General features: G+C 45.0%; 209 protein-coding genes and 1 pseudogene (1 of these 210 only partly in view). 154 read left to right on the forward strand and 56 right to left on the reverse strand.

Features of this window, described 5'->3' with window-relative positions; all coding sequences use genetic code 11:
• Window positions 1–240 precede the first annotated feature (240 nt).
• From C170_RS31460 to C170_RS28735, 8 genes are all read left to right on the forward strand, one after another.
• Window positions 241–2598: a DUF5704 domain-containing protein gene (locus C170_RS31460; RefSeq protein WP_235200854.1), complete on the forward strand. Its 2358-nt coding sequence runs from the start codon at window positions 241–243 to the stop codon at window positions 2596–2598.
• Window positions 2528–3508 (forward strand): hypothetical protein, encoded by a 981-nt coding sequence (locus tag C170_RS31465; RefSeq protein WP_235200855.1) that lies wholly within the window; start codon window positions 2528–2530, stop codon window positions 3506–3508. Before C170_RS31460 ends, C170_RS31465 begins: the two co-directional genes overlap by 71 nt.
• A gap of 171 nt (window positions 3509–3679) precedes the next feature.
• Window positions 3680–5734, forward strand: a complete 2055-nt coding sequence (pulA, locus tag C170_RS28710; RefSeq protein WP_036617049.1) for a type I pullulanase — start codon at window positions 3680–3682, stop codon at window positions 5732–5734.
• Between the two features lie 483 nt (window positions 5735–6217).
• Entirely contained in the window at window positions 6218–9094 is a 2877-nt protein-coding gene (gene pulA, locus C170_RS28715) for a type I pullulanase (protein WP_036617052.1), read from the forward strand.
• A gap of 281 nt (window positions 9095–9375) precedes the next feature.
• Window positions 9376–10005 carry a 50S ribosomal protein L25 gene (locus C170_RS28720; RefSeq protein ID WP_036617054.1) on the forward strand — a complete coding sequence of 210 codons (630 nt, stop codon included), beginning with the start codon at window positions 9376–9378 and terminating at the stop codon, window positions 10003–10005.
• 165 nt (window positions 10006–10170) lie between these two features.
• Window positions 10171–10692: a hypothetical protein gene (locus C170_RS28725; protein ID WP_036617056.1), complete on the forward strand. Its 522-nt coding sequence runs from the start codon at window positions 10171–10173 to the stop codon at window positions 10690–10692.
• 272 nt (window positions 10693–10964) lie between these two features.
• A complete protein-coding gene (locus C170_RS28730; RefSeq protein ID WP_036617058.1) occupies window positions 10965–11936 on the forward strand; it encodes a helix-turn-helix transcriptional regulator in 972 nt (323 codons plus the stop codon).
• A gap of 42 nt (window positions 11937–11978) precedes the next feature.
• On the forward strand, window positions 11979–12341 hold the full coding sequence (locus tag C170_RS28735) for an HIRAN domain-containing protein (RefSeq protein ID WP_047844030.1): 363 nt from the start codon (window positions 11979–11981) through the stop codon (window positions 12339–12341).
• 20 nt (window positions 12342–12361) lie between these two features.
• Here the strand turns inward: C170_RS28735 and C170_RS28740 are convergent, their stop codons facing one another.
• On the reverse strand, window positions 12362–13465 hold the full coding sequence (locus C170_RS28740; RefSeq protein ID WP_036617060.1) for a glycosyltransferase family 4 protein: 1104 nt from the start codon (window positions 13463–13465) through the stop codon (window positions 12362–12364).
• Window positions 13466–13680: 215 nt separating this feature from the next.
• Here C170_RS28740 and C170_RS28745 point away from each other — a divergent pair, with 215 nt between their 5' ends.
• The 6 genes from C170_RS28745 (at window position 13681) to msrA (ending at window position 19778) form a co-directional block, all read left to right on the forward strand.
• Window positions 13681–13992 (forward strand): DUF3817 domain-containing protein, encoded by a 312-nt coding sequence (locus tag C170_RS28745; RefSeq protein ID WP_036617062.1) that lies wholly within the window; start codon window positions 13681–13683, stop codon window positions 13990–13992.
• 277 nt (window positions 13993–14269) lie between these two features.
• Window positions 14270–15088 (forward strand): TerC family protein, encoded by an 819-nt coding sequence (locus C170_RS28750; protein ID WP_036617064.1) that lies wholly within the window; start codon window positions 14270–14272, stop codon window positions 15086–15088.
• Window positions 15089–15590: 502 nt separating this feature from the next.
• On the forward strand, window positions 15591–17054 hold the full coding sequence (locus tag C170_RS28755) for an RtcB family protein (RefSeq protein ID WP_036617067.1): 1464 nt from the start codon (window positions 15591–15593) through the stop codon (window positions 17052–17054).
• Window positions 17054–18358: an AAA family ATPase gene (locus C170_RS28760; RefSeq protein WP_036617070.1), complete on the forward strand. Its 1305-nt coding sequence runs from the start codon at window positions 17054–17056 to the stop codon at window positions 18356–18358. Before C170_RS28755 ends, C170_RS28760 begins: the two co-directional genes overlap by 1 nt.
• Window positions 18359–18667: 309 nt before the next feature.
• Entirely contained in the window at window positions 18668–18925 is a 258-nt protein-coding gene (locus C170_RS28765) for a GlsB/YeaQ/YmgE family stress response membrane protein (protein ID WP_017686880.1), read from the forward strand.
• A 337-nt stretch (window positions 18926–19262) separates the two neighbouring features.
• Entirely contained in the window at window positions 19263–19778 is a 516-nt protein-coding gene (gene msrA / locus C170_RS28770) for a peptide-methionine (S)-S-oxide reductase MsrA (RefSeq protein ID WP_036617072.1), read from the forward strand.
• A gap of 80 nt (window positions 19779–19858) precedes the next feature.
• Here the strand turns inward: msrA and C170_RS28775 are convergent, their stop codons facing one another.
• Window positions 19859–21130, reverse strand: coding sequence for a PQQ-binding-like beta-propeller repeat protein (locus C170_RS28775; protein ID WP_036617075.1), 1272 nt, complete (start codon window positions 21128–21130; stop codon window positions 19859–19861).
• A gap of 262 nt (window positions 21131–21392) precedes the next feature.
• On the opposite strand from C170_RS28775, the gene C170_RS28780 reads away from it, so the two are divergent.
• The 3 genes from C170_RS28780 to C170_RS28790 all read left to right on the forward strand — a co-directional run bounded on the left by C170_RS28780 (window position 21393) and on the right by C170_RS28790 (window position 23704).
• On the forward strand, window positions 21393–21989 hold the full coding sequence (locus tag C170_RS28780; RefSeq protein WP_036617077.1) for a restriction endonuclease: 597 nt from the start codon (window positions 21393–21395) through the stop codon (window positions 21987–21989).
• A gap of 119 nt (window positions 21990–22108) precedes the next feature.
• A complete protein-coding gene (locus tag C170_RS28785) occupies window positions 22109–22336 on the forward strand; it encodes a hypothetical protein (RefSeq protein ID WP_036617079.1) in 228 nt (75 codons plus the stop codon).
• Between the two features lie 120 nt (window positions 22337–22456).
• The gene (locus tag C170_RS28790) at window positions 22457–23704 is read left to right on the forward strand and encodes a DNA glycosylase AlkZ-like family protein (RefSeq protein WP_235200856.1); all 1248 of its coding nucleotides are present in this window, start codon (window positions 22457–22459) and stop codon (window positions 23702–23704) included.
• 188 nt (window positions 23705–23892) lie between these two features.
• On the opposite strand, the gene fabV is transcribed toward C170_RS28790, so the two are convergent.
• Window positions 23893–25086: an enoyl-ACP reductase FabV gene (fabV, locus tag C170_RS28795; RefSeq protein ID WP_036617082.1), complete on the reverse strand. Its 1194-nt coding sequence runs from the start codon at window positions 25084–25086 to the stop codon at window positions 23893–23895.
• Between the two features lie 203 nt (window positions 25087–25289).
• On the opposite strand from fabV, the gene C170_RS28800 reads away from it, so the two are divergent.
• The 3 genes from C170_RS28800 to C170_RS28810 all read left to right on the forward strand — a co-directional run bounded on the left by C170_RS28800 (window position 25290) and on the right by C170_RS28810 (window position 28388).
• Complete coding sequence (locus C170_RS28800; RefSeq protein WP_036617085.1) at window positions 25290–26570, forward strand: hypothetical protein; 1281 nt, start codon at window positions 25290–25292, stop codon at window positions 26568–26570.
• 495 nt (window positions 26571–27065) lie between these two features.
• Entirely contained in the window at window positions 27066–27482 is a 417-nt protein-coding gene (locus C170_RS28805; RefSeq protein ID WP_036617087.1) for a hypothetical protein, read from the forward strand.
• Window positions 27483–27593: 111 nt separating this feature from the next.
• Window positions 27594–28388, forward strand: coding sequence for a hypothetical protein (locus C170_RS28810; protein WP_036617520.1), 795 nt, complete (start codon window positions 27594–27596; stop codon window positions 28386–28388).
• A 98-nt stretch (window positions 28389–28486) separates the two neighbouring features.
• Here C170_RS28810 and C170_RS28815 read toward each other — a convergent pair whose 3' ends face one another.
• Both C170_RS28815 and C170_RS28820 read right to left on the reverse strand, forming a co-directional pair.
• Window positions 28487–29302, reverse strand: a complete 816-nt coding sequence (locus tag C170_RS28815) for a class I SAM-dependent methyltransferase (RefSeq protein ID WP_036617089.1) — start codon at window positions 29300–29302, stop codon at window positions 28487–28489.
• Window positions 29303–29375: 73 nt separating this feature from the next.
• Window positions 29376–30317: a helix-turn-helix transcriptional regulator gene (locus C170_RS28820; protein ID WP_036617090.1), complete on the reverse strand. Its 942-nt coding sequence runs from the start codon at window positions 30315–30317 to the stop codon at window positions 29376–29378.
• Window positions 30318–30405: 88 nt separating this feature from the next.
• On the opposite strand from C170_RS28820, the gene C170_RS28825 reads away from it, so the two are divergent.
• Window positions 30406–31839 carry a glycoside hydrolase family 1 protein gene (locus C170_RS28825; protein ID WP_036617092.1) on the forward strand — a complete coding sequence of 478 codons (1434 nt, stop codon included), beginning with the start codon at window positions 30406–30408 and terminating at the stop codon, window positions 31837–31839.
• A gap of 164 nt (window positions 31840–32003) precedes the next feature.
• On the opposite strand, the gene C170_RS28830 is transcribed toward C170_RS28825, so the two are convergent.
• A complete protein-coding gene (locus C170_RS28830; RefSeq protein ID WP_036617094.1) occupies window positions 32004–32672 on the reverse strand; it encodes a phosphatase PAP2 family protein in 669 nt (222 codons plus the stop codon).
• Between the two features lie 169 nt (window positions 32673–32841).
• Between C170_RS28830 and C170_RS28835 the strand changes: the two genes are divergently transcribed.
• Window positions 32842–33414: a hypothetical protein gene (locus C170_RS28835; protein ID WP_036617096.1), complete on the forward strand. Its 573-nt coding sequence runs from the start codon at window positions 32842–32844 to the stop codon at window positions 33412–33414.
• Between the two features lie 173 nt (window positions 33415–33587).
• On the opposite strand, the gene C170_RS28840 is transcribed toward C170_RS28835, so the two are convergent.
• Window positions 33588–34364, reverse strand: coding sequence for an AraC family transcriptional regulator (locus tag C170_RS28840; protein ID WP_036617099.1), 777 nt, complete (start codon window positions 34362–34364; stop codon window positions 33588–33590).
• A gap of 19 nt (window positions 34365–34383) precedes the next feature.
• A complete protein-coding gene (locus C170_RS28845) occupies window positions 34384–34965 on the reverse strand; it encodes a LysE family translocator (protein WP_036617102.1) in 582 nt (193 codons plus the stop codon).
• A gap of 206 nt (window positions 34966–35171) precedes the next feature.
• Here C170_RS28845 and C170_RS28850 point away from each other — a divergent pair, with 206 nt between their 5' ends.
• The 6 genes from C170_RS28850 (at window position 35172) to mmsB (ending at window position 43569) form a co-directional block, all read left to right on the forward strand.
• The gene (locus C170_RS28850; protein ID WP_036617104.1) at window positions 35172–36179 is read left to right on the forward strand and encodes a substrate-binding domain-containing protein; all 1008 of its coding nucleotides are present in this window, start codon (window positions 35172–35174) and stop codon (window positions 36177–36179) included.
• A 91-nt stretch (window positions 36180–36270) separates the two neighbouring features.
• Window positions 36271–38091, forward strand: a complete 1821-nt coding sequence (locus C170_RS28855) for a cache domain-containing sensor histidine kinase (protein WP_036617523.1) — start codon at window positions 36271–36273, stop codon at window positions 38089–38091.
• Between the two features lie 56 nt (window positions 38092–38147).
• On the forward strand, window positions 38148–39446 hold the full coding sequence (locus tag C170_RS28860; RefSeq protein WP_036617526.1) for a response regulator: 1299 nt from the start codon (window positions 38148–38150) through the stop codon (window positions 39444–39446).
• Window positions 39447–39764: 318 nt separating this feature from the next.
• Complete coding sequence (chvE, locus tag C170_RS28865) at window positions 39765–40850, forward strand: multiple monosaccharide ABC transporter substrate-binding protein (RefSeq protein ID WP_036617106.1); 1086 nt, start codon at window positions 39765–39767, stop codon at window positions 40848–40850.
• A 21-nt stretch (window positions 40851–40871) separates the two neighbouring features.
• Window positions 40872–42437, forward strand: a complete 1566-nt coding sequence (gene mmsA / locus C170_RS28870; protein ID WP_036617108.1) for a multiple monosaccharide ABC transporter ATP-binding protein — start codon at window positions 40872–40874, stop codon at window positions 42435–42437.
• Entirely contained in the window at window positions 42406–43569 is a 1164-nt protein-coding gene (gene mmsB, locus C170_RS28875; protein WP_036617110.1) for a multiple monosaccharide ABC transporter permease, read from the forward strand. The genes mmsA and mmsB overlap by 32 nt, the downstream gene beginning before the upstream one ends.
• Before the next feature lie 69 nt (window positions 43570–43638).
• On the opposite strand, the gene mgtE is transcribed toward mmsB, so the two are convergent.
• Window positions 43639–45009, reverse strand: coding sequence for a magnesium transporter (mgtE, locus tag C170_RS28880; protein ID WP_051447459.1), 1371 nt, complete (start codon window positions 45007–45009; stop codon window positions 43639–43641).
• Window positions 45010–45199: 190 nt separating this feature from the next.
• Here mgtE and C170_RS28885 point away from each other — a divergent pair, with 190 nt between their 5' ends.
• The 13 genes from C170_RS28885 (at window position 45200) to C170_RS30290 (ending at window position 55676) form a co-directional block, all read left to right on the forward strand.
• Entirely contained in the window at window positions 45200–45904 is a 705-nt protein-coding gene (locus tag C170_RS28885; RefSeq protein ID WP_036617112.1) for a DNA alkylation repair protein, read from the forward strand.
• A 42-nt stretch (window positions 45905–45946) separates the two neighbouring features.
• The gene (locus C170_RS28890; protein ID WP_036617114.1) at window positions 45947–46501 is read left to right on the forward strand and encodes a methylated-DNA--[protein]-cysteine S-methyltransferase; all 555 of its coding nucleotides are present in this window, start codon (window positions 45947–45949) and stop codon (window positions 46499–46501) included.
• 220 nt (window positions 46502–46721) lie between these two features.
• Window positions 46722–47948, forward strand: coding sequence for an amidohydrolase (locus C170_RS28895; protein ID WP_036617533.1), 1227 nt, complete (start codon window positions 46722–46724; stop codon window positions 47946–47948).
• Window positions 47949–48075: 127 nt separating this feature from the next.
• Entirely contained in the window at window positions 48076–48486 is a 411-nt protein-coding gene (locus tag C170_RS28900; protein WP_036617117.1) for a GNAT family N-acetyltransferase, read from the forward strand.
• Window positions 48487–48518: 32 nt separating this feature from the next.
• Entirely contained in the window at window positions 48519–48968 is a 450-nt protein-coding gene (locus C170_RS28905; RefSeq protein WP_036617536.1) for a GNAT family N-acetyltransferase, read from the forward strand.
• 17 nt (window positions 48969–48985) lie between these two features.
• Complete coding sequence (locus C170_RS28910) at window positions 48986–49414, forward strand: GNAT family N-acetyltransferase (protein ID WP_036617120.1); 429 nt, start codon at window positions 48986–48988, stop codon at window positions 49412–49414.
• A 41-nt stretch (window positions 49415–49455) separates the two neighbouring features.
• Window positions 49456–50157 carry a DUF1361 domain-containing protein gene (locus C170_RS28915; protein ID WP_051447461.1) on the forward strand — a complete coding sequence of 234 codons (702 nt, stop codon included), beginning with the start codon at window positions 49456–49458 and terminating at the stop codon, window positions 50155–50157.
• A gap of 39 nt (window positions 50158–50196) precedes the next feature.
• The gene (locus C170_RS28920; protein ID WP_036617123.1) at window positions 50197–50817 is read left to right on the forward strand and encodes a hypothetical protein; all 621 of its coding nucleotides are present in this window, start codon (window positions 50197–50199) and stop codon (window positions 50815–50817) included.
• A 4-nt stretch (window positions 50818–50821) separates the two neighbouring features.
• Entirely contained in the window at window positions 50822–51169 is a 348-nt protein-coding gene (locus C170_RS28925; protein WP_235200857.1) for a hypothetical protein, read from the forward strand.
• 76 nt (window positions 51170–51245) lie between these two features.
• Entirely contained in the window at window positions 51246–52190 is a 945-nt protein-coding gene (locus C170_RS28930) for a GNAT family N-acetyltransferase (protein ID WP_036617125.1), read from the forward strand.
• Window positions 52187–52918: a metallophosphoesterase family protein gene (locus C170_RS28935; RefSeq protein WP_036617128.1), complete on the forward strand. Its 732-nt coding sequence runs from the start codon at window positions 52187–52189 to the stop codon at window positions 52916–52918. Before C170_RS28930 ends, C170_RS28935 begins: the two co-directional genes overlap by 4 nt.
• Before the next feature lie 351 nt (window positions 52919–53269).
• On the forward strand, window positions 53270–54469 hold the full coding sequence (locus C170_RS28940) for a hypothetical protein (protein WP_036617131.1): 1200 nt from the start codon (window positions 53270–53272) through the stop codon (window positions 54467–54469).
• 136 nt (window positions 54470–54605) lie between these two features.
• Window positions 54606–55676 carry a hypothetical protein gene (locus C170_RS30290; RefSeq protein ID WP_051447462.1) on the forward strand — a complete coding sequence of 357 codons (1071 nt, stop codon included), beginning with the start codon at window positions 54606–54608 and terminating at the stop codon, window positions 55674–55676.
• Between the two features lie 373 nt (window positions 55677–56049).
• On the opposite strand, the gene C170_RS28955 is transcribed toward C170_RS30290, so the two are convergent.
• A complete protein-coding gene (locus C170_RS28955) occupies window positions 56050–56952 on the reverse strand; it encodes an ArsR/SmtB family transcription factor (protein WP_036617134.1) in 903 nt (300 codons plus the stop codon).
• A 177-nt stretch (window positions 56953–57129) separates the two neighbouring features.
• Here C170_RS28955 and C170_RS28960 point away from each other — a divergent pair, with 177 nt between their 5' ends.
• The 13 genes from C170_RS28960 (at window position 57130) to C170_RS29025 (ending at window position 67260) form a co-directional block, all read left to right on the forward strand.
• On the forward strand, window positions 57130–58620 hold the full coding sequence (locus C170_RS28960; protein ID WP_036617137.1) for a glycoside hydrolase family 43 protein: 1491 nt from the start codon (window positions 57130–57132) through the stop codon (window positions 58618–58620).
• Between the two features lie 98 nt (window positions 58621–58718).
• Window positions 58719–59291, forward strand: coding sequence for a hypothetical protein (locus C170_RS28965; RefSeq protein WP_036617140.1), 573 nt, complete (start codon window positions 58719–58721; stop codon window positions 59289–59291).
• Window positions 59292–59390: 99 nt separating this feature from the next.
• Window positions 59391–59936: a GrpB family protein gene (locus tag C170_RS28970; RefSeq protein ID WP_036617141.1), complete on the forward strand. Its 546-nt coding sequence runs from the start codon at window positions 59391–59393 to the stop codon at window positions 59934–59936.
• A gap of 41 nt (window positions 59937–59977) precedes the next feature.
• Window positions 59978–60400 carry a hypothetical protein gene (locus C170_RS28975; RefSeq protein ID WP_036617144.1) on the forward strand — a complete coding sequence of 141 codons (423 nt, stop codon included), beginning with the start codon at window positions 59978–59980 and terminating at the stop codon, window positions 60398–60400.
• A 30-nt stretch (window positions 60401–60430) separates the two neighbouring features.
• Window positions 60431–60952, forward strand: coding sequence for a cysteine hydrolase family protein (locus tag C170_RS28980; RefSeq protein WP_036617145.1), 522 nt, complete (start codon window positions 60431–60433; stop codon window positions 60950–60952).
• Between the two features lie 1019 nt (window positions 60953–61971).
• Window positions 61972–62292, forward strand: a complete 321-nt coding sequence (locus tag C170_RS28995; RefSeq protein ID WP_036617154.1) for a GNAT family N-acetyltransferase — start codon at window positions 61972–61974, stop codon at window positions 62290–62292.
• A gap of 30 nt (window positions 62293–62322) precedes the next feature.
• The gene (locus C170_RS29000) at window positions 62323–62802 is read left to right on the forward strand and encodes a DinB family protein (RefSeq protein ID WP_036617157.1); all 480 of its coding nucleotides are present in this window, start codon (window positions 62323–62325) and stop codon (window positions 62800–62802) included.
• A gap of 42 nt (window positions 62803–62844) precedes the next feature.
• Complete coding sequence (locus C170_RS29005) at window positions 62845–63273, forward strand: GNAT family N-acetyltransferase (RefSeq protein WP_051447463.1); 429 nt, start codon at window positions 62845–62847, stop codon at window positions 63271–63273.
• Window positions 63274–63306: 33 nt separating this feature from the next.
• On the forward strand, window positions 63307–64179 hold the full coding sequence (locus C170_RS29010; protein WP_036617161.1) for an aminoglycoside phosphotransferase family protein: 873 nt from the start codon (window positions 63307–63309) through the stop codon (window positions 64177–64179).
• A gap of 134 nt (window positions 64180–64313) precedes the next feature.
• Window positions 64314–64661, forward strand: a complete 348-nt coding sequence (locus C170_RS29015; protein WP_081746078.1) for a hypothetical protein — start codon at window positions 64314–64316, stop codon at window positions 64659–64661.
• Window positions 64662–64900: 239 nt separating this feature from the next.
• On the forward strand, window positions 64901–65902 hold the full coding sequence (locus tag C170_RS29020) for an endo-1,4-beta-xylanase (protein ID WP_036617163.1): 1002 nt from the start codon (window positions 64901–64903) through the stop codon (window positions 65900–65902).
• Between the two features lie 202 nt (window positions 65903–66104).
• Window positions 66105–66275, forward strand: coding sequence for a hypothetical protein (locus tag C170_RS30980; RefSeq protein WP_155985153.1), 171 nt, complete (start codon window positions 66105–66107; stop codon window positions 66273–66275).
• 166 nt (window positions 66276–66441) lie between these two features.
• The gene (locus C170_RS29025; RefSeq protein WP_036617166.1) at window positions 66442–67260 is read left to right on the forward strand and encodes a purine-nucleoside phosphorylase; all 819 of its coding nucleotides are present in this window, start codon (window positions 66442–66444) and stop codon (window positions 67258–67260) included.
• Window positions 67261–67378: 118 nt separating this feature from the next.
• On the opposite strand, the gene C170_RS29030 is transcribed toward C170_RS29025, so the two are convergent.
• Window positions 67379–68455 (reverse strand): LacI family DNA-binding transcriptional regulator, encoded by a 1077-nt coding sequence (locus tag C170_RS29030; RefSeq protein WP_036617169.1) that lies wholly within the window; start codon window positions 68453–68455, stop codon window positions 67379–67381.
• Between the two features lie 540 nt (window positions 68456–68995).
• Between C170_RS29030 and C170_RS29035 the strand changes: the two genes are divergently transcribed.
• From C170_RS29035 to C170_RS29075, 9 genes are all read left to right on the forward strand, one after another.
• Window positions 68996–69856, forward strand: a complete 861-nt coding sequence (locus C170_RS29035; RefSeq protein WP_223200008.1) for an ABC transporter permease — start codon at window positions 68996–68998, stop codon at window positions 69854–69856.
• Window positions 69857–69872: 16 nt separating this feature from the next.
• Window positions 69873–70754, forward strand: coding sequence for a carbohydrate ABC transporter permease (locus tag C170_RS29040; protein WP_036617174.1), 882 nt, complete (start codon window positions 69873–69875; stop codon window positions 70752–70754).
• 55 nt (window positions 70755–70809) lie between these two features.
• Window positions 70810–72420: an ABC transporter substrate-binding protein gene (locus C170_RS29045; protein ID WP_155985154.1), complete on the forward strand. Its 1611-nt coding sequence runs from the start codon at window positions 70810–70812 to the stop codon at window positions 72418–72420.
• Between the two features lie 25 nt (window positions 72421–72445).
• Window positions 72446–73918: a glycoside hydrolase family 32 protein gene (locus tag C170_RS29050; RefSeq protein ID WP_036617179.1), complete on the forward strand. Its 1473-nt coding sequence runs from the start codon at window positions 72446–72448 to the stop codon at window positions 73916–73918.
• Between the two features lie 28 nt (window positions 73919–73946).
• Entirely contained in the window at window positions 73947–74846 is a 900-nt protein-coding gene (locus C170_RS29055; RefSeq protein WP_036617181.1) for an ROK family protein, read from the forward strand.
• A 250-nt stretch (window positions 74847–75096) separates the two neighbouring features.
• Entirely contained in the window at window positions 75097–75540 is a 444-nt protein-coding gene (locus C170_RS29060; RefSeq protein ID WP_036617185.1) for a GNAT family N-acetyltransferase, read from the forward strand.
• Window positions 75541–75686: 146 nt separating this feature from the next.
• Window positions 75687–76883, forward strand: coding sequence for an MFS transporter (locus C170_RS29065; RefSeq protein ID WP_051447486.1), 1197 nt, complete (start codon window positions 75687–75689; stop codon window positions 76881–76883).
• Entirely contained in the window at window positions 76865–78187 is a 1323-nt protein-coding gene (locus C170_RS29070; protein ID WP_036617193.1) for an LLM class flavin-dependent oxidoreductase, read from the forward strand. Before C170_RS29065 ends, C170_RS29070 begins: the two co-directional genes overlap by 19 nt.
• Before the next feature lie 146 nt (window positions 78188–78333).
• On the forward strand, window positions 78334–79161 hold the full coding sequence (locus tag C170_RS29075; RefSeq protein ID WP_036617197.1) for a sugar phosphate isomerase/epimerase family protein: 828 nt from the start codon (window positions 78334–78336) through the stop codon (window positions 79159–79161).
• Between the two features lie 69 nt (window positions 79162–79230).
• Here C170_RS29075 and C170_RS29080 read toward each other — a convergent pair whose 3' ends face one another.
• A complete protein-coding gene (locus C170_RS29080; RefSeq protein ID WP_036617200.1) occupies window positions 79231–80109 on the reverse strand; it encodes an SDR family NAD(P)-dependent oxidoreductase in 879 nt (292 codons plus the stop codon).
• Between the two features lie 135 nt (window positions 80110–80244).
• Here C170_RS29080 and C170_RS29085 point away from each other — a divergent pair, with 135 nt between their 5' ends.
• Window positions 80245–80706, forward strand: a complete 462-nt coding sequence (locus tag C170_RS29085; protein ID WP_036617203.1) for a MarR family winged helix-turn-helix transcriptional regulator — start codon at window positions 80245–80247, stop codon at window positions 80704–80706.
• 130 nt (window positions 80707–80836) lie between these two features.
• On the opposite strand, the gene C170_RS29090 is transcribed toward C170_RS29085, so the two are convergent.
• A complete protein-coding gene (locus tag C170_RS29090; RefSeq protein WP_036617205.1) occupies window positions 80837–81181 on the reverse strand; it encodes a hypothetical protein in 345 nt (114 codons plus the stop codon).
• A gap of 17 nt (window positions 81182–81198) precedes the next feature.
• Window positions 81199–82155: a hypothetical protein gene (locus C170_RS29095; protein WP_036617206.1), complete on the reverse strand. Its 957-nt coding sequence runs from the start codon at window positions 82153–82155 to the stop codon at window positions 81199–81201.
• 610 nt (window positions 82156–82765) lie between these two features.
• Between C170_RS29095 and C170_RS30610 the strand changes: the two genes are divergently transcribed.
• From C170_RS30610 to C170_RS29115, 4 genes are all read left to right on the forward strand, one after another.
• Window positions 82766–86305: an S-layer homology domain-containing protein gene (locus C170_RS30610; RefSeq protein WP_155985155.1), complete on the forward strand. Its 3540-nt coding sequence runs from the start codon at window positions 82766–82768 to the stop codon at window positions 86303–86305.
• A gap of 212 nt (window positions 86306–86517) precedes the next feature.
• The gene (locus C170_RS29105; RefSeq protein ID WP_036617209.1) at window positions 86518–87465 is read left to right on the forward strand and encodes a helix-turn-helix transcriptional regulator; all 948 of its coding nucleotides are present in this window, start codon (window positions 86518–86520) and stop codon (window positions 87463–87465) included.
• 67 nt (window positions 87466–87532) lie between these two features.
• Window positions 87533–88069 (forward strand): DinB family protein, encoded by a 537-nt coding sequence (locus tag C170_RS29110; RefSeq protein WP_036617212.1) that lies wholly within the window; start codon window positions 87533–87535, stop codon window positions 88067–88069.
• 26 nt (window positions 88070–88095) lie between these two features.
• The gene (locus C170_RS29115) at window positions 88096–88572 is read left to right on the forward strand and encodes an EVE domain-containing protein (protein WP_036617214.1); all 477 of its coding nucleotides are present in this window, start codon (window positions 88096–88098) and stop codon (window positions 88570–88572) included.
• Between the two features lie 42 nt (window positions 88573–88614).
• Here C170_RS29115 and yidD read toward each other — a convergent pair whose 3' ends face one another.
• Window positions 88615–89121: a membrane protein insertion efficiency factor YidD gene (yidD, locus tag C170_RS31625; protein WP_327196680.1), complete on the reverse strand. Its 507-nt coding sequence runs from the start codon at window positions 89119–89121 to the stop codon at window positions 88615–88617.
• Window positions 89122–89137: 16 nt separating this feature from the next.
• Entirely contained in the window at window positions 89138–89359 is a 222-nt protein-coding gene (locus tag C170_RS29125) for a hypothetical protein (RefSeq protein ID WP_036617217.1), read from the reverse strand.
• A gap of 261 nt (window positions 89360–89620) precedes the next feature.
• Between C170_RS29125 and C170_RS29130 the strand changes: the two genes are divergently transcribed.
• The 4 genes and pseudogenes from C170_RS29130 (at window position 89621) to C170_RS29145 (ending at window position 94754) form a co-directional block, all read left to right on the forward strand.
• Window positions 89621–90214: a YdeI/OmpD-associated family protein gene (locus C170_RS29130; protein ID WP_036617218.1), complete on the forward strand. Its 594-nt coding sequence runs from the start codon at window positions 89621–89623 to the stop codon at window positions 90212–90214.
• 217 nt (window positions 90215–90431) lie between these two features.
• Complete coding sequence (gene licT, locus C170_RS29135) at window positions 90432–91271, forward strand: BglG family transcription antiterminator LicT (protein WP_036617220.1); 840 nt, start codon at window positions 90432–90434, stop codon at window positions 91269–91271.
• A 146-nt stretch (window positions 91272–91417) separates the two neighbouring features.
• The gene (locus C170_RS29140) at window positions 91418–93283 is read left to right on the forward strand and encodes a beta-glucoside-specific PTS transporter subunit IIABC (RefSeq protein ID WP_036617221.1); all 1866 of its coding nucleotides are present in this window, start codon (window positions 91418–91420) and stop codon (window positions 93281–93283) included.
• Window positions 93284–93296: 13 nt separating this feature from the next.
• A pseudogene (locus C170_RS29145) lies at window positions 93297–94754 on the forward strand (glycoside hydrolase family 1 protein).
• A gap of 225 nt (window positions 94755–94979) precedes the next feature.
• On the opposite strand, the gene C170_RS29150 reads toward C170_RS29145, so the two are convergent.
• Together C170_RS29150 and C170_RS29155 are read right to left on the reverse strand one after the other, a co-directional pair.
• Window positions 94980–96302: an amidohydrolase family protein gene (locus C170_RS29150; protein ID WP_036617223.1), complete on the reverse strand. Its 1323-nt coding sequence runs from the start codon at window positions 96300–96302 to the stop codon at window positions 94980–94982.
• A 199-nt stretch (window positions 96303–96501) separates the two neighbouring features.
• On the reverse strand, window positions 96502–97113 hold the full coding sequence (locus C170_RS29155; protein ID WP_036617225.1) for a TetR/AcrR family transcriptional regulator: 612 nt from the start codon (window positions 97111–97113) through the stop codon (window positions 96502–96504).
• A gap of 458 nt (window positions 97114–97571) precedes the next feature.
• Between C170_RS29155 and C170_RS30300 the strand changes: the two genes are divergently transcribed.
• The 5 genes from C170_RS30300 (at window position 97572) to C170_RS29180 (ending at window position 104364) form a co-directional block, all read left to right on the forward strand.
• A complete protein-coding gene (locus tag C170_RS30300; RefSeq protein WP_051447464.1) occupies window positions 97572–98516 on the forward strand; it encodes a hypothetical protein in 945 nt (314 codons plus the stop codon).
• Between the two features lies 1 nt (window position 98517).
• On the forward strand, window positions 98518–98991 hold the full coding sequence (locus C170_RS29165; protein ID WP_036617226.1) for a hypothetical protein: 474 nt from the start codon (window positions 98518–98520) through the stop codon (window positions 98989–98991).
• Window position 98992: 1 nt separating this feature from the next.
• Window positions 98993–101005 carry a hypothetical protein gene (locus C170_RS29170; RefSeq protein WP_036617229.1) on the forward strand — a complete coding sequence of 671 codons (2013 nt, stop codon included), beginning with the start codon at window positions 98993–98995 and terminating at the stop codon, window positions 101003–101005.
• 137 nt (window positions 101006–101142) lie between these two features.
• Window positions 101143–103191, forward strand: coding sequence for a RecQ family ATP-dependent DNA helicase (locus C170_RS29175; protein WP_036617231.1), 2049 nt, complete (start codon window positions 101143–101145; stop codon window positions 103189–103191).
• Between the two features lie 6 nt (window positions 103192–103197).
• Entirely contained in the window at window positions 103198–104364 is a 1167-nt protein-coding gene (locus C170_RS29180) for a DNA-processing protein DprA (protein WP_051447465.1), read from the forward strand.
• A gap of 175 nt (window positions 104365–104539) precedes the next feature.
• Here C170_RS29180 and C170_RS29185 read toward each other — a convergent pair whose 3' ends face one another.
• Window positions 104540–104758, reverse strand: a complete 219-nt coding sequence (locus C170_RS29185) for a helix-turn-helix domain-containing protein (RefSeq protein WP_036617234.1) — start codon at window positions 104756–104758, stop codon at window positions 104540–104542.
• Window positions 104759–104866: 108 nt separating this feature from the next.
• On the opposite strand from C170_RS29185, the gene C170_RS29190 reads away from it, so the two are divergent.
• The 4 genes from C170_RS29190 to C170_RS29205 all read left to right on the forward strand — a co-directional run bounded on the left by C170_RS29190 (window position 104867) and on the right by C170_RS29205 (window position 108326).
• Window positions 104867–105136: a hypothetical protein gene (locus C170_RS29190; protein ID WP_036617237.1), complete on the forward strand. Its 270-nt coding sequence runs from the start codon at window positions 104867–104869 to the stop codon at window positions 105134–105136.
• A 199-nt stretch (window positions 105137–105335) separates the two neighbouring features.
• A complete protein-coding gene (locus C170_RS29195; protein ID WP_036617238.1) occupies window positions 105336–106373 on the forward strand; it encodes an ROK family protein in 1038 nt (345 codons plus the stop codon).
• 266 nt (window positions 106374–106639) lie between these two features.
• The gene (locus C170_RS29200; protein ID WP_155985162.1) at window positions 106640–107839 is read left to right on the forward strand and encodes an MFS transporter; all 1200 of its coding nucleotides are present in this window, start codon (window positions 106640–106642) and stop codon (window positions 107837–107839) included.
• Window positions 107840–107942: 103 nt separating this feature from the next.
• Window positions 107943–108326, forward strand: coding sequence for a hypothetical protein (locus C170_RS29205; protein WP_036617243.1), 384 nt, complete (start codon window positions 107943–107945; stop codon window positions 108324–108326).
• A 178-nt stretch (window positions 108327–108504) separates the two neighbouring features.
• Here the strand turns inward: C170_RS29205 and C170_RS29210 are convergent, their stop codons facing one another.
• On the reverse strand, window positions 108505–109110 hold the full coding sequence (locus tag C170_RS29210) for a DedA family protein (RefSeq protein ID WP_036617246.1): 606 nt from the start codon (window positions 109108–109110) through the stop codon (window positions 108505–108507).
• A gap of 393 nt (window positions 109111–109503) precedes the next feature.
• Here C170_RS29210 and C170_RS29215 point away from each other — a divergent pair, with 393 nt between their 5' ends.
• The 5 genes from C170_RS29215 to C170_RS29235 all read left to right on the forward strand — a co-directional run bounded on the left by C170_RS29215 (window position 109504) and on the right by C170_RS29235 (window position 115897).
• Window positions 109504–109806, forward strand: coding sequence for an AbrB/MazE/SpoVT family DNA-binding domain-containing protein (locus C170_RS29215; RefSeq protein ID WP_017687001.1), 303 nt, complete (start codon window positions 109504–109506; stop codon window positions 109804–109806).
• Window positions 109803–110138 carry a type II toxin-antitoxin system PemK/MazF family toxin gene (locus C170_RS29220; RefSeq protein ID WP_017687002.1) on the forward strand — a complete coding sequence of 112 codons (336 nt, stop codon included), beginning with the start codon at window positions 109803–109805 and terminating at the stop codon, window positions 110136–110138. The genes C170_RS29215 and C170_RS29220 overlap by 4 nt, the downstream gene beginning before the upstream one ends.
• A 298-nt stretch (window positions 110139–110436) precedes the next feature.
• Window positions 110437–113604, forward strand: a complete 3168-nt coding sequence (locus C170_RS29225; RefSeq protein WP_036617250.1) for a GNAT family N-acetyltransferase — start codon at window positions 110437–110439, stop codon at window positions 113602–113604.
• Window positions 113591–114469, forward strand: a complete 879-nt coding sequence (locus tag C170_RS29230) for an amidohydrolase family protein (protein WP_036617253.1) — start codon at window positions 113591–113593, stop codon at window positions 114467–114469. The genes C170_RS29225 and C170_RS29230 overlap by 14 nt, the downstream gene beginning before the upstream one ends.
• A 264-nt stretch (window positions 114470–114733) precedes the next feature.
• Window positions 114734–115897, forward strand: a complete 1164-nt coding sequence (locus C170_RS29235) for an iron-containing alcohol dehydrogenase (RefSeq protein WP_036617254.1) — start codon at window positions 114734–114736, stop codon at window positions 115895–115897.
• A gap of 154 nt (window positions 115898–116051) precedes the next feature.
• Here the strand turns inward: C170_RS29235 and C170_RS29240 are convergent, their stop codons facing one another.
• Window positions 116052–116477, reverse strand: a complete 426-nt coding sequence (locus C170_RS29240; protein ID WP_036617257.1) for a hypothetical protein — start codon at window positions 116475–116477, stop codon at window positions 116052–116054.
• 270 nt (window positions 116478–116747) lie between these two features.
• Between C170_RS29240 and C170_RS29245 the strand changes: the two genes are divergently transcribed.
• On the forward strand, window positions 116748–118805 hold the full coding sequence (locus C170_RS29245) for a methyl-accepting chemotaxis protein (RefSeq protein ID WP_162158998.1): 2058 nt from the start codon (window positions 116748–116750) through the stop codon (window positions 118803–118805).
• A 100-nt stretch (window positions 118806–118905) separates the two neighbouring features.
• On the opposite strand, the gene C170_RS29250 is transcribed toward C170_RS29245, so the two are convergent.
• The 6 genes from C170_RS29250 to C170_RS29275 form a co-directional block, all read right to left on the reverse strand.
• Window positions 118906–119292, reverse strand: a complete 387-nt coding sequence (locus tag C170_RS29250) for a RidA family protein (RefSeq protein WP_036617259.1) — start codon at window positions 119290–119292, stop codon at window positions 118906–118908.
• A gap of 19 nt (window positions 119293–119311) precedes the next feature.
• Window positions 119312–120688: an amidase gene (locus C170_RS29255; protein ID WP_036617261.1), complete on the reverse strand. Its 1377-nt coding sequence runs from the start codon at window positions 120686–120688 to the stop codon at window positions 119312–119314.
• 193 nt (window positions 120689–120881) lie between these two features.
• Window positions 120882–121913, reverse strand: coding sequence for an ABC transporter substrate-binding protein (locus C170_RS29260; protein ID WP_036617262.1), 1032 nt, complete (start codon window positions 121911–121913; stop codon window positions 120882–120884).
• A 34-nt stretch (window positions 121914–121947) separates the two neighbouring features.
• Complete coding sequence (locus tag C170_RS29265; protein WP_036617264.1) at window positions 121948–122820, reverse strand: ABC transporter permease; 873 nt, start codon at window positions 122818–122820, stop codon at window positions 121948–121950.
• Window positions 122820–123596 (reverse strand): ABC transporter ATP-binding protein, encoded by a 777-nt coding sequence (locus C170_RS29270; protein WP_036617567.1) that lies wholly within the window; start codon window positions 123594–123596, stop codon window positions 122820–122822. Before C170_RS29270 ends, C170_RS29265 begins: the two co-directional genes overlap by 1 nt.
• 241 nt (window positions 123597–123837) lie before the next feature.
• A complete protein-coding gene (locus C170_RS29275; RefSeq protein ID WP_051447468.1) occupies window positions 123838–125517 on the reverse strand; it encodes a PucR family transcriptional regulator in 1680 nt (559 codons plus the stop codon).
• Between the two features lie 218 nt (window positions 125518–125735).
• Between C170_RS29275 and C170_RS29280 the strand changes: the two genes are divergently transcribed.
• From C170_RS29280 to C170_RS29305, 6 genes are all read left to right on the forward strand, one after another.
• Entirely contained in the window at window positions 125736–126212 is a 477-nt protein-coding gene (locus C170_RS29280; RefSeq protein ID WP_036617266.1) for a hypothetical protein, read from the forward strand.
• A 67-nt stretch (window positions 126213–126279) separates the two neighbouring features.
• Entirely contained in the window at window positions 126280–126618 is a 339-nt protein-coding gene (locus tag C170_RS29285; protein WP_036617268.1) for a hypothetical protein, read from the forward strand.
• A gap of 124 nt (window positions 126619–126742) precedes the next feature.
• Window positions 126743–127387: a hypothetical protein gene (locus C170_RS29290; protein WP_036617270.1), complete on the forward strand. Its 645-nt coding sequence runs from the start codon at window positions 126743–126745 to the stop codon at window positions 127385–127387.
• Window positions 127388–127621: 234 nt separating this feature from the next.
• Window positions 127622–128134, forward strand: coding sequence for a hypothetical protein (locus C170_RS30305; RefSeq protein WP_051447469.1), 513 nt, complete (start codon window positions 127622–127624; stop codon window positions 128132–128134).
• 85 nt (window positions 128135–128219) lie between these two features.
• A complete protein-coding gene (locus C170_RS29300) occupies window positions 128220–128753 on the forward strand; it encodes a hypothetical protein (RefSeq protein WP_036617272.1) in 534 nt (177 codons plus the stop codon).
• Between the two features lie 73 nt (window positions 128754–128826).
• Window positions 128827–129030 (forward strand): hypothetical protein, encoded by a 204-nt coding sequence (locus C170_RS29305; protein WP_036617274.1) that lies wholly within the window; start codon window positions 128827–128829, stop codon window positions 129028–129030.
• Window positions 129031–129190: 160 nt separating this feature from the next.
• Here C170_RS29305 and C170_RS29310 read toward each other — a convergent pair whose 3' ends face one another.
• A complete protein-coding gene (locus tag C170_RS29310; protein WP_036617278.1) occupies window positions 129191–129769 on the reverse strand; it encodes a hypothetical protein in 579 nt (192 codons plus the stop codon).
• Window positions 129770–130181: 412 nt separating this feature from the next.
• Between C170_RS29310 and C170_RS31555 the strand changes: the two genes are divergently transcribed.
• Window positions 130182–130310: a hypothetical protein gene (locus C170_RS31555; protein ID WP_268748598.1), complete on the forward strand. Its 129-nt coding sequence runs from the start codon at window positions 130182–130184 to the stop codon at window positions 130308–130310.
• Between the two features lie 132 nt (window positions 130311–130442).
• Window positions 130443–130850, forward strand: a complete 408-nt coding sequence (locus tag C170_RS29315; RefSeq protein WP_036617280.1) for a hypothetical protein — start codon at window positions 130443–130445, stop codon at window positions 130848–130850.
• Between the two features lie 85 nt (window positions 130851–130935).
• Here the strand turns inward: C170_RS29315 and C170_RS29320 are convergent, their stop codons facing one another.
• Both C170_RS29320 and C170_RS29325 read right to left on the reverse strand, forming a co-directional pair.
• Window positions 130936–131361, reverse strand: a complete 426-nt coding sequence (locus tag C170_RS29320; RefSeq protein WP_036617283.1) for a hypothetical protein — start codon at window positions 131359–131361, stop codon at window positions 130936–130938.
• A gap of 373 nt (window positions 131362–131734) precedes the next feature.
• Window positions 131735–132097 carry an iron-sulfur cluster biosynthesis family protein gene (locus C170_RS29325; protein ID WP_017687018.1) on the reverse strand — a complete coding sequence of 121 codons (363 nt, stop codon included), beginning with the start codon at window positions 132095–132097 and terminating at the stop codon, window positions 131735–131737.
• Window positions 132098–132386: 289 nt separating this feature from the next.
• Between C170_RS29325 and C170_RS29330 the strand changes: the two genes are divergently transcribed.
• The 8 genes from C170_RS29330 (at window position 132387) to C170_RS29365 (ending at window position 145505) form a co-directional block, all read left to right on the forward strand.
• The gene (locus C170_RS29330; RefSeq protein WP_036617286.1) at window positions 132387–133415 is read left to right on the forward strand and encodes a LacI family DNA-binding transcriptional regulator; all 1029 of its coding nucleotides are present in this window, start codon (window positions 132387–132389) and stop codon (window positions 133413–133415) included.
• Window positions 133416–133596: 181 nt separating this feature from the next.
• The gene (locus tag C170_RS29335) at window positions 133597–134868 is read left to right on the forward strand and encodes an ABC transporter substrate-binding protein (RefSeq protein WP_036617289.1); all 1272 of its coding nucleotides are present in this window, start codon (window positions 133597–133599) and stop codon (window positions 134866–134868) included.
• Between the two features lie 101 nt (window positions 134869–134969).
• Window positions 134970–135857: a carbohydrate ABC transporter permease gene (locus C170_RS29340; RefSeq protein WP_036617292.1), complete on the forward strand. Its 888-nt coding sequence runs from the start codon at window positions 134970–134972 to the stop codon at window positions 135855–135857.
• Entirely contained in the window at window positions 135850–136695 is an 846-nt protein-coding gene (locus C170_RS29345; RefSeq protein WP_036617294.1) for a carbohydrate ABC transporter permease, read from the forward strand. The genes C170_RS29340 and C170_RS29345 overlap by 8 nt, the downstream gene beginning before the upstream one ends.
• Before the next feature lie 90 nt (window positions 136696–136785).
• Window positions 136786–138282, forward strand: coding sequence for a glycoside hydrolase family 30 protein (locus C170_RS29350; RefSeq protein WP_081746080.1), 1497 nt, complete (start codon window positions 136786–136788; stop codon window positions 138280–138282).
• A 300-nt stretch (window positions 138283–138582) separates the two neighbouring features.
• Complete coding sequence (locus C170_RS29355) at window positions 138583–141621, forward strand: beta-galactosidase (RefSeq protein ID WP_036617296.1); 3039 nt, start codon at window positions 138583–138585, stop codon at window positions 141619–141621.
• A gap of 441 nt (window positions 141622–142062) precedes the next feature.
• On the forward strand, window positions 142063–143406 hold the full coding sequence (locus tag C170_RS29360) for a glycoside hydrolase family 43 protein (protein ID WP_051447470.1): 1344 nt from the start codon (window positions 142063–142065) through the stop codon (window positions 143404–143406).
• A 248-nt stretch (window positions 143407–143654) separates the two neighbouring features.
• The gene (locus tag C170_RS29365; protein WP_051447471.1) at window positions 143655–145505 is read left to right on the forward strand and encodes an RICIN domain-containing protein; all 1851 of its coding nucleotides are present in this window, start codon (window positions 143655–143657) and stop codon (window positions 145503–145505) included.
• A gap of 130 nt (window positions 145506–145635) precedes the next feature.
• On the opposite strand, the gene solA is transcribed toward C170_RS29365, so the two are convergent.
• Entirely contained in the window at window positions 145636–146769 is a 1134-nt protein-coding gene (solA, locus tag C170_RS29370) for an N-methyl-L-tryptophan oxidase (protein WP_442789470.1), read from the reverse strand.
• 131 nt (window positions 146770–146900) lie between these two features.
• On the opposite strand from solA, the gene C170_RS29375 reads away from it, so the two are divergent.
• From C170_RS29375 to C170_RS29400, 6 genes are all read left to right on the forward strand, one after another.
• Complete coding sequence (locus tag C170_RS29375) at window positions 146901–147458, forward strand: GNAT family N-acetyltransferase (RefSeq protein ID WP_036617301.1); 558 nt, start codon at window positions 146901–146903, stop codon at window positions 147456–147458.
• 109 nt (window positions 147459–147567) lie between these two features.
• A complete protein-coding gene (locus C170_RS29380; protein ID WP_036617303.1) occupies window positions 147568–148323 on the forward strand; it encodes an exodeoxyribonuclease III in 756 nt (251 codons plus the stop codon).
• Between the two features lie 235 nt (window positions 148324–148558).
• Window positions 148559–149545 carry an alpha/beta fold hydrolase gene (locus C170_RS29385; RefSeq protein WP_036617305.1) on the forward strand — a complete coding sequence of 329 codons (987 nt, stop codon included), beginning with the start codon at window positions 148559–148561 and terminating at the stop codon, window positions 149543–149545.
• Between the two features lie 43 nt (window positions 149546–149588).
• On the forward strand, window positions 149589–149735 hold the full coding sequence (locus C170_RS29390; RefSeq protein WP_017687030.1) for a hypothetical protein: 147 nt from the start codon (window positions 149589–149591) through the stop codon (window positions 149733–149735).
• A 32-nt stretch (window positions 149736–149767) separates the two neighbouring features.
• A complete protein-coding gene (locus C170_RS29395; protein WP_036617311.1) occupies window positions 149768–150346 on the forward strand; it encodes a hypothetical protein in 579 nt (192 codons plus the stop codon).
• 211 nt (window positions 150347–150557) lie between these two features.
• The gene (locus C170_RS29400) at window positions 150558–151535 is read left to right on the forward strand and encodes a diaminopimelate dehydrogenase (RefSeq protein WP_017687032.1); all 978 of its coding nucleotides are present in this window, start codon (window positions 150558–150560) and stop codon (window positions 151533–151535) included.
• Between the two features lie 158 nt (window positions 151536–151693).
• Here C170_RS29400 and C170_RS29405 read toward each other — a convergent pair whose 3' ends face one another.
• A complete protein-coding gene (locus C170_RS29405) occupies window positions 151694–152548 on the reverse strand; it encodes a pentapeptide repeat-containing protein (protein ID WP_036617314.1) in 855 nt (284 codons plus the stop codon).
• A gap of 155 nt (window positions 152549–152703) precedes the next feature.
• Complete coding sequence (gene gdhA, locus C170_RS29410; protein ID WP_174806476.1) at window positions 152704–154089, reverse strand: NADP-specific glutamate dehydrogenase; 1386 nt, start codon at window positions 154087–154089, stop codon at window positions 152704–152706.
• 388 nt (window positions 154090–154477) lie between these two features.
• On the opposite strand from gdhA, the gene C170_RS30310 reads away from it, so the two are divergent.
• The 5 genes from C170_RS30310 (at window position 154478) to C170_RS29435 (ending at window position 158952) form a co-directional block, all read left to right on the forward strand.
• Window positions 154478–154951, forward strand: a complete 474-nt coding sequence (locus tag C170_RS30310; protein ID WP_051447473.1) for a GreA/GreB family elongation factor — start codon at window positions 154478–154480, stop codon at window positions 154949–154951.
• Window positions 154941–155447: a cation:proton antiporter regulatory subunit gene (locus tag C170_RS29420; RefSeq protein ID WP_036617317.1), complete on the forward strand. Its 507-nt coding sequence runs from the start codon at window positions 154941–154943 to the stop codon at window positions 155445–155447. Before C170_RS30310 ends, C170_RS29420 begins: the two co-directional genes overlap by 11 nt.
• A 3-nt stretch (window positions 155448–155450) precedes the next feature.
• Window positions 155451–156656, forward strand: a complete 1206-nt coding sequence (locus C170_RS29425) for a cation:proton antiporter (RefSeq protein WP_017687037.1) — start codon at window positions 155451–155453, stop codon at window positions 156654–156656.
• Window positions 156657–157176: 520 nt separating this feature from the next.
• Entirely contained in the window at window positions 157177–157893 is a 717-nt protein-coding gene (locus C170_RS29430; RefSeq protein WP_036617320.1) for an expansin EXLX1 family cellulose-binding protein, read from the forward strand.
• 111 nt (window positions 157894–158004) lie between these two features.
• On the forward strand, window positions 158005–158952 hold the full coding sequence (locus C170_RS29435; protein ID WP_051447474.1) for an alpha/beta hydrolase: 948 nt from the start codon (window positions 158005–158007) through the stop codon (window positions 158950–158952).
• Between the two features lie 69 nt (window positions 158953–159021).
• Here the strand turns inward: C170_RS29435 and C170_RS29440 are convergent, their stop codons facing one another.
• Window positions 159022–159900 (reverse strand): PhzF family phenazine biosynthesis protein, encoded by an 879-nt coding sequence (locus C170_RS29440; protein ID WP_036617323.1) that lies wholly within the window; start codon window positions 159898–159900, stop codon window positions 159022–159024.
• Between the two features lie 196 nt (window positions 159901–160096).
• Here C170_RS29440 and C170_RS29445 point away from each other — a divergent pair, with 196 nt between their 5' ends.
• The gene (locus tag C170_RS29445) at window positions 160097–161023 is read left to right on the forward strand and encodes an NADP-dependent oxidoreductase (protein ID WP_036617594.1); all 927 of its coding nucleotides are present in this window, start codon (window positions 160097–160099) and stop codon (window positions 161021–161023) included.
• Here the strand turns inward: C170_RS29445 and C170_RS29450 are convergent.
• On the reverse strand, window positions 161007–161642 hold the full coding sequence (locus tag C170_RS29450; protein ID WP_036617326.1) for a type 1 glutamine amidotransferase family protein: 636 nt from the start codon (window positions 161640–161642) through the stop codon (window positions 161007–161009). The two genes, C170_RS29445 and C170_RS29450, sit on opposite strands and share 17 nt — an antisense overlap.
• A gap of 200 nt (window positions 161643–161842) precedes the next feature.
• On the opposite strand from C170_RS29450, the gene C170_RS29455 reads away from it, so the two are divergent.
• The 4 genes from C170_RS29455 (at window position 161843) to C170_RS29470 (ending at window position 164849) form a co-directional block, all read left to right on the forward strand.
• A complete protein-coding gene (locus C170_RS29455; protein WP_036617329.1) occupies window positions 161843–162580 on the forward strand; it encodes a cyclase family protein in 738 nt (245 codons plus the stop codon).
• A 375-nt stretch (window positions 162581–162955) separates the two neighbouring features.
• Entirely contained in the window at window positions 162956–163693 is a 738-nt protein-coding gene (pyrH, locus tag C170_RS29460) for a UMP kinase (protein WP_036617332.1), read from the forward strand.
• A gap of 417 nt (window positions 163694–164110) precedes the next feature.
• Complete coding sequence (locus C170_RS29465) at window positions 164111–164326, forward strand: hypothetical protein (protein WP_051447475.1); 216 nt, start codon at window positions 164111–164113, stop codon at window positions 164324–164326.
• A gap of 64 nt (window positions 164327–164390) precedes the next feature.
• The gene (locus C170_RS29470; RefSeq protein ID WP_036617334.1) at window positions 164391–164849 is read left to right on the forward strand and encodes a GNAT family N-acetyltransferase; all 459 of its coding nucleotides are present in this window, start codon (window positions 164391–164393) and stop codon (window positions 164847–164849) included.
• Window positions 164850–165114: 265 nt separating this feature from the next.
• On the opposite strand, the gene C170_RS29475 is transcribed toward C170_RS29470, so the two are convergent.
• Window positions 165115–165315, reverse strand: a complete 201-nt coding sequence (locus tag C170_RS29475; RefSeq protein ID WP_026080945.1) for a hypothetical protein — start codon at window positions 165313–165315, stop codon at window positions 165115–165117.
• Window positions 165316–165410: 95 nt separating this feature from the next.
• Between C170_RS29475 and C170_RS29480 the strand changes: the two genes are divergently transcribed.
• The 3 genes from C170_RS29480 (at window position 165411) to C170_RS29490 (ending at window position 168044) form a co-directional block, all read left to right on the forward strand.
• On the forward strand, window positions 165411–165785 hold the full coding sequence (locus C170_RS29480) for a hypothetical protein (RefSeq protein ID WP_155985159.1): 375 nt from the start codon (window positions 165411–165413) through the stop codon (window positions 165783–165785).
• A gap of 548 nt (window positions 165786–166333) precedes the next feature.
• Window positions 166334–167341: an ROK family protein gene (locus C170_RS29485; protein ID WP_036617340.1), complete on the forward strand. Its 1008-nt coding sequence runs from the start codon at window positions 166334–166336 to the stop codon at window positions 167339–167341.
• A gap of 58 nt (window positions 167342–167399) precedes the next feature.
• The gene (locus C170_RS29490) at window positions 167400–168044 is read left to right on the forward strand and encodes a sugar O-acetyltransferase (protein ID WP_235200858.1); all 645 of its coding nucleotides are present in this window, start codon (window positions 167400–167402) and stop codon (window positions 168042–168044) included.
• A gap of 62 nt (window positions 168045–168106) precedes the next feature.
• On the opposite strand, the gene C170_RS29495 is transcribed toward C170_RS29490, so the two are convergent.
• From C170_RS29495 to C170_RS29505, 3 genes are all read right to left on the reverse strand, one after another.
• On the reverse strand, window positions 168107–169927 hold the full coding sequence (locus tag C170_RS29495) for an ABC transporter substrate-binding protein (RefSeq protein WP_036617345.1): 1821 nt from the start codon (window positions 169925–169927) through the stop codon (window positions 168107–168109).
• A 75-nt stretch (window positions 169928–170002) separates the two neighbouring features.
• Complete coding sequence (locus tag C170_RS29500) at window positions 170003–171514, reverse strand: ABC transporter permease (RefSeq protein WP_051447476.1); 1512 nt, start codon at window positions 171512–171514, stop codon at window positions 170003–170005.
• Window positions 171515–171550: 36 nt separating this feature from the next.
• Window positions 171551–172993 carry an ABC transporter permease subunit gene (locus tag C170_RS29505; protein ID WP_235200859.1) on the reverse strand — a complete coding sequence of 481 codons (1443 nt, stop codon included), beginning with the start codon at window positions 172991–172993 and terminating at the stop codon, window positions 171551–171553.
• A gap of 150 nt (window positions 172994–173143) precedes the next feature.
• Between C170_RS29505 and C170_RS29510 the strand changes: the two genes are divergently transcribed.
• Entirely contained in the window at window positions 173144–174895 is a 1752-nt protein-coding gene (locus tag C170_RS29510) for an ABC transporter ATP-binding protein (RefSeq protein WP_036617602.1), read from the forward strand.
• Window positions 174896–175009: 114 nt separating this feature from the next.
• Here the strand turns inward: C170_RS29510 and C170_RS29515 are convergent, their stop codons facing one another.
• From C170_RS29515 to C170_RS29525, 3 genes are all read right to left on the reverse strand, one after another.
• Complete coding sequence (locus tag C170_RS29515) at window positions 175010–175789, reverse strand: hypothetical protein (protein WP_036617351.1); 780 nt, start codon at window positions 175787–175789, stop codon at window positions 175010–175012.
• Window positions 175790–175903: 114 nt separating this feature from the next.
• Window positions 175904–176665: a LuxR C-terminal-related transcriptional regulator gene (locus tag C170_RS29520; protein ID WP_036617354.1), complete on the reverse strand. Its 762-nt coding sequence runs from the start codon at window positions 176663–176665 to the stop codon at window positions 175904–175906.
• A 26-nt stretch (window positions 176666–176691) separates the two neighbouring features.
• Window positions 176692–177756: a suppressor of fused domain protein gene (locus C170_RS29525; RefSeq protein ID WP_036617356.1), complete on the reverse strand. Its 1065-nt coding sequence runs from the start codon at window positions 177754–177756 to the stop codon at window positions 176692–176694.
• Between the two features lie 147 nt (window positions 177757–177903).
• Here C170_RS29525 and C170_RS29530 point away from each other — a divergent pair, with 147 nt between their 5' ends.
• The 6 genes from C170_RS29530 (at window position 177904) to C170_RS29555 (ending at window position 186357) form a co-directional block, all read left to right on the forward strand.
• Window positions 177904–178197 (forward strand): antitoxin Xre/MbcA/ParS toxin-binding domain-containing protein, encoded by a 294-nt coding sequence (locus tag C170_RS29530; protein ID WP_051447477.1) that lies wholly within the window; start codon window positions 177904–177906, stop codon window positions 178195–178197.
• Window positions 178198–178484: 287 nt separating this feature from the next.
• Window positions 178485–179942: a glycoside hydrolase family 1 protein gene (locus C170_RS29535; RefSeq protein WP_036617358.1), complete on the forward strand. Its 1458-nt coding sequence runs from the start codon at window positions 178485–178487 to the stop codon at window positions 179940–179942.
• A gap of 135 nt (window positions 179943–180077) precedes the next feature.
• Complete coding sequence (locus C170_RS29540) at window positions 180078–181760, forward strand: S-layer homology domain-containing protein (protein ID WP_036617359.1); 1683 nt, start codon at window positions 180078–180080, stop codon at window positions 181758–181760.
• A 48-nt stretch (window positions 181761–181808) separates the two neighbouring features.
• Window positions 181809–183233, forward strand: coding sequence for a glycoside hydrolase family 1 protein (locus tag C170_RS29545; protein WP_036617361.1), 1425 nt, complete (start codon window positions 181809–181811; stop codon window positions 183231–183233).
• A gap of 233 nt (window positions 183234–183466) precedes the next feature.
• Entirely contained in the window at window positions 183467–184318 is an 852-nt protein-coding gene (gene licT / locus C170_RS29550) for a BglG family transcription antiterminator LicT (protein ID WP_036617363.1), read from the forward strand.
• A 128-nt stretch (window positions 184319–184446) separates the two neighbouring features.
• The gene (locus C170_RS29555) at window positions 184447–186357 is read left to right on the forward strand and encodes a beta-glucoside-specific PTS transporter subunit IIABC (RefSeq protein ID WP_036617365.1); all 1911 of its coding nucleotides are present in this window, start codon (window positions 184447–184449) and stop codon (window positions 186355–186357) included.
• A 72-nt stretch (window positions 186358–186429) separates the two neighbouring features.
• On the opposite strand, the gene C170_RS29560 is transcribed toward C170_RS29555, so the two are convergent.
• Window positions 186430–187332: a LysR family transcriptional regulator gene (locus C170_RS29560; RefSeq protein ID WP_036617367.1), complete on the reverse strand. Its 903-nt coding sequence runs from the start codon at window positions 187330–187332 to the stop codon at window positions 186430–186432.
• Window positions 187333–187516: 184 nt separating this feature from the next.
• Here C170_RS29560 and C170_RS29565 point away from each other — a divergent pair, with 184 nt between their 5' ends.
• Window positions 187517–188104 carry an ankyrin repeat domain-containing protein gene (locus tag C170_RS29565; protein WP_036617369.1) on the forward strand — a complete coding sequence of 196 codons (588 nt, stop codon included), beginning with the start codon at window positions 187517–187519 and terminating at the stop codon, window positions 188102–188104.
• A 49-nt stretch (window positions 188105–188153) separates the two neighbouring features.
• Entirely contained in the window at window positions 188154–189497 is a 1344-nt protein-coding gene (locus tag C170_RS29570) for a uracil/xanthine transporter (RefSeq protein WP_235200860.1), read from the forward strand.
• A 75-nt stretch (window positions 189498–189572) separates the two neighbouring features.
• Here C170_RS29570 and C170_RS29575 read toward each other — a convergent pair whose 3' ends face one another.
• Window positions 189573–189950 (reverse strand): PilZ domain-containing protein, encoded by a 378-nt coding sequence (locus C170_RS29575; protein WP_036617371.1) that lies wholly within the window; start codon window positions 189948–189950, stop codon window positions 189573–189575.
• A gap of 188 nt (window positions 189951–190138) precedes the next feature.
• On the opposite strand from C170_RS29575, the gene C170_RS29580 reads away from it, so the two are divergent.
• The 7 genes from C170_RS29580 (at window position 190139) to C170_RS29610 (ending at window position 194628) form a co-directional block, all read left to right on the forward strand.
• Complete coding sequence (locus tag C170_RS29580; RefSeq protein ID WP_036617374.1) at window positions 190139–190606, forward strand: DUF6386 family protein; 468 nt, start codon at window positions 190139–190141, stop codon at window positions 190604–190606.
• A gap of 28 nt (window positions 190607–190634) precedes the next feature.
• The gene (locus C170_RS29585) at window positions 190635–191315 is read left to right on the forward strand and encodes a hypothetical protein (protein ID WP_036617377.1); all 681 of its coding nucleotides are present in this window, start codon (window positions 190635–190637) and stop codon (window positions 191313–191315) included.
• 28 nt (window positions 191316–191343) lie between these two features.
• The gene (locus C170_RS29590; protein ID WP_036617379.1) at window positions 191344–191991 is read left to right on the forward strand and encodes an SMI1/KNR4 family protein; all 648 of its coding nucleotides are present in this window, start codon (window positions 191344–191346) and stop codon (window positions 191989–191991) included.
• A 14-nt stretch (window positions 191992–192005) separates the two neighbouring features.
• Window positions 192006–192332 carry a hypothetical protein gene (locus tag C170_RS29595; protein WP_051447478.1) on the forward strand — a complete coding sequence of 109 codons (327 nt, stop codon included), beginning with the start codon at window positions 192006–192008 and terminating at the stop codon, window positions 192330–192332.
• 36 nt (window positions 192333–192368) lie between these two features.
• A complete protein-coding gene (locus C170_RS29600; RefSeq protein ID WP_036617381.1) occupies window positions 192369–192770 on the forward strand; it encodes a hypothetical protein in 402 nt (133 codons plus the stop codon).
• Between the two features lie 180 nt (window positions 192771–192950).
• Window positions 192951–193499: a sigma-70 family RNA polymerase sigma factor gene (locus C170_RS29605; RefSeq protein WP_307720268.1), complete on the forward strand. Its 549-nt coding sequence runs from the start codon at window positions 192951–192953 to the stop codon at window positions 193497–193499.
• Window positions 193489–194628: a DUF4179 domain-containing protein gene (locus C170_RS29610; protein WP_036617383.1), complete on the forward strand. Its 1140-nt coding sequence runs from the start codon at window positions 193489–193491 to the stop codon at window positions 194626–194628. The genes C170_RS29605 and C170_RS29610 overlap by 11 nt, the downstream gene beginning before the upstream one ends.
• 119 nt (window positions 194629–194747) lie before the next feature.
• Here the strand turns inward: C170_RS29610 and C170_RS29615 are convergent, their stop codons facing one another.
• Window positions 194748–196733 carry a beta-galactosidase gene (locus C170_RS29615; RefSeq protein WP_081746084.1) on the reverse strand — a complete coding sequence of 662 codons (1986 nt, stop codon included), beginning with the start codon at window positions 196731–196733 and terminating at the stop codon, window positions 194748–194750.
• A 114-nt stretch (window positions 196734–196847) separates the two neighbouring features.
• On the opposite strand from C170_RS29615, the gene C170_RS29620 reads away from it, so the two are divergent.
• The 4 genes from C170_RS29620 (at window position 196848) to C170_RS29635 (ending at window position 202214) form a co-directional block, all read left to right on the forward strand.
• On the forward strand, window positions 196848–197690 hold the full coding sequence (locus C170_RS29620) for an AraC family transcriptional regulator (protein WP_036617384.1): 843 nt from the start codon (window positions 196848–196850) through the stop codon (window positions 197688–197690).
• A gap of 290 nt (window positions 197691–197980) precedes the next feature.
• Entirely contained in the window at window positions 197981–199024 is a 1044-nt protein-coding gene (locus tag C170_RS29625) for a pectate lyase family protein (protein ID WP_036617386.1), read from the forward strand.
• Between the two features lie 301 nt (window positions 199025–199325).
• A complete protein-coding gene (locus C170_RS29630; RefSeq protein ID WP_036617389.1) occupies window positions 199326–200804 on the forward strand; it encodes a methyl-accepting chemotaxis protein in 1479 nt (492 codons plus the stop codon).
• 186 nt (window positions 200805–200990) lie between these two features.
• Complete coding sequence (locus C170_RS29635) at window positions 200991–202214, forward strand: GNAT family N-acetyltransferase (protein WP_081746085.1); 1224 nt, start codon at window positions 200991–200993, stop codon at window positions 202212–202214.
• A gap of 125 nt (window positions 202215–202339) precedes the next feature.
• On the opposite strand, the gene C170_RS29640 is transcribed toward C170_RS29635, so the two are convergent.
• Window positions 202340–202705 (reverse strand): VOC family protein, encoded by a 366-nt coding sequence (locus C170_RS29640; RefSeq protein WP_036617391.1) that lies wholly within the window; start codon window positions 202703–202705, stop codon window positions 202340–202342.
• Between the two features lie 165 nt (window positions 202706–202870).
• Complete coding sequence (locus tag C170_RS29645) at window positions 202871–204523, reverse strand: alkaline phosphatase (protein ID WP_036617394.1); 1653 nt, start codon at window positions 204521–204523, stop codon at window positions 202871–202873.
• Between the two features lie 228 nt (window positions 204524–204751).
• Here C170_RS29645 and C170_RS29650 point away from each other — a divergent pair, with 228 nt between their 5' ends.
• The 3 genes from C170_RS29650 to C170_RS29660 all read left to right on the forward strand — a co-directional run bounded on the left by C170_RS29650 (window position 204752) and on the right by C170_RS29660 (window position 209994).
• Complete coding sequence (locus tag C170_RS29650; RefSeq protein ID WP_036617397.1) at window positions 204752–206665, forward strand: AraC family transcriptional regulator; 1914 nt, start codon at window positions 204752–204754, stop codon at window positions 206663–206665.
• A gap of 726 nt (window positions 206666–207391) precedes the next feature.
• A complete protein-coding gene (locus C170_RS29655; protein WP_036617400.1) occupies window positions 207392–209635 on the forward strand; it encodes a carboxylesterase/lipase family protein in 2244 nt (747 codons plus the stop codon).
• Window positions 209636–209781: 146 nt separating this feature from the next.
• Window positions 209782–209994: a hypothetical protein gene (locus C170_RS29660; RefSeq protein ID WP_036617403.1), complete on the forward strand. Its 213-nt coding sequence runs from the start codon at window positions 209782–209784 to the stop codon at window positions 209992–209994.
• A gap of 134 nt (window positions 209995–210128) precedes the next feature.
• On the opposite strand, the gene C170_RS29665 is transcribed toward C170_RS29660, so the two are convergent.
• Window positions 210129–211715: a choice-of-anchor I domain-containing protein gene (locus C170_RS29665; protein WP_036617405.1), complete on the reverse strand. Its 1587-nt coding sequence runs from the start codon at window positions 211713–211715 to the stop codon at window positions 210129–210131.
• 320 nt (window positions 211716–212035) lie between these two features.
• On the opposite strand from C170_RS29665, the gene C170_RS29670 reads away from it, so the two are divergent.
• The 3 genes from C170_RS29670 to C170_RS29680 all read left to right on the forward strand — a co-directional run bounded on the left by C170_RS29670 (window position 212036) and on the right by C170_RS29680 (window position 215149).
• The gene (locus C170_RS29670; protein WP_036617408.1) at window positions 212036–212995 is read left to right on the forward strand and encodes a helix-turn-helix transcriptional regulator; all 960 of its coding nucleotides are present in this window, start codon (window positions 212036–212038) and stop codon (window positions 212993–212995) included.
• A gap of 316 nt (window positions 212996–213311) precedes the next feature.
• Window positions 213312–214514, forward strand: a complete 1203-nt coding sequence (locus tag C170_RS29675) for an MFS transporter (RefSeq protein ID WP_036617411.1) — start codon at window positions 213312–213314, stop codon at window positions 214512–214514.
• 191 nt (window positions 214515–214705) lie between these two features.
• Entirely contained in the window at window positions 214706–215149 is a 444-nt protein-coding gene (locus tag C170_RS29680) for an Hsp20/alpha crystallin family protein (protein WP_036617413.1), read from the forward strand.
• A 122-nt stretch (window positions 215150–215271) separates the two neighbouring features.
• Here C170_RS29680 and C170_RS29685 read toward each other — a convergent pair whose 3' ends face one another.
• From C170_RS29685 to C170_RS29695, 3 genes are read right to left on the reverse strand one after another with little or no spacing between them, the layout of a single operon-like run.
• Window positions 215272–215919, reverse strand: coding sequence for an Imm50 family immunity protein (locus C170_RS29685; protein ID WP_036617416.1), 648 nt, complete (start codon window positions 215917–215919; stop codon window positions 215272–215274).
• A gap of 53 nt (window positions 215920–215972) precedes the next feature.
• Window positions 215973–216530, reverse strand: a complete 558-nt coding sequence (locus C170_RS29690) for a DUF1697 domain-containing protein (RefSeq protein ID WP_036617419.1) — start codon at window positions 216528–216530, stop codon at window positions 215973–215975.
• 34 nt (window positions 216531–216564) lie between these two features.
• Window positions 216565–217215: a hypothetical protein gene (locus C170_RS29695; protein WP_036617421.1), complete on the reverse strand. Its 651-nt coding sequence runs from the start codon at window positions 217213–217215 to the stop codon at window positions 216565–216567.
• A 335-nt stretch (window positions 217216–217550) separates the two neighbouring features.
• Here C170_RS29695 and C170_RS29700 point away from each other — a divergent pair, with 335 nt between their 5' ends.
• On the forward strand, window positions 217551–219185 hold the full coding sequence (locus tag C170_RS29700) for a DUF1593 domain-containing protein (RefSeq protein WP_036617424.1): 1635 nt from the start codon (window positions 217551–217553) through the stop codon (window positions 219183–219185).
• Window positions 219186–219270: 85 nt separating this feature from the next.
• Here C170_RS29700 and C170_RS29705 read toward each other — a convergent pair whose 3' ends face one another.
• The gene (locus tag C170_RS29705; protein ID WP_036617427.1) at window positions 219271–219834 is read right to left on the reverse strand and encodes a TetR/AcrR family transcriptional regulator; all 564 of its coding nucleotides are present in this window, start codon (window positions 219832–219834) and stop codon (window positions 219271–219273) included.
• Window positions 219827–221041, reverse strand: a complete 1215-nt coding sequence (locus C170_RS29710; protein ID WP_036617430.1) for an MFS transporter — start codon at window positions 221039–221041, stop codon at window positions 219827–219829. The genes C170_RS29705 and C170_RS29710 overlap by 8 nt, the downstream gene beginning before the upstream one ends.
• A 219-nt stretch (window positions 221042–221260) precedes the next feature.
• On the opposite strand from C170_RS29710, the gene C170_RS29715 reads away from it, so the two are divergent.
• The gene (locus tag C170_RS29715) at window positions 221261–222067 is read left to right on the forward strand and encodes an alpha/beta fold hydrolase (RefSeq protein ID WP_036617433.1); all 807 of its coding nucleotides are present in this window, start codon (window positions 221261–221263) and stop codon (window positions 222065–222067) included.
• A 25-nt stretch (window positions 222068–222092) separates the two neighbouring features.
• Window positions 222093–223076 carry a sensor domain-containing diguanylate cyclase gene (locus tag C170_RS29720; protein ID WP_036617437.1) on the forward strand — a complete coding sequence of 328 codons (984 nt, stop codon included), beginning with the start codon at window positions 222093–222095 and terminating at the stop codon, window positions 223074–223076.
• 138 nt (window positions 223077–223214) lie between these two features.
• Here C170_RS29720 and C170_RS29725 read toward each other — a convergent pair whose 3' ends face one another.
• Window positions 223215–224708, reverse strand: coding sequence for a DUF1565 domain-containing protein (locus C170_RS29725; protein ID WP_036617439.1), 1494 nt, complete (start codon window positions 224706–224708; stop codon window positions 223215–223217).
• A 102-nt stretch (window positions 224709–224810) separates the two neighbouring features.
• Between C170_RS29725 and C170_RS29730 the strand changes: the two genes are divergently transcribed.
• A complete protein-coding gene (locus tag C170_RS29730; protein WP_036617442.1) occupies window positions 224811–225467 on the forward strand; it encodes a DUF2625 domain-containing protein in 657 nt (218 codons plus the stop codon).
• Window positions 225468–225620: 153 nt separating this feature from the next.
• Here C170_RS29730 and C170_RS29735 read toward each other — a convergent pair whose 3' ends face one another.
• Window positions 225621–226961, reverse strand: coding sequence for an MFS transporter (locus tag C170_RS29735; RefSeq protein WP_051447479.1), 1341 nt, complete (start codon window positions 226959–226961; stop codon window positions 225621–225623).
• 284 nt (window positions 226962–227245) lie between these two features.
• Between C170_RS29735 and C170_RS29740 the strand changes: the two genes are divergently transcribed.
• Window positions 227246–227629, forward strand: a complete 384-nt coding sequence (locus C170_RS29740) for a VOC family protein (protein ID WP_036617444.1) — start codon at window positions 227246–227248, stop codon at window positions 227627–227629.
• A 63-nt stretch (window positions 227630–227692) separates the two neighbouring features.
• Here C170_RS29740 and C170_RS29745 read toward each other — a convergent pair whose 3' ends face one another.
• The gene (locus C170_RS29745) at window positions 227693–230344 is read right to left on the reverse strand and encodes a cation-translocating P-type ATPase (protein ID WP_036617447.1); all 2652 of its coding nucleotides are present in this window, start codon (window positions 230342–230344) and stop codon (window positions 227693–227695) included.
• A gap of 309 nt (window positions 230345–230653) precedes the next feature.
• On the opposite strand from C170_RS29745, the gene hcp reads away from it, so the two are divergent.
• Window positions 230654–230686, forward strand: the 5' end (the start) of a protein-coding gene (hcp, locus tag C170_RS29750) for a hydroxylamine reductase (RefSeq protein ID WP_036617450.1). Its footprint extends 1260 nt past the window's final position; only the first 33 of its 1293 coding nucleotides appear in the window; the start codon lies at window positions 230654–230656; its stop codon lies beyond the right edge, outside the window.

A 230686-nucleotide genomic window follows, 5' to 3' on the forward strand; every position in this document is an offset into this window, starting at 1 on the left:
GAAAAGACAGTTGGTACACCTGGAGTTTACTGGTATCAAACTGATGATGGGAGATTTAGAGCAGATCACAGTGGTGGTCCAACGTATTCAAACAATGCAGGAAGTTGTACAACCCCTTATCCTGCTTTGAAAGAGGTACCGGATAGTGTTGACTTTTCACGATGGCCTGCGGTTTCTTGGCCTCAATATAACGGAAATACGCTAACATCCTCTAGTTTTAAGGAAGTAAACATCAAAAGTGTGGAATATAAAACTCAATTTGAACAGGCAACATATACAGGTGTGGGAAGGACAGTGATCACACCTCCAAGTACAGTTGTTGCTATTAAGACCTTAACTGGTGGAAATCACGAATGGACTCAGAATGATCCATTTGAAAATGGGGGAAGAACAACGGCAGGATGTCCTAAGCATAATGTTTCTTATTTTACGCCCATGGACATCATTTGGGAAGGTGATTTGGAGGAAGAAAAAGAAATCGATGTAACTCCAAATAAAACCCTTACCCTAAGTCAAACCCAGCAGATGGAAGCCAAGGTTAAGACGAAAGGTTATGGTGCGACAGCTTTTGGTGAGGGCATTGACGTATCCCGCAGGGAAGCAGAGATCAAATGGTTTTCTTCTGACGAGACAATTGCGAGTATAGAGTTGAAAACAGGGATGTTAACGGCCGAAAGTCCGGGCACGGTCACTGTGCGTGCAATCTGGAACAATGGTACATATCTGATCTCGGATACAGCCACCATAACCGTTACGTCTGAGCCAGGACTCGTGGTAAATCTGCCGAACGCTTGTAAAGCCAATACAACACCACTACAGGCGGAAGCAGTTCTAACCAAACCGGATCGCTCTGTTCATAAACTGACAGCTCATCCTAAATTGACGTGGCAAAGCTCGAATCCGGCTGTGGCAACGATTGGCGCTGATGGAAAAATCACGACAAAAGGGATCGTGGGTAGCACTACCATCAAAGCTCATTTTCTTGATTCTGCTCAGCAACTGGATGAACAAGGGACTCAGGTGCTTGAGGTGAAGGACTGCACGGATAATGGAGAGGGTGGTAATGATGGCGATCCGGGGGGTGACCCTGCGAACACTTGCCCTGTGACCATCAGCCCACCGAGGAGAGGCACGGTTATTGAAGCATCGGTTATAGACCCGTCTGTTCGAGGTGTGTTGAAGGCAGACGAGCGTGGATCTGAGAAGTTCGATGTTACCCGTGGTATTCCAACTTCGGAAGATCTCTATGCCAATGTTTTAGCCAAGGAATATCTGTTTCAGCACCGTTGGGTTAACATGACAGGAACGGTGACTTACACCGTTAAGGTGAAAAGGGTTTATCATAAAACCTGGACGATCCCGGGCAGAGCGTCTAGTGGTGAGGGGGATCCAGGAACACCTCCTGAGCCCAAAGAACTTGATGTGCCTGGGGATAAAAATATGCAAGTAACACGGACATATAGCTATTGGCAGATCGATAACCTGGAGGTATACAAGTTAAATGAGGCAAAGGTATCTAACTATGCGCTAGGCGGTTATGGTGACACCGTGACCCTTATGCCCAATGCATATACACCACCGACTTTGCAATCGGCTATGGATACTGCGGTTACCAATCATGTGAAACCTGCGCCATGTCGAGAAATTGATCTTGGCATCAAAGGGGTTCCTGGTGGTTCGGATGAACCGCCTACGCCAGATGAGACATCATTGTTTCAATCCAAAGCTGAAGCGGAGGTTAGAGAGAACACCGTTAATAACGACAAGGTAACCTTTAATGGAGCGACAATTATGGATTCTGCCCCGGTGGAAAAAACAGCTCCAAGACCTGGGACGATCCCCCAGCCTGGCATGATCGGAGACGATGTTCTGTATCAGAACCGTCTGACGATCAAAAACACATTGATGAACAAAGCTAACCAGCCGACCACGGGTGAGATAACGTATGGACTGCTCCCTGGCAATGTTAACGGAGGGCAGGATCAGAAGTTCCCCATTCTGGGCATCAACTCGGTGACGGTACACACTCCAGTTGTGAACTATGCCTGGGTGTCAGATGATCAGCCGCATAACCAGAAGACCACGCCTGATCCGACCAGAGCTGCACTTATTTTAGAACGTCCATTCATTGTGCGGATACCAACCTCAGGTCAACATTTGGATGTAGCGAGTTACCCAGGTTATGGAAACCATGATTATGCGAAATATTTCCGGATCAAACAGGTTCGTTTCCCATTTGATGTCTATAACGGTGCCAGAAGTCAGTTTATTCCGGCCCTGACATGGGTGGATATTCCGGTAAATCAGTTGGACACCCCTTTTTATCTTCCTGTATGGGTAGATGAAGGAAATTACCAGATCGAGTTTCGTAATATCGCCGAAAATGCACCGGCAAACTTCACAGAACAACAGGATGCCAATACGAATCTGAGCCATCATGTCGCAGCAGATACCGTTGCTGTAGAGGTTATCGGAAGGTTGTATGATTTTTCACATTACCGATATTTCAGACTACAACTGGGAGGATGTGTTCCGCAAGCGGATGGGCAGCCCGGAACCAACGGGTGTGAGCTATTGGACCGGAGGAAACGGTATTGACGGAGATCCCCGAGGTAACTTGGCTCCCTATGTACTGCCTATTCGTCCCGGCAGTCATCCGGTACAGGGTTTCCGAAATGCTGCAGTGAAGACAGGTTACCATTTCAAGTTTGATCTGAAAACCAAGGGCAATATGTTTGGGAAACAGGATGGTATACGAATCACGCCGACGTTCTCTTTTGTGAGTAAAGATGGCACCACCCGGCAAGAAGTGGATTTATACTACCATCGAGGACAGGATCGACTCATTCGTATCGGATCGGCACAAGATTTAGAAAAACGTTTTGTTGTCCTGAACTCACGGTTGCGGAATGTCCCCGGTACGGAGTTGGGTGATACAGCGCGTTATCAGTATACCTATGAACTGTCGGCGGAGGAACGTAATCAGGGTACAATGGCGGAACATATGGTTCGTTTCGTGGATCAGACCTCTCATCATAAAACGTGGGTAGGTCGTTATGACTGGATGATTCTTCCTTCACAGATCCGCACACTCATTGGCCCAAAAACAGATATTCCCTCCAGTGTTAATGTAGATCGGGCGAATGCAGCGATTCAGCGCTGGTATGGGGAATATAGCTTGCCAGCAGATGTATATGCAGTGCCCAAAGGAACCGATCTCGAGTCACTTGCCAGACAAAATCAATTGGATGAGAAGGCAACGGTATTTCTGAGGGACGGTTACATTGTGGTTAACTTCAATATCGAAACTTTGCGCAGCGGCAATACGAATGCACCACATCTGCAATATATTCATGCACCGTTGATGAATCAATGGCAAATGGAAGGTTTCGATAACAGCCCGGTAGATGGTCAGGGGAGAAGCTGGTCGATGCAAGATGGGGACGTGGTTTTGTACCATGCCGATCAATCCAGCCGTAATGATTTCCAATCCCAGGTACCACATTAGAGAGATATCGTTTTACTTATAAAGAAGGCAGGCGTAATGTGAATCTACATGACGTTTGTCTTCTTTTGTGTAATTCGGATTATGGCTGGGCAGCAGAACGGGTATAAAGGGTAAGGAGCATTCTTTCCATCCATATTCATTAATTTTCTCAACGAGAGGGGAACCACACATATGATTGAAGAGAATAAGCAGGAACTATTGATTTCAGAAGATACATACGAAGGAAGAGATCTGGGTGTCACATTAGAAGCACAAGCCTGTCGCTTCAAAGTCTGGTCACCGTTAGCAGTTCAGATGGAACTACTTCTGTATCCACCTTTGACAGGGGGGACCCCGGAGGAAGAGCCCAATCAACGGAAACAGCAGGCGTTACCTATGCAAAAGAAAGAACAAGGCGTCTGGGTTCTGGAACTGGAGGGCGATTTAAGTAGCTACCGTTACATGTACAAGCCTACTTTCGAAGATGGACATTCAACCCATGCTGTAGATCCTTACGCACGAGCAGTGACCATGAATGGAGAAATGGGTGTAATTGTAAGACTGGAGCAGACACATCCGAAGGGATGGAGTGAGGATATTCGTCCGGAATTGACCAGTCCTGTAGATGCAGTCCTGTACGAACTGCATGTACGTGATTTTTCCATTCACCCATCATCGGGTATAACGAATAAAGGCAAATACATGGCTTTCACCGAGACGGGTCTGCGTGATTCGGAGGGCAACACACTGGGGATCGATCATTTGGTCGAACTCGGGATTACCCATGTGCATCTGCTGCCTGTATTTGATTTTGCGACGGTGGATGAATCCAGGGTGGATGGTGATACGTCTGATGCCTCCAACTATAACTGGGGATATGATCCACTTCATTACAATGTCCCGGAAGGTTCCTATGCATCACGTGCAGATGATCCGGAGACACGAATTCGTGAGTTCAAATCAATGGTGCTTGCCCTTCATAATAAGGGAATAGGTGTCATTATGGATGTGGTATATAATCATACGTTTGATACGGCAGGCAGCTCTTTTGAAAAATTGGTACCCGGGTACTACTATCGACAAAACGCCGATGGGACTTATAGCAATGGTTCAGGTACGGGTAATGAAGTGGCTACTGAACGCACCATGGTTCGTAAGTTTATCATCGACTCTGTCCGTTACTGGGCAGAGGAGTACCATGTGGACGGTTTTCGATTTGATCTGATGGGCCTGATCGACACAACTACGATGAAACAGCTTGCAGCGGAATTGCACACCGAAGTGTCACCTTCCATATTGTTATATGGTGAACCATGGGGCGCACTGGATTCGCCGCTTGGTGATAATATGACTCTAAAAGGAACGCAGCGCGGAACGGGGTTTGCTGTGTTTAACGATAATTTCCGCGGAGTGATCAAGGGAGACAGCGATGGTGTGGGTTCGGGATTTGCGACGGGCGCGGACGGGAAAGAAGATGAATTGTGGACTGGGGTCCGGGGAGCCATTCAGGATTTTACGGATGGTCCATCCGAGACGATTAACTATGTAACAGTGCATGATAATCTCAACCTGTGGGACAAAGTTGCACGTACACAAGGAATCCACGATACCTTGAATTTCCTCACCTATGACGAGGATGGAAGTATTCGTGGATGCCAGAGTGTGGAAGAGGCCGTAGAGAAGGCTAAGCCTTACCTGCAGATCGATCCAGAACACATTCTGGAGAATGAGACCGTTAGGCGTTGTCTGCTTGCCCTTGCCAATGGTATCGTTTTAACCTCCCAGGGTATTCCCCTGATCGCGGCCGGAGATGAGTTGCTTCGCAGCAAATATGGGGACGCCAACAGCCACCAGAGTGGAGACGTAGTCAATGCCATACATTGGGAGCAAAAGCAGCTGTTCAAGCCGGTATTTGATTATTATCGTGGGCTGATCCGTCTTCGGCGAGAACATCCAGCCTTTCGGCTTCGTACACGGGAAGAGATCGAGAAGCATGTTCGTTTAATAGAAAAAGGTAATGGGCTGTTAGCGTATGAACTGAACGGTACAGCAGCCAGGGATTCATGGGAACGTATTGTTGTCATCTATAACGCGGCAAAAGAAAACCGTGACATATCTGTCCCCACAGGGACATGGAATGTGATTGTAGAAAAAGGACAAGCAGGCGTTGATACGATACGCACCATACAGGACGGAAAGGTAAATGTGAATGCGATATCCCTAACGGTGATGTATTCGAATTCCTAATGAACGCAATGCTTGCCAAGAATTGAAGGGTACCAACAAAGCATTAGTAAAATCGCTAACAAGGCCACGTTCTAGATATCCAATCAAATCTAATCAAATAAATTGAGATAAAACAAATCCCCCTTTCCCGTAAGAAAGGGGGATTTGTTGATGCGTCAGAAACCAATGCCTTGGTAGCGGGGCTATACATCGTCATGTCTGGAGCTTTTTTATACTGAGCACCTGTTGGTGCATTTTAATCTCAACCAAATGACATCCTGCAATTTATTCTCGTATATTCCAAACTTTTTTTGTCGGGACAGGTACAAATGCTGTCAATCTATGGCGCTTGTTTTCATATCCTATATTTTGAAAGCGATTGCTAATTGAATACGCAAATTGGACCGATATGATGAGTACAGACAACCCCGGGTTGACAAACAACGTCCCACTCCGTAACATCGGGACAACACGAAATCAATGGATATAAAGGCGGTGGGAACGATGCCGGAATGGACTTCTTTTTGTTACGAAGGCAACGATCTTGGCTTAACATATACTCGTGCTGCAAGTACTTTTAAATTGTGGGCACCTACGGCACAACAGGTTTATATATTGATTTTTAACGATGAAGGGCATTACAACGATAGTGGTAAAGTACAAGATCATGAAAATGGGCAGGAACATTTCTTGACACGTGATGCGGACGGAATATGGAGTCTGAAGCTCAGCGGCGATTGGGCAGGATATTATTATATGTACCGAATTATTCATGATAATCAGCAGATTGAAGTGGCTGTTGATCCTTATGCCAGAGCGGTAACGGCTAATGGGCAACGAACGGCTATTATAGATCCGGAGACCACCAATCCGGTCGATTGGGACCTGGATGTCAAACCTGCTTTTCTGCGTCCTGTTGATGCCGTGTTATATGAGTTGCATGTCCGTGATTTCTCCTCAGACCCACATGCAGATATTCCGTATAAGGGAAAATATCTGGCATTCACGGCATCCGGTCTGACGGATAGAGCAGGCAATAGTATTGGCGTAGACCATCTTGCCGAACTGGGAGTTACCCATGTACATCTTCTGCCTGTGGCGGATTATCAGACGGTGAATGAACTTGCTACTGCAGAAGTGGGTTCAAATGTCAGAGCACCATACAACTGGGGGTATGATCCCCAGCATTATAACGTTCCCGAAGGTTCGTATGCTACCGACCCTCGTGATCCTGCAGTTCGAATTCGGGAGCTCAAATCACTCGTTCAATCGCTGCACAGACAAGGCATTCGCGTTGTACTTGATGTTGTCTATAATCACACGTATAGCGTGGAAGAGGGTCCTTTTGAACGGATTGTACCAGGCTATTATTACCGTTATCGGGAGGATGGCACCCTCAGTAATGGTTCTGGTGTAGGCAATGAATTGGCGACAGAACGTCCAATGGTGCGAAAATATATTCTGGATTCTCTCCGATATTGGGCAGAAGAATATCATGTGGACGGATTTCGATTTGACCTCATGGCCCTGATTGATACGGAAACGATGAATGAATTGACACGCGAATTGAAGGAACAGATCGATCCGGCGTTTCTGATCTATGGGGAACCCTGGATGGGTGGAGATTCACCTTTGGACCGTAAAACATTAAAAGGAACCCAGCGAGGTCAGGGGTTTGCTGTATTTAATGATCATTTTCGCAGTGCAATCAAGGGTGATAGTGATGGCAGTGGCAGAGGGTTTGTCACGGGTGCCGGAGGACAGGAATATGAGCTTATTAGGGGATTAGCGGGAGCATTGGATGATTTCACATCTTCACCTGTTGAAGTTGTCAATTATGTAACTGCTCATGACAATCTCAATCTGTGGGATAAAATTGCGACAACAATGAACCTTAGACATGAATTAGGATTTCCCGTATGGAAGGACGGACAGCCCGTGGGTGGAGGGAGTGCTGAGTCCGCGGTAAAAGCAGCAGATCCTTATCGGTATGTGGATGCAGATGATGTTTTGAATCATGAGATGGTTCGTCGCTCGTTACTGTCCTCTGGCATTCTGCTTACTTCTCAGGGAATTCCGTTTCTGCATTCAGGGGATGAGATGCTCAGATCCAAAGCCGGTGATCATAACAGTTATCGGAGCGGGGATGCGGTGAACGCCATCACATGGGCCAACAAATCACGGTTCAGACCAGTGTTTGATTACTATCGTGGTCTTATTCATTTGCGGAGAACACATCCCGCTTTTCGTATGATCGATGCTGAACAGGTACGAAATCACCTTCGTGTTATTCGTGCGGATGGCAATGTAGTTGCCTTTATACTTCAGAATGGTGCGAATCAGGACACCTGGAATCAGATTATGGTCATCTATAACGGAACGGAACATGAGCAGCATGTCGACCTGGGGGAAGGGGACTGGCATGTTGTGGTCAATGATCATCAGGCAGGCACAGACGTGATCGAGACTGTTCGTGGTACTGTTCAGGTAGAACGATGGTCTTTAATGGTACTGTATGACACAGAGCATGCTGGAGGCGCTGAACCATCAACAGTGGAGATTAGTTTTCCTCGCCAGGTATATAGTCCGAAGGAGACCACTCAACTACGAGCGATCGTACGGGACAGTATTGGCAATGTGGTGGAAAAAGCTCCAGTTACCTGGACTTCTTCTGATCCGGATATTATTCAGATCCAGCCTGATGGAACAATCCATGCACTGGAACGAGGGGAAGCTTCGATTACAGTCCACTGTGGGGACATAACGGCAAGCTGTATGTTACAAGTGGATTATCGTCATGCTGAACGAATTGAAATTGTGGGTGAACCTGTCATGTACATGACTCGAATCAGTCGCTTCCGTGCCTTGGTTCTGGATCAATTTGGTCAGCCGCTTCAGGATTCCAATATACGCTGGAGCTCTTCTCATCCAGAACTTGCAGCGGTGAGTGCAGCAGGGATCGTACGTGCGATGACACCTGGAGTAACCCATATTATTGCTGAGGCTGGAGGAATTCGGGCAACGCTTGGCGTAACGATTCATAAACAGATTTCGCGAACCGTCACGCTTCGATACGAACGGGAAGACCAGCATTATGAAGGTTGGGATGTCTGGGTATGGGGCACAGGTATGGAGGACGGAGCCGTACGGCTGGAACAAGTCGGTAATGCCGCCGAAGCCCGCTTCCGCGTTGCTCCGGGTCTGCATCACCTGGGATTGATCATTCGATTGAACGAATGGGAAGCTAAAGATACGTGCGGAGACCGTTACGTGGACATTGTACCTGAAGACGGGGATGTACACATTATTGTCCGTAGCGGATCAGACGAGATGCAGATCATTCGTGAAAGTGAAAAAACAGAGGATCGTAATAGCGCATAGTTTCTTTATGTATAACTTTGAATGTAGTTCGTCAAAACCTTGATAAATCAGCAGTTGGAAGAGATTCCGACTGCTTTTTTTGGTCTGATTATAAGCCGCATAACTTGCCAAAAAAAAATTAATTGTCCTGTTTCGTGTTTGAGATCCTCTATCATTGGGGTAAATATAGATATGGCCCACGATTCGGCCAAAGGAAAAAAGACCATTATGGTCTATGAGATAAGCCTCAGTGCTTTCCAACAAATATAATGTAGTGATCCCTTGAAGGAGGATGTTCAATCATGAAATCCAACGGAAAAATGGCTCAACTTACAGCAACGCCAAGAACGGAAAAGAAAGGTGCAGCACTGCGCCTGTTAAGACAAGGCGGACGAGTTCCCGCAGTCGTTTACGGCCCGGGACTTGAAGGTGCTTCAATACATGTAGATGAAAAAGAAATGCTGAAAGTGGCACGCACAGGCCGCTCCGAAATGTTCAACCTGAATGTGGAGGGCGGTAAAACGCTTCCTGTGCTGATCAAGGATCAGCAAGAGCGTAACGGACGTTTGCTGCACGTAGACTTTTTGCAAATTTCCAAGAACAAGCCGATCAGCGTAAGTGTATCGATTGACTTCCAGGGTACAGCGGCCGGCTCGAAAGCTGGTGGTGTATTCCAGACACAGGAGACACAGCTGGAAGTAGAAGGATTGCCTGCGGATCTGCCAACGTCCATTGAAGTGGATGTGAGCGGATTGGACATCGGTGATCGCTTGACTGCTGCGGATATCAAACTCGATAAAGGTTTGACACTCGTAACATCACCTGAATCCATCATCGCTTCCGTCATGCCGCCACAAGCGGCTGAGGAAGAGCCAACGGCCTCTGCTGAGGAAGCTGAGCCGGCAACTGAAGAAAAAGCTACAGAAGAATAAGCCAAGCTACGGGATCTTGCCAGATCTCATGCTTAACCAAAGCCCAGTCCTAGGACTGGGCTTTTTTATTTTCCGAGCAAGAGAGTTCAATAGGCACATCGTTCGCATGAAAAATGAGAATGTACTACAATACATGTTAAAGGGTTAGAAAGTAGGTTTAATTCAATGTTTGATCCAACGGTGTATGACAATCTGAAAGTCGGGTTTGAGAATTATCTCTATGATATGGATAACCTGGACGAACGTATTCAGATTACGGGGCGTAAAGATCGGCTGGAGATGGCAGTGATGTCCAGAGAGTTTACATTACAATTCTGTCTCAGAGATCGCCCGGAAGTAACAGGGGAAGTTGTATTAAGCAGTCCCCTTGAGGAGCTTGCAGCGGAGATCCTGGAGACGCCTGGTGCGAGTCCGGGTTGCCGCTTGGAGCTACGGTTCAGTATGGTTGTGAAGGATCCTGAGAAGCAGTGCCCGGTTATTCGTCCGATATTACAGAAGAGCTGGCCTGAGCAGAGGATGTGCCAGAACATCAAGTATATCTTTGATGAACAGCCAAAAATGTATAACGTCACGGCTCACGTTTATTTTGACCGCAGTGTGAATGAAGACCAGATGGGGGACATTCCTGAACTCTGTGAGCATATGGCAAATGTGATGAATCAATTATTACAGTTGCATAACCAGTAATTCCGAGAAAAGCCTTGTCTCTTTGTGGAGATCAGGGCTTTTTTTGTATTATTTTTAGAAAATTGTATAGGCTTTCAGGCTTAGGTTTAAGGTCTTTTGGGTTAATGTTTTACGCAAGCGAGTAAGAGAATGTATATTAAAAGGGGGTAAGAGTGCAATTGGACTATACAAAAATGGTGAAATTGCGAAAATAATATTGGGACTAAAGATTTAGTTCTGTACTAAAGGAACTAGTTTTCCTTGCCGATAAAATATCGAAGGGGAGAAACTACATGACAGAGAAATTAATTCGTCTGCTGCGTATACTTCAGGCTATACAAGCAAATCCTGGAATTTCGGCCAAGGAATTGGCGCTGAAATGCGGTACGACTGTACGCACGATTTATCGTGATCTCCGGATTTTGGATAGGGTCGCCCCGATTATGAATGAAGGATACGGCAAAGGTTACCGATTTATTGGTGAGTTTGCGATGTATCCATTAGATTTTACTGAACAGGAAGCAATGGTTTTCTCCTTGCTCCCGTCCGTAGTTGATACCTCCAAGTTACCTGCTGAGTTTGATTCAGCGTTTGACAAGGTCATGTCGGCTCATACCAAATTAAAATCAAGAAACAGTGACATTGTAGAGAATATTGCGGGAATTATTCGGATGGGCACGCCAGCTTATCGTGAGGAAGGAAAAGACCCTAATTTGCTGATTCCCATCATCGAAGCGATTCTAAGCCAGCAAACCATTCGTACTCAATATCATACGCTGACAAGAAATGAGATCACAGTCCGGGATATCGATCCCTATTATCTCATTCCACGTGATCAACGTTTTTATTTGATTGGATACTGCCATTTGCTGCAAAAAGTTCGATTGTTTCGGATCAGCCGTTTTTTGGATGTGACACGAACAAATGCCGGTTTCGACAAGGGTGATTTCAACATAACACAGTACATGAAGAACACATGGTCTATTGACCGTGGCGACGAAAATATCCATTTCAAGGTAAGATTCTCTGAGAAAGTGGCCCCCTACATAAAAGAAGAAGAAATGTTTGTTCGCCCGCGAATGACGAATATGTCGGATGGGGGATTGTTATTTGAAGTGACACTGAATAGCAGCAGAGAATTTTTGAAATGGTTGTATCAATTTGGGCCCGAGGCAGAGGTACTTGAACCTCGTGAGTTTCGTAGAGAGATACGCAGGCAACTTGTCGAGTGGTTGGAACATTATGAAACCGATGTATCATTGTAAAAATTTTAATCATGGAGAAATACAGGAAAAGGAGCAGGTAATATGAGCACCAAATTATTCGCAGCTATGTATGGAATGGATCACTACCATGGAGTACAGGCTTTACATGTGGGGGATACCGTGTATCTCGTCAAAGATCCAGATAATCGTTTGGATCATCAAGCAATTAAGGTTGTTATTCCCCCGATTGGAGCCGTAGGTTATATCGTTAATGATCCCCTGATCGTACCTCATGGATGTTGGGCCGGGACGGCATTCTACGATGTATTTCATCAACTCACGTGTGCCAAAGTACGATTCATGATGAGAGATATGGTGATTATGGAGTTAATTGAGATGAGTCACATTCCTGTTCCGCAGATGGATTCTTTGATTAAGGGATGGCAATTTCGTGAAAAAGCTTGATCATCGTAACAAAAGAAGGCTCATTTACGGATGAGCCTGGTATAGGTCGCTTCCAGATGCATGGCTGTTCTTGCCCAACTGAAATATGCCCTTGCGCTGTCTCGGCCAGCCTTTCCTAACTTCTCGGCAAAAGTGGGATTGCTTGCAAGTTTGTACAGGTAAGAGGTGAAACGTTGAGGACGCTTATAAGCGGTGACAAGGTATCCATTGATTCCTGATTCAATAATCTCACGGATACCTCCGTTATCCGAAGCAATAACGGGTAATCCTGAAGCCATCGCCTCAACATTAACCAGGCCAAAAGCTTCATGTTCTTGAGACGGACAGACCAGACAATCCACTGCCCGATACAACTGATCGATATGCTCATGGTTTATCTGACCACGGAAGGAAACATGGACCTTTTGTTTATGGGCAAGCTCGCGAAGTTTACGCATGTAATACGGAGGTCCTTTGCCTGCAATAATCAGTTGAACAGGCATCTGTTGCTGAAGGAGGGCAGTCGCACGAATTAATACGTCTACACCTTTTCCAGGGATCAGCCTGCCGACATACAGAATAGAGAATGGTTTAGTTACTCCAAATTGTGTACGCAGATGAATCTGTTCTTCGCTGGATTCAACAGGCCTGAAGCGGCTTAGATCTGCACCCAATGGAACAACACTCATCCGGTGTTTTACCAACGGAAATCTGCGGCCTAACCTTTGTCGCAGGGAATGACTGTTGACGGCAATCCAATCAGCTTTTCTCATTAATGTGAGTTTGGAAGGCCCGGGCTGAGCAAACGTTAATGAGTGAAGATAGAGTACAACGGGAGTGCGTGGAAAAGCTCGTTTGATGGTAGCCATACTTCGTGGCCTGTTATCCACTTGAATTACATCGTAGGGTTGTTGGGATAACAAACGTATGACTGCTTTGGTGTACATGACAGGACTCGACGCAGGGACGCGTTGAATGGTGATCCCATCGATCTGTTCTGTGGCGGCGAGACCTTGCATTTGACGACTTATAATGGTCACCTGATGGCGTTGGGCTAGTTCACGAGCGATGCCCAGGATACAGATTTCCACGGAACCATTACCGGGCAAAGGCAATTTCTCGGGTGCAACCATAGCTATTTTCATGATCTGGCTCCTCCTTGTCCGACATCTGTAACAATCTTCGTCATATATCTTATGAGAAGTTGAAGCATTTGGCTCCTGCGAAATGGTAGGTGAGCCAACCATATAAGCGTGCAGGAATAATCTGCTACATGGCATTAAGCGAGATATTCAGCTTTTGTGATATACTGTACGGGAACAATTGAATTCGTTACATGTATAAAAGCAGGAGGAAAATAATGTTACATTCTACGCTGGGGCGCTTCCGGCTGATGTTGTGGTTGCAGGGCATTTCGTACGTGTTGTTACTGTTTGTTGCTTTTCCGTTGAGAGATGCCGGGGTTATGCCGCAGGCTGTCACATGGTTTGGGAATCTGTACGGTTTTTTGTTTTTAATGTATTTGTTATTTATGGTGACTATGTACACCTCACAGAAATGGCGTCTGCGTCGTCCAATTGCTCTGTTCTTTGTTTCTTTCATTCCACTGGGGAATATGATCTACGATGTTGTCGTATTCCGTAAGTTGTATCGGCAACTAAATAAAGCTTGACTTTATTTAACGTTATGAAATATGATGAGTACAGGTTAAACAACCCGTTCCAACTAAAACTACATATTCCTGTTAAAGGGGAGTAGCTTTTACAGTAAAGTCGTCAGTTCGGGATTATATCCCCGGCTTTATTGGCAGCAATTTTGTTGTTAGCGAGACCTTTACCAAGTTTTCATGCTCGGTAAAGGTCTCTTTTTGTGGATATAAAAGGACCTTACCAGTGATGGTAAAGGTCCTTTTTTTTGTACATCATAAGAATATTAAGGAGGAGTCAATTTTGGATGTTTCATTATTATTAGAATATGGGTGGGTGCTTGCTGTCTTAGTGGTCCTTGAAGGATTACTCGCAGCAGATAATGCATTGGTACTTGCAATCATGGTTAAACACTTGCCTGAAGATAAGCGCAAAAAAGCGTTGTTCTATGGTCTGATGGGTGCATTTGTTTTCCGTTTAGGTTCGTTGTTCCTGATCTCTTTCCTCGTCGATGTATGGCAGGTGCAGGCGATCGGTGCCCTGTATCTCCTGTATATTTCGATTAACCACATCGTTAAAAAGATACTGGGTAGTCGTAATAAAACAGATGAAGCAGCTGATTCAACGCCGAAGAAACCGAAAAAACAATCCGGTTTCTGGATGACCGTTTTCAAGGTCGAAGTAGCGGATATCGCATTTGCAGTTGATTCCATTCTGGCTGCTGTTGCTTTGGCCGTGGCGTTGCCACCAAGTGGATTGCCTCCAATTGGCGGACTCGACGGTGGACAGTTTATCGTTATCTTCCTCGGTGGATTCATCGGGCTTGTGATCATGCGTTTTGCAGCCTCATACTTTGTGAAATTGCTTCATTCCCGTCCAGGACTTGAAGTTGCGGCCTTTGTAATTGTAGGTTGGGTAGGGGTTAAGCTGGCGGTTATTACACTCGCACACCCTTCATTGGGTGTTCTGGATGAGCATTTCCCGGAAAATAAAATTTGGAAATTCGGATTCTATATTGTACTGATCACCATTGCGGTATGTGGTTGGTTCCTGTCTTCCAAAGTTCCTGAAAAAGAAGACGAAAATCCGGTTGAAGAGTTGGAAAAACAAGCAGGACTGTAATAATCATGTTACGCTAACAACATCATTATTATTTGGAAAACAGGAGATTGTCCTAGGACAATCTCCTGTTTTTGTTTACATATGCAATCTACACCATTATCCAATTTCCAAGAAAAGGGTTGACACATGAATTCTAGTCCCCTTAATATAAGACTAACATTAACGAAGGGAGGCCGAGAGACATGATGCTTGGTTATGATTTGATTCAAACAGGGCGCAACGTAGACATAATAGCATATCCGGCTCATCGTTTCATTGGCCTCATACGGTCGACATAGGGGATAGGCATATCGTTTAGCGAGTTTTATAATCGATATGCGTTCTTCGCTTATATTATAGCGATGGATGACAGACACACAGCATGTTTATGCTGTTCTGTCCTCCGTTATTGTCATTCAGTAGAAGTCATGGGCGATCAGCCTATGGCTTTTTTTAGTTTTATTTTACAGATGAATCAGCAAACCGAATTTGCTGAACGTACAGGAAGGAATAATACACTTTTATGAATACAGAATTTAATTTATTTACCAATCCAAACGAATTAACAGGTGCCTACCGGCATGAAGTAAAATTGCCTGCAGGTGATCTAACCGTATATGCGGCGCAACGGCTCTTCTCCTCGCTTGATTACAAGGTATTCGAGATGGCAAACAATAATCTGCAGATTCCGGGAATCTCTTATATGAGTTATACGCCAGACGTACACGTCGGTGTAGGTACGTGCATTGGAACGACAGCCGTGTGGGATGCGCAGAGCGGATATGTTTCTCCCTCCATCGTGGGCAGTGACATCGGCTGTGGCATGCGAGTGCATATGACAAACTTACACAAGGACGAATTGAAAGACATCAAGCTTCGCCGCAAACTCGTCAAGGCCATTGAGAAAGTATTGCCGATGGAGGCGAACCAGCGAGGTCATTACTCGGATATCAGACTGGAGCATATTGTTCGTAAAGGACTGCATGGTTTACCCAAAAAGTATATTCCGGACAGCTATACACCGAAAAAATCAACCGCGATGACACATGTGGAAAGCAGCAAGTTCAGTTACGATGAGGACGTGTTAAACCACGTTCCTGATATGACATGGCATCGTTCGCATCGTCAGCTCGGAACACTGGGTGGGGGGAATCATTTTGCCGAGATCCAGGCGATTGAGATCGCTGAAGAGAATCGTGAAATCGCCGAAGCTTGGGGATTGTATGATGGACAGGTCGTGGTCATGATTCACTCCGGCTCTCGTGCATGGGGTGGGTATGTAAGCCAGACAAGTTCGTCAGCGATTGCCAAAGTTATGCAGCGGCTTAACCTGGGTACATCCGATCCCAGACTGGTATTTGCTCCACTTGAGCATGCGGAAGGTCGTCATTATGTGAACATGATGTATTCTGCATTGAATTACGCTGTTGTCAATCGTCACCTGATTGCGTATGCTATTCGCGAAGCATTCCGGGATGTGTTTGGCTCCAAATGTGAATTTCGTACGTTATACGATCTGATGCACAACTATGCCTGGGAGGAATCTCACGCAGACCAAGGTTCCGTTTTTGTACATCGCAAAGGGGCGACACGTGCGTTGCCGGCAGGTCATCCGGACAATCCCAAGCCCTATCTGGCAACAGGGCATCCGGCGCTTATTCCCGGTTCCATGGGAACTGCTTCATATATCATGGTAGGTCAACCGCAGGGTGCTGATAATTATTATTCAATATGTCACGGTGCGGGTAGGATCCGTTCACGGACGGCAACAAAACGATTGATTAACGTGGAAGATTTTGCTACGGCACTGGGTGTGGGTACAGAAGATGAGATCGTGGTAAATCAACGCTCACTTGAATCCATTATTGATGAATCACCTCAGGCTTATAAAAATGTAGATGAAATTATAGACAGTGTTACCGGCGCAGGCCTGGCTCAAGTTGTAGCCAAATGCAAACCGCTTGTAGCGGTAAAGGGAGCGAAATAATGACAATAAACGAAAAACAAACAGATCCAACCCAGGCGATCTATACCTATGACGAACAACATGATACCCGAATTCGAGTGGAAGGGTACGCCATCTATTCAAGGCTGATTCGTGGAATCAGTGAGGCGCTCCATCAGCGCTATGGGGTTGAGTACAAGCTTTATGCCAGTTCTGACCCGAACAATGAATACTGGGAGTTACTCCGGGAAGATCTGCAAAATGGCAGTGACGAAGTGGAACTGGTAGCCCGCATATTCGAGGATCTGGAACTTCAGACCTTGCATTACGACGATGATGGAGATGTGCCTACTTATGGTGTGCATTACTCCATTCGCAACAACGTATTTGCTTATCCGAAATGGGGCGTAGCACTTGTGCGGGTTCCATTTTTCCGAGAGAACGGGATCTACAGTGAAGACTTTGTCTTTGCCATCGGTGATGAGGAGATGAAGCAATTTCTGGGAAGTGTCCGGGAACGGGAACGTCAGCAAAATATGAAAAAAGTAACGGTCTACACCGATGCCCGTAATGGCAGCGATCGTCATGTGGAATCCATCACTCGCTCCGTGGGAAGAGAGGATGTTGTTCTTTCGGCACAGATCAAGCAGGATATTTTCCGCTCGCTGGATCAGTTTTTCGAAGCGGATCGTTCTTTTTACAGAGATTATGATATCCCGTACAAACGGGGAATTTTATTGTATGGGCATCCGGGGAATGGTAAGACCACGTTGGTGAAATCCATTGCGGGAAGTATCCCGGGACCGGCTGCGTATTGGCAGATTACGGAGTATACCAACAGTGAATCTGTGCGTGAAGTGTTCGAGGCTGCCAAGCGGTTGGCACCGATGGTACTGATCATTGAGGACATCGATTCGATGCCGGATGAAGTCCGTTCCTTTTTCCTGAATACATTGGATGGAGCTACGTCAAAAGAAGGAATTTTCCTGATTGGGACAACGAATTATCCGGAGAAAATAGATCCTGGCCTCATGAACCGTGCTGGGCGGTTTGACCGAGCTTACGAAATTCCGCTGCCAGATGAAGCGCTGCGCCTGCAATACTTGCGCCAACGAGGCTTCACCGTATTTGCGGGTGAAGAAGGTACAGTAGAAGCAGCTCGTCTGACCGACACGTTTTCTCTTGCACAGCTAGGTGAGTTGTATGTGAGCGCTGCGCTGGAATGGCATCAGAATGGACAGACAGACATTGTGAAAGTCATTCAGTCGATGCGTGGCGAGCTGGACAAGAGCCATAAACATACTTGGCTGGCGCAGCCAGGTAAGGGCCGTGCAGGCTTTTATTGATCAGACCTAACCCATCCATCCTATAATATGACGCAATTTTATAAATAATCCTACCTCATTTGGTGATACTAACCTTGTCTGCTCTAACATACAATGACTTTCGGGAGGTACATAACGCAGCTCTGAGCTGGTGAGATGCCGGAAAGTAACGCGATCTGTTTCAATACCTGACTAAGGCTTGTTTTGGAGAGAGAGATGCATGGGGACAATAGGTAATATGCAAAAATTTTTATGCCAATTGTTTAAATGCTTCTGTAGCGGTTAATAGTAGACAGACAACAACAAAAACTTTAATTAGAGGTGAATGATATGGGTTGGTTATGGTCATTAATTATCGGTGGTATCATTGGATGGTTGGCAGGTTTGATCGTTGGTCGTGACATTCCAGGTGGTGTTATTGGTAACATCATTGCTGGTTTTATCGGTGGATGGTTAGGTGGAGTAATCTTGGGCGATATGGGTCCTGAGATGGGCGGATTCTACATTGTGCCTGCATTGATCGGTGCGATCGTTCTTGTAGCCATCGTAAGCTTGATCTTCCGTTCGATGGGACGTAGTCGCGGGTAACTAAATCAAGATAATTTCTTGAATTAGTTGTCAGCTAAATGTTTTACCAATGAAGAGGTTGATTGAGAGCCATAACCATGGCTTTCAATCAACCTCTTGTTGTTTTAAAATATATAAAGATATGCGTAATAGCTATCTATATAAATTGGACTAAGCATTTACACGAGAACGTAGAGGACAGAAATAACCTGAAGAAGCGGAGCGTTCGCCTTTATCACCAGATTTTCTCCTTGTAAAGCCAAATGTAAAAAATCTGGGGATAACAGCGATCAGAAGGTTGTTCTGTCATCGGAGTGGTAAGTGTAAAAGGTAGTTTAGATAAGAGGGGATGAACGGAATGGAAAAAGCTACATTCGCCGGCGGATGTTTCTGGTGTATGGTTACACCGTTTGAAGAACAACCGGGCATTCATGGCATTATATCGGGTTATGCTGGCGGTCACATCGAGAATCCAACATATGAGCAGGTCAAAACCGGAGAGACCGGTCATGTCGAAGTGGTTGAAATTACATTTGATCCAGATGTATTCCCTTATGAACGACTGCTGGAGCTATACTGGCCGCAGATTGATCCGACAGATGACGGAGGTCAGTTCCAGGATCGGGGGACACAGTATCGTACGGCAATCTTTGTGCATAATGAACGTCAACGTGAGCTTGCTGAACAGTCCAAACAGGAACTGGCAGCCAGCGGACGATTCACTCAACCGATTGTTACGGAAATTCGGGATGCAGCTATATTCTATCCGGCTGAAGACTATCATCAGGATTACCACAAGAAAAACGAAAAACATTATAAGGAAGACCGTGCGTTATCCGGACGGGACGAATTTATAGACGAGAATTGGAAATAGGATGATATTCTAATTTGCCAATGTAATAAGCCGGGAGAGCTCCTTATGGAACTCTCCCGGCTTATTATTAAATCGAGTATTTATTTTGCAGAATTGGACTTCAGTACATATTTGGACAATGTCTCATCGTTCAAGGAATAGATGACATCATCGACATAGGTTGAAACACCTTCTAATGAAGGAACCGAGGCACTGGTCGTGTAGATATGCACGTCTTCCAGCGTCTGTGGATCAAGAATGTATCCTGTTTTGGCAAAATCAAGCTGATACTGACCATCCTGTGTCTGGTCAACACGCATAAGTGCAGGCTGTGCATCCTTGAATGTACGCTCAGTCACTTTGCCTTTCATCGTGTACAGTTCCAGCTTCTGCCCTGTAAAGACTGTATAACCGTTGCCAGCCGTCTGAATGTAGGCATCACCAGCAATGGCACGTCCCCAAGCAAGCTTACCATCGGTGCCAAAGCCCATCAGTCGGTTACCGGTGTTCTCAAAATTGGCGCGCATAATGATGGAACCATCGTCGAGAATGGCCAGCGATTCACCGCCTCCATCTCCTAATGTATTTGCATTGGCAGGGAATTGGTAGAAGGACAGACGATTCAACGTACGATCATAGATCTCTACTTTGGGATTCGCAGCTTGCTGCCAGAAGTTTCCTACCTTGGTTTGTTTACTGGCATCCACTACAATTCGACCATGGTCAGCCTTAAGCACGTTACCGTTGATGGTCTTTTCGGTAATCAGCTTGCCTTTTTTGTCATATAACGAGATGGCGGAGCGAATCGAACTATTTGATTGCACGCCCTGACTTGAAGCAACCATCAGCGTATCGTTATCCAATAGGGATATGCTTGCAGGTGAATTCACCGTTTTGACCCAGTTGGTTTTACCGGATGTATTAAATGAGTACAATTTTTTGGTTTTGTCTGAATATTCCATATACACATAAGCCGTACCGTTGCTGGCATATACCGAATCAGAGTAGGTGGTATAAGGACCACTTTTCTCATGGAATATCGTATTCCACTTCAATTGTCCAGTTGTCGCATCGAATGCTTGGAGAGAGTCCAGTTGCCAGTCGAGTGTTGTTTTGCTGCTTGTTTTGGTCACGGGCTGGGAGGCATGTACATATACAAGATTTTTGGATGGCACGGCATGAATTCCCTTGATCAGGACATCTTTCTCTGTATTAGCCTCAGATAACATCAGGGAAGATGACGTCCACGCCGGTTTGGGCATGGATTCGGTTGAAGCAGCGGCGTAACCTGTTGTATTCATGGTGAAGAGGAGCATGCCGCTGAGAATGAGGGCAGCCCATGTTTTGGACTTGTGTTTGGTCAATGTATGCAAGTGATAAACCACCTTTCTTCTTCGGTTCAAAATAGAACCGATTGTTGAATTTTACCATTAAAGTCAAGCTGAATTCAACCGAACGCACTGTAACCTTTTATCATTGGTTTGTCGAAATGACTATGTTTGGTGAAGTATAACGGTTACAAGGAATTCATCTTCTTTCGATGAAGGTGGAAGTCTGATATATTTAGTGCGGTGACAAGCCGTATCTGCGTAAGACGTTGGATAGAACATAGGAAATGAAACAAGGAGAATAGCTATGAACTGGAGTGAAAATGTGACCCTATGGGTCATTGGATGTATCATTATATTGTTGCTGCTGGCCTGGATTATTCGGAGGGTTATCGGGCGCGGGCAGCGGATCAGAAGTGAAGCAAATCCTCGTAAGATCACAATAAAGGACATCGACAAGATGGAGGATGGTTCGGAATTTGAATTATATCTCTATCATTTATTCGAAGAGCTCGGGTACGATGAGGTGCATAAGACAACAAGCAGCCGGGATTTTGGGGCAGATCTGGTGTTTGTTGATAGACTCGGCAGACGAAGTGTGATACAAGCGAAGCGATATGGTGCGAACCATCCCGTAGGGTTGAGTGCTGTGCAGGAGATATATACATCGATGCGTTATTATGAAGCCGACCGGTCGATTGTATTAACGTCCGCCCGTTACACCGAAGCCTGTCGGACGCTTGCAGCGGTTAATGGAGTGAAGCTGCTGGACAGGGAAGACCTGATGGAATTAATTCTGTTATTCAAAGCCAGAAGAGTGGAAGAAGCATTGGAACTGATCGAAGAAGATGATCATGAACCAATCGAGACGTGGCAGTCCCGGCGAAAGCGGCAATCCCGCTAAGTACTTGGGTGGAAGCCTTTTTAATGATGTACATCTCATTCCAGTAGGAAGCACCTTCACTTGCGTAGCTGCACATGATATATTGAGTGTATATCAACCAAAGGAGTGTGTGATCCATTATGGCACGTACACAAACACAAAAAGCATTACGCAAAGCAGAGCGGTCAGGTCAATGGTGCTCGGAACAGAGCCGAAGAGTTAACGGAGATTATGGTGCGTTATCCCAGCATGTACGGCTCATGCCTACGAAGCAGGAAAAATTGCAAAAGGTCAAACACAAGAAGCAGATCATCCAAGATGGTGGTGCTTCTTTTTATTTTGTCCATAAGGAACGGATTGCTGGATAAGTAAGACATTGAATTCTTTCTTTGGTTGGAAAGTAATCATGTGGACTGTTAAAATCAAGGTATCTTGATAAATTGGACTATAAATCCGTGTATATTTAATGAAGGGAAGAACCAATACATATGACAACAGCGCTGCACATGAATAAAAAAATCGTTCGGCGTTTTTTGCTGCAAACGCAAGCTTTACTGGGACGTTGGCCCGCAGTTTCCTTACCTTCGGGACCCGACCAAGTTTTGAGTTTGATTCGCTCCCTTGGTTGCGTGCAGATCGATCCTGTGGCTGCTGTAACTGGAAACCAGCATTTGGTGCTGGGGGCTCGTGACCCTGGTTATACTGCTGACAGCTTAAATACACTGCTGAGTGATCACAAGGTGTTTGAATATTTTGCTAATGCTGCCTGTGTCATTCCAATGGAAGACTATGCTCTCTTTGAACCTGTGCGTGCTCGATTAAGGGAGCGTCTGGCTCCGTCCTTGCAAGGTCTGGAGAAAACAGTGCAGCATGTGTTACAGCGTTTGAAGGAAGAGGGACCTTTGCCTTCAAGAGCTTTTCGTGCTGTTGAAAGGGTAAGTGGTTATTGGGACAGTGCGGATGTGCCAAAGACAAAGGATACCACACTTGCTCTGAATCTACTGTTGGACTCCGCTGTCATTCGTGTGGTGGCGAGGCAGGGGAATGAACGTTATTTTCATATTACTGAATCCGAATTGCAACAACAGGGACTTCCGATGATAGATGACATCGATGTGTTGGCCCAGAGACAGGCTCTGCTGGATAAATACATTCATGCGTATCGTGTCGTAGATGCCCGTGATCCCCGTCTGGGTTGGCTGAAATCTACAGCGGCTGAACGACGCGCCGATATTGCTGCCCGTGTGTCAGATGGGCGAATGATCCCGCTTAAGGTGGAGGACGTGGCCACGCCTTATTATATCCGTGCTGAAGATGAGGATTTGCTGCTGCACATGGAAAGGGAAGAGCCACACTATGATCCGTCTGGCCCGGTACGTTTCCTGCCGCCGCTGGACAACCTGTTATGGAGAAGAGAACGTATTGTTGATTTATTTGATTTTCATTATAAATGGGAGATTTATACGCCAGAGGTGAAAAGAACCTACGGTTATTATGCCATGCCTATTCTTCACGGTGATCGGTTGATTGGACGTATGGACCCACGACTTGATCGCAAAACTGGAGTACTTACCGTTCGTTTGTTATCGATGGAGGAGACTGCTCCACCTGCGGAAGAATGGATTACGGATTTTCGGGAGGGGCTTCAATTCTTTGCGTCCATGCATGGAGCACGTTCCATTACTATCGAGAAGACGGTACCAAAAGAGTTGAAAAAGCTGCTTAAATCGATTTGATTAGGGGATATACGAAAGAATGTATGGATACGGAAATTGGAATTGTTGAGCGGATTTAAAAAGGACTAAAAAAGGAGGAGCCAGAGGGCCCCTCCTGCTTCATTTGATTTTAATATCATATCTCTAGCATTACATCAGAAGTGCTAACGAAAACAAAAACCTAGGTTCACGTCCACGCCAAAACTTCTTTAGTTCACCAGATGAGGCATTTCAACGTTGGGATCAACATCTGCTTCATAATCCACACCATCGGTTTCAAAACCAAACAGCTGGAAGAATTCGCGACGGTAACCTTCCAGATCGGACAGATCGTAGATGTTCTCTGTGGTCAACTCATTCCAGAGCTTCGCCACTTCTTCCTGAACGTCAGCTCTCATCTCCCAATCGTCAATGCGAATACGGCCTTCGGCATCGGTTGGAACTTCTCCTCCCGCATACAAGCGATCAGCGAACAGACGTTGCAATTGCTCGATGCATCCTTCATGCAAGCCTTTTTCTTTCATGACTTTGTACAATGCTGAGATGTACAGCGGCACGACTGGAATTGCAGAACTGGATTGAGTCACCAGCGCCTTGGCTACAGTTAAGTACGCACGTCCACCTTTTGCACTCAGACGATCATTCAGCTTGTGTGCAGTCGCTTCCAGATGATTCTTGGCTTGACCGATGGAACCATCACGATAAATGGCATGCGTAAGTTCAGGACCGATATAAGAGAAAGCGATGGTTGTTGCATCATCAGCAAGCACGCCGCCTTGTTGCAGGGCATCCATCCATAGTTCCCAATCATCTCCACCCATAACGGTTACCGTCTGACGAATTTCCTCTTCGTTTGCCGGTTCAAGGGTAACGGAGCTAATTTCGCCTGTGTGGAAGTTCACCGTTTTGTTCGTGTAGGATTGTCCGATAGGCTTCAGCACAGAGTTAAATACTTCACCCGTGTTCGGATCAGTACGGCGTGCCGAGGCTACGCTGTATACGACCAGATCGACTTGACCGAGTTCACTGCGGATCAGTTCAACGGCTTTGTCTCGTGTTTCGTTTGCAAATGCATCACCTGTAACGCTGTACGATTTCAGGCCTGCTTCCTCAGCGGCTTTTTCGAATGCAGCGGAGTTGTACCATCCTGCAGAAGCTGTACGTTTCTCTGTGGAACTGCTTGGACGATAAATGCCGACTGTATTCGCTCCAGCTCCAAAAGCAGAAACAACGCGTGACGCCAGACCGTATCCAGTGGAAGCACCGATCACGAGCACATTACGCGGTCCTTTCAGCTCAGGCTGGGATTTCACATAATCAATCTGTTCCTGCACTTGCGCAGCGCAACCTACAGGATGGGAAGTGGTACAAATAAAACCACGTGTTCTTGGTTTAATAATCATTTATTTGCATCCTTTCATATTCAGCTCATGTTTCAGCATTTCGATAAAATGCTCTTACACATACTTTCTTATTGTAAAACAATTACCTCGGAAACGGAAACCGTTTCGTTTGATTTCGCCGGAAGGGTGGCGTTATATCTCTAATTTTGCGATGATGTGAATAGAATGTACTCGCTTGTTAGGATAGAAAGGACAGGGATACCATGCTGAAGGAACGCATTGAACTGCTAAGCAAAAGAAAACAAATCTCCCGTAAAGACCTTGTGGAAGGTCTGGTCACGCAGGCCCACTTTGCCAATATCCTGGCGGATCGTTATCCGCTACCTGAGGACTTGGCAGAAGCCATCGCCGGGCGTCTTGGGGTATCCCCTACCTATATTCTAAAAGCTGCGGCTCAGGACGAGGATACAATTGAACGGGCAGAGGTCGTTTTTGAACAAATGTCTGTTCCAGCGTCGGCGATATCCGAAGATACGGTGCATGCACTGGCAGATCGGGATGACACGCTGACCGTTGAGCTGACAACGGCCTTGATGAAGGCGGTCTATTATCAGCAATTAAACGATGCAACGGCTCATGAGTATATACATACGTCCTACCTCAATTTTTACCTGGAGAAATACGGTCGTCCAGACGATATCGATTTGCCGCGCCCGTTAGTCAAAGCACTTTTATTCTATAAAATACAATATTATCGCTCCAAAATGGCTTTTGTGGATGTACTAACTCATGCAACCAGGCTCAGTGAGCTGGCGCTTCCTGGCAGTGAATTCTGGCTGTCTGTGCAAAATATCAAGATGGAAGCCTATATCCAGGTCAAACAGTATGAAGAGGCAAAACAGGTATTCGAGCTTACGATGCGTCATGTCTATGATCAGCGGATGTTCCATCGGTTGTCTGGATTATATGTGGCATATAGTGGTTATTGCTTCGCAATGGGGCTGGTTCAGGAAGCACTTTCGGCATTAACCATGGCGGAGGCAAACCTCGTGTATGCGGGCAATCAGGGAGATCTGGTGACGGCGATTGCCAACAATCGGATTGTCATGCTGACGATGACAGGTGAACTGGATCAGGCACAGACAGAGATTGAACGATTTGAATCGCTATTGCAGCAGGAAACGGAAGAAACTCAGCTCGCGATGCAGCCACTCGTCAGTGTGTATCGATGCGAAGTGGCTCTGGCACGGAAGAACTGGGGCGTGCTCGCGCAGAGTGTAGATCAACTCTTGAAATGTGCAACAACACAGGACCAGCAGATGAGCGCAACCTTCTACCAGAGCCATCTGGCTCTTGCACATGGAGATCGCGAAGTTTTCATGGAGCGGGCGCTTGCGTGTCTGCCTTATTTTGAATCCGCGCAGCATGTCATGCGGCTTGAACCGTTATATGAAGGGATGGCAGTAGTGTCTGAGGATCAACGTAAATACAAAGAAGCGGCGATGTATTATCGGAAGCTGGTCTATCTGTTACGCAAAAAATAGAGTGGAAATCGGCTTGAAAGAGCCTGATTATGGCATGATTTTGTGCATTGCCAAAGCACTTGGCACAAAATATGGCCGCCAATCGTGAAATGAAGATTGGATTAGCAGATCTTTTTTTGCGAAATTAGCATCATTCCTTACCCAAGAAACGATTATCCCGTAATTCAATTGCTGGATTTTTCGTTTTTTTTGTATGCCACCAGAAGGGTATTCAAGGACAAGCCGCGGTGTTTATAATTTAACTATAAATACGTGTTCAAAAAGTCTGGTTTTCAGTACCGAGAAGATGGAATGAAGGTAGAAATGGAGTAGCGGAGCGTAGGAAAACTACGTGAGCAACTAAAATGTTTCCGAAGGAAACATACTTCATAAGCATATGCTTATTCGGCTGAATTTCATATTCGATGCTGATGATGCCGCTAGGCATGATTCGTAATCAAAAGTGGACTTTTTGAACAACTTCTAAAAACAAATAAAACAAATGAGGTGCTGGATATGGGATGGTTCGGTAAAAAGAACAAACAGGAAGATACGATTGCTAAAGCGGATAAAATGATGAATAAAGGACTCACTGGCATGATGATGAAAGGTTTTGTATCAAAGGAACATCGTGAGGCCATCAACCAAAGTCTGGATTCGGCAAAGCAGGCACAGTTGGCGGCGAGTGGTTCTCTGCCTTTAACAGCTACGGCTACGGTGGTGACAATCACCGATACAGGCAAACTGATCAACTTTGATCCGATTGTTGTGCTTGTGTTGGATGTGACAGAAACGAATGGCAACCAGTATCAGCGAACATTAGAGACACTGGTGTCCAAAATGCAGATTCCACGAGTAGGTGATCGGGTGGGATTAGGTCAAAATCCAGCAAATCCCTCCGAACTGATCTACATGGGGCTTATGTCCATCTAGAAGGTATTTGGTTATAAGACAGTCATAATCTATTTATATAATGCTTATAACAACGCTAAATAGATATATTGATAGAGATATTAAGAGAAGGATTAAGAAAGGGTGGATCATATGGTAGGTTTCCTGAGATTCATTGGCGTATTAACTGTGTTCGGAGTGGGGTTCTCCCCATTTCTGGCACAGAAGATGTGGAATGATCCATTTATGATTATGCAGGCATGGTGGTACACTCCTGCGATTTTTGCCGGGTTTGCACTGATCTTTGTTCCTGTGATTTTGAGCAATATTTTTGGCGTAGGTCGAGTGAAGACAGGTTTACCAGCAGTTGGGGTCATTAAGACTATACAACAGACGGGGACGTATATTAATGAACAGCCTGAGGTTCGATTGGGTCTGACGGTGTCGCGTAAGGGGCGCGAGAAATACGATACCGAGATGAAAGCCGTCATTCCGCTGACCTCCATGGCACAGTTTCAGCCGGGCAGTTTCATTCCGTTAGTGGTCTCCGTGAAGGATGAGCGCAAGGTAGGGCTTGATCTGAAGGGGCAATTATCACAGGAGGATATGCAGCAATTGTTGGATGAAAAGATGGTACAGCAAGGGGTATCACCTGAAATGATGGATATTGCAAGAACAGGGGAAAAAGCGATGGCTAAGATCCTTGATGTCACTCCACTTGGAAGTGGAGGCAGCAACAAGATCAAGCTTCAGCTCAAACTCAGCATAACAAAGACGAACGGTGAAACCTTCAATGTGACAACGCAAAAAGAAATTTTGTCATCTGCGCTGACCCAGGTGCAGCAAGGTCATATCATTAATATCATCTATTCAAGACAAGACCCAACAAAATTGGTGTTGGCATTGAATGTACAGGAGCGACAATTAAGTGACTTATTCTCTTCCTGAGGATGTAGACAAAAGGAGGTCCTACAGATCATGTTTATGACGTGTAGGACCTCCTTTTTCATTTGGTATGTACGAGAGATGCAAGCAACGGGCGGTTTTCAAACAATACCAAGGCGCATGCGATAAGAAAAGAGTACTTTTCTGGATTCTCCGTCAAATACACGATTAGCCAGCGCTCTGAACTCGTCAGCAGCTGTTAATAGATCATCCGCTCCGAGTTTCAACGCCGTTTGCAGGCCGCCTTTGCTCAGGGCGAGATTGACATATCGATCGGCTGTGAATGTCTCGTGGTGATGAAATACGATTTCCCGGACATATCGGAACAACCCGGACTGCTGAATCTGCTGCAAATGCCCATCCTTGCTCCATTTGTGTGCCTGACTACCCTGGGGAGCCAGACTGGCTGCTCGTTGATCTGCTTCCTTATTCAGCTGCAGATAGGCTTGTTCTAACTGCCAGTCTAACATTGGCGGCCAGTCGCAATCGTAGGCTGCAAATATGCCCCCTGTACGAAGTACACGTGCAAACTCGCGTAGTGTGGGTTGCGGCTCCATCCAGTGAAACGATTGCGAGCAGGTCAGCACATCCACACTGCCATCTGGTAGTCCGAGGTCGTGAGACAAGCCGGATACAAACCGCAGGTTATCCGGCTTCCCGGCAGATTCCCACTTGGATTCAGCTACAGACCTCATGTCATCGCTGGGTTCAAAGCCGATGATACGTTCAGCTTGATTAAGCCAGATCCACGAGGATAAGCCGGTGCCACAACCAATATCTGCGACCATACGTGGAGTGCTGCCAAGATATGTCGTTAGAATATCCACCACTTCAGTGGGAGCAGCTGGTCGGTTCTGATCGTATAACGTACCAAAACCTTTGAAACGTTCCACATTGTTGCGTCTAATGTCTTGCATGGATAAACCTCCTTCGGTCAGATGGATGACGGAGAGACAGCTGTGATCAAAAGTTGTATAGGCCTATATTATATCATTCATTGTTGGGAAGTTTGTTCATGACGTTCTGCAAATGTTCAACGGCTTTGATATGACGTCTGAGCAATTCCTGTCCAACATGAACAGGCTCGATTACGGTCAGCTCGGAACCAAACGACAGCAGGAAGGAGTAGAGCCATTCCCCTACATTCAGTTCGAGAGAAACACGGAGCCTGCCATCAGGCTCTTTTTTAATGAGGGAGGGTTCGAAAAAATCATACACTCGGTATGCAATATTGCTGGAGAACGAGAGTGTAAGAGGAGTCAGGATAGGAGCTGTTTCTGATTTAGGGTCGTTTGATCCGGCAGTAACAGAGTGATCGTGTTTTCTCGCCAGAAAAGTCAACTGGGTGATCCGTTTCATCTTAAATGTCTCGAATTCTTTACGATCAGGATCATCATGAATGTAGCCTTTGAAGTACCATGTACTGTTTTTGAAAATAAGCTTCTGTGGCTCCACGGTCGGAATGCTCTTCTCACCATCCGAATTAACATAATGAAACGTAATCAGTTGATTCGTTAATATAGCCTGCTTCACCTGATTGAACAGTTCTCTCTCCTGCAGAGGGATGCTGCCCCATGGTGAGAAATTGAATTCGATCCAATCCAGCTTGTGATCAAAAAGGGCGGTTAACCGTTGCAGCATATGGGCACTGTTAAGATGGGGGATCGCACTGATGCTGTATAGTCCCATCAAAATTTCGTTCTGGTCTTCTTCCGACAACAGGGACTTGTCCATGACATAGTTGTCCATAAGATGAATACCGCCATGCTTGCCGGTCGTTGTATAGACGGGAATACCCGCAGCGCTCAGCCGGTCGATATCGCGATACACTGTGCGTACAGAAATCTCGAACATACGGGCGAGCTCTGGTGCAGTGGCTTTCTTTTTCTCCAATAACAAAAGCAACATTCGAAATAGTCGGTTATTTTCCATGCTCTGATTATACCATGACAACAGGTGTCAGGGTATGGGTGGTACACTGGTTACATAGTCTTGTTGAGATATGAAGGAGGAACTGGTCATGACAATGAAAGAAGGATTTTACTGGGGTGGCGCTACGGCTGCCAATCAATTCGAGGGTGGATGGAACCAGGGTGGTAAGGGGCCAAGCACGTCTGACATGATGACAGGGGGAACCCACACGATTCCACGCCGGATTACGCCTGTATTGGAAGAGGGCACGTATTATCCGAGCCATGAAGCGGTTGATTTTTACGGACATTACAAAGAAGATATTGCCATGATGGCAGAGATGGGCTTCAAAATGTTCCGCATGTCCATCAACTGGTCCCGGATCTATCCAAACGGTTATGATCTGGAGCCAAACGAAGAGGGATTGCAGTTCTACGACAATGTTTTTGCCGAGTTGAAAAAGTACAATATTGAGCCGCTCGTAACAATCTCCCATTATGAAACGCCATTCGGTCTGACACAGAAGTATAACGGCTGGGCTTCACGTGAAGTCATCGATTGTTATATCCGTTATTGTACAACCCTGTTCAACCGTTACAAGGATCAGGTCAAATACTGGCTGACGTTCAACGAAATCAACTGTCTGACGATGCCGATGGGTGCTTATATGGCTGCAGGTATTCTGTTTGAAGGTAAAGAAACACTGGTGGACGGAGTGGATGATCCTCAGACTCGTTTCCAGGCATTACATCACCAATTCGTTGCGAGTGCCAAAGCAGTGAAGCTGGGGCATGAGATTAACCCTGATTTCCAGATCGGCTGTATGGTCGCTTTCATGACAACCTATCCAAACACATGTAACCCGGACGACATGTTGCTTGCACAGAAGAAAGACCAAATCTCTAATATGATCTGCGGTGATGTACAGGTTCGTGGAGCGTATCCTGGATTCGCCAAACGTTTCTTCGCCGAAGAAGGTATCCAGATCGAGATGCAACCGGGAGACGAGCAGACTTTGCGTGAAGGCTGCGTAGACTTCTATTCCTTCAGTTATTATATGTCTTTGGTTGAAAGTGCGGACGAGTCCCTCGAGAGAGCAGAAGGTAATCTGCTGGGCGGTATCAAAAATCCATATCTCGAAGCTTCCGACTGGGGTTGGCAGATCGATCCAAAAGGACTGCGTTACACGTTGAATCATCTGTATGATCGTTATCAGATTCCACTGATGGTGGTTGAGAACGGTCTGGGTGCTGTTGATGTGGTAGAGGAAGACGGCTCCATTCAAGATGACTATCGCATTGATTATTTGAAAGGTCACATTGAACAGATGAAAGAAGCGGTAGCTGACGGGGTAGATCTGATTGCCTACACCATGTGGGGATGTATCGACCTGGTTAGCGCATCCACTGGAGAGATGAAGAAGCGTTATGGCTTCATTCATGTCAACAAGGACAACGACGGTAACGGAGACTTGAGCAGAACACCGAAGAAGAGTTTCCACTGGTACAAAAAAGTCATCGAATCCAATGGTGAAGAGTTATAATTTGGTGTAAAAAAAACAGATCCGTCTGTTCCCTTAAATGGGACAAGCGGTCCATGTGGTCCTGAACGAATTCAGGACTACTATATATGAATATAAAAAATACCCGGCTATCCTTCAGTTAAGGAAGGCCGGGTATTTCTTTGTGTAGTTCCATAGCGGGCCGCCTAGGCCAACCTTCTGCTTTGCAGATGGGACATGCGCTCCAAATGCCGCCGATAAAACCATATGCATGTGGAGAGCCAGCAACCACTCAAGAAGTATCCGCCTACGATATCACTTGGATAATGCACCCCCAAGTAGATACGACTTATACCAATGGTCAGTATAAATACGGCGCTGGCAACAATCATCAGCACACGTCCTGTGACGGTGGGTACATGTTTCCAGATTAGAAAGGCCAGTCCACCATACAGGCTAAATGCTGCCATAGAATGCCCACTGGGGAAGCTATAGCCGCTCACTTCAATGATCCGGTTAATGGTAGGTCTGGCACGCTGGAATACCAGCTTGAGCAATGCATTTAACAGGGTTGAACCTGCGAGCACACAAGCCAGGAAGAGCAGTTCGCGTTTGTGTCGCAGGCAAACGTACAACACAATCATGGCGATGATGGTAATGAAGACCACTGGCATTTCGCTGCCGATCCAGGTGAAAAGGTGCATGAATTGTGTCATACCAGGGGATTCCAACCCCTGAATCCAGCCGATTAAGGTATCATCAAATCGATGAATCTGGTTGTCGCTGATGGACAGGGCGATGCTTATAAAAGCGATCATGCATAACGCTGCAACGAGCAGCGAGAATGAGATATTCTTTCTCCAGTTGTGTATCAAATGTTGAGTTCCTCCGTGATGGTTGATTTCGTATGTTGTGTCCTTGCGTATGTCGGACATAACGATATTTGTATTGTGCTATAATTTTACAATAAATATAGTAGCAATAAAAATATGTAACCTTAACAACGCTTATTCAAGCAGAGAATGTAGGAGGGGAGCGGTCGGAATGAAACGACGTTTGGTGATGTGCATGTTGATCTTACTGTTGGTTACGTCTGGGTTAGCTCTATTTCCCGGAGAGAAAGTGTATGCTTGCAGTTGTCTCGAGAGTGATGCTCAAAAGAGATTGAAGACCTACGCAGCAGTATTTACGGGAGAAGTGGTGAATAAAGGCAATTCTCAACAGTCGAAGCATGATGGTTTATTAAGAGAGTATACCTTTGATGTAGGTACTGCATGGAAGGGGGTTAATGCCAAAAAGATGAAAATCCTCGCGAGTGACGGAGGGTCTGACTCCTGTGGCATTCAATTTGAAAAGAATCAATCCTACCTGATCTATGCTTATCAATATGAAGTGGATCATAAGCTTCATACGAATCTGTGCAGTCGCAATGTTCCAATTGAACAAGCCGGAGACGATCTGAAATTGCTGGGTGCGGGCAAGCTTGTAAGTAAAGAAGATTTTGGAGAAACCACCGATGGGAGAAGTGAATATATCCAACTCATATTATATGGTGGAGTCATTTTATTGGCAGCGTTGGCAATCGTGTGGATATGGAAACGAAAGAAAAGAATCTGATTGCAGGTCTGATGAAAATTGAAAGTTGGATTGTATAACAAAAGGTTTGTATGATTGAAAAACAAGTCAATCCCCGTAAGAACGTCGAGGTACATCCGCGTTCCATACGGGGATTTTCAGGAGTGGCGTCAAAATTTCACCCATTTGGAGTCGAGATTATCGATCCGATGCAGCTAGTTCAGCTGCAACATGTATTCATAAGCTGTGACACCAAATACCCGTTTGAAATGTCGATTCAGATGGGTCAGATCGACGAATCCGCAATCGGCAACAGCAGCATAGACGTCCTTCTGCATTTCGATGGATTGACGGGCACGCTCTACTTTGCAGTTTAAGAAAAACTGGTAGGGGGATATGCCTGCTTGTGCTTTGAATTCACGGATAAATTGAAACTTGGACATGCCAAATTCGGAGCTCAGGTTGTCCAGCTTGAGCACATCTTCAGTGCTGCAAAACATGATTTCCTTGGCTTTGCGGACCAGGTTGTCCTGAGGCAACCAGAGCTTGGTGTCCATTTCCTTCTGAGCCAGCAGGTGAACCAGATCGAAGACCCGTTCGCTGCACTCGGCTTCGTTCTGTCTGAGTTGAACGGCATCGTTCAGCATCAGGATCTTACGTGCAAGCTCGGGATCATAGACGATGGGACTTCCAAAACGCAATTCCTTTTTGCCGATAATCTCCTCTACCAATTCCGGCTTCAAATACAGCATCACATAGTCAATGCCAGCCTTATCATAGGAGCTTCCATCATGGGACTGTTCACGGTTAAACAACATGACACCATTTTGGTGAGACGCCTGATATTGTCCGTCCAGGTTATATTGTTGAATGCCACGCAGGGTTACGCCAACCGCATACTCTTCATGGCAATGTTTTTTGTATGCAAAATCAGTAAAGCTGGCGGATAGTGCCAGCACGTCTTGCGACTTTTTATAGTTAAACCGTTCCATGCAGCACACCTCCCAAGCTTTAGATCAATCCGGATACTATAATGGCTGAGTATAACAAAAAAAGTGCCATGAGAATACTCAGTAATTTTTGGTGGCGATTCAGCAACGTTCTGAAAACCGTGCCAAAAACAACCCAACTGGAATAGGCCAGAAATCCAATGAATGTAATGAGCACCACGAACAGAAACGATGAGAATGAACTTTGATAAAAGGGCAATACATAACTTGGAATGACAGTGAAAGTAAACAAGACCACCTTTGGGTTCACAAATTGCATGATGAAACCGTTCCAGAATCCGGTAACTTGTTTCGGTGCATCCTCGGTGGTACCCATCTTGTAGATCTGGTACGCCAGATACACCATGTACAGGCCGCCGACAATCTGCATCACCTTCAGAATTCCGGGTAACACTCCCGCAAGAAGCTGATTAAGAAAAGCTGAAGCGGTAAGCAGCAGACCAAATGCCAACGTAGCTCCCCAGACATAACGCATTGTTTTTCGTGCGCCAACGATCTGTGTAGAAGAAAGAATTACGATATTGCTGGGGCCGGGGGTAAATGTTACGACGATGCAGTAGATTAAAAAAGATGCAAGATTCATAAGGATGATGCTCTCCTCTGGTTGTAGTTTAGTTTCATGATCATACGTCCAAAGGGAGAAACCATATAGTACATTATTGCAGCAGGTACACGGTTAGCAACAGGAGCTTGCTTTTAAAAGATAAGGGGTGGTTTTCTTTTTGAATGATTGCGTTTACAATTTAGACGATGTACAAGGTGATCAGACGACTTGAGGAAGTGAACGGAATGAAAAAAATGCTACTTGTTTACATTTTGCTAATCTCAGCATTTGCGTTGTATGTATTGAGATTCGAATACACCAGTCAGGTAAACAGTTCTTGGGAGGACCGGGGGCTGCGCGGTGATATCGGAGAGACGTATATCATGATTACATTCCAGTCCGGGCTGGAGTATTGGAAGAGCCCGCTCAAAGGTTTCGAGGATGCCGCGGATGCACTTGGCGTGACCGTAGAATATCGTGGGGCTACCCGGTATGATGCGAAGGAGCAGACCATGGTGATCGAGCAGGCTATCGCTCGTAAACCTGCGGGCATTGCCATATCTGCAATCGATCCTCAATCGTTAGTTCCAGCGATTAACAAGGCAATCGACGCAGATATCCCTGTTGTATTATTTGACGCGGATGCACCTGGTAGCCAGGCCTATTCTTTTCTTGGGACAGATAATTACAAGTCGGGTGTAATGGCTGCCGATAAAATGGCTGAACTGCTGGGTCGTGAGGGAGAGGTCGCGGTATTAACCTTGCCCGGACAACAAAATCATGAAGAGCGGACGAAGGGCTTCCGCGATACGATCAAGGAGAGATACCCTTCCATGCAGATTGTTGAAGTTGCAGACGGACACGGTGATGCGATGGTATCCAGAGACGAAACACTGAGAATGATGAAGGAACATCCGGAGCTAGCGGGTATTTTTGTGACTGAAGCTACCGGAGGAGCAGGAGCGGGTGAAGCCGTTCAAACTGCGGGGGACAGACATCCATTGCAGATTATTTCGTTTGATACAAATAAGGCTACATTGGATATGATCAAGAATGGTACGATCTCAGCTACAATTGCACAGGGAACCTGGAATATGGGATATTGGTCACTCCAATATCTGTTCCATCTGCATCACCAGTTAACGGTCCCTGCCCCATCCTCATCCGGTGAAAATGCACCGCTTCCCGTGATGGTGGACACAGGGATATCTGTGGTGACACGCTTGGATGTGGATGATTACTATGCCAAATAACAAAGGAGATTTCAAGAGTCCAAGGCCTTGGAGCAGGAGAGCGATTCTCTCCACTTTCAGGAACGGGATTCGGCGTTTACGCTTGCGTAATATGCCCCTTCGGTACCAGCTGATGCTGCTTTTTCTGTTATTCGCCATTGTGCCTTCCGTAGGGCTTGGGTTGCTTGTGAACTGGACGGTGGAGCGGGTTGTTGAACGACAGGTTGAAGGGCATACCATGCAACTGATTGGCAAAGTGAATGAAGCTCTGAACAGCAAAATGGAGAATTTGCAAAACATGACCTATCTGATTGCATTTGACCCGGATATTGATGCTTTTATGAACGACAAAATGCCACTGAATGATGAAGCAGGTATCGAACCGATGAACATGGACACCAATGCCGAAACGGAGCAAAATCGGTTATATGGCATCAAACAAACCTTGCAGGGGTTCACAACATTGTATCCTGAAATCGCCGGGATTGTTCTCGTCAATGCAAATGGTGACTATATTAGCAACGAGATGTATCCCCGAGCGGAACAGAGCCTGATCCAGGAAAATTGGTACCAAAAAGCTTCGGCCAATCCGGGCATCTTCATGGTGTTGGGTCAGCCGAAAGAGCGTAATCTCACGACACATGTACGCTACAAGGATGATGAGATTGTATCGGTTGCACGTTCCATAACAGATGAAGCGTCAGGACGTGTGCGGGGTGTTATTATGATTGATCTTAAACTAAGGTCCGTCTCTCAGGCTGCCCGTAATGTAACCTTGGGGAAATCCGGTTATGTGATGGTGACGGATGCAGAAGGTCAAAGTGTATACAAGCCGGAGCACCCGCTAATAGAACACATTCCCACAGACTGGTTCCCCTCCGGTGAGAGTGGAACATTTACCGCCGATACAGAAGGTGGAACGTTATTATTCATGTATCAGTCGTCTACCTTTACGGGTTGGAGAACGGTAGGGGTATTTCCCACAAGAGACTCGATATCCGAAGTACGCCAAATCCAGTTTTACGTGGTTAGCTTTGTATTTGTGGTGTGTTTGTTTGGCCTGAGTGCCTCTTTATGGTTCTCCCGTTCCATTGCTCAGCCTATTTTCCGGCTCATGTCCTATATGCGCAGGGCGGAGACTGGCAATCTCAGACCAGGTCGCTGGAGCGATCGCGCTGACGAGATTGGCATGCTTGGCAACAGTTATAACCGAATGCTGGCACAGATTAGACAACTGATATCACTAAATGAATTGAGGGAGCGGCAGAAGCGCGACGCTGAAATGCGAAGTTTGCAGGAGCATATCAAACCACACTTTTTATACAATACCTTGGATACGATTCATTGGATGGCACGCAAAGAAGGTGCAGAAGATGTGTCCGGCATGGTTGGCGCGTTATCTCGATTATTTCGCATAGGGCTCAGTAAAGGACAGGATTACATTCCACTGCACTCCGAGCTTGAGCATATGACCAGCTATCTGCAAATTCAGCAGACACGATACCGCGATCGTCTTCAGTATACATTGAATATTCCAGAGGAACTGCGGGACCTTTTTGTGTTAAAGCTGCTGCTTCAGCCCCTGATAGAGAATGCAATCTATCATGGAATCAAGGGCAGGCGTGGGCCGGGACACATTCGGGTGGAGGCCAGATTGGAACATAACAGACTGCTGCTGACCGTTCAGGATAATGGAGCAGGCATGTCCAACGAACGACTGGCCGAGATGCAGCAGCTGCTCGAAGCTCCTCTAGCAAGTTTGGAAGCGTCTTCGCCTGGGATGACAGGCAAAAGTTATGGAATGTTGAATGTGCAGGCCCGTCTCCGGCTGTCCTTTGGCGATGAGTACGGTATTGAACTGGAGAGCCAGGAAGGTGAAGGAACGAGTGTGACCATCATTCATCCGTTGATGCGAGAGCTCCCACCAATCTAGCAAATCAATAATGAAGAGAGGCAGGAGAATGAATGGGAAAATTCATAAAATCGACCGTGACAAATTCCACTGAAACAGATGAGACATCCGCATCGACCACAGTAATGGAGATTACGCCGGATAGCCATGTGGCGAAGAAATACCGCGTGCTCATCGCTGATGATGAACCGATCATTCGTGAGGGAATTCGGGATGCCATTGACTGGACAACTCTCGGGATGGAGGTTGTTGGTGAAGCGGAAGATGGCGAGGAAGCGCTGGAACGGGCGGCTGATTTGGGTGTGGATATTGTTCTCGTTGATATGAATATGCCATTTCTGAACGGAATCGAACTAATCCGTGCCCTTCAGCAGAAGTGTCCAGGCTGTCGTTACCTGATCATCTCGGGACATGATGAATTTGCATATGCGCAGGAGGCGGTTCGTCTTGGCGTAGAGGATTACATTCTAAAACCTGTGCAAGCAGAACAATTATATGCTGCACTTGAGCGATTGCATCAGCGACTTACTGAAGAGCACCAGAGGACGGCATATGTACAACAGGCAGCTCATCAGATTGAACGTAATATCCCGTTGCTTCGCCAGCGATTTATGCTGGAGTGGCTGGAGGGGCAGGCTGAAGGGAGGAATCTGACGGAGCAGCTTGTGTTTTTGCGGCTGCCCCCCGTCCCACCTGTGCAGATCGGGGTCGTACGCTGGCCTGCCGCTGAAGCTCGTCAGACGATACTGAGAGAGAATGATCGTCAGTTGTTTCTGTTTGCAGTGGAAAATATAATTAGTGAACTGCTGGGGGACGTGCCACATGTCCTGTTTCGGGACGTAAGCGGGTTGATCGGCATGTGTCTGTGGCAGGAAGCCCCTGAAGAAATAGAGTCCCTTCTGGAACAACAGATCAGTTCTTGCCTGAATATTGCCATTCATGCTCATGTGGAGACACATGCAGGGACACTGGAAGAAACGCCGGATACGTACCGTCATTGCCGTGAACGGGTATTCGGGGAAGTACAGTTGTCGCCTCTGGTTCGCCGGGCAAGACAACTTATTCACGAAGAATATGCCGAGCGGGAACTGACCCTGGAATCGCTTGCTTCCCGTCTACAAGTATCTGCCGTATATCTTAGTCGTGTGCTGAAGAAAGAGCTGAATGATTCCTTTGTCACGCTTGTCACGCATGCTCGCATTCGCAAGGCTATACAGTTATTAGATTCAACAACACTGCCGATCCACACCATAGCTGATCGTGTAGGTTATGATACCCAACATTATTTCAGCACTGCATTTAAGAAAACAATGGGCATTTCACCAGTGCAATATCGAAAGAACGGGGGGACAGCCTATCATCCTTCTGCGAATTAAATATCGTATTACAGTTATTCACTTAGACATGTGATAAATGAGATGGATGTGTTCTACTTCGTGTGAAGCGAAGTGGAGCATGTCCTTTTTTTTGACTCTGGAATGGTATCTCGTGGATCAAACTTATACTTTAAGCGTTTCCATCAAAAGTTAAATTTTTATAAAAAAGGTTCAAAACGTGCAAAGACCTTGCAGTATCTCCAATGCTACTATTGGTCTCAGATAGGAACACCAAGCAACAGAATGTACCACATGCATTGTAAGCGTTATCTTATAACTCAATCAGAACCGTATGATGTGAGGAAAGGGGAACTTCATATGAAAAAAGGAGCAATGCTCATCTGGCTTCTGGTGATGACCTTGATGCTCTCGGCCTGCAATCTGGCAGAGAGTGGGCCAGGCAGCAAAGAAAAGGGATATGTCGGTATATCGATGCCAACCAAATCATCAGAACGATGGGTGGGAGACGGGGAGAACATGGTCCGTCTGTTTCAGGAGCAGGGGTACAAAACCGATCTTCAGTATGCTGAGGACGTGGTTGAAAATCAGATTTCACAGATTGAAAACATGATCACCAAAGGTGTGGATGTGATGGTCATCGCGTCCGTGGATGGCAACACATTAACGGATGTGATCAAGAAGGCACATGACGAAGGGATACAAGTGATCTCGTATGATCGGCTCATTCGTAATACGCCATATTTAACCTATTATGCCACGTTCGACAATTTTAAGGTGGGTGTGCTTCAAGCCTCCTACATCGAACAAAAGCTTGGGCTCAAGGATGGAAAAGGACCGTATAACATTGAGCTGTTTGGTGGCTCTCCTGATGATAATAACGCCTATTTCTTCTTCGACGGTGCGATGTCTGTCCTGAAGCCGTACATCGATTCCGGCAAGCTGGTCGTGCGCAGCAAGCAGATGACGATGGCCCAGATTGCAACCTTGCGCTGGGACGGTGCACTGGCCCAGTCACGGATGGATAACCTGCTGAGTGCGTATTACTCGGGTGATAATCTGGATGCAGTATTATCTCCTTATGATGGAATCAGTATTGGTATCATTTCATCCTTGAAAGGGATTGGTTACGGTACTTCGAACAAGCCGCTACCCGTTATTACAGGACAGGATGCCGAACTTGCCTCAATTAAGTCAATTGTGGCCGGGGAACAGACGCAGACGGTGTTCAAGGATACACGGAAGCTAGCGGAGAAGACGGTAGAGATGGCCAATAGTATTTTGCAAGGAAAACAGGCAGAAGTTAATGACGAAACATCATATAACAACGGAATTGAGGTTGTTCCGGCGTATCTCTTGGATCCAATCTCAGTGGACCGTACAAATGTGGAGCAGGATATCGTTGGTACACAGTATTACACGAAGGAAGAAATCGGACTGAAATAATAAATGAAAGGAGCACATCCCATGGCCGGAATCATTCTGGAAATGAAAAACATCACCAAAACCTTTCCTGGCGTCAAAGCACTGGAAAATGTCAATCTGAAAGTCCGTGAAGGCGAGATTCATTCCATATGTGGTGAAAATGGCGCAGGTAAATCTACGTTGATGAAGGTACTGAGTGGTGTATATCCACATGGCACGTATGAAGGCGACATTTTATTTCAGGGCAAAAATTGTGAGTTCAAGGATATTAAGCAGAGCGAGGATCTGGGAATTGTCATTATCCATCAGGAGTTGGCCCTGATTCCCTACCTTTCAATCGCGGAAAATATATATTTGGGCAATGAGCGTGCCAGCAGAGGAATTGTCAACTGGAAGGAAACTTATGTAGGTACACGAGAACTGCTCTCGAAGGTGGGACTGAGCGAAAATCCAAACACGCTGGTATCCAGCATCGGTGTAGGCAAGCAGCAACTGGTCGAAATTACGAAAGCGCTCTCCAAAAAGGTGCGGCTGCTTATTCTGGATGAGCCAACCGCTGCGCTGAACGAGGACGACAGTGAAAATCTGCTGCAATTGATGCTGGAATTCAAGAAACAGGGCATCGCCTGTATCCTGATCTCACACAAGCTGAATGAGGTATCCAAGGTATCCGATTCCGTAACTATTTTACGGGATGGCAAGACAATTGAGACGTTGGATATGAAGAAGGAAAAAGTGACGGAGGACCGGATTATTAGCGGAATGGTAGGACGTGATCTCACCAGCCGTTATCCGGAGCGTCATGCCACCATTGGTGAAGTTATCCTTGAGGTAAAGGACTGGACGGTATATCACGAACATCATGCCGAGCGAAAAGTACTGGATCAGATCGATATGAATATCAGACGTGGTGAGATTGTAGGTATTGCCGGGCTGATGGGCGCTGGGCGTACCGAGCTTGCCATGAGTATCTTTGGCAAATCCTATGGCCGGAATATTTCGGGGCAACTCATTAAGAATGGTAAACCGATCCACAACAATACCGTCACGGAGGCCATTCAGAACGGCTTTGCTTATGTGACAGAAGACCGCAAGGAATACGGACTCATTCTAATGGATGACATCAAGCGCAATATTTCTTTAACGGGTCTGAGCAAGCTGACGCGAAACGCAGTAGTGAATGAGCGTGAAGAAGTACTGGTGGCGGAAAAGATGAAGAAAAGCATGAACATCAAAGCACCGAGCATTTTGCAGAAGACTGGTAATCTGAGTGGAGGCAACCAGCAAAAAGTGGTGCTCAGCAAATGGATTTTTGCCGGACCAGATATTCTTATCCTGGATGAACCTACCCGCGGTATTGATGTGGGAGCAAAATTCGAAATCTATACGATCATTCATCGGCTTGCTGCTGAAGGCAAGGGCGTACTGGTAATCTCATCCGAGCTTCCGGAGGTTCTTGGCCTGTGTGACCGGATTTATGTGATGAATGCCGGACGAATCACCGGTGAAGTCAGCCGGGAGCAAGCATCGCAGGAAACGTTGATGAGATATATGACCAAGTCTGGAGGCGGCAAGCATGGAAATGATAACAAAGCTGTTCAAAAATAATATCCGTCAATACGGCATGATTATTGCCTTGGTAGTGATTATGCTCTTGTTCGAGGTACTGACAGGCGGGCTGTTGCTCAAGCCGATTAATATTACCAATTTGATTTTGCAGAACAGTTACATTTTGGTGCTGGCGATCGGAATGGTGCTGGTCATCATTACCGGGCATATTGACCTGTCTGTTGGTTCCATTGCAGCCTTTGTTGGTGCCGTTGCCGCGATTATGATGGTTGATTGGCAGCTTCCGGCTTGGCTTGCAGTCATCGCTTCCTTGCTGGTTGGGGCTTTGATCGGTGCATGGCAAGGCTTCTGGATCGCCTATGTGCGAATTCCGGCATTTATCGTGACGCTTGCAGGGATGCTGCTTTTCCGCGGCTTAACGATGATCGTGCTGGAGGGGCAATCGATCTCTCCTTTCCCGGGTGGATTCCAGAAAATAAGTTCGGGCTTTCTGGCGGACATTCAATTCTCAGGTTTTGGTCTGGTATCTATCATTGTGGGTCTTGTGCTCACCGTTTGGTACATTGTCAATGAACTGCGGGAACGCCGTTCCCAGCGAAAATATGGATTCGAGGTCGTGTCAAAGGGACTATTTTTGCTCAAGTTGATTGTGGTGGCTGTTGTGACAAATCTGTTTACGTTTGTACTCGCAAGTTATGCAGGTATTCCAAATATCCTGGTCCTGCTGTTTGTCCTGATCGTTGTGTACTCCTTCGTTATGAATCGTACTGTCATGGGACGGCATGTGTATGCGCTTGGAGGTAATGAGAAGGCCGCAGGTCTGTCTGGGGTCAAAACAAAAAAGGTAACCTTCTGGGTTTTCGTGAACATGGGTACACTTGCCGCGGTATCCGGGTTGATCTTCGCCGCACGTCTGAATGCGGCTACGCCAAGAGCGGGTACCAACTTCGAGCTGGATGCCATTGCGGCCTGTTTCATCGGTGGTGCTTCCGCTTCAGGGGGCATAGGTACGGTATTTGGTGCCATCATCGGTGGTTTGGTTATGGGTGTGCTGAATAACGGGATGTCCCTGATTGGTCTCGGTATTGACTGGCAACAGGGGATTAAGGGATTGGTACTGCTGCTCGCTGTAGCGTTTGATATCTATAATAAAAATAAAAGATCGGCGTAACACTTGGTAAAATGAAAAAACAGACCTTGATCTCAGGATCAGGTCTGTTTTGCTGTATGCACAACTTATTTACATCAAGGCATCGAGGAAACGTGTGGCGATGCCAAAATAGATAAACAGGGACAAGATATCATTCAATGTGGTGATTAACGGGCCTGAGGCAACAGCCGGGTCGACTTTGAAACGACTAAGTAGAAGCGGGATGCATGTACCGGTCAGTGTACCAATGACCAGAGTGAGGAACAGAGATACCCCAATAATGGCGCCCAGCAACCAGTCTCCTTGCCAGAAATAAGCGATGACAGTGATCAGTAATCCACATACCAAGCCGATCATTATGCCTACCTTGATCTCCCGACCAATCAGTGCGAGTACGGTGGCTTTGTCGAGCTTGCGTCCGATCAGTCCGCGTACCACAACAGCCAGAGACTGCGTTCCTGTGTTACCGGTCATACCTGCAATCATCGGCATGAAAAATGCCAGTGCCACAACCTGATTGAGTGTATCCTCGAAGAAATCCACAATACTTCCCGAGATTAGACCAATCAATAGAAGCAAGATGAGCCAGGGAAGCCTGCGTCTGACGGCCACGAGTGGTTTGGTATCAAAGTCGATATCCTTGCTACCGCCCCCCATCTTGGCCAAATCTTCACTGGCTTCATCCATAATAATATCGATGACATCATCCATCTGAATGATACCGCATAACCTGTGATTTTCATCCACGACCGGAAGTGCAATAAACTCATAACGCTGTAGAAGCTGTGCTGCTTCTTCCTGGTCCATATCTACCGTTGCATGGATCACCCGCCGGGTCATCAGTTCTTCAACCTGGGTCTTATCGTCAGCCAGGGCAAGGGATCGATAACTCACGACACCGACCAGTTTGCCTTCATTATCGGTTACATAGAGATAACTGGAGGCTGAGATATGCATGGTACCTTGCGATTGTCGTAAGGCTTCCTTGGCTGTCTCATGAGCGAGCAGGGTCCGATATTGATCTGTCATGATGCGTCCTGCCGTTTCCGGCGGATAATTAAGCACGGATCGGATAATGGCAGAGTGATCCAGGTTCATGTTGGAAAGCAATTCTTCTCTGCGTTTGGCAGGCAAATCGTGCATGAATCGGATCAGATCACTTTTGTCCATCTGCTGCATGACTTCAAGCGTTCGTTCCGGCCCAAGTCGTTCAAACAGTTGAATCTGTTCGTGCAGCTTCAAGGTCTCGGCGAGATCCGCCAGAGCATCGGGTTTGAACAGGAGCAAAAACCGATTGGTTTCTTCTTCAGGGAACTTTTTATATACAAGTGAGAGGTCGTAGGGATGCAGTTCTTTCACCAATTTATAGAAATCGGGAAGGTTCCGGGATTGTACATGTTGCACGAGTTGTTCGGTGATCTCCTCCACGGAGAAATCTTTCTTGGTATGAGGTCCGTTCATATCGACACTCCTTTCTATTCGGTCAGCTTCATATTTTTAAACGAAATGGGTTGGGAATTAAACAAATGGAGAAAAAATGAGAGTCCCAAAATGATATTGTAATCTTGCTCAAACATTCGATATGGGCTTACAAACAGCCACTTCAAGGATATACTTGTTGTACAGCAACAGACAAGGAGGACATGCGCTAGTGGAAGTAGATATCAGAACACAATTGCTCAGCATGGTTGAGCCGGAGTATCAAAAATTCTCGGCCGCACTTATTCCCAACATCACGAATGTACTTGGTGTAAGGTTGCCAGCCTTACGAAAAATTGCCAAGCAACTTGCCGCCGGGGACTGGCGCACGTATCTGGAAACGGCAGAGGATGAATATTTTGAAGAAGTGATGTTGCAAGCGATGGTCATTGGGCATGTACAGGCTGATCTGGACGAACTGTTAAAGGCTATTGAAACATTTGTACCGAAGATTGACAACTGGTCGGTGTGTGACAGCTTCTGTGCGGGACTGAAATATACGAAGGTCCATTCGGAGCCCATGTGGGAGTTCTTGCAGCCCTATCTGAGATCTGATCAGGAATATGAAATCCGGTTTGGTGTGGTAATGCTGTTGAATTTTTATCTGAATGAGAGATATATCGATCAGGTTCTATCCGCATTGGATCAGATTAGGCACGAGGCGTATTATGTGAAAATGGCAGTGGCTTGGGCCATCTCAATGGCTTATGTGAAACAACCTGAGGTGACTATGCGTTATCTGCACCATAATAGCCTGGACGATTTTACGTATAATAAGGCACTTCAGAAAATCACGGAATCTTATCGCGTTGATCCAGAGAGCAAGCAAATGATCCGCAGTATGAAACGTAAGGTGAAGAAGCAGATTACCTCCTAGTTCTAGCATTAAGCATTCCACCAGGGAGAGGGCGGTAAACGAATGAGAAAAAAGTTGATGTACACCACGATGCAGTTGGACGGTCGTCCATGGGTACTGCTCGCTACGGAACAGGGATTGTGCCGAGTGGTCATGCCCAACGAAACACTGGAGGACTGGAACGGCTGGATACAGAAAGTTGCACCTGGCGTGGAACTGGAAGAGAACGAGGATGCTCTGAAACAAACAGGTATGATGGACTGGTTGCAGTCCTATTTTGCAGGGGAACCCATGGCTTATACAGATGCGATCCCCCTGGACTTGATCGGAACGAACTTCCAGCAGGAGGTATGGAGAGAGCTAGGGCGTGTGCCTTATGGTGAAATTCGGACCTATGGTGACATTGCCGCTGCGATTGGAAGACCTTCAGCTGTGCGAGCGGTTGGTGCTGCCAATGGGGCCAATCCAATTCCGGTTCTGCTACCATGCCACCGCATTATTGGGGCTAATCGCAAGCTGACCGGGTTCCGTGGTGGTTTGGAAATGAAACGCAGATTGCTGGATATCGAACAGATTGAAGGCGTGACCGATGGAGGGCATGCGCGGTTTCATTTTTAATAGACTCGACGTAACCAAGAAGATTAAGGTGATTGGACGGGGCAGGCACGTATTGTGCCTGTTTTTTTGCATGTATTAAGGTAGAGTAATACAAACGTTCCGCATATGGAACACCAACGTTTTACGTATTTTTGCCCTGTGAAACCGTATGGTACCATGGATCATAGATCAATCGGTATCCGGGGGACGTAATGCCGGGTAAGAAAAGAGGGATGACATGATGAAGCAGGCTTATTGGTTAACAAACGTGACTGTGGAGCGGAGTTATATTCGGGAGGGGGAACAGGTGACGGGGACACGGACAAGCCCCGCTCATCTGCGGATTAAAGATGGAGTGATCGCGGAGATTGTGGAAGGAAACAACCCGTTGTCTAGCGATCTACCACAAGTAGATGGCAAGGGACTTCTGCTGTTGCCTTCGTTCGAGGAGGCACATATTCATCTGGATAAAACCTACTACGATGGGCCGTGGACAGCCGTTAAGCGTATCTCCAGTATTTTCGAACGTATTGAAGAAGAGAAGGTTCTGTTGCCCAAGTTGCTACCAGATGCCAAGCGTCAAGCGGAGAGTATTCTGACCTTGATCCAGGGGTACGGCTCCACTCATGTACGTAGTCATTGCAATATTGAACCCGTCAGTGGCTTGAAAAGACTGGAAGCGACGCGACAGGCTCTGGAATCATTTTCGGGTAAAATCTCTTCGGAGATCGTGGCTTTCCCGCAGCATGGACTGCTTCGCTCCCATTCAGTGGAGCTTATGGGCCAAGCGATGAAGGAAGGTGCAACGCATGTGGGTGGACTTGATCCTCATACGGTGGACGAACAGATCGAGAAATCACTGAACGCCATGGTTGAACTGGCTGTTCAGCACCAGGCGGGCATCGATATTCATTTGCATGATGGCGGGCAGGCTGGCAAACAAACGCTGTTGGAACTCGCAAATCTGACCGAAGCAGCAGGGCTTCAGGGTAAAGTTACGGTAAGTCATGCGTTCTGGTTCGCCCGCGCAGAACACCAGGAAGCAGAAGATATGGCGCAGCGAATGGCCTCGCTTGGGATGAGCATTGCTTCCACGGTGCCCATTGGCAGAACGATGATGCCTCTTCCCATGCTCCACCGTATGGGCGTGAACGTGAAGCTGGCCACAGACAGCCTGACGGATCATTGGTCTCCCTTTGGCAATGGGGATATGCTTGAGAAAGCGGGACGATTCGCAGAACTGTACGGATATAGCGACGAACTGTCCTTGTCTCAATCTTTGGCATGGGTAACAGGCGGGATTACACCGCTGGATTCACAAGGGGGACAAGTCTGGCCGAAGGTAGGCGACACCGCGAGTTTTGTATTGGTACATGCGAGTTGTTCGGCGGAAGCTGTTGCACGGCGATCTGCGCGGCAGGCCGTATGGTACAAGGGGCAATTGGTCAGCGGATCAACAGCGGATTGAGAAAATAGAGCGGGTGCAGCCACGGGAAACCGTGGTTTCTTGGCATGGGAGAAAAGGAGGAAAGAACTGTTCGCATATACCACATTTTGGGTTATGATGGACGTAGTTAATGAAGGGAGTAATACAAATGAAGATTGAGTATGCAACGGAAGCTGACTACGACTATATCATTGAAAGAGATCGGCATATCCATCAGCCACTTGTGAAAACGAAGATTAGTGAGAAAGAAATATTCATCCTGTGGGACGAGGACGAGGGATCAAGAGTTGGATGGATGAGGTACGGTTACTTTTGGGACAACCTTCCCTTCATGAATATGATCTGGATTGATGAACCCTATCGAAACGGCGGATATGGCAAAAAAGTGGTGCATCACTGGGAAAAATTAATGAAGCAACAAGGCTTTGATACGGTGATGACTTCAACACAATCAGACGAACATGCCCAACATTTCTATCGAAAGCTGGGGTATGTTGATGCAGGAGCTCTGTTGCTGGATACACAACCTCTGGAGATTATATTGATCAAGAAAATTTAGTAAATAAGCTGCAAGGAGAGAGGATTGTGGGTATGGAGCAAGTGACGTTACAACCTATAACCAAAGAAAATGAACTTGAGTGCATCCATCTTAAACCACGGGAAGATCAGCTAGATTTGGTAGCTAGCAATGCGGATTCATTGATTCATGCGACGAAGGAAATTACGTCCAAACCATACGGCATTTTGGCAGAGGATCAGATGGTCGGTTTTATTTTATTTGATAACGAGATCTACAATGACGGGTATTACTGGATTCTGCGCTTCATGATTGATGAGAAGTACCAGGGGAAGGGTTACGGCAAACTTGCTATTCAAGAAGTGGTTCGTATGTTGCAAGAGAGAAAAGACTGCCAGCAAATCAGGGTATCCCATGTTCCACATAACATTGCGGCAAATGCGCTGTATAAAAGTTGCGGATTTCAGGACACAGGTGAATTCGAGGACAACGGTGATATCATTTTAAGTTATCAAGTGAGGTAACAGGGAGGGGAAGCTTGATGATAAGAGAGGCAGAAGCTAGGGATGCAGCGGTTATTGAAAGGCTGTATAAAGAATTATTGCCGAACAACTTAAACACGAAGGTACTGGCAGAACGGATTGAAGAGGTTCGGAATAACCCAAACAGTTTCTTGTTTGTGTATGAAATGGATGATCAGGTGATCGGTACGGCTCATTTACATATTTGTCTGGATGCTTTGGTGGAAAATAGACCATTTGGCGTAGTTGAACGGGTTATCATTACGGAACATGTGCAGAGCAAGGGATATGGATCTGAATTGATGAAACATATAGAGCATGTATGTGAGCAGAAAAATTGTGTGAAGGTGTTTCTTACGAGCGGATCATCCAGAAACGAAGCACATCACTTTTATACGAAATTGGGGTACAACGGAGAATCCAGCAAGGCATTTAAAAAGTATTTATAACTTATAACATTCATCAAGGAAAAGGAAGTAGAAGCAAAGAAATGAAAGATAACAAACATCCGGTTCAAGATCTCCGACTCATCGTTACCTTGCTCGTGGCTACTTTATGTTGTCTAGGTGTTGTGATGTATTTACGTGCCCAAACAGATACGAATATGTATCGATTTTTAAGTTGGGATATGTTACTGGCATGGGTACCATTTATCATCTCATCCTGCATTAGATACATATTCAATAAGAAATTAACCACAACGAGCATGATATGTATGGGGCTGATGTGTGGAGTATGGCTCTTTTTTCTGCCCAATGCGGCCTACCTTTTTACGGAGATTCTGCATTCATTCAGATATTTTGATGCTCAAGGGGAGGTTAGATTTTGGGTTAATATTGATTTTTGGTATGGACTCACCCTGACGTTTGCCGTAGCGATCATCGGATTGCTGCTCTCGACTTGTTCGATCATTCAGCTCCACGGCATGTTAAACAAATTAGTAAATAAGTACATTAGTATGATGGTTGTCGGTGTTATTTTGCTATTGAGCAGTATAGGGGTTTACATTGGTAGATTTAATCGGTGGAATTCGTGGGATGTATTATCCCGACCTGGGAAGATCTTTGTGGATCTTGTGAATGATTTTAATGCAGCGAACAGCATAATGGTTGAGTTTGTTGTCATTGTATTTGCGGTTCAACTTTTTGGATACGTTATTATATCCTTGCTAACCGCAAGGTCGGGCAACTAATTATTCCATTTGAAAGGGTAAAGGAGGCAGTATCACACGATGGGTAATCTTAATTTTATCGATAAACTTCCTCACATTAGTGAATGCAAACAGATTCTAAAGGCAGCAGCTATGTTGGATGCCATTTTGATGCCGGAATGGGAGTACAGGTATTACTCGTATAATTCCCAGTGGGACACGAATGAGCAAATGGCATCCATGAGAGATGGGCAAGGAGATCATTATTTTGCAATATTCAGTCCGAATGGGCTGATTATTAAAGGCTTTGATAAAGAGTATACACTTCAGCATAAGGTTGATAGGAGTGAGGTGGTAAAAAGCGTTCCAGAAGCATTTAATACTTTTGTGGTAGAGCCGGCATTTGTAATGGATCAGACAACGTTCTGTATCTGGAGTGTGGCGGATCAGGAAGGGTGGTCTGCGGGTACGGAGCTTGGGGATCATGAATACGAACTGTTAGAGATTTTGGTAGGCGGCGCGAAATATTATCATGCTTGGGCACAGGATTACTACGAGATAGCGTTGGATATCAAACTGGTTGAACAGGTATTTGATATGAAGCCGATCGATGAGGTCTTACTACAGCAATTAAATGATGAACTGAAATTAAGTGATATCGAAGGTGAAATTGAAGAAATTGGATACCGGATAAGGATATGAAGGTATGAAGGCTATAACCCAGGAAATTACGGAGGAATTGTTGGCTGTGATGGATATGTACCAAAGAATCGCGCGGCAATTGATCGACCAACTGATATTGGAAACCGATCAGCCTGATCGTATGGAAATTCTCGCAGGTGCGTACCATCTGCTGACCAATGCGGATGTAATCCACGGAGAAGAAGAATTAACTGGAAATTGGTATTTTGATGTTCACGGCGAGCACTGTATGTTCAAGAATACAAAAACAGGGCAGACATTAGAGGTTTTCCTTGATAGTCTTCGTATTTCGAGAATCCGTTTAAGGACATGTTGGATTTCTTTGAACGTATGGAAACACAGCATGTGTTAATTCATGTTCACGGGGTGGCGTATAGAAAAATGATTTGATTGCTTGCCATTTAATTAAAACTGAGGAGGAATGACGTATGGGTTTAACTGAGTGGTCTACAGATATTCTTCAATATGATCTGTCGGATGAATATTCGATTCGCAAAGCTGATTTTGCCGAATGGGGATTATATTGCACGGTTTATTATGATATGCGTTATGTCGGATTTTTCAGGGAAGAAGAGTTCAGTTCTTCCAAGATCAGTGCGTACTGGATTTACAAGGGGGAAAGCAAAATAGGTGGCGTGAGAATGGAGCCTAACCGGATGTATCATTTGTTTTTTATCCCTCCATTCCAGCAGTGCTTTGAGGTATTGAAACTTCTGAAGCATAAATTATTACAGTGGTCGGATCGCACCAAACGCATTCTGACCTTTGAGATTCTTCCAGACCAAGTTGATCTATACGCACGAGCTGGATTCTGGCCAGTGGAGTTCAGATGTCGCTGGATGCAGCGGCCGACAGATCATTTTGAAATCGAATGGGACAGCAGGGTAACCGTGAAGAGTCCAGAGATTATTGAAAGTGAAACCGGCACCAAAAAATATGTGAATGAAGATGAAATTGCTCAATGTGACATGGAGAGTTTTGCAGGAAGTCTTGAAGCTACACGAAGAAAACATACCACGCTTGCAGATTTTATACCAAGCGATGACCCTAATTATACCAATGAGATTCTAACTCAAGCTTCCACCCTAGTATACGACAAGGAAACGGGACAGCTTATTGCAAATTGTCGCTTGTGCTTGCAAGATAATCAGGCTGCTGTATATAGCATAGGTGTTCGTCCGACATATAGAGGAAGAGGGCTTGCTACACTGATGTTACAGAGAGCATTAAATGAACTTAAGGGTAAGTATCCCGTTCTACGATTGTATGTGATGCAAGGAAATGATGCGGAGTCCGTGTATCTGAATCTGGGCTTTATTCCGGGTGTGCAGGAGATTCAGACGATGTATATTCCTGAGGAGGAATCACAATGAAGGTTGCCATCTTAACCGATATTCATGGGAATTTTCCTGCACTTCAGGCGGTACTGGCTGATATCGATTCCAGAGGGGATGTTGAGCATACATTTTGTTTGGGGGATATGATCGGTATTGGCCCGTACTCCAATGAAGTGATAGAGATGTTGTACAGACGTAAAAATATGACAGCAATTTCAGGGAATCACGAAGAGGCCGTATTGAGTTTGCTCCAAAATAAGGGGCCGTTAGAAGGGCATAAAGGCATAGCCGAACATCACGAATGGATTGGTCAACATTTGAGTGCAGAATCGATCAAGAGAATACAAGCTCTGCCGAAATTTGTTGAAAAAGAGGTCGAAGGACATCGGTTCCTTTTGACTCACTATCATATGAACAAGGACAAGTTGGATGTCATCGATAAAGAACCATCCGGGACCAAATTGGACGCGAAGTATCAGGGGACGGCCCATGATTTGGTTTGTTTTGGTCATTATCATATTCTTCATTATTATAAGACAGATCAAAGAGTATATATGAATCCGGGCGCTCTAGGCTGTAACGATCTTGCCATAGCTAGATATGGCATTGTGGATCTCCAAGAGGGCAAAGTGGACGTGAAATTCATTGGAGTACCATATGACAATAGGGAATATCTGCAATCGTATGAACGGTTGAATGTTCCTGATCGGGCTTTTCTTTTGAAGGCATTCCATGGGAATCAGTTGGAGAGAGAGGGGGGATAATCTCCCAATAGAGATTCTGAGAAGATGCTTTAGGCATCGGTTGCTGCAAAAACCTAACCTACATGCTGCGGGTGGCGGACAATTTATGACAAATGGAGAGTAGACTTTCAGTTAATATTAAGTACCTGAAGGAGTCCAAACCGTCGTGATTAAGCCATCCGATATGCAGTCCTTGTGATGTATTGATTCTAGAAAGATTGATTCAATAGGAAGACGTATTTACTCTAAAAGTTATATCTGAGATAATGTGAAAGCTGTTAGATTTATCCTGCTGGAGAGGTTGGTGGTAGTATAAGAATGTTATAGAATTTCAATGATCTAAAGAGACATACATACTAGGAGGAATACCAAGTGCATCATCAACAGCATAATCTTTTTAAAAGGACTTTTGTTATTTTTAACGTGTTTATTCTATTGTTTGTGGTAGCGGTACAAGTAAAAGCGGAGGCTGCAAGTAGAGACTTTGCTTCTGGTGAACTGGAAGCGGGTGCTATCATGCAGTGGGGTGGAACAGCACTCCTTGCAGCAGCGGGGAACGCAACCGGTATTGAACCCGCTATTATGGAGCAAGTGCATGACTTTGGAAAACAGGCTTGGCAAGATGCGGATACGGCTACAAAAGCCGCTATTACATCTTCAATCAAGGGTTTAGATGATCTTTGGGGGACAAATAGAAAATATAGTCTTCAATGGGACTCAGATGCACAAATTTATCTTGTGAAAAAATTCGATGAATATTTCGGTGCGGGAGCCCTGATCAATGCTTCGACCAATAAAATAGATAAAGTGGCTACGATTAATTCGGTTATTACGAATTCATATGTGGATGCATCTAAAGAAACAGTAGGATTTGGTGAACTTGGATTTATGAAGAATTCGTACGGCAAAGATATTTACCTTAGGGAGGTACAGGTAGATGAAATTGGAGCTATATATAGGGTAGGCTTTAATGAAACATACTCGTTACCTAGTTCTAGCCCCTTAAAAAATAATAAATACCCTAATGCATTAGCCGCTTATTATGCAGTAGTAAAGGAGTTAGGTATAAAGCCTACTTTAAAAAGTGTTAAGCCAACGTTTTTTGTGCAGTATCCTTTTGCTCATTATAAACCTTTGTCTTTCTCTGAAAATTTCCCAACACGCTTGACGATCCCCGCTTTAAAGGGAATTGTGAATAGCCGCGGAGAAATAACGACTCTTGAAAAACCCAACATCGGTCGAGTAGGGAATAGCCTAACAGGAGAAATTGCGATTAGTTATCCTACCTATATTGGAGATACGGGTACGTTTACTTCAGCAGACGCTGTGACTGTTGCCCCTCCTGAAGTACCGGTCGGTGGAGGAAATGGTAATGGAGATGGCGGAGCAACGGATTCCCCAACGTACTCTCCACTAGATCTAATTGTTTATAAAGCAATGTTGCAATTTATACAGGATTATCGAGTTAACCATTCAAACAACCTGGACCAATTACTTGAATACATGAAATTAAATGATTCTGGTAAGCCGTCAAATAAAGAAGCTTGGAACACCTGGTTGGGAAGCTTTTGAAATTGAGCGTATGCCTTGCTAGTCAGTTTGACTAGTGAGGCTTTTTCTTGCTTGAACCCAATCACAATCATGTCTGGATGTCTGGTACACCAAACATTAGCATAAATTACCGAAGCAATATCAAAGGAGAATACATATGAAGTATTTAAGAATGTTTATGTTATCAAGTGCACTACTAATGATCCTTGCAGGATGTTCATCAGATAAGTCTGAACAAGTGGAGCTTGAAGAGATAAAAACGGAGCAACAGCAGCCCATCCAGGTGGAGATATCTGTGAATGCAGAATTCGATAGAGATGATCGACTCGCGATTAGTGGTAATACGAATCTGCCGGCAGATATGGAACTGATGTTATCCGTGAAGAGTGAAGGGGGATACAGCGCTCAGTCGAAGGCCTATGTTTATAACAGTATGTTTCAAAGTGAGCCGTTTACTTCAGGTGGGAAGGGGCTTCCAGATGGCAAGTATATTGTCTCAATCACTACACCTACAGCCAATGTACAACCTCAAAATGTGAAAGAGATTATAGGTGAACAAGGCATCAATCTGTCCGGAGAGTATGTGAAGGATGACGAGATATGGGGAAGAATGGTTGAGTACTCTTATGAGTTTAGTAAAGGAGAATCTTCAGCTCAACTCATGCCTGAAGATGATCAAGTTTGGTCCACCATTAATGGATATCTAGCAACTGGCCAATACCTAGAGGTAGCAAAATTGGTGGATCAACTTTCGAATCCAAGCAAGGATATTCAGATGATGTACAAATATGCCATGTACCATGTATATGGGCAGGGCGGAGAAGATGAGAAAGCACTTGAATCACTATATGCTATACCTAGAGGGTATACCGGTCATAACGCTGACTTGGTTTCATATTACAAATATACCCACGAATCATATGAAGAAGGACGCAGTGATCCAATGATAAGCTTCGATGATTACATAAAACTGTACAAAAATGGAGAGATGGTAAAGGACTCATATGCATCTTATCGCTCTGAACAAAAACAATCATCAACTCGAGAAAGCGACTCCTATAGTGGAAACACGCAAAGTACAGATACTTACATGGAGAATACGCCAGTGTATGATGATAGCGGAGACTACAATAGGTATGGCGAGTACAAGCCGGTTGAAACAATGACACCCGATGAAATACGAGCTGAGCTAGAAGGGATTCTAAGTGATGCGATTTCTGGTTATTAGTCTGCGTACAGCAAATTTTAGAATGTTATGGAGTAATGATAGTATAAGCTAACCAATTATTATGCAGGGGATCACTTAATGATAATAGTTCATTTGTAAGTGCAGTTCGTCATTTTTAATAAGTTAAAGGACTCTAAAGACTAAAAGCGCTTTTTGGGCGCTTTTTTTGTTGATGGGAGCAGGTCGAAAAAAGTGAGGATCGGTATTTCCCTACCTGGAGAACAATTATCATTCGACATAACCAAAATTTTATATTAACACCCTGACAATCTACGATATGCCTTCTTTAGGTATATGGTAGATTGTCAAGCTCATCATATTCAATTGAAAAGGTGGTTATAGACACCAAATGATTAGGCTAAGACCACAAAAGTTAACCCAATACACGAATAACAATATCCTGGTCATGGTTACCGAAACCGGCACCATAGATCGTTAAACCACCTACGTTGGGGCTTTCCTCGTCAACCGTAAAACGAAGCGTCCAGAACGGTTCGCTAAGCTTAACATCCGCAAGAGTAATATCCGACATCCGCTCACCATCCATATACGTACCGGAGGCATCAATTCGGATGGTCTTCAATAATCCATATTGATTCACATTGCGATGCCACCATTCTGGTGTATATTTGCCGCGCGCTGCTCTGCCAAAGTCGGCAGGGCTTGTCCACGTTCCAAGAGAAACGCCATTGAAGGTGAAGCGAATATCGGAAGGCCAATGATCCCGTAATCCCGGAGCTTCAGACGCCAGTTCCATGGAAATCTCAATAGCATCGGTTGTCTGGTCGGGAAGTACAAAGTTAGGTGTTTTATATTCTACATAACCTTTCCCAAACCACAGGATAGCGGCGTGTACCCGCTCAGGATCAAGGAAGTAACGTGGATCGTCCCATACGCCGATTTCTTTCTCGAGTGTTCCTAGCCCACAGGTGGGGTGGATATCAAAAGCAGTATAGTGTCCTACGGATATTGTCTGCTCTCTGGTTCGTGAAGTTTGGCTTGGGGATGGCAGCTCGATCTCAATCTGATTTTGCTTGAGGTAACATAATTTGTGCGTTCCTCCGTTAATCCGCACTCGTCTGCTCCCAATTAGACCCGCATCCTCCAGTTTGCGAATATGCATCGTGACAATGGAGGGGCTAAGCTCTAAAGCTGCCGCAATATCCTTCACATTCTTCTCGCGATCTGCAATCATATCCATGATTCTCCATCTGACTTCGCTTGCCAGCGCCTCATATAAAGGAAGGAACTGGGGCTCCCCATTTGCTTTGATCATCTGCACAACTCCCTACCCTCAATCTTCTAAAATCACATATATATTAATTTAATAAAATTAGTTCCAAGATACAATCCAGATTCATTGCAAGTTTATAACCAATGGTGTTTAATTTTTTTAGTTGCTACAAAGTTGGATTCTTATATTTATGAATTTTAGCATAAGAGGTGGAGTATAGTGAAATACAATAATCCTGTTGTTAGAGGTTTCTATCCAGATCCTAGTGTAATCAAAGTCAACGATACGTACTATATGGTGTGTAGTTCTTTTCAGTACTTTCCGGGCGTACCGCTCTTTGAGAGCAAGGATTTGCTGAATTGGAAGCAGATTGGTCACTGCCTCACTCGTAAAAGTCAGATTGAGCTGGAGACCGTGAGCAGTTCCGGGGGCGTATTTGCCCCAACCATTAGGCACAATAACGGACGTTTTTACATGGTGACAACGAATGATACGACACATCAGAATTTCTATGTATGGACGGACGATATCTACGGAGAATGGTCAGAGCCTATTAACGTGGATCAAGGCGGTATTGATCCAGATTTGTATTTTGAAGATGGAAAGACCTTGTTCATGAGTAATGGGGTGGATGATGAAGGCGTTGGCGGAATTGTCCAGTGTGAGATTGAGATTGAAACTGGGCGCAAACTGACCCCGAGTCGTTCGATATGGAATGGTACTGGCGGAAGATATCTGGAAAGCCCGCATCTGTATAAAATAAACGGACATTACTACCTGCTTGCAGCTGAGGGCGGTACGGAGTATGGTCATATGGTTACGTATGCTCGGGGAACTTCGTCTTCGGGTCCGTTCGAAGCTTATGCACACAATCCAGTTCTGACCAATCGTAATTTGGGCGGTTATGAGTTGCAGGGGGTTGGACATGGTGACCTGGTTCAGGATGATTTGGGAAACTGGTGGCTCTTTCACCTAGGGTTCCGTCAGATTGGCAGATGGGCTACGTACCATCATCTGGGCCGGGAAGTGTTCCTGACTCCTATCACTTTTGGTGAAGACGGATGGTTTACAGCCGGGCATGAAGGCACAACGCTGACGAGTTTTGAGACCAATCGCATTCCCGACAAGGTGATCCAGCAGGATAAGAAGCATTATACGTTTGAAAATACAGATTGGAACCTCGACTGGTGTTACCTTCGTCATCCGAATGCAGAGCATTATCAGCTTGAATCAGACAAGCTTACGCTAATAGGAACCGATGTAACGCTGGACGTTCCAGCATCCCCGACGTTCATCGGGTTACGTCAAAAAGACTTTAATGCTACGATTTCTGTCGATGTCAGTCTGACGAATGGCGAGGCCGGTATTACGATCTACATGGATGAGAATCATCATTATGAAATGGCTATTCGTCAGGAACAGGACGGCTATAAGGTGATCGAGCGTCTAAATATCGGTGATATCAAATCGAGAGAACATGAAGTGGATCTGGGAAATAAACAGCATGCAACGCTGGTGATCCGCTCAAGCCAGGAACGCTACAGTTTCCTGTTTAAAGCAGATGGTGAAGAGATTCTGCTGGGCACGGCACAGACGAGATACCTATCCTCGGAGGTGGCAGGAGGTTTTACAGGCGTACTTATTGGGTTATACGCGAGCGGGCAAGATACTTCAGCTGAGTTTACAAATTTCAAGTGTGATTATCATTAAGAAGTTAAGGGAAGGGCCTAAGGGTCCTTCTCTTTTTTTTAATTTGTGTCAAAATATAGATATATTAATAAATGCCAATAGAAGAGAGTAATTTAAACTTGCAAGTACATTATAAAATGCCAGAATCCTTAGTAGACATCGTTCGAATAGATAAGAAATTACGTGAACAACATGTTGGAACCATCGACGATTATATGGGTTTTTATATTAGTTTTAACAATGATGATGATAGATACTATTGTACGCCAGATGATGCCATCATATTTGGAAGAACAGGGGCAGACGGTGACCATTTTGCTTTTTTTACGTTCAACAGATCCATTAGTGATTTGGAAGAAGCTCCGGTTATCTTTATCCAACCTACTGCGTTTGGTAATCAAGTAACTTTAGTGGCCAGAAACTTTAAGGATTTTGTAGCATTATTTATTAATCTTAAGGAAGTATATGTTTTGGAGAGATTTCGATTTTATAAGAACAAATTAGATTTTATGAATGACTATAACGATAACTATATGGAAGATATAAAGATGCGAGAGAGTGATTATAATTTAATTATTGAACTGTTAAAAGAGAATATTAAAGGTATAACAGAAATTGATGATGTGTACGAATATATGATCGAATCCCAAAAACAAATAGAACTAGGGATAAATAATGATGATTTTGCATGATATCTATATGGCATCACTAAATAATCTACATGTAACAAAAGGTTAAAAGAACGTGTTATTTAATTATATAGCTTGATTGGATAACCAAGGAGGAGTTGTATGGAGGATCAATGGAGAATTGCAAAGTATGACCCGGCATGGCGTGATTTGTTTCTCGAAACGGGTTCGAAACTAAGAGACGCGTTAGGAGAAAGGGCCGTGCGGATTGACCATGTTGGGTCCACTTCAATTGTTGGAATAGATGCCAAACCCATCATAGATATACAAATATCTGTTTCCCAGTATGAAAATTTGTTGGACTACAAACATGAGATCGAAACAGTCGGATTTGTATTTAGAGCAGAAAATCCAGATAAGACTAAACGTTACTTTCGTGAAGAACCCGGAAACAGAAGGATACATATACACGTTAGACAGGCAGGCAGTTTCTCCGAGCAGATGACCTTGCTGTTCAGAGACTATTTAAGGGAGCATCCAGAAGATTGTTTGAAATATGCAGAAGAAAAGCACAGACTCATGTCATTGTATAAAGATCAGCGTCCCAAATATGTTGAAGGAAAAGGACCAATGGTGTGGAGTATATTACAGAGAGCACATCGTTGGTCTCAAGAAATCGGATGGCAGCCGGCAAAATCTGACGCATGAGCACATCCAATGAATAGAGATAACTGTATTGGAGTGATGAGATGAACATGGGAAGAAAGCTGATAACAACCGTTCTAACCATCATTTGTTTTACTTTGGCTGCAAGTCTCATATCGATGAATGAATCCTACAGTTTTGATTTTTACATTCTTATTTATCTGGTATACGCGACTCCCTTGATCCTGTTGATCGGTCTACCTTTATCGATATTGCTAGACTATCTGCTCAGCCGAATACAATTCCCTAATCATGTGTTGTATCTAAGTACGAGGATATTAGGCTATGCATGTGCTGGAGTTTTAGGCATGTACATCTATTATCTGGTCATGGGCGCAGGAGAAGCAATCTTGGATTTCAAAGAGACGTTAGTTCTGACCTTATTTGGCGTTCTTGCCGCTATTCTATTTGTACTGATCGATATGGGATTGGAAGTTTTGTTAAAGGTACGAAGAAGAAAGAGTTGAATTAAATTGATTTGTCAGGAGGAAAGCAAAATGGCAACGCATTGTGCACTTCTAATCATTGACGTACAGGTAGCGATGTTTGATGAAGCAGATCCCGTCTATCAAGGGGAACAATTGCTTCAGAAGATCCAGATGTTAATTGCCAAGGCCCGTGAAGCAGGGCATTCCATCATATATATACAGCACTGCGAAGGGGCAGGCAGTCCGCTGGAACGAGGAACTCCGGGGTGGGTCATTCATCCGTCCATTGCACCGATTGCTGGTGACCTCGTCATCGAAAAAGAGACACCGGATTCGTTTCACAAAACCGATCTGCATCTGAAATTGCAAGAAGATGGCGTGACGGAGTTGATTCTCGCGGGTATGCAGACTGAGGTATGTGTAGACACGACTTGCCGCAGAGCGTACAGTCTGGGTTACACGGTCAATCTGCTTCAAGATGCGCACAGCACATGGAATTCAAAGACGCTTCAAGCAGAGCAGATTATTGCACATCACAATACGGTACTGAGACTGTTTGCCAACGTGGTGGATATGGAGAATGCGCTGTAATGCTAGGAAAACGTAGGCGATTCTGGTTTTTCATAGGTGCGGCAATCATGTTTTTGTATTTTCTAATCACGAGTAACCCTGATCCAAATAAGCCGATTTCAAGAAATCAAGTGATAAGCACAGAGATGAGCATAGTCATGTACACCAGGACAGGTGACGGTGGAGCACACGTTAGCATTGACAATGTTACGTTAAGTAAAGAAGACATTAGCCGTATAGTCGGCTGGCTGAATGCAGCCCCGTAATCAGCCAAAATACCAGTAGATGATGTCACAGGAAGCATTAGTGCGGGAATTGCCCTGAGATTAAAGCATAACGCTGAAATTAAAATTCAATACAATCGGAAACAGATTATTGTATCCACAAAAAGCAGATTTAATAGAGATTCGAAATATATACTTGATCAAAAGGACTTAAGAGACTTTTTGGATCAAAAGTTGGAAGGGACATATTTTGGTGAAGATACCGTTAGTGTTGCATAAGGGGGAGATGTATTGACGATAAACAAAAGAATAATGAATCTATCAGCCTGGCTTGCTGTATTAGCCATCCTATGTATTCCTGGAACTTTACATACTGAAGATGGACCGCTCCGAACAGAGTATGGTTTCCCGCTCCGATTCTTTACGGATTATCATTATGCTAATTCTGAGGGAACTATCTGGTTTATATCTGGCATCTATTTAAATGTACTTCTATATTTGTTCAATGTCCTGTTTATTTATGCAGGAATTCATGTGATCTTATATATAAAAAAGAAATTAACTAAATAAATTGAACTGAATATTTACACGAAATGGAGAGGACAGAAAAAACCTGAAGAAGCGAAGTGTTCGCCTAATAGCTTTCTGAAAGAAAGCTGCATCGGAAGCATAGGCTTATCCCCTGAGTTTCCCATTATAAAATGAATCAAAAAAATTTGGGGATAACAACGATCGTAAGGTTGTTCTGTCATCGGAATGGTAAGTGTAAATATTCAATAGTTTAATTTATATAGATATAAAGATGGAGTGATTACGATGAAGCAACTTCCAGTAGAATGGAAGTCAGACCGACTTATTGTCTCGAATGTGGAAGAATCCGATATTCCTGAACTCGAGTCCATATATGAGACCAGTCGGTACTTGCATCAATGGGATGGACAAGAATTAATTCAGGCATTGACGCGTCACTTTTCCGAACTTGGTTACAAGGAAATTCGAATTAACGTGGCGCTCAAAAATTGGCCTGCATTACGCTTCTGGATCAAATCCGGATTCAATCAGATTAGTAGAATTTATGGTGATCTTCAACATTCGGAGGATACCTTTGCCAATACAGAATTGATCAAATCTCTCTGAAAAATATAGCCGATAAAGGGGAATATACCAATGGAAACATTCTTCCGTTATAACTGGATGGTGCGTGAGCAATGGTATGTGTGGTGTGAAGATGTACCGCTTGAAGAATTGCTTCGGCCTCGCACGGGCGGAGTAGGCAACATATTACAAACGTTATTTCATATCATTGATGTAGAGTGGAGCTGGCTTCAGTTGCTTCAGGGCAAACCGGATGATGCAGAAGATTTTGCAAACTACCAGAATCTTGAGGCGGTAAGGCGACTCGATCGCAAGTTACGTCCTGATGTGGAGGCATTGGTTACAGCATGGGATTCGAGTATGGAAAAAAGAGCTTTTATTGATTATCGCTCAGCTGGCAAGACGAGTACATATTCATGGGGAGAAGTTATGCGACATGTGATCGCCCATGAGATCCACCATATGGGACAGCTGTCGGTATGGGCCAGAGAATTGGGCAAACAGCCAGTATCCGCCAATGTCATTGGCAAAGGCCTGATTATACCTGACTAACAGGGAGAGAGCGGCATGACATGAATGAACGGAGGAGAAGTGATGATTCATTGCAGGAGAGCTACGATTCAGGATGGTGAAGTGATGAGCCAATTATCCCATCAACTGGGTTATGTCAGTACAACTGAAGAAATCAAGGAGAGATTAACTCGTCTCTCTTCCTTACCAGACCATTATGTATGTGTGGCTGAGATTGATTCGAGGGTCGTAGGCTGGGGCCATGTACAGGGAAGACATTCCATTGAGAGTCCATCTTTTGCCGAGATTGGTGGACTAGTTGTGGATGGGATTCATCAAGGGATGGGGATTGGTAAGATAATCATGAGCGAATGCGAGGAATGGGCTCGGGTTAACGGCTTTGATAACATTCGGGTACGTTGTAACGGAAAAAGGGAATCTGCACATCGGTTTTATATAGCTATCGGATATGAAGAGAAGAAATGGCAGAAGGTATTTGATAAACGATTATAATCTAATCTTGTGTATCATGGAAGGAGGAGAACGATGACGATTCAACTTAGCCAGATGAATTGGATTGAACTGGATGAACGTATCCAGCAGGTGATGGAACAGGAGTATCAGATCATTCCCTTGCCACCTGGACTGGAAGCGAGTGTGATGAGAATCGAAATGGAAGATCAGTCGTACGTATTGAAAGTCTGGGACAAGGATTCCAAACCGGATATCGCCAAACAATATCGATTATTGTCCAAGCTTTATCAAAGTGGAATTCGTGTTTCCAAACCCTACGGTTGGGGATTAGACGAGCAAGAGAATCAAGTGCTGTTAACGAGCTATGATGGAAAGCCGATTACCCAATTAACACCAACCAAAATGACACATTTGGCTGAGCGATTAATGGAGGTCCATCGTTATCCGGTGAATAAAGTGGGTACTGGAGAAGATGAAGAATACATATTCAGGTACGATTTTGTTCAATACTTTTTTCCTCAAATTGAGTTACATGACGATATAAATGATCTTCTGGCAAACTTGATCCAGCAGGTCCAGATCAGACAGGATCGCTTGATTCATGGCGATTATAATCTGGGAAACATTCTTGAGATGGACGACCAGTACACCATCATCGATTGGACTAATGGGCAGGATGGTGATCCAAGGTACGATATGGCATGGTCTGTGTTTCTGATCACCGTCTATAATGGGGAAAGTTATGGCGAGATGTATCGCGCTCAATTTGCACGTTCTGCAAGTTATACGTACACGCTGGAAGAGGAGCAGGTTTTTGAAGCTGTAGCTTGTCTTCGCTGGATTCTGTTAAAGCGCGTTGGGAATGTACCCATGGGGCCAAATGTAATGGAACGGGTTCACAGCATGACTGTCCATAATCCATATTTGAATGAAAATCTGCTGTAATCGTAATACGAGGATATACAATGACGACAGTATACGACTAAGTAATAGAAAGACCACTATTTTAAATAAAATAAACAGTCAGTCCTAAACTAGCGATCCTCGCATACCTATGATAGTAGAGGAGCGTGATCGATATGGAGCAGAAAGTGCAAACCTACTTTGAACTGAAACAGCAGCAAAAAGATATTGAGCAGCAGTTGTCTGTACTACGAGATGAGATTGTCGCGTATTGTGCAGAACAAGGGGTCTATGAGACGCAGGTTGGTGGTTACACCGTGAAAACAGTGCTTCAGAACCGGAAGGAATACGATGATCAGAAGCTGTATGCTTCTCTTCCAGACCCGGACATCTGGCGATTGTTGTCCAAGGTAGACAGCCATAAGCTGAAAAGCCTCATCAAGCTGAACATTCTGTCCGAGGAGCAAATTAACCCGGCATGCACCGTGAAACAGGTGACTTTGTTACAGGTGGACAAGCTGTAAGGCTTCATATCTTCTTTGTATATGAGTTGAATTTAATTGAACAGCCCGATCACAAAACACCTTCCGAGAAATATTCTGTTTAGATGAGCAGTCGGACATACGTGGAGGTGTTTTTGTTGTGCAAATAGGGCCGAGGATCATAAATAGTTAAATATGAGGGGGAAGAAGTATAATTTGTTCATTGTAAGCGCATTCAACAAACGATATGATGGATAAAAACTGGCAGGGAGGAATTGTAAATGCCAACTGAAATTCCATCATTACATGCTGCGTACGCTAATACGTTCAAAATAGGTGCTGCTGTACATACCAGAATGTTGCAGTCCGAAGGGGATTTCATCGCCAAACACTTCAATAGTATCACGGCTGAAAATCAGATGAAATTCGAAGAAATTCACCCGGAAGAGGATCGTTATTCATTTGAGGCGGCGGATAAAATTGTTGATTTTGCTGTTGCCCAAGGGATTGGGGTTCGCGGACATACTTTGGTCTGGCATAATCAAACATCGAAATGGGTCTTTGAGGATACCTCAGGTGCTCCCGCTTCCAGAGAGCTGTTATTATCTCGCTTGAAGCAACATATTGATACGGTAGTAGGTCGGTATAAGGGGCAAATATATGCGTGGGATGTCGTCAATGAAGCTGTTGAAGATAAGACCGACCTGTTCATGCGGGACACGAAGTGGTTAGAGCTGGTGGGGGAAGATTATTTGCTGCAAGCGTTCAGTATGGCTCATGAAGCTGATCCAAATGCGCTTCTTTTCTATAATGACTACAATGAGACGGATCCGGTCAAACGGGAGAAGATCTACAATCTGGTTCGGTCTTTGCTTGACAAGGGAGCGCCTGTACACGGGATTGGGTTGCAGGGGCATTGGAATATTCATGGTCCTTCGATTGAGGAGATCCGAATGGCTATTGAGCGTTATGCTTCACTGGATGTGCAGTTGCATGTTACGGAGCTGGATATGTCCGTGTTTCGTCATGAGGATCGTCGAACGGACCTCACCGCGCCAACTTCAGAGATGGCTGAGCTACAGGAGCGTCGATATGAAGAAATCTTTAATTTGTTCCGTGAGTATAAATCATCCATTACCTCTGTGACGTTCTGGGGAGTAGCGGACAATTATACCTGGCTCGACCATTTCCCGGTTCGTGGGCGAAAAAATTGGCCCTTTGTTTTTGATCAGCAGTTGCAGCCTAAGGAATCATTTTGGCGTATCATTAACCCTATGTCCTGAACATCAGGGAAGTGGAGAGAATCGGTCACGATGTGGCCGATTTTTTGCTGTAGTCAATATAGATTATACAGTACGGTTATCTCGTTCGTGATTGAACACCACGCTTGTATGTGTGTAAGTATATGGATTTTTATGGAATTTTATGATAGGGTAAAAGAAAGGCAATCTCGAACAATATTCTTTTCAGAAATGAGTTGAGAAGATGGATCGCACCCGCAATTACCTGTTAATATTTGCAGGAAACTTGGTCGCTGCGTATTATATCTTTGAAGAAGGTGCTTTTGCCAAACCACTGATGTTTGCAACATTGATGCTGTTACTGATTATGACAATCGATTACATGAAAAGTAGAAACAAATATACATTGGATTAGGGTATGTCCATGTTTTTAAACGATTCTGGAGCATAGGGTCGTTTTTTTTATTGTATATAGAATAGCTTCCATTTACATCATGACCATTGTTCATTACACTTGATGAGTAACACCTCATTAACTCAGTTTTCGTTAACTCAATTCAGATCATCAGGAGGATATCATTATGCATCAATCCGCACATATTCAGGAAGCAAGAGATTACATATTAAACCGAATCCATACCAAACCTGCCGTAGGCATGATTCTGGGTTCTGGACTGGGAGCGCTCGCGGACGAGATTGAAAATGCGACCGTTATCCCGTATACAGATATTCCGTATTTCGCTCAATCTGAGGCTATCGGCCATGCCAATGAATTGGTTATTGGTGAACTGATGGGCAAAACGGTTGTAGCGATGAAAGGCCGCCTTCATTATTATGAAGGTTTTACATTGGACGAAGTGACTTTCCCCGTTCGGATCATGAAGGCGCTGGGTGTCGAGCAATTGCTTATCACCAATGCATGCGGAGCCATCAACACAAGCTTTGAGCCGGGTCAACTGATGCTCATTACAGATCATATTAACCTAGTAGGTAATAACCCTTTGATGGGGCCTAATAATGCTGAACTGGGTGTGCGCTTCCCAGACGTATCACAGGTATACAATCGCGAACTGCGCAGTATTGCTCTTAAGGTTGCAGAAGAGCAGAATGTTGGCCTGCAGCAAGGTGTCTATGCATGGTGGAGTGGCCCGGCATATGAGACACCAGCGGAGATTCGCATGATTCGTACGATGGGTGCGGATGCAGTGGGTATGTCCACGGTACCTGAAGCCATTGTTGCCATTCATGGCGGTATGAAGGTACTAGGCATTTCCTGTCTGACCAACATGGCCTGTGGTATTCTGGATCAGCCGTTAAGTCATGATGAAGTTATTGAAGTGGCTGCGCAAGTGAAAACAACCTTTATCGGACTTGTAAAAGGCATCTTGAAAGAGATTTAATCGCGAGATGATTTTTTATCTAGGCCACGATGGATAGGATAGAGTTTTCATCCAACCCAATCGAAACCACAAAAAAACGTATGTTTCACGAGTTATTACTCGTGAGACATACGTTTTTTTATTTTGCAGAACTATGAACCATCTGAGAATGATCGGCCATGATTGCTGGTGTGGACTCCCTGATGATGGGTTTGGTCACAATGTGAGAGACCTGATACGGCTGTGCCGGGCTATTTATCCGGGATAACAGCATCTCCGCAGTCTTAATGCCCATCTCATTGCTATAAATATGAACCGTTGTTAATGCTGGCTCAATAATTCGAGATTGGGGTGCATTATCGAATCCGCATATCGCAATATCCTGTGGCACAGCGACATTTCTGTCTTTTAACGCCCTGATCAGATCAACTGCTATAAAGTCATTAGCGCATACGTAAGCGGAAGGTAGGGATGCCAGCTCTGCCACTCGCTGGTTCAACCATCCTGGCTTGGAGAAACACAGGCGATCATTATCTACGATGCAATGGGACAGGTCGACCTGCAACCCCGCCTCCAGCATAGCACGCTGATATCCAACCCATCGTTCATTAAAGCTCTTGCAGTGATTGTAATCTCCGACGAATCCAATACTTGTGTAGCCGCTCTCAATTAATTTTGTGGTTAACTGATAGATGCTATGTTCATTCTCCATGAGTAGCAGATCTGCTTTGAATTCGGGATAACATATGTTGGAAGCGCAATCGATAAAGATGGTGGGAATGCCCAGATCGGTAATCAGCTGTGTATATTCCAGATCAAATAATTCAATGCAAATGATGCCGTCCACTTTGGCTATATCAAAATTGTTGGGAAGTGTAAGTGTATCTTGATCGTCTTCACGCACGATATGAATCGAGAGATTGTATCCCTCTGCACTGATTCTTTTCTCCAGACCACTGATTAACAACGAACCAAAGTGAGATGTATTAGGCAGGTTTTCAGTTAACAGGGCGATATTGCCCGGAGCCTTGGTTAGAACATGCTCATTGTCCATATAGGCAAACTGTTTATATTTAAGTTCAATTGCTTTTTTAATTACACGATTTCGGGTTTCATCCGGGATGTTTCCGCTATCATTTAATGCTTTGGAAGCCGTATTCCTGGAGATCCCCAAAGCATCAGCGATGTCTTGTATCGTGACTTTTTCCTTTGCCATCTAATGCTTCACCTCTAATCATCAATAGTCATCCATATTCTTCTCTAAGTCAAATGTATAATAGAACGGGACAAATAGCAATCTCTGTTTTACAAATGCACAATTACATTTACATTTAGATAGTCGAATTCTATTTTCATAATTGTTCCAGAAGTTTTGTTAATTAGTGTAACAATAATAATCTATTCCAGTCATGATATAGAAAAATCTATGCGGGTATTAACGATTCAGTGCTGTATATATGCAAATTTAGTCCTCTTTAGTTACATTAATGCAAAGATGAAATGATCAAATGCACAAATATTTTTTTACAAAACGTATTGACTAAATCCGTTGAAACCTGATAAATTGTAAATTATCAAATAGGCAATTGTAAATATTGAAAGCCCTTACTGAAAACAATTGTCAACTTCTAGAATGAACGGGGGTATCGTGTTGGATAACATAGCCGACAGCAAAAAGGGCGAAGGAAGGGTACTGAAAGTGAGGACGACAAGCGGTCATAGGTTACAGCAGCTCAAAAAAAATTACTTTTTATATATGTTGCTTGCACCAGCCTTAATTTTGACTCTTATCTTCAAGTACATTCCGATGTACGGAGCCATCATTGCGTTTAAGGATTTCAGTCCGATCAAAGGCATCATGGGTAGTGATTGGGTAGGACTGAAGCATTTTGAGAAATTTATAGCTTCACCCAATTTCGATATCATTTTAATGAATACGCTTAAACTCAGCTTTTTGGGATTGATATTCAGTTTCCCGGTGCCCATTTTACTGGCACTCATGCTGAATCAGGTACGCAAAGCTGGCATCAAGAAAAATATTCAATTGTTTCTGTACGCACCCAATTTCATCTCGGTTGTTGTGGTTGTGGGTATGCTGTTCATCTTCCTCTCACCGACAGGGCCAATTAATCAATTAGCCACATGGATTACAGGTCAGCCGATCATGTTCATGTCTGAACCGGAATATTTCCGCTGGATCTACATTTTGTCCGATATCTGGACCGGAGCGGGCTGGGCTTCCATCATATACGTCGCGGCTTTGGCCAATGTTGATCCGGAGCTTCACAATGCGGCTAATCTGGATGGAGCCAATCTCCTTCAGCGTATTCGCCACATTGACCTTCCAACGATTCGTCCAATTATGGCCATCGTCTTTATTCTTGCAGCTGGCGGGATTATGTCCATTGGATTTGAGAAGGCCTATCTGATGCAGACGTCCATGAACCTGCCGTCCTCCGAGATTATTGCCACGTATGTCTACAAGGTGGGGTTACAGTCTGGAGATTACGCTTATTCTGCGGCAGTTGGATTGTTCAACTCGGTTATCAATGTGATTTTGCTGGTGACGGTGAATCTGATTGTGAAGAAATTGAATGAAGGCGAAGGCCTCTATTAGGAAAGGAGTATTATCCATGGTTGTTAAACACACGGGAATGGATCGGTTGATCCTCACACTCAATGCTATCTTTCTCACCTGTGCTGTACTGGTTGTGGTTGTTCCCCTGATTTATATTGTTATCGCCTCATTCATGGACCCCACGGTGTTACTGAATCGTGGACTGTCCTTTAATGTATCGGACTGGAGTCTGGACGGATATCAGATGATTTTGTCCAATCCAGCCATGATCCGGGGGTTTGCAAATGCTGTATTGTATTCGGTTTCCTTTGCACTGATCACCGTGACTGTATCCATATTTGCAGGTTATGCATTGTCGGATGATAGGCTCGCGGGACGTGGGTTTTTCATGATTATCTTTATCATTACCATGTTCTTCGGCGGGGGATTAATCCCTACTTATCTACTCATACGTAATCTCGGCATGCTGGATACGGTGTGGGCGATCATCATCCCTGGAGCCGTTAACGTCTGGAACATCATTCTCTCCAGAACCTTTTTCAAAGGAGTCCCTCGAGAACTGAAAGAAGCTGCAAACGTGGATGGCGCCTCTGAGATGAAGATTTTCTTCCAGATCGTCATTCCGTTGTCGAAACCGATCATTTTTGTACTCGCACTTTATGCGTTCGTTGGGCAATGGAATTCCTATTTTGATGCAATGATCTATCTCGATAATCCGAACCTGCATCCGTTACAGCTCGTTCTGCGTTCCATTCTGATTCAGAATCAGGCTGCACCGGGCATGATCAGTGATCAGCTCGCGATGGCAGAACTGAAACGGCTCTCCGAGATGATTAAATACTCAGCGATTGTCATTTCGAGTCTGCCACTCATCATCATGTATCCGTTCTTCCAGAAGTATTTCGAAAAAGGTGTCATGGTCGGTTCCCTCAAATAGTGAACAGCCTGCGATACAGTAAGTTGATCCAATCCAACTCATGGAGGTCATTATTATGAAAAAAGTGAACAAATCCAGAAAAGCCGTTACAACGGCATCCATTTCCATGTTATCTGCAATGCTCTTTTTAACCGCCTGTGGCGGAGGTGGAGGCGGCGGCGCGGCAAGTGAGGCGCAATCCCCTGATGGCAAGGTGACATTGAATTTTATAACACAGAGCTCTCCGCTGGCTCCCGCTGATCCAAACGACAAGCTGATTAACAAGCGACTCGAAGAGAAAACCAATGTGCATATCAACTGGAAGAACTATACGAGTGATGTGTTTGCAGAAAAAAGAAATCTGGCGGTCGCCAGCGGTGATTTGCCGGATGCCATTTTTGATGCAGGTTACGGGGACTATGATCTCCTGAAACTGGCGAAGGACGGGGCGATCATTCCACTAGAGGACATGATTGAACAACACATGCCCAATCTGAAAAAGGTGCTGGAGGAAGCTCCCGAATACAAGAGCATGATCACGGCTCCAGACGGACATATTTACTCATTCCCATGGATTGAAGAACTCGGAAGTGGCAAACAACGAATTCAGGCAGTGGATAACTTGCCTTGGATTAATGTGGAATGGTTGAACAAGCTTGGACTGAAGATGCCAACGACAACCGAAGAACTGAAAGAAGTATTGATCGCGTTCAAAACTCAAGATCCAAACGGCAACGGTAAGGCCGACGAAATTCCGTTATCTTTCATTAACAAACCGGGCGGAGAAGATCTGACATTTCTCTTTGCGGCATTTGGACTCGGAGAGAACTGGGATCATACCGTGGTAACCAATGATGGGAAAGTGGTCTTCACGGCAGCTGATGAAGGCTACAAGGAAGCGGTTAAATACATTCATGAGTTGGTTAAGGAAGGCCTCGTGGATGTCGAATCGTACCAACAGGATTGGAACACGTACCTGGCGAAAGGCAAGGATAATAAGTACGGCATGTACTTCACATGGGATAAGGCTAACATTACAGGCATGAATGATACGTATGATGTTCTGCCTCCGGTTGCCGGGCCTAACGGAGAGGTCAATGTCACAAGAACAAACGGAATAGGACTTGATCGTGGTCGCATGGTCATTACCAGCAGCAATAAAAACCTGGAATCTACAGCGAAGTGGGTAGACCAACTGTACGATCCGCTCCAATCTGTGCAGAACAACTGGGGTACTTATGGAGACGAGAGTCAGCAAAATATTTTTGAATTCGATGAAGCCAAAGGGATGCTGAAACATCTTCCGCTGGAGGGCTCTGCACCAGTTGAACTCAGACAAAAAACCAGTATCGCCGGACCATTGGCCATACTCGACAGTTATTATGACAAATACACAACCAAACCGGAAGATGCGGCTTGGCGGATGGAACTTCTCGACAAGGTTATGGTTCCGCATATGAAAGCGGAGAACGTATATCCAAGTGTGTTCTTCTCCATTGATGAACTGGATCGCTTGTCCACGATTGAGACCGATCTCTTCGCCTACGTGTTACGTCTGCGTACAGAATGGTATCAGAACGGGAAAATAGATCAGGAATGGGATGCTTACTTGAAAGAGTTGGATCGCCTTGGATTGCAAGAATGGCTACAGATTAAACAAGCGGGATATGACCGTAATAACAAATAAAGAAAAGTACGGAGGAGAAACCATAATGTCGACAATTCTTAAACAAGATTACAGAAATGAATACCATTTTTCACCAAAAGAGAAGTGGATGAACGACCCGAACGGCATGGTGTTTTTCAATGGGGAGTATCACTTGTTCTATCAGCATCACCCACATGGAACCACATGGGGCCCCATGCATTGGGGCCATGCAGTGAGCAGGGACCTGATCTCCTGGGAGGAACTTCCGATAGCTTTACTCCCCGATGAGAATGGCACTATATTCTCGGGAAGCGCCGTAGTGGATTGGAATAATACGAGCGGATTCTTTGAGGGTGAGCCAGGATTGGTTGCTATTTTCACCCATCATCTTGAAGTTAAAAACCAAGATGCCATACAAACCCAGAGTCTGGCGTATAGCAAAGACAACGGCAGAACCTGGACCAAGTACGAGGGTAATCCGGTATTAAAGCATGAGTCCTTTGTTGATTTCCGTGATCCCAAAGTGTTCTGGCATGAGCAGACCAAGGAGTGGGTTATGATTATCGCTTGTGGTCAAACGGTATGTCTGTATCGTTCTCCCAATCTGAAGGATTGGACGTTAGGAAGTGAATTTGGCGAAGGGATCGGTTCACACGATGGCGTGTGGGAATGCCCGGACCTGTTCCCGCTTGCAGTGGATGGAGATTCAGGGCAGGTGAAATGGGTGATGCTTGTTAGCATCGGTGCAGATCCTGCATTCATAGAAGGGTCCAGAACGCAATATTTTACCGGAGATTTTGATGGAAGTACATTTGTTCCAGATGAGGCCTCCCATACGGTTCGCTGGATTGATTATGGTCGGGATAACTACGCAGGAGTTAGTTGGTCTGACGTTCCTGAGGAAGATGGAAGACGCCTCATTATCGGCTGGATGAGCAACTGGATGTATGCCAACCAGACGCCAACCAATGATTACCGTGGAGCAATGACCATTGCCCGTGAGTTGACACTGGAGACAAGAGCGGGAGAAGTTATATTGATTCAACGTCCTGCACGTGAACTTGAGCAAGCCCGTACGCCAGTATTGTCCCTACAGGATGCTTCGATTCGGGAAGTGAGTGAGCAGTTGGACGCTTTGCAACTAGTGAACTATGAGATCCATGCAGAGTGGACTCAGGATCAGACGTTCCATTTTGCACTAAGAAGCGGCGCAGATCACGAGACGGTCGTTGGTGTAGACTTGATCCGAAGTGAAGTGTACGTTGATCGTAGTCGATCGGGCATAGGCAATTTTCATGAACTTTTCCTGAGCCGTCATACAGCTGAGTTAAAAGAAGTGAACGGAAATCAAAGTTTGCGTATCTTTGTAGATCATTCATCTGTGGAGGTATTTGCAAATGATGGTCAGGCGGTTATTACGGATCTGATCTATCCGGATGCGGATTGCCAAGGCATCTCTGCTCATGCCGAAAATACAGATCTGGTCTTCTCTTCACTTCATATCTATGAGATATCATCAACCAAGGCTAAAGGTTAATTGTAATGAAGGAAAGGAGCCCAGAATGATGCGCATTGGAGCCATAGAAGCGGGCGGAACAAAGTTTGTATGTGGTGTAGGTAATGAACATGGACAGATTGAAGATCGGATCAGCTTTCCAACAGAACATCCGGAGACCACTCTTGCCAAGGTGATCGACTATTTCAGGGATAAAGATGTGGAAGCCATAGGGGGCGGCTCCTTTGGTCCGATTGATCTGCAACCGGATAGTCCCACCTATGGTTATATTACGACCACACCTAAGCCTGGGTGGGAAAACTGTAATGTGATTGGAACCTTGAAGCATGAATTTTCGGTTCCTTTTGGATGGGATACGGATGTGAATGCTGCCGCGCTCGGTGAAGTGACGTGGGGTGCGGCGCAAGGACTGGACAACTGTGTATATTACACGATTGGTACAGGAGTTGGTGTCGGACTTGTGGCAGGGGGCCAACGAGTACACGGATTGTTACATCCCGAGGGTGGACATATTCGGACAAGACGCCATCCAGACGATCACTTTGCCGGATTATGCCCATATCATGGCGATTGTCTGGAGGGTATGGCAGCAGGTCCAGCCATTGAAGCCCGTTGGCAGATCCCTGGCAGTGAACTGCCGGCGGATCATCCGGCGTGGGAGATTGAGTCCTTTTACATTGCGGAGTCGATTACAACGGCCATCTTGCTTCATTCGCCGCAGAAGATCATCCTGGGCGGTGGTGTGATGCAGCAAGATCATCTGTTTCCTATGATCCGGGAGCAGGTAGTGCGGAATCTCAATGGTTATGTAAATGCAGCCCCAATCACGCAACATATCGACCAATATATTGTGCAGCCCGGATTGGGCCAGCATGCAGGCTTGTGTGGTGCGCTAGCATTGGGTCTGGAAGCATTGCAACATGCAGCACAAGCTTCACATGTTTCATAGTTCTCTAAAATAATCTACATCCCAGAAGGGATGGCTGCGGGTTCGCTTATTGGTATAAGCAAGACTGCACCGTCCTTTTTGGGCTTTTTTATTTTTTTGAGGAGTTCAATAGGTTTGAAAAATATAGTGCGTTCTAAAATCTGATGTTGCTCAAGTGAGTTGTGAAAGGTATGATTTTTAGTGTCCTATCCCTATCGTGGGATAAGACATTCAAAAACTAACGTTTCTCCACTGGAAAGGAATTCAACAAATGAACCCAATAACAATGCGTCAAGCTGTACAGGCAGACCAAGAGCAACTCGCTGATTTGCGAGCCTTGGTATTATACGATGATCTAACCAGACTGGGAAGGTACGATGATGTGAAGGTGCGTGAACGTTTCCGGAATACATTCAATCCTGCCCAGACACAGATTATTGAAGTGGAGGGTTCAATGGTAGGTTGTGTAGCGTTGAAGCCCAAGTCTGAGGCATATCTATTGGAACATTTCTACATACATCCCGATTATCAAGGCCAGAGAATAGGAACTCATGTACTGAACATGCTGCTGGAACAGGATGAAGTTCAGGGGAAACGTGTTATTTTAAATGTTTTGCAGGGAAGCCCTGCTCGGCGATTGTATGAACGATTTGGATTTATATTGGACAGTGAAGATGAGGTCGATGTATTTATGTCGGTCCAATTGAAGGAATAGTACGATTACCATACGTAGTAGACCCATTCATTTAATTCTTGAATGGGTCTATTGAACTTTTCTATTATACTTTCCGATGACGTTACCCTAATATGGATAATAACCTACTTTTTATATAGGAATTATATAGTATGGAGAATGCCAAGATGCCACAATGGAAGAGAAATCTGTATATTCTGTGGTTCGGCCTGTTTTTCAATCATATGGCCTACTCGCTGTCCGTCCCGTTCTTTCCTATATTCCTGCAAAATGATCTAGGTATCCAGAGTGGCCTGGAAGCTTGGTCCGGGATTTCGATCTCCATCAGCTTTCTGATCAGTGGATTATGCGCACCTTTCTGGGGATCGCTGGCTGATAAATATGGCAGCAAACTGATGCTCGTCCGTTCAGGAGTGGGGCTAGGTATTGCACATCTGGCTAACTTCTTTGTTTACGATCCATATACGTTTATCGCGGTGAGGATCTTTCAGGGACTCATGGCTGGTTTTCATCCCGCCTCGATTACACTGATCGGTACCAATACCCCAGAGAAACAGGTGGGTTATGCACTTGGTGTGATCTCCACGGCCAGCGCTGCGGGCGGGATTCTTGGTCCTCTGGCCGGTGGTGTGTTGAGTCACTGGATCGGACTGCGGGGATGTTTCATTGCATCGGCTATTATTACATTACTCGCGGCTATGATGGTCCTCGGTGTTAAGGAGTCACGACAAGCTCGTACGATCGTTCCAACGAAGATCATAGGGGATTTGAAAAGAGCGGCTTCCACGCCGGGTTTGATGCGAATCTACGGTTTGATTCTCTTAGTCTCGACCTCTGTGCTCATCATCGAACCGGTGCTGACGCTCTATGTGGTCCAGATTGGCGGAGATGTTGGCAGTGCAACACTTAGTGCAGGGATTGTCTTCTCGGCGATTGGTGTGGCAACCGTCATTATGGGGCCGCGCTGGGGGAAGATTGGTGGAAGAATCGGATACGAGAAAACACTGTTTATTGGTCTGATTGGCGGCGGAATTGGCAGTCTGCTGCAAATGACAGCAAATAATCTGATTTATTTTGGCAGCCTGCGATTTGTTTATGGTTTGTTCTTTGCCGCAGTCTATCCGGCGTTTAATGCGCTGATCATCAAGTATGCTGATCACGATTTTCGTGGGAGGGCTGTCAGTCTGAGTCAAACGGCGAGTCAGTTCGGTATTGTGCTCGGTCCGTTAATCGGTGGTTTGCTCGGTGGATGGATCGGCATTTCGTTTATTTTTCTCTTCACAGGAGTTGTATTGCTTGGAGCGGCTTGGGCAGTGTCATCACCACAACATAGGGAGGAATATATATGTCGCAACGACAATTGAAGTTGGGAGCTAATCTGAACGGAGTGGGTAACAGCATTTCCTTTTGGCGTCACCCGGATATTCCCATTAACGCGAGCGTTAGTCTGGAGTTCTACAAGAAGCAGGTGCGTATCGCGGAAAAAGGGAAGTTTGATCTGCTCTTTATTGCAGATGGCCTCTTCATCAACGAGAAGTCCAATCCTCATTTTCTCAATCGCTTCGAACCTCTCACGCTTCTGTCCGCACTCGCCGGGGCAACTTCCCACATCGGGCTGGTTGCTACATTGTCTACTTCCTATAGTGAACCCTTCACGGTTGCGCGGCAATTTGCCTCGTTGGATCAATTAAGCGGTGGGAGAGCCGGATGGAATGTGGTTACTTCGCCTCTGGAAGGTTCGGCACTGAACTTTGGCAAAGGCGAACATCCGAACCATGCGCTACGCTACGAAATTGCGGAAGAACATCTGAATGTGGTCAAAGGCCTTTGGGATTCCTGGGAAGACGATGCCTTTGTTGGAGACAAGGAACAGGGCGTATTTTTCGATCCTGCCAAGTTACATACGTTGAATCACAAGGGAACACACTTCTCGGTGCAGGGTCCGCTTAATGTGGGGCGTTCGAAGCAGGGTCATCCGGTCATTTTCCAAGCGGGCTCATCTGAATCTGGTAAAGATCTGGCCGCCCGATCGGCAGATGCCGTCTACACGGGACATGAGACACTGGAGGAAGCTAAGGAGTTCTACCGCGATGTGAAAGCAAGTGCGGTGGCTTATGGACGCAAGGCAGAGGATATCCTGATCTTCCCGGGCATCGGCCCCATTGTGGGTAGAACAGCGGAAGAGGCGGAGCAGAAATATCAGGAAATTGCCGAACTGGTGAATATTGATCAGGCGTTGAATTACCTGGGACGTTACTTCGATCATTATGACTTCTCCCAGCACGCGCTGGACGAACCTTTTCCCGAGATTGGGGAGATTGGCAGCAACAGCTTCCGCAGTACAACGGACAAGATCAAGCAGCAGGCAAGAGAACAGGGGCTGACCTTGCGCCAAGTGGCATTGCTGGCATCTACCCCGCGTACATCGTTCATTGGTACACCGGATCAGATCGCAGATCAGATTCAGGAATGGTTTGAAGGCGAAGCGGCAGACGGATTCAATGTTCGTACCGTGGTACCCAATGGCTTGGAAGATTTCGTGGAGCTAGTTGTTCCGGTTCTGCAAGAACGAGGGCTGTTCCGTACGGAGTATGAACATGAGATGCTAAGGGAGAATCTGGGTCTTGAGATTCCGCGTAACCGGTATACGTTAGAGAGTGTAAGATAAAAAAGATAGAGCGGTAAGGACGTCAATATAACGTTGTTGCGGCTCTTTTTTGATGGTTTCTTTTTCGGAGAGTACTGCTATTATAAAATGATAAAGAAAATGATACACAAGCAGCAATTCCAGACGAGTCACAGGAGGAAATTGGGATGATTAGAGGGTTAACGAATGCGGGACTGGGCAATCTCGAGTCTGATGAACAATATATCATAGATGCGGCCAAGCACGGATTCGGATCTGTAGATTTGAATCCGCTCTCATTGATTGAAACGTATGGCAAGGAACAGGCACAACATCTGCTAGAGAGTAATCAGGTGATCATCGGTTCATCGGGTCTGACGGTAGAGTGGCGGACGACAGATGAGCAATTCCGTGAGGGATTGCAATCGTTGGTCGCTATGGCAGAAGCTTCTGCTTCGTTGGACTGTTACAGCTGTTGCACGTATATTTTACCCTCAACGGATCAACCGGCAGCGCAATTTATGGCAGCGGCTACGAAACGCTTGAGACTTTGCGCAGATATCTTGGACGCTTACGGCATTCGATTAGGGCTGGAGTTTGTTGGCTGCCACCATTTGCGGACGCAATGGAAGAATCCGTTTATCTGGCGTGTGGAAGATACGCTGGACTGGATCGAGACGATCCATGCGCCTAACGTAGGTTTACTGGTAGATTCCTATCACTGGCAAACAAATGGTTTACCGATGGAAGATCTGTTGAAGTTGAAGAAAGAGCAGATTGTTCATGTGCATATCAACGATGCTTATGATCTGCCTGTGGAAGAATTATTGGATTATGAGCGTTTGTATCCCGGCGAAGGGGTCATTGATCTGAGTGGGTTTCTGAGAAACCTGCAGGCGATTGGCTACAATGGTGTGGTGGCTCAGGAAGTACTGGCACCGGCATCGAATCTAAGTTCAAGTGAACTGTTCGCTAAGACGAAAGCAGGTTTTGACAAGGTATTTGCAGCAATCTAATTACTGAAAAAAGGAGGGGGTGTTCCTAGCTGTGTTTATGGCTTATGGAACACCCCTGTTCTTGTTCAATTAATCCAGCACGCCGTGATCTTTCATCAGTTGTTTCGTAACGATCCACAGTCTGTTTTGCATGCCCTCATCTCCGCCAGGATGTATAGGAACAATAGATGCTCCAGTTCCCACATTAAAATATCCTCCTGATACCTCGCCATACTTCGAATCCACAGCCAACCTAGTAATGATATCCGCACCCCGGCGCGGGTCGCCGATGTGCAAAAAGGTTAACATGCGTTCAAGCACACTTGCAAACCATAGCTCTCGTCCAAGACCCGTAACATTAAAGCCAGGATTCAAGGCATTTACGCGAATTCTGGTTCCACGCCATTGTCTGGCTAGTTCCCCAGTAAACATAATATTGAGCAGTTTGGTTTTGCCATAGATTGGAGAGGAACCGCGTGCAGTAAAAGGAGTGATATCCGTTAAGTCATCTGGCAACACCAGTGTGCCATGATTCCGCGAAGCTTCAGATGCAACATTGACGACTCGGGCATGGCCGGATTGAATCAGGGAAGATTGCAAGGTGTGCGTTAATAGCCAAGGCGCCAAATAGTTGACGGCTATCATCTCGGCATATCCTTCGGACGTGACTCGCTGTTCAAAAGCATGAAGTCCGGCATTATTCAAAAGTACGTCTATACGCGGATAAGCGGCTGCAATCTCAAGCCCAATACGTTTTACTTCACTCAGTAAGGACAAGTCTCCATAGAAAAATTCGATTTTGGCAGAAGGCATGATTTCCTTAATTTTGTACCTGGTAGCCTCGGCACGTTCCTTGCTTCGGGCTGTAAGTATAAGATGTGTCCCGCGTTTGGCGAGTTCCATGGCAGCAAGCTGCCCTAAACCGCTTGTTGCTCCGGTAATTACAATAATGGGATGTTTAGTTTTCATAAGAAGATCTCCTTTTGACACGAATAGATTCGGAATTATATAATGGATATAAATCAACTATAAATATTAATTGATATTTGTCAACTATATTTCAAGAGTCTACTTTCATGTTTCAGGGAGAGGGAGTTAACAATAATGAGTGAAAATCCAGTCAAAACCAAAGATAGAGCAACCCTGGAGCTAGCGCTGGGTGAGCAGATTCATGCACTGATCAGTGCATCGCATGCGCTTAACGTTCGGTCTGCCGAGCGTTTTGATGCGAACCTGCAACCTGCCGCTTTTCAACTGGTACGGTGGCTCTACTCCTATGGCCCAACAAGCGCCGCGGCTTTGGCAGAAGCAAATGCAATGGACCGCAGCTCGGTCAGCCGATTAATCAAACAACTTGAAAAGTCGGGATATGTTAGCAAAGAGCAAGACCCCAAGGATCGGCGCGGGGTGTTACTATCTCTTACGGAACTTGGTCAACAATCGACGGTTGGTGCGCTCAAGGAGAAGGAGTCAGCTTTTTATAACCGTATATCCAGATGGGATGATAAGGAACTGGAGCGTTTCACCGCCATGCTCAGGCAGTTTAATGGATTGGAAGAAAAGTGAGAGGAACAATAGTGTGGATTGTATTTGATACCTGAACCATAGGAGATGTCACCATTGAGCGAGGTAGACTACAAATTCATAGCACAAGCGGACATCTGATGATGCCCGCTCGTGAAGTTCTCAGATCATTTTATAGTTTCCAGGGAAGCTGCGGGATTTTATATCGGAAACCCTGATGGTTTCCTTTTCTCACATATATCCAAGGTGGTGGGACAGGGGTGCCTAGTGCTTTATACAAGACCGTTCCTTCATCGCTTACGGAATATTCTTCGATACTACTTTGGATATCCTCCCAATGAACCTTACCTTGGTAAGACAGTGTCTGCCCTTCAACGATAACATGAGGTGCACCTGAAATGACTCTCTGCGTTATGTTGAGAACGCCAACCTTTCCTGAGGACAAAATCATCAATTCGCTCATGAAAAGTATGATAATTAAAATGACTATACTAACAATCCATCGCTTTTTTCTCATTTTGTGACCTCCACTACCTAGGGAATCATTTGCTCATAGTTAATGTCTTTTAATGACATAATCTCGTCAGAGATGGTATTGATTTTGACTGAATAGGGCTTAATAGCTTGCAGGAATTCATTAATGGTCTTCTTGCGATCTTTATGAAAGGCTGTAGATGTTATGTGATTCTCTTTTAATACGTTATCGTTCATTATGACTTGCTTAGAATAACTAACTGAATCACTATAATCGATTAGATGCGTAACCCCCGTGAATTTGCCACTAGTTAATGTGCCTTTGGAGAATTCGGATGGTTTAATCCCGATATATTTTTCTGAAGAACCGTGTTTCTTGTTATAATTGATAATCGTGTCAAAAAAGTCCTTATCCCCGGTTAACTTTTCGTTGAAATAATCATTTTTGAGAGTAATCGTAGTTGTATGATCAGTATATCCTAGTGAGACAGTATCTGAAGAGTGGATTGCGTAATATCCCTGAGACATCTTGCCCTGATTGAATGTTCCATCGTTAATGGTGTTGTTGTAACGGTCATGTACAGGGTAAACCTTGCCATCAGAAGTAAGATACTGTACTTCTAACCATTGCGTAATTTCTTTTCCTTTACCATGATATGTATCATTAATCCATGATCCGGTGTAGGTTTTTGTAGTGAATTCACCTGTTCCATGGCCCATATTAGATTCATTGTAATCCTCAAAGGGGACACCTCCACCTTCAACTAATGTATATGTATACTTGCCTTTTCCTTGCCGTGTACCACTCACCCAATCTCCAGAGTAAACTTCGGTTTTTCCCCATCTCGCGGTTCCTTTACCATGAGGTTTCCCGTTTAAAACTTCACCATAGTACGTCGCTCCATCTGACAATTTTAAGGTTACTTTCTTCGATGCTGCTTCTGTTGGAGTAGAGCTTGATAATAGTACAATGATAATGGTGATCGTTAATCCAAAACCTAGATAGAATCTTTTCAAAAATGTGCAACTCCTTCAATGAATAATGATCTTTGCGTTGTTAGCTATCTTCAACATTATCGGTTTATATATCGTATTTTTCCAGTTTAATTATAAAGTGGAGATAGGTCGGATTTCACAAACAACTCGTCCCCAGTTCACAAAAGTAAAGATGTAAAGGCTGATACAAAATCCTGCTCAATCCAAAGTACCTGCGGCTTCAGGGCATATTATGCCTGTAGTTCGTGGGTGCTTTTTTTCTATGCTCAGCGTATACGTAACCCTGATTTTTTTTACAAAACCCACTATCTTCTCCACTTCATCATTTCGCCTACACCAATTCTCCTCCTAATGATCCACAGCAGTGGTGGAACTTTCCTGAATCGTGAACAATCTCTGAATTTTGTATCACCTCCTATTTGCAGCGTTATCCCTAGATTCACTCCCCCAATATGGAGCAGTATAGAGTATAACTTCGTTAGGATAAGTTAGAAAAACCTTTAAGGGAATATGAAAGAATGCAGGTATATGTAAAATTTTAAATACATGCTTCCAGGCCGTTGACCCTGCCCCCAAAAGTCTCTTATATTTACTCCCGACACAACAACTCAGAACGGGTGGTGGGATGATTTTGTTCATTAATAAAGGCAAGAAAATGCTCGCTATGCTTACACTTATACCCTTGGCTACAGGGATGGTCATGGGGGCTTTCCCTACTGCGATAACGTATGCAGATGCGGGGGATAACACATCAATCAACAGCTCGGCAACAGGTTCTTGGCAAACGGGAGATTTGCATGTACATACGTTTGAGTCTGATGATGCACAGGTTTCACTGGAGGACGTACTCGATGCGGGTCTAACAAAATATGGACTGGACTGGATCGCGCTTACGGATCATTTGCGGTTATCCAAGCGAGATCACAACGGGAACGACATTTCGGGTGGACCAATACCCATGTCCCAAGGGATGAATGAATATCAGGTACCACAGATCAAGGCCCTTCAGGATGCGGGCAAATACGCAGGGAAAACGATCTTCTCCGGTTTCGAATGGGACATGCCAACACATGAACACGTTGGGGTGGGGATTCTTACGGATGAGCCGAACTCAACCGAAGCGCTGAACGCTGCCAAGGAATTCGAGTACCGCTTCACGAATCGCGCAGCGAATCTGTTTAATGCAGCTGACGTAGCGAAATGGGATCAGAACGGAGGGCGTGCTTACACGTCTCATCAGGATGCCTTAACCGCTATCAATTGGCTCGCAACGAACTATCCAATGACAAGTTATGCGATGATCAACCATCCTTCACGCGGCAAAAACAAATATACCATCGCGGACTTCCGTGAGTTCAACGATCTGGCTCCACAAGTGGTATTTGGTATCGAAGGCATGTTGGGTAACCAGATGGAACCGGATCGTGGAGGGTACAACACAAGCTACAATGTAGCTAATCCGACCGCAGATGATGGATACAAATACCGTACATACGGCGGTGTAGACTATATGGTTGCCAAGGTTGGCGGGCTATGGGATGCATTGCTGGGAGAAGGACGTCACTTCTGGAACTATGGCAATTCGGATTACCACTTCAAGACGATTGGCACGAATTCCAGTGGTTATTTTCCTGGCGAATATGCTAAGACCTATTCGTGGGTTGAGGGTACAGGTATGCAGGCTGTTCTGAATGGACTGCGTTCGGGAAAATCATTTTCCGTATTCGGCGACCTGATCAACGCACTGGACTTTACAGCTTCCGGAGCGGGTGCTCAGGTTGAGATGGGCGGAGACCTTAATGTGACTCAAGGCGATGAAGTAGAGCTGAAGATTCGCTTCAAGAGTCCAACGACGAGCAACAACTATGAAAATCCAATCAACAGTGGTACGTCCGCTGGACAAGTACCCGTGGTGGATCACGTTGATCTCATCGCTGGGGATGTGACAGCCAAGGCCCAGAAGGGTACAGCCGCATATAATAAAGACACCAACGACTCTACCAAAGTACTGGCTACCTTCACATCCAACGATTGGACGACAGATGCCGAAGGCTATAATGTCATCACAACCAAGATCAAAGCCACAGACCAGGACAAGTATTTCCGCCTGCGCGGTACGAATCTGGGGATGAACGTGACAGGTGAGACTGTAAATGGTGAACCACAACTTGATCCGAAAAATACGACAGCTGATGCAACGACCCGTTTTAATCAAATTAACGATAGCAACTATCGCGATCTGTGGTTCTACTCCAACCCAATCTTCATGAGTGCCACACCTTACAGTGATGCACAGGCGGTAACCGATACACTTCAAGCAATCGATCTGGGCGATCTGAACGCGGTCCATTCCGATCTTACCCTTCCTGTTGAAGGGAAGCATGGTGCAACGATTAGCTGGTCCAGCTCCAACCCGGAACTAATGAATAACGAGGGCAAGCTGCTAACGCAACCGGACAATAATGAGCGATTGGAACTGACGGCAACCGTGCAACGTGGCACGGAGTCACAACCCAAAACGTTCACTGTCATTGTGGAAGGCAAGAATAATCAGGCGCTGGTATTAAAAAGCAACATGACTACCGCTGACGGCCAGCCGTATCACACGGATACATGGACGAACCAGTCCGTAACGGTTAGTGTAACCAGCGCAGTATACGCGCCTGCTACTTCCGCAATTATCGAGTTGTCCCGTGATGGAGGGCAGACGTATGAACTTTATACAGAGAATACACCTTTGGAGGTAACGGAGCCGGGAGAGCACAACCTTTTATTCCGAGCAACAGACGATCTGGAACAAACGTATACTTTACCTCTGGTCATTAAAATAGACCGTGAGATTCCCGTCATCACCCTGCAAGGTAGCAGCCAGATGACGCTGAACGTAGGAGATACGTACAACGAGCCTGGAGCACAGGCTTCTGATAATGTCGGCATCCGTGGTTCCGTGCAGGTGGATGGCACGGTGAACACACAAGCAGCAGGGATCTACACCCTTCGGTATAACGTGAAGGATATCGCTGGTAATGCGGCACAGGAAGTTATCCGTACCGTGACTGTACAAGCCCGCTCAGGCAATGGCGGCGGGGGTTCAGGTGGAGGTAATGGAGGCAACTCTGGTGGGAATTCTGGAGGAAGTACACCAAGTGTACCAACAACGCCTACCGTTCCAACCACACCAACGAACCCGGAAACGGGGTCAGATTCATCCACTGAAGTGAAGGTAGAGGTGGAAGTGAATCAGCCGGTCCAAACGGGTTTGAAAGACATCGTGCAATTCAATGTTCCATCGGGAGCCATTGGTTCCAAGGATACGCTGCAAGTGTCTGTGGTTACCAAGGACAAGTTGCAGAATACAGCTTCCCTGAATGTACTTGGACAAGCTGTACAGATTAGCCGCAGTGGCGGAAGAACGTTGAATGATCAGGCGGCATTGAGCCTGAATGTGGATTCGGCAGTGCTGCCTAATGGCACCCAACCTGCAATCTATTACTATAATGAAGCTCGTCAGAGCTGGGTATTTATCGGTGGCAAGATGAATGCAGCAGGAAGCATAACGGCCAATGTTAATCATCTGGGTACATTCGTTGTGTCCAGTTACACACCGGTGAATCTGTCTGACCTGAATGGACACTGGGCTTCCGACTACGCAGATCGTTTGTTGGGCATGAACGTGATTCAAGGCTACACAGATGGTACGTTCCAACCATCGAAGAAGATCACACGGGCAGAGTTTGTTACGTTGCTCAGTAAGGCGCTGGCATTGAAGTCCGTGGAGTCGGATCTGACATTTGCAGATCAAGGTAGTCTGCCAGACTGGGCAAAAGGTGATATTGCCGCAGCCGTGCAAGCCGGAATTGTGAACGGCTACGGTGATAACACATTTAAGCCTGATCGGACCATTACCCGTGCCGAGATGGCTGTTATGATGGCGAATGCGCTGAAAGTAAGTTCAGATGCACAAGCCGGAATGTCCGGTAATACCTCCGTTAAACCAAGTTTCACCGATGCATCGCAGACGCCATCTTGGGCACAAGAAGCACTGGATGCAGCGGTGCAGGCCAAGATTGTGAGTGGATATACGGACCATACGGTTCGTGCAGGAAGTGAAACGACCCGAGCGGAAGCTGCGACGATGATCTATAACTTGTTGCTGGCCATGTACGTGTAAGAAATAACAAAGAGAATTAACCGTATATAGAGCAGATATAAAGTAAACAAAAAACTGATATCCTTTTGGGGTATCAGTTTTTTTGGGGATTAAGAATATCTCATCTTGGATGATATTTGAGACGTGCCATTGCTTTAATTCACGAAACGAAAAGACAAGTTACTGTGTTAGAATAAGTTAGGTTTGGATGATGAAACGGTGGGGGCTAGAAAATGAACAAAACGGAGCGGCAACTTGCGATTACGCTTGAATTGCAGCGAAGAAAGATGCTACGAGCAGAAGATTTAGCTGCTCAATTTGAGACAAGTGTACGTACGATATATCGAGATATACAGGCGTTAAGCGAAGCTGGTGTTCCGATTATGGGTGCTCCGGGTCATGGGTATTCCCTCATGGAAGGATATTTTCTGCCCCCGGTAAGCTTCACCGCAGAGGAAGCCGTATCCCTGCTCATGGGAGCTGATTTTATCGAACAGAGATTGGATACAGAATACGCGATGGAGGCTAAGTCGGCTCAACGAAAAATTGAAGCGATTTTACCAGAAGCCGTTCGAAACGAATCAATACGTGTTCGGGAAACGATGCGACTGCTTCATACGGTTGAACCTTTAACCCGAGCACGGGTGAAAACATACCTTAACCAGATTCGTAATGCCATTTTGGAGCAACGTAAAATCAGTTTTATGTACCTGAAAAAAATGCCAGGAACGGATGGCAATCGGTATAATATGCGTGAGGTTTCACCCTACGGACTCTCACTGGTTCAGGAGAATTGGATGTTAATTGCACGTTGTGATATGCGACAAGACATCCGTCATTTTCGTTTGTCACGGATGACTGAACTTTCCGTGCTGGAGGATCAATTCCTTTTGCCACCGGATTTTGATCTAAACAGTTATCGACCTCCTGACGACCGTAACGAACAAGTATTAATCAGAGCAAAACCTGAAATTGCTGACAAAGTTATGGAGGCCCTACATTTTTATATGGATGCATTTGAGGAGCAAGAGGAAGGTGTCATTTTTCATTTTCGTGTCCGCTACCCGGAAGAAATCTTGCATTATTTACTTGGCTGGGGTGGAGATATCGAGGTCTTGGAGCCGGAGTCTTTGCGCTTCCGAATGCAGGAAGTAGCCAAAAACATCTTAAAACACTACTGACATACACCTGTCAGTAGTGTTTTTTTATACTTTGATATATCACAGATCAAGAGGAGTGGGTTGAAGGATGAGAAGTACAACGGAAGTATTGAAATCATTTGAAACGGCAGTAGAACGATATTTGGCAGAACTGAACAAATTGGATATGGGTAGCTTACTTAAAAAACAAAGTGAAGAGGAATGGTCTATTGGACAGATGTATGTACATTTGATTCAATCAGCGCTTTTCTTGCATCTGCATAATATTGAGCAGTGTTTGAGCAGCGAGGATTCGACGTTAAATTCAGGTGAGGAAAAAACAGAACTGGGTAGGAGAGTGTTCGAATTAGGACAATTCCCTCCCGTTCCAATTAAGGTTCCTGCTTCCCCGCAGTATACCCCGCAACCATCCGAGAGCATGGAGTCCTTGATTGATGGGCTTCACATGGTCGTGAAACGAATGAGGAGTACAGAATCCCTTTTATACCAAGCGTCCGTAAACAACAAAATACGTCATCCAAGGCTTGGCGCTCTAAATGCTCAGGAGTGGTTTTTGTTGATAGAGATGCACTACAGACATCATTTTTTACAATTGGATCGATTGAAATCGAATCTGGAAATGTAAACGAGAGAGGGGAATGGGATGTATCCATGAAACCAAATCAGGACAGCAAATATTGGATTGGCGTTGTATCTGCTTCTCATGTGAATGTAGCGGTAGAGGGAGGGTTTGCGCAGTTGTGCCATGGCAAGTCAGCGCTGTTGCGACAAATGTCTGCGGGTGATTGGCTGATATACTATTCTCCACGCACAGACATATCAACTGGCAAGCCACTTCAGGCTTTTACTGCTATTGGTCAAATTACCGACGACAGGATCTACCAATATCAGATGTCGGAATCATTTGTACCCTTTCGCCGAGATCTTCGTTATCTTCCGTGTCGAGAAGTAAAGATCGCAACGTTGTTAGACCAACTCAGTTTTACACGCGGGAATCGCAATTGGGGGTTTCCATTTCGTAAAGGTCATTTTGAAATTGGGGCTGAAGACTTCATGATGATAGCTTCCTCCATGTTGGAAAATGAGACATTATCACTACTGGATATTAGCTTAAGCCAGAAATGTTAACCAAAGCAAAAGGCCCATAGATTGTCTATGGACCTTTTGCTGTTACGGATAATCATATCCTCCACCGTTGATATTACATTTGCGAAGACGATGAATGCCCAAGGAAAGACCTTTAATCGCCCCGTATTTCTCAATAGCTTGAATCATATACACAGAACAGCTTGGTTCAAAACGACATTTGTTCCTCACTTCAATGGGGGCAAAACGTTGATAAATTCTAATACTCCATATCAGGATTGCTCTAACACGTCGTAGAACTATGAATAACATACTTGCTATGAAAACAATCTGGGCACTCAGCAAAGCATATACTGGAATGAATGGATTCAAGAGATAGAAACATATCATAGAGATGATTAGACCTGCGAATAATGCAAGTGTAACGTTAAGCAAAGACTTCAACCAATCGATTTCTGGAATAACATGAGTTCTTATATAGAAACTGCTTCGAGGGTCGTTTTTTTCATGATGTGTATGTAAGAGTCTAATAAGTTCTTCTTCGGATGGCATGTTATTATATATCAGTTCCTCAGATTCTGAGTTTCTCATGATTGTTGTACTATTATTAAATCTCTCTGTAGAAAATCAGCATATAATGATGCGTTGTAACAGGTTGCTGGAGACAACCGGGTTTCTCAGTGACGGATAGCGACTCCATGGATTGATAGGTCCATCCAGATTGTGCTTTGTGATTGATGATATCCGCAAATAAATTAACAGCAGCCTGAGTATCACCTCGGTTTACTTGAACATTTTTCGGACCTGGAACAACTGTGTACTCTCTCATTTAAATCATCCTTTCGTATGTTGGAATTATGGCAATAGACATTCCATTATTTTACTATGGGTATGGTAAACTGTCGATTGAAACTTATTAGATGGGATTGGATTAAATGATAGGCCATCTAACAAGATGGTCTTTGTTGCTATTAAGGTTTAAATTCAAGTAGAAAAGTCAATAAAAGCTCTGTAAGCAACGCTGTACAATCCACTGAAAACCAGTACAATTGATCCTATAAGAACATGAGATAAAGAGAGGTATTTCTCCATGACGGATACAAGTGGGAATCGCAAAGTTGACGGCTATCTAAAGAAACTCAAAACGTGGCAGGAAGAGTCCACAAAGCTGAGAGAGTTTATTCGGGATTTTGAACTGACAGAAGATATGAAATGGATGCACCCTTGTTACATGCTGGATGGGAAAAACATCGTTTTAATCCATGGATTCAAAGAATACGTGGCTATTTTGTTCTTCAAAGGTGCTCTGCTGAAGGACTCGCACGGCATTTTGGTCCAGCAAACGGAGAATGTACAGGCAGAACGCCAGCTTCGCTTCACCAGTCTGGAGCAGATTGTGGAGCAGGAGGCTATGATCAAAGCCTATATCCAGCAAGCGATTGAAGTGGAACAGGCCGGATTGCAAGTGGAAATGAAAAAAACTGCCGAATATAGCGTTCCTGAGGAACTTCAACAGCAATTCGATGAGAATCCTGCTTTCCGAGATGCATTTGAAGCACTGACACCCGGACGTCAGCGGGCATATCTCTATTATTTCTCACAACCAAAGCAATCCAAGACAAAAGTGTCACGAATCGAGAAGTACATGCAGCCGATCCTGGAGGGCAAAGGATTGAATGATTAATTTGAGTTATAAAGGTTTTCTCCAATTGACAAATATAACGTCTTCCACTAAGATAATCGTACAAGTAAATAATGAATATAATCAGGATTGTTACTGATCAGCAGGCAAGACCGATTGATATGCAAACATGTATAGGCTATATACGATGTGGGCATTATTAATGGTCTTTTTTTTGTTGCTAAATCTTGTTAACGTTTCATTATAAAAGGAGATTCGTATGAAAATCACGCGAATTATTAATAATAATGTCGTCTCTGCGGTCAATGAACGACAACAGGAGATGATGCTTCTGGGAAGTGGCATTGGCTTTCAGAAGAAAAAGGGAGATCTCGTGGAGACAGGTAAGATTGAGAAGGAATTTTTCCTGAAATCCAAAAATGTAACAGGTAAATTATATGCCTTGCTCGCCCAGATTCCCATGGAGTATATTCGGGTGTCCGACAGCATTATTCAACATGCCAAGCAGTCCTTAAACAAGGAACTCAATGAAAATATATATCTAACGTTAACGGACCATATTAATTTTGCTGTGGCACGTTACAAGCAGGGTATGAATTTCAATAATGCTTTGTTGTCTGAAATTAAAGCGTTTTATTCCAATGAATTTCGCGTGGCTATGAAAGCCCGGGATATGATTAATGAGGAATTTAACATTACACTGCCTGAAGATGAGGCAGGCTTTATTGCCCTTCATATCGTCAATGCAGAACTTGGATCTGAAATGGAAGAGACCATGAAGATTACACAGTTGATTCATAAAGTCTTGAATATTATTCGATATCAGTTTAATATACATTTTAATGAAAGCTCACTCCATTATTCCAGACTAGTCACACATTTGAAGTTTTTCGCCTATCGCTTGTTTAATCATACGGTTGTGAAAAGCAGTGACAGCGACTTTCTCCATATCATTAAAGAAAAGTATGCGAATGAATATCAATGCAGTCTCCGGATTGCACAGCTGATTCGAGTCGATTATGGAAAAGAATTAACGGAAGATGAATTGGTGTATTTAACGGTTCATATCAAAAGGGTCATTGATGAAGAGAAGGACTGATTCATCAGCCACTATAATGAGTAAACTAGGATTGTTACTGGTGAGGCAGGCAAGACCTAGAGTTCCATCGTGTATAGAGCTTATCTATATTCGATAGAATTCTAGGTCTTTTTTTATACCTAAAAACGGTTGAGGGGGAGCAGCACATGAAACATGAAAGCACAGCCGCCGATATTTTGAAACTAGTGGGTGGCGAAAAAAATGTAGATAGTGTAACACACTGTGCTACAAGATTGAGATTTAATCTGAAAGATGAGAAAGTTGCGAACAATGAAGCATTGAAAAATGTACAAGGTGTTGTGGGTGTTGCCAGCAGTGGTGGGCAATATCAGGTTATTATTGGTAATGAGGTAAACAATGTGTATAAAGCTTTGACGAAGCTGGGGAACTTTGCAACCAATGACGATGCTCCTACTGTGAAAAAGGGAAAACTGACTACGCTTCTGGACACGATCTCCGGAATATTCACACCGATTCTGCCAGCCATGATTGGTTGTGCGATGATCAAAGCCGTTCTTCTTATTTTGAAAACATTTGATCTCGTTGATCTGGATGGGCAATTCAATACAATTATGACCTTTATCGGTGATGCAGCGTATTACTTCTTGCCGATGCTGCTTGCCTGGAGTGCGGCTGTTAAGCTTAAAGCTAATGTGGGCTTTGCATTAACTATTGCTGGTGTTCTGTTGCATCCTTCATTAGGGGCGTTGATGTCTGCAGGTGAGCCTGTTGCGTTTTTAGGACTGCCTGTCACTCCGGCGACGTACACTTCGTCAGTTATTCCAATTATTTTAGCGGTATGGGTCTTGTCGTATGTTGAACGCTTTGCCGAGAAGTATTCTCCATCGGTTATCAAATCCATTCTTAAACCATTGATCGTGATTCTTATTATGGCTCCACTAACGCTGATTGTACTGGGTCCAATCGGTGCCATCGCGGGTAACTACCTGGCGTCAGGCGTTTCTTTTGTTAATACACATGCAGGTTGGTTAGTATCTGGTATTATCGGCGGGGCATTCCCGTTCTTGATTATGACAGGTATGCATTATAGTTTGGGACCTGTTGTGCTCACTGCTTATGCTCAGACGAAAACCGATAGTATTGTTGGTCCAGGTATGCTTGTACACAATATTTCTCAAGGTGCAGCTGCGCTTGCGGTCGCTCTCCGAACTAAAAATAAAGCATTTAAACAAGTTGCATATTCTACAAGTGTAACTGCCCTGCTCGGAATTACCGAACCCGCTTTGTTTGGTGTAAATCTACGCTTGAAAAGACCGCTGATCGCTGTAATCGTTGGTGGCGCTGTAGCGGGTATATATGTTGGATTGTTCGGTGTAGCTCGATCGGCTCTAGGTATTGCAGGTATAGCTACGCTGCCCGCATTTATCACGGATCATCCATGGAACCTGGTTCATGCCGCAATTGGTTGTGTGATTGCATTTGTAGTGACATTCATTATGACTCTGATCTTAGGATTTGAAGATGTACCTGAGGATGGAAAGAATCAAGCAACACAAGAAAAATCTGCTACGAACGATCGTACGCCAGTTGCCGGTGTTTCTGAACATGTCCTCACTGCTCCGTTGACTGGTAAAGTTCTGGAGTTATCCACGATTAAGGACGAAGCTTTTGCAACGGGTGCTATGGGAAAAGGGATCGCTATTGAACCTACGGTTGGAAAACTTGTAGCACCGGCAGATGGTGTGGTATCTGCGGTTTTCCCTACGTCCCATGCCATCGGTATTAGTTCAAATGATGGTGCGGAGCTTCTCATTCACATCGGGATGAATACCGTGAAACTGAAAGGTGAGCATTTCAAGGTTCACGTCAAAGAAGGCGATAGTGTAAAAGCTGGAGATTTGCTCATTGAGTTTGATACAGATGCCATAGCGGCTAAAGGTTATGATCTGACTACACCGATCATTGTTACGAATTCGGATGATTTTGTAGATGTCATCACAACGGACAAAGCATCCATTACAATCGGTGAAAATCTCATCAAGATTATTTAAGGAGGACTTGTTTATGTCTAACAAAAATGGTTTCCCTGAATCTTTCATGTGGGGCGGTGCAACAGCGGCGAATCAATACGAAGGTGCCTGGAACCTTGATGGTAAAAAAGCGAGTACAGCCGATATGATGACGGGCGGAACCCATACGGTTCCCCGTCGGATAACGATAACGACTGAAGAGGGGGTTCATTACCCTTCTCATGAAGCAGTAGATTTTTATCGTCATTACAAGGAAGACATTCGTTTGTTTGCAGAGATGGGTTTCCGTTGTTACAGAATGTCCATTGCATGGTCCAGAATTTTCCCTAACGGAGACGATGCAGCGCCGAATGAAGCAGGACTTCAATTTTACGACAATGTGTTCAATGAATTGAAAAAGTATAATATCGAACCCATCGTTACAATTTCCCATTATGAAGCACCGTTTGCTTTAACTAAGAAATTCAATGCTTGGGCTTCCAGAGAAATGATCGATTGTTATGTGAAATATTGCGACACAATCTTTAATCGTTACAAAGACGTGGTGAAGTACTGGATCACCTTTAACGAGATTAATAGCCTGATTGTTCCGGCAGGTGCTTACCTGGCAGGAGGACTTCTGGTTGATAAAAAAGGCGGCGTATTTAACAATACAGCAGTGGATAGCACGCAGATGAGATTTCAAGCGTTGCACCATCAATTCGTCGCGAGTGCCAAAGCTGTCAAGCTTGCACATGAGATTAATCCAGACTTCAAACTTGGTTGTATGATTAATTATAGTCATGGTTATGGAAGCACATGTAAACCGGAAGATATGTTAAAGGCTCTGAGAATGGATCAGATCAACAATATGATGAGCAGTGACGTACAAGTTAGAGGGGAATACCCTGACTTTGCGAAGAGATATTTTGAAGAGAACAATATTCAGATTGAGATGGCAGCAGAAGACGAAGCGGTGTTAAAACAAGGCTGTGTTGATTTCTATAGCTTTAGCTACTATAAATCTCACGTGGTGGGTACCCGTCCAGAGGGTGATGAGACCCAAGGTAACGTCTTTGGTGGATACAAAAATCCATATCTGAAAGCTACGGACTGGGGATGGCAGATTGATCCGGTTGGACTTCGATACGTGCTGAACCACGTCTATGATCGATATCGCATCCCGATGATGATTGTAGAGAATGGTCTGGGTGCAGTGGATGTCGTTGAAGAGGACGGCACCATTAACGATACGTAGCGAATTGAGTTTTTGCGCGCTCACATTGAACAAATGAGAGAGGCTGTCCGTGATGGCGTTAATCTTATCGGCTACACAGCTTGGGGGTGCATCGACATCGTTAGTGCATCCACTGGTGAGATGGGAAAACGCTACGGATTCATCTATGTAGATAAGGATAACGAGGGCAAAGGCACCCTGAAAAGAAGCAAAAAGAACAGTTTCCACTGGTATAAAAAGGTGATCGCATCCAACGGGGCAAGCTTGGAGTTGTAAGTTAAGAAAAAGTAGAACATATCAGAAGCTTACCATTGAATCGATAAGCTAACGGTAAAGATTACAAGATAAAAAGATAATTTCATAAACTTAGGAGGCAGTCGAAGTGTCATCGACTGCCTTTATTTATTGGATAGGGCGAAGTAGTTCAAAGTAGTTCAACCAACAAGGTTGAGTATTATGCCTAGCATGAATTCACAACTAATTTGGATCTCGATCTCGGACTCACCAAACTGAGTTTAGAACATCGTCGACTTCTTTGATTCTTGTGACAGATGGTGTTTGAATTAGATTTCCTTTGACCATGACCATAGAGATGTCTGACAAGGCCTCGATATGTTCCAGCGGATTTTGCTCCATCATAATCAGATCAGCATGTTTCCCAATCTCCACCGTCCCTGTGACATCATCAACACCTAGAATCTTCGCATTAGTTCGAGTCACCATGTCGATGACCTGTTTGTTATTCAGGTTGGCCTGTCTCATGTAGTGATCCATTTCTCTCCACATATCATAGTGAGTCACGTAAGGCATGGCGGCATCGGTACCGATCCCGATGGTGATGTCGTTTTCGATCGCTTGTTTCACACCTTTGAGCATGGAATCGTAGACGAGTCTTGAATTCTCTTTTACCGTTGCACTGACCTTCGTTACGCTGGTATCTAGTGAAGCGGATGGATAGGCGGCTTGCAAGGTGGGGATGAGTGCGGTGTAGCCATTCAGGGCATTGGGATTATTTTTGTACAAACGAATGATTTCGTCGTCCATCTCCGAACCGTGCTCGATGGTATCGACGCCCCCCTGTAACGCAATGCGTACACCTTCCGTGCTTTCCACATGCGCTGCCACCCGCAGGCCAATCTTATGCGCTTCATCACAGATCGCCGCAACTTCGTCCACCGTCATCTGTAAACGACCAGCTTCGCCCACCATTTTCGCATCCGTCACGCCACCCGTCACACAGATTTTGATCAGATCCACACCGTGTTTCACATTGATGCGCACATTTTTTCTGGCTTCCCATGGGGAGTCACCAACCAGAGCCAGAAATGGAGCGCCATGTCCGCCCGTGACACTTAGGAAAAACCCGGAGACAAGCAGATTAGGACCGACAAAGTCACCATGATTAATCTCATCCCGCAACTGTACGTCCGTGTAAAAGAATTCCCCCACACTGCGCATCGTGGTTACACCCGCATGGAGTGCGGTCAGCGCGTTGCGTTTCATTCGTTTTTTCAAAACGCTTCTGCCGAATTTCGTGTTCAATATCCGATCATATGCGAACTGCAACAATTCTTCACTGACCGAGAGACTGAACGGTTTACCATCTGCAAAGAGGTGTACGTGGGCATTAATTAATCCAGGCATCACGTATTTCCCTGAGAGGTCGATCGTTGTGTAGTGACCTGGGATAAGTAGTTCGTTATCTTGACCGATATCCGTAATAAGTCCTTGCTCATTGACGAGAATGGTCATGTTATTTTGCAGATTGCGGCTTGAGTCGCCGTGGATCAGATTGACGTTTTTTAATGCGTGAGCGGTTTTCATGTTGTGTTCCTCCTTAGAATGTGGGTGAAGTGAGTGGTTAGAGGGTAACGATGATGCCTTTTTCAATAATGAATAATTAATTCATTTTTAGGTCAAAAAAATAGGCTGATCTATGATGAGTTTTTTGTGCGTGCAAACCATGTGAAGTTGATCTGATTTGCACGCTTTGTCTATCCGGCATAAATGATGAGATGGAGCGTTATTCGTTGAGACTCTTCATACCGTATAGTCTGTATACATACAACGCTTCGAATATTTGTTTCCGACTGTCCTCACTCATATCCCGCTTCAATAGATCCAGGTTCATGTCGATCACATTGTGTGCGAGGATGTTCAGTAAGATCAAATTCTCTTCGGTTCCAATCTCATACCGTTTATATTGATTTTTGAGATAGGCCTTCTTGGTTTCGATCATCAGCTCAACAAGCTCATTTTTGGCGTTGGTGTAGATGGTTCCTTTATTCTTTTCGAAGATGATGACAATCTGATTCCGGTATTTCCGTAATACGTCCACCTGTTCCTGCAACAGCGCCGACTTTCGTTCGCTATCCGTTTCCTCGAACAAGGTCTGGTTATCGAAGTGAATCGTCTCCACCAGTACATTTTTCAGATAATCCACCAAATCCGGCGGCACGACGGCGTAAAAAAGTTCTTTCTTGTTCTTAAAATAAGTATAGATATTGCCCACGGAAATATTGATCTCATCCGCGATATCGCTCATCTTGGCATCCATATAACCCTTTTCAAAAAAGACCTTGAGCGCCGCATATTCAATCTCTTTCCTGACTTCGTCTTTCTTGGCTTGCACCATCGGGAACGACTCCTTAATAGTGAATGAATGATTCGTTATTAGGGTAGATCTTTTTGAGGGGGTTGTCAAATAGGGGGTTATAGTTGCTTTTAACAACATGAAATCAATCTTTTTCATCACTTTCACATTAGTAGTAGGCTTGGCTGAGCTTAACAAAACTCCATGCTGAATTTAATAGTTTTATTTGCAATGACAATTTCTTTAAAGAACAAATCTATATACACTGACATAATAAATGATTTGTTAAACAAGTTGAGCCTGGATGATAATTTTTTGAACAGATGATAGGTTAAAAGCTTCAATAAGTAATCCATTAATCGAACTTGATAAGGAAACGTATGTTTGGAAGGTACTAGGTACATTGGAGTAGAATAATAATTATGTAGGAATTTAGTAGTGAATTAGTCTGTATTGGAAGGGAATATAGAGAATATTGTCGTTTTAGCAGGAGGTTTGACATGATAAAGACTCGTTTTGGTCAATATAATGGAGATAGTTGGGAAGAAGCATGTCAGCTTTTTCTAAAGAAAAAGTATGAGTCTGAAGGCTATCAAGAGATGATTGCTCATACTCAAGGAGATTTGGGAATTGAAGGATTTACAAGAACGGGGGTTGTATTTCAATGCTATTGTCCAGACGAAGAGTACGAAAGCAAAAAATTATACGAGGCACAGCGAAATAAAGTAACAGCTGATTTAGGGAAATTAATCAAAAATAAAAAAGAATTAATCAAATATATGGGGAGAGTAAAAATCAAAAAATGGATTTTCTTGACTCCTATTATTAGAAATAAGGAGCTAATATCTCACTGTCAAGAAAAGGCATCTGAGTACAAGGGTAAAGCTGATTTAAAAGAGCTCCTAGATGATGAATTTGATGTCTTAGTTCAAGATGAAGGTTTTTTTGTCGAAGAGATGTTGTATGTCAAAGCTGTTTTGAACGAGAAAATAGATGTGAATGTATCGGTTCCTAGTGCAGAAGAGATAATCAACTGGAAGCAATGTGAAGCTGAATCTGTACAAGTCTTATTTACAAAGATATCCAAACTTTTTAAGGGCAGTAACAATGCAGAAGTTAATACTAATAAATACGTTGATATCATTATCAGAAACTTGATAAAGGGTCAGAATGTTATGGATGAGTTAAGAGATAGTCATCCAATCTTATTAGAAAAACTGGTTCGTATAAAGAATGGAATTGAAACACACATAGAGCAGGAATTACTTTTAAGTGATCTTCAACCTAAAGAATTTAATAGAGTGATTCAAACTAAGTACAAATCCGCTTTAGAAAGCGAAGCTTTTGGCAACATGATTTCATTTGTTCTACAAGAAGATGTTATCAGAGAAGCTGAAGCAGACTGGTTAGTACGTTGCCCACTTGACTTTGAGGAGGGGGGCTAATATGGACTTACCATATGAACACGCTAAAAGGATTACATTTACCCGCAGAAAGGTACCTGTCTCTCCGGAATATAGGCCATTAACAAAAATTGCGCAAATTGTTTTGGTGCTATCGATGGCTTCTAGGGGAAACAGTGCTAATCTGTTGAAATTTCAACTGTTAAACTGGGCATTTAAATCAAAAGAAAGAGATACAGTCTTGTTAATGCTTATTCAAGATCCATTAGTAACTCCTCCGCTAATTAATATGGACCCCAGCGTTAACAGAGCTTTACAATTTGCCGTTGCAGATAAACTAATCTCATTTAGTGAATCTACAGGAAAGTTCACTCTGTCTACTAAGGGGACAGAGTTTGCAAAAGCTATAATTAAAGAATCCAGTATACTTATTTCAGAGAAAGCACTTCTATCGAAGATTGGATTGAAAGTAACAGATAAGGTTATTTCTACTCTATTTAAAGAGAGGCTAGTTTAAAATGGTAAAACTTAAAATAGAAGCATTGAAATTAAATGTTGTCACTGATCATGGGCAATTTGAAACGTTCACTGCATTTTCCGATGGCCTAAATATAGTGAGGGCAAAAAACTCTACGGGTAAAAGTTCATACGTTAACTCTATTCTATATGCTTTGGGTGTTGAAGAATTATTAGGTGGCACAAACGGGAAAACAATGAAACCAGTATTACGAGAAGAGTTGACATATCAAGGGAATATCTGCAAAGTACTAGAATCAAATGTTGAATTGCAGATATCAAACATGCACAAAAAAAGGATTACAATTCGGAGATGGATCACAAGTACATCAAGAGACGAAAGATTAGTAGAAGTAGAATTCGGCCCTTTTTTAACAGAGATAAAAAAGTTTGAAAAACAAGATTTTTATGTTCATCTTCCAGGCTCAGCACAAAACGATGCCGGTTTTCATTCATTTTTAGCAGACTTTGTAGGGTGGGAGCTGCCGCTAGTGCCTTCATTCGAGGGCAAAGAGAGATTGCTATATATTCAAACCTTATTTCCTTTATTCTTTATTGAACAGATCAAAGGATGGAGCTCGTTTTATGCTCAACCAACAACCAATTACGGAATCAGAGAGCTATCAATTAGAGCCATTGAATTCATTCTTGGACTTGATGTTTTAAACAATAGTAAGCAGAAAGAAGAACTACGTATAGAAAGAGCGTTAATTTCACAAGAGTGGATTAATCTTGTAAATACTATTAGAGACAAAGCCTATACGATTGGAGCAACCGTTGAAGGATTGTCTGAAAAGCCAGAGCTGTTATCCAATTTTGAAATTTTTGTATATGATGACACTCAAAAACTAGTCCGTCTAACAGAAAGTATCTCTGAAAAGATTTATGAATTAAATGAGAAATCTACATTAGTAAGAAGTATCAAGGATGTCGAGAAAGAACACGAAGCAAGAATTAATAATACTGAGGATAGGGTTTTAGCTTTTCAAAATGAAGCAAATTCAGTCCGGCAAGATATTAACTCCGATGTTATTACTCGAAAAACATTGGAAGAAAACCTCACTCAGTTACAACAAGATTTAAAAAGTAATCAAGATGCAAAGAGGTTACTTGACCTTGGTTCAAACAAAGATTTATATGTTGCTCAAGGTATTTGTCCTACTTGCAATCAAAAAATACATGAAACCTTACTTCCTCAAGATATAGAATTTCAACCCATGACTCTTGATGAAAACATAAAATATATAAAAGATCAGCTTGCTACTTTGAAATTCGCTTTAAATCAGTCAGACAATTTTGTGAACGACAAGAACAAAAGATTAAAGGCAATTACTGAAGCATTAGAAGAGGAGAGAAGAAGACTTAGAAGTCTGAAATTAGAACTGAGAGAAGATCCTAGAATGTTATCAAATTTAGACATTGAAGAGACACTCAATCTAAAATGGAAGATAAAAGAACTTCAAGAAGCTGATAGTAGCTTCGAAAAGTACGAGCTTTTGCTAAACTCTCTAAAAAAACAGTGGGAGGAATATTTAAAGAAAGTCAAGAAAATACCAGAGGAATTTTTCTCGAAGCTAGATAAAAAAAAGCTCGAGTCGTTTGAGAAAAAATTCCGACAGTATTTGGATCAATTTGGTTATAGTAGTACTCCGCTAAATGAAATATCAATCTCGCTTGATAAATACACTCCTATGGTACGTGGATTTGATATCAAATTTGATTCTTCTGCTAGTGATTTCATAAGGTTACGTTGGGCTTTCACTCTAGCTTTGAATTATGTTTCAAACCATCATGGTGGGAATCATCCATACATAATAATTATGGATGAACCAGGGCAACAACAAATGAATATAAATAGTACTGGAAAATTATTTAATTCACTATCTGAATTAAGCACTCAGAGTATTATTGCTTCTTCTTTGACTTTGGCAGAAATCAATAGTATTACACAGGAAATGAAGGTCAACATTGTTGATTTAGGTGACGAATATATTATTAAGCCACAGTCAATTTAGCTTAGGATGCCCGAAGTTTTTTATAAATTCCTTGTAGTAATTTATGCTTACTGTCACACCTAGTTAGTTTTTTGTAGCAATAAGAAAAGCAGGAACTTAATTTAATCATGACGTTATAATAGAGAGGTTGAGAGAAAATGACATTAAAATCTACTGCGGATAAATATCTGGAGAAAATGTTCAATAAAGGTGCTTCTTTTAAAGTGGGGCAATGGGAAGCGATCAATTCAGTATTACAAGGAGGACGAACTTTAGTTGTACAAAAAACAGGTTGGGGCAAAAGTTTAGTATATTTTTTGTCTACAAGGATGATGCGGGATGCTGGAGCAGGACCAACAATTGTGATCAGTCCACTTTTATCTCTAATGCGTAATCAAATGCAGTCAGCTGCAAGGTTGGGATTACGTGCAGCTACGATTAGTTCGCTTAATAGACAGGATTTAACAGGAATAGAAAAAGACCTGTCTCAAAATAATATTGATATTTTATTTGTTTCACCTGAACGTCTAGCAAATGAACACTTTATGGAAAGAACAATACCCTTGATTCGTGGGGGCATTGGTATGTTGGTTATTGACGAAGCCCATTGCGTATCCGATTGGGGACATGATTTTCGTCCAGATTATCGACGTATTTCTAGGATTGTCCGCGCTTTGCCTTCTAAAGTGCCGGTTTTAGCAACTACAGCAACAGCTAATAATCGAGTTATTGAAGATATTCAGGAACAGTTAGGCTCAATGGAAGTTATTCGTGGACCGTTAGCTAGAGAATCACTTCATATTCAGACAATAGTAATGCCCAAAAAAGCAAATAGGCTAGCATGGTTAGCAAGTAATATTAACAACTTGCCAGGTAGTGGAATAGTTTATTGTGCTACAATCGGCGATTGTGAACTTGTAGCTCGCTGGTTGAGAAGTCGAGGAATATCATCAGAGCACTACACAGGGCGATTGTCGAAAGAAGAAAGAATCAGTCGTGAAGAGAGTCTACTTCAAAATGAAGTAAAAGTTCTTGTGGCAAATATAGCCTTAGGTATGGGGTTCGATAAAGAGGATGTTGGTTTTGTTATTCACTTCCAAATACCTAATTCCCTTTTAACGTATTATCAGCAAATTGGTCGTGCAGGACGCAACTTGGATGATGCTTACATAGTTTTATTGCATGGAGAGGAAGATGAGTCTATTCAACAATACTTCATTCGTCATGCCTTCCCTGCATCAGAAGATATATTAGAGATTGTAGGCTTGTTAGAATCGGAAGATAGCCTTACTGTTAATGAAATATGCTCTAGGTTAAATCTTGCTGAGACAACAATAAAAGATTGTTTAAAGTTATTAGAAATTGATAATTTGGTACTAAAAAGTGGAAGTGAATATTCAAGAACAATTAATACTTTTCAGTTAGAGCATGCACGTATCTCTAATGTGATAGCTAATAAAGAGCGTGAACTTGAGCGTATGAAGGATTTTGTATACACTAAAGATTGTTTGATGAAATTTGTTATACATGAGTTAGATGATCCAGATACTAATAACTGTGGGACATGTTCAAACTGTAATGGTGAATTTATAAGTGCAGACAGCGAAGAAGATGTAGTGGTAGATGCTGAGATTTTTCTCCAGCGCAACTTTTTTAATATTGAACCACGTAAGCGATGGGCTGTTAAAACGAAAATTCCAGAAAATCGCCAGTGTGATCCTGGATTTGCTTTAAGCCGTTATAGTGATAGTGGCTGGGGACGCTTAGTACGCAGAGGAAAATATAAAGATAATTACTTTGATGAACAATTGGCAATTGCTGCAGCAGATGCTCTAAGAAATTGGATAACTGATAATTATGAAGAAGAGTTTATTGTTACTTCAATTCCATCGTTAAGACGGCCGAATTTAGTAAGCGAGTTTGCGAATAGAGTTGCAAGTCATTTGAAATTACCCTATGTTGATTTATTAACTAAAACATCAACATGTCCAGAGCAGAAACTAATGAATAATAGTCAAATGCAAGAACAAAACGTACGAGACTCTATTGAAGTGAATAAAAGCAATTATGTTGGATATAGTGTAATATTAATAGATGATATGGTTGATTCAAGATGGACTTTTACCGTAGCAGGCTATTTACTTCGAGAATCAGGTTATAGAAATATTTTACCTTTTGCATTGACCTCAACGTCAGAAAGCGGGTGACTTTAATTGGAGAGGATTTCGGATGAGAGTTTAGCTATTCTATTGTTGACCTCTGATCTATTGTATAGAAAAACCAAAGATAAAGACCAAAAGCCGTTCACACATGGCGAATGGAATAAGTTTGCGACATTACTCAGAAAATCTGAGTACTCCACACCAGCAGCATTGTATGATAAAAATGAAAATCATCTGATGCAAGATTTATTGCTTTCAAGAACGATGGCAAACAAGGTTTGCAACCTGATGAAATATGCTGGTAGCATGGCTATTGAAATAGAAAAATTAGCAGGAATGGGAATATGGATTGCAACTCGTGGTGATAAAAATTTCCCTCAAAGAGTGAAGAAGTTATTAAAAGAACAATCGCCGCCCTTTTTTTATGGAACAGGAAATGGAGGTTTGTTGCATTCAAGTGCCATAGGGTTTGTTGGTTCTAGGGATGCTGATGAAAGTAGTGTGGAGTTTACAAAACGAATTGTTCGTAGAGTTGTAGAAGATAGAGCTTTAATAGTATCTGGTGGTGCCAAAGGAATTGATCTTACTTCACAGAATGAGGCTTTAGAGTATGGAGGTCAAGTAGTATCGTTTGTCCATTCAGAGCTAGGAATGTTACTTAGGAAAAGAGATTTCCGAAATGCAATTTCAGACGGTAATCTAGTCGTTTTATCTGCTGTACATCCTTCTGCTCGATTTACTGGATTTAATGCTATGGGACGTAATAAATATATTTACACCCAATCTAAAGGCACTGTTGTAGTTTCCTCAAATACTAAAGGTGGAACTTGGGAGGGAGCTAATGAGAATTTAAAAAATTCTTGGGTGCCCCTCATAGTAAGGGCTAGTCAAGATGCACCTGAAGGAAACATAAAATTGCTTCAAATGAGAGAGAAGAATTCAATGATTATTCAATATACAAATGATAGCACTCAATCAATTGTTGAACTTCTAAAAAATATCAAAAGTGACAGTAAGGTGAAGAAAAATAATACAGATTTATTTTATTTAGTATGGCCTGTAATCAAAGATTATATAAAGCAAGATTATAAATTTTCGGAGATGTGTGAAATCCTAAATATACTTCCGGAGCAGTTAGATAACTGGATTAAGAGAGGTACAGAAATAGAATCAAACACTATTAGAAATTCTTTTGTAGAACAAACTACCTTATTTTAGTTGGTACAATAATAAAACTTGATCTGGCCGGTTTTATGAAAAATTTGTGAGCGGGCTCCTCAAGTGCAACTGAAAAAGTCAAATAGAGGAGGAGTTAATCTAATTGGATATTGTTGAATTATCAATCTTATTTCAAAGTTTCGATAGAATCTTGTAATAGTTCTTTGAAATTATTCTAGAAGTTATCTCGGATCTCAATAATTTCTCTTATATCATCAATATCTAAAGCTTCTGCAATCCGCTCAATATGAGCAAAATTGATATTCTCTCGCTTCCCAGACTGCAACTCACTTAACGCAGCGTGACGGATATCAGATAATCGTGCTAGTTCGCGCAGCGAGATATTATGTTTTTCCGTGAGTTTATGAATATTGACGACGACTTTCTTAGCCATGAGTATCACTCCTAAATTTTCCATATGGTCTTGACGTTACGCATGAGCGTACCATATACTTTTTGTATATCTGGTACTCTTATGCGTACCAATTTTAGGAGTGGTGACATGACAAGTACCAACAGCGAAGACCTGTCTTCGAAGTACGCACAACTCATCCAACAAGAAGACGATTACGTCGATCAACTGGTCACATGCAACAAACTCATATTGGACGCCATGGACATCATCGCGAAGCGGGCAGGGGCGCTACACATGGACACGGTGAAACAGGCTGCGTATCACCTACATGCCATGGAACAGGATCTAAACCGAAAATTATTTGAAGTGCGACTGGAGAAGAGCATCTTGGCAAATCAAATGAGTCAGTCTACATAAAACTACCTTAACTAAAGGACAGTGCAGGATCATGAAAGATGATCTTGAACTGTCTTTTTGCCTTCCCGTCCAAACGTTTTTCGCTTCCAATTAAGCATTGACTTTCCTGCCAAATCCACCTAAACTTCAATTATTAAAACACTTTTAAAAACATTCATTGAATGGTTCGAAATGAACGAAAGGAGGCATATAACTAACCATGTTACCTACATCACACAACACCCAACAGGTGAAGCGGATTAACGTTGAACTGGTGAAGAACACGCTCAGATCCATGGGCATAGGCACGAAGGCTTCCATTGCAAACCTGACGAAACTCAGCGTAGCGACATGCGGCACGATTCTGAACGAGTTGCTTCAGACTGGTGAGATTATCGATCTGGGTCCAGACGAATCAAGCGGGGGGAGACCGGCGAGTCGGTATCAATTTAATGCAGACTACGCGAGTGTACTGTGTCTGATTATTCGAACAGAGGGCGGCATTCACTCGATCACACATACATACGCCAATCTGAACGGAGAGATGGCGGACGAACTGACACTCTTTTTGGATGAGATCAATGTAACGGTGGTAGAGGGGCTGATTGCAAATCTGATCGAAAAACACCACAATGTTCAGGCGATTGGGATCGGCATACCTGGGGTGGCGCACAACGGCGTTATTGGGATTTGCGACGTACCGAAGCTGATGTATCAGCCACTCGGGCCAAGGCTTAAGGAGCAGTATGAAGACGTGGAAGTGGTCATTGGCAACGACATGAACCTGACGGTCTATGGACTGTATAACCAGCAGCAATTTGAGGAAGAGAAGAACTTTGCGGTGGTGACTTTCCCAGAGAACCATTTTCCGGGTGCAGGCTTTATCATTGATGGTCGTCCGCTGACCGGGAATACGCAATTTGGGGGCGAGGTGTCCTTCTTACCTTTTGGCGTGTCACGAGAAGAGCAGTTGCGAATGTTGAAAACGGTGGAAGGGTTGCAGGAACTGGTCGTACAGACGCTGGTATCCATCATCGCGATCATTAACCCGGCTACGATTGTGGTTACAGGGGATACGATGGACCCGGCTATGAGGGATGGACTGACGAACGGTTGTCTGGATCGAATGATTCCATTGGAGCATATGCCGGAGTTGATCATCCAAAGAGACACGCGCCGCGAATATGTCACGGGGCTGGTCGCGGTGACTCTGGAGAGCCTGACCTACCGCATTCAGGTGGTTGAGAAGCAGTGGTAAAGCTTAGCCATGTTTCCTATTTCAAATGTACAAATCATTGACACGATAACGTAGAGGGCAGAACCAATCTGAAGAACGCCTTTATCACTGTATTTTCACCTTTAGGAACAAATCAAAAAAATACAGGGATAACAGCGGTCGGAAGATGGTACTGCAATCGTAGTTATAGAGTGTAACAATCCTTTCTGAACACAATGGAGGAACTTATTTTGAATCAGCAAGCAGGTACGCAAGGGAACAAACGAAAGTTCAACAAGCTGTACGCCATGCAACTGGCAACGATCTTTCTAGGATTTATCGTATTTGGTATATCGGAAAATATTAAGGGGCCGGCCATTCCGCGCATTCAATTCGACTTCAATCTGGATGAGAAACAGCTCGGGACGTTATTGTCCCTAAATGCACTGGGTTACCTAATCGCGTGCTCCTTCACGGCTATTCTGGTTCGCAAATGGGGCATCAAGGCGGTTAGCATCATATCGTTTGCATCAATGATCCTCTCGGGTGTGTTCATTTATGTGTCTCATACCTATCCACTCTTTGCTTCATCGTACTTCTTCATGTACATCGGTAACGGCATGCTGGAGATTGCCTTGGCGATTCTGGGTGCGCGGATTTTTGTGAAAAACACAGGTACGATGATGAACCTGTCCCATTTCTTCTATGGGCTGAGTTCAACGGTAGCACCTTTGCTGGCGACTGGGGTGATGTCGTTGAGTGTGTTCGGACACGTACTGGACTGGCGCGGCATGTATCTCGTGATGTTGTCACTCTGTCTGCTGCCGATCATTGCGGCGCTGCGCAGCAAATTCCCGGGGGACGATCTTCCCCATGAAGATCGGACTTCACTGAAGACGTTAACACGTGATCCTGCCCTTTGGCTGATGGTGCTCATTCTTTCTTTTGGCGTGGTATCGGAGCTGGCGGTTGGGGGTTGGCTGGTTAATTTCCTGGAAAAAGCCTACACGTGGGACACGGTCAAAGCCTCCGGGTTATTATCTGCGTTCTTCCTCACGTTCTCGCTGGGACGACTGCTGCTTGGACCATTGACGGACCGGATCGGATTTGTATTGTCACTTATTCTGTTCTCGGCTTTCTCGGGAGTATGTACGTTCGTGGCACTTGCAGGGGGAGAGCGTCTTGCAATTTTCTTTGCGATATCTGGCGCAGGAATAGCGATGATCTATCCAACAGTAATGGCGTTTATTGCACGCAGATATCCGAATGGCAGTGACACCGCGATTACATTCACGGTTACCTTGATGGGGGTTGGTAGTGTCATCGGTAACTATGTGATTGGCTGGGTGATTGAGGGCGTGAAGAATTTGTACGGTTCAACGACTCAGTTGGGACTGCTACGCGGACTTCAGGCGGGATATGGATTCATTGGTTTATGTGCTGTGATCTGTGCGGCATCTGGCGTAGTGTTGTATGTGTATTTGAAAAGAAGGCAGGAACTGATTTAAATACTTATAAACCAAAGCAATAAATAATTTTTAATGGCTCTTTTCTCACTTAAACATTAGAGTGGGAAAAGAGTTTTTTTATGAACAAGGAAGGAAATGCAAAATGAAAAGGATAGTATTATTGTTTTTAATTTGTTTATGTCTCCTTATCATTGTAGCTTGTAATCAAAAAAACAATGACGATGTTGTGGCAGAGATAGAATATCATAAGGAAGGAAATGTAATCAAAATCACTCAAAGAGACACTGTTAATCAAATTCTAAATATTTTAGAATCTGCTCAAAAGAACAAGAAGGTTATTGATGTAGGGAAAACAGACGAAAAAATAGTTGTTAATCACAGTAGCAATGATATCAAAATTTTTGATCTGTACATCAATTTTGATAAGAGTGTCGGTATGGTCGTAATGGAATCTGACAGTAATTATGCTTATGAGCTATCTAGTCAGTCTATAAAAGACTTAAAAACAATTCTAAAAGGGACTTAAAATAGAAATAATTAATTTTTCTATCAGTATTTTATTAGTTAGATACTCATTAAACCGATAAGACCCCACTGATCCTTAGGATCGAGTGGGGTCTTACATATAATCAGATGAATTTTAGCATACGACTTATTTCAAAAAAAACATCAATCTGCGCATCTCTTTTCCTTACTTAACAAACCTATGACTTGTTCAAAGCCGTTCTTCTTTTCCAACGTTTCAAAAGCACGTAAAATCCAAAAGCACCTAAGAAAATAACCGCTGCCGGAACGATATAAGGCTTAACAATCTCGTCCACGTGCTCCCATTGAGAGCCTAATTTGAAGCCTAAGTAAATGTACAATGAGGTGATCGGGAGCATGGCCAAGAATGTAAAGATACTGAACTTAAACACATTCATCTTCGCCATACCGCAAGGGATGGAGATCACAGTCCGAATGCCGGGCACAAAACGTCCATAGAAAGCTACCCCGCTGCCATACTTCTCGAAGAACTTATCGGAAGCGTCTAGATGGTGGGGGCGAATCAAGAAATACTTGCCGAATTTTTCGACCATCGGTCTGCCGCCGTATCGTCCCAAGGCATATAACGTCAGAGGTCCAAACGTACCTCCTACGGTACCAGCGAGTATAGCCAGCCAAAGTTTCATATCCCCAAGATACACCCAATATCCCGCCATGGGCAGTACAAGTTCAGCAGGTACGAATTCAAACGACAAGGCAATAACCAGACCTGCGTATGACAAATCTTTAAAAAAGAGTATAAATTGCGTGATCCATTCTGTCATGCTTTCCCTCCATGAATCTATCTTTTTTATATATAAAAGAAACACTCCTGTACAAAGAGTAACAATAGCGAATAGAGCTTGTCAAAGTTCACATGGATGTCCTTTTCAGGACACACTGCGGCAATATGTTTACCCGTACATAAGGCCTGGATTCATTGACACTTCATACAGAAGTGGATACCAGCTGTTTTTCATTGTTGGGGATGATCTGACTGGGAAACCTCGTTTCGACCAAATAAGGTTTTTTTATATGCTTATTTTGCTTTGTACCAATGGTATATCTATTCATAACCATAGGCTGTACAATCATTATTTTATGGTTGAATACAATGTATCCTTTTACTGTTTCATGTATATCATATAGATATACAACTGTAGGGAGGTGAGGTATAATTGGAGCATCAATCAAACGAAAGGCGTGGGATTGCCATGACTACAGCCACACTTAGCAAATGGGGAAATAGCAGTGCAATTCGCATTCCTAACCAATTGCTTAAGCGTCTTAATCTGGAAGAAGGCTCGGAAATCGAGATTTTGGTGACAGAAGATAATGAATTGTTGTTGCGTCCAAAAACCAAGCCTGTAGAGTCCAATGAGGAACTACGTAACCATCTAAAGACTTTGCTCTCTAAAGTGAAACAGGATACAAGACATGAAGAAATAGACTTTGGTACTGAAGGGAACGAGTTACTTTGATTATTCCCAAACGAGGCGATCTGATATGGCTTGACTTTGATCCTCAAGCGGGTCACGAGCAAGCCGGGAGACGACCGGCTATTGTTCTATCGGAACTTGAATTCAATGAAATAACGGGTTTTGCCGTTGTATGTCCCATAACGAGCCAAGCCAAGGATTATCCTTTTGAAGTTACACTACCAGAAGAGCTGCCATTTTCAGGTGTTGTTTTGACGGATCAGTTGAAGAGTCTTGATGTGCGGCAACGACGTATCCAAATTGCGGGGCATGCCGAACCAACCTCTGAATTTATGAAATCAGTTCTACGCAATGTCCGTTCTATATTGGCATAATTGAAAATTAGTAGCTGATCATATTCCTAAATCCACGTCTAACTAAAGACGTGGATTTTTTCTTTCATGCCTAAATAGATTCGTCCATCTTTGACGCTTCTAACAAGAGCTTCCGAAAGGCACATATAAGTTGGAAAGAAAGATTTTTAATTCTCTGAAAATGCTTCCATTTATAGTATGATAAGACTATCGCTAGCTTCTTCAAACATGGCCTGTATTATCTCTGCGGCTATCGGGCAAAGGCCATATTGAAAGTTCACAAAGACCATCTTATAGATAAAGATAAGGAGATCCAAATATGACCGTAACTTCGATTATCGACCAGATCCATATTATTGAATACGATCCCTCTTACGCTGCCGCACTCGCGGATATGTGGAACCGCAGTAATGAAAGCTGGGGAGGTGGCACCAACCTTAGAACTGAGGAAACAGTTCGCCGTGAGATGGAGAGTTCGTCCAATCTTTATGTGTTTCTAGCCGTTCATGAGAAAGAGGTTGTTGGCTTCTGCAGTTTTGCTCATTACCGCTATGACGAGAGAGCGCTATATGTACCGCTGCTTAACGTACGCCCCGACTATCACGGTTATAAAGTTGGACGTAATCTGATCCTGAATGCTGTGCGCAAGACCGTGGAGGCCGGATGGCCTCGCCTGGATCTGTTCACATGGGCAGGTAACACAAAGGCTGTACCGATGTACAAGAAATGCGGATTCTTCTGGGAGAAAAAAGATGACAATGTGCATCTGATGAATTTCATCCCTACCATTTTGCAGACCGAAGCAATCGCACCTTATTTTGAGGAGTTGGATTGGTATGCAGACAGCACGCGTGAACTCGTAATCGAGCCGGATGGCCGACGGGAGCGCGGTTTTGATTTCTTTGACTACACGTGGAAAAAGGGAGATGTCTCCCTGCGGGCTGTATTTGAAAAGTCGGGTCGCGGGCTGACTGCCCTCGAAACACCGGATTACGAGATCTCAACAGAGGTCGACGATCATGATCTGGTATTCGGTTCCAGCTATAAGGTTCGCTATCGCATTAAAAACACTTCTGCGTCCGAACTGGCGGTTGAGATCAAGGGTGAGGATAACAAAAACATTCGATTTACGCTGGACGTTGCACGAGCAGTGGCTCCGGGAGAAACCATCATGGTGGAAGGTGAGTTCCACCTTGATCCAATTACAGAGGAACAGAATAACAATAAGACTCATCCAGTGGTTGCCAGCACATGGTTAATCGGCGGTAAGAAAGCGGAGTTCAGGTTAGGTATTGCCCCGAAATTCCCGGCCAAGATCAAGACCATCTTGCCTGTGAAGGAACTCTATCCAGGTATCCCGGCGGAGTTGGTTCTGAACGTGGAAAATAATGTGGGTGCCGAAACGGAGTTCAGCTTGGACCTGCCAGAGGATGAATTCCTTGAATGGGCGGAGCGTTCGGTGCGCTTTACGGTGCCAGCCAAAGGTAAAATGTCTGTGCCTGTGCCTTTCACCTTGCGTTCATATGGTCTCTATTCCCAAGAAGTAGAAGTGACGGCTGTCCCAGTGGGGAACCATGCGATCTCTTTTACAAGCAAAATTTCTGTCCTGATGAAGGGAATCGAAGGGAAATATGGCGGACAGATTGAGGATCAATGGGTGGCTGTGAATGGTGCATTCTCTATTCATATGAGCAAGCAAGATAATAACATTTGGATTGAATACCCGGGTTCCCGTCATTCGTTCTGGTGGACTTATCCGAAGCTGGGTAAGCCGTTTGCCGAAGAGTTATCCAAGAAACAAGCAAAAGAAGTGAATATTTATCCCGAAGGGGAACGTCAGGTTCTTGAAGCACTGTATGACTCGGAGGATTTCCCTGGCTTGCAGATCAAGTCGGTGGTCAAGCTGTCTGCGAATGGAATCGCCGAATTCCACCATGAAGTTGAAAATACACGAGATACCGCCTGGGAAGAGGACCTGTATCTAATGAACAACTTTGGGTTCTATGGTAGCAGGTTAATCCTTCCTTATCAGGGGCGCTTCGTGGATATGGGGGATTCTTACGCTGGCGATCCGAACCATTGGAACAGTTCACAGATTACGGAAAACTGGCTGTTCTGTAAGGAGGAGTATGGTGCCAGCGGTATCTATTGGGACCCTTCTCTGAAGTTGCTTCGTCCGGAATACACGATGGGGTTTCAGCATGAGCTTGGCCGTATTCCAGCAGGAGCCGTTGTGCGGACAAAAGCAACTGTATATGCTTTGAACACGTTTGCCAAATGGTCGGATTTCCGTGCGTTTGCACGGAAGCAGCGTAACCCGGTCATTCCGTTGCTGGACAGTCATCTGGATCTGACACTGAGTGAGGGGAATCCATTTGCCCCGGACGTGCTGCAAGCAACGTTGACTGAACACAAACTGGTTCCGCTTGCGGGCAAGCTGGAGCTATATGTGCAGCGGGGTGGCAAACCGGAGGTTATGGCCAATGCTAAGGAATTCAATCCGGAGCAGAATCTAAACTCAGCCAAGCTGACATTCTCACCAGACGAAGCGGACCGAGACCAGCACGTGAGTGGTTGGAAAGTTCGTGGGCTATACCGGGGCGAAGATCGGATTCAGGAGCGAACTGCCCTTTGGTTCCCGCAGAGCGGAACAGAGGTGAAGCAGAAGATTGAAGAAGGTTCATCTGGAGCTTTGTACATCGTAGACAATGGGGTGTTGTCAATCGCTGTTGCTCCTGAATTCGGGAGTGTAGTACACTCCCTGAAATATGCAGGAGAAGAATGGCTGGATAGCTCGTACCCTGAACCGGCTCCACGCTCGTGGTGGAATCCGTGGTATGGCGGGCTGGGTGTCGGGGTTCCAGGCATGAATGGTTTCAGCCGCCAGTTGGAACAAAGAGCCGCTTCCTGGACAGAGCAGAAGGATCAATACGGCAACGTCTGGAAGGGTATAAAGCTGACCACCCGGATTGAGAAGCATGAAGCGAATCGTGGAATCACGATCCACCAGCATTATCTGATGCTGCCCGGTGTTCCTGTGCTATGCACGCTGCTTGCCGTGACAAACGAAAGTGGCCTGACGCTGACGGATTACTCGCTTGCGGAGGAACGTTTCCTCCAGCCTTCATCTGTATTTGCGGAAGGTTGGATAGAGCAACCGGGTAAAGATCGATTCCCGCTGGGCAAGGTGGATGTGGGCCTGCCACTTGAAGATCTTTTGCGAGTAGGATCGGTTTCGCGTGAAAACATGCTACATGCGGTCCATCGTTACCCGAATCAGAGTGCGTGGGGGTTTGCCAATAATCAGGTGACGGGTCTGAACGTACATCATCATCTGACACTCCAGCAGGGGGAGACGGTCTGGACGGAGCCGACATATCTGGTTCTGGGACAGATCCCGCTGAGTTCAGCGGATGTGCATGACCTTCTCAAACTGAATTTTGTAACTTCTACCGATGAAAAGGAGGCTTCACATGTCGATCATTGATATTCACATTCATCTGTCGGACATCGACAGCTTTCACCGAACAGCGATCGATCTGTCTAAAGTGGATTACTCTGCCGCTGGTCTTAAAGCGGAGTTTGATAAAAACGACGTCATTATGGGTATCGGAATGGGGGTTACGGAGCAGACGAAGGGAGCGTTCCCGGATTCCAGTTCCCCTAACCCGATGGGGTTAGATCTGGAAGAGAAGGTTCCGTCATTCCTCATGGAATGTGTGGGGATCAATCCCAATGCGTTAGACGGTAAAAACGCTCAGGACGAGCTTGACCGGATTGAAGCTAGACTGCAATCCCCGGAGGTAGCCGGAATCAAACTCTATGCCGGATACTATCATCACTATGTGTATGACAAAATCTATACCCCGGTCTATGAACTCGCAGCCAAGTACAACTTGCCTGTCGTGATTCATACGGGTGACACGTACTCCATGAATGGATTACTCAAATATTCGCATCCGTTGACGGTGGATGAATTAGCCTTACAGCAGCGCGGTGTGAACTTCATGATCTGTCATTTGGGTGATCCATGGGTGATGGATGCAGCTGAAGTGGTGGCGAAGAATCCTAACGTGTACGCGGATTTGTCTGGTCTTGTGGTGGGGGATCGGCCCCATTTTGAACGGTTCATGAACGAGCCTTTGTTCATGGATCATTTCCGCCGGGCCTTGGTCTATTCGGATCATTACGAGAAAATGCTGTTTGGCACCGACTGGCCGCTTGCGCCCATCGATCTGTATGCCGAATTTGTCCGCCGACTTGTACCGGAGCAGCATCATGATAAAGTCTTTTACGAGAATGCCTTTGGGCTGTTTCCACGTATTGGACAGCGGATTGCCGATCTGGGGTAGAACCTAAGTACCGAATTGTTAATATCTGAGGGGATGTAGACCATGCATGTCATGGAAGCATGCGATGTTTATGCTGAATCCCCGTGATGTAAGCTCCTGCCACTTTGCTGGCAGGAGCTTTTTTGTCCAGGAAAACAGTGTTTAGCCATGACAGACTCCATACTCATCTGTTGTCTCCTTCTTGCCTGTATTTGTTTTTACGAATAAAGAGAACTATAATGGTGGATGCACAAAATTTCAGACTTCTTTGGAGGAACATACGTTATGAGATCTTTTCAGTTTTATAATCCGACCCGGCTGATTTTTGGCAAAGGGCAACTTCAAGCACTACAAATCGAAGTTCCAAAATACGGAAAGCGTATTTTGCTTGTATATGGTGGTGGAAGCATCAAACGTAGCGGGCTGTACGATCAGGTAATCAGCCAGTTGAATGAGATCGGAGCAGAGGTTACGGAACTGGCTGGTGTGGAACCGAACCCTCGTCTGTCTACGGTTCATAAGGGTGTAGAACTATGCAGAACACATAACATTGATCTGGTTCTTGCGGTTGGCGGCGGCAGTGTGCTTGACTGCGGGAAAGCCATCGCAGTAGGAGCCAAATACGATGGAGACATGTGGGATGTTGTTGTGCGCGAAGCAACCCCAGAAGGCGGCCTTCCACTGGGGACAATTCTAACGATGGCAGCGACAGGCTCCGAGATGAACAACGGTTCAGTAATAACCAATCAGGACACACAGGAAAAATGGGCATGGTTCAGCGAGTATTCTTTCCCAGCGTTCTCCATTCTTGATCCGGAGTACACATACACCGTACCACTGGATCAGACAGTATACGGCATGGTAGACATGATGTCTCATGTGTTTGAACACTATTTCCATCTGGATACGAATACACCGGTTCAGCTTGGATTCTGTGAGACGATTCTTCGTACCGTCATCGATACAGCCCCTCGTCTGATCAAAGATCCGGAAAACTATGAACTGCGCGAAACCATTCTCTACTGCGGAACAATGGCGCTTAACGATGTCCTGAATATGGGTCTTGCCGGAGATTGGGCTTCTCACAATATAGAACATGCTGTATCGGCTGTGTATGACATTCCTCATGGGGGAGGTCTTGCAATCCTCTTCCCACACTGGATGAAGCATAATCTGGATGTGGATGTAGATCGATTCAAACGTATGGCCATTAATGTATTTGATATTAATCCTACTGGAAAGTCGGACAAACAAGTTGCTGAAGAAGGCATTGAAGTGCTGCGTACATTCTGGACTTCGATTGGTGCCCCTAGCCGTCTGGCGGACTATGACATCGACGACAGTCAGATTGATGTAATGGCTGATAAAGCGATGCGATTCGGTCCGTTCGGATTCTTCAAAAAATTGCAGCGTGAAGATGTAGTACAAATTTATCAAGCTGCACTGTAATTGTAAATGTTACAATCACTGTGTATAGTGAGTCACCTTAAACAAGGACCTTCCTGTAATACATAGGAACGTCCTTGTTTTTTTATTATGACATCATATCTTATGCGCTCCACCGTGTATCTGGACTTCAATATCATGTGATCCCCTTTTCGAATTAATTCTTCGGTTCAACTACGGCTTCATTGACAGGGGTATCCTTTCGTTTCAGATACATCTTGCTTGGACGATGCAAGAGTACGATGAGCAGGGCAAAGAGATGAATCAGGGTGAACAGGTTACTCTCATTCGGAATGGCAACGAATAGTGCCAGACTCAGAAACGTCACAGTGAGCTTGAACTTTCTCTTCGTGATGAATATAACAGCGAGCAGGCTGGGACCGATGATAAACAACATTCTGGCTAAGATTACGCCAGAGGCGTAAGCCAGATCATCTCCTTTGCGTAAGAAACCCAGATAGGCCTCCATGTTCTGGTTGAAGTCAATGAGGAACGCGATAAAAGACACAATCACGTAGATCAGTTTCACACTCAATAAAATGCGCACGACATTTAATAGCGTAGGTAATGCTGTTTTTGCCATATCACTTCTCCTATTCGGCATTTAATAAAGTAGGCATTTTCGGATTCAATGCGTTGTCCCTCTTCCTGCACGATATGTATTTCATATATTATACGATGTTGATGTCATATTTTGTATTAACCCAAAGTCTTCATTTTCCAATCGTTTGCAGTGGCCTTTGACCTAGTATAACTGGGGAAACAGCTTACAGATTATTTGATATCGACCGATATAAAGTAGATACATAGAATTTGGACTTCATAATGATGAAAATGGATGGTGAATGTAATCATGGTATTTAGCAAGGCAAGAGAACGCATGCGCAACATGTCGTTCAGAGTCAAACTGCCACTTATGATCAGTCTGCTGGTGTGTATCGTACTGGCGGTAACTGCAGTAGTATCCTACACTGTAGCGGCTGTCATCACACTCGACAAAAGCAAAGATGAGATTAAAGCAACCTCGGACCGGGTGGGGGCAGGTTTGTATGCTTCACTAAGTTTGGAAGAACAATCCACCTTTTTGATCACAACACATCGGACCTTCCAGGATCTGCTGGAGATTCGAAATACGGATGGACAGGAAGGGGAGAATTTTTTCTCGGAAAACAATGAACTGCTGGATAAGGCGAGTGGTATTCTCGCGGACAGTCTGGCAGGTATGGAAGGTAACAACAGTCTGATTTTGTTGGATCGGAATGGCATTATTATTGCAGCGAATGATCCGGCAGTTATCAAGGCGGAACGCGGAGATCGGGCATATTTCCAAGAAGCGATTCAGGGTAAAAACGTGATTAGTGAAGGGATTGTAGCCAAGTCCTCAGGACAATTAGGTACGGCTTTTGCCATGCCAATCTACAATGAGAATCAAGAAGTACAGGGAGTGCTCGTATCTGCAGCATCCACCTCGTTCTTCGTTAATCAGCTACAAAATATCAATATTAATGATGAGGGAAAAGTGATCATTCTGGACCGTGTAGGTACGGTCATCTACGATTCAGCGGATGAGAAGTTGGCAGGCCAGAAGATGGAGTCCGGCGAATACCAATCATTGATAGATCTTGCTCCTGGCGCTGAACTACAGCAAGGGGATATTAGCACAGATGAGAAAGTGGCGTATTACTCCAAAATACCAAGATCAGACTGGACCGTCGTTGTTGAAGATAAACTGAGTGATGTGCAGAAGCCTTTGCGTGCGATGGCAAAACAGATGTATATTGTTCTGTTTAGTGCTATTGCGGTCTCCGTCGTAGCGGGTATTCTGATCTCTTTGCTGGTAACCAGACCAATTACAAGACTAACTGTGTTGTTCAGACAGCTTGCTGACGGCGATCTGACGGTGCAGGCTCAAGGTAAATATAGCGGAGAATTCAAACAATTGGTGGACAGCTTCAATACCATGGCAGCAGGCAATAAACAGCTGATCTCCAGCATGAACCATTCCATCGGCATCCTGAAAACAAGTACATCCGAGCTGGAACAGTCCACTCAGCAAACTTCGACCACGATTGCCGAAACAACGACAACAGCATTTGAGATTTCACGAGCGATGGAGTCCCAGGCGAACGATACGGAAGCCATTGTGGACAAATTCATGAATGTGGGTAACAAGATTGCCAATGTGAATGGAATGTCGCAGGCAGTGAAGTTCAAGGCAGATGAAATTACGGATGCATTCAAAAATAATCATGAAGTTATTGATGCACTCATTGCGGTGAACGGCGAGAACGAGATTGAAGTTGGCAACATCTCCAAAATTACAGTGCAACTCGCCGAAAGCTCCTCGGGCATTCACCAGATTACAGGTACGATTGCCGAAATCGCAAATCAGACGAAATTACTTGCGTTGAATGCTTCGATCGAGGCGGCGAGAGCTGGTGATCAGGGACGTGGCTTCGCAGTCGTTGCATCTGAGATCCGCAAGCTGGCAGAGCAGACGACAGCTCAATCGGAGGATATCAACCGAATTGTAATGCAGACCATTGATCACGTGGAGCAGAATAACCGAAGTGTTCAGGCTATTGAAGCGATTGCGGAACAGCATAAGAGCAGTGTTAGCCAGACCAAGGAGACATTCAATTTTGTCACCGAGAATATGAATGAGATGATGAGCCAGGTTCAGGCTATTGCCACGGAGATCGAATCCATTGAACGTGATAAGGATGACGTCATTGGGGCTGCACAGAATTTGTCTGCTTCCGGTGAAGAGGTGTCGGCTTCTGTTGAGGAAGTCACAGCAACAATGCAGGAACAGTCCGGCATGACGGAACATTTGACAGATATGGTGCAGAGAATCGATGGACTGACCAAACAACTTGCCGAAGAAGCATCTCGCTTCAAAACAAAATAGGAATACGAAAAGAAACCCGTTTTTCAAAAGAGAACCGGGTTTCTAGAACAAAAAGAGCACCTGTACCCATCTATGGCTACAGGTGCTCTTTGGTGATGTGTTATTCTCCTCGAATGGAAGGCGCATACGCCAGCACTTCCATTTCAATTAAATAAGGGCCTAAACCGCTGAATACGGTAATACGGGCGGGATAGGGTTGTTTAATCATTCGCGCATACACTTCGTTGTATTCGGGTTGATCCTCGACTCGGGCCAGATGAGTGGTTACCTTCACAATATGATCGAGTGTAAGTCCGGCTTCTTGCAGGATCACCTCAATATTACGAATGCACCGCTCCGTCTGCTCCTTAATGCCGCCAATGGGCTCAAGCGTCTGTGGATCGACACCTACCTGACCTGCGACGTAGAGGAAATCTCCTGCGCGGACAGCATGGGAGAAAGGAAGTGGGAACTTGGGTGCTGCACTTGCATGTATGATGGTAGACATCGTAGCGGTCATTCCTTTCCTAATGAATGTGTATGATTGGTGTTAACTGATGCCAGTTCGTAGCCTGCTGATAATGATGAGCGATGGACAACAGGCGGTCTTCTCGCATGAGTGGACCAGCAAGCTGCATGCCGATAGGTAATTGCTTCCCTGAGGTGGTATCAAACCCGATGGGTACGGTGATGGACGGTAGACCCGTATTGGTGAACGGTCCGTTAAAAATCGGGCTCCCCGTCTTGTAGCCGTATGGGGCCACATAGGGTGTTGATGGAGTCAATAACACATCCACTTCATCGAAAAGCATCATCATCTCGCTCCGGAATATCGTTCGGATGCGTTGTGCCTGCAAATAATCAACGGCACTCGTCTGGTAACCGAGTTCAAGCTGCTCCCGCATCGTGTGGCCGTAACGATCAGAGGCTTCCGCGAAGCGTTCCTGATGGAAGGCGGCAGCTTCTGCCCGCATAACCGTACGATGAGCAGCAATGGTCTCTTCCATATAAGAGGGCAGGTCAACTTTCTTCCATTGCATGCCCAGCTTCTCAAGCACAGCGATTGCCGACTCTACCGCTATCAAGATCGCTGGTTCATCGGTTTGGAAGAAGTTGCTCGGGAGACCGATCACCATTTCTGAAATAGGATGCTCAAGAGCATTTTTTAAGTCTGGCTTGCCATAAGGAAGCGTGAAGGAGTCCAGCTCATCTTGCCCGGCCATTGCTTCCAGAACGATTGCGTTATCTTGTGCGGACCGAGTGAATGCGCCAATATGATCCAGGCTCCAACTGGCTGTGATGACACCATTACGGCTAACTCTGCCGTAAGTGGGTTTCATACAGGTTAATCCGTTGTAAGCTGCGGGTCTAAGCAGAGATCCAAAGGTCTGTGTCCCGAGTGTGAAAGAAGCCATGCCAGCCGCTACTGCAGCGGCAGAGCCGGAGCTGGAACCGCCCGGGGTATGTTCTATATTCCATGGGTTGCGGGTTGGTGGTTCTCCTCCCTGAAAGGCGTATTCCGTCGTTGTTGTCTTGCCGAGCAGGATAGCTCCTGCAGCTTGCAACTTATCAATCACTGTTGCATTCGTTCCGGGTACGAAGTCTGGAAAGGTACTTGATCCAGCGGAGGTGCGTATGCCAGCGGTATGGATAATGTCTTTGGCTCCATAGGGAATACCATGCAGAGGACCGAGATATTCGCCATTCATCAGTTTTTGTTCAGACTCTCTTGCGGCCTGCAAAGCCTGTTCGGCGGTGACCGTAACGAAGGCTTGCACAGAAGGCTCTACTTTCTCAATGCGATTCAAATAGGATTTTGTAAGCTCGACAGGAGATATCAACTTATTTTTAATCAGTGTTGCGGCTTCAGCAATCGTCAGCTCGTTAAGTGGTTTCGTAATCATCGCAGAGGCACGCTCCTATGCGGGGGATTGGGCCCTACTTCTTCTGGCAACTTGAAGTTTCGAATCAGCTCCAAGTCTGCTGTAAATAGGGCAAGCTCCTCGCTTGTAATAACTCCGTCCGCATATCTGGCGCTTTCTGTACGGCGGTGTGTGAGATAGTCGTCCTGGTTCAGAGTAATCACCCTTTCTCTCTCTATTTGGTGGTGAAGCTTGAATCGATAATCTCCTCGTAAGCGAGGTCTTCCTTCAGATTGCCGATGAAGCGTTGCATGTCGATTGCGGTCTCGAAGGCTGATTCATTGATGAGCCCCTCCGCAGGATATACCTTGCTGTCGATCATGCGTTGTACCGCTTGCTCCACGACGTTTTTGTCCAGATTCGGAAATTCCTTCACGGCAACTGCTTTTGCGCCTTCAGGATTCGATTGAATGTAGTCCAGGGCTTGCTCAATAGAGGTGACAAAGCGCTGGGTGAGATCAGGATTCTTTTCAATGAAGCTTGCAGTTGTATTCATGGTTGCAAAGGCAAAGTCAGGATAATCCTTCGTAAAATCATGGACAATATGCAGTCCCTCAGCAATGCCTTGATCCAGCTGCGGCTCGTAAACGATGGCAATGTCGGCTTTGCCGGCTAATACAGCACCAAGCTCGGAGCCATTCTGAACCTCAGTAATCGTCACATCCTTGTCGATATCGATGTTATTGTCAGCGAATAGTTTCCGCAGTAAGCTGTTCGAGCTTGTAGGTGCCAAGCCCACAACGATGGTTTTACCTTTGAAATCCGCTGTCGAGTTCACGGTTACTCCTTCTCGCGCAACTGCCCATACTGGAGCACTGCCGGATAGAAGGACCAGTGAGCGAGCATCTCCGCCCTTTGCATTAGCAAATGCGACATGCTCAGGACCGTGGAAGGAGAATGCAGACTCGCCTGAGATCACCGAAGACAATGCTGTTGGGCCACTTCCGGCAGCACGGATGGAAGATAGCTCAATGCGATTCTCCTCTAGAAAACCTTGGTTGTTCGCTACATACAAGGGAAGGTAGAGCAGGTTGTGATACACCTCGGAGACCATAATTTTGTCTACCTGCGTATTTGCTTGCCCCCCGCTATCAGATGCACCTGCGCCACTCGCAGGAGTTGTGGCATTGCTGCCGCATGCACTGAGCAGTGAAGTCAATATAACCGTCATGGTTGCTAGAAAAGCTATCTTTTTGAATGTACGCATTAGTCATCAGTCCCCTTTAATCGTTGTAGGTCAGCTATACAGATGTGGATTTGCTGCTGGTCTTGTTGTCATTCCATGGAAGGAGACGGGATTCAATATAACCGACACAGGTGTAGAGGAGCATGGCGACCAGCATAAGCATGAACACGCCGACCCATACGGCCGGAAGGTTGAACAGGTTACCTTCGACGAATACCATGTGTCCAAGTCCTTTATCTGAAGAGATGAATTCTCCACCTACGACAGACACCAATGCCAAACCGATATTGATCCGGAAGGCTGAGATGATCCATGGCAGAGAGGAAGGAACGATAATTTTGCGGAAAATTTGTGATTTCTTTGCACCGAAGGATTTCATCAGATTAATCTGGGATTCGTCGATTTGATGAGTCGCTTGGTAGGCGGATAATAGCGCTACGATAAATGTTGCTACGGAGGCCAGAGCAATCTTGGAGAAGATGCCTGAACCAAACCAGATGATAATCATAGGAGCTAGGGCAATCTTCGGGATGCCGTTCATGGCTACAATGAATGGATCGAGCACACGGGCAACGGACTTGGAATACCACATGAGCAGTCCTGCCAATGAGCCGATTAAGCTTCCGGCTACGAATCCGATAACGGTGGCATTCACCGTCGCGAACGCGTCTGTAAGCAGTTGCCCTGAGCTAGCCATGGTGATGGCGGCATCAAGAATGGCGCTTGGCGATCCCATGAGGAATCCGTTAACCAGCTCCAAACGAACAGCGGATTCCCAGATCACCAGGATGACCGCTACAATAATGAACCGCCACAGCATCGTCATCAGCCATTCTTTGGAGAAGGTGGACTGTCTGCGTTTGCTCTTGCTCTTCGTAACTCCAGCAGGCTTTCCGGCAAGGGTAACTTCAGGTGATGTGATCTTCATTAGCTGATCCTCCCCATTTGGATATCAAGCTCTGACCAGATTGATTCAAAATACTGTTTGAACTTCTGGTCGGAGCGGGCTTTCAGTGCTGAACCATATTGCGAGGCGAGACCAATGTCATACACCTGTTTCACGGTTGTTGGTCGTTTACTCATAACGGCAATACGGTCGGAGATGGCGATGGCTTCCTCAATGTCATGCGTGATCAGGACGCCTGTCTTGCCCTCGGATTTCAGGATAGACAAGATCTCATCCTCCAGAATGAGTCTGGTCTGATAATCAAGTGCGGAGAAGGGTTCATCCAGTAATATAATATCGGGCTGGGTAACGAGGGTACGAATGAGGGCTACACGTTGGCGCATGCCGCCTGATAGTGTGGAGGGATAGGCTTCTGCGAATGAGGCCAGGCCATAGCGATCCAGATAATCCATGGCAATATCGCCGCGATCCTTTTTGGACATGCCCTTCACTTCCAAGCCTAGCGTGACATTGTCCAGGATGCTTCTCCAAGGAAGTAACAGGTCCTTCTGCATCATATAACCGACATGCCCGGTGGTCTGATCGATCTCTTCGCCACAGACGATAACCTTGCCATTTGTTGGCTTAAGCAGACCTGCGATAATATTGAAAATCGTACTTTTGCCGCAACCGCTCGGTCCCACGATACTGAAGAACTCCTGTTTCTTGATTTGCATCGAAACCTCAGCCAGGACCTGAATATCTTCTCCGGTTGCACTGACAAATGATTTGGATACGCCTTGTATTTGTATAGCCATGATAGGTAGCCCCTTTCCTACAGCCTGATGTTTTTTCGTTTCTTGATGTAATTTGATGTTAATTAACATGACATTAATGAATATATTCCTAATCATATAGACTGTTTGCATCATTGTCATTAGTTACTCTGAACATAAAAATAGAATTAAATCAGTTAAAATGCCCAAATGAGGATTGAACGTGAATTGAATATGAAAAGAAAACAAAAGAACGTGTCATTATACATGACACGTTCTCGATTTAAGACGTATGATTAGCTTCACTAGGGGCTGGATTAACATTCAAAAGGGACTCAAGTGCGAAGGCAAGTCGGAAGCGAAGGCTCTCCATTGGGTCCTTAATGTTCCTGCCGGTTAGTTTCTCGCATTTTTCCAACCTATAGATCACTGTATTGCGATGTACGAACAGCTCTTTGGCTGTATCAACGATCTGGCAATGATTCTCATAGAAGGAGGACAAGGTTTTCATCAGCTCGTTACGCTCGTTTGGATCTCGGTCGTTGAAGGGCTTAAAGGTTTCTTGATGGAACTGCAGCATCTCATCGTGGGGGATCATGCGCAGCAGACGGCTTATATCCATGGTTTGATAGGAATGAGCGAAGCGTGTCTTTCGCATCTGATAACCGGATTGGAGCGCCTTGACTGCTTCTTTATAGGAGAGTCCAATATCCAATACATTGGTGTAGGAATTACCTATGCCGAAGGATAGGCTGAGCTGCGACTCTGTATACAGATTGCTCGCTATCCGCTCAAGCTGCTGAACAACGGTGTGTTCGTCCCAAGACGATTCAGCCAAAAAAACGAGTATGCCGAACTGGTCGTTCTTAGTGAACATGACAAAGGAGAGATCCAATCTGGCGAATTCCTGTTTAATCAGCTCATAATTAGCGTCTCGTTCCGAGATGAACCGCTCTTCCCCGGAGGAAGTAGAGTTCTGTTTAGGTATGCCCGCTAAGGGTTCATCCTTTTTGGCGATGATTAGAACGGAACTTCCTTTGGCTTGCAGCCCATATTTCTTGCCGCGATGCAGCGCTTCTTGTTCCGAACGAATGAAACCCTGAATGAGATCGGAGAAATATTCATTTTTGTAACGGCGGGAGCGCTCCTTGACGGCTTGCTTCTTGGTTAACTCCAGACCAATCACATTGACCGCTTGCTCCAGTGCCAGAGTGGAGAGCTTAGAGGTTGTGGAACTGTCGTATAGTGCGATCAAATAGCCCTCGTGCCGATCCGTGAAGATGGGATGAAGCTCGGCGTGTCGATATTTATCAGCAGTAAGTAGACAGATCGAGATTGCGGTGTGGAAGGAAGGGTACTCATCTATAAAAGTCAGTAAGGGCGCGGCGAGAGACTGGTGATCCATCTGTTGTGCATAATGGGAGCTTGCCGTAATCTGCTTCTTCGAACCAAGCAGAAGTACAGGTGAGGATAGCAACTGAGACAACGTATCTACGATGGATGGTATGCCTTTTCCCTGCATCACCATCGTGGAAAATTGCTTGTGAATAGACAAGGCGTAGTGGAGCTCATGGGTTTTGTTCTGAAGGATGGCACTGATCGAATGTTGAAATATCTCACCGAGTGTATTGTCTATCTCAGACAGCTCGATGATCGGGAAGCCCAACCTGTCGGCTGTTTCAAGCAGTTGCGGAGATAATTCAAGAGAGAAACGCTGTGTCTTGACAGCAAGCGCTGCACAACCAATTGCATGCATGTCTGTAATGAATCCAAGATGAGCATCAGGGCGGTCTTTCAGGATATAACCGTTTGTCAGCAGCATATCTCCCGACTTCAGGAATTGTACAATATCTGGTGCGTCCATAATATTAATCGATTGCACCAAGCGATCAAGGCCACGATGTCCGGCAATAACCTTTGCTTTGGAGAGAATGGGGATAGTCAATAACTGTTGCAGATCCATCTTCAACCCACTCGCTTTCATAATGATATGTTATAAAATCTAACATTAAGTGAGGTGGGCGTAAAGAAGAGTTTGGATAAAGAGGCTGAAAGATAGATGTAAACAAATTTCTCATAAATATAAAAACTTTCCAATAATTCAATGCGTTATACTAAGTAGGTCTAAAGAAAATTTGATCGCTATTACCAACTCTATCACTAAAAAGGAGTCCTCAATCCATGAAAGGAAAAAGAATAGTATCGCTTTTACTTGCTGGTGTTGTTGCTGGTTCTATTTTAGTAGCATCGACTACTACTGCGGAAAGAGTCGTAGCCCAAACTCCGATGGAAGCAGCAACGGAGTACTTTCAGGCTTACATTGCTAGGGATGTAGAAGGAATGATGTTCTATTCTAAAGATACAAATTATTTGGATGAGAAAAGTCGTGAAGAAGGATATATGAAGGATTTTAAAACCAATCCAACTACAGGGTATGAAATTGTGGAAACCAGACAAATCAACACGGATGAAGTTCAACTTTATGTAGTTCAAAAGTATGCAGGACAAGGCTACGAACAGTCACCACCACTTCCATATAAAATTTTCAAAAGTGAAAATGGATGGAAGGTTTTAGTAGAGCCACTCGAAATCAATACGGTGACAGGTGAAGTCACTAAAGGTACACCGATTCACGCTTGGCAGTATACAGATCAGTAGTTGTTTTATCTGGTTTCTACTAAAACACAGGTCCCATTCTATAGAAACGATTGAGGAGTGACCACCAATGAAAAAATTCTTTATCAGTACGGCATTAATAATGACTGTTTCTGCAGTGACTGCTTTGAGTATTTATGCGAGTAATTATTATGATGATGCTAAAGCGGATAATCCAAACTATCCGGATTTTGGTCCTGCAGTAAAATTATCAGAAGAGGAAATTAATAGAGCTCTAGAAAATGTCAGTAGTATAACGACATCTTTTGGAACATTTAATAGGGTAACCGAGAAAGATGCCTTCATTTCCGAGAAGGAAACGGTGGATAACTTAGATCATTTAACTGCTGATACCAAACAGATTTTTTCTCACGGTAATTACTTTGTAAAAAGCGATTCCGAGGAATAAATTTATCGGAAATTAAGATCGGAAAGGCGGTGTGGGAATGCCAGCGACCTGGACATTTAGTGCAAACAAGAATAGACGTGCTCCCTTTTGAGAAATAATCTTAGACAAGGGGGATATTTATATAATGAAAATTTCAGACCGACTATTAAGAGAATATCTAGATCACGTTTATTGGATATGTGGAGGCCCTTGCGGCGGAAAGAGCACGATGACTAATTTACTTTCTTCAAAATGGGAACTGAATTATTATTCCTCCGATGACCACACTTTCGATTATCAAAAAAAGGCTAATCCGCAGGATCATCCAGCAATTTTGCGACACTTCATTGATTGGGAATGGTTCTTTTTAGGGCGTGGGAACGATAGAAGTCACTGGTTAAATTCAGTGTTTGATGAAAGCGTTGAGTTTATTATTTTGGATTTGTTACAGATGGGGAAAGAGAAGCCAATCGTAGTAGATACTTTTATGGAACCTGCTTATCTAAGGGAGATTGTTAACCCTAACCGAGTTGTTTATATGTTTGCAGAAGATGACCTAATTCGAGCGGAGTATCTGGATCGAGATCATCTGAGAGGCATGGAGGATGTGTTCCCTAGTTTATCAGATCCACAACGTGCACGGGACGAAACATTAAACACGGTGGTTAGAGCATCGAATCATTACCTGCAACAAGCAGAGCAGTATCAATTAAAATGGTTTATGAGAACATCTCAGTCCAATAAAGATCAGATGTTATTGGAAGTTGAAAAGCATTTCGGTTTTCGATGATACTGAAGTGTCAAATTATATTAGTCGTCATTAGTTACACTATACGGTAACTCAATAAATCTCAGACAGCAGTCGATCAACCTGATCGGCTGTTTTTGTTCAGCAACGGGCAGGTAACTCAATGCCATCTTGTGAATTACAGGTGTAACTTTTATTGATTGATAGCGTTGTTCATAACGAGGAATTTTTATAGGTTTTTAGAATAACTAATAAAAGAATACGAGGAATGAAGTAATGAAAAAAAAGAGACTGTTTTTTACTGTTGTAGCATTAGTTTTAGCAACAGCGACCGTAACTGCCTGTGATTCAACAAGTCCAACTCATGAGAATATGTCTACTCCAAAATCTGGTGTATTATCAAGCAAGTCCGAAAGTGCAACCCTTTCTAATTCTTTAAGCGAACAAGAGAGCAAGCCCTCCCACTATATTGCTTCTGGAGGCGCAACGGTACAGCAACCCTTTTCCGTAAATCCGGAATTTGTACACATAAAACTGCTTATGAAGAACAATAGTAGCCATGAAGTCACAGTTAGTTTAACGCACTTAGATACTAGTAAAGTGTATTTCGCTAGAACGATTGCTGCCGGGGAATCTTTTGATTGGATAAATTTTAAAGAAGGTTTCACCCAAGGTATGAATACTGGAGGTTACTTGCTTCAATGGAGTGGTGGCGGTTATAGCGTTAATGGGGAAGTATGGGGATCAGCTGGTTCAGACCCGGACGATACTGTTCATCTAACTTATTGAGCTAACGGGCAGGTTAGTGTAAGGACAATGGAATAACATACTATCTTATATAGAATACTTTATCTTTAAAAGGGAGGGGAACACATTGCATAATATGATGAATAAGAGACAATTTATTGAGATGACAGTTAAAGAACAACATTCTGTAGTATTTAAAGTTAATAATCGAGATGAATTTTTCCGTGGTGTTGCTAAAGGATTAAAGGAAGGCTACCTAGTTGTTGAAACAGAAGAAGGTAAAAACTTTGAATTTAAAATGGATGACATCATTGAGATTTATGCTATCAAGTCTTCATCTCCAAAGCATAGTGCTATCCAATCCCACAGTTTTATGAAAGATAGCAAGGATGACCTTGAAAACCTTGTACTCCAGTTTGAAAGTTTAAATGACGATATAAAGAAACAAATTATCTCTTCTTTATCAAAAGTGCTTAGTAAGCAAGTGATCATTTCGAAAATGGATATAACTTCATACAATGTATCTGAAATTGAAATGATTACTAACACGATAAATGGATATCTACTCACTATTAAAACACTGGATATTCATTCCGAATTTTTCGAATCATACAACCAAAAGACTTGTTTTGGGAAAGGGCTAGATCACAATCGAGAATAGCCTAAGGGAGGAAAAATTATAAACGCTAAAATAGCAGGTCGGGAACTGTCAAAAATCCCTGGGAGGTGAGTATGTGAAAGAAGGAATTAAAAATGTTCTGTTAGGTACTGTAATTTTTGTTGTTGGCTTTTCCATTATTCTGCTTCTTACAAGCTCCGATATTGAAGCTGAACTTACATATTATGCTGCCATAGCATATGCTCTTTTATACTTAGCCAGTGTTATATCTGTTTGCACCGCGGTACTCCTGAAAAAGATGACTCAATTAAAAAAGTGAAATTACTCTTAAGCTAGCGGGAAACGTTAGCTCAATAAAACAAAGAAAGCAGCCGATCATTTTGATTGGCTGCTTTTATTCAACTAACGGGCAGGATAGCTCAATAAGTGCCATTAATTCCCCATAGAGCTACAAGAAGTAATTTATCCTAATGTCCGTATTACAATAAGCACTTTATTGCTCTTTTTAAAGCAGTATTCCAAGGTCTTGATTCAATCAATTCAATTCCATTCCTCTTACAGGTATCTGCTATCCAATCTCCATAATAAATACTTACTTCAGCTCTATCATGTTGTAATTTGCCACCTTCTCTTGCTAAATAATTCTGCACTATTTGATTTTTATCTGATTCATGTACAAATATTGATTTCACCTGTGGGTTATCGAGAGATAAGGTTAATTCGGGATAGATAAAATCGCCTTCAATAATGATAGGTAATTTATCTTCAATATGCCGGTTTGCAAGCTCTTTTAATACTGGAACCATTTCTTTGCTGACATCAATCAGCCAGTTTACCGTGCCGTCAACTCCAAAGTATTTCCCATCTATATCAGAATCCCAATAATGAATTACAGGAAAATGCTCCTTTGTTGTAACTGTTTTTACGGATAGGTGAACATCATCTACTTCCAAGACATTCACACCATAATATCGAGCAATCTCAAAAGCAATACTTGATTTACCTATTCCTGATGCTCCACCAATAAATAAAACTGTCCAGTTTCTATCATTCTTCATTTTGCCAACCTCATTTATATGTTCATCGATTATTTTAATGATTATGTAGTTGTTCAATATTATTCTACTTATTTCCTTTTTCTCTCACATCAAATTTCAAAACGGCGCACTGAGAGACCATGAATCAAAGGTGAATACTTTATTAGACGGAAGTTGGTAAATGAGCGAAATTATATATTTTACTCTAAAGTACTGTGATGGGTATTATTTCCATATGTTGATGATTAGGGGAATGGCCGATGTTGATTTTAGAATTAAAACAATCTCACCATCATGAATAGCGTTAATCCATTCCTGAAAAAATTGGGATGGGTTAACGCTATTCGCGCTTCCCATCCTGTGATATATGACGCGCAGGACTTAGGTCTAGTGCGTTTTTTTTATTTTGGTGACAGAGTATGGAGCTCTGTTCATGGGTGAATTGTGCCAACTTGATGATTTTGTTGAAAACGATGAAGCTTCTTCAATTATCCTTTGGGATGGTACATCGGAGATTGGTGATATCGCAGAAATAGATAAGAAGTTAATTGAATTCGTGTGATATATGATTGAACTAACAGTAAACGATAGTTCAGGAGAATCAAGGAACAAATTGAGCAACCCTTTCTATGTATCATTCGTTTGAGTATGTGAGAGGTGATATAAAGTTAATAAAATGAGTAATAGCATCTTAATGTTGGTATTAGCGGTATCCATGACAATAGCTGGGTGTTCATCAACCGATAAAAATGAGGATAATGTTACTGAACGTGTAGTAGCAACTGATTTTATTCTCGAAGTCACAACACCAACAGTTTTAAGTACTGGTGAGACAATGAAAGTAAAAGGAAATCTGAAATATAGAGGTATGAAACCCGTTGAAGTTTCCCATGGAAAACCTATAATTCGTTTCTCCTTCTCCGGTAGTGGCGAGGAGCGTAATTATACGGATGTGGGATATGTAACTGAATTTAAATCAGGTCAAGTGGTTGAGGTTGAAGATGAATTTATGGTAACCAAGAAAGGGAAACAAAATCTCATTGTGGATATGACCGCGGATATCTCTTTAACCATGAATCCAATTGAAATTCTTGTGAAGTAATCTGAGTGATATTGAATTGGCGGGCTTAGAAGCAGGCTTAATGGGATTGTGTGCAAAGAAACCAAAGCAAAAGAGAGCCAGACGTTTAAGTCAGGCTCTTCTTGGCGATGTATTGTGTCTCTACGTCATTTGAATCCTGGCGCTTTAAAAATATCTTACTTGGTCGATGTAAGAGCACAACTAACAAGGCGAATAGTTGAATAATTCCAGTCAATAGTCCTTCATTCAGTAGTCCGATAAATAAAGCGATACTCAGGAACGTAACAGTAGATCTGAATTGTCTTTTGGTGATGCAAATGATAGCAAGCAAACTAGGAATGATCAAAAATATGATTCTTCCAGTAATTTCATTAGAGAAATTAATCAAATCATTGCCGTTCACTTGATAACCGGCAAAGGCTTCAGGATTCTGACTGAAAATATAGAGAAATACACTGAAAGAAACAATAAGGTATATAACTTTAATACTCAACAAGATGCGGACTACGTTCAGGATTGTGGGTAACTTCATAAGTTTCAATTTTCCTCCTCGACACTTCTAAACTGTTACAATGTTCTAACCGTGTTCTTGGTATAACTGGTCTTACATCTCTAAATAGTTATTCCATTTTGTGTATCTCCCAAATTCATATGTAGTTATCTAAGTATACGGTTTACTTGTAATTATTTGTATTAAACTAAAGTCCATATTAATTAATCAAATTTTCACCTCTTTTGTCCCGAAAAATATTCGGAAATAGAGCAGCAGAGGTACAGAGGCACTGCACGAATATGAAATGTTTACAAGAATAATGCCTAATGAACTCATTAAAATTGATAAAAAACCTCCCGTCCCGCATGACATCTGGGCTTGGGAGGTTTTGATTATAGTACAAATTCAACGTTTATCGTACAAACCATCCAGTGGGCTGAGGGGCTACGTCTGCGGTATCTCGTAAATCATGGACTTTGACATTACTGCCATAGATCATGGAATCGCTACTCAGTCGGAATGAAGGGAAACTGTGCTCGGATTGCAGACGCAGAGAGGGTTCAAAGTAAATCTGCTGCTGTTTGTTGATTACAAAGGGAAGCGACCCCGCTTCTACGGTAACATCATCGCTATCCGGTTCGTTCAAGATCAGAAGTACCGCAATTCCGTCACAACCGCATCCATCGGTATCATAAAACAATTTGAAATAGCCTGGTCGATCTCCCAGTTTTTCAGTAAGTCTTGCTTCTGCCAGCGGACTGACTTGAATGATCATGACGTCGTTCACACTCCTCTAATCTCCAATGAATTCGCTTACAATTTAATATATGGACCATAAACGCAGATTAGAAGGTGAAATAAAGAAAAGCAAACATGTCCTGTAAAAATATTGACGCTAATGCGTAATGCAACGAACAATTCACGTATGAATGTTATACCTGGAACTTCTATGGGTTCAGTGTGAAATCATTCGCCCGTCAATGAAACCCATTTCATCGCCATTCCTTATCTGGTATGATAAGCAGGGAAAATAGGGAAAATTAGAGAAAAAGGAAGGTTCCGCTATGACACCGATCACCATATACGACATCGCCAAAGAAGCAAATGTATCTGTAGCGACGGTCTCCCGGGTACTGAATGATACGGCACCTGTGCGTGCAAGCACCCGAGAGAAGATTATGTCCATCATTGAAAAACACCAGTTTCAGCCGAATGCGCAGGCGCGCAGTCTGATCAAAAAAGAGACGGGCACCATTGCCATCATCCTGCCGGACATTACAAACCCGTTTTTCCCGGAAGTGTTCTGGGGGGCGGAGAATGAGGCTCGCGGATTGGGGTATACCTTCTTTCTGTGTAATACCGCAGGCGACTACAACAGGGAATCTGAATATTTGTCCATCCTGCGAGAGAAGCGGGTAGACGGGATTATTTTTCTCGGCGGGCGTATTAACATGCAGGTCTGTCCGGATGACATGGCTCAGGAATTGATTGATATGGGTAAGCGTATGCCGATTGTGCTGGTTAATGGCAATATTGCCAAAGGCGGGTTCCACCGGGTGTACACGGATGAAGGGGCAGGGGCAGCTCTTGCAGCTGAGCATTTGCTTGAACTGGGACATCGCGATATCGCCTTTGTTGGCGGTCTGAAAGAGTTGTCCACCACCATGGTCAAGGTCAGAGCTGTGCAGAAGAAACTTCGGGAACATGGGCTCGAAATACCCAAAGAACGGCAACTGCTCGGCAGTTTCTCCATCGACGACGGCAAACGGGAGATGTCCAAACTGCTGGATCGTGACAATCCACCTACCGCAGTTATCTGTGTCAATGACAATACAGCGATTGGTGCGATCAAGTCGACGATTGAGCATGGGCTCTCGATTCCGAAAGATATATCCATTGTAGGTTTTGATGATACGCCGCTCGCCAGTGCCGTTATACCGGAACTGACAACCGTATCCCAGAACACGTATCAGCTTGGCAAACAGGCTGTAGATGTGCTGCATGAGTTGATTAACCAAGGCAAACCGAAGAAGCAGATCATTCTGCAACCGGAGCTGATTGTGCGTCAAAGTACAGGACCTGCTGCAAGATAAAGGGGCCTGTAATTGGAAAAGAAAGCGTTGACATTTCCTCGAAGGGTGAAATATAATGAGTGCGTGAATGAAACCCCTTTCATAAAGTGGAACGGGTTTTATGTTTCAGCTTAATGAAACCCATTTCATGAAACGGGTTTCAGTGTGGTCATCCATTCATTATATCAAGGGGGCGTAACGTATGAGAAGAAGTCTAAAGGTCATTTCGTTATTGATGCTGGTCATGGTAATGGGTCTGACAGCCTGTAGCAGCGGGAGTAAAAACGGTTCTTCCGGCGAGTCCGGTGGCAAGGTTGATTTGAGCATGACAATCTGGGGCTCGGAGGATGAGAAGAAGATTTATCAGGAACGACTCGACATTGTGAAACAGACGTATCCCGATATTAACGTGAAGCTGAACGTGGTTGCAGGGGATTATGACCAGAAGGTACAGACCATGATCGCCGGGGGAACGGCGCCGGACATCATGATGATTGCCGAGAACTATCAGGCTTACGCCTCCAAGAATCAGATTATACCGCTGGATGACATGATTCAGGCGAACAATGTGAACATGTCCGAGCGTTATTCCGATGATATCGCAAACCTGATGAAGTATGATGGCAAACAATTTGGTTTGCCGGATCGGGCAGGCGCGATGGTCCTCTTTTATAACAAAGATCTGTTCGATAAGGCTGGAGTGGAATACCCAACCAAAGATTGGACGCAGGATGATCTGATGGCGGCAGCTCAGAAGCTGACGGTGAAGGAGAATGGCAAAACGGTTCAATGGGGTTACTATCCGGGTAGCTGGTGGCCGCAATGGATGCAGCTGATCTACCAGAACGGTGGCTCACTGTTCGATGATAGCGGTAAACCAACCTTCAATACAGAGCCTGTGCGTAAAGCATTGCAATTCATGAATGACCTGACCTTCACACACGGTGCGGGACCAACGCCAACCGAGATTGCCGACATGGGGAATATCGGAGCTGATCCGCTGTTCGCTCAAGGCAAGATCGCCATGGAAACGACAGGGTTCTGGAACATCGGTTCACTTGCCAAGGTGGAAGGCATTAATTGGGATATCTCTCCGGTATGGGGCGAAACAAACGCATTCTTTAACGGGTTAACGATTACCAACGCTTCCAAACACAAGGAAGAAGCATTCAAAGTAATTGAAGCACTGACCACACCAGAAGCACAGATGCCAATGGTCAAAGCCGGTCAGGATGCTCCTGCAACCAAAGCAGGTCTGTCCAGTGATGAATTCCTGAATGCTGAATACGGTGGCAAAAAAATCAACATGGCTGCGTTCAGTGAATCAACGATCTATGCAGAACCATTCAACCCGCAATGGAACGAAATGATGAAGCTCATTAACGATAAGCTGGGTGTATACTTCAACAACAAAGCCTCGCTTGATGATACCGTAACCGAAATTCAGAGTGGACTGGAAAGACTCTACAAATAGAGGTTTTTTCTGAACATGCACAAATAGCAGCGACAGCAGGACAGGTGGAATCGGCGTGAATGCGGGTTCCATCTGCTCTCTGCGTCATGGGAGGGCTTAACGTGAGAAAAAAGGACGGGAAATGGTTCTACATCTTCATCTCGCCTTGGCTGATCGGGTTTCTGGGGCTGACTCTGGGTCCGATCCTGTTTTCCATCTATATGAGCTTCACGAATTGGGATCTGTTCCAGTCCCCTGAATTCATCGGTATCGACAATTACAAAACGTTACTGACCGATGATCCGATCTTCTGGAAATCTGTCGGCAATACATTCTTCTATGCGCTAATATCCATTCCGCTGGGCATGTCGATCTCGCTCTGGATTGCATATTACCTCAACAAAAAAATCAAAGGGATCACCTTCTTCCGTATTCTGTTCTATCTGCCGTCGGTTGTTCCGGTGGTTGCGAGTTCATTGCTCTTCATCCACTTGCTTGCGCCGACGGAAGGTTTGATCAACCAGGCACTTGCGATCTTCGGTATTCAGGGTCCCGCCTGGCTTCTTGATCCGAACTGGGTTAAGCCTGCATTGATTCTCATGTCCTTATGGGGTGTAGGTGGTGGCGTGGTATTGCTGCTTGCAGGGATGAAAGGCATTCCGCAGGAGCTGTACGAGGCCGCTGCCATTGATGGAGCGAAGAGTACACAATCGTTCTTCCATATTACATTCCCAATGCTAACTCCCGTCATTTTCTTCAATCTCGTGACTGGCATGATTGGAGCGCTCCAGACCTTCGCACAGGTATTCATCGTCACTGCCGGTGGACCTGATAATTCAAGTCAGATGGTCGTTCCCTACCTATTCCAGAATGCGTTCCAATTCTACAAAATGGGATATGCATCGGCGATTGCCTGGGTACTATTCATCATCATCATGGCGTTGACACTGGTTGTATTCCGTTCATCGTCGCTGTGGGTGCACTACGAGGAGGGAAAAGCCAATGAGTAATCCATCGACTGTGGAGAAGACGATATCCTATATTTTTCTGATTCTGGTCGGGGTGCTGCTTGCTTCGCCTTTCCTGTACATGATCTCCATTGCACTGGCAAGTGACGCAACAACCGTCAAATCAGCCTTTACCTTTGTTCCAATGGAGTTCCAATGGTCGAACTTTTATACCATCTTCACGAATAACAATCTTGGAACATATCTCAAAAACTCGGTTATCATTACCATCTTTACGATTGTCGGATCGGTATTATCAGCTTCGATCGTATCCTACGGCTTTGCCCGAATCAAAGCAAAAGGAAGCCGTTTCCTGTTTATTGTGTTGCTCAGTACGATGATGATTCCGGGTGAGGTTACGATGGTACCGCAGTTCATCATCTTCCGTCATCTGGACTGGATTAATACATTCTACCCGCTGATCGTGCCGAGTTTCTTCGCCGGAGCGTTCAACGTATTTCTGATTCGGCAGTTTGTCATGAGTATTCCAAAATCACTGGATGAAGCCGCCATGATCGATGGTATGGGACACCCGGGAATCTACTGGAAGATCATCATGCCACTGACTTATCCGATACTTGCGGCTATTGCGATCTTCTCGTTCTCCTATAACTGGGGCAACTTCATGGGACCGCTCATCTATATCAATGATCCGGAAAAAATGCCGCTGGCACTTGGAGTGCAGCTGTTGACTACGGTAGGTGGCGGGCAGATGCCGCCATGGAACCTCGTGATGATTGCTTCCCTGTTTCTCACCATTCCGATGGTGCTGGTATATCTGTTCGGACAACGTTATGTCTATGAAGCGAACATTAGCGGCGGAAGTAGCGGAATCAAGTAACCGAGGTGTCTGTAGTGGTTGTATGTATTGAACCTGATGTTCAAGGTCAATGGAGTAATCAACGTACATGGAGAAAGGATTGTATAGCCCATGGCGCATAAAGAACAACGCAGCAGAGGCAAACGGAGTTATATCCTCATGGGTGTCGCTCTGATTGCGCTGCTGGCAGGAGGAGGAATTGTTATCAATCATTTTGCCAATGAATCATCCAAAACACTTGAGTTCCAAGGGGAACCAGTACGTCTGAAGCTGGATCAATCCTATGATCATTTTGAAGGTTGGGGTACGTCACTTGCTTGGTGGGCCAATAATCTTGGTGGATGGAAGGATCAGGCGAAGGTGAGTGAAGTGATGGATTTGGTCTTTGATCCGGAGAAAGGATTAGGTCTGAACATCGTTCGTTACAATATTGGCGGTGAGGAAAATCCAGACATGAAAGCTCTTCGTCCCGGCGGGGATGTACCTGGCTTCCAGCCTGAACCTGGAGAGTGGGACTGGGATGCTGATGCAGGTCAGCGTGCTGTATTACAAGGTTCGATGGAGCGTGGTGTGAACATTGCCGAAGCATTCTCCAATTCACCACCTTACTGGATGACGATCAGTGGATCCGTTACCGGAGCTGTGGATGGCAGCAATAATCTGCGTGACGACCAGTATGATGCGTTTGCCGATTATTTGACTGAAGTCGTGAAGCATTATCGGGACGAGTGGGGGATCACCTTCCGCACACTGAATCCACTCAATGAACCTTCCTCCGACTGGTGGAAGAAGGGCAATATGCAGGAAGGTAGTCATTTTACCAATGAGAAACAGGCCGAGATTATCAAGAAAGTTGCTGCATCGTTGAAGAGCAAAGGACTGGATGGAACCGTCATTAGTGCCGCGGACGATAACAGCATTGATGAGACGGTGTTTAATTTCAACCTCTATGATCAGGACACGCTGGACGTAATCCAGCAGATCAATACTCACTCCTATAATGGTAGCAAAATGGAAGAGCTGCGCACGCTGGCAGAACGCCAGGGTAAAAAGTTGTGGATGTCCGAGTACGGAACCGGCGGCAGCGAGCCGCACAGTCATGAGGATATGACCTCGGTGCAAGAATTGGCGGAGCGGATCATGTTTGATCTGAAAATCATGCAGCCATCCGCCTGGGTATACTGGCAGGCCGTTGAAGATGAAGGCGCCAATAATAACTGGGGCTTCATTCATGCCAATTTCAACGGAGAAGAGCAGTATGAGATGACCAAACAGTATTATGGCATGGCCCAGTTCACAAAGTTCATTCGTCCCGGCGCGACAATTATTCCAACCGATGGTGGACGCACGCTGGCTGCCTACGACGGGGAACACCAGAGATTGGTGCTAGTGATTCGTAACGAATTGTCAGCGGGTACAACAGCGTTTGAACTGGCAGGGTATACGTATGGAAAATCAGCCACCGCGCAGGTGTATCAAACTTCACCGGAACGGAACATGGAACAGCAGAAAGACATCCCGGTGTATGCCAACGGACTGGAGGTACCTACGGCAGACAATTCCATCACAACCGTTGTACTGGAAGGCGTGACGTTGCAGGCGAACTGATAGCAGCACTCGGAAGGTTGTTCGGTCATCTGAGTGCTGGTATGAATATGAACAATATCATTTTGAACTAATCATTTACACAGAAATGGAGAGGACAGAAAAAACCTGAAAAAGCGAAGCGTTCGCCTTTATCACCGGATTTTCCCTTTGAGAAAAGGGAATCAAAAAAATCTGGGGATAACAGCGATTGGAAGGTTATTCTGTCATCGGAGTGCCAGTGTAAACATTCATTAGTTGAACTTATATTTTAAATGAATCACAGGACATATGAACCTAAATAAAGAGAAGGAGGGGATAACTTTGACAGAGAAAGCATCCCTTTTGCTGCAGGAACAGGAGAAGAACATCGCCAGGGCTGAGAATGGTGTTCAATCTGAATTAACATACGATGCACGCAGCTTTTTCCTAAACGGAGAGCGTGTATTTCTGAACAGTGCCACGATCCATTATTTCCGTATGCCGCAGGAGGAATGGCGTGAGGTTCTGCTGAAGGCGAAGCTGGCAGGCATGAATTGCATAGACACCTACTTTGCGTGGAATGTGCATGAACCGGAAGAAGGACAGTGGTCCTTTGAAGGGGACAACGATTGCGGAGCATTTCTGGATTTGTGCGCAGAACTCGGCATGTGGGTTATCGCGCGTCCGGGTCCGTTTATCTGTGCAGAATGGGATTTTGGCGGTTTTCCATACTGGCTTGTTACGAAGGACGGCGTGAAATTCCGGGAAAACAATGAGACGTATCTGCACTATGTGAATTTGTATTTTGACCGGCTTGTGCCGATTATTCGGGAGCGCCAGTTATCGGCCGGGGGTACGGTTATTCTCGTGCAGGTGGAGAATGAATACGGGTATCTGATGGATGACGCTGCTGCAAGTGACCATATGAATACGCTGAGGGATGGATTGTTGCAACGTGGCATTGACGCTACGCTGATCACTTGCGTTGGCGGGGCGGAAGGCACGATTGAAGGGGCTAATTTCTGGTCAGGTGCTGACGGGCATTATGAGAAACTTCGAGTCAAACAGCCGGACACCCCGAAGATGGTCACTGAATTTTGGACCGGATGGTTCGAGAATTGGGGAGGGCCTTCAGCCATTCAGAAGACGGCGCCTTTGCTGGAGAGACGTATCATGGAGATTTTGCGTGCCGGGTATACCGGAATCAGTCATTATATGTTCTATGGTGGCACGAACTTTGGTGGATATGGCGGCAGAACGATGGGTAGCAGTGACATCTTCATGATTACGTCCTATGACTATGATGCACCGCTGAACGAATATGGACGGGTGACACCGAAATATGCAGTAACCAAGAATTTATCCTATTTCGTCCATGCTTTCGGGGCCCTTCTGATGGAAACAGAGGAGATTCCAGAAGCACAGATCGTTGTACGTCATCCTGAAGGCATATCTGTACGAGGCAGACAGGCTGACAACCAGAAGATTTGGTTTCTGGAGAGTCACAAGGATGAACGCGAGACCCTGCACATTACGCTGGAGGAAGGCCGGACTCTTCCCGTATCGCTGAATCCGGGTCAGATTGTTCCGTTGCTGGATCGAGTACAGATTGCTGAACACGTATACCTGACTACGGGTACGATGATTACGGGCAATGAAATGATAAACGGAGAATTGAACCTGTTCATCGTGGCAGCTGCCGGGCAACGTTCTGTTGTTGAACTGGAAGCAAGGGCATTAAACGTCACGGGCAGCACAGTGCAAGTGCTGGTCGAACATGATTCAGCCAGGAACGTATACCGCTTCGATCTGTTCCATTTCCAAGAGCCGGGAACGATCCAGCTGGAAGCAAACGGCACACCGATCCGATTCGTCATTCTGGATCAAGAGACGATGAATCGAACATGGCGATTGGAAGCAACAGATCAGAAGGGAATACGTTATGTGATCGGCTTCGATGACGTAGACGTATTACCATCGGGTCAGGTCAAGGGCATGATTACTGACCCAGATCGCACAATTACGCTGCTTGGTGACTGGACCGATGGAGAACGGACGTTAACAGGTCACGAGTTCTATGCCAGCGAGAAGCCTATTGCAGGCAAACAGCAGCAGCTTCCATGGACATCGCCGAGTGCGCCGACATTGTCTGATTCTCCTGAGCTGTCACGTGTTACGTTAACTGCGAAGCAGCGTCCGGCGAGTGGACAACCAGAAGACTTTTCCCGATACGGACAAGATTTTGGTTATCTATTGTACGAATGCGATTTCGAAAGTCCAACCGAAGGAATTACGGGTCTCATTCTGCCGGATATCCAGGATACCGCCAGAATCATCGTTAATGGTGTTCAGCAGGCATTAGTGCGTCAGGTAGGTGCCGCTGGAGTGCAGTTGCAGGTGGCCAAAGGGAAGAATACACTTCAGATTCTGGTGCAGCATATGGGCAGATTGAACTTCTCCCCGTATTTGGGTGAGAGCAAAGGTCTGGCTGGTGCTGTGTATCTGGATGGCAAGGTTCAGGATATTCGTCGGGATTGGCGTATGGAGCGTGGACTTGTGCATCTCGATGAGGTGAACTCTCTCCAAGAATCTCCACTTCTGAGCAGAAGTTTTACGCTGGATGGCATGGATCGGGCGATTCTTGTGGGTGCTTTGAGTAAAGGTCTTCGTATCAATGGTATCGAAGTTCCGATGGAAGGATATCAGGATTGGTTTGCCTTCCAGACGTTAGACATATCCTTGTATATCAAGACCGGAGAGACAAATACACTGGAAATGCCGTATAGCCGCTCTTCGCTGAATCGACTGGAACTGATCACATATCCGAGTCAGGGAGAACTGAAGGATTGGCGTATGGCAGGGACGGATGCATTGCTTCCGCAACAATGGGAGAGCTACGAGGTAGGACAGGAATCGATCCATCCTGGAGCACAGGGGTCAATCCAGCGTGCAGGACAGCCTGGTATCGCCGCAGGTGGCAATTGTACTGCCAATCTGGTGCTTGACACCACGAATGAATCGGTTAATCGTGCTACATTGAGTGAGAAGTCTCACCCTGTATCCAATCATACTCTAGTCAGAGGATCGTATGGTCAGCCGGTCTGGTACCGCTGGCGTTTCGCGAAACCTACTATTTCCGAGCACCATAAGGTGAACCTGATGCTTCGCCTGACCGGAATGAGCAAAGGAACGATTCACCTGAACGGACATCATCTGGGCCGTTACTGGCAGATTGGTCCGCAAGAGGATTACAAAATTCCAGTAGCATGGCTACAGGAAGAGAATGAATTACTTTTGTTCGATGAAGAAGGCAGAACACCAGAACGTGTACGTTTCCTGTTGGATGCGTTATCCCGTTATCCGTGGGTTGTGGTGGAATAGTTCATGTATGGATCGTTAGCTGTCTTACTGATCCAACTATGGTTGAGAACAAGAACTTGATCGAGATAGTTCGAATTGGACGCAACATTTCACCTTTTACCACAGTCACACTACCTCATTTTCTTAGTCAAATAACCCGAGCTTGTGAATCTTTCGGATTCAGTCTTGCGGAGTGAATTAGCTAAGGGAATGGGGGAACTGTGGTGATCAGGTTGGTACAACGAACTAAGGTAACACTTATAGTTTAATTAATTGTAACCGTTTACATATATAAAGAATGTTCATCCATGATCTGTGAAGGGAGTGATGCTTCATGTAATTGGAATTTGAACAGGTGGTCGTGAGGTGTTGCTCATCAGTGGCAGTCCCAGCTACGCTTTGTCTTTGGTAATACAGTAAGGTATTCCTCTGTTCATCACTCATGGATAAGGAGATGACCCAATGTTGACGAAGAAGGAAGAGGGAATAGGAGGAGTAGGAAAGTCCAATGGTTTCAAGGCCGGAATGATCCTGCTGCTTGGAACATTACTTCTATTAACGATGTTATTCCCCAATACAGCCAGAGCAGCGACAAGTGTATATACGATATCCGCCTTTACGAACACAAGTGAGTCCAATATGTATATCTACGAATCCTATAATGCGACCCACTATGGTTTGCTAAAAGGGCCAGCCTATACACCTCCGACCGAGCTGATCCGCGATCCCAGCATCATGAAGCATACAGATGGTCTATATTACGTTGTCTACACCACGAACTGGTCGGGTAACACCATCGGCATCGCCTCCAGCCCGGATAAGGTAAACTGGACATTTGTCCGTAATATTACTTTATCCACACCTACCACAATTGCACACACCTGGGCACCAGAATGGTTCAAAGACAGCAACGGCAGTCTGAACATTATCGTGTCCCTCTCACCAGGCAACTATCAGAATTTCAAACCTTATGTGCTCACAGCTTCAGGTAGCAGTCTAACATCTACCTCATGGTCTGCACCTACTGAACTGGCAGGCATTGCTCCCAATTATATCGACACTTTTATCGTGAAGACAGGCTCAACCTATCATGCTTTTAGCAAGAACGAGACCACCAAATACATTGAATATGCGACATCCACCTCGCTAACGGGTCCTTATACCTTTAAAGGTACATGGGATTGGGCAGGTTGGGGTTCTTGGGTGGAAGGCCCGGCGCTTGTTCAGCTGGATAATGGTTCATGGCGAATCTACTTTGACGGCTATGCAACACAAAAATATTATTACAGCGACTCTGCTGACAACTTCCAGACTTGGGGGGCCAAACAAGAGATTGCAGGTCTTACCGGACTCGTCCGGCATATGACCGTATTGAAAGAATCCGGACAACCGGGTGATATCCGCAAGTTGGAGTCATTCAATGTGCCGGGCAGCTTCATTCGTCACTACAACTATCAGGCACGGATTGATGCGAGTGTCAGTCCGGCGGAGGATGCACAATTCCGTATCGTTCCTGGGCTGTCAAATGCAACAGGCATTTCATTCGAGTCCATGAATTATCCGGGGTATTTCCTGCGCAATAATAATGGCAACATCACACTCGTGAAAAATGACGGCAGCGCTACGTTCCGAAATGACGCCACGTTCAAACGTGTAAGTGGACTTGCTAACGCTAGTTGGACATCGTATGCCTCGTTTAGTAACCCGAACCTGTATCTGAGACATTATAATAATGTGCTGAAACTGGAAGCTGTTGTTACCGCAATCGATAAGTCAGACGCGACCTTCCGAGAGATCGGGCAATGATTGGTGTTCGTGTTTCGGAAAATACAAACAAGTTAAACTATACATTTACACGATAACGGAGAGGTCAGAAATAACTTGAAGAAGCGAAGCGTGCGCCTAAAAGCTTTCTGAAAGAAAGCTGCATCGGAAGCATACACTATCCCCGGATTTTCCCCTTTTTAAGAATAATTAAAAATCTGGGGATAACAGCGATCGGAAAGTTGTTCTGACATCGGAGTGCAAGTGTAAATTCATAAGGAGTGAAGCGGATGAAGTGGTTAAAACGAATGAGCTCGCTGCTCTTGGCAGGAAGTCTGCTAACAGGCAGTTTAGGTGTGGGGACAGAGGTATCTGCTGCGGGAGCCTACACGGCTGTTGCCGATCCATCGAAGCAATATCAGACGATGGAAGGATGGGGGACATCCCTCGCGTGGTGGGGAAAAGTGGTTGGAGAATATTCCAATCGGGATGAGTATGTGGAGAAAATGTTCAACGCGAATACCGGACTGGGTCTGAATATCCTGCGTTACAACATTGGAGGCGGGGATAATCCATCATCCAATATCCTTGAATATCGCAAAGCCGTTCCTGGTTACCAGCCTTCTCCCGGCGTGTATGACTGGAATGCAGATGCAAACCAACGATATATGCTGCAAGCTGCCAAAGCGCAAGGCGTGAATATCATCGAAGCTTTTGCGAATTCCGCACCTTACTGGATGACCATCAGTGGTAATGTGTCCGGTTCGGCCAATGGTGGTAACAACCTCAAGCCTGATTACTACGATGATTTTGCCGATTACTTAACCGAGGTTGTAAAGCATTTTCGGGATAACTGGGGGATCACATTTGATAGCGTAACCCCACTGAATGAACCAATCTCGACATGGTGGAAGCAGGGCAATGACCAGGAGGGCATGCACTTTGACCGTGCGGATCAGAACACAATTCTGAGTCAGGTACAAGCTTCGTTGAATGCAAAGGGCCTGTCCACAAAGCTGAGCGCACCTGAAGAATACAGTATCGATGATACCGATGTGTCGTTCAACAGCTACAGCAATGCGGTTAAATCAGCGATCACTCAGATCAACACCCATACGTATGGCGGAAGCAATCGTACTGCTTTGCGCAACACAGCGACGTCTGCGGGCAAACATCTGTGGACCTCGGAATATGGAGATGGGGATGCAAGCGGACTTACGATGTCACGGACCATCCTCAAGGATATTCGCAATATGGGCGCAAGTGGATGGGTGTATTGGCAAGCCGTCGATAGTGCAGAAGGATGGGGATTCTTCAAGAACGTGTTGAACAATACACAAACGACCAGTTACACCGTGAACCAAAAATATTATGTCATGGGCAATTACAGCAAATTTATTCGTCCTGGATACAAGATTATCGGCATGAGTGATGCCAATACCCTTGCAGCCTATGATGCAGCTTCCGGCAAAGTTGTGCTGGTTACAACCAATTCGGAATCGACGGATACAACGGTAACCTATGATCTCAGTCGTTTTACGAACACAGGCACGTCTGCTCAAGTATATCGGACCTCTTCAACGGAGAAGTTGCAGCAACTGACCAATATTTCGGTGCAAAACAAAACCTTTACGGCTACGGCCAAGGCCAATTCGGTCACAACCTACGTCATTTCTGGTGCAACTTACAATGGCGGTACAGGATATGAATCCGAATCCGGGGCCATCTATAAATTGATCAACCGCAATAGTGGACTTGCACTCGATGTTAACGGTGCTTCTTCTACGGGTGGGGCAACAATCATTCAGTGGAATGATAATGGAGCAGCCAACCAGCAGTGGAAGCTAGAGTCCGCAGGTAACGGATATTACAACATCCGCAATGTGGGCAGTGGGCTTTTGCTGGATGTGAATTCGGGTTCTACACAAGGCGGAGCCGCTCTGATTCAGTGGCAGGATAACGGGGGCAACAATCAGCAATGGCTGCCAATTGATGTGGGAGGATATGTTGTACTTGCGAATCGAAACAGTGGCCTGACGGTTGACATCAATCAAGGTTCTCTGACCGCAGGTGCCTCCACGATTCAGTGGGCCGACAATGGCGGAGCCAATCAGCAATGGAGCCTCGTCAAAGTTAATTAGTGTGAGTACGCATGAATTAAACGTTATCACGTGTCCTTTTTTCTTGGAGGTGCAGTGCTCTAAGCAACACTGCACCCTCAAGGAAATTAGCTATTTTAGACATACATATATTCATCCACCCGGCTGGTACTTAACAAAAACGGGATAGGGCGAACCTGCTAATATCCTGATCCGTGTACCCCGTTTGCACCAAGTCGGATAGAATCTGCCCAATGGCACTTGCAAACTTGAAGCCATGACCGGAGAAACCGCCTGCGAGCCACACACGTTCATGGGCAGGGTGTCGGTCGATGATAAAATCTTCATCCGAAGTGAATTCATACTTGCACACACTACCACGTTTCAATTCTCCAGCTGCCTGAGGCATATGAAGTTCGAGCAGCCTGCGCAGATCCCCCTCGTCCGTTTCTTCCGTACCAAAAGGAGCCATTGTACTTCCTGGTGTCCACACCTGACCCGTATCATGACGACCCATCTTCAGACCTGATCCGCCAATGCTTGGAAATCCATAATATGTACCTTCTTTTCCTGCCAGTGTAAAACCGGGGAAGTGTTCCTCGCCGTACAAAGCTTCTGGTGCAACAAACCATCCAACCGTTTTACGCACTGCCTGAATGGGGAGATCCACGAAAGGTTTTAATGTCTGAAACCAGGCGCCAGCGCTCAGGATGATTTGATTTGCATGGTATGTCTCACCACCTGAAGTCTGAACTGCGACGGAATGTGGTCCGTATTCGATATGCTCCACAAGCGTGTGCGTTAACAAGGTGGCACCGTGAGTTTCGGCTGCCTTGCGGAAGGCACGAATACAAGGTTCACTATACAAATAACCCGCATCCGGTTCATACATGCCCTCGTAATGTTCAGGTATTGTAATACCTGGCCAGCGTTTCATCACCTCGGCTGCGTGCAACGTTTCATACCGAATACCTGCATCATCTGCATGGCTCAATCGGTTGTGGAAGGAATGAATCTCCGGATCAACCACATTTATTACACCGGAAGGAACAAAAAGTTGGTCTCCGGTCGTTTCCTCCAGCTCGTGCCATAACTTCTGTGCAAGTAATGCCATGGCAATATAGTCAGGCCCACCACTGTACACATGGCGCATCAGTCTGCTATCCCCGTGATGACTTCCTTCCGTATGCGGAGGATCAAAGGCATCGATTAATAAAGTTTTGCATCCACTGCGCGATAGATAATAACCTGCACTCATACCCATGGAGCCGGCTCCAACGATAATAACGTCATATGATTGTGTGATAATAGCACGTCCTCTCCTATGTATCCTTTTCTACAGTAATGCCTTAATAGAACATATTAATAGTAAAAGCTTGATGAAGGCAAGTGTAGTAAAATGGACTTCTACAATGAATGTTACAAAGGAGACCTCGCATGAGTGAGCAATTTAGGTTTGATCTATTTCCATTAATTCAGACAGAACGATTCATCCTCCGGTCAGCTGAGGCTGGAGACAGCCATGATCTGCTCGCGTTATATTCCGATGAAGCTGTGGTTCAATATATGCCATTCACTCCCTTTGAATCCGTGGAGGATGCACAGGGCGAGATGAATTGGTATACGAAGATTTTCAAGGAACACACGGGTTTACGCTGGATGATCGAAGACCGTGAAACTCGTAAAGTGATCGGAACCTGTGGGTTCCTGAACTATGAAGATGTACATAACCGTGCAGAGATTGGATACGATTTGCGTTCCTCTTTCTGGGGCCGCGGTGTTATGACTGAAGTGGCCCGTGCTGTGTTACATTTTGGATTCACATGCATGCAGCTCAACAAGATCGAAGCAAAGGTTGAACCGGAGAACGAGGCGTCAATTCAGCTGTTACATAAACTTGATTTTCAACAGGAAGGTGTACTGCGGCAGCATGAGTTTGAGAAAGGCAGATATATTGACCTTGCGGTGTTCTCTAAGTTACGAAGCGAAATATAGGCAAGCTAGCCCACAAGGATTCCAATGACTCCATCTCATTCCAGAGCCGTAAGGCTTGTCCCTCTGAATGAGCCCATGCTATATTGGAGAGATGTGAGGAGATGAGGATATGAAGCTGGTGTCCTGGAATGTGAATGGCTTAAGGGCATGTGTGACCAAAGGATTCATGGATTATTATCAGGAGAGTCAGGCGGACATTTTCTGCCTTCAGGAGACCAAATTGCAAGCCGGACAGATTGAGATGGACCTGGGGGAAGATGTTTATCAATATTGGAATTATGCGATCAAAAAAGGATATTCCGGTACGGCTGTATTTAGCCGAATCAAACCTTTATCCGTTCGTTACGGGATGGAGGAGGACAGCGAGCCGGAAGGACGGATGATTACACTGGAGTATGATGAGTTTTATCTGGTGAACGTCTATACCCCTAACGCGAAGCGGGATCTGACCCGGCTGCCTTATCGTCTGGAATGGGAGGATCGATTCCGGGGGTACATTCTGCAATTGGAGCAGACTAAGCCGGTTATCGTCTGTGGAGACCTGAATGTGGCTCATCAGGAGATTGACCTGAAGAATCCGAAGCCCAATCTGGGTAATTCCGGATTTACCCTTGAAGAGCGTGGCAAGATGACCGATTTGCTTGCTTCCGGTTATGTAGACAGCTTCCGTCATCTGTATCCGGATCGTACGGATGTATACAGCTGGTGGTCTTATATGCCGAAGGTTAGAGAACGGAACGTGGGCTGGCGCATTGATTATTTTCTGGTATCCAATCAATTGGCACCTAAGGTAGCAGATGCGCATATCGACTGCCACGTGATGGGCAGTGATCATTGCCCGGTGGGTCTTACTTTGCAACTATAGGTAAAAGGATCATCGTGAGATAGATTGAGGTAAGAGTTTTAGAATACAAGTATAGATGAACTGCAAGTTTCCTGAATGGGAGATTTGCAGTTTTTTTTGCGTTACAGGTAGGGGAGGGACACTGGACTTTGGTTGGGGAAAGAACTGGACTCGGGATTGTTTCAATCGCGCTATTTCTTGGGTACGATTGAAGCATACATATATAGATGAACCTTTGGGGTAAGGGGTAGAGAAGATGAAGAAGGGGTTACGGAGAGGGTTAAAAGTGCTGGGAGGCATCATGCTTGCCACAGGACTTTTGCTGCTGGCAGGTACAGCGTATGAAGCGTATCAATCCACGCAGGATATGAAGTCCTATCCCCCGCCAGGCAAGTATTATGAAGTGAGTGGTCGCAACATGCACCTCTACACCGCTGGCAAAGGAGAGGTAACCGTGGTGTTTGCCTCAGGCTGGGGTACACCCAATCCGTATGTGGATTTCAGTCCGCTATATGACAAATTGAAATCACAGGTGAAAATTGCGGTATATGACCGGTTCGGGTACGGATACAGTGACTATACGGATGACCCTCGTGATGTTGATACCATCTCGGAAGAGATCCACCAATTGCTGCGAACATCCGGTCAACGTCCACCTTACATCATGGTCGGTCACTCCCTGGGTGCGCTGGAGACACTGCGGTTTGCGCAAAGGTATCCTGATGAGGTGGCTGGCATGGTCATGATCGATGGCGGAAGCCCGGAGTATTACAGTCGTACGGACTTGAATACACCAGAATGGATGATGGATTGGTCCCGTTTTCTGGTGAAAACAGGCATCGCACGAACATTGCTGCAATCGGATCGCATGATGGCATCTCTGGTCATTGACCCAAGTTTGGTAACGGAACCGATGAAAAAGGCCGTCATGATATCCACGTTAAGACATGCGTACAATTACAATGTTATGGAAGAGGTTCGGAACTCCAGAACAAATGCTGCGTGTGTGCTTGAGAACAAAACGAAGTTTGATTTTCCACTGACGATCCTGACAGCGGGTTCGGCGGAATCGGATGAGGACAGTCAGGCATGGCAGGCCGATCAAGCGAATTTTGCTTCATGGTCAAGACACGGAACACAGCTGACGGTTCCACAAGCGACACACAGTATCCACAACAGTCAACCGGATATTGTCGCCGCCGAGATCATGAAATTAGTGACACCGCCAGTGACCTATGAGTAACATGATTCCACAAACACATGATGAACAGGAGGAGGAGGGATGGATGAAAAAGTTTAAAGTGATCACCCGCTTCCTGTCCATTCTTGTAGCCAGTTGTCTATTGTCTCTAAGTGTACTATCTGTATCTGTGATATGGGTTAAGAATAACGTTCATGCGGTGCCTGTGATCCAGCCGTTTGAACGTGATTAGCACATGAAACGAAGAAGAAGGAGTGGTAACAGATGGTGAAGAGAAGGAAATATGTATTGGCCTGTGCGGCACTGGCGATGATGGTGGCCTTGAGTGCTTGCAGCAGCGCGGCAGATGAACCGAGTGATACGGAGAAGATGGACACTGAAGTTTCCTCCGGAACCGGTGAACAAGCGACTGATGAAGGTGCAAGCGAAGCAACAACAAATACAGTGACCGAAACGGAAGGTACGACTGCACCAGCAGACTCCGATTCAGAAATCGGTGAGGAAGCAACTGCTGGAACCAATGAGTTGCCGGAGAACTTGCCAAGTGATTTCCCATTGCCGGAAGATGCTACGATTCGTTTAGCCAATTCTGGTGAGAATGAAGGCAAGCAATCGGCCATGGTGATTTTCTCCACTGAACAAGATATGAAAACCGTATCCCAGCTGTATAAAGATTACTTTAACGCCAAAAAGTTGACGGATGCAGGTCAGACGATCGATGACAAAAATATTATTATTCAGGGAACCGACCCGGAGACGCAGGATGTCTGGTCCCTGATCGGTGGAACATTGGCGGGACAGGAAGGCGTCATTGAACTGACGTTGACCTGGACAGAATCATAAGCAGAAGATAAGGGCTATTTTTCTTTCCTGCTTTTTCCTTCCTAAAATAACGAATGAACGCCATAATACCTTGCATACGGAGCCGCATTATTGCTGCACCGCTGCAAGGTATTTTTATTTCGAACTGGAAACCTGACAGGTTACATGGTATGTTATATCATTATAAACAGAGTAATAGACAACTATAGAAGAAGACAGGAGAGGATTGAACATGATTAGAGTGGGTATTGTTGGTTACGGTAACTTGGGTAAAGGTGTAGAGAAAGCCATTTCCCAGAACGAGGATATGGAACTGATTGCTGTGTTTACACGTCGTAATCCGGAGCAGATGGTCGCTGAAAGCACAGAAGTACGTTTTGAGCATATCTCTGCAGCGGAGCAATACATAGGCAAGGTTGATGTTATGATCCTCTGTGGTGGTTCTGCAACCGACCTTCCAGAGCAGACACCAGCCATCGCCAAGTTGTTCAATACGGTAGATAGCTTCGATACACATGCGAAGATTCCTGAATTCTACAAGGAAGTTAATGCTGCGGCAGAGCAAGGCGGTCACGTAAGTGTCATTTCCACAGGTTGGGACCCAGGCTTGTTCTCCATGAACCGTCTGCTTGCACAGTCCATCTTGCCAGAAGGAAAAGAGTACACGTTCTGGGGCAAAGGTGTGAGCCAAGGCCACTCGGATGCTATTCGTCGTGTTCCAGGTGTTAAGGCGGGTGTACAGTATACTGTACCTGTTGAAGAGGTAATCAACCGCATTCGTGCAGGGGAGACACCAGAGCTGTCTACACGCGAGAAACATCTGCGTCAATGTTATGTGGTAGCAGAAGATGGTGCTAATCAGGATGAGATCCGTGAGACGATTGTGTCGATGCCAAACTATTTTGCAGATTACGATACAACGGTAACGTTCATTAGCGAAGAAGAATTGAAATCCGAGCATGAAGGTATGCCGCATGGTGGATTTGTAATTCGCAGTGGGGTTACAGGTGCTGGTCAAAAGCAAATTATTGAATTTGGTCTGAAACTCGACAGCAATCCTGAATTTACAGCAAGCGTACTTGTAGCGTATGCAAGAGCCGCACAACGTTTGAGCGTGGAAGGACATAAGGGAGCGAAAACGGTATTTGATATTCCGCTCGGTCACTTGTCTCCAAAATCGGCTGAAGATCTCCGCCGCGACTTGTTATAATTCTGATTCGTTCCAGTGATTTTATAGAAACAGCTCGTCCTTGGATGTATAGGACGAGCTGTTTTTTTGCTGTTGCTGTATACGATTCATACATTCATATGAATTGGCAGGTACTATATTGCCTGTATCCCTGCTTATGCTCTTGCGGAAATGGCATCCTACACCCAGTGTGAGGGAATGTTAAGATGGTCCGGCAACTTGGTATTCACATTACCTTTGGCTGCATTAATCTGGGATTGCGTCAGGAAGATGCCACCTCTCAGGTCTGCATCGCCCAGATCCGTATCCCGCAAGTCCGCGCCAATCCAATCCGCATTTCGTGTATCTGCATTTCGGAGATCGGCTGCGATCATTAAAGCCCCTCGGAAGCTTGCGCCCCGCAGGTCAGCTCCCTTTAAGTTGGCACCAAAAAAGTCACTTCCCGTACGTTTCTTACTCTTCTTCGACTTCCCTTGTCCATGAGCGCTGGGGGGCACATTCGCACGTACCATCTCACTTGCCTGGATCAAGAGTTGATTCACACTGGACCGATAATTGGCGATGTCCAGACGGAGAAGGGCTGCAGGCTCCAGATTGCTCAAGCGCTCAATCTCCTCATATAACTCACCAAATACCGAGTGAAGGGATGACGTCTCCGGTCTCATCATCATTTCCTTCATATAACTGAGCAACTCGTGAAGTTGTCGCAAGGCAGGCAGACAATCGAACATCTCATTTGCAGACTCTGGATGATCACGCCAATCTTTGCCCGCGTAGGTCACTTGGGACAGCTTCTGTCCAGCTCCGAAACAGTCGTATACCGTGCAACCTTTGAACCCTTTCTGCCGAAGCTCGGTATGGATACCGCAGCGATTGTCCGTGCGCAGATTGGGACAGGGTGTGCCGCTGGCTTTATCAAAAGCAAAGTCCGATGACTTGCCATAGGGCAAGGCAACACAGCACAGGCCAAAACACTGCTCGCAATCTGCGCTTAGATGCGGACTCGCAGTGCTGGCAAATGGTTGGTTAGACAATGTAAACACTTCCTTATAATAGTACAAATAGATGGAATTACGTCAGTACCACTTTACCATTGCCTTGCGATTAGAGCAATTGAAGACAAGGAAAAAAGGGCAGTTACCCAAATAGATGGGAACGCCCTTTGATCGTGGAGAATCACGTATTTAAATTAAACTACACCTTGAGCGATCATGGAATCGGCTACCTTGAGGAAACCGGCGATATTCGCTCCGGCTACGAGATTACCTTCACAGCCATACTCTTCAGCAGCTTCTACACAGCTGGTGTAGATGTTCTTCATGATGTCATGCAGCTTGGCGTCTACTTCTTCAAATGACCAGGACAACCGCATGCTGTTCTGTGACATTTCAAGAGCAGACACGGCTACACCTCCGGCATTAGCCGCTTTGGCTGGACCGAACAGCACGCCTGCACCGTGGAAGACGTCAATGGCAGCCAGGGTGGAAGGCATATTCGCGCCTTCGCCAATGGCCTTCACGCCACCTTTGATTAGAAGGGCCGCAGCTTCTTCATCGATCTCATTTTGCGTTGCACATGGAAGAGCAATATCACAAGGGATAGACCAGATGCCTTCACAACCTTCGGTATATGTAGCATGCGGGTGTTCTTTGATGTATTCGCTGATGCGAAGACGATCAACCTCTTTCAGACGTTTCACAGTATCCAGGTTGATGCCTTGTGGATCGTGTATATAGCCACCTGAGTCACTACACGCCACGACTGTAGCTCCAAGCTCCTGTGCCTTCTGAATGGCATAGATGGACACATTACCAGAGCCAGAGACAACGACTGTGCTGTCTTGGAAGCTGAGCCCCTTGGATTGCAGCATCTCCTTCACGAAATACACACAGCCGAAGCCAGTCGCTTCCTTACGTGCCAAGCTTCCTCCGTACAGCAGTCCTTTACCTGTCAAAACGCCTGCCTCATGCCCGCCATGGATACGTTTGTATTGGCCGAACATGTAACCGATTTCCCTTGCGCCTACACCAATGTCACCTGCCGGTACATCCGTATCGGAACCGATATATTTGTACAGCTCTGTCATGAAGCTTTGCGTGAAACGCATGACTTCCAGATCCGATTTTCCTTTGGGATCGAAGTCAGAACCGCCTTTACCACCGCCAATGGGCAGACCGGTCAAAGCATTTTTGAAGATCTGTTCGAAGCCAAGGAACTTGATGATGCCCGAGTATACAGAAGGATGGAAGCGAAGTCCGCCTTTGTAAGGGCCAATGGCACTGTTGAATTGCACCCGGAATCCACGGTTAACCTGAACTTTGCCCTGATCATCTACCCATGGGACACGGAATGTGATTACACGTTCGGGTTCAACAAGCTGTTCCAACAGACTATGGTTCTTATACTTGGGGTGTGCTTCAATAACAGGAATAAGGGAATCCAGAATTTCTTTGACAGCCTGATGGAACTCGTCTTCGTGCGGATTTCTGGCGACAACCGACTCATAAACGGAATGAACATATTCTGCGGCAGTAACTTGAACGGACTCTGTAGTTTCTTTTGTTATCGTGGACACTTTTTCGATGCACTCCTTTATTGTGTTAAAGTCTGTAGAGGCTTATTTGCATAAATTGAATAAAAGTTTGTAGTTAAATATACAGGAAAGCAAATAAAAATACGAGATGAAAATTCATAAAATGTTTTTTATGCAGTAATTAAAATGTTCTATGGATCTACCATATGATGTGAAGAATTAAGTTATTAAATGGAAGATATGACCACAAATGATAATAAAAAAGCAAGTTAGACGAATATACTGGATTAAAATATTAGTTTTGGTAAGATGGTAAGAAGGTCTCGTATCCCGGGGTCTTTTTAAAATATAAAGGAGGAAAACAAGATGATGAAGAGAAACATGCCAATCAACATGGAGAACAAGGCTTGTATAGGGGGTGAAATTTATTATGAACCATAGGACCTCCCGTCATAATTGCAGAGAGAAGCTGGTGAGCCAGCTATTTACATTCGGTGAAGAGAAAAGAACATTTCTCGACGCCTATTTCGACGCGCGTGATCCAGAGCGGATACAATTGGAAAAACAATTGTCCGCATATACAGAGTATGTGGAAAAACTGCTCCTGGGTCCTGATGAAGATCTGGACTCAGCTGTATTGATCGGCAGTCATATTGATTTTGAATATCTCGATTTTCATACGTCAGATTCTTTCATGATTGTCATGCCAGAGGATACTAATCCTGATGAGGGTCGTATTTCCTTCCTCTCTCCAGTAGGGAGTCAATTACTGCTTGGCAGTAAAGGGGAAGTTAAGTCTGTTCATACACCATCAGGTTCCATGAGAATCCGCATTACGGGGATCGAGCTGAAAAGCGAAACCTTGAACGAGCCGGCGCTAGGGGGTGCAGATCATGCACTTTAAAGAGACGGACTTACCAGGGATTGGACGTAAATACTGGCTGCATACCCGTAGTGGTGAGCATTTGGTCATAGTGATTCATAACGACGAGCGACGTGACCTGTTCCATATGGAGTCAGGAGATACACCTGAAGAGGTGGGTGATATGGTATCTCTTGTCACCCTGGACGATGATGAAGCCCGGGCGGTAGCCGCTATTGTTGGTGGTATGACCTATAAACCGAAGTTTCAGGATGAGCGTGAAGTGATGCTTGAAGGGCTGTTAATCGAATGGCTACGGATTGAGCCTCACGCCGCAAGCGTAGGCATGACGATTGGTGAACTGGATATCCGTCAGGCCACGGGCGCCGTAATTCTCGCTGTTGTGACCAAGGATAAGGAGAAGCATTTTAATCCAGGCCCGGATTATGCTTTTACCGCTGGAGCTACAATTGTAGTTGCCGGTGAACGGAATCAGATCAAACATCTCAAACAATTGTTAACTGATGGACGGACTTAGCCTATGGATATGCTCATATTCGAAGTGGGAATTGCCGTTGCGCTGATTACACTTACTGGGCTGATATCTTCACGATTACGATTTTCGGTCATTCCTTTCTATATCCTGATTGGTATGGCTGTTGGACCACATGCACCACAAATTGGCATAGTGGATTTACGTTTTATCGAAAGTTCGACCTTTATTGAATTTATGGGCAGGCTTGGCATTTTGTTTCTGCTATTTTATCTGGGTTTGGAGTTCTCGGTCTCCCGGTTATTAAAGTCTGGCAAAGCCATTCTGACCGGGGGCATGTTCTATGTGGGCCTGAATTTTGTCTCTGGATTGCTGTTGGGGTGGTTCATGGATCTGCCCCTTCAGGAGACACTTGTTGTCTGCGGGATCATGACCAGCTCTTCTACAGCCATTGTAGCTAAAGTGCTCGTTGATCTGAAACGCACGGCAAACCCTGAAACAGAGATTATTATGGGCATGATCATGTTCGATGACTTGTTCATCGCGATTCATATCTCTATCCTGACCGGGCTTGTGCTCAGCGGGGCAACTTCATTCCTAAGTGTTCTGTTAGTATCGCTGTCTGCCCTGCTGTTTATTGTGCTGTTCCTGATTATTGGCAGGAAAAGCATCAAATATATTGATAAGGCACTGAATATCAAGTCATCAGAGTTGTTTCTGCTTACCGTCATGACACTGCTCTTCCTGGTAGCCGGTTTCTCGGAGACGCTGCACGTAGCGGAAGCTATTGGAGCGTTGATGATGGGGCTTGTGTTGGGCGAATCAAGACATGTGAGTCGGATTGAACATCAGATCATGCCTTTCAAAGATTTTTTTGGTGCAATTTTCTTCTTCAGTTTTGGCCTGACCATCGAGCCGGCTTCACTTGGCGGAGCTGTTGGGATGACGATTATTGCCGTTATTCTGACGATTGCCAGTAACTATGGTGCAGGTATGATCGCTGGCAGACTGGCTGGAATGAGCCCTAAGGCCTCATTGAATGTGGGCTTTACCCTGGTCTCGCGGGGCGAATTCTCCATTATCATGGCGAACATCGGCAAGGCCGGAGGGCTGATGGCATCCATCCAATCGTTTGCCGTGTTGTATGTGTTAATTCTGGCTGTGCTGGGGCCTATCCTGACCAAAGAATCTCCACGGATCTATGCTCAGTATGCGCGGCTAAGGAAGCGGATGAAACGAAGGGAAACGGGTTGAGTCAAACGCTGTCTGTCCTAGGACAGACAGGTTATTCTGACCGTAGTGTTTAATAGGCGCCACACCATTTGGAGAGCGAAATTACTCCGGGGTGTGGCGTTTTTTTATTACTGGGAACCCATCCAATACAGCCTTGTTATTATACCTACTTCACCAAATTATGGTATGTATCCATATCTTGTGCGTGGTCGTGAATGTTCAAATCCACGTGCAGGACTAAAGATGTGATTTAGTTGAGAGGGATTGAAAATAAGAAGTTATTATGTAAAATAATGTTATATTCAAATCTAGCAGTTGAATGGATCATTTACACCAGAACGTAGAGGACAGAAGAAACCTGAAGAAGCGGAGCGTTCGCCTTTATCAACAGATTTTCACCTTTGTAAAATTGAATCAAAAAATCTGGGGATAACAGTGATCGGAAGGTTATTCTGTCATCGGAGTGGCAAGTGTAAATATTCTTTAGTTCAACTTATGTTTCAATGTAACAGAAGGTAGAACGAACGAGGAGGAATAGCTCATGAACAAGAAAAGTAGATTTCAACGGTTAAAATGGGCCGGTACAGGGGTGTTGCTCAGTCTCGTATTATTTGCTCTGCCTGCATCTGCTGCATGGAACGATACATATCAGGGTTACGCGACGTATACAGGCTCAGGTTACTCGGGAGGTGCAGTGTTGCTTGATCCCATCCCGGCGGACATGAAGATTACTGCACTTAATCCGTTCCAACTCAATTATAACGGTGTCAAAGCCGCTTTAGCGGGAGCCTATCTCGAGGTGCAGGGTCCTAAAGGCAAAACAACAGTCTATGTAACAGACCTCTATCCAGAGGGTGCCAGTGGAGCGTTGGATCTCTCACCGAATGCCTTTAACCTGATCGGTGACCCAAAGGCAGGCAAAATCGATATTAGTTGGAAAGTGGTCAAAGCTCCAATTCAAGGCAACGTCTCTTATCGGATCAAGGAAGGCAGCAGTCAGTGGTGGGCAGCCATTCAGGTTCGTAATCACAAATATCCGGTGCTGAAGTTCGAAGTGAAACAGAAGGATGGCACGTGGCTCAATCTTGAAAAGCAAGACTATAATCATTTCCTCGGAACTGGACTGGGCAAAGAAAAATTAAACGTTCGTATTACCGATATTCGCGGTCAGGTATTAAATGACACGATCCCGGCTCTGCCTAATGATGGGTCAGGTGGTGCATATATCGTACCGGGCAATGTACAGTTTCCCGATTGACAGATATACGGAGTTGTTATAAAAAGAAGTATGGTCATAGACGTATTCTTAACGAAAAGTCGTACACTGTACGGCTTTTTTTTTGTATACAAAAAGAGGAGAATGTAACGTATGAAAAAAAGTTTGCCTTCATATCAGACAACACATCCCTATTGGAAACAGTATCAGGGCTTTTTCCCGGAAGAAGTGAGGTTAGGGGAGCATACAGCTCCTGAGGAAGAATGGTGGGAGTCAAATGGGGTTCATCTGCATATCGATCGCTTGCCTGCGCCGGAGTCTTCAATCAAAATTCTGTTCATTCATGGTGCGGGAGGCAATGGCAGGTTGCTCGCTCCGTATGCCCGCATGTTGCAGCGACATGGATACGAGGTGGTATCGCCAGATCTTCCGCCATATGGTTTAAGTTACGCAATGTCTGGTACACGTATTAACTACGAACTATGGATAGAGTTGCTTGTGTCACTCATCGAACGGGAATACAAGAATGATGGCAAGCCAATCGTTGTATTGGGAAGTAGCATCGGAGGTATGCTTGCCTATCACACCAGTGCACGCAGCAAGCGTGTTAAGGGTTTGATCGCAACTACATTTGTAGACACGAGTAATCAGGAAATGCGAGATCAGCTTGCACCGAATCGTCTGGTAAGCCGGGCGGGAAAACGGATGATGGATCTGTTCCCTAGTCTGCTGGATCATGTACGTATTTCGGTCAAACAGGTATCCCGAATGCAACTGATTACTAATAACCAGGACTTAACCGGGCTTATTATGAATGATCCACAAGCGGCAGCTACACGTATTCCGTTGGAATTATTAAGAACATTCCTTAATAAAAAACCGGAGGTAAGCCCGGAACAGTTCAGCCAGTGTCCGGTCCTGTTGGTTCACCCTGAACTGGACCCCATGACACCGATCAGGTTCAGCCAATCTTTTTTTGATCGTCTGGTGGTGGAGAAGGAATGTGTGATCTTGGAAGGGGCAGGTCATTTTCCTATAGAGCAGCCAGGGCTGAACCAGTTGGAGGTAGCGGTACTACGATTTTTACAACAAATTCAATGATGACCACAGGCTACTACTCTGCTTCGCATAAGATAGTTTACATATCCTAAGTACGTAATACACCTCCCACTAAGGGAGGTGTATTTGAATGTTTTTGATATGAATTGCACTACCGCCAACCTGAATCTGTGTGATTTCATTAGAGCTGTCCAGTGTTAATCTGGCTCGGATCTCAGAGGGGCGGTTCATGGTATACCCTTGTCTGATCGTGTACGTGTGAAGATGAGGATCTGTAAGCTGGTTGTATTGGGATAAATAACAGAGCATGGCACCATTGGATGTGCCTGTCGCGCTCTCTTCCGGTATATCATAAAGCGGTGCAAAATTACGGCATTCTGCCAGAACGTCCTCAGTATCTGATTCGAGTGTAAACACATGATAACCTACGGCATGATGAGTCTTGCTTATTTCAGTGATACGCTGGAAGTCAGGGTCGATTTTGGTCAGAACATCAACATCTCTAACAGCTATCATGATATCGGGTAGCCCGGTAGACACAATCTGCACAGGTAGCTCGGAATGCAAATCCTCCATAGAAATACGTAACGAATCGGCAATCTGCTGTCGATCCACGATCTCCCCAAACTCCGGCAAAGTCTGAGACAGATAGACTTCTCCATTGACTTCGATATCGACTTTAAGAATTCCGGCCAGTGTCTCCAGTGTATATGTACCAACATTAACGAGCTGCTGTGTCTTCATTAGATAAAATAAAGCAATTGTGGCATGTCCACATAGATCGACTTCATCACTTGGGGTGAAATAACGCACTTTGAAATCAGCCTGATCCGATGGCATAACAAATGCAGTCTCTGAAAAACCGACTTGTCTGGCAATCTCCTGCATCTGGGTTTCAGACAAATGCGCTGCTTGTAAAACAACACCTGCGGGGTTTCCGCCTTGAGCCTTGTCCGAAAATGCATGTAATGTATTTACTTCTACTTCCATCGTGTTACCTCGCTTGTTCAGTTATTGGGTTAAGATTTAACGTAATCGATAATCGACATTATATCACGATTGTTGAACGGGCTTGTGAATCCCAGATTGCTGTGAATTTTGAATGATTAGGTCAAGTGATCGCTGGGAAAGGGTAATGAAGGGAGAGAGAGTATAACGATAATCAATGGAAAGGCTGGGATTTCTAATGAAAGCAATTGTGATTGAGGAATTTGGTGGAGCGGAACAATTGAAGGAACAAGAAGTAGCCAAGCCAACATGTGGAGTGAATCAGGTATTAATTCGAACACATGCCACGTCGGTGAATCCGGTAGACTTCAAAATCAGACAAGGTTATATGAAAGAAGCAGCGGAGAATTTTCCGTTGATTCTGGGCGGCGATGTTGCCGGTATTGTGGCTGAAGCAGGCTCAAATGTCACGAGGTTCAGAGAAGGTGATCGGGTATTTGCACGTCCGCGTCAATTCGGGACCTATGCAGAATATGTTGCTGTTGATGCAGACATTATTGCCCGTATACCGGAGCAACTGAGTTTCGAGGAAGCAGCAGCGATCCCGCTGGCTGCGATGACGGCATGGCAGGCACTTGTGGATCACGGACGTTTAGGCAAAGGGCAGAAGGTACTCATTCATGCTGGTGCAGGTGGTGTGGGAACGTATGCCATTCAGATCGCCAAGTCCCTCGGCGCTGAAGTGGCTTCCACGGCGAGTGAATCAAACGAAGCGTTGCTTCGTTCGTTGGGTGTAGATCATTTTATCAACTATAAAAAAGAAGATTTCTCGGAGATTCTCTCCGGTTATGATGTTGTGCTGGACACCATGGGCGGTGATATTCAGCGCGATAGCTTCAAGGTGTTAAAGTCTGGCGGGCATTTGGTATCCTTGGTGGAACAACCGGATGAGAAGCTTGCCAAGGAAGCCGGAGTAACGGCCAACGTCTTCATGATGGAGCCCAAAGGGGATCAACTGGATCAGCTGGCTGAACTGGCTGCGGAAGGCAAGCTCAAATCGATTATTGATGGAACGTACCCGCTAACTCAACAGGGAGTAAGGGAAGCACATGAGAAGAGTGAAACCCATCATACCCGCGGGAAACTGGTTATTCAGGTGCAATAGAATTCATTAACTCGTAGAAGTATTTGGACTCATGAGTCTGATATAGATTGTACCAGGCCTGTAAGGTTTCTGGTGTATAGACATTCAACAGCTTCAACACATGCATCGTAAATTCTAACGGAGCTATTCCAGATGCAGTAACTAGATTTTCAGCGGTTACTGCAGGCTCCGTTACATAATAGGTTTCTCCAGTATAATCTGGGCATATCATCTTCAGGTATTCTAAATCATTGCTTGTATGCTGTCTGGAATCCAGTATTCCTATTTTTGCAAGTGCAACTGTCGCACCGCAAATCGCCGCAATAACCGTACCCTCTTCTATAGAGGCAGCAACTTTTTTCAATAGGGGATCATGGATGGTGTCCATCCAGGTGTTTCCTCCTGGAAGAATGATGAGGTCGTCACCTTTCAATGTACATTCATCAATAGAAATATGAGGAAGGATGTTCAATCCTCCCATGGTAGTTACCGGATGTTTATCCACGCCTACGGTTACGACCTGTAAAGGCTGGATCTCTTTCCTGAAATACCTTCCCGAGTTCAATTCAGCAGTTAGATATCCTACCTCCCAATCTGCCATCGTATCAAATACATATAGATATACGTTCTTCGTTTGCATCATACATGCTCCTTTTGTTTTCATGATTGAATGGATTACTCTTGTATTATAAATTAACTTCACTGACATCTACGGTCAGTGAAGTTTTTAAATTTGAAAATTAACAGCCCCAAGAACCAATATAGGGACTGCTCCCCAATTGTAGTGGAATAAGATATAATAGGAGAAATTTATTCCATTTTGTGCATGAGGTGATTAGGATGTCCAACGAACTCATTCAAGCCATTCAATTGTTAAAAGAAAAGAAATGGGTGGATCTGACCCATACGTTTGGTCCAGGCTCTCCACATTTTTCAGCTTTTGAGGCAGCACAATTCGATACACTGTTTGATCACGATCAAGGTTTCTTTGCCCAGAGCTTCAAGTTCCCGGGTCAATACGGGACACATCTTGATGCGCCGATCCACTTCGTTCGGGATACCCGGTATCTGGATGAACTAGGTTTGAAGGAGCTTGTATTGCCACTTGTGGTCATTGACCAATCCGCCGAAGTAAAGAACAATCCGGATTTCACACTGGATGTGGAACATATTCTTGAATTTGAAAGAGAGCATGGCGTGATTGAAGCTGGAAGCTTTGTAGCCTTACGTACCGATTGGAGCAAACGCTGGCCTAATCATGAAACATTTGATAACAAGGATGCGGAGGGCAACAGTCATGCACCTGGATGGTCGGTTAGTGCGCTCATGTTTTTATTTGAGGAAAGAAAAGTACAAGCCATTGGGCATGAAACCTTTGACACGGATTCAGCGGTGGATTATCAGAAGAATGGGGCACTTCTGGCAGAATATTATGTACTTGCCCAGGATACATACCAGGTCGAGCTGTTAACAAACCTGGATCAGGTGCCGGCTAAAGGCGCGGTAATCTTCAACATTGTACCCAAAGCGGAGAGAGCTTCTGGTTTTCCAGTCCGGTCCTTTGCCATTCTGCCGTAATACGGGGTAGATCAAAAGCTGAAATAGTTAAATCAGGTACAGAACTCAGAATGATACTCAAGTAGAAAGCCGGCTAAATAGTCGGCTGTTTTTCAGCTAAGGGGCAGGATAGTGGCAAGGTAGCTCTTTGATACGGCTCATCGTAAATCATTCTATAACTTATTGAAATTGCTTGCAGATTTAATATTGACGGTAATTGCAATTTAGCCTCACGTAATGTAAAATTACTTAACGGAAAAACATGGAAGGGGTGGGGGTATGAGGTGGAAAAGTAAGACTTATATTCAGTCGACTTGTGTAATTTCATATTTCCATTCCTGTAGGACACTAAAGCATTTATTGCTTTAGTGTTTTTATTTTATGGGGGTGTATTAATTGTCAAGGTATAAAAGAGTTCTCGTTAAGCTAAGTGGCGGAGCAGTAGCCGGAAACTCTGAATTTGGTTTTGAACCGGAAAGATTGGACCAAATCGCTGATGAAATTATGTCAATAGTAAACTTAGGAGTTGAAGTATCATTAGTTATTGGTGGGGGTAATATTTTTCGAGGTAATATGGCGGAAAGCTGGGGGATAGAAAGGGCAGAAGCTGACAACATTGGAACACTTGCGACTGTAGTAAATAGTTTAATGCTTCGTGGAGTTCTTAAAGCCAAGACCAAAAAGGAAGTACGGGTAATGACCGCTATACCTATTACTTCAGTTGCAGAACCATACATCCGTCTAAAAGCAATTCACCACCTAGAAAAAGGCTATATTGTAATTTTTGCAGGAGGAAACGGTCAACCTTACGTTACAACAGACTATCCTTCAGTACAAAGAGCCATCGAGGTTAATTGTGACGCTTTATTAGTTGCAAAGCAAGGTGTTGATGGTGTTCTTAATGCAGACCCTAAATTTGATAAAAATGCAAAGAAATTTCGTTCGCTTCATTACAACGACGTTTTAGAACACAACTTAAAGGTAATGGACCAATCAGCTTTCATTTTGGCAAGAGACTACAATTTGCCAATGCATGTGTTTAACTTCGATAAACCAGGTTCGATGAAAGAAATCTGTGAGGGTAAGAATAATGGTACGATAATTAGTGGCGAATCAATTTTAGAGTTGGAATGAAGTATGTTACAAATACTACTATTCCTTGATTTAGCGGAACGATAGTTCCACAAAAGAGAAGTTCTATTCAAAATCCTACTCGGCCATGGAGTGGGATTTTGTTTATGTTGATATGTATATCTTGTGATCAAAAGATACTTTATGTTTTGATTCATTACGGTGATCCGTATCATAGGTAGAAGTACAGAACGTTACACTAACGGGAAACGATAGCTCAATAAATCCAACAAAGCATCTGACCAACGTGATCGGCTGCTTTTGTTCAACTAACGGGCAGAATAGTTGAAAAAGGTATTTTAATTTAAACCTCGAATATTTAATGTAATCGGATAGCTAAAAATTTGATGATAAACAGGACTTAGATACGATGATAAAGGTTTAGGAGGAGTATTTTGGAGAACTAAGAATCTTGAAGTTATAAAAAAAGGTACAGTCTTTATCGAGAATGACAGTTATTTTCCAACAGAACAACAAGTGATGTTAAATTTCCAAGTACATAATCTAAACGAGACTATGAAGCATCTTGAACAGATTAGTGTACTTCTTGCAAAGAAAAAAGAGATTAGTGAATTTGGAAAGTTTATTTTGAATGAAGTTCCTGAAGGTCGACTGGTCGAGCTTTGGGAGAAATAACGGCATTAATTTTAAGATTAGAACAGGTATTCCATAATTTATATTATATATAAGGGGTAAGTGTATGCAGATTAGAGCTTTTCAAGAGTCCGATAAAGATTTCATTGTAAGTCTGGCTTTACGATTTATGGACTTTGAGCTGATGAGCTGGCGTGATCCAGACAAAATGGAAGAATCACAGCTCAGCCTAGCCCAAGAATCAGTAGACAATCTTTCTCCTGGTACGGAGATTTTTGTGGCGGAAGATGAAACAGGAGAGCTACTGGGTTTCCTTGAAGTACAGCCGCATAAAGATAAATTGAACGATATAGAACAAGGTTATATTGTGGCGATTGCGGTTTCTCCACAAGGAGAAGGAAAAGGGGTCGGCAAGGGACTCATGACCAAAGCAGAAGAGTGGTCAAGGCAAAAAGGCTATCGACAGCTTATACTGAATGTCTTTAACAATAACCTTCGTGCCGTAAATTTCTATAAGCATTTAAAATATGAAATTGAAGTTGTGAAGATGGTAAAAGAGCTATAGAGACCCTTACTTATAAGCTAACGGGAAACGTTAGTTCATAAAGCACGGGGCAGACTGCAGGATGGCAGGCTGCTCTTTTTTCATTTAGCTAACTGGCAAGAGGCAAGTAAGCTTATGAGGAACCAAGTTCAGCTAGGATTTGATTTATTTAGAAGTATAAATGTGTGCTTTGGCAAACTTATGGGTTAAGTCACAACTAATGAATTCTAAATAATTCAAATATGTAAATAGCAAGGGAGGCGTATTCCGCCTCCTTTTTATGTTGTTACTTTTGATCGGAGTGAGGATCTTGATTAAATCTTTGAGAGATTTTTTTCTCTGTTTTCTTACGCCGTATCCAGCGCTTAAGTATGCCTTCTTCTTTGCGTTCTTGCAGTGTTTCCTTCAAACCTTGAATCATAAATTCCGATCTTCGTCTGTCATCCCGACTAATCTCGCGTAATTCCTTAATAAATTTGTCGTCCATATCTGCCTCTCGCTTATTCAGGATAATCCCATTATACCGAACGTACGTTCTTTTATCAAGTTTTTCCATTATGAATGATTTTCGAGATCTATATAGTGAAAAGAAGCACAGGAACAATACGAGGCATGTGTGAGAATGGTACTAAAGGGTTTGAGCATAATCCTCTTGCCAGTTTTTTGTTCCCGGGGATCATCCTATTGCTGGTTCTTGGCGTGATGCCTTCAACGATTGCTATTTCGCTCATCCGCTACGTTCATTGGGGGATGGGTGAGAGAATGAATCTCTATCCTGACCGCTATTGGGCTTGGACTTTTTCGTTGTATACGGGGTTTGCTCTCATCATCTGGATTATGGCGCAGGTGTACTGGATTCAGGATGTCTCTATCATTCACTTGGTCTATTTTGCATGGGGAGTGGGTATTCAAGTTGTGACCTTATTGCCCGGGGTACAGCGAATATATTCAAAATAAACTGCTTGTATATTGAACAAACGGCTGCCGAAAGAATCGTTGAATGATTCTTTCGGCAGTTATTTTTTTATGGGCATCGAGATAATACGCGTTGTTGTAGTCATGTTGTCCACATCTTCCTTGGACTGAAAAGGGCTCGGATAAATCTAAATCATATTGACAAAGAACTATTATCCTCGCATACTTACGTAATATACTTTATAAAGTTTGTTTATTAACTAGAGGAATAGTCACATGTGGTAAGTATCGCAAAATCATAATCCGCATGAAACAGGGAGGTAAGTATGGATGGTCTACGTTATTATGGCAGTTATAATATGGGCAGGTACCTATGCAAGTATGGTCTTGTCAAAGCAACCGATTGAAGTGAAGCCTGTGAAATCGATGGATGATTTGTTTGAGTGAACAAAGTAGCTCTGCCGATTTCGATCCATTGCCAGCACGATGGAACTCATGTGTTCAAGTAAGGCATTATGTTATGATATGGTGTGAATGACATCCATACCATTGCTTTGGCTCAATTGAACCAGAGTAGAAACGAGAGGGTTATGAAAAAAGCCAACGCTACAATGATGAAATACATCAATTTGAATAATGTGCGTGAAGTCATGCAGCAGATTGAGACGGCGACCAAACCGCAATTAGCTTTATTAACTAATCTTAGTGTTGTTACCATTAATGCGCTGATTCAGGAATTATGTGATGGCGGAGAGTTGTTCCAGGATAAAGTGGTTCCCTCTAACGGCGGTCGTCCTGCTCAGGCATATCGATATAATTATAACTTCAAGCTTGCTTTGGTTCTTTACATCAAAGAGATGAAAGGCCAGGAGTTGATTTCGGCGACGGTCATGAATCTGGAGAATAAGGTTGTGTTGAAGGAAGAGCGCATCTTGCCTGCTTTTGATAAACAGCATATGCTGCAACTTATCGCGCGTTTCATTAAGGAATATCCCTCCATTGATATGATCGGCATCGGTATTCCGGGGCAAGCCGTGGATGGGGACATCACGGTGAGCAGTCATGAAGAGCTTATCCATTCACATCTGATACGGGAGATCGAGAGCGAGTTCCAACTGAACGTTCTCGTGGAGAATGATGTTAATGCAGCGATTAGCGGATACTGTACACAGCATGCGGATATGAAGGAACGGAGTGTAGCGGGAATTTATTTTCCGAACCGATACCCGCCGGGTATGGGCATGATGTTGAATGGACAGATGATCCGTGGGAAAAACGGGATGTTTGGTGAGATCAAGTATCTTCCTTATTCACCTGATTGGAAACGTGACATGAGCAAAGATGATTTTGTAGTGCAGGTATGTCATATCTTGCAAACGATTAATGCCGTCGTTGCCCCGCACCAGATTGTCATTTATCAGGAACGGGTGGAGAGAGAAGAGCTGGATATGGCGTGGAAACAGTACGGGAAGGATCACCCCATGCCGTCGTTGCCCGAGATTGTACATCAGGACTCGTTCCAACATGATTTTGATGCTGGGTTACGAGGAATGGTGCTTCAGGCGTTGAAGTCAGGCATTCTATCAGAAGCCTTATAACCCACAGGCCATATCTGTGGCTTTTATTTTATAAGCTAACCCTTGTAGAGGAGGATTCATGATGCGTGAAGAAGAGAGAATCATGAAAGGCGTGTTGTTCAGTCCAAGTGATCCCGAATTAAAGATCATCAAAAGGCGGGCCCATAATCTCAGTCAGCGTTACAGTCAGACCTTTGAAGAACAGACTGAGGAAAGGAATCAGATATTACAACAGTTACTGGGGCAGTTCGGTGAAGGTGGATTCATGCAAGGTCCCATCTTTTTTCATTATGGTGTGCATACCCGGATAGGCGAGCATTTCTTCGGTAATTACAATCTGACGATACAAGATGACGCGCAAGTGACGATCGGGGACTATACCAGTTTTGGACCCAACGTTACGATTGTTACCCCCATTCATCCCATGATTGCCAGCGAGCGGAGACAGATGGTGGACCAGAACGGTGATGTGAAGTCGCTATGTTATGCCAAACCGGTCACGATTGGTAACGATGTATGGATCTCGGCAAACGTCACAGTGTGCGGAGGCGTAACGATTGGAGACGGCTGTGTGATCGGAGCAGGTAGTGTGGTGACTCGTGATATTCCACCGCATTCTTTTGCAGCAGGCGTACCGTGCAAAGTTATTCGTAAAATTACTGATGCGGACAGCATGCGAAACTACCCCGATGTTCTGGCAGATTGCCGTGTGCTGGAAGAATAAAAAAAGGCTGCCATCAGGATCAAATAGATGATCCTGGTGACAACCTTTTTTTTGTTATGCGTTTACTTGGAGGCGTTGTAGTTACTCAAGAATTCTTTTACTTTTGCAGGATCAGCTTTCAATTCATTCCCGGTCTGAACGAGCGGGCTTACTGTAGAGTATGCTTTGAGTTTGTTGTTCTTGTAGAAACTCAAAATCTCATCCTGATTAATGGAGTACAGCACGGCTTTTCTCAGGTCACTGCTCTTGGCAACTTCACGATTGGCCGTGTTGAACAACAGATAGGAGACAGCGTTACTTGGCAGACTTTGCAGTTTCAGTTTGCTGTCATTTTCGATGATGTCATACTTGGTTTCAGGTACACCGTAGTATAAGTGAATTTCACTGCTGCGAAGAGCAGAGAGGGCGCTGTCTGCATCCGCGATGAATCGGACGTTAACCTGAGCAATTTTTGGCTCATCTTCCGTGCCTTTACGGTAAGCCGGATTTTTTAAGAATACACCTTCATAGTCATTTTTATAAGACAAAATATAAGGTCCGCTAGTATAAAGGGTGTTATTGTATGCTGCGCCTTCAGTCACGGTGTTCTGATCACCGTAAGGAATATCTTTGTTGACGTCAAAGGAAGCTACATCATATGTGTTGATGCTCTCCACCTGTTTTTTGGACACGATACCCGCAGATTGGTGAGCTAGGTAGTTCAGAACTTGCGGGAAAGGTTCAGTTGTGGTCAGTTTAACGACCTGATATTTACCTGCGCTATTATCTGCTTTGGTTTTGTCCGTCACGAGTTCTGTAATTTTGCTGCCCAATCCTTGTTCCAATGCTTCGAGGATTGTGCCGTTACCGCTGGATTGTTTGATGGATTGCAATGCACTCAGATCCGTTACAACTTCAGCTTCTTTGATGTGTTCATGCAGACTGTACGTCCGGTGATCCGGAACGGAATCTTTATTTTTAGCACGATCCAGGGAGAAGATCACATCATCTGCACCGACACGTTCTCCTGTATCTACAGCTTTTTTGTTATCAATCTTCGCAAAGTTGATATCGTCTCTGAGAATGAAGTAGTAGTCCGAATTACCTTCAGCAATACTAAAGTTATGGGACAGTGATCCATCTGCTGTCAGCTGATCGTCATCCGTCAAGTTAACGAGACGTACATACATATTGGTGTTCAACTGGTTGATGGAGCCGTCGTTTCCTTTGATTGGATCAAGGGAAGTCAGTACGGATGCACTTTGCGTCAGAATCAACGGATCTTTGGCATTTTTGGAGCTGTCCTTGAACTCAATCGGTTCCCAAGCCATGGCGCGGGATTTGGAGAGACGAACGGTGTCGACATTCAGAATGTCTTGGTTCACAGCCTGACTTTTCAGGGAAATGTACAAAGGAGCGATATACGCCTGATCCGTTACCAAGCGATCTTCCAATTGTTTGTACGTGTCTTTGTACTCATCCGGAGTTTGAGTAGCTGCCTGATCGATGAGTTTATCAAGTTCCCCATCCGCAAGGATACTGTAATCTCCACCTGTTTTGAAAAGGGAACGCACCGCATAATCGGGATTTCCCGTTACCGTTGTCCAGCTGGACAAGGCAATGTCATAATTCCCTGCATCCTGCTGGGATTTGAAACTACCGTAATCCGGCTGCAGGTTCAGCTTCACATTGAAGCCGTTTTTAGTCAGTTGGTCGCGGACAATGTTTACATCATTTTCGGAAGAACTCATGGCGAGCAGTTCAATGTCTGCCGGTTTTTGTGCAGTTTCTGTTGCGTCCGCTGGTGCGGTCTCCGCCTGGGATTCAGTTTTCGTTTTTACGCTGCAGCCGGAAATCACAATGACGAGAATTAATAGTAATGAGATCAGTGTACGTTTTTTCATGGGATTACCCTCCATATCTTGAATGTGTGATGTGTGAATTTTTTTTCTATATCATTCATTTCAATGACGAATCAGTTATGCCTTTTCCAGCTTGGGATCAAGCGCATCACGCAGACCGTCACCGAGAAAGTTAAACGAAAGAACCAGCAGAATAATAGCCAAGCCTGGATAAATCGCCAGATAAGAGTGGGTCTCCAGGTATGTACTGCCGAGCTTCAGAATGTTACCCCATTCCGGAATATGCGGCTCCACGCCGAGTCCCAGATAACTCAAACTGCTGGTAGCGATAACCGCTCCACCAATCGTGAGTGTGGACTTGATAATCATGGGCGCAAGGGAGTTGGGAATAATGTGTTTGAAAATAATCGTACGATTGTTGTACCCCAGTGCACGTGCAGCTTCCACAAATTCAAAAGTAGATACATAGAGCACACTGGCTCTCATGGTACGGGCGTAAGTTGGGATCGAACCCAGACTCAGCGCCAGAATGAGATTGATCGTATTGGCTCCAAACGCTGCAATAATGGCAATGGCAAGCAGAATTCCCGGAATCGCATAGAGAATATCGAGCAGCCGCATAATGATGTTATCCGTATGCCTTCCGTAGAAGCCGGAGAATGCTCCGAGGACTCCACCGATCAACACAGGAATGATGGTCGACATGCAACCTACGATCAAGGAGATCCGGGCACCAAATACAATCCGGGAAAATAAACATCGTCCGAAGTCGTCCGTTCCCAAGGGATACGCAAGGGAAGGGGGTTGAAGCAGAGCGGAGTAGTTGTTTTCCACAGCCATGCTGTAATCAAAAGTAAAGAAGCTGCAAATCGATATCGAGAAGAGAAAAATGATAAAAAACAAACCGGACATGGCAGTCATATTCGGAGCAAGTCGCTCCCACAGATCATTCCAGAAGTTTGATTTTTGTTTCCCCTGTCTGCGAATGCGCCCAATAATGGAGATGCCGAGCAATAGGGCAAATACATTACCTGTGATTGAGGTCAGAATCAGCACTACACTGACACCGATCATCCAGCGAGGGAGGATAGAGGTCGCGTTATATCGGGATACGATAATCAGTACGACCAGGTCGATGACCAGAATAAATATGAGCACCGCCATAGCTGGCAGAAAGTTGTCAGCCACATAAGGTTTGAAAACATTTAACGCAGATACACCGATGACGAACAGCTGGGTTAACAGCATATATACCGCAAAGGTGTACTCCACATTCCTGGCTTTTCGAATCAGATGAAAGGCTGCCGTTACGATAAATATGTTGCCAGAAATGATGGCAAGTAGCTGAACCCAGGCGATCCTGCGAGTCAGAGCAGTGACTGTACCCGTACGAATCAAGTCTTTTCGAATCCGAAGGGTGATGACACTTTGGACCAGTGTGAAGAATACATAGATCCCAAGTATCGTTAGCAGAAATGGTTTGAACGTCTGCCCACTCCAGTCATAACTGTTGAATAGCAGCAAGGCAGTCAAGAGAAGGGACGTGATCCAGGCGAAGCTGGCCTGACTGTATTCTCGAGAAGACTTAAGCCGGAAACGCATTTCTTGTGTTAAGGACGAATTTGTCATAATACACCTGCTTTAAGAGGTAGTTCAACACACACTTTAATATTGTTTCATCTTGGAGCGCACTCTTGGATCAATAAAAGCGTACAGCAGATCAACCGCTACATTGATAATGGAGATCGTAATTGCTGTGTAGATTACTCCGCCCATGATACTCGGAATATCGGGGATGAATTGTTTATCCACAATATAGCTGCCGAGACCGCTGATATTAAACACTTTCTCCGTCACTGCTGCCCCGCCAAGCATGGCTCCGAATTGAAGTCCAACCACAGTTACGATTGGAATCAATGCATTACGTACAGCGTGTTTCAGCATGACCTGACGTTCGCTTAACCCCTTGGCGCGGGCGGTCATCACATAATCCTCATGAATGACTTCCAGTGTAGAAGACCGGGTCATCCGTGCCACCGCAGCCGTAAGTCCTGTGCCCAGCACAATGATTGGCATAATGATCGACAGCCAGTTCTGCGGGTTGAAGGTGGCGGGAAGCCACTGTAATTTGATCGAAAAGTTCAGAATGAAAATAAGTCCTTGCCAGAAATTCGGGATCGATAATCCAATCAGAGCGATGAACATAAACGTATAATCGAACCATGAATTAGGCTTAATCGCTGAGATGATACCGATGGGCAATGCGATGACGAGTGCTAGCAGCAGGGAGATGACCGCCAGCGTCAATGTAATTGGAAACTTTCTTGCAATCGTTGCTGTTACGTCTTCATTTCCTGCAAAAGACTTGCCAAGATCGAAGAGAGCAACTCCCTTAATATTGTTCCAGAGCTGTGTAAGATAAGGCTGATCCAAGCCATACACCTGATTGAATGCTGCAATCTGTTCCTGCGTTGCTGTCTCTCCGAGAATGTTAGCTGCCGGGTTGAACGGAGACAGATACAAAATCGTAAATACGAGTGTGGCTACGCCCAGAATGACAAATACCGTCATCAGTATTCTTTCAAATATGTACTTTAGATAAGGATTTCCATACAAAAAGAGGATGCCATACATCAGACAGCCAGGAATAATGGATATCGCTAAAAACCACGGTTTGTCGATAAGGGTGTGGAATGTATCGGCCATCGTAAGACGTTGACTTCCCTGTTCCTGAAGTATGCGAGAAGTCCGCTCCTTCAACTCTTTCTGAACCGTTTCTTCCAACCATTCCTCGGTCTGACGTCTGAATTCTTCCTCACTGACCTGCTGCTGGAAAAAACGATGTTTGCGTCGTAGCTGTTCTTCGACTTCCAACTTCATCTTGTTCCGATAGGAAGAAGCGAGCAGTTCTTGCTCAGCCGTCTGCCTGGCGGCTACCCAGCCGTCATTTTTTCGATTCGAACGCCATATCAGAAACACGACCAGATTGATCGGTAATCCAAGAATGAACAGAACATATCGGTAGGAAGGATGAAGCAGCATTTTGCCATAAATAAAACTTAAATTGTGCACCAACCGCGAGAGTCTGCTACTTTCTGCAAGATTCAAACCAAGCGTGCCTCCTTTCATTCAGGTTTAAATTGCATTATTCCGATTGATATAGTATATATTATTTAGGGTCTAAACAATTGTCAAGGAATTAAATGGTATACATATGAGATGAGTAAATGGGAAAAACGGATGAGAGCTGGTGATGATATGGAACCTTTATTGAAAGTTAATGATCTATCGGTCTCTTTTCATTCTGGAGAGAGTGAGTTTCATGCAGTACGAGAGGTAAGTTTTGAAGTGCGTAAAGGAGAGACACTAGGCATTGTAGGCGAATCGGGCAGCGGAAAAAGTGTAACAGCACGTTCCATTATGAGGCTGCTTGCATCGCCGCCTTCGCAGATGAAAAAAGGAGAGATTCTATTTAAAGGGGTCGATCTGGCGAATAAAACGCAGAAAGAGATGGAGAGCATCCGTGGGCGTGATATTGGTATGATCTTTCAGGACCCGATGAGTTCTCTTAATCCGACCATTAAAGTAGGGAAACAGATCTCCGAGAGTCTGATCAAACACCAGAAGGTATCCAAAAGGGAAGCCAAGAAACAGGCGATCGCGATGATGGAGCGGGTGGGGATAACTCACAGCGAAATCCGCTACAACCAGTATCCGCACGAATTCTCCGGAGGCATGCGCCAGCGGGTCATGATCGGTATTGCACTTGCTTGTCGTCCTGAATTGCTCATTGCTGATGAGCCGACAACCGCACTGGACGTTACAATTCAAGCTCAGATTCTGAATTTGATGAAAGATATGCAAGATCAACTGGGCACATCGATTATCCTGATCACGCATGATCTGGGCGTAGTGGCAGGCATGTGTGATCGGGTTGTTGTTATGAAAGAAGGGCAGATCGTGGAAACCGGGACTACAACAGAGATTTTTGCTAATCCCAAACACCCGTATACGATCAGACTTCTGAATGCATTACCACGTCTGGATCAGAAGAAAAAGCCAAAACCGGTATCGTTGGTCCCGAGAGATCTCGAGGATGATCAGCCGTTGCTTGAGGTGAAATCGCTCAGACAACATTTTAATCTGGGGAAAGGCAACACCTTAAAGGCTGTGAATGATATCAGTTTCCATATTCGTCAAGGAGAGACACTCGGCGTTGTAGGGGAATCCGGCAGCGGAAAATCAACCACGGGGCGTGCGATTTTGCGATTGCATGAGCCAACAGGTGGAGATGTACTCTTTAAAGGAGTCCCGCTCAATCGCTTGTCAGCTTCGGAGATGAAAACGATGCGCAGACATATGCAGATCATCTTCCAGGACCCATATGCATCTCTGAATCCCAAAATGAGGATTATGGATATCATTGGAGAAGCCCTTGATATTCATCAACTTGCAGGTACAGCATCTCAGCGGGAGAAGCGGGTAGAGGAACTACTGGAGATGGTGGGTCTTGATCCTACCCATGCGCAGCGTTATCCACATGAATTCTCGGGTGGACAGAGACAGCGGATCGGTATTGCACGAGCTCTGGCTGTGGAACCTGAATTCATCGTATGTGATGAGCCGTTGTCTGCACTGGATGTGTCGATACAGGCTCAAATCATACAATTGCTTGAAGAGTTGCAGCAGCGACTCGGATTGACGTATCTCTTCATCGCGCATGACTTGTCCATGGTTAAACATATCAGTGATCGAGTGGCTGTCATGTACAACGGGAAAATTGTGGAGCTGGCCGAGAGTGAAGAACTCTATTCCAACCCGCAACATGCTTACACCAAGGCTTTGCTATCTGCTATTCCCGTGCCTGATCCGGCGGTAGAAGCGAAGAAAAAGAGACATGTTGTGAAAGAAACAACAAGAGAGAATGTTGAAGTAGAGGACCGTTATAATCTCGAACATTCCAAGTGGGTAGAAGTCACGGAAGGGCACTGGGTAGCCATATCTAGTTAGATAGTGAAATATATAGTCTGTTTCAACGACAAAAGAACCCCGACGATGATCTCCACAGATCGTTATCGGGGTTGAGTTATATGTTCTTCGTATAATGGCAGTAATCAAAAGCGATTATTTGAATTGAACCGATTTCTTGATGGTATCAATCTCGGCTTTGGTCTTATCATCCACGTAAGTGAATATGAAGTTGAAAGCATATCCTTCAATAATTGTACTATAGTAATCTTGAGTAACGGTTGAACCGTCACCTGGATCCATCGTGATTTGCATCAGATCCATCTCTTTACCACCGATGGTTTCCGTTGTCATTTCCTTATAATCGTAAGGGAACTGGCTATCCACCATGAATTTTTTGGTTGCTTCCAGGTAGTCTTTACCTGTACGAATGCCTTGCAACAAGCTTACTTTCTCAGCAATGGCCATAGCGGAAGGGCCAACTTGACCTCCGTCCAATGGGTACTTTGAAGCCATAAGCAGATTCAATGTTTTGGTCTGAGACAGTTCAATTTGTTTTTTCTTCGTTTCATCATCACCAGCAATCGCTTCGGATGAAGCACTTGTCAGCTCATTCATGCCTGCAGCATCCTGGAACTCCCATGCTTCCGGGAATTTCAGAGATACGCCAAAATAGTCATTGGTGTAAGAACCTTTTTCCGTAGTCCCCAGCTCAACGTCTTGGGAATTATCAGTTTCTTTGGACTCTTCGCTTGCTGGTTCTGTGTTCTCTGTTTCTTCTGTAGTCGCTGTATCAGAATCAGTACCAGTCGTTGTTTCTGTCGGGGTAGTCTCTTCTGTTTCGGCTGTGTTATCTGCTTTGTCACCGCAAGCGGCTGCAACCAGCATAATCATAATGAGCATGGCGAATAAAGAAGCTTTTTTTGGAATTGTCATATTACCCTCCTGAAATGTGTGTGTGTTTGTTTCTCTCTCTCTACATGTTGCCTGCTTCCTAAATTGTAGCACAAACGTTCTCATATACTACCTATAGGAATCTATAGGGGTCTTCTATACATAAGACATTCGGCTGGCAATTGAAACAGCTTCTGTGCTGGATTGCACACCTAATTTGTTAAAAATCACTTTTTTGTGATGATTCACGGTGCATTCCTTGATCTTTAATTTCAAAGCAATGGCTTTTACCGTGAGGCCTCCGGCTATCATCTCCAGAATGGTTAACTGACGCTCGGTGAACTCCACCGCCGGTTTGTCGCACACTTCAGCAGTCTGTTGACTCTGATAACAGTTCTGCATGTACGCTGGAATTAGCTTGGCAATGGCGATCAGTTCACCTTGCATATCTGCATTAATGGTGGACACATCCAGATAACCTACATGTTGCGATCCCATGAACAGAGGTGCGGCGTAACAATGCCAGCTTTGAAAATAAGGACTTTCATGCTGCTCGGGCAGCAGCACTACAGGCTCGTTGCTGTCCATCGTTACAGATATGGCGTTAACTCCACAGCTCTGTGCAGTGAAGAACATGCCCGGACGAATGGGGGAATCTTCTACTACAGCTTTAAGATCTGAACTGTAATTCATCGAGAGGAGCACACCGTTGCTATCTGTGAGTAGAAACAGATAAGTGCCCGTTAAATTCTCTTGGATAACCGAGATACTGTTCTGGAATGCATGAATCAGGAAATGATTGATTTTACGAAGCCTGTCCAGACTGGGTTTTGGTAAATAGTCGAACGGAGCCGTTCCTGCTGCATGCGAGCAAGTCGGAGACTCTTCGTGTCGTGAGGCAAATGTAATGGCAGGCATGTTGTTTCCTCCTTGCTGCACAGTTCTCATCCAATCGTTTGAATGACGTGTCCTTCTTGGTCCTTGATTTCTGTTCTAACAATTTGAACGAGAATATGATCCAATGAAGTTATCTCGAATGTTCCTTCAAACGGGCGAAGGTTCTCTGCCAGCTTATCAACAATTTGTTTGTTCACCGTCAGGGTAACTTGTCTGTCCGATTCCAATACAGCTGGATGTTCTCCTGCTTCGAACAGAATATTAGTATCCGGTCCGATCAAGGATAGAGAGGCACCTTTCGAAATTCGGCTACGAAGGATGGTGCCAACTAATACGGCTTGTTTGGCTCCAAGCTGGAGTTTGGCCGGAACCGATTTTTGCAGCAATTTTTTGCGAGGAGATTCCCAAGCCAGTTGTTGTATGAATAAAAATGCTGTGCTGGACCCGTCCTGTTCCATTCCATCCTCAACCGCTTGTATAATCGAAGGAATATCTGCGTACGAATTTCTCATCAGATCCGTCACATATTTGGGCATGAACATGGAGGAGGCAGACAGGAAGCCACGAGCATTCCAGCTTTGAATCATTTCCAGTTCCCGACCTGTAATGCCAACCATCTGAATAAATTGCACTGAACCATTAGGCGTTGAGACCGCGGGTAGGTCCGGATCTTCAATAAACGAGAGAGCAGTCAGCAAAGTATCGGATTCCAGACAGATGGGGCCATTGGCGTCCATGTAATCCCCTGGCTGAAAGATATTTCCGCTGTTGAACACGTATCGTCCTACATTCTGTAACAGATTCAGCGCCCAGGCTGGCGGATCAGTCTCTGCTTCACTGCGTGTAAGACGAAAGGTGATTTCAAATCCATACCCGCTTTTGGATGCATCCTGCATCTCTTTTTCATATAATTCTGAGAAACCGTAGGTAACAAAATGCCAGTGAGGCATAGGTGTGTTCACCTCATAAACGCTAATGCCATCGAGTGGATCGGGACCTCCAAGAATATATGGAAGGGCAGTGCCGTAGTGTTTTGGCTCTTGTTCCCCATACAATTCACGCATGGATTGATCAATCGCATCCCAACCGGATGTGTTTTCTTCCTGAGTCATTATTGAATCCTCCTTGACTGTTCTTTCCCCCGAAAAACATTTAAAATTAAGTCTACCTGTTACAGAAACGGATTCAAGCGGCTTAAGGATGAATTGTGTCAGATAGGACTTGGGTGTTATTAATTGCAATTCAGGGAGTGAAATTACATGAGTATGAAAGGTATCTATTTAAAGGAGTTTAATCATACAAGCTGGGACTCATTTTCCGAAGGGTTTGAAGAACTTGGACAAAAGTTGGACCCCGCGTGGGTAGAACGTGCGCGATTACAAGGGATTCCGGCAGATATAAGTCGGGTGCTTTTGTGTGAAATGGGGGAGTACGTTTTTGAATGGATAGCGAAAGATATCCCGGCTTTAGGGGACAAAAGTCCCGCCGCTTACCTGGAAACGGAGGAGGGAGCGCAGGCATTAAGGGCAGCCATTATGCGTATGCCACGTTAATTTCTCCGATAAAGAGGTGTGCGAACGATCAGTTGATCCAGTGAAGTTGATTTTGCAAAATAGATATGTTACGCTTACATTACAAGAGCAAACACAACAGAATATGCAATAACATCTTTTGATGGATTGTAACTGTGAAGACAGGCAAAACCTAAACTGATGGTGAAATGAAAGCTCCTTTTTTGGTGCTATTTTACCTTGAGTTTAGGTTTTTCTTGTTTTCTGCTCTAAATTACAGTTTTTTACCTGGAAAAACCAAAATAAATTTCGAAAAGAGGTTGTTGTTCATGACCACGGCAAAAAAAGGATTCCCCGAAAACTTCCTATGGGGCGGCGCTACAGCTGCCAATCAATTGGAGGGTGCATTCGATAAGGACGGCAAAGGCCTCTCCACAGCGGACATGATCGCTCATGTTCCCAAAGAGAAGCGTACAGGCGGACATGCTATGGAAATTTCCTCTTCCCGAATCGAAGAGATCCTCTCCGGCAAATTTGAAGAACGTTTCCCGAAACGTTTTGGTATCGATTTCTACCATCACTTTAGAGAAGATATTGCATTGTTCGCTGAAATGGGCTTCAAAGTATTCCGTTTGTCCATTCACTGGGCACGTATTTTCCCGAACGGTTATGATCAAGAGCCGAATGAAGCAGGCTTGAAATTCTATGATGAAGTATTCGACGAATTGTTGAAATATGGCATCGAGCCGCTCGTTACATTGTCTCACTATGAGACACCGCTTGGCTTGACGCAAAAATATAACGGTTGGGCTGGCCGTGAAGTAATCCAGCACTATGTTCGATATGCAGAAACGGTGTTCAACCGTTATAAAAATAAAGTGAAATACTGGCTGACGTTTAATGAAATTAACGTCATGCTGTTCAGCCCTTACACTGGCGGCGGCATTCTGATCGATAAAGTGGACAACAAACTGCAAACCACTTATCAAGCGCTGCATCACCAATTTGTAGCAAGTGCATTGGTAACGAAGCTTGCTCACGAGATTATGCCTGGATCCCAAGTGGGTTGTATGCTTGCTCGTATGGAAACTTATGCAGCAACATGTAATCCGGTAGATGTTCGTCTGGCTCAACACGAGAATCAAATCAACCTCTTCTTCACGGACATGCATGCTCGTGGTAAATACCCGAACTACATGGCTCGTTATTTTGAAGAAAACGACATCGTGATTCAAAAAGAAGCAGGCGATGACGAGATCTTGCTGAACAATACCGTTGATTTCATCTCCTTCAGCTACTATATGTCCGTAACCAAATCTGCATCTGCAGACAAGGAAGAAACATCGGGTAACCTGACTGGCGGCGTGAAAAACCCTTATCTGGAAGCATCCGACTGGGGCTGGGAGATCGATCCGATCGGTCTGCGTGTAACCTTGAACAACTTCTGGGATCGTTACCAGAAACCATTGTTCATCGTAGAAAATGGTCTGGGTGCATATGACCGTGTTGAAGAAGACGGTTCGATCCATGACTCCTATCGTGTGGATTACCTGAGAAAACACATTGAACAAATGAAAGAAGCCATCAAAGATGGCGTCGATCTGATTGGATTTACAGCATGGGGCCCGATTGACCTTGTGAGCATGTCCACTTCCGAAATGTCCAAACGTTATGGTTTCATCTACGTGGATCTGGATGACGAAGGTAACGGAACACTCAAACGTTCCAAAAAGGATTCATTCGACTGGTACAAAAACGTAATCTCCAGTAATGGTGAGCAACTGTAGTTCTCACGTTTTCTGAGCGGGCAAACCTGATATAACAGTTAGTGTTTAATGGAATTTAATGTTCCTGAGGGCCTGCTGATTAGCGTTTGTCCGCTTTTTTATGTGCTGCAAACATTACATATGGAGGGATATCTTTTGAAAAGATGGAGTATGAACACAAAAAGTATGGGATGGATGCTTGCCCTGACACTAAGTCTGAGTGTGATCTGGCCAGCAACCGTTGGTGCGGAAAGCACCCAGGTTACTCAAATCCAGGCCAATACCTATGTTGGTGATCCTGGAGAGATGGTAGAGTCCTTTGACATTACTGTAGCGAATCCGGAGAAATATCAGAATCTGAAAGCTTCAGACTTCGAAATTACTGGCAATTATGATGGCTATCCTTTAAATGAAGCGGAAGAGATCATACAAAATGAGTATGAAGATGACGGAATAAAATTGACAATTACGGATCATACCATCCATATGGCGGTAAAGCCTTTTAAATATCCAGGTGGATATAAGTCAGCATTTGCAGTCAAAAGCAAGGCGTATCCTGAACTTTCTTTTGACGATAAAAATGTAAATGTAGTCAAAACGCGTACGGTCGATGAGTTTGAAAAAGGACAATTTACAGGCAGTAACGGTGCGAACTTGTCCTATCAACTGAAACGAAGCACGTCCGAAGAACCGAAGCCGCTCATGGTATGGCTTCATGGCGGGGGTGAAGTAGGTACGGATGGTAGAAGTCATCTTACGGCTAATCGTGGAGCAGTAGTCTGGACGGAATCGGGGTATGATACTTCCGTGCTTGCCGTACAATATCCTGAGAATTACAGCTTCAAAATCTATGATAACCCGGAGCAACTGGCCCAGATGCAGGCGTACTTCGTGGCGCAGTATGAGTTGATTCAGAAGCTGGTTGCTGAAGGTGAAGTTGATCCGAATCGGATCTATCTGTCTGGTGTTTCCAGTGGCGGTGGTGGTGCCTTCCGTTTCTTGACACAATATCCCGATCTGTTTGCTGGAGCGATTATTGTAGCGGCCAAGGATACGGTAGCGGATTACACCGGATCTGTTGAAGCATTCAAAAAAGAACTGAAAGATATTGTGGATGTCCCAGTATGGATTATGCATGCCAAAAATGATCCAACCACTGACAGCCGGACAAGCTCTTTGGCTTATCAGGCTTTGACTGAGCTTGGAGCCAAGCATGTCAATATGACGCTGTATGACGATGCATACATGGATAGCCAAAGACTGTACGGTGGCATGAAGCATTGGTCATGGGTACCGGCTTTTGACAACAAGGAAGTACTTGCCGACCTGTTCCAACTAAGCAAAGGTACTTCAGGGGAACAGGATGGAGGTAACATAGAACATGGAACAAAACCAACTGAGCCTGTGACAAGAGCGCAGATCGCCCTCGTGCTTGCCGACAAGTTAAATCTTCCTGAAGTATCCGAATCTGCTTACCCTTACACAGATTCTGCTCCTGAATGGGCTCGTCAGGCCATTGCAACAGTGACCAAGGCAGGGTTGATGAAAGGTGTCAGCAATCAGATATTTGCCTCGGGAGAGGAAGTAACACGTGCACAGATGGCAGTGATCGTAGACCATATTTTGACGAGTAGCGGCTGGAATGCTGCAGACGAGTCAACTGTAGTATTGTTCAGGGATTTGAATGATAAGCATTGGGCTTATGAAGCCGTTCAAAATAGTGCCAAAGCCGGTATTATGTCCGGTATGTCCAAAGATCAATTTGATTCATCGAAGTCGGTTACAGGTGCTCAGCTGGAGCTGATTCTGCAACGATTGGAACAATTGCCAACAAACTAAGTTCAATAACCAACTTTATAATGATAAATAATGAGAGGAATGATTGATATGACTACACCATTTCCGAAAGACTTCCTATGGGGCGGCGCTGTAGCAGCCAACCAACTTGAAGGAGCTTATAATACAGATGGCAAAGGTCTGTCTGTTCAAGATGTAATGCCACACGGGATTACAACGCCTAGAACGGAAGCACCTACAGAAGATAACCTGAAACTGATCGGTATCGATTTCTACAACCGCTACAAAGAGGATGTTAAACTGTTTGCTGAAATGGGCTTCAAAGTGTTCCGTACATCTATCGCTTGGTCCCGTATTTTCCCTAAAGGTGATGAATTGGAGCCAAATGAGAAAGGTCTGCAATTCTATGATGACCTGTTCGATGAGTGCCACAAATACGGGATTGAACCACTCGTAACGATCTCTCACTATGAGACACCGCTGCATTTGTCCAAAACATATGATGGCTGGGTTAACCGTAAAATGATCGATTTCTACGAGCGTTATGTAACAGTGCTGTTCAACCGTTTCAAAGGCAAAGTTAAATACTGGCTGACATTCAATGAAATCAACTCCATCCTGGAGGAACCATTCATGAGTGGCGGCATCTATACGCCAAAAGCTGAACTGTCCAAACAGGATCTGTACCAAGCGATCCATCATGAATTGGTAGCCAGTGCGTTAGCTGTGAAACTGGGTCATGAAATTATGCCTGAAGCCAAAATCGGCTGTATGGTACTGAGCATGCCTACCTATCCGTTGACTCCAAACCCGGATGATGTGGTTGCAGCGATGCATGCGGAACAGCGCAATGATATCTTTGCTGATATCCATGCACGTGGTTATTATCCGAAATACATTAATCGTTATTTCAAAGCGAATAATATCAATATTAAGTTTGAAGATGGCGATGCTGAAATTCTGAAGCATACCGTAGACTTTATCTCGTTCAGTTATTATGTAAGTATCTGTGAGACTGGTGATCCCGAGAAACGTATCGAAGGCAAAGGAAACCTGTTCGCAGGTGTGCAAAACCCTTATCTGAAAGCGAGTGAGTGGGGCTGGCAGATCGATCCGCAAGGACTGCGCGTAACCTTGAACAAATACTGGGACCGTTATCAAAAACCATTGTTTATTGTCGAAAATGGTCTGGGCGCAGTCGATGAGCTGATTACGGACGAAAATGGCAATAAAACGGTGAACGATGATTACCGTATTCAATACTTGAATGACCATCTGGTACAGGTTGGCGAAGCTCTTGAGGATGGCGTAGAAGTGATGGGTTATACGTCATGGGGCTGTATTGACCTGGTAAGTGCTTCAACAGCAGAGATGAAGAAACGTTATGGTTTCATCTATGTAGACCGCAACAATGACGGTTCAGGAACATTGGATCGTTACAAGAAAAAATCATTCCATTGGTACAAGGAAGTTATTAGTACAAATGGCGCAAGTCTTAAGAACAACAACGAGTAAATACTAGTTCTATAAGCATAGTTGTGCAAGCACCTTCTGATGTCACATTAACGCACATTAACCGCTTTCACAAAAACATTGTCATATGGATAATTATATGGTAAGATGGGCCTAAGGCTAATGAATACTGGATTGTTACTGTTCAATCAGGCAAAACCAGAAGCGGGGCATATTTCGTGACCTGCTTTGGTTTTGCCTTTTACTACTTTGACGGTGCAAGGTGATGTGAAGAAATGAAAATTGAGAAGGTGCTGAACAACAACGTAGTTACCGTAATTGATCCGGGAGGAAACGAACTGGTCGTTATGGGACGTGGAATTGCCTTCAAAAAGCATACTGGTGAATCGATTGACGAGAGTCTCGTCGAAAAAATATTCTCGCTTGAAAGTAAGGAAGTATCACAGAAACTTAAAACACTTCTGTCTGATATCCCGGTTGAATATGTCGAGTGCTCGGATGAGATTATCCGTTATGCCGAGACGGTGTTAGGTGAGAAGCTGCATGAAAGCATCTACATTTCACTGACGGATCATATTCATTTTGCCATTGATCGACATCGTCAAGGATTGCAGATCCGTAACGCATTGTTCTGGGAGATCAAGCGCATGTACCGGAAGGAATATGCCATTGGACTCAAGGCGCTACAGATTATTGAGGAAACATTAGGTGTCCTGCTACCCGAAGACGAATGCGCATTCATTGCAATGCATCTGGTTAATGCCCAGATGAACGGTGAGATGAGGGAAACGATCAGTATTACGAACATCGTTAAGGACATACTTAACATCGTAAGACGTAGCTTTGTGATTGAACTTGATGAAGATTCATTGAGTTATTATCGGTTTTTAACTCATCTGAAGTTCTTTGCCCAACGTGTGTTGCAAGGAACGGCGATTGAAGATAAAGAAGTAGATAATCCGCTTCATGACTTGGTGAGCAAGCAGTATCCGGAAGCACATGCATGTGCAGTAAGGATCAGTGACTATACGCGTAAGATCTATAATCGGGTATTGTCCAAGGAAGAAATACTGTATCTTACCATTCATATTGAACGGATTGTCAGAAATGAACAAACAATTGAATAAAGTTGGGATTGTTACTGCTAAAAAGGCAAAACCTAAACGTTGAATAATGATAAGCTTTTCTGCTTTGTCATTATTCAGTGTTTAGGTTTTTTTTTAACCTTCATTACACATAAAAGGAGCAAAACACAATGGATAAACAACAATTGTCCAAGGACATTTTGAAGCTTGTTGGTGGGGAAGAGAATATCGATCAAGTCACACACTGTATGACAAGACTCAGATTTAACCTGAATGACAACCAAAAAGCGGACAAAGCGACGCTAAAAAATACACCAGGCGTTATGGGCGTTATGGAGAACGGTGGACAGTTCCAGGTTATCATCGGTAACGATGTGCCTATCGTGTATAACGCACTCGTTGGCAACATGTCCAAATCACCAAACGCAGATAATGCAACCTCAAGCGCTTCAACTGGAGAAAAGAAAAAGAGAAATCCGATAAGTGCGTTGTTCGACTTCATCTCAGGTATGTTTACACCAATCCTGCCTGCGATTACAGGTGCTGGTATGATCAAAGGGATCGTGGCTATCCTTGTCGCACTTGGATGGTTGTCCAATACTAGTTCAACCTATATCATTTTGTCGGCAATTGGTGACGGTGCCTTCTACTTCCTGCCAATCATTCTGGCGATCAGTGCTGCACGTAAGCTGGGTAGTAATATGTATATTGCCGCGGCGCTTGCTGCGGGCATTATGCACCCGACCATTACAGCATTGCTGGCCGATGGTCATAACTCATCCTTTATGGGGATTACAGTCATAGCGGCAACGTATTCTTCTACAGTTATTCCAATTGTTCTGGCCGTTTGGATTGCTTCATATGTAGAGAAAGCCGTTGATCGTGTTATACATGCTTCACTTAAGTTACTCATTGTTCCAACAGTTACCTTGTTAATTATGGTTCCACTGACGTTGATGACAGTAGGTCCATTGGGTACGGTTCTTGGTAATGGTTTGTCCGGTGGTATTTCATGGTTGTTCGATAACATGTCCATCTTCGCAAGTATCCTGATTGGTGGTACGATGTCACTGCTGATCATTACAGGTATGCACTATGCGTTGCTGCCAATCGTTGTTGGTTCAATGACAACACTGGGTTACGACTTTATTATTCCACTGATGTTTGCAGCTAACTTGGCACAAGGTGGTGCAGCATTTGGTGTAGGTCTCAGATCGAGAAATAGCAAAACCAAATCCCTGGCCTATTCCACAGGTCTTACGGCTATTATGGGGATCACGGAACCAGCGATGTATGGTATCAACATGAAGTTCAAAAAACCATTTATCGCAGCTCTCAGCGGGGGTGCTATTGCTGGTGCATTCATGGGAATCTTCAATGTTAAATCGTATGTTATTACAGGACTTGCAGGTCTGCCGAGTATTGCGGCATTTGTCAGTCCAGCAATTAGCACATTGATTTATGCTTTGGTTGGTGGTTTGATTGCCATCGTAGCGGCAGCAATCATTACGTATATCTTGGGCTTCCAAGAAGAAAATGCATCGGAGCCAGTAGCTGCACCAGCAGCTGAGCCGGCAACACCAGCAGCAACAACTTCTGTTGCTGTAACTGAAGAAGCAAAAGCACAAGATGAGCAAGTATTCAGCCCGATCACAGGTGAAGTTAAACCGCTGAGCGAAGTGCCAGACCCTGCGTTCTCTGAAGAGATTATGGGTAAAGGATTCGCGATTCAACCATCTGAAGGTCGCGTCGTATCTCCGATCAACGGAACCGTGTTCTCGTTATCGAAGAGTGGACATGCCATTGGTCTGGTAAGTGATACAGGCGCAGAGATGTTGATTCATATCGGGATTGATACCGTGAAGCTGAAAGGTCAATTCTTCTCTCCTAAAGTTCAAGCAGGTGCGAAGGTTGCTGTAGGTGATGTACTGATGGAGTTTGACCGGGAACAGATCGAAAAAGCCGGTTACACAACGATTACACCAGTCATTATTACAAATATGCATCAGTATGAGTCGATTGAGTCTGCTGGTCGCACTACGATCAAAGAAAAAGACTTGTTGTTCACAGCTAAAGCTTAACCATAAAAATGAAACAGCAGCTTCACTGGAATGTAATCCGGTAAAGCTGCTGTTTTTTTTGCTTATAGCCTTTTACACGGGAAGCATACCCTGCACCAGTTGCACAAAGTGTTGTGCAGGCTTGGACAGATAACGGTTCTGCAGCCAGACCAGCGCCGAACCGACCGTGGAATGCTGATCCTGGATGCGATATACGTGGAATGGGTGCTCGTGATATAGGTGTAGTACCGTGTGAGGCACGATGGAACTGGCGAAGCCGAGTCGGACCAGCTCGAGTAACATATTAATGTCTGAGCACTCACCCATGATGGAGGGGGTAACCTGATGCTCCCGAAACTTGTCCAAAATTAGCTCGAACATACCGAGTCCTTCTGTGCTTGGAAGCAGTAGAGGGATACCTGTAAGCTGCTCAAAATAAGTCCCCATCTCCGCTCCTGGTCCCATCTCTGTCGGCCTTTCTAGTGGTATCGAAGAAATATAGAAGAGCGGCTCCTGTGGCAGATGCAGCACCTCATAACGTTCAGTCTGGACAGGCATGCGTACACAGGCAAGTTCAACTTTGCCATCTTCCAGCAATCGGCATAATTGCGCAGATTCATTTTGTTGAATTTTATAGGTAACCTGTGGGTGGGTGGTGCGAAACTGTTGCAGTGCTTGCGGGATCAGGCGATCCGATATGGTATTGATGCCGATGGCGAGTTTGCCCCGTATGCCGTGACGGAAACTTTGCATCTCCATTACAGCTTCCTCCATATATTTGGTCAAGGTAACCGCATAATCATAGAAGCTGCGACCCGCCTGCGTTAGTTCCATCATACGTCCTTTGCGTTCAAATAGAATCACGCCAAGCTCTTCTTCCATTAACTTAAGCTGCTGGCTTAGGGGTGGCTGAGCCATGTGAAGTCTTCGAGCTGCTGCTGTAATCTGTTTCTCCTCAGCAATGGCAATGAAATAGCGACATTGTTTGATATCCAAGTGGTTGTTCTCCTTCGCCTGCAATGTATATGTAATTCGTATGGAAAGGCAACAAAACATGTATTTTTAATATACTACGATCTTATGTTACCATACATTAGATTTGCATACCTGACTAACAGGGTTTGGTTTCTATATGAATATTACTGCATGAGAAAGACCTTGAATTGGAGGATAAAACAACGTGGTTAGAACAATACATGATGCTGCTCAAGCGGGCCATACCGATGAGGTCATTCGATTTATCACACAACAGGGTAACCGGTTGAACGAACGGGATACATTGGGGCGGACACCTCTGCTGGCAGCGGTGCACGGTAACAAGATAGACACGGCAAGGATGTTAGTGGACGCCGGAGCCGACATTAATCTTCGGGATGCACGATTGGACAACCTGCTGTTATACGCGAGTGCTGAGGGTATGTATGACATGGTCGAATTGGCGATTACAGCAGGTGCAGATACGAGGTTAACAAATCGTTTTGGCGGCACAGCTCTTATCCCAGCAGCGGATCGGGGCCATGTGGACATTGTGGAGCTTCTGCTGACACGCAGTGATGTGGATGTGAACCATATCAACAACCTGGGGTGGACAGCCTTGCTGGAAGCGGTCATTTTGGGAGATGGTGGGCCGCGTCACCAGCAGATTGTTGCCTTGCTTTTACAATATGGTGCAGATCCAAAGATTGCGGATCGGGACGGGATTACACCGCTTGCACATGCGAGCCGGCATCGGTATGCCGAGATGGAACGACTATTAACCCAAGTCTGAAAAGGCTATACATTTATGATACAGAACAGTGAAAGGATATTCCAAACGAATGAACAGACATCAAGAGCATTTTTTACAAAAGAATATGAAGGACGTATCTTCACTGATTTTGGCAGGTATACAGTGGTTTTTCTTCCTGTTTACCAATACCGTTGTTGTTCCGCTATCCATTGGACATAATTTTCATTTGTCTCCGGATGCCATCGCTACCTCCATGCAGCACGCATTTATCCTTACCGGAGCAGTGTGTATTCTTCAAGCCGTATTTGGTCATCGATATGCGATTATGGATGGTCCGTCAGGGTTATGGTGGGGATTGACGCTAAGTTTGACGGTATCTGCTTCATCGGCCGGTATGAGTCTGGAGCGTATTGGCGGTGGACTGGCTGCAGGTTTTCTGTTAGCGGGATTAACGATGGTGATTCTGGGCTGGCTGGGAGCGGCGCAAGTGCTGCAAAAGCTGTTTACACCCATGGTGAAGAGTGCCATGTTGTTTCTAATGACGATTCAATTAACCATGAATTTTTTCAAAGGTATGATTGGATATACGGAGTTTGGCCGCTTCAATCTGCCTGTTGCCGCATTGTCCGTTGTCATTGCATTTTTGGTGGCATGGATTCAATTAAAGGGTAGGGGGAAACTGGGGAACTACGCGATCCTGATTGGGATTGTGGCAGGCTGGATCGCTTATAGTCTATTGTTTCCTGGACAACATAGCGGACAGCCGAATCAGGCCCCGGCTGGTCTCGAACTGTTTCCGTGGGGAGCGCCCAGATGGGAACCGGGTATTGTCATTACTGCATTTTTCGTGGGACTGGTGAACATGACGAATTCGATCACCACATTAAGCACAGTTGAGAAACTATACCGGACAGAAACAACAAGTCGTCAGTATAGGCATTCCTATGCGCTAACGGGTCTGTTCACGATGTTGTCAGCCTGTGTAGGTGTGCTGCCCTTTGGTTTATTTGCATCATCGATCGGGTTCCTGGAGAGTACTCGCATTCTGCGTCGTGCTGCCTTGATTATTGGAGCGGGGATGTTATGTGTGATAGGTCTTACACCTTCAGTGACAGCATTTTTTGCACAAATACCACCAAGCGTCGGCAGTGCGGTTTTGTTCGTGGCTTATCTTCAGATGTTCGGCACGGCACTTAGAACGCTTGAAGGTACGACGTTTAATTCTAAAACGATCTATCGTGTAGCGTTGCCGGTCCTCACGGGAGTTGCGGTCATGAATATTCCTGCGGAGGCCTTTCAAACTTTGCCCATGTACCTCATTCCGATCATAAGTAATGGTCTCGTCATAGGGGTATTGGTTTCACTGGTTCTTGAAAAAACCGTGAACTGGTCCAAAATGGAACAACCAGCGACAGTTAGTAAAGCGGCATAAAGAGTTTCATCTTGCGACAGTCCAATTTGATTGGGCTGTTTTTTTGTTTTTGTTACAGGTTTTAAGGCTATTTAACTATTTCACGATAATTTTGCCTTGTCCTGCAAGCATTCGCATCTCTCTAGAGAGACGGTCCTGGTTCCCATCCTGCATTTCGAGTTGAACACCATAGTGCCATGAGGTATTTTTTTCTTGACCCCAGCGGAGAGTGCCTTCCATATATAGAGGGTCTTCAAAAAGCAGCATATTCATTCCAATCCGAATATCGTTATTCTCTACAGGAAGGGATAGCGGAAATGACAGCTGACAGCCGGATCGACTGATGTCACAGAGTTCAGCCTGAATGGGCTTGGCTGGCGCGTTAACCCCGTTGATGCTGAGAATATAGATCTCAAAGTGGATCGGTTCCTTCAATGTGTATCGAAAGGGTTCTTTTCTATTGTTAATTGACATGGCTTGGCTTCCTCCATCAGGTTCAAAAAAAGTCAGTTATGCTTATATCGACCATTTGGAGCGAGAAATGAAGAGTTGCGCAAGCAGAGATGGTCCATGGGTTCCTTTTACACGTGTATCAGGCTTGATATAATGATGGAATATATTTCTGAGGTCAGACTTGGATCAGACAGAAGGGACGGGTGAATATGAGAGGAACATTTCAAATGGTTACAGATACGGCAACATTGTGCCTGTATGATCTGGCAGCGTTAAAACATCGGCTTGAGGATACTTCGGACTGGTGGTCCATTCCAGTGGATGAGCTGGCTGAGGTGAATGCAGGTCATTGTCTGTTCTTGAATCTGGGTGCGGATGGAGTGTATGAGGTGGAATGGAGCCTGGAGGATGTGGAGGAGGATTCAGATCCAGATCACGCAGCGGAACGGGAAAAGGTGTATCATCTGCAAGTTCCGTCTGGGCACGTCTATCTGGGAGCGGCGGATGATGTCACTGGCGGTGAATTGGAGCCGGATGAGACGTGTGAAGGGGTTCTGTTTCAGTTAAAGCCGGGAAATTATGCGTGTATCGTCTCCAGAGAAGCCAGTCGGATCACCATTGTCATGACACCAAGTATTCAGGGAAATAACACGCTGGATGAATTAATCCGGATATAGTGTACATATACGAACAGGAGGGATTCATATGCAGGAATGGAACGAGATAACAATGATGAATGCAGATGCCCTGCGTAAACAAATGAGAATGCTCGCTGCGTTGGATATCATCTTTTCGGAGGAAAAATGGTTACGCGTACATCATTATGAAGCTGAACTTCAGCCAGGTGTGGCATGGGGAAGCATCAATAACGGCGCAGGTGATCATCTGCATGTCTTGTTTACGAACTCAGGCACGTTGATCAAAGGATTTGATCATGAGTCACCTTTAAGCCCGCATGCTCGTGAGGATGGTGAGATCTACCCGGGCATGTACGATGAAGTACCGGAGACGTTGATGGCTGTACTGCGAGATCAGGAGGAAACATTGGATCTGGAGGATGTGACCTTTTGCCTATGGCAGGAAGGGGACGACTTGCCATGGGAGGTTGGTAATTGGATTCAGATGGCGATGGCCGAGGAAGACAAAGCGGACGCCAGAGGTGGCGCAGAATTTTTACTGGGATATTTGGAGAAGAACCCGGTAGATTACGTTGATTGGGCCAAAGGGTACTATGACTTGCCGGATCTGCCGTTGGAAGCCGTAGCTGATGTATATGAAGGAAAACCGGTGACCGCCAGACTGATTAAGCAGTTGTGTCCTGAGCGAGATGTGGCAGCCTCACTGGATGAGTTACAGCAACGCGGGTACGCCGTGGAACAAACGTAATGGAGTAGCAAAGGAGGGAAGTTAGGCCATGTACAGTGTACAACTGGAACGTATGCGTGAAAAGTTGATCACTCTCCGAAGTCTGGACCCGGATCTGGAGCTGTTTGGTGCAGAAAACCATGAATATGAAATGGCGTCTGTGTGGACCCAGAAGGATATTACGCAATTTGAACAGAAATGGCGAATTGAGTTGCCGGAGGACTATAAGGTATGGCTTCTTCATATGGGAACGGGTGGTACAGGACCTTATTATGGTCTGGAAAACCCGGATGATGGCGTATACGCTGTGCTGGGTTATAATGATGAGCTGAATGCGATCTCGGACCCTTTCCAATTCACGGAAGCATGGAACTGGAACTATGACTGGTTCGATGATAGCAAGGAAGAAGAGGAATGGGAAGCGCTGGAACATGAATATTTTGATCCAAAATGGTCGGCAGGCATGCTGCGCATCAGTGATTTTGGCTGTGGCATCTCCATGAATCTGATTGTTAAGGGAGCCTCCTACGGAGAGATCTGGGTTGATGACCGGGCTAACCGCAATGGAATCTATGCTGATCAGTATTGGGGCAATACGAATCGATTACATTTTCTGGACTGGTACGAGTTGTGGTTGAATCGTTCGATCCATCAAATGCATGAACAAAAGCAACAATCTGGAGCGAACGAAGTCTGAAGGAGGTTGTACATATGGGCTGGGAATATGGGATTAGAACAACGGAGCCTGCGATTTTACCTGAAGCCGTGAAGTGTTTGGCAAGTTCATTAAAATTTACCGAAGTGTATAGTTTGGAACACCAAGCCAACGGCTTTGTATTGAAACGTGAAGATCCTTCCTGGCCTAGAGCCCTTGAAGTGTGGATAGAAAAGGCTTCCGGGTTAGAAGAGATTGTGGATGGGGATTCGTATATCTACTGTTTGTTTCATATCTGGGGTGAAGAGGCGCGGAGCTGGATGCATCAGATGGAGCAAGAAACCAGACAGGTTGATGGTGGTTTAATCTGGTTTGAACTCTGAGCGGTAAGAGATTTGCCTGAAACAGGAGGAGCATATATGGCTAAAAAATCAAAGAGAACAATTCCTGCGCTCATGTATCAGTATCAAGATCCACAGCGGAATGTGGGTTTTGTTTTATCCCCTTTATATATAGAAGAATCGGTTGAAGTAGAGATGGAAGACATGCTGTTCATATATAATGAAGACTTTGACTATATTCGTCCCGCATTGGATCGCACATTTCCCTTAACTGACCCGCGAACTGGAGAAGAGATGAAGGCACTTGATCCCTGCTGGGAGAATCCGATTACGAAGGAAGTGTGGGTGGGGATTTTATCAGAGCTGGATCAACAGGTGGTTGCAGAGCCAGAATTACGGATTTTTTTGAATCGGTTCACCACTTGGGTGAGAAATCATCTGCAATTGGCCGACGGGATCGAAGTCACCGGCAATTTGTAAGTTAGTTGATCTTGGATTGTTCATGCGTGTACGTAATTCAGTATATCGGCGGCCGAATTTTTACGTAATCAAGCTCCCTCATGATGATGGCGGAGCTTTTTATGATGAACAAATATTAAAAACCGTTTGCTTCACTCACCCGTCTTATACCACAGAAAGAGAGAGAAGGAGGGATGCGGGGTGGAAACAAAAGCAGAGATGAACCAGAGGATCTATGTACAGACCGAAGACGAGACGGCATTTGTGCAATCTATTATGGAACATCAAGATACGCTCATTTCCATTGCCTACAGTTATCTGCGTAACCAGCAAGATGCGCTGGAAGCGGTACAGGAGATGACGTGCCGAGCTTGGATCAAACGTCGTACGCTGAACAATGAGAAGGCGTTCAAGTCTTGGATCATTCGGATTCTGATCTATGTCTGCATCGATGAACAGAGGCGCCGCAAGCGGGCAACACCTCTGGCGAAGGAGGATATGGAGGACAGTATTCCGGCATCATGGATGATTAGCGTTGACGATAATCGAATCGCTATGGAATCTCTTTTGCAAAAGGTGAAACCGAAATATCGCCATGTATTATTGCTGAAATATTATAACGACATGACACTGACGGATATTGCCTCCATCCTCGGCAAACCGGAAGGGACGATCAAGACCTGGCAGCACAAGGGGCTCCAGCAGTTGCGCAAGTTGATGAGGAATAGGAGGGATTGGCATGACCACTAACCCGGAGGAGAAAGCACTTCTTGCAGATGCATATCAGGTGAAAAGAGAGAAACAGCAATGGAATCCGGCGGATACGACTGTTGCAATTCAACGTGGTCTCGCGATGGCCAGAACAAAAAGATCAGGTAGGACCTTTCGTGTCAAATGGATCACGGCAGTGCTGGTCACGGTTCTGGCTGCGGGTTGGTTTCTCTTAGGTCCGCTTGGGAGTTATGGTCAAGAGCAGGCAACATATACTGAGCCTGTGACCCATTGGGGAGTACTTGAACCCTTTCGTGAGTTGGCAACCGATGTGGAAAAAACCACGATAACATCAGCAATTAATAATGGGTATGTGCAACTTGTAGATCAGACGGTTACATCGGGCATATATGCGTTTACTGTGAATGCAGTTATGGCAGATGAGAATAGAATAACGGTATTGTATACTGCCAAAACGGATGCTTCGCAGGAGATGTATTCGACTGTCAATATGAAGATGACGGATGCATTGACAGGCGATTTGCTTGACAACGGAAGCTCAGGCGGTGTGTATTTTTCGAAGGATAAGCATATAGTGTATGGTCGAAGTACAATTGATCGAAATCGAAATAAACCATTGCCTGATCAAGTGAATCTACAATTCCAGCTGTCTTCAGTTGTACCAGATGTGGTGGATTATACAGGCAACGGGGAGAAGGAACGAAAATATCAATTCTCCAAAAAAATGAATGTTTCTTTCCCTCTGGATCCCAAGTTTTCTATCCCCAAAACGGAAGTCATTAACGTTAATCGGACTTTTACTCTTGGAGGGTATGAGGTCTTTTTGTCGGAGGTGGAGGTGTCTCCGTTGGTAACTCGGGTCAAATTTGTCCGTGCACCTGATCAAGAAATTGATTACAAAACGAAGTTGTCGCTCAACGAGATTGTTCGGCCTATCGAGATCATTTCGACCTCCCGTAATGGGAAGCAGACCAAGTTATCCATGGTAGGTGGAAGCGGATCGGAAGATGGAATGATGTATTCTTTCAGTAGCAATCTGTTGGACCATCCAGAGTCCATGGTATTAAAACTTAGTGGTAAACCAGATAAGGTCTATGATGATTTGCAGGAAGCCAAGAATGATGAACTGGAAATCAAAATCAAATAAGATGAACTAACTGGCAATACTCTTATTCAGATTAGGTGTTAGTGAAAGCAAAGAAGGGATGTCCCTCAAGGTCGTAAGCCTTGTGAGACATCCCTTTTTAAATATGAAAACGGCTGATCTTATACAGTTAAAATATCTACTCCCAGAGCTGGAAGGGTCAACTTCTGATCCAACCTCTCGCTGGTCAACAAGCTGCGATAAGGAACGTCCAGCGTAATCTCTCGTTGCTCATTCGTCAAATTGATCAGAAACAGGAAGTTTTGCTCCCCCTTCGTTCGAATCGACAGCTCGACACCTTCCGGCAACTGGATTTTGGCCGCCAAATCCTTTTCCTTCAATATGCCTTCAAACAACTGATAGAAATACGATGGCTCCGGCCAAGTGCCGACATAATACACTTCACCTTCACCAAACTTATTGACAGTAACTGCCGGTACACCCTCGTAAAAGTCGTTGTCATACCAGGCGATCGGCTCTGCCCCTCGCAGTTCCAGTAGATCACACCATTGCTTCGCAGCGAATGTCTTGCCCTCCGCGTTCCGTATCCGATGCTCACTGTTGCCGATGGCATCATATTCACTTACGACAACACCCGCCGCTTCACCCAGTAGCCCCGGCAGAGGCAACATCTCACATACATTCCTCATGTTCTTCACGCCAGTCCGATTGGTAAGGACAACCGTACCACCCTTGGCTGCGAATCGCTCCAGCCGCTGTGCTACTTCTTCACTTAACAGGAAGAGGGAAGGGACAATGACCAGCTTGTACCCATCGAGCTCCTCAGTCCAGTTGATAACGTCTGTACCGACGCCCATTTTCAGAAATGCATTATGCATAGAGGACAAGTTGTCTAAGTAGTGCATTCCCCCTTCCGCCTGCGGCTGAAGGGAAAGCGCTGTGTGCTGATCATGCGAATGCAGAATAGCAACCTGGGTAACAATGGTTGAGTCGGCCAAGAGTTCTCCTAACTGGTTCACCTCGCGAGTAAGTTCCGCGAACTCCCTGAACCTGCGTCCAGGAACATTGCTGTGGTCGATCAGCCCATGCCAGAACTGTTCCGCTCCGACGGTAGCACTCCGCCAGCGAAAATGGACAACCATATCCGCACCGCGAGCGATTGTCTGCCAGGAGCGAGCTCGGATCAGTCCAGGATAGGGCGTGCGCTGAATCGGCATCCAGGCGCCCTGTGCCCCGCTGAGTTGTTCCATTACCCAGAAATTCCGGCGTTTGATGCCGCGAACCAAGTCCAGCGTAAGCGCTCCGTTCCTCGGAAACCGATCGCCATAATCGCGATACAGCTCATTCGGATAATAATCAACAGAGACGAAGTCCAATTCGTTGTGCATATCATAATAGTCCAGGCTATTCGGATATTGCCACATGTTATGCGTCACAAATTGGCCTGGACAGTTACGGCGTAAAATCTCAAGCTGCCATCCCAGCAGATAGCCTACGCTGTCAGAACAAAATCGCTTGTACTCCAGAAGATAGGAAGGATTCATCGGTTTGCTGGCACCGAGTGGCGTTGTTACCTCAGCCCAGCTGCTGTACTCACCACTCCAGACGACCGTACCCCACTCCCGGTTCAACTCCTCCAGATTGGAATAACGCTTTTGCAGCCAAGCGACAAACGAACGATTACATGTATCACAATGGCATTCCTGGTAGTGCATCTCGTTATCGATTTGCCAGCCAATAACGGCGGGATGCTTAGCGTAGCGCTGTGATATCGCTTCCACAAATTTGGAGCCCAGCATTCTCAAGGAAGGGCTGTTGTTGCAACGATGTCCACGCACACCTGGCCGAATGATGTGGCGTTGTTCATCCATGGGTAGCACATCCGGATAACGGGTTGTCATCCAGTTTGGCGGGGTATTGGTGGGAGTGCATAACACAATTTCCATACCACTCGAAGCGAATACTTCTATGGCCGCATCCAGCCATTCAAACTGATAATTACCCTCAGTCGGTTCCATTCGGCTCCAGGCGAACTCCGCCATTCGCACAACTGCAACCCCTGTCTGTTGCATAAGTATGGCATCTTTCTCCCATAACTCCGGGGTCCATTGCTCTGGATAATAATCAATTCCGATCTTAATTGTCATCCTGTGATCTCCTTTATTTATCAATATATTGCGATTATATGTTATATTAATTCGAGTGAATATCTTAAATAATTAATATGATATAACAATATTAAGATTAGGAGAGTTAGCCGTATGCCTCATCCCAATCGTAATTTTCCGGTGTTATCTTCCCGAGACAAGCTGCTCCCTTTTTATTTACTTGGCATCGGCCTGCATCATGAACAGGAGCATATACGCCGAGACCAAGGCATTGAGGATTATCAGTGGATACAATGCCGCAGCGGTGTGGGTAAGCTCAAGCTCAGTGAAACGGAACATATCGTCAAGCCAGGTATGGGCATGCTGTTATTCCCTGGACAGAAGCACGAATACTATGCGCTATCCGACAGTTGGGAAGTCGACTGGATCATTTTCGATGGCAACGGGTCAGCAAGCTTGTTTGAAACCGTTGGCATTGTCGACACATGCGTATACACGCTTGCACAACCTGAATACCTTCTATCCCGAATGCGGGAGTTGCTGCAAGCTGCCTTAACACCACAAGAGCAGACATTAAGCAATTACGCCTGCTCCGCCATTCTCTATACCTTATTGACAGAGATTATTCAACGCGTATCTGTTGAGGGCAGCGATACGGTCGGGCAGCAGTATGAGCGATTAAAACCGGTTCTGGACTATATTGAACAGCATTATGCTGAAGAGATCACTTTGCCAACGCTGGCTGGATTGATCTGTGTCACACCAGAATATTTCTGTCATTTGTTTAAGAAAACGACAGGTATTCGTCCCATCAGCTATGTTAATCAGGTAAGAGTCAACAAAAGCAAGGAACTGCTGCTCGATAATGTGCAACGCGGGATGGAGGATATCGCTCGTCAAGTCGGTTTCGAATCGACCAGCTATTATGGAGCCATCTTCAAGAAGCTGGAACGAATCACACCTGGCGCCTTCCGCCGCAGCTATCAGAAGTCGTGACATATTATTATCCGCAAGCGAATGGTTTTTCGTCAGAGGCTTTAGGAACTGATCCAAGGGTGGATCAGTTCCAAGTTGGATCACATAGTACTCGTTAATAGAGCCGCTAATTAGCGGCTCTATTTTGTGTAAAAAAATGGCCTGGTTTTACGTTTTTTCACTATATCTGATCTGCTGTTGCATAAAAGTGATAATTGTTGTCTTTTTGCAATTTTTGTATTGTCACAGCCAAAGTTACACGATATAATCGAGTTGTCTTTGAGGATAATATTATAAAGGATGGTGAAATTTTGAAGAAATTTTCGATGCTTTTACTCGCTGTAACTCTATTGTTGTTAACTGTCTCCACAGCCCCGTCTACATATGGTGCGGCCAGTTATCCAAACACAGGTACGAACGGGTTGACTGGTTTTGCAGGCAGTGCCAAGAATGAAAATGGTGTATCCAAGTCGGCTACGACAGGTGGCAAGAACGGTCAGGTGGTTTACGTTAGTAATCTCAATGATTTGAGAACACATATGGCGGGCTCTACAGCTAAGATTGTCGTCGTTGAACAGAATATTTCTTCCTCCACGCTGCAAAAGGTTGAATTCGGAGCGAACAAGACACTTGTAGGTTCCTTTGGCAAACATACATTAACGAATATTCATTTCAGATCCACAAGCAGTTCAAGCAATGTGATCTTTCAGAATCTGACTTTTGAACACGCTTCCAATATTAATGCCAATGATGATATCCAGATGTATATCACTTCAGGCTCCAATTACTGGATTGATCATGTGACGTTTGCTGGTCACAGCTACAGCTCTGGTGGTAGTGATTTGGACAAACTTCTGTATATTGGTGATCGCGCCGATTATATTACGATTAGCAATTCCAAATTTGCTAACCATAAGTATGGCGTTATCCTCGGTCATCCGAATGATGGTAACAGCAGTTACAATGGGGTACCTCATGTGACAATGTCCAACAATTACTTCGAAAACTTATATGTACGTGGTCCTGGACTTTTAAGATATGGTTACTTCCATCTCAAAAACAACTATGCAAATAACTTTAACCAGGCCATCACAATTGGTGAAAAAGCACGGATTTATTCCGAAAACAACTACTTTGGTGCTGGCGCTGAAAAGGGTGGCATCCTGGATGACAAGGGAAAAGGTGAGTTTACGGATACGGGAAGTACACCAGCGCTTAATAGTCCGACTTCTCCTAAAACGAACTGGAGACCAAGCTCCAATTACAGTTATCAGGTAGAAAGTGCCAGCTACGCGCGTGAGTTCGTCACCAAGTATGCAGGCTCCTCTAATACGACACTTGTATTCGGAAAGTAATAGTTGCTGCACATCCTTTCACGACCCAAAGGCCTGTCTTGTGCGCCATAACGCATGAGACAGACCTTTTTTATTTGTAAAATGATATGCTTACATATCATTTTATATTTCATATTCATTTTAAATGTTGAATACCGATATACATAAAGTAGCGCTGGTTTCATACTTATGAAGTTAATATGTACTATGCTAAGGCGCTGCGTATTTGCGATTTGCACATAAGCAGGACCAAAGACTACTAGATGTAGTACAGAAAGGCCCTACAACTCACATTTAACCTACTTAAAAGGACGGGGTATACATGGATCGTATGGACGAAATTATTTGGAAAAGGAACAAATTAATCGGTATCATTTTGTGGATTATTATTGCCATTGGTATGGGGCTGGCCTTTACGATGCCGAAGTTACTTGTGTCCAATGGAGTAGCTCTAGTCTTTGTAGTTTGGATTACATACGCTAATGCGAAAAAGAAACATATTCATCTCATTCCATGGCTGATTACTGTATTACTTACAATATGTGGAGTCTATGTCGGTTGGGGAACGGTCAATTTTGCCTTAAGTTTGGTTATAACGGCAGTTCTACTGTTATTTCCTAACAAGAAATTTTTTGTGGTTGGATTTTCGGTATTACTAGTCAACAGTGTTCTTCAGTTATTTGTTATGAATACCGTTGACTCTGTTGAGCTAATAGGTAATATCGTTAATGTGGGACTATTCGCTCTCACGGGGGCCATTCTGATGCTGGTCTCACAGCTGAATCAAAGGCTCTTCCATGAAAGTGAAGTGCGCCAGAATGAGGTGGAGCACTCTAAACAAAGAGTGGAAACCATGCTGGAGCGTGTGAAGGAATCGGTCGAAGGTTTATCACGTTATACAGATCAATTGAAGGAAAAAGTGAATGCGACTGGCTCCATCACCAATGAGGTGACGCTTGGGTTCAGTGAGGTTGCAAAAGGTGTTGAGTTCCAGGCGACCAGTGTAGCCGAGATCTCGGAATCCTTATCTGTGTCGGATCAGCATATCAAGGACGTTGCGTCCTATTCCCAGCAGATGAAAGAGTTGTCCGCAAGTATGGCAACGAGCACGCAAACTGGAAGCACACAGATGGACCAGCTAAACATCCAGATGCAAGATCTATATGAAACGATCAATACAACTGCAAATGACATGCGAAAGTTCAACGAGGAAAGTGAATCCATGACGCTTATGCTGAACAGCATAGCGGATATTGCGAGTCAGACCAACCTTCTCGCGCTTAATGCAGCCATTGAAGCCGCTCGTGCGGGTGAGCATGGACGCGGGTTTGCTGTTGTATCAGAGGAAGTTCGCAAGTTGGCAGAGAACTCGGGTCAGTCCGCAAGTGATATCGGAACCATCCTGTCTCGATTAAAAGGACAGACGCAGGCACTGACAGATCGATTCGAACGTATTCGTCTATCGTTACAACAAGGAAGAGATAGCGTCCATACAGCAGAGGAAGTATTCCGTACGATCAACAGCAACTCTCAGCATGTGTTGAATCAAGCGACAGATATCGAGACTAGTTCGGCTACAATGAAGGAATCTTCCACCAGAGTTGTGAATGAAGTTTCCGAGATTTCGAGTGTAACGGAGCAATCCAGTTCAGCGACAGAAGAGATTCTGGCGAGCATGGAAGAACAACGTAACCTGACACAGAAGATGGTAGAGAGCTTTGGAGAATTGGAGCAACTGATTGTAGACCTGAATGAGTTAGTCTCGGATCATCAGGTTTCTTCCGTTGAGAACAAAAATTAATAATTAATAGTTGAGAGCCTGTCGGTGCGTATTTAGCGTACTGGACGGGCTTTTTTTTCATCTTCCAAACAGCTTGATGCCGACATTTTTTTCCTATACAGTGTGTTGTATAGAGTATGAAGAGAGTAGAACTAACAATGTAAATGGTAGTTAAAAGAAGATGTTACCTCATGGGGGAGTAAAAGGTTGAAGAATAAAGGAATGAAAGACAGCTCGGCCTACGATGACCGTACATATGAAGTTAGGAATGATAATCGAACTGCACGCGTGCAGCTGTATGATCAGCAATCGTTCGAAGGCATGGACTGGCCCGATACGGAGGATGGAAGATATGCCAGAGCCTATCTGGAACCTATGATGCTGGACGGGACCCGAAGCTTTATGTCCAACGTGGAAACGACATTGTTGCTCGCCCGGATTGATGATCTCGTTATTCCGTTGACGGTGAATGATACAGAGTATGATAATGCTTACGTTTGTTCGCCATATACGCATTATGTGAGTTACGCCAAGCAAGAATTGACCATGTTGCAGAAGCCTGTGTTGGAAAAAGGTCTTTCTGTGCTGCTCAGTCTAATAGGTTGGGGAATGAAGCAATCGCAAATCAACAAAGTTGTGCATGTGAACAACTGGTTGTTGTCCACCAATCTGTATCCAGCCATGTCCGGTGAACAAGCAGAATGTTTGCTTACAGCGGTACAAGAGCGATACCCTGAACATGTCATTGTGTTTCGCTCTTTGTGCCCTGGACTTCATCCCGATCTGACGGTGAGGCTAACGGAAGTGGGGTGTCGACTAATTCCGAGCCGACAAATCTACCTGTACCATGCGCATGATCCGAATTTTGGCAACTCGAAGTCACGTTGGCTGTTGAAGCGGGATTACGAATTATTGGGCAAGCATGGATACGAATTCGTTTCCGAATTAGATATGACGGATGCAGATATTCCGCGAATTGTGGAATTGTACAAGCTGTTATACCTTGAAAAGTACTCCTATCACAATCCGCAATTCACTGAGCGGTTCATTGCTGCTGCGTTGGCATCAGGAACACTCAGACTCTATGGACTGCGGAAGGAAGGGTGCCTGGACGCGGTGATGGGTTATTTCTGCCGAAATGGAATCATGACAACGCCGTTGTTTGGTTACGACACAGCGGTGCCCCAATCCGTCGGACTATACCGCATGTTATCAGCTTGTCTGATCGGACAGGCTCGCGAAAACGGGCATCTGTTACATGAGAGCGCCGGGGCTGCGCAGTTCAAACGCAATCGCGGTGCTGTGGCGGATTTTGAATATTCCGCTGTGTATGAGCGCCATCTTCCGTGGAGCAGACGCTGGTGCTGGCTGCTGCTTGATCGGTTGTTGAATCGCGTAGGCGTGCCGCTGATGCGCCGCATGAAGTTGTAAACAGACAAAAAACGTGCTTGCGCTGCCCGATGTAGGTGTGAGCTTGCATCTGATTTGACTGCACACTTGCACACACAACTGATCATCCTGATACGTACACTTAGTGCTTAGTTACACTCGCCTAATTAGACATGCTCTGAGAGTTGCACCTCGAAGCCATCTGGATCTGTAATGTAAATAAACCGCAGATGCGGATTGGGCTGGATGGGGCCACGCACGATCGGAATATTCAGCTCTGCCAGTCTTTCCATGGCTTCATCCAGCGAGTTCACCTCATAACCGATCGACACGCCAGCCTCTGGTTTAAGAATGGATTCACTGCCCTCAATCAGTTCCAGCTTGGCTTCATTCTCCATGCCGAGCATTGCAATCTGCCGTCCACGGCTTTCGAATCTGCGCTGAATTGGAAGTCCAAGCATGTCGTGGTAGAACCCGAGTGAAGCTTCCAAATTACTGACCCTCAGCGTGATCCAGTTTAATTTGATCAACATGGGTGAATCTCTCCTTTTTCTTGCATGGTATGTATTTTTGTTACGTTCATTATACGATAGGTGTTAGCAGGAACCTACTCCTTATCAGTAAACAATAAAATAGCTGCCGAAATATTCGGCAGCCAGATGGTGTAATCTCCTTGTGGTTCCAGTAGTTCTAACGAATTATTGAATCAGATCAACGGCCGTCTGGGGTACAAATGCCTCTACACCGTTATACACAATGACACCCTCCAAAGTTGTCTTTTTGCCGTTCACCAGTGCAATATTTTTGTAGATTTGCAGTTCCAGTTTGGTGTTGCCTTTTGTAACGAGGATCTTCGGATTTTTGGCGTCCGTCAGGTCCAGTTTGTACGTCGCGCCTTTGGCCGTAAATGCTTGTTTGGCAGGTACAAACAATTGTTTGCTCACGCTGTCGAGATCCAGATCCAGTACACGTGCCATATACTTTGCTACATCCGTGTTGTCGATTACACCGAATGGACGGTCATTGTTCGGAGCATACGTGTACAGCACAACATCTCCACCTGTATGACCACCGGTTGTCCAGCCAATCCCTGCACGTTTGCTGATCATTGGACCGATTGCATAGTTAAGACTGCCTGGCTCGGCCGCTTTAATGGTGGCAATCTCTTCGGAAGTCAGGTCGGTAATGCCATAGTATTGTTTCATCACTGCTTTGATGTTTGTACGCTTGGCATTCAGCTTCGCTTCAACGCCCTCGCCTGTCAGTTTGGCCTTTTTCAAAGGTCCGATAAATGTGGATAACGGCTCTTTATCGTATGTGCCGCTAGTTGCGTTGTTACCAATGGTGAGTCCACCATTACCATGGTCCGTAACAGCCACAACGGCAGTCTCTCCATCGGCTTTGGCAAAATCCATGGCTACCTTTACGGCATCATCAAAAGCCAGCACGTCACTGATAATGCCAATCGGATCATTGGCGTGAGCTGCCCAGTCCACTTTACTGCCTTCGACCATCAGGAAAAAGCCGTCTTTGTCTTTGGACAGAACTTCAATGGCTTTGGATGTCATCTCGGCAAGGCTTGGCTGTTTTGCAAGATCACGGTCCATATTATAAGCCATGCCCGCTGGCGCGAACATACCCCATAGCTTGTTCGAATCGGATGCTTTCATTGCAGCTGGTGTAGTGACGTAATCGTAACCCAGTGCCTTGATGGACGAAATCAGATTCTCACCGTCTTTACGTCCGGCTGGCTCAAGATATTTGCTACCTCCACCCAACACAACATCCATGCCATTATAGACTTGCTGTTTGCTGAGTGCATCATAGTTTTTACGGTCCGGATAGTGAGAGGAGAAATCCGCTGGTGTGGCGTGCATAATCTCGGATGTAGCGACAATGCCAGTTGCTTTACCCGCCAGTTTGGATGCTTCCAGTACGGAAGCAACAGGTTTTCTTTCGTCTCCAGGAGCAATCGCCTTTTGCCCTGGCATCGTAGCCTTGTCCGGCAGTACACCAACAAATCCGGTATGAGATTTATAACCTGTTGCAAAAGCGGTTCCGGCAGGAGCTGAGTCGGCAATCGGCGCATCGGCGGAGTGAGTCCGAACCATGCCGCTTGCCATGGAGTCCAGTGTCAGGGACGAGCCCTTATACCAACGAGCCAGAGCGGTAGCATCGTTAGCCATACCGTCAGGAATCAGAATAATCACATTTTTAATCGGTGATGCAGATGTCGTTGAGGTGGTATCTTCCACAGCCCACGCTGCACTGCTTCCTCCGAGTGTAGCCGTAACAATTGTTGTCACCGCGAGCATCATTTTGGCTGCACGGACATTAAACCGGTTTAACATGAATGCATCCTCCTAGAATATATGTATAGTTGGTATCCCAAACCAAGTGTATACAACAATTGCTAAACTAACGTATGAAATGGGTTAACTATATGTAAAATTTACGATTAGTGAAGGATGCTGGAATTCAGGTGAACTGGACAAAATGAGGACCACTCTTGTATGTTAAGGAGAAAATCGGGCTAGGGAATGCCCCTCGTCTAATGATCGGCTTTGAGGTGGTTTGTAATGAAAGAATGGTCAGAAGCCATTAAGTGGTGGAATAAAAATCAGGTGAAGCTCATGGACATTCGTCATCTGGTCTTGAAGCCGGGACAGGCAATTAAGCCGTATGTTTTGCCAGCCCATGCTTTTTTGCTGATGGTCAGAGGAGAAGCCATTGTTCATTTGGGTAAAGAAAAGCTCAGGTCCAACCAGACGCAGGTTCTGCATGTTGGCAAAGGCACAACTATACATATCCATTGTCTGGATCTCCCCTTGGAATATTATCTTATTTTATATAAACCCCAGCCAAGCTCCACTGGTACCGACCCGTCGAGAGTAGAAAACGTACAACAAGAGTATGAATTTTCCCCGCAGCAGTATTATTTTGCAGCAACATATCCGCTGTTGCTAATTCCCATAATGGAGAGAATGCATGAATGCTGGGCAAGCAGCGAAGAATTGGACAGGTTGCAGGTTACAGGACTGTTGTATCAGTTTGTATACGAACAGTTTCGTCAATGGAAGCAGGCGAGTGATCAGATAGCTGATCCTCCAGAATTAGCCGAGCAGATTGCAGCATACATTCAGGAGCACTACGCACATCCCGTGTCCATGGAGGATATGGCGGCCCAATTTCATTACAGCAGTCATTATCTGGCACGGGTATTCAAGCGAAAATTCGGTTGCAGTCCGATGGAATACGTCATCCAAACCCGGATGAACCAAGCCAAAGTATTGCTAACAGAGACAGAGGCTCAGATTCGTGATGTGGCTGAGAGCGTTGGATATAAAGATTTGTACTACTTTAGCCGAATCTTCAAACGAATGATGGGAGAAACTCCTGCTCAATATAAAATGCACAGTCATCTGTTTAAAGGTTCAAATCGTACTAATAAGAAGTCTGAATCGTTCATTGCTGGAGAACTCACACAACGCTATATTGATAATAACGATAATCATTATCAATACAACACTTGGAGCGTGAATGACTTGAATGTTCGTTTTAAGCCTACTTTGGCGGTCAGTTTATTATTTAGTTTATCCCTGCTATTAGCAGCTTGCGGGGGAGGAGCTGATCCACAGTCAACAGCAAATGAAGATGCTTCACTGCCTGCAACCAAAATGTATACCGACGCATCGGGGAGAACGGTTGAGATTCCAGCCCAATCAGCCAAACCGGTTGTGATCACATATGGGGGGTATTTGCTGCCACTCGGAATGAAGCCGGCGGGTGCCAACAAGGAAACACTGGATCTGTACCCGGAAGAGATGGCTAATGTACCGGATATCGGATCAGGAACGGGGAACGTAGAAGTGGTCTCGGATCTAGAGCCAGATCTGATCATCGTACCTGATTATACAAGCACGGAAGTGATCGGCACCTATGAGAAAATTGCGCCTACGATTACGGTAGCCTGGGGCGGTGACCCAGATGTCATCAACACCCTGAGAACGATGGGTGAGATTATGGATAAAAAAGAGGAAGCAGAGCGATGGATTGCTACTTTCGAAAGTAAATTGAATGGGATCCGGGATGAACTGAACATCAATATTGAACCGGGAACAACGGCCATGTCCTTCGTTATCTACAATAAGGAGGTATTACTTGGGGGAGAAGGCGGCACATTGGGCAAGTTGATATACCAGGATTTCGGATTTGTTATGCCTGAACAGTACAAAGCCTATGCAGATGGTGGAACCGTGCTCTCATTGGAGAAGCTGGCGGATAAACCTGCAGACTACTTCTTCACTCAGATGGACGATGAAGAGATGGAGCAGATGATGGAGCTATTCAATGAGCCGGTGTATCAGAGTATTCCTGCGATCAAAAATCATCGGATCATTAATGTTTCTCGCAACTATTGGAATTATGGACCTTATCTGGTCGACAAGGGGCTGGATAGCCTGATTGAGCAAGTGAGCAAGCTACAGGAATAAAAAAACATTTCATTCTACAAATTTGACGCAAATCACGTTATATCAGAGCAGGTTCATAGGTGGATGCGCCTATGGCCTGTTTTGTTATGTCGGCGGTTCTGTATGATTAAAGCTTACAACCTCTGGGCACAGCGACCGCCATGCTCAATATATATGGGCTTCTGGCTGGGCAGATACCCGAAGCAATGTAGGTTCCGATTCGATATGATATGGAACTTGCAGAGCTTGTTTTTAATGTTACCCATTCAGAGAGATATATTGACGATTAAAAAAAGATATTGCGAACGCTTACATTATGTGCTAACATCACCATAACAACAGGATTGTAACCGTGTTCAGGGCAATACCTGTGTCAGTTCATTCGTTGGTTGTTTGTTCATCAAACGATTGATTGCGTTTACATTTTCATATGGAATGAACCTCATTCCTCAGGGTTGTTACTGATTGCAGGCAAAACCTGAATTGAGGGCAGTAGACCACGCTAAAGCGATGTCTGTTTGCCTTCGGTTCAGGTTTTTTTATATAAAAAAATGCCTGATGGCATGACCGCAAGCGCCGTAGCAGATATTTCGAGCAGAAAGGAGCGCAGCAGATTTAATTTTTTCATAAATTTAGATATAGACTCATCCAGACATTGGAATACTGATTCTTAGATACGCATCTCAAATGGACATTCCAATGAACTTATCCCATCACACACTATTCGACAGCGAGGAGATTTATGACATGAAAACCATTAAACGTTCGATTGCAGTGGCAACAATTCTGGGGTTATGTGTATCCGCTCTACCAGCTTATGCAGCAGGCAATACAGGACCTACTTCTTCTGCAGCGATGGACAAGCTGATCCAATCCGAGCTTATTCGCGGCAGCGGTCAAGGTGTTAATGCAGCTTATCTGAACAAAAAGGCTACACGCATTCAGGCCGCAGTACTTTACTTGCGTTTGTCCGGATTGGAGAAAGAAGCACTCGCTTATCAGGGATCGGAAACGTATGACGATGCGGCTCAGGCAGGAAAAGTATTACAACCGGTCGTTGGTTACTTGAAGCAGCATCCATATGTGTCTGAGATCGTAACAGGAACGGAGAAGTTTGAACCTAATGCACCCCTTACAGCGGAAGGTTATGCCGAGATGCTGCTGAAGGTGCTTGGATATGAAGCAGGTACGGATTATGAGCAGGGATCTGCTTCCACCTATGCGGCTGGTAAAGGAATCAAGGCGCTTCAAGGGAAGGGAGCGAGTCAACTTACCAACCGCCTGATGGCAGAGGCAACCGCACAGGCTTTGCAGATACAGCTCAAGAATGGCAGTGGAACTTTGGAACAGAACTGGTTGAAACATAAAGAAGCTGGAGCGTTCCAACCTCAAACGGTGCAACAGACCAAGTATGGCGCGATTGATGGCAAAACCTATGAGCAATATGGCACGCTCGGCTGGCTTGGTGTTCCTTACGCGAAACCGCCAGTAGGTGAACTGCGCTGGAAAGCCCCGCAAGAACCGGAATCATGGACAGGAACCAGATCGGCTAAGGAATTTGCAGCGAACAGCTTGCAGATCTCCGGCAAGACTACAGCGGGAAGCGAAGATTCGTTGTATCTTAATATCTGGCGTCCCGACACAACCAGTTCGAAACTTCCGGTTATGGTGTTCCTGCACGGCGGCGGGAATATGACCGGATCAGGTAAAGATTTTCAAGGTGAACAGCTTGCACGGAGCACCAACAGCATTATCATCTCAGTGAATTACCGTTTGGGAGCCCTTGGATTCTTCGAGAATGCAGCACTGAAAACAGGGAATGCCCTGGATGACTCAGGTAACTATGGTCTGCTTGACGCATTCCGTGCATTGGAGTGGGTGCAGGATAATATCGAAGGATTTGGCGGAGATACAGGCAATGTTACATTAGCCGGACAATCTGCTGGTGCACGTGATGTTCTGGCAACTCTGATCTCGCCACTTAGCAAAGGACTGTATCAAAAAGCAGTTGCTTTCAGTGGAGGATTGACGACAGCATCACCGGAAGAAGGCGAGCAAAAATCCGAGGATGTGCTTGTGAAGCTACTCGTGCAAGAGGGGAAAGCGGCTAATGCAGAAGAAGCAAAAGCATGGATTGGCAAGCAATCTCAGGCACAGCTGGAGAGTTACCTGCGTGCACTGCCTGCGGACAAGTTGGTCACAGCGTTTGGTGCAACGGCAATCCGTATGGACCCATTCCCGCATCTGTTCCGTGATGGCACAGTGATTCCAAAAGAAGGATTTGACGCCATCAATAATGGCAGTTATAAAAAAGTACCTGTATTGCTCGGCAGCCTGGAAACGGAGTTCTCTGGTTTTGCCTTCGGTGATCCAAACTTCTCTCCATCCATCACGGATGAGACTCTGTTTACTGATAAAACCAAGGCGGAACAATATGCTGCTGCGTTGAAATACGGTAGCGAAGCTTATGCAGGCTTTAATGCAGAGCGTGTAGCGGAGCAATTGACCAGTGAAGCAGGTCAGCCACCGGTATATGCGTATCGTTTTGCATGGGGCACACAACCTGGGGTCATCTCTGAGCGTTTGCTCACGTTACTGGGCGCACCACATGGTGCGGATATGGACTTCTATACAGGACACGCAGACGGAATTGCTGCCTATTTCCCTGATGGGTACTTTAGCGATACAAACAAACCAGGACGTGATCAGTTGTCCGCCGCGATGGCAGCTTATCTGAAGCAGTTCCTGTACACAGGCAATCCAGGTACGGGTGGATCACCTGATCTAGCGGCATGGACACCTTGGACGAAAGATGCTCAAGCCCCAATCATGCGTCTGGATGCAAGCAATACAACGGCAGAAATTGGCATGTCCACACAATATAATCAAGGCAAAGACGCCGTTATGGCAAAGATGAAAAAAGAATTGCCTGAAGAAACGTATAAACTGTTGACGGAAAAAGTGTTCGCAGGCCGTTTCTTCTGGGAATAAGGATCACCGGATAGGAAGGTATATATAGATATAATGTAAGCCAAGGGAGCATGCTCTCTTGGCTTTTTGTACTGTTCGTTATACTTAAATATGGTATTGTTGTAAATATAAATTAATAGGATATGGGAAAGGGGAAAACGTACATTATGGATGGAGTTAGTAATTTTGGTATTGCAGGTATTATAACGCTATTAATTTTCTTTATTATGATTGGTCTTGTATTATATCTGGTTTTCTATCTTGGGATGAAGAGGTCTGGCGTCAAAGAGGAAGTATCCGCATTAAGGATGGAAGTACGAGTGTTACAAGAGGAAGTAGAGCGGAACAGGCGGGAATTGGAAAATATGAAGCGTCGATAACCTTTGCAGCATTATATGTGGGTACGTGGAATAGCGCGTACAATAGTATGAGAGGATAGGGGCTTTTCGCCCCCACCTACTCAATACAACGTGACACCGCTCAGTTCAGCCTTTACATACCGAGGGCACTCGAACTATTTCTTGGCAAAAAAACTAAGTGTTCCCGTGCTTTCATCTGCACTCACAAACAGGCTGCGTCCGTTAACACGATGAATTCCCTCTGGTGATTCTCCGGCTGTAGGAATCAGACCCAGGTAGTCCGGATTGACTGGATCAGCAAGATCAAAGAACAAAATGGCATCTGCCCGTTCAGAAGCTACGGCTGCATACGTAGTGTCATCTACAGTAGCAACGGTCAGGTTCTCGACTTCGCTGCCTTTGTTGGGACTGCGATCATCGGGATACAAGCCAACCATGGCAGTTGCCTCGTCAATGAGGTTCTGGCTATCGTACATCCGCTGTCCTTGCAGATTCCAGACAGCGATATTACGTCCGCCTGCTTTTACACCATCCTCAAATTCATTCTTGCCCAAATCCCCTTCATTGGCTGTCAGCAGGTATTTGCCATCTGCCGAGAAAGCAATCCCATCCGGTTCATAACGAGCGGTCAACGTCTCTTTAAACTGAACGATACCATCATCTTTCAGATCTGCTTGATGTGAAGTGGTACCCAGAGCGAAGATTGAGCTGATTTTTTTTGTCTCCAGATCTACGATGGCAACGACATTGTTTTCCTGTAGCGTGATGGCTGCTGTTTTACTATCTGGACTAATAGCAACATACTCTGGTTGTGGATCATGCGGATAGATGGCGCCTTCTACATTGTCCAGAGATACCGGCAAGTTGGTGATCTCACCCTCCAATACGTTCCCGCCAGCAAAAGATACAACCATAATGCTACCCGGACGTTTGGTGCTGGCATAGTCAATTTCATCCGCAGCTTTATTCAGCTCTTCATCCTCTATGGCGATCACTGCATGCTGACCGTCTGGTGACAGTGCAATCGAGTCAGGACCAATGCCCAGTTCATACGTTTTGACGGTTTTGTAGGTTGTCAGATCCACAATGGCAAGCAACCCTTTGTTTGCTTCGCTGTCTGTATCCCCTGTACGAATAACAGCAAGACCGTATTTACCATCTTTGGACACGGTTACGCTTGTAACTTCAGCTTTGGCGGAGAGGTCATGGAAGCTGACCGTCTTCAATACGTTGATGTTTTTCAAGTCAGCAATGTCCAGTACGGAAATGCTGCCATTGTCTGCTTCGGTTACGAGCAGGCGCTGTCCATCTGGCGTAGAGGCTGATATTTCTGCTTTGCCACCAAGCATCTGAAACGATGCGGTCTGTTCAAAACCGGTTTTATTTTGTTTCAGGATCAGTTGATCCGTAATTAATTTTAGTGTTTGGGGAGATACATACGTTGTACCTTTGGTGATGTAGCTTTTACTGTCCAAAGGAGTTTTCACACCGTTGATGGTGGCTGATGACGTTCCTATAGGAAGTTGTACTTTAGTATCTGCGATCTGGATATCAACACTGCGACTGCTTCCGTTCCATGTGACCGTACCCTGCATATTTTGGATGGCTGTGCGCAGTACGACATGATCATTGGTGGTTTTAGTTGCGTCAGCGGCATGAATCATGGATGTGTAGCTGGTTGCTCCTGCGGTAAGAATGGCAGTCATCGACAGAACGGCGAGCCATTGATTTCTCTTTTTCAATGTTCCAGATCCCCTTTATCGTTTCGTGTGTAATGAGTTGTACAATTGTTTTAGTATAGGGAGCTTATGTTAAGGAGAGGTAAGAGAAGTCTGTGATTTGTGTAAAAGGTTAGATAAGAGATATTTTTCCAAATTGGATATGTAAGTTAGTGTATAAAATGATGTTGCCACATGAAGAAAAAAGCAGACGTGAGCCTTCATATATATAGGACTGGTCGAACGGGCGAAAATACGCTAGAATTATAATTGAGAATAATTATCAATTAATTCGGGCTTTTTTACTGACAAGTCTGATCAAGATATAGGCGAGGTGAATACCCATGCGCACGGATGATGCATTAGGCGTAGTATATCAGCATTACCTGACCCAGGAGCCTTACAGTCAGCAAGATGAACACACGTATCTGCTCTCTCCCAAGGCGGGAAGTGGCAATATTAAAAGAGTAACGACATACAGTGGCATTGAGATTTTATATTCCCAGGTTGAATATCATCAGCCGTATCCAACGTATTTTGCATCCGAAACGCCCATTGTGGAATTGCAATTTGCCTTGTCAGGAGAGCGAAATGTGGATATATCCGGTCAGGATTATTCATTATCGATAGGGCAAGGGGCCCTTATTTTTATGCATGATTTCGAAGCGTGGTTCCATCCTCCGGCAAGGGAACTGTATACGTCCTTTTCGCTGGGGATTCCGGTTTCTCTGTTCAATTATGCTGCGGCGCAACTGGGCGGTTTCAAGTCGATTGCGTTTAATCAGGTGTTAGGGCGAAAGGTGTTTAAGCCGATTGTCTTTCAACTGGATAACCGGATACGAACGATGATCGACAGTTTGATTGTGGAATTAAACAACAGTTATCGATCATCCTTAATGATGGAAGCGACAGCCTTGGAGATCTTGAATCGATTTATGATCCAATTGTTTGATCTGGCGCCAATTCCCGCAGGATTCTCCAGAGAGGACATCCGGAAGTTACATACGGCACGGGAGATTATGGAGGCTTGTATGGTAGATCCTCCATCTTTGCTAGCATTGTCCAGACAGGTGGGTCTTAACGATTTTAAATTAAAAAAAGGATTCAAAGCACTTTTCGGAAGCACGGTTTTTGAATATTTGCGTCAGGTTCGTCTCGACAACGCCATGAAGTTGTTGCGCAATCAGGATAACAACGTCACCGAGGCCGCGATTGCGGTCGGTTACAGTAATGTCAGTGCCTTTTCGCAGCAATTTTATCGCAAATTCGGCGTGAAGCCCTCAGAGATGAAAAAAATTTATTAAATAAGATGAACAGAAACTTTACACGAGAACGAAGAGTGCAGAACCAGTCTGGAGAAGCGGAGCGTTCGCCTTTATCAACGGATTTCTCCCTTTAATAGAAGGGAATCACGGAAATCCGGTGATAACAGCGATCGGAAGATGGTACTGTAATCGTAGTGGTCTGGTGTAAAGTTTTAAGGGTTGATCTTATTTAAAATAAGATTAATAAATCCGGCTTGCCGTGAATTGTTCCGTATAGAGGCAGTGGGGATTCATTTCGCCTTGTATACTCCAGGTACAGTGGATACTGTACTGAAATATAGAGGAGTGTATAAGCATGAACCGAATTAGAGGAAGTATTTTTTTTAGCGTATTTGCAGCCATGCTGGGTCTGATGCTGATTGCACCCATCATGCCACCACTTATTCGCGAGTTGGGCATGAAAGAAAGTCATTCCGGTCTTATTATCTCACTAGGGTCCATTATGATGGCTGTTATGGCTCCGGTATGGGGCAGATTCAGTGATCTGAAGGGCAGAAAACCCATCATATTGATTGGATTCATAGGCATGTCTGTTAGCTGTGCATTATTTGCCCTGGCCTTGTATGGGGGATTAAATGCATGGATCGGAGGGGGCGTGTTGTTAACCCTTCTGATTGTGACGCGCAGTCTGATTGGTATGTTTATTCCGGCTGTACTTTCTTCTGCCCAAGCCTATATGGGTGATGTGACAGAAGGGGAAGAGCGGGGAAGTGGAATGGCGATTATCAGTGCTGCGAATGGACTTGGCCTTGTATTTGGACCTGCGATTGCAGGAGCTTTTACCCTTATCGGTCTGCTCTGGCCGCTTTATTTTGGCATTTTTATAGCGATAGCTGCGTTTATTATTGCCTTGTTGTTAATCCCGGCAGCCAAACCGGTCATTCAGGCAAAACCGCCTAAAGTCAACCCGTTCCAACGTGGTTTACGAATGTACCTTGCTGCAGGCTTGGTTACGATGATGGGCATTATGACATTGCAGGTTGTCGGAGGATTTTATTTTCAGGATCAACTGGCTCTATCCCCAGCGGCGACGGCCCGAATGGTTTCGTTTGGACTCATGTTCTCTGGAGCAGCGATGTTGATCATGCAGGTCATTCAGATGAAGTGGTTGAAATGGCAGCCACGCCCGATGATTTTGCTCGGGTCCCTTTTTCTGATTGCAAGCATGATCCTCTTTTTGGTCTTCAATGTGTTATCCATGTATTATTTCTCGTTTTTCCTGTTTGGTATGGGTTCGGGTCTGATGATGCCGGGGTTCATGGCAGGTGCTTCGCTTGCAGTTAGCAAAGAACAGCAGGGCGGTGCAGCGGGATTGGTAGCAGCGATTCAGGGGATATCCGCCGTCATTACGCCTTTACTTACAACGACACTCTATCAGGTAGACAAACATGTTCCATTTATGCTCGTAGCTGTTCTGGTTGTCATGCTGGCAATCATGATGCTGGGAATGAGGAAGAATGAATCCAATACTGTAACGGACCCCATTCATTCGTTATAGTCAGACAAAGTCAGAAAGTCAAAAAAGGTCAAAATAAAAGAAAACAGGATCTATTTTAAAATAGTGAACCATGGTGAAAGAAAATCGTTTTTTTTCGTCTTTTACGGACTTTGAGCCTTATTTGCAAGGGTATTATAATAATCAATGTAAGCAACACCAATAAACCAACCACACAAAAGGAGCTGATTTTCATGTTTGATCTGATTCCGTTTCGTAAACGAAATGAAGACCCGTTCGGACACATGTTGAAATCCTTCAATGACATGGTTGAGAACTCATTCCTCTCCCCTTTTGGAACTGGCTCCCAGCCATTCCGGACCGACATTCGTGAGGAAGAAGACAAATATTCGGTAGAAGCCGAGCTTCCGGGCATTGCCAAAGAGGATATAGACATTCAGGTTCAAGGTAATGAATTGATTATTCGTGCCAAACGCAATGATATAGTGGAGCAGAAGGATGACTCCAATCGAATCATACGGCAGGAACGCCGTTCCGGCGAGTTTATCCGGCGATTCTATGTTGATCATATTGATGAGGAGCACATTAAGGCCAAATTGGAAGAAGGTGTGCTGAAGCTCGAGATTCCGAAACGTCCTGGTGATGATCAATCTCGCAGACGCATTCAGATTGACTAAACCAGATGCAAAATGTGTAGCTGAAGAATTTGAGCTATCCCTTTATGGTAATAGGCATGGAAGAACATCTGTAAAGATGTTTTGTCATGTTGTCCCATGAAGGGATTTTTTACATAACCGGGTTAATGGAATTGAATATGAATTGTGCTGCATAGGAATGTAGCGGAGAAGCCGGATACGGCATCCAAGTTAACACGAATCTGATCGGCTGCATTAGTGAAACTTAGCTGTAAACAAACGTTAGATGCCTCCACAGGGGAGAACATCTCTTGCTGAATATGCTCAAAATGGAAGTGCACCTGCTGTTCCCATTCCTGATCAGCATTATGCGTTAGCACAAGAGAGAGGGATTGTATATTTTGGACTGTTTCCAGCTGCACATCCGTAATTTCGTCATAATGGAAGGGAGGGAAATAGCCCAGAGTTTCGATTACATGTTGCGCTCCGAGAATGGAAGCCAAAGGAGAAAATTCACGTTCCAACCTCCGAATATCCATTAACTGTGCCTCGTACTGAGGACTTGTATAGAGCAGGAGAGAGTCTGGTTCGCATTCCACGACTGTTCCGATAAAAGCAGCCCAGTTCGCGGTACCTTCCTCACCAACGGTAACAAGCAGTTGATCTTGAGCAAGCAAGTCGATTGCCCTATTGGTATGGAATTTCACTCGAAAACCTTGTCCCTGTATCTGCCAGGGAGTCTGGGGTGCATACCAGAATGGTTCCCGCTCTACGGATCGGACGCTGACGTTTAATGTCCATGCTCTGTTCATTAGACTACCTCCAATTGCCACAAGCTGCGTGGCATCATCTCCACCTGTCTGTATTATTTCTCTGCTGCTGCTTGCATCAGGGCATATATCTTACGTGTGGTATTCACATTTCTAACCGTCATATAGGCATATACTTTGGATCCCACAAGCTTGTTCATGCCACTTTTGGATGCATCTTCTCTGCTGACTGAATATAAAATCGCTCCAGGAACATAGATCAGTGTACCAATTTCCGGTTTGATGGGCAGTTGGTCCAGCACGGAGGGATCATTGATCTCATCCCATAGGAACATCACATCACTTTTGGCTGTGTCATCATTAACCCATTCTTCTGGCAGCGCCTGAATAACGCTATGGATTTCATCCATATTTCGCACCATCACCCTGATCTGTAAGCCAAAATCGGCGGCGATGGCCTGCTCTAACAAAAGGGATATCTCCGCATTCGCATTGGCACGTTCCTGATGATCGGCAAAAATAATATTGCCAGAGTTGATATAGGTAACAACATCGAGCATGCCTGCTTGTTCAAACGTTTCTTTCAGCTGCTTCATATTGATTTTATTGTTTCCGCCTACATTAATGCCTCGTAGCAAAGCCACATAGATCATATGGGCGCCCCTCCAATTCCTTTAATTCACCGTTTTAACAAAAGGACAGATACTCGAACAGATGAGCGGTATACTCTTCTCCCAACAGATCTTGCAATAAAGGTTCCACTTGCTCCAGATACTCGGGCTTGGTTTCATAGGTTTCTTCATCTTTTACTTCTCCGGCATAGGTGCGCGCCGCCTCAATCAGGATGGCTAGTGCACTGAAAAAGTCTGACAGCGAATCAGCAACACGGTTTGGTTCTCCACCTGTAAAAGCGGCATATACGGGAGAGTCTGGTGCTTCCACATCTACAATTAACGGATCATCGTTAAAGTTTGCGATGACGACGTGATTTTTTGGCCAAGTGGAGGACTCCTCATAAGGTTCATTCATGCCAATCCAGCGGAATCCCAGTTGCTGACGAAGCAGATGTTCAGGTGCGACAAAGGAAATAAGCGCTGCATCACCGATTTCGACGGCGGCATTTTTCATTTTGAGTGTACCTTCCGCATCCGCATCCATCATTTCATAATGACTGTACAGATACTGAAGTTCTGGAGAAAGAGGTATTCGTGTATCCACTTCCGGCTGGTGATGTTGTTCGCGGGGACGCAGATCATGATTTTTGAAAAGTCCATAAGCTTCATTATATAAATCCTGCTGTTCCACTAAACGGCTCAAGGCCGCATCCAGTTGTTGCATGATGTTTGAGTCCTCCTAATAACATTGATATAATAACAGGCCGATTCGTTTGATTCTTGGCTATAAGCATTATACTATATCAAAGATAAATTCAAAAAACATTTGAATACGTTTACATTCATGAGTGGACATGATATACTTTCACTCAAATAAGGATTGTTACTGCTTCGGGCAGGCAAAACCTGAACATCACTATGCGTGGACTTTGTTCCATTCATAATGTTGTTCGGGTTTTTTTGCATTCTACGGTCCATATTAAGGATAGAAAAAACAGAGGACGTACTTATTTCCAACCCAACACTAACATCACGCTGTACAGAAGAAAGGGGAGCATTATGAACAAGAGAAAATGGTTAAACGGTTTTGCCGCAGGTTGTCTCAGTATCATCCTGGTGATTAGTGGATGCGCATCCAAAGCGCCACAAACCGCGAGTGACACACCAAATCAGGCGACAGAGCAGACAGAGAATGAAACCCAGGAACCTGCAAACAACCAAGCTGCCAAAGGCAGAACAGTGATTACAACTGACGGTGAAGTGGATGATATGAACTCCGTCATTCGTTTCCTCTTATATTCGAATGAGATGGACCTTGCCGGAATTGTACTGACCAGCTCGGTGTATCATTATGCTGGAGACGAGGAAGCAGGGATCAAGCCGTTCCGCTGGACAGGCACACAGTGGGTGTACGATATGATCGATGCCTATGGCGAGATCTACCCGAACTTATCCAAACATGCGGATGGGTACCCGGAGCCGGAACAGCTTCGAGCGATGACCAAGATCGGTAATATTTCCGATAAAGGGGAGATGGAGAAGGAAACCGAAGGTTCCGAGTTCCTCGAAACTCTTTTCCTCGATGATGACTCCCGAGACCTGATTGTTCAGACATGGGGGGGCACGAATACCACAGCCAGAGCGCTAAAATCGATTGAGGAACAGTACAAAGACACAGCTGAGTGGGATGCGATTCGCAAAAAAGTCAGTGACAAACTGGTCCTGTACATCATCCTCGATCAGGATGACAGCTACAACGAATACATTGCGAAGAATTGGCCGGATATCCGCATTCTCAACGACCAATCGAACTTCTGGCATTTTGCCTATGCATGGAAGATGCATGCCGAAGAAGTGAACAGTAAGCTTCATGGCGACTGGATGGTCAAGAACATTCTGGACGGACATGGCAAGCTGATGGATATGTATGCATCGATGGGTGATGGTAAAATGATCGAAGGCGAACTAGCCGAAGAACAACGGGGAAGTGCTGAGTATCTGAAGAACAATCCACAATATGACAAGTACGATTTTATATCTGAGGGTGACTCTCCTTCCTTCTTTTATCTGATTGATAATGGGCTGCGCAGTATGGAAGACCCTTCCTACGGCGGTTGGGGTGGACGCTTTGGAGTTGTGAACGACAAGCTGTTTAGAAACAATGTGCTTGATTACGATCCGTACACCAAACGCTATGAAGCCGAATACTCTCTGATGAGATGGTTTGACGATGTGCAGGATGATTTTGCAGCACGTGCAGACTGGGCAGTTGCAGACACTTACGAAGGTGCCAACCATAATCCGTCTTTAACGATTAAGGAAGGGGTGGATCTTAGTGTTAGTCCTGGGGAGGAAGTTACTCTTCACGCGGAGGGTAAAGACCCGGATGGAGATCAACTGACCTATACGTGGTGGAGATATTTCGAAGCGGACACTTATGAGGATTCCAAAGTAACACCGAACAAAGTTAAGCCTGAAATGGCGGGTGACCTGCAGCTTGGGTTGCATCGTGAACTTGCCAAGGATGAGCAGGTGGATACGATAAAATTACAGGGCAGTGACACCGAAGCGGTGACATTTACCGTTCCTGACGATGCCAAATCGGGTGATACCCTTCATATCGTTGCCGAAGTACAGGATGATGGAGAGCATCAGTTGAAGCATTATCAACGTGTGATCCTAACTGTGAAATAAAGAAATAGAGGGGTTGTCCCAAAAGTAATCAACATGGCTGGTGGGACGCCCCTCTTATTTGTGTAGTCCGATCGTAATTGATCCGTTAACGCTGGATGCCTGACCAGAAGACTTTCCAGGTGATCGCCAAAGCTTGTTCATAGGATTGCCGTGTCTCATACACGAGCTGTATATCCAATCCATCCATCACGGTGACAAAAGCTACGGTGGCTTCTTCCGGACTCAGGCTTATATCGGAATGTCTGGTGAATACGGTTGCCAGCTCTTCTTTCAATGTCCCGAGGTACGTTCGATACTGGGCCAGCACAAAATCATGCACCTCCAGCGGTGTGATAAAGGACAAGATATACATAAAAGCGACGTTTGGATGAGTCAGAAAGCGATTTTTGTGTTCATGCAAAAAGGCATATAGCTGCTGATCCAAAGTTTGGGTAACAGACTCGCTGAAGAATTGGCGTACAAACTGTTGTTCCTCCTGTACAACTTCCTCATATAACTCCAGCAATAACGCTTTTTTGGATGAATAATGATAAGCCAGGGATTGCTTGCGAATGCCTGCCTCTTCGGCAATCTGCGCCATCTTGGTCCCCTCGTAACCCAGACGATTAAAATGTTGAATGGCAATTTCCTTGATTCGTTTTTTACTCAATGTCTACCTCCAGTTGGCGAGCTGTATACCTCTGCTGTTTTTGGGAGTATACCAAATATAACAAGATATATACCACAAAAATGCCTATAGAGATAGCATACACCACCGTATAGGAAAATGCAGAAGCCACCACGCCCAGGATCAACGAACCACCGCCAATTCCGAGGTCAAAGAAGTTAAAGAAGGAAGCCATCGCACTTTCGTGCTCATGTTCTTCTACAAGATTCACACACCAGGTCTGAATCGCTGGGAATATGGCACCAAAACCAAAGCCGTATAACGCACCGGCGATCAGGAATTGCACATCACTCTGGGCGATAATCAGAACCAGTAGCCCCGCGATTGCAAACACGGCAGAAGGTAACAACACGGAACCTGGTCCCCATCGATCAAACATTTTCCCCGAAAACAGTCGAACGGCGAAGCTGGCGATGGCAACGATGAAGAAAAACCAGGCTATATTCTCGAACCCTCTTTCGGCGGCAAATAAAGCCACAAAGGACATGATTGAACCCGCTGCAATGCCAACGAGCATAATGAGAAGGGAAGGGAAGAGTACCTTCTTTTCAATCAGTTTCACCGAAGGGACATGAGTTTGCATAGACTCGCTACTACCTTCTGTTTTCGGCTTTCTGGATACAAACACTGTCATTAGGAGAGCTAACAGCAAAATGCACATACCTCCCATAAACAGGCTCTGGTAGTCGTACCTAAACAACAGGCTTGTTCCAATCAATGGACCGATGGATATAGCGACTGTCTCCCCTACGCCGAAATACCCCATACCTTCTCCCCGGCGATCTCTGGGTATGTTTTCAGTGGCAATCGTTGCAAAATATGTCGTTGCCAAACCAAATCCGAATCCGTGGATCACTCGAAATACAAGAATCATCCAAATACCTGACGATAGGTAGTATGCGCCTGTCATGAATGCACAGATAGTGATGCCGATAATCAATAGATATTTTTTATCTATTCGGGCTGCCAAAACAGAAGTGAAGGGTCGAATCAAGATGGCAGAAAACATAAATACGCCGGTAACAAGCCCGATTTGGGAGGCTTCGCCACCAAGACTTGAGACAAACAAAGGCAAGGTGGGAAGCAACATTTCAAATGCCATAAACAATAATGCGTTGGCTAACATGATAAATAGGAATGATCTTCCCCAGAGTTGCTGAGGTGTAGAGCTATGTGTTGAAGTACTCATGGTTTTCCTCCGTAATGTTGATCTCTGTCGCGCGACATGTTGAACTGATTTTACCTGACGATAGTCAGATTGTAAAGCGCGTATTCAGAGCAGGAGTTCATGATTTTTTGGTGGATGAGAGAAGTTATTAATTATTTTTAATTCATATCCCAACATTTTCCGGTATACTAATCAGATAAAATGATTCAAGTGAATACTACCTCGGAGAGGTGATATGTAGTGACTGTTGATATACTTGTAAGAAATAATGTTAAGGTACTTGGCTCGGGTAGCCAAACGATTGTATTTGCTCATGGTTTTGGATGTGATCAGGATATGTGGCGTTACATTATTCCAGGTTTTATGGAGAACTACCGTGTGGTGTTGTTTGATTATGTTGGATCTGGCGAATCTCAAATTAACTATTATGATGCTATCAAATATAGCAACCTTCAAGGATACGCCCAGGATGTGCTGGAAGTTATGGAAGCGCTTGAGCTAAAGGACACCATATTTGTCGGGCATTCCGTCAGTAGTATGATTGGTATGCTGGCATCGATTCAAAACCCCAAATATTTCAAAAAAATTATAATGTTAGGGCCCTCCCCACGTTACGTGAATGATCTGCCGAATTATTATGGAGGTTTCGATCGGAATGATATCGATGAATTACTTGAGATGATGCAGATGAATTTTATTGGGTGGGCGAGTTATCTGGCACCCATTGTGATGAACAATCCGGAACGGAAAGAGCTGACGGAAGAGTTGGAGAAAAGCTTCTGCTCCAGAGATCCGCATATTGCGAGACAATTTGCCGAAGTGACGTTTTTATCTGACTGTCGTATTGATCTGGAGCAGGCAACTGTGCCAACATTAATCCTTCAGTGCTCGGATGACAGTATTGCCCCGGTAGAAGTAGGGGATTATTTACACGCTCATCTGAAGAATAGCCGATTGCAACAGATGACGGCCAAGGGACATTATCCGCATCTGAGTCAACCGGAAGAAACCATCCGAATGATTAAGGATTATTTAACGAGCGCATAAAACGCGGAAGAAAGGCAGTTATTCCATGGATATACAATTAGATCTGGCTCCCTGTGGATACTTCTCTATCTCTGATTCGGGCGTCGTACAGTCGATTAATCAAACTATGCTTACGATGCTTGGATATGAACGCGATGAGCTCATAGGGCAACATATTGAATCCACCATGTCGGCAAGCAACAAGGTGTTTTTCCATACGTATTTCTATCCCTACATCCAGTTATATGGACATGTGGACGAGATGTACTTCACGTTCCGTACCCGTGATCAGAAGGCTGTTCCTGTTCTGCTTAACGGTGTTCGTCAGACACGTAACGGGGAAAGCGTGGTAGATTGTGTCGTTGTAGTCATGCGTAAGCGAATCGAACATGAGAAGGATATTTTGCATACCAAAACGAAGCTACAGGAGCTGTATCAAGCGACGCAAGAAGCGAACAAAGAGCTTGAACGACTGCATGAGGAATATAAAATTAAAGAGCAGGCGTTAATCAAAGTGAATGATCAGTTGGAGACAATGGCCTCCACCGACTTGTTGACAGGATTGAAGAACCGCAGGTTTTTCCAGGAAAAAATGCTTGAAAGTTTAATGATGTTCCAGGAGAAACAACGTTATTTCTCCCTTCTGGTGGTAGATATTGATCATTTCAAAAGCATTAATGATACGTACGGACATCCGATCGGAGATCTGGTGCTCGGCAATCTGGCAGGGCTGCTGCAAACGGTATCGCGAAGTACGGATGTGGTTGCACGTTACGGTGGGGAGGAATTTGTTATCATTCTTCCAGATTGTGAAGAGGAACAGGCGATTGGTATTGCAGAACGATATCGTTCACAGGTTGCTTCAGCCGACTGGGGTGAATATAACATTACTGTGAGTATCGGTGCGGCCACTGTAGTAGAGGAAGATACGGAAAAGTCCTTGTTCCAAAGAGCGGACAACGCCCTGTATGCCTCCAAAACCGGAGGACGAAACCGGGTGACACATGTAGCTCAGATGGTAAAAAGTTAAGAGTTGTATTGCATCAAAAGATTAAAAGAAAGCAAAAAGGAGCCTGTGCATGATGAGGGAGATGATCCCACATGCACAGGCTCCTTTTATTTGCGTGACGCAAATTGACTAAGTTGAGATGGCAGACTCAGGGTTAATTTATCGCGGAGCAAGGTAACCATACGCCTTAGCCGGAGAGTTCGCCTGAGGACGAAAATCTTCGCTCGGTTCATCCTCATCCATAAATGCCGGGTTCACATATATGGAGTGTGCATCATTGCCAGATCCCTTGATGTAGGCAGCGATGCCGGAGTAGGCTTTATTTTTCCAAACCCACAGGGCATCTTCCTGCTCACCTGGTGAGTAATAGACATTATGGTCAAACACATTGCCGGTATTGCTAGTATATTCGTTGTATATCAGTACTTCCGAGCTGTCCGATACGAGAATGTTACGCATGAACGTATTGTTCTTTGTCCGTGACTGTATGAATAACTGTCCATTGCCTGCATTCAGGGTATCATTTCCCACAAGCGTATTGTACATAATGTTGCTATCCTCGGTAGCTCCTCGTTCCTCGTCATAACCTCCCATGGCAATACCCGTCAATCTGTTGGAATAAATCAGGTTATCACGCACGGTAATGTTGCTGGTTGAACGTCCGGCATGCTCCGAGGCAATCTCAATTCCGATATCGCTCCGATATACCCGGTTCTGGTCGATGATATGATCTTTCCCGCCATCTACATAGATGCCGCCCGCCGAGTTGGTATCATTGGGCAGGTCTGTACCGTAGGAGGGGTTGTTATTGGACGTAATATCGTATACTTCGTTTCCTCGTACAATGCCGTTCCGAGCCTGATCGTACGTGTCGTCCTCGGACGTACCCTCGTACCCGATCAGATCAATACCAATATTGTCGGAATCATGGATGATATTGTCCTGGATGGCAAAGGTATCAACATTACCGTTGACTGCTAGTGACTCGCTTGAACCAAGTGTAAGATCATACAATTCATTAGCCTTGACGATGATATCGCGTAAAGCTTGAGGGTGCTCTGTGCCATAAATGGCAATACCGTGGGCATCCCTGCCCCGCAAATCGGGACCTTCAGGAGTTGCGTAACTAGCAATCGCGTGTATGGTGTTGCCTAACAGCTGAATATGTTCACCTGCTCCGTGGACATAGATCCCGGTTGGAACTTGGCCCCCAAGTGTGGTTGTAAAATTACGAATTTCGAGATTCTGAATCGTGATATAACTGGCATTTTCAATTTCAATCAACCCTTCAATGCCCCGAACAGATAAACCTTTACCATCAATGATAACCTGCTCCTGAGGGTAACTTGAAAATAGGGTTGGATTAGCGGAAGAATTACCGCTTTTGGTGATTTTGACTTTCTGATGATAGACACCTTCACGCAAATAGATCGTGCTTCCTGGCGAAGCATGGTCTGCTGCGTGCTGCAACGTTTTCCAAGGAGATTGAATGGTTCCTTTATTCGAGTCGTTTCCTTGGGGTGATATGTAATGGATGACCTGGGGATCAGACTTTTGAACAGAAACGGATTCCTTCATGGCAGATGTATGATTCTGACAACCGGATACAAGCACCATCAGAATCGGAATCATAAGTATAACTACGCGAATCAAATCGTTTCCCCCTTGAATTTAGCTTTGAAGATAGATTATAGCAGATTTGAACGGGTTAATAACCCATGATATGCTCTTATAAAATCAGCGAGGAGACTGCTCATGAATACATTAACGATAGCTGAATTAGTAGATCGGGAGAATCACGCATGGGAAGAACTCAAGGAACTCCTGGATAGTGGGCAAAATACATATGTGTATGTTCCAGCAAAACAAGAGGCTGGAGAGGATACCCTCTATCGTCTGCAAATAAGCACCAAATCCTATTTGGGGGCTGTTGCTTATGAGACAGAAGGTATTGTACTGGACCATGGCTGGATCACGTTGCTTGGTGCGGGTGGTGACAGTACATCGGGGAGTCTCACCAGTTGGAATGGTGTAAGTGAGCAACCTTGGGTAGATGTGCTGGAAGGTATGATGGTTGTTGCATATGATGCGGCAGGCGGTTTCTTCGGACTGGATACAGGCAAGTATGGCCGCACGGGACACATATATTATTTTGCACCGGATACACTCGAATGGGAATCGACAGAACTGGCATATTCAGGTTTCATCAACTGGCTGGCGAATGGTGATCTGGAGCAGTTCTATCGGACCTTTCGCTGGAAAGGCTGGCAAGAGGATATGTCTCAGCTCCAGCCAGGACAAGTATTTGCGTATTATCCACCACTTTGGACGCAGGAAGGTGACGGCGAGAGCAGCAGTAAAGCCCCAATTAGCATAATGGAGGCCTGGAAGTTTGCACTGGACGGGAAATAGTTGGCATGCTGCTGTAGGATGAATTCAGGAAAGTAACCGGTAAGTTCAAGTTCATTGAGTGATCTACTTTAAAAAAACGGCATTTCTGTTCCAAACTAAAACAGGCTCGCGCTTGGTGCGGGCCTGTTTGTTCTGAACTTTAAACATCAATTATCAATTGTCCAATGTAACAGGTTTAATGCCTGAGCGTGAAGCTCTGCTATGCCAGACGGTCAACCCGAGTGAAACAAAGCAGACGAGCAAGAGACAAGCATACACCACATGATAAGCTTGCTCGACCGAGACTCCCGGAATGCTGTGCAGCAGCAGCCCACACACGGCTACAGACACCGAACCACCGAAGAATTGGATCAGTTGTAACATCCCCATACCTGAACCTATCTGGGCTTTGGGCAGCACTCGTGACGCTTCATTATTCAGGGAAGCCATGGAGGCTGACAGTGCCGGTGAGAAAAAGAGATAACCACTGGTAATGATCAAGGCGGATTGATCAAGTCCGAGCATGAATAAGGCAAGTACCGTTACGAGCAGGATGTGTCCAATGATCATAAATCGCATATTGCCATAACGGTCGATCCAGCGTCCAACGAAACGGGTGCAGAATGCTGCAACAATTGCCCCAGGAGCAATCAGCAAACCAATGGCGAGCGAAGAGCGTCCATATAAATCAGCGAGCACAAGCGGCATCAAAAACAGATTGCCCAGATTCACCACCAGCACGCAGAATCCGATAAGGATTAACCGAGTATATCCTGGCGTTCGGAACACTTGTGGATTCACAAATGGAAGACTCGCTTTCCGAATATACAGGAGGTGTACAACAAGTGAAATAACGCCAATGGCAAACCACAACCAGGACTGCTGGGTGATCGCGACCAGAAGTGTAGTGGCGTTAATGACGGTTAATATGGCGCCAATAACATCGAACGGCTGATCTGTTTTGACGGATTCACGTGGAAGGAAATAGAGCAATACAGGCAGGGCGAGGAGGACAAGCACCGTTATGGCAAAAAGTCCGTTCCAGCCCCAGTACTCGCTAATGAGTCCGCCGACAATGGGGCCAAGTCCAAAAGCCATGGCGCTACCTGATGAGATCAGCGCGATGGCAGCTCCGCGTCGTTCCACCGGGATGTAACGACTTGCAATGACGAGACCCAGCCCGGCCATAACTCCTGCACCCGCAGATTGCAGAATACGTGTCAGTAACAGGATCGCAAAGTTATGCGCGAACAACCCCAGCAATGAAGATAACCCCAGGATCAGAAGCCCGACCGTTAACAGTTTGCGTACCGGGATACGGTCTGATAATCGACTATAAATCACCGTCGACAGGGCGTAACCAATCGAATAACTTGAGATGACCCAAGACCCCAGGTCCGAGGTAATCTGCAGATCATGAATAATGACTGGCAAAGAAACATTGAACATAGTGGTGTTCATCACAACGATGAACAAGCAGCACGTCCAGAGTGGCATGACAATTTTATCTTTCACGGTACCATTCCTGTCTTGGGTATGAATATGAATTCGGATTGAGCTTTGATGAAAATGTGATGAAAAGCAATATATAATTTTACGCCCAAATTTATCATATGGCAATAATGTCATACTAATTCATTCGGATGTGATGAGCATAGAAAGATATTAATAATAAACAATAGACGGATTTCCTGAATTTAACTAAAATGATCATTGAACATACATAAGCAGATGGATCAGCGGTTAGGTAACTAGATATGTAAGTAATTAGCATGTTTAAAATGAAGGAGATTATACCCATGACTCACTTATTATTAATGTCCCACAGCGTATTTCCGACGCTTGATATGAATCGAACCGCGCAGTTTTATGAAGAAAAGATGGGCTTTCGGGTCGTCGAATATCTCGATGCCGCGGAACCTCATATCTGCCTGTATCGTGATCTTACCGAGATTATTTTAACCCAAAGCAATGGACAGAAAGTTATACCCAACAGAGAGTTATATGGTTATGGATATGATGCATATTTTATTACCCAGAACCAGGAAGAGCTTCAACAGGAATTGATCAATGCAGATGTGAAAATCGTACGTGCCCTCAATCATACAGACTATAATAACAAGGAGTTTGTGATCGAGGATATCGATGGACGATGGATCGCTTTTGGCATCAAACAAGGGTAATTAGATACAGAAACAGGCGCTCCGATAACGGGCGCCTGTTTGTGCATGTTATAACTGCAGATCTTACGCCGCAGTAACTTGTTTGCTGCGATTGCGAATCCACTTGATGACATCCATCAGAATGACGGCGACAAGAGCAAGTCCGCCTGCAATCAGGAACTCATTCCAGCCGAATGTATCCGGGATGGCGAAGACACCGCGAACACCAGGAATCAGTGTGATTGCATAGAGACAGAGACATACCAGAATGGAGCCAAGCACGAATTTATTGGTCGTAAAGCCCACCTGGAAGATGGTTTGTGTATTGGAACGTGCTGCAAATGTTTGCAGACTGCGTGCGAGAATCAAGGTTGTGAAGGCCATAGCCACACTGATTTCCTCCGAAATACCAAGTCCAATATATTGGGATACGATAACAGCTGCACCAATCAGGACACCACGTGTAATCACGGCCTGCAGGGTTCCACCTGCGAAGATGCCTTCGTTAATGTCACGGGGTTTACGCCGCATGACATCTGGCTCGGGTTTCTCTGTACCCAAAGCAATGGCAGGCAGGGAGTCGTTCACCAGATTGATGAACAGTAGCTGAAGGGCCGTAAATGGATTAACCCAGCCGACAATCAAGGCAAACAAAATGGCGATAATCGCGCCGAGGTTACCGGCAAACAGGTATGCGATGGCTTTTTTGATGTTATCAAATACCATCCGTCCAACACTGACCGCATTTACAATGGAGACAAAGTTATCATCCGTCAGAATCATGGCAGCCGCATCCTTGGCGACATCTGTTCCGCTACCCATCGCTACGCCGATGTCGGCTTGTTTCAGCGCGGGTGCGTCATTAACTCCATCTCCGGTCATGGCTGCCACTTTGCCTTTACGCTGCCAAGCACGCACAATCCGGATTTTGTTTTCAGGAGATACCCTTGCGTAAACCGAGATATGTTCGAGTTGTTGATCCAGCTCCTCATCAGACATTTTGTCCAGTTCGGCTCCGGTAATGGCGAGGTCATCCGGTTCGGCAAGGCCGATATCCACACCGATCGCCTGAGCCGTTGTTTTGTGATCTCCAGTGATCATGATGGTGCGAATGCCCGCTTTTTTGGACTCTTCAATAGAACCGTATACCGCTTCACGCGGTGGGTCAATCATCGCTGTCAAACCAACCAGTGTCAGATCATGCTCGTCATCAATGGTGACCTGGTTTTTATCATCGAATTTTTTGTACGCGTAGGCCAGCACACGGAAGGCACGTTTCGAGAAGGCCTCATTTTTTTCTTCAAATTGTGTGCGAATCTCGGGTGTGAGGGGCTGAACCTCACCGTTGATAAACACATGACTACAGCGACTGAACAGCACATCCGGTCCACCCTTGGTCAGCAAAGCCGTCTGTCCCTCGAAGGTATGCACCGTACTCATGAGCTTTCGATCCGAGTCAAAAGGAAGCTCAGCTTCACGCGGGAACTGGTCACGGATTTCATTGTAATCCTTGTTCACCCGGTTGCTGAAGGCAATGAGGGCCACTTCGGTTGGGTCACCCAGTTCCTTGCCTTCCTGGTTAATATTTGAATCATTGCAGAGCACTGCAATATGTAACAGACGTCGTTCCTCTTCCGACCACTGATCGGGATCATCCGGGAATTCGTCCTTGGTGCCATGGGGAATGTAATAATCCACGACAGTCATCTTATTCTGAGTTAGCGTTCCGGTTTTATCCGTACAGATGATACTGGCAGAGCCGAGCGCCTCAACGGCAGGCAGTCTGCGAATGATCGCATGTTGTTTGGCCATCTTATTTGTTCCGAGTGACAATACGATAGTCACAATGGAGGATAACGCCTCAGGAATGGCAGCAACTGCAACAGCTACGGCAAACATCAGTGCATTTACGATGGAAGGCCCGATATTCTCCGTACCTTCGGTCAACCATACACGACCGGCTTCAATGCCAAAGATGAGAATCGACAAACCCAGGATGAAAAAGCCCAGTTTTTTGCTGAATGATTCCAACTTGCGTTGTAATGGCGTGTTCTTGGCTTCGGCATTTTCAATCAATTCGGCAATTTTGCCGATTTCGGTTTTGAGAGCCGTACCTGTAATGACAAGCATACCCCGTCCATATACGACGAGTGAGCCACTGAAGGCCATATTGCGACGATCTCCGATTGGAGCCTCATCCGGGATGGTATCGGCGTGTTTCTCCGCAGCTTCGGATTCTCCGGTCAACATGCCTTCGTTGATTTTCAGACTTCCTGATTCCAGGATACGCCCGTCTGCCGGGACATAATCACCTGCATCCAGCATAACAATATCACCGGGAACGAGTTCCCTCGCTGGAATGGTTTTTTTCTGCCCGTCACGAATGACTTTGGCTTCGGGTGCAGACATTTGTTTCAGCGCGTCAAGCGAACTCTCGGCTTTTTTGGTCTGCACTACACTGATCACCGCGTTGAGCAAAATAACCAGGAATATGATCAATGATTCAATCAGATGTCCAAGTACAACCTGTACCGCGGCTGCAATCAGCAGCACGATGACCATCGGATCTTTGAAATTTTCGAGGAACAGTTTCCAGACGGGTGTTGCATCTTTACCTTTTAACTCGTTATATCCTTCCGTTTCAATTCTCTTGGCAGCTTCGGAGGTCGTAAGTCCCTTGGAGGAACTCTGTACATCCTGAAGGGTTTCCTCCGCACTGTGTCTGTAATGTTGCAATTGACCAGCTCCTTGAATATTAGATTTCTCTGTGTATTACCCTTACGGGCAAAATCTAGAATCGTTTCATTTTCGTATTTTTTTAAGATTATGGATTTATACGTTTTTAGCTGTACACAGTATTTTTCATAATGATCCGAGATATGCCTTTTTTTGAATGTTATTATTTCCAGTTTGGATGATAGTCTGGAGAACTATATATAGATGTTGGATCAGAAACTGTGTGCACCATCACACTAGCTCATATCAGGGTCTGTTACGCTATTACATAACGAACTGCGTTAAATCTAAGTTTGGAGGGGAAACCATATGTTTTGTTATCAGTGCGAGCAGACGCCGAGT

The sequence above is a fragment of the Paenibacillus sp. FSL H7-689 genome, assembly GCF_000517905.1.
Lineage (GTDB): Bacteria > Bacillota > Bacilli > Paenibacillales > Paenibacillaceae > Paenibacillus > Paenibacillus amylolyticus.

Coding starts and splice junctions, on each gene's coding strand:
- C170_RS29255 (WP_036617261.1), bottom strand. CDS start 120,688: ATGATTACGAAACCACTTAACGAGCTGACGATTGCTGAAGCCGCAACA.
- C170_RS28920 (WP_036617123.1), top strand. CDS start 50,197: ATGGGTAATCTTAATTTTATCGATAAACTTCCTCACATTAGTGAATGC.
- C170_RS29515 (WP_036617351.1), bottom strand. CDS start 175,789: ATGACAATTCCAAAAAAAGCTTCTTTATTCGCCATGCTCATTATGATT.
- C170_RS29000 (WP_036617157.1), top strand. CDS start 62,323: ATGGAAACATTCTTCCGTTATAACTGGATGGTGCGTGAGCAATGGTAT.
- C170_RS29680 (WP_036617413.1), top strand. CDS start 214,706: ATGTTTGATCTGATTCCGTTTCGTAAACGAAATGAAGACCCGTTCGGA.
- C170_RS29125 (WP_036617217.1), bottom strand. CDS start 89,359: ATGAGAGAGTACACAGTTGTTCCAGGTCCGAAAAATGTTCAAGTAAAC.
- C170_RS29020 (WP_036617163.1), top strand. CDS start 64,901: ATGCCAACTGAAATTCCATCATTACATGCTGCGTACGCTAATACGTTC.
- C170_RS28825 (WP_036617092.1), top strand. CDS start 30,406: ATGACAATGAAAGAAGGATTTTACTGGGGTGGCGCTACGGCTGCCAAT.
- C170_RS29365 (WP_051447471.1), top strand. CDS start 143,655: ATGAAGTGGTTAAAACGAATGAGCTCGCTGCTCTTGGCAGGAAGTCTG.
- C170_RS29675 (WP_036617411.1), top strand. CDS start 213,312: ATGAACCGAATTAGAGGAAGTATTTTTTTTAGCGTATTTGCAGCCATG.
- C170_RS28995 (WP_036617154.1), top strand. CDS start 61,972: ATGAAGCAACTTCCAGTAGAATGGAAGTCAGACCGACTTATTGTCTCG.
- C170_RS29445 (WP_036617594.1), top strand. CDS start 160,097: ATGAAAGCAATTGTGATTGAGGAATTTGGTGGAGCGGAACAATTGAAG.
- C170_RS28740 (WP_036617060.1), bottom strand. CDS start 13,465: ATGAAAATAGCTATGGTTGCACCCGAGAAATTGCCTTTGCCCGGTAAT.
- C170_RS29080 (WP_036617200.1), bottom strand. CDS start 80,109: ATGAAAACTAAACATCCCATTATTGTAATTACCGGAGCAACAAGCGGT.
- C170_RS29430 (WP_036617320.1), top strand. CDS start 157,177: ATGAACAAGAAAAGTAGATTTCAACGGTTAAAATGGGCCGGTACAGGG.
- C170_RS29140 (WP_036617221.1), top strand. CDS start 91,418: ATGAAACATGAAAGCACAGCCGCCGATATTTTGAAACTAGTGGGTGGC.
- C170_RS29030 (WP_036617169.1), bottom strand. CDS start 68,455: ATGGCAAAGGAAAAAGTCACGATACAAGACATCGCTGATGCTTTGGGG.
- fabV (WP_036617082.1), bottom strand. CDS start 25,086: ATGATTATTAAACCAAGAACACGTGGTTTTATTTGTACCACTTCCCAT.
- C170_RS28930 (WP_036617125.1), top strand. CDS start 51,246: ATGGGTTTAACTGAGTGGTCTACAGATATTCTTCAATATGATCTGTCG.
- C170_RS29155 (WP_036617225.1), bottom strand. CDS start 97,113: ATGGTGCAAGCCAAGAAAGACGAAGTCAGGAAAGAGATTGAATATGCG.
- C170_RS29730 (WP_036617442.1), top strand. CDS start 224,811: ATGAATACATTAACGATAGCTGAATTAGTAGATCGGGAGAATCACGCA.
- C170_RS29585 (WP_036617377.1), top strand. CDS start 190,635: ATGCAGGAATGGAACGAGATAACAATGATGAATGCAGATGCCCTGCGT.
- C170_RS29495 (WP_036617345.1), bottom strand. CDS start 169,927: ATGAAAAAACGTACACTGATCTCATTACTATTAATTCTCGTCATTGTG.
- C170_RS29670 (WP_036617408.1), top strand. CDS start 212,036: ATGCGCACGGATGATGCATTAGGCGTAGTATATCAGCATTACCTGACC.
- C170_RS29520 (WP_036617354.1), bottom strand. CDS start 176,665: ATGCCTGCCATTACATTTGCCTCACGACACGAAGAGTCTCCGACTTGC.
- C170_RS29620 (WP_036617384.1), top strand. CDS start 196,848: ATGCCTCATCCCAATCGTAATTTTCCGGTGTTATCTTCCCGAGACAAG.
- C170_RS29485 (WP_036617340.1), top strand. CDS start 166,334: ATGAAAAAAGCCAACGCTACAATGATGAAATACATCAATTTGAATAAT.
- C170_RS29320 (WP_036617283.1), bottom strand. CDS start 131,361: ATGAAGTTACCCACAATCCTGAACGTAGTCCGCATCTTGTTGAGTATT.
- C170_RS28720 (WP_036617054.1), top strand. CDS start 9,376: ATGAAATCCAACGGAAAAATGGCTCAACTTACAGCAACGCCAAGAACG.
- C170_RS29270 (WP_036617567.1), bottom strand. CDS start 123,596: ATGGCTATACAAATACAAGGCGTATCCAAATCATTTGTCAGTGCAACC.
- C170_RS29490 (WP_235200858.1), top strand. CDS start 167,400: ATGATGCGTGAAGAAGAGAGAATCATGAAAGGCGTGTTGTTCAGTCCA.
- pulA (WP_036617049.1), top strand. CDS start 3,680: ATGATTGAAGAGAATAAGCAGGAACTATTGATTTCAGAAGATACATAC.
- C170_RS28755 (WP_036617067.1), top strand. CDS start 15,591: ATGAATACAGAATTTAATTTATTTACCAATCCAAACGAATTAACAGGT.
- C170_RS29285 (WP_036617268.1), top strand. CDS start 126,280: ATGAAAAAATTCTTTATCAGTACGGCATTAATAATGACTGTTTCTGCA.
- C170_RS29375 (WP_036617301.1), top strand. CDS start 146,901: ATGAGTGAGCAATTTAGGTTTGATCTATTTCCATTAATTCAGACAGAA.
- C170_RS29450 (WP_036617326.1), bottom strand. CDS start 161,642: ATGCAAACGAAGAACGTATATCTATATGTATTTGATACGATGGCAGAT.
- C170_RS28835 (WP_036617096.1), top strand. CDS start 32,842: ATGAAACGACGTTTGGTGATGTGCATGTTGATCTTACTGTTGGTTACG.
- C170_RS29575 (WP_036617371.1), bottom strand. CDS start 189,950: ATGTCAATTAACAATAGAAAAGAACCCTTTCGATACACATTGAAGGAA.
- C170_RS29245 (WP_162158998.1), top strand. CDS start 116,748: ATGGTATTTAGCAAGGCAAGAGAACGCATGCGCAACATGTCGTTCAGA.
- C170_RS29420 (WP_036617317.1), top strand. CDS start 154,941: ATGCACTTTAAAGAGACGGACTTACCAGGGATTGGACGTAAATACTGG.
- C170_RS29015 (WP_081746078.1), top strand. CDS start 64,314: ATGGAGCAGAAAGTGCAAACCTACTTTGAACTGAAACAGCAGCAAAAA.
- C170_RS29580 (WP_036617374.1), top strand. CDS start 190,139: ATGAGAGGAACATTTCAAATGGTTACAGATACGGCAACATTGTGCCTG.
- C170_RS29070 (WP_036617193.1), top strand. CDS start 76,865: ATGTCGCAACGACAATTGAAGTTGGGAGCTAATCTGAACGGAGTGGGT.
- C170_RS28790 (WP_235200856.1), top strand. CDS start 22,457: ATGACAACAGCGCTGCACATGAATAAAAAAATCGTTCGGCGTTTTTTG.
- C170_RS29500 (WP_051447476.1), bottom strand. CDS start 171,514: ATGACAAATTCGTCCTTAACACAAGAAATGCGTTTCCGGCTTAAGTCT.
- C170_RS29720 (WP_036617437.1), top strand. CDS start 222,093: ATGGATATACAATTAGATCTGGCTCCCTGTGGATACTTCTCTATCTCT.
- C170_RS29200 (WP_155985162.1), top strand. CDS start 106,640: ATGCAACTGGCAACGATCTTTCTAGGATTTATCGTATTTGGTATATCG.
- C170_RS29050 (WP_036617179.1), top strand. CDS start 72,446: ATGTCGACAATTCTTAAACAAGATTACAGAAATGAATACCATTTTTCA.
- C170_RS29195 (WP_036617238.1), top strand. CDS start 105,336: ATGTTACCTACATCACACAACACCCAACAGGTGAAGCGGATTAACGTT.
- C170_RS28975 (WP_036617144.1), top strand. CDS start 59,978: ATGAACATGGGAAGAAAGCTGATAACAACCGTTCTAACCATCATTTGT.
- C170_RS29435 (WP_051447474.1), top strand. CDS start 158,005: ATGAAAAAAAGTTTGCCTTCATATCAGACAACACATCCCTATTGGAAA.
- C170_RS29630 (WP_036617389.1), top strand. CDS start 199,326: ATGGATCGTATGGACGAAATTATTTGGAAAAGGAACAAATTAATCGGT.
- C170_RS29060 (WP_036617185.1), top strand. CDS start 75,097: ATGAACCCAATAACAATGCGTCAAGCTGTACAGGCAGACCAAGAGCAA.
- C170_RS28810 (WP_036617520.1), top strand. CDS start 27,594: ATGGTAGGTTTCCTGAGATTCATTGGCGTATTAACTGTGTTCGGAGTG.
- C170_RS29570 (WP_235200860.1), top strand. CDS start 188,154: ATGAACAGACATCAAGAGCATTTTTTACAAAAGAATATGAAGGACGTA.
- C170_RS29380 (WP_036617303.1), top strand. CDS start 147,568: ATGAAGCTGGTGTCCTGGAATGTGAATGGCTTAAGGGCATGTGTGACC.
- C170_RS28785 (WP_036617079.1), top strand. CDS start 22,109: ATGGCACGTACACAAACACAAAAAGCATTACGCAAAGCAGAGCGGTCA.
- C170_RS28905 (WP_036617536.1), top strand. CDS start 48,519: ATGGAGCAAGTGACGTTACAACCTATAACCAAAGAAAATGAACTTGAG.
- C170_RS29345 (WP_036617294.1), top strand. CDS start 135,850: ATGAGTAATCCATCGACTGTGGAGAAGACGATATCCTATATTTTTCTG.
- C170_RS29360 (WP_051447470.1), top strand. CDS start 142,063: ATGTTGACGAAGAAGGAAGAGGGAATAGGAGGAGTAGGAAAGTCCAAT.
- C170_RS29040 (WP_036617174.1), top strand. CDS start 69,873: ATGGTTGTTAAACACACGGGAATGGATCGGTTGATCCTCACACTCAAT.
- C170_RS28725 (WP_036617056.1), top strand. CDS start 10,171: ATGTTTGATCCAACGGTGTATGACAATCTGAAAGTCGGGTTTGAGAAT.
- C170_RS29150 (WP_036617223.1), bottom strand. CDS start 96,302: ATGAAAACCGCTCACGCATTAAAAAACGTCAATCTGATCCACGGCGAC.
- C170_RS29325 (WP_017687018.1), bottom strand. CDS start 132,097: ATGATCATTCAAGTCAGTCCGCTGGCAGAAGCAAGACTTACTGAAAAA.
- licT (WP_036617363.1), top strand. CDS start 183,467: ATGAAAATTGAGAAGGTGCTGAACAACAACGTAGTTACCGTAATTGAT.
- C170_RS29175 (WP_036617231.1), top strand. CDS start 101,143: ATGACATTAAAATCTACTGCGGATAAATATCTGGAGAAAATGTTCAAT.
- C170_RS29600 (WP_036617381.1), top strand. CDS start 192,369: ATGGCTAAAAAATCAAAGAGAACAATTCCTGCGCTCATGTATCAGTAT.
- msrA (WP_036617072.1), top strand. CDS start 19,263: ATGGAAAAAGCTACATTCGCCGGCGGATGTTTCTGGTGTATGGTTACA.
- C170_RS29650 (WP_036617397.1), top strand. CDS start 204,752: ATGAAAGAATGGTCAGAAGCCATTAAGTGGTGGAATAAAAATCAGGTG.
- C170_RS29395 (WP_036617311.1), top strand. CDS start 149,768: ATGGTGAAGAGAAGGAAATATGTATTGGCCTGTGCGGCACTGGCGATG.
- C170_RS29230 (WP_036617253.1), top strand. CDS start 113,591: ATGTCGATCATTGATATTCACATTCATCTGTCGGACATCGACAGCTTT.
- C170_RS29390 (WP_017687030.1), top strand. CDS start 149,589: ATGAAAAAGTTTAAAGTGATCACCCGCTTCCTGTCCATTCTTGTAGCC.
- C170_RS29710 (WP_036617430.1), bottom strand. CDS start 221,041: ATGAGTACTTCAACACATAGCTCTACACCTCAGCAACTCTGGGGAAGA.
- C170_RS29005 (WP_051447463.1), top strand. CDS start 62,845: ATGATTCATTGCAGGAGAGCTACGATTCAGGATGGTGAAGTGATGAGC.
- C170_RS28980 (WP_036617145.1), top strand. CDS start 60,431: ATGGCAACGCATTGTGCACTTCTAATCATTGACGTACAGGTAGCGATG.
- C170_RS28805 (WP_036617087.1), top strand. CDS start 27,066: ATGGGATGGTTCGGTAAAAAGAACAAACAGGAAGATACGATTGCTAAA.
- C170_RS29185 (WP_036617234.1), bottom strand. CDS start 104,758: ATGGCTAAGAAAGTCGTCGTCAATATTCATAAACTCACGGAAAAACAT.
- C170_RS29105 (WP_036617209.1), top strand. CDS start 86,518: ATGAACAAAACGGAGCGGCAACTTGCGATTACGCTTGAATTGCAGCGA.
- C170_RS30310 (WP_051447473.1), top strand. CDS start 154,478: ATGAACCATAGGACCTCCCGTCATAATTGCAGAGAGAAGCTGGTGAGC.
- C170_RS29290 (WP_036617270.1), top strand. CDS start 126,743: ATGAAAATTTCAGACCGACTATTAAGAGAATATCTAGATCACGTTTAT.
- licT (WP_036617220.1), top strand. CDS start 90,432: ATGAAAATCACGCGAATTATTAATAATAATGTCGTCTCTGCGGTCAAT.
- C170_RS28800 (WP_036617085.1), top strand. CDS start 25,290: ATGCTGAAGGAACGCATTGAACTGCTAAGCAAAAGAAAACAAATCTCC.
- C170_RS29350 (WP_081746080.1), top strand. CDS start 136,786: ATGGCGCATAAAGAACAACGCAGCAGAGGCAAACGGAGTTATATCCTC.
- C170_RS29400 (WP_017687032.1), top strand. CDS start 150,558: ATGATTAGAGTGGGTATTGTTGGTTACGGTAACTTGGGTAAAGGTGTA.
- C170_RS29425 (WP_017687037.1), top strand. CDS start 155,451: ATGGATATGCTCATATTCGAAGTGGGAATTGCCGTTGCGCTGATTACA.
- C170_RS29055 (WP_036617181.1), top strand. CDS start 73,947: ATGCGCATTGGAGCCATAGAAGCGGGCGGAACAAAGTTTGTATGTGGT.
- C170_RS30980 (WP_155985153.1), top strand. CDS start 66,105: ATGGATCGCACCCGCAATTACCTGTTAATATTTGCAGGAAACTTGGTC.
- C170_RS28935 (WP_036617128.1), top strand. CDS start 52,187: ATGAAGGTTGCCATCTTAACCGATATTCATGGGAATTTTCCTGCACTT.
- mmsA (WP_036617108.1), top strand. CDS start 40,872: ATGGCCGGAATCATTCTGGAAATGAAAAACATCACCAAAACCTTTCCT.
- C170_RS28840 (WP_036617099.1), bottom strand. CDS start 34,364: ATGGAACGGTTTAACTATAAAAAGTCGCAAGACGTGCTGGCACTATCC.
- yidD (WP_327196680.1), bottom strand. CDS start 89,121: ATGAGAAACTCAGAATCTGAGGAACTGATATATAATAACATGCCATCC.
- C170_RS28730 (WP_036617058.1), top strand. CDS start 10,965: ATGACAGAGAAATTAATTCGTCTGCTGCGTATACTTCAGGCTATACAA.
- C170_RS28925 (WP_235200857.1), top strand. CDS start 50,822: ATGAAGGCTATAACCCAGGAAATTACGGAGGAATTGTTGGCTGTGATG.
- C170_RS28820 (WP_036617090.1), bottom strand. CDS start 30,317: ATGGAAAATAACCGACTATTTCGAATGTTGCTTTTGTTATTGGAGAAA.
- C170_RS29025 (WP_036617166.1), top strand. CDS start 66,442: ATGCATCAATCCGCACATATTCAGGAAGCAAGAGATTACATATTAAAC.
- C170_RS28850 (WP_036617104.1), top strand. CDS start 35,172: ATGAAAAAAATGCTACTTGTTTACATTTTGCTAATCTCAGCATTTGCG.
- C170_RS28900 (WP_036617117.1), top strand. CDS start 48,076: ATGAAGATTGAGTATGCAACGGAAGCTGACTACGACTATATCATTGAA.
- C170_RS29640 (WP_036617391.1), bottom strand. CDS start 202,705: ATGTTGATCAAATTAAACTGGATCACGCTGAGGGTCAGTAATTTGGAA.
- C170_RS28745 (WP_036617062.1), top strand. CDS start 13,681: ATGTTACATTCTACGCTGGGGCGCTTCCGGCTGATGTTGTGGTTGCAG.
- C170_RS28915 (WP_051447461.1), top strand. CDS start 49,456: ATGAAAGATAACAAACATCCGGTTCAAGATCTCCGACTCATCGTTACC.
- C170_RS29250 (WP_036617259.1), bottom strand. CDS start 119,292: ATGTCTACCATCATACATGCAAGTGCAGCACCCAAGTTCCCACTTCCT.
- C170_RS29190 (WP_036617237.1), top strand. CDS start 104,867: ATGACAAGTACCAACAGCGAAGACCTGTCTTCGAAGTACGCACAACTC.
- C170_RS29690 (WP_036617419.1), bottom strand. CDS start 216,530: ATGATCTATGTGGCTTTGCTACGAGGCATTAATGTAGGCGGAAACAAT.
- C170_RS29645 (WP_036617394.1), bottom strand. CDS start 204,523: ATGTTAAACCGGTTTAATGTCCGTGCAGCCAAAATGATGCTCGCGGTG.
- C170_RS29470 (WP_036617334.1), top strand. CDS start 164,391: ATGCAGATTAGAGCTTTTCAAGAGTCCGATAAAGATTTCATTGTAAGT.
- C170_RS29210 (WP_036617246.1), bottom strand. CDS start 109,110: ATGACAGAATGGATCACGCAATTTATACTCTTTTTTAAAGATTTGTCA.
- C170_RS29695 (WP_036617421.1), bottom strand. CDS start 217,215: ATGCAACAACTGGATGCGGCCTTGAGCCGTTTAGTGGAACAGCAGGAT.
- C170_RS30305 (WP_051447469.1), top strand. CDS start 127,622: ATGAAAAAAAAGAGACTGTTTTTTACTGTTGTAGCATTAGTTTTAGCA.
- C170_RS29595 (WP_051447478.1), top strand. CDS start 192,006: ATGGGCTGGGAATATGGGATTAGAACAACGGAGCCTGCGATTTTACCT.
- C170_RS29660 (WP_036617403.1), top strand. CDS start 209,782: ATGGATGGAGTTAGTAATTTTGGTATTGCAGGTATTATAACGCTATTA.
- C170_RS29590 (WP_036617379.1), top strand. CDS start 191,344: ATGTACAGTGTACAACTGGAACGTATGCGTGAAAAGTTGATCACTCTC.
- C170_RS29275 (WP_051447468.1), bottom strand. CDS start 125,517: ATGGATCTGCAACAGTTATTGACTATCCCCATTCTCTCCAAAGCAAAG.
- C170_RS30300 (WP_051447464.1), top strand. CDS start 97,572: ATGATAAAGACTCGTTTTGGTCAATATAATGGAGATAGTTGGGAAGAA.
- C170_RS29090 (WP_036617205.1), bottom strand. CDS start 81,181: ATGAGAAAAAAGCGATGGATTGTTAGTATAGTCATTTTAATTATCATA.
- C170_RS29130 (WP_036617218.1), top strand. CDS start 89,621: ATGACGGATACAAGTGGGAATCGCAAAGTTGACGGCTATCTAAAGAAA.
- C170_RS29655 (WP_036617400.1), top strand. CDS start 207,392: ATGAAAACCATTAAACGTTCGATTGCAGTGGCAACAATTCTGGGGTTA.
- C170_RS30290 (WP_051447462.1), top strand. CDS start 54,606: ATGAAGTATTTAAGAATGTTTATGTTATCAAGTGCACTACTAATGATC.
- C170_RS29685 (WP_036617416.1), bottom strand. CDS start 215,919: ATGAACAGAGCATGGACATTAAACGTCAGCGTCCGATCCGTAGAGCGG.
- C170_RS29615 (WP_081746084.1), bottom strand. CDS start 196,733: ATGACAATTAAGATCGGAATTGATTATTATCCAGAGCAATGGACCCCG.
- C170_RS28910 (WP_036617120.1), top strand. CDS start 48,986: ATGATAAGAGAGGCAGAAGCTAGGGATGCAGCGGTTATTGAAAGGCTG.
- C170_RS29205 (WP_036617243.1), top strand. CDS start 107,943: ATGAAAAGGATAGTATTATTGTTTTTAATTTGTTTATGTCTCCTTATC.
- C170_RS29170 (WP_036617229.1), top strand. CDS start 98,993: ATGGTAAAACTTAAAATAGAAGCATTGAAATTAAATGTTGTCACTGAT.
- C170_RS29330 (WP_036617286.1), top strand. CDS start 132,387: ATGACACCGATCACCATATACGACATCGCCAAAGAAGCAAATGTATCT.
- C170_RS28735 (WP_047844030.1), top strand. CDS start 11,979: ATGAGCACCAAATTATTCGCAGCTATGTATGGAATGGATCACTACCAT.
- C170_RS29335 (WP_036617289.1), top strand. CDS start 133,597: ATGAGAAGAAGTCTAAAGGTCATTTCGTTATTGATGCTGGTCATGGTA.
- C170_RS29525 (WP_036617356.1), bottom strand. CDS start 177,756: ATGACTCAGGAAGAAAACACATCCGGTTGGGATGCGATTGATCAATCC.
- C170_RS28895 (WP_036617533.1), top strand. CDS start 46,722: ATGAAGCAGGCTTATTGGTTAACAAACGTGACTGTGGAGCGGAGTTAT.
- C170_RS29110 (WP_036617212.1), top strand. CDS start 87,533: ATGAGAAGTACAACGGAAGTATTGAAATCATTTGAAACGGCAGTAGAA.
- C170_RS29700 (WP_036617424.1), top strand. CDS start 217,551: ATGAACAAGAGAAAATGGTTAAACGGTTTTGCCGCAGGTTGTCTCAGT.
- C170_RS29010 (WP_036617161.1), top strand. CDS start 63,307: ATGACGATTCAACTTAGCCAGATGAATTGGATTGAACTGGATGAACGT.
- C170_RS29075 (WP_036617197.1), top strand. CDS start 78,334: ATGATTAGAGGGTTAACGAATGCGGGACTGGGCAATCTCGAGTCTGAT.
- C170_RS29610 (WP_036617383.1), top strand. CDS start 193,489: ATGACCACTAACCCGGAGGAGAAAGCACTTCTTGCAGATGCATATCAG.
- C170_RS29035 (WP_223200008.1), top strand. CDS start 68,996: ATGTTGCTTGCACCAGCCTTAATTTTGACTCTTATCTTCAAGTACATT.
- C170_RS29065 (WP_051447486.1), top strand. CDS start 75,687: ATGCCACAATGGAAGAGAAATCTGTATATTCTGTGGTTCGGCCTGTTT.
- C170_RS29385 (WP_036617305.1), top strand. CDS start 148,559: ATGAAGAAGGGGTTACGGAGAGGGTTAAAAGTGCTGGGAGGCATCATG.
- C170_RS29530 (WP_051447477.1), top strand. CDS start 177,904: ATGAGTATGAAAGGTATCTATTTAAAGGAGTTTAATCATACAAGCTGG.
- C170_RS28955 (WP_036617134.1), bottom strand. CDS start 56,952: ATGATCAAAGCAAATGGGGAGCCCCAGTTCCTTCCTTTATATGAGGCG.
- C170_RS29085 (WP_036617203.1), top strand. CDS start 80,245: ATGAGTGAAAATCCAGTCAAAACCAAAGATAGAGCAACCCTGGAGCTA.
- C170_RS29260 (WP_036617262.1), bottom strand. CDS start 121,913: ATGCGTACATTCAAAAAGATAGCTTTTCTAGCAACCATGACGGTTATA.
- C170_RS28970 (WP_036617141.1), top strand. CDS start 59,391: ATGGAGGATCAATGGAGAATTGCAAAGTATGACCCGGCATGGCGTGAT.
- C170_RS29235 (WP_036617254.1), top strand. CDS start 114,734: ATGAGATCTTTTCAGTTTTATAATCCGACCCGGCTGATTTTTGGCAAA.
- C170_RS29440 (WP_036617323.1), bottom strand. CDS start 159,900: ATGGAAGTAGAAGTAAATACATTACATGCATTTTCGGACAAGGCTCAA.
- C170_RS29545 (WP_036617361.1), top strand. CDS start 181,809: ATGACTACACCATTTCCGAAAGACTTCCTATGGGGCGGCGCTGTAGCA.
- mgtE (WP_051447459.1), bottom strand. CDS start 45,009: ATGAACGGACCTCATACCAAGAAAGATTTCTCCGTGGAGGAGATCACC.
- C170_RS29475 (WP_026080945.1), bottom strand. CDS start 165,315: ATGGACGACAAATTTATTAAGGAATTACGCGAGATTAGTCGGGATGAC.
- C170_RS29045 (WP_155985154.1), top strand. CDS start 70,810: ATGAAAAAAGTGAACAAATCCAGAAAAGCCGTTACAACGGCATCCATT.
- C170_RS28760 (WP_036617070.1), top strand. CDS start 17,054: ATGACAATAAACGAAAAACAAACAGATCCAACCCAGGCGATCTATACC.
- C170_RS29115 (WP_036617214.1), top strand. CDS start 88,096: ATGAAACCAAATCAGGACAGCAAATATTGGATTGGCGTTGTATCTGCT.
- C170_RS28815 (WP_036617089.1), bottom strand. CDS start 29,302: ATGCAAGACATTAGACGCAACAATGTGGAACGTTTCAAAGGTTTTGGT.
- mmsB (WP_036617110.1), top strand. CDS start 42,406: ATGGAAATGATAACAAAGCTGTTCAAAAATAATATCCGTCAATACGGC.
- C170_RS29280 (WP_036617266.1), top strand. CDS start 125,736: ATGAAAGGAAAAAGAATAGTATCGCTTTTACTTGCTGGTGTTGTTGCT.
- C170_RS28765 (WP_017686880.1), top strand. CDS start 18,668: ATGGGTTGGTTATGGTCATTAATTATCGGTGGTATCATTGGATGGTTG.
- C170_RS28855 (WP_036617523.1), top strand. CDS start 36,271: ATGCCCCTTCGGTACCAGCTGATGCTGCTTTTTCTGTTATTCGCCATT.
- C170_RS29455 (WP_036617329.1), top strand. CDS start 161,843: ATGTCCAACGAACTCATTCAAGCCATTCAATTGTTAAAAGAAAAGAAA.
- C170_RS29740 (WP_036617444.1), top strand. CDS start 227,246: ATGACTCACTTATTATTAATGTCCCACAGCGTATTTCCGACGCTTGAT.
- C170_RS28845 (WP_036617102.1), bottom strand. CDS start 34,965: ATGAATCTTGCATCTTTTTTAATCTACTGCATCGTCGTAACATTTACC.
- C170_RS29165 (WP_036617226.1), top strand. CDS start 98,518: ATGGACTTACCATATGAACACGCTAAAAGGATTACATTTACCCGCAGA.
- C170_RS29555 (WP_036617365.1), top strand. CDS start 184,447: ATGGATAAACAACAATTGTCCAAGGACATTTTGAAGCTTGTTGGTGGG.
- C170_RS28780 (WP_036617077.1), top strand. CDS start 21,393: ATGAACTGGAGTGAAAATGTGACCCTATGGGTCATTGGATGTATCATT.
- C170_RS29315 (WP_036617280.1), top strand. CDS start 130,443: ATGTTGGTATTAGCGGTATCCATGACAATAGCTGGGTGTTCATCAACC.
- C170_RS29310 (WP_036617278.1), bottom strand. CDS start 129,769: ATGAAGAATGATAGAAACTGGACAGTTTTATTTATTGGTGGAGCATCA.
- C170_RS29225 (WP_036617250.1), top strand. CDS start 110,437: ATGACCGTAACTTCGATTATCGACCAGATCCATATTATTGAATACGAT.
- C170_RS31555 (WP_268748598.1), top strand. CDS start 130,182: ATGGGTGAATTGTGCCAACTTGATGATTTTGTTGAAAACGATGAAGCT.
- C170_RS29240 (WP_036617257.1), bottom strand. CDS start 116,477: ATGGCAAAAACAGCATTACCTACGCTATTAAATGTCGTGCGCATTTTA.
- C170_RS29535 (WP_036617358.1), top strand. CDS start 178,485: ATGACCACGGCAAAAAAAGGATTCCCCGAAAACTTCCTATGGGGCGGC.
- C170_RS29510 (WP_036617602.1), top strand. CDS start 173,144: ATGGAACCTTTATTGAAAGTTAATGATCTATCGGTCTCTTTTCATTCT.
- C170_RS28890 (WP_036617114.1), top strand. CDS start 45,947: ATGAGAAAAAAGTTGATGTACACCACGATGCAGTTGGACGGTCGTCCA.
- chvE (WP_036617106.1), top strand. CDS start 39,765: ATGAAAAAAGGAGCAATGCTCATCTGGCTTCTGGTGATGACCTTGATG.
- pulA (WP_036617052.1), top strand. CDS start 6,218: ATGCCGGAATGGACTTCTTTTTGTTACGAAGGCAACGATCTTGGCTTA.
- C170_RS29265 (WP_036617264.1), bottom strand. CDS start 122,820: ATGAAGATCACATCACCTGAAGTTACCCTTGCCGGAAAGCCTGCTGGA.